Annotated in this window: 221 protein-coding genes, 2 tRNA genes, 1 other RNA gene and 1 riboswitch (2 of these 225 cut by a window edge); of the genes, 130 read left to right on the forward strand and 94 right to left on the reverse strand. The window is 56.8% G+C overall.

What is annotated here, in order from left to right; translation table 11 throughout:
* The 6 genes from E0L16_RS03985 to E0L16_RS04010 form a co-directional block, all read right to left on the reverse strand.
* A protein-coding gene (locus E0L16_RS03985; protein WP_107533707.1) for a VOC family protein crosses the window boundary here: on the reverse strand, positions 1–19 show its 5' portion. 908 nt of this gene lie to the left of the window's left edge; the window shows 19 of its 927 coding nt (coding positions 1–19); the start codon lies at positions 17–19; its stop codon lies off the left edge, out of view.
* A 78-nt stretch (positions 20–97) separates the two neighbouring features.
* Positions 98–886: an IclR family transcriptional regulator gene (locus E0L16_RS03990; protein WP_048959379.1), complete on the reverse strand. Its 789-nt coding sequence runs from the start codon at positions 884–886 to the stop codon at positions 98–100.
* Positions 887–898: 12 nt separating this feature from the next.
* Positions 899–1,648: an SDR family oxidoreductase gene (locus E0L16_RS03995; protein ID WP_131636371.1), complete on the reverse strand. Its 750-nt coding sequence runs from the start codon at positions 1,646–1,648 to the stop codon at positions 899–901.
* Positions 1,648–2,670, reverse strand: a complete 1,023-nt coding sequence (locus tag E0L16_RS04000) for an aromatic ring-hydroxylating oxygenase subunit alpha (protein WP_131636372.1) — start codon at positions 2,668–2,670, stop codon at positions 1,648–1,650. The genes E0L16_RS03995 and E0L16_RS04000 overlap by 1 nt, the downstream gene beginning before the upstream one ends.
* 10 nt (positions 2,671–2,680) lie before the next feature.
* On the reverse strand, positions 2,681–2,989 hold the full coding sequence (locus tag E0L16_RS04005; protein WP_028014353.1) for a recombinase-like helix-turn-helix domain-containing protein: 309 nt from the start codon (positions 2,987–2,989) through the stop codon (positions 2,681–2,683).
* Entirely contained in the window at positions 2,986–3,309 is a 324-nt protein-coding gene (locus E0L16_RS04010; RefSeq protein WP_003860044.1) for a Rieske (2Fe-2S) protein, read from the reverse strand. Before E0L16_RS04010 ends, E0L16_RS04005 begins: the two co-directional genes overlap by 4 nt.
* A 415-nt stretch (positions 3,310–3,724) precedes the next feature.
* Between E0L16_RS04010 and E0L16_RS04015 the strand changes: the two genes are divergently transcribed.
* Entirely contained in the window at positions 3,725–4,936 is a 1,212-nt protein-coding gene (locus E0L16_RS04015; RefSeq protein WP_131636373.1) for an MFS transporter, read from the forward strand.
* A 3-nt stretch (positions 4,937–4,939) separates the two neighbouring features.
* On the opposite strand, the gene speB is transcribed toward E0L16_RS04015, so the two are convergent.
* The 5 genes from speB to E0L16_RS04035 form a co-directional block, all read right to left on the reverse strand.
* Positions 4,940–5,860, reverse strand: coding sequence for an agmatinase (speB, locus tag E0L16_RS04020; RefSeq protein ID WP_017382921.1), 921 nt, complete (start codon positions 5,858–5,860; stop codon positions 4,940–4,942).
* Between the two features lie 286 nt (positions 5,861–6,146).
* Positions 6,147–8,123, reverse strand: coding sequence for a biosynthetic arginine decarboxylase (gene speA, locus E0L16_RS04025; RefSeq protein WP_022649348.1), 1,977 nt, complete (start codon positions 8,121–8,123; stop codon positions 6,147–6,149).
* A gap of 8 nt (positions 8,124–8,131) precedes the next feature.
* Positions 8,132–8,263: an acid stress response protein YqgB gene (yqgB, locus tag E0L16_RS04030; RefSeq protein ID WP_129741668.1), complete on the reverse strand. Its 132-nt coding sequence runs from the start codon at positions 8,261–8,263 to the stop codon at positions 8,132–8,134.
* A gap of 94 nt (positions 8,264–8,357) precedes the next feature.
* Positions 8,358–8,498 (reverse strand): hypothetical protein, encoded by a 141-nt coding sequence (locus E0L16_RS22310; protein WP_418757657.1) that lies wholly within the window; start codon positions 8,496–8,498, stop codon positions 8,358–8,360.
* Between the two features lie 116 nt (positions 8,499–8,614).
* Positions 8,615–8,785: a hypothetical protein gene (locus E0L16_RS04035; RefSeq protein ID WP_165498394.1), complete on the reverse strand. Its 171-nt coding sequence runs from the start codon at positions 8,783–8,785 to the stop codon at positions 8,615–8,617.
* Between the two features lie 138 nt (positions 8,786–8,923).
* On the opposite strand from E0L16_RS04035, the gene metK reads away from it, so the two are divergent.
* The 8 genes from metK to ruvX all read left to right on the forward strand — a co-directional run bounded on the left by metK (position 8,924) and on the right by ruvX (position 16,042).
* A complete protein-coding gene (gene metK / locus E0L16_RS04040) occupies positions 8,924–10,078 on the forward strand; it encodes a methionine adenosyltransferase (protein ID WP_003860037.1) in 1,155 nt (384 codons plus the stop codon).
* A gap of 407 nt (positions 10,079–10,485) precedes the next feature.
* Complete coding sequence (galP, locus tag E0L16_RS04045) at positions 10,486–11,883, forward strand: galactose/proton symporter (protein WP_063867839.1); 1,398 nt, start codon at positions 10,486–10,488, stop codon at positions 11,881–11,883.
* A gap of 58 nt (positions 11,884–11,941) precedes the next feature.
* Complete coding sequence (locus tag E0L16_RS04050; RefSeq protein WP_063867837.1) at positions 11,942–12,439, forward strand: SprT family zinc-dependent metalloprotease; 498 nt, start codon at positions 11,942–11,944, stop codon at positions 12,437–12,439.
* Between the two features lie 94 nt (positions 12,440–12,533).
* The gene (gene endA, locus E0L16_RS04055; RefSeq protein WP_063867834.1) at positions 12,534–13,241 is read left to right on the forward strand and encodes a deoxyribonuclease I; all 708 of its coding nucleotides are present in this window, start codon (positions 12,534–12,536) and stop codon (positions 13,239–13,241) included.
* A 51-nt stretch (positions 13,242–13,292) separates the two neighbouring features.
* The gene (rsmE, locus tag E0L16_RS04060) at positions 13,293–14,024 is read left to right on the forward strand and encodes a 16S rRNA (uracil(1498)-N(3))-methyltransferase (protein WP_131636374.1); all 732 of its coding nucleotides are present in this window, start codon (positions 13,293–13,295) and stop codon (positions 14,022–14,024) included.
* Positions 14,025–14,043: 19 nt separating this feature from the next.
* A complete protein-coding gene (gene gshB / locus E0L16_RS04065) occupies positions 14,044–14,991 on the forward strand; it encodes a glutathione synthase (RefSeq protein ID WP_063451234.1) in 948 nt (315 codons plus the stop codon).
* Positions 14,992–15,065: 74 nt separating this feature from the next.
* Positions 15,066–15,626 carry a YqgE/AlgH family protein gene (locus E0L16_RS04070; RefSeq protein WP_022649353.1) on the forward strand — a complete coding sequence of 187 codons (561 nt, stop codon included), beginning with the start codon at positions 15,066–15,068 and terminating at the stop codon, positions 15,624–15,626.
* Positions 15,626–16,042, forward strand: a complete 417-nt coding sequence (ruvX, locus tag E0L16_RS04075; RefSeq protein WP_006811925.1) for a Holliday junction resolvase RuvX — start codon at positions 15,626–15,628, stop codon at positions 16,040–16,042. Before E0L16_RS04070 ends, ruvX begins: the two co-directional genes overlap by 1 nt.
* 10 nt (positions 16,043–16,052) lie before the next feature.
* On the opposite strand, the gene E0L16_RS04080 is transcribed toward ruvX, so the two are convergent.
* On the reverse strand, positions 16,053–17,033 hold the full coding sequence (locus tag E0L16_RS04080; RefSeq protein WP_131636375.1) for a type IV pilus twitching motility protein PilT: 981 nt from the start codon (positions 17,031–17,033) through the stop codon (positions 16,053–16,055).
* 17 nt (positions 17,034–17,050) lie between these two features.
* Here E0L16_RS04080 and E0L16_RS04085 point away from each other — a divergent pair, with 17 nt between their 5' ends.
* Genes E0L16_RS04085 through E0L16_RS04110 form a run of 6 tightly spaced genes read left to right on the forward strand, consistent with a single transcriptional unit; the run spans position 17,051 to position 20,610 of the window.
* Complete coding sequence (locus E0L16_RS04085) at positions 17,051–17,752, forward strand: YggS family pyridoxal phosphate-dependent enzyme (protein ID WP_063867830.1); 702 nt, start codon at positions 17,051–17,053, stop codon at positions 17,750–17,752.
* 21 nt (positions 17,753–17,773) lie between these two features.
* On the forward strand, positions 17,774–18,340 hold the full coding sequence (locus E0L16_RS04090; protein WP_063451231.1) for a YggT family protein: 567 nt from the start codon (positions 17,774–17,776) through the stop codon (positions 18,338–18,340).
* The gene (gene yggU, locus E0L16_RS04095; RefSeq protein ID WP_112791632.1) at positions 18,337–18,633 is read left to right on the forward strand and encodes a DUF167 family protein YggU; all 297 of its coding nucleotides are present in this window, start codon (positions 18,337–18,339) and stop codon (positions 18,631–18,633) included. Before E0L16_RS04090 ends, yggU begins: the two co-directional genes overlap by 4 nt.
* Positions 18,634–18,636: 3 nt before the next feature.
* Positions 18,637–19,230 carry an XTP/dITP diphosphatase gene (locus E0L16_RS04100; RefSeq protein ID WP_015571839.1) on the forward strand — a complete coding sequence of 198 codons (594 nt, stop codon included), beginning with the start codon at positions 18,637–18,639 and terminating at the stop codon, positions 19,228–19,230.
* Positions 19,223–20,365, forward strand: coding sequence for a radical SAM family heme chaperone HemW (gene hemW / locus E0L16_RS04105; protein WP_131636376.1), 1,143 nt, complete (start codon positions 19,223–19,225; stop codon positions 20,363–20,365). Before E0L16_RS04100 ends, hemW begins: the two co-directional genes overlap by 8 nt.
* Positions 20,359–20,610, forward strand: coding sequence for an endonuclease domain-containing protein (locus tag E0L16_RS04110; protein ID WP_131636455.1), 252 nt, complete (start codon positions 20,359–20,361; stop codon positions 20,608–20,610). Before hemW ends, E0L16_RS04110 begins: the two co-directional genes overlap by 7 nt.
* Positions 20,611–20,685: 75 nt before the next feature.
* Here the strand turns inward: E0L16_RS04110 and E0L16_RS04115 are convergent, their stop codons facing one another.
* From E0L16_RS04115 to trmB, 3 genes are read right to left on the reverse strand one after another with little or no spacing between them, the layout of a single operon-like run.
* Entirely contained in the window at positions 20,686–21,402 is a 717-nt protein-coding gene (locus E0L16_RS04115) for a YggN family protein (RefSeq protein ID WP_107533729.1), read from the reverse strand.
* Between the two features lie 57 nt (positions 21,403–21,459).
* On the reverse strand, positions 21,460–21,786 hold the full coding sequence (locus tag E0L16_RS04120) for a YggL family protein (RefSeq protein WP_006178455.1): 327 nt from the start codon (positions 21,784–21,786) through the stop codon (positions 21,460–21,462).
* On the reverse strand, positions 21,786–22,505 hold the full coding sequence (gene trmB, locus E0L16_RS04125; protein WP_022649361.1) for a tRNA (guanosine(46)-N7)-methyltransferase TrmB: 720 nt from the start codon (positions 22,503–22,505) through the stop codon (positions 21,786–21,788). The genes E0L16_RS04120 and trmB overlap by 1 nt, the downstream gene beginning before the upstream one ends.
* A 144-nt stretch (positions 22,506–22,649) precedes the next feature.
* Here trmB and mutY point away from each other — a divergent pair, with 144 nt between their 5' ends.
* From mutY to E0L16_RS04145, 4 genes are all read left to right on the forward strand, one after another.
* Complete coding sequence (mutY, locus tag E0L16_RS04130; RefSeq protein WP_131636377.1) at positions 22,650–23,702, forward strand: A/G-specific adenine glycosylase; 1,053 nt, start codon at positions 22,650–22,652, stop codon at positions 23,700–23,702.
* A gap of 26 nt (positions 23,703–23,728) precedes the next feature.
* Positions 23,729–24,001, forward strand: a complete 273-nt coding sequence (locus E0L16_RS04135) for an oxidative damage protection protein (RefSeq protein WP_003862425.1) — start codon at positions 23,729–23,731, stop codon at positions 23,999–24,001.
* Positions 24,002–24,125: 124 nt separating this feature from the next.
* Entirely contained in the window at positions 24,126–25,202 is a 1,077-nt protein-coding gene (mltC, locus tag E0L16_RS04140) for a membrane-bound lytic murein transglycosylase MltC (RefSeq protein ID WP_131636456.1), read from the forward strand.
* A 218-nt stretch (positions 25,203–25,420) separates the two neighbouring features.
* Entirely contained in the window at positions 25,421–26,677 is a 1,257-nt protein-coding gene (locus E0L16_RS04145) for a nucleoside permease (RefSeq protein ID WP_063451223.1), read from the forward strand.
* Between the two features lie 79 nt (positions 26,678–26,756).
* On the opposite strand, the gene citG is transcribed toward E0L16_RS04145, so the two are convergent.
* From citG to E0L16_RS04185, 8 genes are read right to left on the reverse strand one after another with little or no spacing between them, the layout of a single operon-like run.
* Positions 26,757–27,560, reverse strand: a complete 804-nt coding sequence (citG, locus tag E0L16_RS04150) for a triphosphoribosyl-dephospho-CoA synthase CitG (RefSeq protein WP_131636378.1) — start codon at positions 27,558–27,560, stop codon at positions 26,757–26,759.
* On the reverse strand, positions 27,538–28,077 hold the full coding sequence (gene citX / locus E0L16_RS04155) for a citrate lyase holo-[acyl-carrier protein] synthase (protein WP_131636379.1): 540 nt from the start codon (positions 28,075–28,077) through the stop codon (positions 27,538–27,540). Before citX ends, citG begins: the two co-directional genes overlap by 23 nt.
* Entirely contained in the window at positions 28,074–29,597 is a 1,524-nt protein-coding gene (citF, locus tag E0L16_RS04160; protein WP_131636380.1) for a citrate lyase subunit alpha, read from the reverse strand. Before citF ends, citX begins: the two co-directional genes overlap by 4 nt.
* Positions 29,598–29,607: 10 nt before the next feature.
* A complete protein-coding gene (gene citE / locus E0L16_RS04165) occupies positions 29,608–30,483 on the reverse strand; it encodes a citrate (pro-3S)-lyase subunit beta (protein WP_112791624.1) in 876 nt (291 codons plus the stop codon).
* Positions 30,480–30,773 (reverse strand): citrate lyase acyl carrier protein, encoded by a 294-nt coding sequence (citD, locus tag E0L16_RS04170; RefSeq protein WP_107533737.1) that lies wholly within the window; start codon positions 30,771–30,773, stop codon positions 30,480–30,482. The genes citE and citD overlap by 4 nt, the downstream gene beginning before the upstream one ends.
* 16 nt (positions 30,774–30,789) lie before the next feature.
* Entirely contained in the window at positions 30,790–31,812 is a 1,023-nt protein-coding gene (gene citC, locus E0L16_RS04175; RefSeq protein ID WP_112791622.1) for a [citrate (pro-3S)-lyase] ligase, read from the reverse strand.
* Positions 31,813–31,825: 13 nt separating this feature from the next.
* Positions 31,826–32,689 carry a fumarylacetoacetate hydrolase family protein gene (locus tag E0L16_RS04180; RefSeq protein ID WP_015571851.1) on the reverse strand — a complete coding sequence of 288 codons (864 nt, stop codon included), beginning with the start codon at positions 32,687–32,689 and terminating at the stop codon, positions 31,826–31,828.
* Positions 32,690–32,706: 17 nt separating this feature from the next.
* Entirely contained in the window at positions 32,707–34,068 is a 1,362-nt protein-coding gene (locus E0L16_RS04185; RefSeq protein WP_022649371.1) for a 2-hydroxycarboxylate transporter family protein, read from the reverse strand.
* A 345-nt stretch (positions 34,069–34,413) separates the two neighbouring features.
* On the opposite strand from E0L16_RS04185, the gene E0L16_RS04190 reads away from it, so the two are divergent.
* Both E0L16_RS04190 and E0L16_RS04195 read left to right on the forward strand, forming a co-directional pair.
* The gene (locus tag E0L16_RS04190; protein WP_131636381.1) at positions 34,414–36,051 is read left to right on the forward strand and encodes an ATP-binding protein; all 1,638 of its coding nucleotides are present in this window, start codon (positions 34,414–34,416) and stop codon (positions 36,049–36,051) included.
* The gene (locus tag E0L16_RS04195) at positions 36,041–36,733 is read left to right on the forward strand and encodes a response regulator (RefSeq protein ID WP_107533744.1); all 693 of its coding nucleotides are present in this window, start codon (positions 36,041–36,043) and stop codon (positions 36,731–36,733) included. The genes E0L16_RS04190 and E0L16_RS04195 overlap by 11 nt, the downstream gene beginning before the upstream one ends.
* A gap of 76 nt (positions 36,734–36,809) precedes the next feature.
* Here the strand turns inward: E0L16_RS04195 and E0L16_RS04200 are convergent, their stop codons facing one another.
* Complete coding sequence (locus E0L16_RS04200; protein ID WP_131636382.1) at positions 36,810–38,948, reverse strand: ornithine decarboxylase; 2,139 nt, start codon at positions 38,946–38,948, stop codon at positions 36,810–36,812.
* A 181-nt stretch (positions 38,949–39,129) separates the two neighbouring features.
* Between E0L16_RS04200 and E0L16_RS04205 the strand changes: the two genes are divergently transcribed.
* Positions 39,130–39,843, forward strand: coding sequence for a DUF554 domain-containing protein (locus tag E0L16_RS04205; protein WP_064909939.1), 714 nt, complete (start codon positions 39,130–39,132; stop codon positions 39,841–39,843).
* 95 nt (positions 39,844–39,938) lie between these two features.
* Positions 39,939–40,014 (forward strand) — tRNA-Phe (locus tag E0L16_RS04210).
* Between the two features lie 76 nt (positions 40,015–40,090).
* Here E0L16_RS04210 and E0L16_RS04215 read toward each other — a convergent pair.
* Both E0L16_RS04215 and E0L16_RS04220 read right to left on the reverse strand, forming a co-directional pair.
* The gene (locus E0L16_RS04215; RefSeq protein WP_131636383.1) at positions 40,091–41,875 is read right to left on the reverse strand and encodes a hybrid sensor histidine kinase/response regulator; all 1,785 of its coding nucleotides are present in this window, start codon (positions 41,873–41,875) and stop codon (positions 40,091–40,093) included.
* Positions 41,872–42,504 carry a response regulator transcription factor gene (locus E0L16_RS04220; RefSeq protein ID WP_112793091.1) on the reverse strand — a complete coding sequence of 211 codons (633 nt, stop codon included), beginning with the start codon at positions 42,502–42,504 and terminating at the stop codon, positions 41,872–41,874. Before E0L16_RS04220 ends, E0L16_RS04215 begins: the two co-directional genes overlap by 4 nt.
* Before the next feature lie 175 nt (positions 42,505–42,679).
* On the opposite strand from E0L16_RS04220, the gene E0L16_RS04225 reads away from it, so the two are divergent.
* Together E0L16_RS04225 and E0L16_RS04230 are read left to right on the forward strand one after the other, a co-directional pair.
* Positions 42,680–42,994, forward strand: a complete 315-nt coding sequence (locus tag E0L16_RS04225) for a lipoprotein (RefSeq protein ID WP_063451200.1) — start codon at positions 42,680–42,682, stop codon at positions 42,992–42,994.
* Between the two features lie 116 nt (positions 42,995–43,110).
* On the forward strand, positions 43,111–46,143 hold the full coding sequence (locus E0L16_RS04230) for an autotransporter outer membrane beta-barrel domain-containing protein (protein ID WP_131636384.1): 3,033 nt from the start codon (positions 43,111–43,113) through the stop codon (positions 46,141–46,143).
* A 61-nt stretch (positions 46,144–46,204) separates the two neighbouring features.
* On the opposite strand, the gene E0L16_RS04235 is transcribed toward E0L16_RS04230, so the two are convergent.
* Positions 46,205–46,732 carry a helix-turn-helix transcriptional regulator gene (locus E0L16_RS04235; protein ID WP_063451244.1) on the reverse strand — a complete coding sequence of 176 codons (528 nt, stop codon included), beginning with the start codon at positions 46,730–46,732 and terminating at the stop codon, positions 46,205–46,207.
* Between the two features lie 669 nt (positions 46,733–47,401).
* Here E0L16_RS04235 and pgaA point away from each other — a divergent pair.
* The 4 genes from pgaA to pgaD are packed head-to-tail and all read left to right on the forward strand — an operon-like array spanning position 47,402 to position 53,541.
* Positions 47,402–49,840: a poly-beta-1,6 N-acetyl-D-glucosamine export porin PgaA gene (gene pgaA / locus E0L16_RS04240; RefSeq protein ID WP_131636385.1), complete on the forward strand. Its 2,439-nt coding sequence runs from the start codon at positions 47,402–47,404 to the stop codon at positions 49,838–49,840.
* Between the two features lie 8 nt (positions 49,841–49,848).
* Positions 49,849–51,786 carry a poly-beta-1,6-N-acetyl-D-glucosamine N-deacetylase PgaB gene (pgaB, locus tag E0L16_RS04245; protein WP_131636386.1) on the forward strand — a complete coding sequence of 646 codons (1,938 nt, stop codon included), beginning with the start codon at positions 49,849–49,851 and terminating at the stop codon, positions 51,784–51,786.
* Complete coding sequence (gene pgaC / locus E0L16_RS04250; RefSeq protein WP_131636387.1) at positions 51,779–53,110, forward strand: poly-beta-1,6-N-acetyl-D-glucosamine synthase; 1,332 nt, start codon at positions 51,779–51,781, stop codon at positions 53,108–53,110. Before pgaB ends, pgaC begins: the two co-directional genes overlap by 8 nt.
* Positions 53,107–53,541 carry a poly-beta-1,6-N-acetyl-D-glucosamine biosynthesis protein PgaD gene (gene pgaD / locus E0L16_RS04255; protein ID WP_063451195.1) on the forward strand — a complete coding sequence of 145 codons (435 nt, stop codon included), beginning with the start codon at positions 53,107–53,109 and terminating at the stop codon, positions 53,539–53,541. Before pgaC ends, pgaD begins: the two co-directional genes overlap by 4 nt.
* Before the next feature lie 51 nt (positions 53,542–53,592).
* On the opposite strand, the gene gss is transcribed toward pgaD, so the two are convergent.
* Positions 53,593–55,455 (reverse strand): bifunctional glutathionylspermidine amidase/synthase, encoded by a 1,863-nt coding sequence (gene gss / locus E0L16_RS04260; RefSeq protein WP_131636388.1) that lies wholly within the window; start codon positions 55,453–55,455, stop codon positions 53,593–53,595.
* A gap of 182 nt (positions 55,456–55,637) precedes the next feature.
* On the opposite strand from gss, the gene yghU reads away from it, so the two are divergent.
* Both yghU and fucR read left to right on the forward strand, forming a co-directional pair.
* Positions 55,638–56,504 carry a glutathione-dependent disulfide-bond oxidoreductase gene (yghU, locus tag E0L16_RS04265; RefSeq protein ID WP_131636389.1) on the forward strand — a complete coding sequence of 289 codons (867 nt, stop codon included), beginning with the start codon at positions 55,638–55,640 and terminating at the stop codon, positions 56,502–56,504.
* A gap of 91 nt (positions 56,505–56,595) precedes the next feature.
* Entirely contained in the window at positions 56,596–57,330 is a 735-nt protein-coding gene (fucR, locus tag E0L16_RS04270) for an L-fucose operon activator (protein WP_242672213.1), read from the forward strand.
* Between the two features lie 2 nt (positions 57,331–57,332).
* On the opposite strand, the gene E0L16_RS04275 is transcribed toward fucR, so the two are convergent.
* On the reverse strand, positions 57,333–58,880 hold the full coding sequence (locus E0L16_RS04275; protein ID WP_131636391.1) for a methyl-accepting chemotaxis protein: 1,548 nt from the start codon (positions 58,878–58,880) through the stop codon (positions 57,333–57,335).
* 331 nt (positions 58,881–59,211) lie between these two features.
* On the opposite strand from E0L16_RS04275, the gene E0L16_RS04280 reads away from it, so the two are divergent.
* Positions 59,212–60,252 carry an aldo/keto reductase gene (locus tag E0L16_RS04280; RefSeq protein ID WP_131636392.1) on the forward strand — a complete coding sequence of 347 codons (1,041 nt, stop codon included), beginning with the start codon at positions 59,212–59,214 and terminating at the stop codon, positions 60,250–60,252.
* 67 nt (positions 60,253–60,319) lie between these two features.
* On the opposite strand, the gene E0L16_RS04285 is transcribed toward E0L16_RS04280, so the two are convergent.
* Positions 60,320–60,808: a TIGR00645 family protein gene (locus E0L16_RS04285; protein WP_003862473.1), complete on the reverse strand. Its 489-nt coding sequence runs from the start codon at positions 60,806–60,808 to the stop codon at positions 60,320–60,322.
* Between the two features lie 43 nt (positions 60,809–60,851).
* On the reverse strand, positions 60,852–61,355 hold the full coding sequence (locus tag E0L16_RS04290; RefSeq protein WP_131636393.1) for an ESA_00282 family adhesion-associated protein: 504 nt from the start codon (positions 61,353–61,355) through the stop codon (positions 60,852–60,854).
* Between the two features lie 102 nt (positions 61,356–61,457).
* Between E0L16_RS04290 and E0L16_RS04295 the strand changes: the two genes are divergently transcribed.
* Complete coding sequence (locus E0L16_RS04295; RefSeq protein WP_063867777.1) at positions 61,458–61,862, forward strand: hypothetical protein; 405 nt, start codon at positions 61,458–61,460, stop codon at positions 61,860–61,862.
* A 1-nt stretch (position 61,863) separates the two neighbouring features.
* Entirely contained in the window at positions 61,864–62,292 is a 429-nt protein-coding gene (locus tag E0L16_RS04300; RefSeq protein WP_112793099.1) for a cytoplasmic protein, read from the forward strand.
* Between the two features lie 91 nt (positions 62,293–62,383).
* Here E0L16_RS04300 and exbD read toward each other — a convergent pair whose 3' ends face one another.
* Complete coding sequence (gene exbD, locus E0L16_RS04305; RefSeq protein WP_001251472.1) at positions 62,384–62,809, reverse strand: TonB system transport protein ExbD; 426 nt, start codon at positions 62,807–62,809, stop codon at positions 62,384–62,386.
* 4 nt (positions 62,810–62,813) lie between these two features.
* Positions 62,814–63,545, reverse strand: coding sequence for a tol-pal system-associated acyl-CoA thioesterase (gene exbB / locus E0L16_RS04310; RefSeq protein ID WP_063451187.1), 732 nt, complete (start codon positions 63,543–63,545; stop codon positions 62,814–62,816).
* 250 nt (positions 63,546–63,795) lie between these two features.
* Between exbB and metC the strand changes: the two genes are divergently transcribed.
* Complete coding sequence (gene metC / locus E0L16_RS04315) at positions 63,796–64,983, forward strand: cystathionine beta-lyase (protein WP_063867770.1); 1,188 nt, start codon at positions 63,796–63,798, stop codon at positions 64,981–64,983.
* Between the two features lie 142 nt (positions 64,984–65,125).
* A complete protein-coding gene (yghB, locus tag E0L16_RS04320; protein WP_023323743.1) occupies positions 65,126–65,785 on the forward strand; it encodes a DedA family general envelope maintenance protein YghB in 660 nt (219 codons plus the stop codon).
* A gap of 45 nt (positions 65,786–65,830) precedes the next feature.
* Here yghB and E0L16_RS04325 read toward each other — a convergent pair whose 3' ends face one another.
* On the reverse strand, positions 65,831–66,730 hold the full coding sequence (locus E0L16_RS04325; RefSeq protein WP_112793100.1) for an AraC family transcriptional regulator: 900 nt from the start codon (positions 66,728–66,730) through the stop codon (positions 65,831–65,833).
* 195 nt (positions 66,731–66,925) lie between these two features.
* Here E0L16_RS04325 and yqhD point away from each other — a divergent pair, with 195 nt between their 5' ends.
* Together yqhD and dkgA are read left to right on the forward strand one after the other, a co-directional pair.
* Positions 66,926–68,089 carry an alcohol dehydrogenase gene (gene yqhD, locus E0L16_RS04330; protein WP_107533797.1) on the forward strand — a complete coding sequence of 388 codons (1,164 nt, stop codon included), beginning with the start codon at positions 66,926–66,928 and terminating at the stop codon, positions 68,087–68,089.
* A gap of 105 nt (positions 68,090–68,194) precedes the next feature.
* Positions 68,195–69,022: a 2,5-didehydrogluconate reductase DkgA gene (gene dkgA, locus E0L16_RS04335; RefSeq protein WP_063451183.1), complete on the forward strand. Its 828-nt coding sequence runs from the start codon at positions 68,195–68,197 to the stop codon at positions 69,020–69,022.
* A 32-nt stretch (positions 69,023–69,054) separates the two neighbouring features.
* Here dkgA and E0L16_RS04340 read toward each other — a convergent pair whose 3' ends face one another.
* The 5 genes from E0L16_RS04340 to E0L16_RS04360 form a co-directional block, all read right to left on the reverse strand.
* Positions 69,055–71,226, reverse strand: a complete 2,172-nt coding sequence (locus E0L16_RS04340; protein ID WP_063867763.1) for a YgiQ family radical SAM protein — start codon at positions 71,224–71,226, stop codon at positions 69,055–69,057.
* Positions 71,227–71,377: 151 nt separating this feature from the next.
* Positions 71,378–72,790 (reverse strand): cell division protein FtsP, encoded by a 1,413-nt coding sequence (gene ftsP, locus E0L16_RS04345; RefSeq protein WP_063867761.1) that lies wholly within the window; start codon positions 72,788–72,790, stop codon positions 71,378–71,380.
* A 60-nt stretch (positions 72,791–72,850) separates the two neighbouring features.
* Positions 72,851–73,588, reverse strand: coding sequence for a 1-acylglycerol-3-phosphate O-acyltransferase (plsC, locus tag E0L16_RS04350; RefSeq protein WP_131636394.1), 738 nt, complete (start codon positions 73,586–73,588; stop codon positions 72,851–72,853).
* 162 nt (positions 73,589–73,750) lie between these two features.
* A complete protein-coding gene (gene parC, locus E0L16_RS04355) occupies positions 73,751–76,009 on the reverse strand; it encodes a DNA topoisomerase IV subunit A (protein ID WP_063451179.1) in 2,259 nt (752 codons plus the stop codon).
* Positions 76,010–76,127: 118 nt separating this feature from the next.
* Positions 76,128–76,529, reverse strand: coding sequence for a YgiW/YdeI family stress tolerance OB fold protein (locus tag E0L16_RS04360; protein WP_063867755.1), 402 nt, complete (start codon positions 76,527–76,529; stop codon positions 76,128–76,130).
* A 139-nt stretch (positions 76,530–76,668) separates the two neighbouring features.
* Between E0L16_RS04360 and qseB the strand changes: the two genes are divergently transcribed.
* The 6 genes from qseB (at position 76,669) to E0L16_RS04390 (ending at position 80,864) form a co-directional block, all read left to right on the forward strand.
* The gene (qseB, locus tag E0L16_RS04365; RefSeq protein ID WP_063867753.1) at positions 76,669–77,328 is read left to right on the forward strand and encodes a quorum sensing response regulator transcription factor QseB; all 660 of its coding nucleotides are present in this window, start codon (positions 76,669–76,671) and stop codon (positions 77,326–77,328) included.
* Positions 77,325–78,674: a quorum sensing histidine kinase QseC gene (gene qseC / locus E0L16_RS04370; protein WP_131636395.1), complete on the forward strand. Its 1,350-nt coding sequence runs from the start codon at positions 77,325–77,327 to the stop codon at positions 78,672–78,674. The genes qseB and qseC overlap by 4 nt, the downstream gene beginning before the upstream one ends.
* Before the next feature lie 103 nt (positions 78,675–78,777).
* The gene (locus E0L16_RS04375; protein WP_063451173.1) at positions 78,778–79,359 is read left to right on the forward strand and encodes an NAD(P)H-dependent oxidoreductase; all 582 of its coding nucleotides are present in this window, start codon (positions 78,778–78,780) and stop codon (positions 79,357–79,359) included.
* A 30-nt stretch (positions 79,360–79,389) separates the two neighbouring features.
* A complete protein-coding gene (locus E0L16_RS04380) occupies positions 79,390–79,704 on the forward strand; it encodes a putative quinol monooxygenase (RefSeq protein WP_008502984.1) in 315 nt (104 codons plus the stop codon).
* 152 nt (positions 79,705–79,856) lie between these two features.
* Positions 79,857–80,297 (forward strand): peptidoglycan-binding protein LysM, encoded by a 441-nt coding sequence (gene lysM / locus E0L16_RS04385; RefSeq protein WP_003862507.1) that lies wholly within the window; start codon positions 79,857–79,859, stop codon positions 80,295–80,297.
* 39 nt (positions 80,298–80,336) lie between these two features.
* Positions 80,337–80,864: a hypothetical protein gene (locus E0L16_RS04390; RefSeq protein ID WP_131636396.1), complete on the forward strand. Its 528-nt coding sequence runs from the start codon at positions 80,337–80,339 to the stop codon at positions 80,862–80,864.
* A 12-nt stretch (positions 80,865–80,876) separates the two neighbouring features.
* Here E0L16_RS04390 and E0L16_RS04395 read toward each other — a convergent pair whose 3' ends face one another.
* Genes E0L16_RS04395 through E0L16_RS04405 form a run of 3 tightly spaced genes read right to left on the reverse strand, consistent with a single transcriptional unit; the run spans position 80,877 to position 85,203 of the window.
* Entirely contained in the window at positions 80,877–82,064 is a 1,188-nt protein-coding gene (locus E0L16_RS04395; RefSeq protein WP_131636397.1) for a glycoside hydrolase family 88 protein, read from the reverse strand.
* A gap of 27 nt (positions 82,065–82,091) precedes the next feature.
* The gene (locus E0L16_RS04400; protein ID WP_131636398.1) at positions 82,092–83,357 is read right to left on the reverse strand and encodes an oligosaccharide MFS transporter; all 1,266 of its coding nucleotides are present in this window, start codon (positions 83,355–83,357) and stop codon (positions 82,092–82,094) included.
* A gap of 31 nt (positions 83,358–83,388) precedes the next feature.
* On the reverse strand, positions 83,389–85,203 hold the full coding sequence (locus E0L16_RS04405; RefSeq protein ID WP_131636399.1) for a DUF2264 domain-containing protein: 1,815 nt from the start codon (positions 85,201–85,203) through the stop codon (positions 83,389–83,391).
* Between the two features lie 166 nt (positions 85,204–85,369).
* Here E0L16_RS04405 and E0L16_RS04410 point away from each other — a divergent pair, with 166 nt between their 5' ends.
* Positions 85,370–86,209, forward strand: coding sequence for a helix-turn-helix transcriptional regulator (locus E0L16_RS04410; protein ID WP_131636400.1), 840 nt, complete (start codon positions 85,370–85,372; stop codon positions 86,207–86,209).
* Positions 86,210–86,261: 52 nt separating this feature from the next.
* Here the strand turns inward: E0L16_RS04410 and E0L16_RS04415 are convergent, their stop codons facing one another.
* From E0L16_RS04415 to E0L16_RS04435, 5 genes are read right to left on the reverse strand one after another with little or no spacing between them, the layout of a single operon-like run.
* Positions 86,262–87,137 (reverse strand): MurR/RpiR family transcriptional regulator, encoded by an 876-nt coding sequence (locus E0L16_RS04415; RefSeq protein ID WP_063451166.1) that lies wholly within the window; start codon positions 87,135–87,137, stop codon positions 86,262–86,264.
* Positions 87,134–88,084, reverse strand: a complete 951-nt coding sequence (locus E0L16_RS04420) for an iron-siderophore ABC transporter substrate-binding protein (RefSeq protein ID WP_131636401.1) — start codon at positions 88,082–88,084, stop codon at positions 87,134–87,136. The genes E0L16_RS04415 and E0L16_RS04420 overlap by 4 nt, the downstream gene beginning before the upstream one ends.
* A gap of 9 nt (positions 88,085–88,093) precedes the next feature.
* A complete protein-coding gene (locus tag E0L16_RS04425; protein WP_131636402.1) occupies positions 88,094–89,134 on the reverse strand; it encodes a FecCD family ABC transporter permease in 1,041 nt (346 codons plus the stop codon).
* Positions 89,131–90,114, reverse strand: coding sequence for a FecCD family ABC transporter permease (locus E0L16_RS04430; RefSeq protein ID WP_131636457.1), 984 nt, complete (start codon positions 90,112–90,114; stop codon positions 89,131–89,133). Before E0L16_RS04430 ends, E0L16_RS04425 begins: the two co-directional genes overlap by 4 nt.
* On the reverse strand, positions 90,114–90,923 hold the full coding sequence (locus E0L16_RS04435) for an ABC transporter ATP-binding protein (RefSeq protein WP_131636403.1): 810 nt from the start codon (positions 90,921–90,923) through the stop codon (positions 90,114–90,116). Before E0L16_RS04435 ends, E0L16_RS04430 begins: the two co-directional genes overlap by 1 nt.
* A 376-nt stretch (positions 90,924–91,299) precedes the next feature.
* Here E0L16_RS04435 and E0L16_RS04440 point away from each other — a divergent pair, with 376 nt between their 5' ends.
* From E0L16_RS04440 to E0L16_RS04460, 5 genes are all read left to right on the forward strand, one after another.
* The gene (locus E0L16_RS04440) at positions 91,300–93,429 is read left to right on the forward strand and encodes a TonB-dependent siderophore receptor (protein WP_131636404.1); all 2,130 of its coding nucleotides are present in this window, start codon (positions 91,300–91,302) and stop codon (positions 93,427–93,429) included.
* Between the two features lie 265 nt (positions 93,430–93,694).
* Positions 93,695–94,330 carry a response regulator transcription factor gene (locus E0L16_RS04445; RefSeq protein ID WP_063867728.1) on the forward strand — a complete coding sequence of 212 codons (636 nt, stop codon included), beginning with the start codon at positions 93,695–93,697 and terminating at the stop codon, positions 94,328–94,330.
* Positions 94,317–97,469 carry an ATP-binding protein gene (locus tag E0L16_RS04450; protein WP_131636405.1) on the forward strand — a complete coding sequence of 1,051 codons (3,153 nt, stop codon included), beginning with the start codon at positions 94,317–94,319 and terminating at the stop codon, positions 97,467–97,469. The genes E0L16_RS04445 and E0L16_RS04450 overlap by 14 nt, the downstream gene beginning before the upstream one ends.
* Before the next feature lie 126 nt (positions 97,470–97,595).
* Positions 97,596–98,030 carry a DUF1090 domain-containing protein gene (locus E0L16_RS04455; protein WP_063451158.1) on the forward strand — a complete coding sequence of 145 codons (435 nt, stop codon included), beginning with the start codon at positions 97,596–97,598 and terminating at the stop codon, positions 98,028–98,030.
* A 53-nt stretch (positions 98,031–98,083) separates the two neighbouring features.
* Entirely contained in the window at positions 98,084–100,207 is a 2,124-nt protein-coding gene (locus E0L16_RS04460) for a fimbria/pilus outer membrane usher protein (protein ID WP_131636406.1), read from the forward strand.
* A gap of 69 nt (positions 100,208–100,276) precedes the next feature.
* Here the strand turns inward: E0L16_RS04460 and parE are convergent, their stop codons facing one another.
* From parE to nudF, 5 genes are read right to left on the reverse strand one after another with little or no spacing between them, the layout of a single operon-like run.
* Positions 100,277–102,169 (reverse strand): DNA topoisomerase IV subunit B, encoded by a 1,893-nt coding sequence (gene parE / locus E0L16_RS04465; protein WP_063451156.1) that lies wholly within the window; start codon positions 102,167–102,169, stop codon positions 100,277–100,279.
* A 28-nt stretch (positions 102,170–102,197) separates the two neighbouring features.
* Positions 102,198–102,779, reverse strand: a complete 582-nt coding sequence (yqiA, locus tag E0L16_RS04470; protein ID WP_023306967.1) for an esterase YqiA — start codon at positions 102,777–102,779, stop codon at positions 102,198–102,200.
* Positions 102,779–103,606 (reverse strand): 3',5'-cyclic-AMP phosphodiesterase, encoded by an 828-nt coding sequence (gene cpdA, locus E0L16_RS04475; protein WP_063867725.1) that lies wholly within the window; start codon positions 103,604–103,606, stop codon positions 102,779–102,781. Before cpdA ends, yqiA begins: the two co-directional genes overlap by 1 nt.
* 27 nt (positions 103,607–103,633) lie before the next feature.
* A complete protein-coding gene (locus tag E0L16_RS04480; protein ID WP_063451153.1) occupies positions 103,634–104,056 on the reverse strand; it encodes a DUF1249 family protein in 423 nt (140 codons plus the stop codon).
* Positions 104,053–104,685 (reverse strand): ADP-ribose diphosphatase, encoded by a 633-nt coding sequence (nudF, locus tag E0L16_RS04485; RefSeq protein ID WP_102751121.1) that lies wholly within the window; start codon positions 104,683–104,685, stop codon positions 104,053–104,055. The genes E0L16_RS04480 and nudF overlap by 4 nt, the downstream gene beginning before the upstream one ends.
* 203 nt (positions 104,686–104,888) lie before the next feature.
* On the opposite strand from nudF, the gene tolC reads away from it, so the two are divergent.
* The 3 genes from tolC (at position 104,889) to E0L16_RS04500 (ending at position 108,389) form a co-directional block, all read left to right on the forward strand.
* On the forward strand, positions 104,889–106,367 hold the full coding sequence (gene tolC, locus E0L16_RS04490) for an outer membrane channel protein TolC (protein ID WP_063867721.1): 1,479 nt from the start codon (positions 104,889–104,891) through the stop codon (positions 106,365–106,367).
* Positions 106,368–106,560: 193 nt separating this feature from the next.
* Entirely contained in the window at positions 106,561–107,226 is a 666-nt protein-coding gene (locus tag E0L16_RS04495) for a DUF1190 family protein (RefSeq protein ID WP_063867719.1), read from the forward strand.
* Between the two features lie 2 nt (positions 107,227–107,228).
* Positions 107,229–108,389 carry a glutathionylspermidine synthase family protein gene (locus E0L16_RS04500; protein ID WP_107533828.1) on the forward strand — a complete coding sequence of 387 codons (1,161 nt, stop codon included), beginning with the start codon at positions 107,229–107,231 and terminating at the stop codon, positions 108,387–108,389.
* Positions 108,390–108,471: 82 nt separating this feature from the next.
* On the opposite strand, the gene ygiD is transcribed toward E0L16_RS04500, so the two are convergent.
* Positions 108,472–109,260 carry a 4,5-DOPA-extradiol-dioxygenase gene (gene ygiD / locus E0L16_RS04505; RefSeq protein ID WP_131636407.1) on the reverse strand — a complete coding sequence of 263 codons (789 nt, stop codon included), beginning with the start codon at positions 109,258–109,260 and terminating at the stop codon, positions 108,472–108,474.
* Positions 109,261–109,390: 130 nt separating this feature from the next.
* Between ygiD and zupT the strand changes: the two genes are divergently transcribed.
* From zupT to E0L16_RS04530, 5 genes are all read left to right on the forward strand, one after another.
* The gene (gene zupT / locus E0L16_RS04510) at positions 109,391–110,164 is read left to right on the forward strand and encodes a zinc transporter ZupT (RefSeq protein ID WP_131636408.1); all 774 of its coding nucleotides are present in this window, start codon (positions 109,391–109,393) and stop codon (positions 110,162–110,164) included.
* A 333-nt stretch (positions 110,165–110,497) separates the two neighbouring features.
* Positions 110,498–111,058 (forward strand): fimbrial protein, encoded by a 561-nt coding sequence (locus E0L16_RS04515; protein ID WP_063867712.1) that lies wholly within the window; start codon positions 110,498–110,500, stop codon positions 111,056–111,058.
* 75 nt (positions 111,059–111,133) lie between these two features.
* The gene (locus E0L16_RS04520; RefSeq protein WP_207388500.1) at positions 111,134–113,581 is read left to right on the forward strand and encodes a fimbria/pilus outer membrane usher protein; all 2,448 of its coding nucleotides are present in this window, start codon (positions 111,134–111,136) and stop codon (positions 113,579–113,581) included.
* A 9-nt stretch (positions 113,582–113,590) separates the two neighbouring features.
* Entirely contained in the window at positions 113,591–114,352 is a 762-nt protein-coding gene (locus E0L16_RS04525) for a fimbrial biogenesis chaperone (protein WP_112792137.1), read from the forward strand.
* Complete coding sequence (locus E0L16_RS04530) at positions 114,336–115,394, forward strand: type 1 fimbrial protein (protein WP_131636410.1); 1,059 nt, start codon at positions 114,336–114,338, stop codon at positions 115,392–115,394. The genes E0L16_RS04525 and E0L16_RS04530 overlap by 17 nt, the downstream gene beginning before the upstream one ends.
* A 44-nt stretch (positions 115,395–115,438) precedes the next feature.
* On the opposite strand, the gene ribB is transcribed toward E0L16_RS04530, so the two are convergent.
* Positions 115,439–116,092, reverse strand: coding sequence for a 3,4-dihydroxy-2-butanone-4-phosphate synthase (gene ribB, locus E0L16_RS04535; RefSeq protein ID WP_063451142.1), 654 nt, complete (start codon positions 116,090–116,092; stop codon positions 115,439–115,441).
* A 105-nt stretch (positions 116,093–116,197) separates the two neighbouring features.
* Positions 116,198–116,348: riboswitch (FMN riboswitch) on the reverse strand.
* A gap of 120 nt (positions 116,349–116,468) precedes the next feature.
* On the opposite strand from ribB, the gene ubiK reads away from it, so the two are divergent.
* Positions 116,469–116,765 (forward strand): ubiquinone biosynthesis accessory factor UbiK, encoded by a 297-nt coding sequence (gene ubiK, locus E0L16_RS04540; RefSeq protein WP_063451141.1) that lies wholly within the window; start codon positions 116,469–116,471, stop codon positions 116,763–116,765.
* Positions 116,766–116,881: 116 nt separating this feature from the next.
* On the opposite strand, the gene hldE is transcribed toward ubiK, so the two are convergent.
* Genes hldE through E0L16_RS04555 form a run of 3 tightly spaced genes read right to left on the reverse strand, consistent with a single transcriptional unit; the run spans position 116,882 to position 122,531 of the window.
* Positions 116,882–118,312, reverse strand: a complete 1,431-nt coding sequence (gene hldE, locus E0L16_RS04545) for a bifunctional D-glycero-beta-D-manno-heptose-7-phosphate kinase/D-glycero-beta-D-manno-heptose 1-phosphate adenylyltransferase HldE (protein WP_063867704.1) — start codon at positions 118,310–118,312, stop codon at positions 116,882–116,884.
* A gap of 40 nt (positions 118,313–118,352) precedes the next feature.
* Positions 118,353–121,208 carry a bifunctional [glutamate--ammonia ligase]-adenylyl-L-tyrosine phosphorylase/[glutamate--ammonia-ligase] adenylyltransferase gene (gene glnE, locus E0L16_RS04550; protein WP_131636411.1) on the reverse strand — a complete coding sequence of 952 codons (2,856 nt, stop codon included), beginning with the start codon at positions 121,206–121,208 and terminating at the stop codon, positions 118,353–118,355.
* A 21-nt stretch (positions 121,209–121,229) separates the two neighbouring features.
* A complete protein-coding gene (locus E0L16_RS04555) occupies positions 121,230–122,531 on the reverse strand; it encodes a CYTH domain-containing protein (protein ID WP_131636412.1) in 1,302 nt (433 codons plus the stop codon).
* Between the two features lie 237 nt (positions 122,532–122,768).
* Here E0L16_RS04555 and E0L16_RS04560 point away from each other — a divergent pair, with 237 nt between their 5' ends.
* Together E0L16_RS04560 and E0L16_RS04565 are read left to right on the forward strand one after the other, a co-directional pair.
* The gene (locus tag E0L16_RS04560; protein WP_001303390.1) at positions 122,769–123,389 is read left to right on the forward strand and encodes a TIGR04211 family SH3 domain-containing protein; all 621 of its coding nucleotides are present in this window, start codon (positions 122,769–122,771) and stop codon (positions 123,387–123,389) included.
* A 61-nt stretch (positions 123,390–123,450) separates the two neighbouring features.
* A complete protein-coding gene (locus tag E0L16_RS04565; protein ID WP_063867698.1) occupies positions 123,451–124,692 on the forward strand; it encodes a multifunctional CCA addition/repair protein in 1,242 nt (413 codons plus the stop codon).
* A gap of 13 nt (positions 124,693–124,705) precedes the next feature.
* On the opposite strand, the gene bacA is transcribed toward E0L16_RS04565, so the two are convergent.
* Together bacA and folB are read right to left on the reverse strand one after the other, a co-directional pair.
* Positions 124,706–125,527 carry an undecaprenyl-diphosphate phosphatase gene (gene bacA, locus E0L16_RS04570; RefSeq protein WP_063867696.1) on the reverse strand — a complete coding sequence of 274 codons (822 nt, stop codon included), beginning with the start codon at positions 125,525–125,527 and terminating at the stop codon, positions 124,706–124,708.
* A gap of 106 nt (positions 125,528–125,633) precedes the next feature.
* Complete coding sequence (folB, locus tag E0L16_RS04575) at positions 125,634–126,002, reverse strand: bifunctional dihydroneopterin aldolase/7,8-dihydroneopterin epimerase (RefSeq protein ID WP_063451134.1); 369 nt, start codon at positions 126,000–126,002, stop codon at positions 125,634–125,636.
* Between the two features lie 107 nt (positions 126,003–126,109).
* Between folB and plsY the strand changes: the two genes are divergently transcribed.
* From plsY to ureG, 10 genes are all read left to right on the forward strand, one after another.
* The gene (gene plsY / locus E0L16_RS04580) at positions 126,110–126,724 is read left to right on the forward strand and encodes a glycerol-3-phosphate 1-O-acyltransferase PlsY (protein ID WP_022649440.1); all 615 of its coding nucleotides are present in this window, start codon (positions 126,110–126,112) and stop codon (positions 126,722–126,724) included.
* A gap of 92 nt (positions 126,725–126,816) precedes the next feature.
* Positions 126,817–128,283 (forward strand): MFS transporter, encoded by a 1,467-nt coding sequence (locus E0L16_RS04585; RefSeq protein ID WP_063451133.1) that lies wholly within the window; start codon positions 126,817–126,819, stop codon positions 128,281–128,283.
* Between the two features lie 248 nt (positions 128,284–128,531).
* Positions 128,532–129,359, forward strand: a complete 828-nt coding sequence (locus E0L16_RS04590) for an urease accessory protein UreD (RefSeq protein ID WP_131636413.1) — start codon at positions 128,532–128,534, stop codon at positions 129,357–129,359.
* A 10-nt stretch (positions 129,360–129,369) separates the two neighbouring features.
* Positions 129,370–129,672, forward strand: a complete 303-nt coding sequence (locus E0L16_RS04595; protein WP_063438602.1) for an urease subunit gamma — start codon at positions 129,370–129,372, stop codon at positions 129,670–129,672.
* Between the two features lie 10 nt (positions 129,673–129,682).
* Positions 129,683–129,997 (forward strand): urease subunit beta, encoded by a 315-nt coding sequence (locus E0L16_RS04600; RefSeq protein ID WP_063451131.1) that lies wholly within the window; start codon positions 129,683–129,685, stop codon positions 129,995–129,997.
* Positions 129,990–131,693 (forward strand): urease subunit alpha, encoded by a 1,704-nt coding sequence (gene ureC / locus E0L16_RS04605; RefSeq protein ID WP_131636414.1) that lies wholly within the window; start codon positions 129,990–129,992, stop codon positions 131,691–131,693. Before E0L16_RS04600 ends, ureC begins: the two co-directional genes overlap by 8 nt.
* A gap of 9 nt (positions 131,694–131,702) precedes the next feature.
* Positions 131,703–132,167, forward strand: a complete 465-nt coding sequence (gene ureE, locus E0L16_RS04610; protein ID WP_063867688.1) for an urease accessory protein UreE — start codon at positions 131,703–131,705, stop codon at positions 132,165–132,167.
* Positions 132,168–132,176: 9 nt separating this feature from the next.
* Positions 132,177–132,716 carry a HupE/UreJ family protein gene (locus E0L16_RS04615; protein ID WP_107533847.1) on the forward strand — a complete coding sequence of 180 codons (540 nt, stop codon included), beginning with the start codon at positions 132,177–132,179 and terminating at the stop codon, positions 132,714–132,716.
* A complete protein-coding gene (locus E0L16_RS04620) occupies positions 132,716–133,390 on the forward strand; it encodes an urease accessory protein UreF (RefSeq protein WP_107533848.1) in 675 nt (224 codons plus the stop codon). Before E0L16_RS04615 ends, E0L16_RS04620 begins: the two co-directional genes overlap by 1 nt.
* Positions 133,391–133,399: 9 nt before the next feature.
* The gene (gene ureG, locus E0L16_RS04625; RefSeq protein ID WP_063867682.1) at positions 133,400–134,017 is read left to right on the forward strand and encodes an urease accessory protein UreG; all 618 of its coding nucleotides are present in this window, start codon (positions 133,400–133,402) and stop codon (positions 134,015–134,017) included.
* 84 nt (positions 134,018–134,101) lie between these two features.
* Here the strand turns inward: ureG and tsaD are convergent, their stop codons facing one another.
* Complete coding sequence (gene tsaD, locus E0L16_RS04630) at positions 134,102–135,115, reverse strand: tRNA (adenosine(37)-N6)-threonylcarbamoyltransferase complex transferase subunit TsaD (RefSeq protein ID WP_063451126.1); 1,014 nt, start codon at positions 135,113–135,115, stop codon at positions 134,102–134,104.
* 236 nt (positions 135,116–135,351) lie between these two features.
* On the opposite strand from tsaD, the gene rpsU reads away from it, so the two are divergent.
* The 3 genes from rpsU to rpoD all read left to right on the forward strand — a co-directional run bounded on the left by rpsU (position 135,352) and on the right by rpoD (position 139,426).
* Positions 135,352–135,567, forward strand: a complete 216-nt coding sequence (rpsU, locus tag E0L16_RS04635; RefSeq protein ID WP_001144069.1) for a 30S ribosomal protein S21 — start codon at positions 135,352–135,354, stop codon at positions 135,565–135,567.
* A 115-nt stretch (positions 135,568–135,682) separates the two neighbouring features.
* Positions 135,683–137,428, forward strand: coding sequence for a DNA primase (gene dnaG / locus E0L16_RS04640; protein ID WP_063867680.1), 1,746 nt, complete (start codon positions 135,683–135,685; stop codon positions 137,426–137,428).
* Positions 137,429–137,581: 153 nt separating this feature from the next.
* On the forward strand, positions 137,582–139,426 hold the full coding sequence (gene rpoD, locus E0L16_RS04645; RefSeq protein ID WP_006812010.1) for an RNA polymerase sigma factor RpoD: 1,845 nt from the start codon (positions 137,582–137,584) through the stop codon (positions 139,424–139,426).
* A gap of 90 nt (positions 139,427–139,516) precedes the next feature.
* On the opposite strand, the gene mug is transcribed toward rpoD, so the two are convergent.
* Complete coding sequence (gene mug, locus E0L16_RS04650; protein WP_063451124.1) at positions 139,517–140,023, reverse strand: G/U mismatch-specific DNA glycosylase; 507 nt, start codon at positions 140,021–140,023, stop codon at positions 139,517–139,519.
* Positions 140,024–140,147: 124 nt separating this feature from the next.
* Here mug and E0L16_RS04655 point away from each other — a divergent pair.
* Positions 140,148–140,223: transfer RNA gene (locus E0L16_RS04655), tRNA-Ile, on the forward strand.
* Between the two features lie 373 nt (positions 140,224–140,596).
* Here E0L16_RS04655 and E0L16_RS04660 read toward each other — a convergent pair.
* Positions 140,597–141,061, reverse strand: coding sequence for a hypothetical protein (locus E0L16_RS04660; protein WP_131636415.1), 465 nt, complete (start codon positions 141,059–141,061; stop codon positions 140,597–140,599).
* Complete coding sequence (locus tag E0L16_RS04665) at positions 141,039–141,431, reverse strand: polymorphic toxin type 44 domain-containing protein (protein ID WP_131636416.1); 393 nt, start codon at positions 141,429–141,431, stop codon at positions 141,039–141,041. The genes E0L16_RS04660 and E0L16_RS04665 overlap by 23 nt, the downstream gene beginning before the upstream one ends.
* Before the next feature lie 206 nt (positions 141,432–141,637).
* Between E0L16_RS04665 and E0L16_RS04670 the strand changes: the two genes are divergently transcribed.
* Together E0L16_RS04670 and E0L16_RS04675 are read left to right on the forward strand one after the other, a co-directional pair.
* Entirely contained in the window at positions 141,638–142,144 is a 507-nt protein-coding gene (locus E0L16_RS04670; protein WP_131636417.1) for an Hcp family type VI secretion system effector, read from the forward strand.
* A 390-nt stretch (positions 142,145–142,534) separates the two neighbouring features.
* Entirely contained in the window at positions 142,535–143,704 is a 1,170-nt protein-coding gene (locus E0L16_RS04675) for a coiled-coil domain-containing protein (protein WP_131636418.1), read from the forward strand.
* On the opposite strand, the gene E0L16_RS04680 is transcribed toward E0L16_RS04675, so the two are convergent.
* Positions 143,705–144,469, reverse strand: a complete 765-nt coding sequence (locus E0L16_RS04680) for a siderophore-interacting protein (protein WP_107533892.1) — start codon at positions 144,467–144,469, stop codon at positions 143,705–143,707.
* 145 nt (positions 144,470–144,614) lie between these two features.
* On the opposite strand from E0L16_RS04680, the gene E0L16_RS04685 reads away from it, so the two are divergent.
* Entirely contained in the window at positions 144,615–145,109 is a 495-nt protein-coding gene (locus tag E0L16_RS04685; protein WP_131636419.1) for a PadR family transcriptional regulator, read from the forward strand.
* Here the strand turns inward: E0L16_RS04685 and E0L16_RS04690 are convergent.
* Positions 145,106–146,665, reverse strand: coding sequence for a methyl-accepting chemotaxis protein (locus tag E0L16_RS04690; protein WP_107533894.1), 1,560 nt, complete (start codon positions 146,663–146,665; stop codon positions 145,106–145,108). The genes E0L16_RS04685 and E0L16_RS04690 overlap by 4 nt on opposite strands.
* A 240-nt stretch (positions 146,666–146,905) precedes the next feature.
* Positions 146,906–148,426 (reverse strand): methyl-accepting chemotaxis protein, encoded by a 1,521-nt coding sequence (locus E0L16_RS04695; protein WP_131636420.1) that lies wholly within the window; start codon positions 148,424–148,426, stop codon positions 146,906–146,908.
* Positions 148,427–148,848: 422 nt separating this feature from the next.
* Here E0L16_RS04695 and ygjG point away from each other — a divergent pair, with 422 nt between their 5' ends.
* The 9 genes from ygjG to E0L16_RS04740 all read left to right on the forward strand — a co-directional run bounded on the left by ygjG (position 148,849) and on the right by E0L16_RS04740 (position 158,248).
* Positions 148,849–150,228, forward strand: a complete 1,380-nt coding sequence (ygjG, locus tag E0L16_RS04700; protein WP_185860329.1) for a putrescine aminotransferase — start codon at positions 148,849–148,851, stop codon at positions 150,226–150,228.
* A gap of 485 nt (positions 150,229–150,713) precedes the next feature.
* Positions 150,714–151,256, forward strand: a complete 543-nt coding sequence (locus E0L16_RS04705) for a fimbrial protein BcfA (RefSeq protein ID WP_107533897.1) — start codon at positions 150,714–150,716, stop codon at positions 151,254–151,256.
* A gap of 153 nt (positions 151,257–151,409) precedes the next feature.
* Positions 151,410–152,117 (forward strand): fimbria/pilus periplasmic chaperone, encoded by a 708-nt coding sequence (locus tag E0L16_RS04710; RefSeq protein WP_131636421.1) that lies wholly within the window; start codon positions 151,410–151,412, stop codon positions 152,115–152,117.
* A 48-nt stretch (positions 152,118–152,165) separates the two neighbouring features.
* Positions 152,166–154,784, forward strand: a complete 2,619-nt coding sequence (locus E0L16_RS04715; protein WP_131636422.1) for a fimbrial biogenesis usher protein — start codon at positions 152,166–152,168, stop codon at positions 154,782–154,784.
* Complete coding sequence (locus E0L16_RS04720; protein ID WP_162301175.1) at positions 154,785–155,801, forward strand: fimbrial protein; 1,017 nt, start codon at positions 154,785–154,787, stop codon at positions 155,799–155,801.
* 9 nt (positions 155,802–155,810) lie between these two features.
* The gene (locus tag E0L16_RS04725) at positions 155,811–156,347 is read left to right on the forward strand and encodes a fimbrial protein (protein WP_112792099.1); all 537 of its coding nucleotides are present in this window, start codon (positions 155,811–155,813) and stop codon (positions 156,345–156,347) included.
* A gap of 9 nt (positions 156,348–156,356) precedes the next feature.
* Positions 156,357–156,887, forward strand: a complete 531-nt coding sequence (locus E0L16_RS04730) for a fimbrial protein (protein ID WP_131636423.1) — start codon at positions 156,357–156,359, stop codon at positions 156,885–156,887.
* Complete coding sequence (locus E0L16_RS04735; RefSeq protein ID WP_242672212.1) at positions 156,880–157,590, forward strand: fimbrial biogenesis chaperone; 711 nt, start codon at positions 156,880–156,882, stop codon at positions 157,588–157,590. The genes E0L16_RS04730 and E0L16_RS04735 overlap by 8 nt, the downstream gene beginning before the upstream one ends.
* A gap of 31 nt (positions 157,591–157,621) precedes the next feature.
* The gene (locus tag E0L16_RS04740; protein WP_131636424.1) at positions 157,622–158,248 is read left to right on the forward strand and encodes a thioredoxin domain-containing protein; all 627 of its coding nucleotides are present in this window, start codon (positions 157,622–157,624) and stop codon (positions 158,246–158,248) included.
* A gap of 46 nt (positions 158,249–158,294) precedes the next feature.
* Here the strand turns inward: E0L16_RS04740 and lsrG are convergent, their stop codons facing one another.
* From lsrG to lsrA, 6 genes are read right to left on the reverse strand one after another with little or no spacing between them, the layout of a single operon-like run.
* Positions 158,295–158,588: a (4S)-4-hydroxy-5-phosphonooxypentane-2,3-dione isomerase gene (gene lsrG, locus E0L16_RS04745; protein WP_112792102.1), complete on the reverse strand. Its 294-nt coding sequence runs from the start codon at positions 158,586–158,588 to the stop codon at positions 158,295–158,297.
* Positions 158,585–159,472 carry a 3-hydroxy-5-phosphonooxypentane-2,4-dione thiolase gene (gene lsrF, locus E0L16_RS04750; protein WP_028014491.1) on the reverse strand — a complete coding sequence of 296 codons (888 nt, stop codon included), beginning with the start codon at positions 159,470–159,472 and terminating at the stop codon, positions 158,585–158,587. The genes lsrG and lsrF overlap by 4 nt, the downstream gene beginning before the upstream one ends.
* 11 nt (positions 159,473–159,483) lie before the next feature.
* A complete protein-coding gene (gene lsrB / locus E0L16_RS04755; RefSeq protein WP_107533906.1) occupies positions 159,484–160,485 on the reverse strand; it encodes an autoinducer 2 ABC transporter substrate-binding protein LsrB in 1,002 nt (333 codons plus the stop codon).
* Between the two features lies 1 nt (position 160,486).
* Positions 160,487–161,464, reverse strand: coding sequence for an autoinducer 2 ABC transporter permease LsrD (gene lsrD / locus E0L16_RS04760; protein ID WP_063867658.1), 978 nt, complete (start codon positions 161,462–161,464; stop codon positions 160,487–160,489).
* Complete coding sequence (gene lsrC / locus E0L16_RS04765; RefSeq protein WP_048958740.1) at positions 161,465–162,496, reverse strand: autoinducer 2 ABC transporter permease LsrC; 1,032 nt, start codon at positions 162,494–162,496, stop codon at positions 161,465–161,467.
* Positions 162,493–163,980, reverse strand: coding sequence for an autoinducer 2 ABC transporter ATP-binding protein LsrA (lsrA, locus tag E0L16_RS04770; protein ID WP_131636425.1), 1,488 nt, complete (start codon positions 163,978–163,980; stop codon positions 162,493–162,495). The genes lsrC and lsrA overlap by 4 nt, the downstream gene beginning before the upstream one ends.
* Before the next feature lie 215 nt (positions 163,981–164,195).
* On the opposite strand from lsrA, the gene lsrR reads away from it, so the two are divergent.
* From lsrR to E0L16_RS04785, 3 genes are all read left to right on the forward strand, one after another.
* Positions 164,196–165,167, forward strand: a complete 972-nt coding sequence (gene lsrR / locus E0L16_RS04775) for a transcriptional regulator LsrR (protein WP_063867652.1) — start codon at positions 164,196–164,198, stop codon at positions 165,165–165,167.
* Positions 165,168–165,199: 32 nt separating this feature from the next.
* Positions 165,200–166,780 (forward strand): autoinducer-2 kinase, encoded by a 1,581-nt coding sequence (gene lsrK / locus E0L16_RS04780; RefSeq protein ID WP_131636426.1) that lies wholly within the window; start codon positions 165,200–165,202, stop codon positions 166,778–166,780.
* 185 nt (positions 166,781–166,965) lie between these two features.
* Positions 166,966–168,987 (forward strand): NADPH-dependent 2,4-dienoyl-CoA reductase, encoded by a 2,022-nt coding sequence (locus tag E0L16_RS04785; protein WP_131636427.1) that lies wholly within the window; start codon positions 166,966–166,968, stop codon positions 168,985–168,987.
* A gap of 82 nt (positions 168,988–169,069) precedes the next feature.
* Here the strand turns inward: E0L16_RS04785 and rlmG are convergent, their stop codons facing one another.
* Positions 169,070–170,206 carry a 23S rRNA (guanine(1835)-N(2))-methyltransferase RlmG gene (rlmG, locus tag E0L16_RS04790; RefSeq protein WP_131636428.1) on the reverse strand — a complete coding sequence of 379 codons (1,137 nt, stop codon included), beginning with the start codon at positions 170,204–170,206 and terminating at the stop codon, positions 169,070–169,072.
* An 83-nt stretch (positions 170,207–170,289) separates the two neighbouring features.
* Here rlmG and E0L16_RS04795 point away from each other — a divergent pair, with 83 nt between their 5' ends.
* The 4 genes from E0L16_RS04795 to sstT all read left to right on the forward strand — a co-directional run bounded on the left by E0L16_RS04795 (position 170,290) and on the right by sstT (position 174,580).
* Positions 170,290–170,793, forward strand: coding sequence for a YgjP-like metallopeptidase domain-containing protein (locus E0L16_RS04795; protein ID WP_063451100.1), 504 nt, complete (start codon positions 170,290–170,292; stop codon positions 170,791–170,793).
* Between the two features lie 70 nt (positions 170,794–170,863).
* A complete protein-coding gene (locus E0L16_RS04800) occupies positions 170,864–171,862 on the forward strand; it encodes a Gfo/Idh/MocA family protein (RefSeq protein ID WP_063867643.1) in 999 nt (332 codons plus the stop codon).
* Positions 171,863–172,114: 252 nt separating this feature from the next.
* The gene (locus E0L16_RS04805; protein WP_063867641.1) at positions 172,115–173,080 is read left to right on the forward strand and encodes a TerC family protein; all 966 of its coding nucleotides are present in this window, start codon (positions 172,115–172,117) and stop codon (positions 173,078–173,080) included.
* A gap of 258 nt (positions 173,081–173,338) precedes the next feature.
* Positions 173,339–174,580 (forward strand): serine/threonine transporter SstT, encoded by a 1,242-nt coding sequence (gene sstT / locus E0L16_RS04810; RefSeq protein ID WP_131636429.1) that lies wholly within the window; start codon positions 173,339–173,341, stop codon positions 174,578–174,580.
* Positions 174,581–174,666: 86 nt separating this feature from the next.
* Here the strand turns inward: sstT and E0L16_RS04815 are convergent, their stop codons facing one another.
* Positions 174,667–176,154 (reverse strand): UxaA family hydrolase, encoded by a 1,488-nt coding sequence (locus E0L16_RS04815; protein ID WP_131636430.1) that lies wholly within the window; start codon positions 176,152–176,154, stop codon positions 174,667–174,669.
* Positions 176,155–176,170: 16 nt separating this feature from the next.
* Positions 176,171–177,583: a glucuronate isomerase gene (uxaC, locus tag E0L16_RS04820; RefSeq protein WP_107533925.1), complete on the reverse strand. Its 1,413-nt coding sequence runs from the start codon at positions 177,581–177,583 to the stop codon at positions 176,171–176,173.
* 475 nt (positions 177,584–178,058) lie between these two features.
* Between uxaC and E0L16_RS04825 the strand changes: the two genes are divergently transcribed.
* From E0L16_RS04825 to E0L16_RS04875, 11 genes are all read left to right on the forward strand, one after another.
* Positions 178,059–179,357, forward strand: a complete 1,299-nt coding sequence (locus E0L16_RS04825; RefSeq protein ID WP_063451094.1) for an MFS transporter — start codon at positions 178,059–178,061, stop codon at positions 179,355–179,357.
* A 180-nt stretch (positions 179,358–179,537) separates the two neighbouring features.
* The gene (gene exuR / locus E0L16_RS04830; protein ID WP_063451093.1) at positions 179,538–180,314 is read left to right on the forward strand and encodes a transcriptional regulator ExuR; all 777 of its coding nucleotides are present in this window, start codon (positions 179,538–179,540) and stop codon (positions 180,312–180,314) included.
* A gap of 341 nt (positions 180,315–180,655) precedes the next feature.
* Positions 180,656–181,318, forward strand: coding sequence for a DedA family general envelope maintenance protein YqjA (yqjA, locus tag E0L16_RS04835; RefSeq protein WP_022649475.1), 663 nt, complete (start codon positions 180,656–180,658; stop codon positions 181,316–181,318).
* Positions 181,319–181,320: 2 nt separating this feature from the next.
* Complete coding sequence (gene mzrA, locus E0L16_RS04840) at positions 181,321–181,704, forward strand: EnvZ/OmpR regulon moderator MzrA (RefSeq protein ID WP_063867631.1); 384 nt, start codon at positions 181,321–181,323, stop codon at positions 181,702–181,704.
* Positions 181,705–181,847: 143 nt separating this feature from the next.
* Positions 181,848–182,216 carry a DUF1090 domain-containing protein gene (locus E0L16_RS04845; RefSeq protein WP_063451091.1) on the forward strand — a complete coding sequence of 123 codons (369 nt, stop codon included), beginning with the start codon at positions 181,848–181,850 and terminating at the stop codon, positions 182,214–182,216.
* Positions 182,217–182,245: 29 nt separating this feature from the next.
* Positions 182,246–182,551: an ElaB/YgaM/YqjD family protein gene (locus E0L16_RS04850; RefSeq protein WP_003862645.1), complete on the forward strand. Its 306-nt coding sequence runs from the start codon at positions 182,246–182,248 to the stop codon at positions 182,549–182,551.
* A 2-nt stretch (positions 182,552–182,553) separates the two neighbouring features.
* Positions 182,554–182,952, forward strand: coding sequence for a phage holin family protein (locus E0L16_RS04855; protein ID WP_003862647.1), 399 nt, complete (start codon positions 182,554–182,556; stop codon positions 182,950–182,952).
* Positions 182,949–183,245, forward strand: coding sequence for a YqjK-like family protein (locus E0L16_RS04860; protein ID WP_003862649.1), 297 nt, complete (start codon positions 182,949–182,951; stop codon positions 183,243–183,245). The genes E0L16_RS04855 and E0L16_RS04860 overlap by 4 nt, the downstream gene beginning before the upstream one ends.
* A gap of 252 nt (positions 183,246–183,497) precedes the next feature.
* The gene (locus tag E0L16_RS04865; RefSeq protein WP_063867629.1) at positions 183,498–183,890 is read left to right on the forward strand and encodes a DoxX family protein; all 393 of its coding nucleotides are present in this window, start codon (positions 183,498–183,500) and stop codon (positions 183,888–183,890) included.
* Between the two features lie 72 nt (positions 183,891–183,962).
* Positions 183,963–184,949: a glutathione S-transferase family protein gene (locus tag E0L16_RS04870; protein WP_131636431.1), complete on the forward strand. Its 987-nt coding sequence runs from the start codon at positions 183,963–183,965 to the stop codon at positions 184,947–184,949.
* 105 nt (positions 184,950–185,054) lie between these two features.
* A complete protein-coding gene (locus E0L16_RS04875) occupies positions 185,055–185,420 on the forward strand; it encodes a DUF805 domain-containing protein (RefSeq protein WP_063451088.1) in 366 nt (121 codons plus the stop codon).
* Between the two features lie 40 nt (positions 185,421–185,460).
* Here E0L16_RS04875 and yhaJ read toward each other — a convergent pair whose 3' ends face one another.
* The gene (yhaJ, locus tag E0L16_RS04880) at positions 185,461–186,363 is read right to left on the reverse strand and encodes a DNA-binding transcriptional regulator YhaJ (RefSeq protein ID WP_003862655.1); all 903 of its coding nucleotides are present in this window, start codon (positions 186,361–186,363) and stop codon (positions 185,461–185,463) included.
* Between the two features lie 104 nt (positions 186,364–186,467).
* Between yhaJ and E0L16_RS04885 the strand changes: the two genes are divergently transcribed.
* The gene (locus E0L16_RS04885) at positions 186,468–187,169 is read left to right on the forward strand and encodes a pirin family protein (protein WP_063451087.1); all 702 of its coding nucleotides are present in this window, start codon (positions 186,468–186,470) and stop codon (positions 187,167–187,169) included.
* 47 nt (positions 187,170–187,216) lie between these two features.
* Here E0L16_RS04885 and E0L16_RS04890 read toward each other — a convergent pair whose 3' ends face one another.
* Together E0L16_RS04890 and E0L16_RS04895 are read right to left on the reverse strand one after the other, a co-directional pair.
* Positions 187,217–188,518, reverse strand: a complete 1,302-nt coding sequence (locus E0L16_RS04890) for an L-cysteine desulfidase family protein (RefSeq protein WP_131636432.1) — start codon at positions 188,516–188,518, stop codon at positions 187,217–187,219.
* A 20-nt stretch (positions 188,519–188,538) separates the two neighbouring features.
* On the reverse strand, positions 188,539–189,870 hold the full coding sequence (locus tag E0L16_RS04895) for an SLC5/6 family protein (RefSeq protein ID WP_107533935.1): 1,332 nt from the start codon (positions 189,868–189,870) through the stop codon (positions 188,539–188,541).
* Between the two features lie 349 nt (positions 189,871–190,219).
* Here E0L16_RS04895 and E0L16_RS04900 point away from each other — a divergent pair, with 349 nt between their 5' ends.
* The 3 genes from E0L16_RS04900 to E0L16_RS04910 are packed head-to-tail and all read left to right on the forward strand — an operon-like array spanning position 190,220 to position 191,496.
* A complete protein-coding gene (locus tag E0L16_RS04900; protein WP_131636433.1) occupies positions 190,220–190,669 on the forward strand; it encodes an STM2901 family protein in 450 nt (149 codons plus the stop codon).
* A 2-nt stretch (positions 190,670–190,671) separates the two neighbouring features.
* Positions 190,672–190,989 carry a DUF1493 family protein gene (locus E0L16_RS04905; protein WP_131636459.1) on the forward strand — a complete coding sequence of 106 codons (318 nt, stop codon included), beginning with the start codon at positions 190,672–190,674 and terminating at the stop codon, positions 190,987–190,989.
* Between the two features lie 21 nt (positions 190,990–191,010).
* A complete protein-coding gene (locus E0L16_RS04910) occupies positions 191,011–191,496 on the forward strand; it encodes an Hcp family type VI secretion system effector (RefSeq protein WP_131636434.1) in 486 nt (161 codons plus the stop codon).
* A gap of 56 nt (positions 191,497–191,552) precedes the next feature.
* Here E0L16_RS04910 and pflB read toward each other — a convergent pair whose 3' ends face one another.
* The 9 genes from pflB to garL form a co-directional block, all read right to left on the reverse strand.
* Complete coding sequence (pflB, locus tag E0L16_RS04915; RefSeq protein WP_131636435.1) at positions 191,553–193,847, reverse strand: formate C-acetyltransferase; 2,295 nt, start codon at positions 193,845–193,847, stop codon at positions 191,553–191,555.
* Between the two features lie 15 nt (positions 193,848–193,862).
* Positions 193,863–195,071, reverse strand: a complete 1,209-nt coding sequence (gene tdcD / locus E0L16_RS04920) for a propionate kinase (protein ID WP_131636436.1) — start codon at positions 195,069–195,071, stop codon at positions 193,863–193,865.
* A gap of 29 nt (positions 195,072–195,100) precedes the next feature.
* Positions 195,101–196,432 carry a threonine/serine transporter TdcC gene (gene tdcC, locus E0L16_RS04925; RefSeq protein WP_063867614.1) on the reverse strand — a complete coding sequence of 444 codons (1,332 nt, stop codon included), beginning with the start codon at positions 196,430–196,432 and terminating at the stop codon, positions 195,101–195,103.
* 10 nt (positions 196,433–196,442) lie between these two features.
* Positions 196,443–197,432: a bifunctional threonine ammonia-lyase/L-serine ammonia-lyase TdcB gene (tdcB, locus tag E0L16_RS04930; protein WP_131636437.1), complete on the reverse strand. Its 990-nt coding sequence runs from the start codon at positions 197,430–197,432 to the stop codon at positions 196,443–196,445.
* Between the two features lie 96 nt (positions 197,433–197,528).
* The gene (gene tdcA, locus E0L16_RS04935; RefSeq protein WP_131636460.1) at positions 197,529–198,449 is read right to left on the reverse strand and encodes a transcriptional regulator TdcA; all 921 of its coding nucleotides are present in this window, start codon (positions 198,447–198,449) and stop codon (positions 197,529–197,531) included.
* 672 nt (positions 198,450–199,121) lie between these two features.
* Positions 199,122–199,498: RNase P RNA component class A (rnpB, locus tag E0L16_RS04940), an RNA gene on the reverse strand.
* 32 nt (positions 199,499–199,530) lie between these two features.
* Positions 199,531–200,676: a glycerate 2-kinase gene (gene garK, locus E0L16_RS04945; protein WP_131636438.1), complete on the reverse strand. Its 1,146-nt coding sequence runs from the start codon at positions 200,674–200,676 to the stop codon at positions 199,531–199,533.
* 56 nt (positions 200,677–200,732) lie between these two features.
* A complete protein-coding gene (gene garR / locus E0L16_RS04950) occupies positions 200,733–201,623 on the reverse strand; it encodes a 2-hydroxy-3-oxopropionate reductase (RefSeq protein ID WP_063867608.1) in 891 nt (296 codons plus the stop codon).
* A 21-nt stretch (positions 201,624–201,644) separates the two neighbouring features.
* Complete coding sequence (gene garL, locus E0L16_RS04955) at positions 201,645–202,415, reverse strand: 2-dehydro-3-deoxyglucarate aldolase (RefSeq protein WP_131636439.1); 771 nt, start codon at positions 202,413–202,415, stop codon at positions 201,645–201,647.
* Between the two features lie 365 nt (positions 202,416–202,780).
* Between garL and garD the strand changes: the two genes are divergently transcribed.
* On the forward strand, positions 202,781–204,352 hold the full coding sequence (gene garD / locus E0L16_RS04960; protein ID WP_131636440.1) for a galactarate dehydratase: 1,572 nt from the start codon (positions 202,781–202,783) through the stop codon (positions 204,350–204,352).
* 61 nt (positions 204,353–204,413) lie between these two features.
* On the opposite strand, the gene E0L16_RS04965 is transcribed toward garD, so the two are convergent.
* A complete protein-coding gene (locus E0L16_RS04965; RefSeq protein WP_063867605.1) occupies positions 204,414–205,217 on the reverse strand; it encodes a DeoR family transcriptional regulator in 804 nt (267 codons plus the stop codon).
* 239 nt (positions 205,218–205,456) lie between these two features.
* On the opposite strand from E0L16_RS04965, the gene kbaZ reads away from it, so the two are divergent.
* From kbaZ to E0L16_RS05020, 11 genes are all read left to right on the forward strand, one after another.
* Entirely contained in the window at positions 205,457–206,764 is a 1,308-nt protein-coding gene (gene kbaZ, locus E0L16_RS04970) for a tagatose-bisphosphate aldolase subunit KbaZ (RefSeq protein WP_131636441.1), read from the forward strand.
* Positions 206,765–206,783: 19 nt separating this feature from the next.
* Positions 206,784–207,257: a PTS N-acetylgalactosamine transporter subunit IIB gene (gene agaV, locus E0L16_RS04975; protein WP_063451076.1), complete on the forward strand. Its 474-nt coding sequence runs from the start codon at positions 206,784–206,786 to the stop codon at positions 207,255–207,257.
* Between the two features lie 10 nt (positions 207,258–207,267).
* Entirely contained in the window at positions 207,268–208,047 is a 780-nt protein-coding gene (agaW, locus tag E0L16_RS04980) for a PTS N-acetylgalactosamine transporter subunit IIC (RefSeq protein WP_063451075.1), read from the forward strand.
* Complete coding sequence (gene agaE / locus E0L16_RS04985; protein ID WP_063451074.1) at positions 208,037–208,915, forward strand: PTS N-acetylgalactosamine transporter subunit IID; 879 nt, start codon at positions 208,037–208,039, stop codon at positions 208,913–208,915. Before agaW ends, agaE begins: the two co-directional genes overlap by 11 nt.
* Before the next feature lie 16 nt (positions 208,916–208,931).
* Positions 208,932–209,366, forward strand: a complete 435-nt coding sequence (gene agaF / locus E0L16_RS04990; RefSeq protein ID WP_131636442.1) for a PTS galactosamine/N-acetylgalactosamine transporter subunit IIA — start codon at positions 208,932–208,934, stop codon at positions 209,364–209,366.
* A complete protein-coding gene (gene nagA, locus E0L16_RS04995) occupies positions 209,363–210,496 on the forward strand; it encodes an N-acetylglucosamine-6-phosphate deacetylase (protein WP_131636443.1) in 1,134 nt (377 codons plus the stop codon). The genes agaF and nagA overlap by 4 nt, the downstream gene beginning before the upstream one ends.
* A gap of 246 nt (positions 210,497–210,742) precedes the next feature.
* A complete protein-coding gene (locus E0L16_RS05000) occupies positions 210,743–211,888 on the forward strand; it encodes an SIS domain-containing protein (protein ID WP_131636444.1) in 1,146 nt (381 codons plus the stop codon).
* A 12-nt stretch (positions 211,889–211,900) separates the two neighbouring features.
* Positions 211,901–212,773 (forward strand): tagatose-bisphosphate aldolase subunit KbaY, encoded by an 873-nt coding sequence (gene kbaY, locus E0L16_RS05005; RefSeq protein ID WP_107533950.1) that lies wholly within the window; start codon positions 211,901–211,903, stop codon positions 212,771–212,773.
* A gap of 117 nt (positions 212,774–212,890) precedes the next feature.
* Positions 212,891–214,462: a maltose/glucose-specific PTS transporter subunit IIBC gene (gene malX, locus E0L16_RS05010; protein WP_063867597.1), complete on the forward strand. Its 1,572-nt coding sequence runs from the start codon at positions 212,891–212,893 to the stop codon at positions 214,460–214,462.
* 12 nt (positions 214,463–214,474) lie between these two features.
* Complete coding sequence (locus E0L16_RS05015; protein WP_131636445.1) at positions 214,475–215,647, forward strand: MalY/PatB family protein; 1,173 nt, start codon at positions 214,475–214,477, stop codon at positions 215,645–215,647.
* Between the two features lie 15 nt (positions 215,648–215,662).
* Positions 215,663–217,552 (forward strand): alpha-galactosidase, encoded by a 1,890-nt coding sequence (locus tag E0L16_RS05020; protein ID WP_131636446.1) that lies wholly within the window; start codon positions 215,663–215,665, stop codon positions 217,550–217,552.
* A gap of 67 nt (positions 217,553–217,619) precedes the next feature.
* Here E0L16_RS05020 and rsmI read toward each other — a convergent pair whose 3' ends face one another.
* A complete protein-coding gene (gene rsmI / locus E0L16_RS05025) occupies positions 217,620–218,483 on the reverse strand; it encodes a 16S rRNA (cytidine(1402)-2'-O)-methyltransferase (RefSeq protein WP_000809144.1) in 864 nt (287 codons plus the stop codon).
* Between the two features lie 61 nt (positions 218,484–218,544).
* On the opposite strand from rsmI, the gene E0L16_RS05030 reads away from it, so the two are divergent.
* From E0L16_RS05030 to dolP, 4 genes are read left to right on the forward strand one after another with little or no spacing between them, the layout of a single operon-like run.
* Positions 218,545–220,683, forward strand: coding sequence for a penicillin-binding protein activator (locus E0L16_RS05030; RefSeq protein WP_131636447.1), 2,139 nt, complete (start codon positions 218,545–218,547; stop codon positions 220,681–220,683).
* Positions 220,641–221,036 (forward strand): YraN family protein, encoded by a 396-nt coding sequence (locus tag E0L16_RS05035; RefSeq protein WP_063867592.1) that lies wholly within the window; start codon positions 220,641–220,643, stop codon positions 221,034–221,036. Before E0L16_RS05030 ends, E0L16_RS05035 begins: the two co-directional genes overlap by 43 nt.
* Positions 221,037–221,057: 21 nt before the next feature.
* On the forward strand, positions 221,058–221,648 hold the full coding sequence (gene diaA / locus E0L16_RS05040; RefSeq protein ID WP_003861754.1) for a DnaA initiator-associating protein DiaA: 591 nt from the start codon (positions 221,058–221,060) through the stop codon (positions 221,646–221,648).
* A 9-nt stretch (positions 221,649–221,657) separates the two neighbouring features.
* Positions 221,658–222,233 (forward strand): division/outer membrane stress-associated lipid-binding lipoprotein, encoded by a 576-nt coding sequence (gene dolP, locus E0L16_RS05045; RefSeq protein WP_006812102.1) that lies wholly within the window; start codon positions 221,658–221,660, stop codon positions 222,231–222,233.
* A 50-nt stretch (positions 222,234–222,283) separates the two neighbouring features.
* Here dolP and E0L16_RS05050 read toward each other — a convergent pair whose 3' ends face one another.
* Positions 222,284–223,321, reverse strand: a complete 1,038-nt coding sequence (locus E0L16_RS05050; protein ID WP_063867591.1) for a permease — start codon at positions 223,319–223,321, stop codon at positions 222,284–222,286.
* A 40-nt stretch (positions 223,322–223,361) separates the two neighbouring features.
* A complete protein-coding gene (locus E0L16_RS05055; RefSeq protein ID WP_165498395.1) occupies positions 223,362–224,006 on the reverse strand; it encodes an NAD(P)H-binding protein in 645 nt (214 codons plus the stop codon).
* Between the two features lie 128 nt (positions 224,007–224,134).
* On the opposite strand from E0L16_RS05055, the gene E0L16_RS05060 reads away from it, so the two are divergent.
* Positions 224,135–224,653 carry a type 1 glutamine amidotransferase domain-containing protein gene (locus tag E0L16_RS05060; RefSeq protein WP_028014537.1) on the forward strand — a complete coding sequence of 173 codons (519 nt, stop codon included), beginning with the start codon at positions 224,135–224,137 and terminating at the stop codon, positions 224,651–224,653.
* Here E0L16_RS05060 and E0L16_RS05065 read toward each other — a convergent pair.
* Positions 224,633–225,067 carry a YhbP family protein gene (locus tag E0L16_RS05065; protein WP_063451060.1) on the reverse strand — a complete coding sequence of 145 codons (435 nt, stop codon included), beginning with the start codon at positions 225,065–225,067 and terminating at the stop codon, positions 224,633–224,635. The genes E0L16_RS05060 and E0L16_RS05065 overlap by 21 nt on opposite strands.
* A 14-nt stretch (positions 225,068–225,081) precedes the next feature.
* On the opposite strand from E0L16_RS05065, the gene E0L16_RS05070 reads away from it, so the two are divergent.
* Complete coding sequence (locus E0L16_RS05070; RefSeq protein ID WP_063451059.1) at positions 225,082–225,411, forward strand: GIY-YIG nuclease family protein; 330 nt, start codon at positions 225,082–225,084, stop codon at positions 225,409–225,411.
* Here the strand turns inward: E0L16_RS05070 and E0L16_RS05075 are convergent.
* Together E0L16_RS05075 and ubiT are read right to left on the reverse strand one after the other, a co-directional pair.
* Positions 225,398–225,901 (reverse strand): GNAT family N-acetyltransferase, encoded by a 504-nt coding sequence (locus tag E0L16_RS05075; protein WP_064909991.1) that lies wholly within the window; start codon positions 225,899–225,901, stop codon positions 225,398–225,400. The two genes, E0L16_RS05070 and E0L16_RS05075, sit on opposite strands and share 14 nt — an antisense overlap.
* On the reverse strand, positions 225,895–226,419 hold the full coding sequence (gene ubiT / locus E0L16_RS05080; RefSeq protein ID WP_131636448.1) for a ubiquinone anaerobic biosynthesis accessory factor UbiT: 525 nt from the start codon (positions 226,417–226,419) through the stop codon (positions 225,895–225,897). Before ubiT ends, E0L16_RS05075 begins: the two co-directional genes overlap by 7 nt.
* 221 nt (positions 226,420–226,640) lie before the next feature.
* On the opposite strand from ubiT, the gene ubiU reads away from it, so the two are divergent.
* The 3 genes from ubiU to E0L16_RS05095 form a co-directional block, all read left to right on the forward strand.
* Entirely contained in the window at positions 226,641–227,636 is a 996-nt protein-coding gene (ubiU, locus tag E0L16_RS05085) for a ubiquinone anaerobic biosynthesis protein UbiU (RefSeq protein ID WP_063451056.1), read from the forward strand.
* A gap of 7 nt (positions 227,637–227,643) precedes the next feature.
* Complete coding sequence (locus E0L16_RS05090; protein WP_064909995.1) at positions 227,644–228,522, forward strand: U32 family peptidase; 879 nt, start codon at positions 227,644–227,646, stop codon at positions 228,520–228,522.
* Positions 228,523–228,600: 78 nt separating this feature from the next.
* A protein-coding gene (locus E0L16_RS05095; protein WP_063867584.1) for a luciferase-like monooxygenase crosses the window boundary here: on the forward strand, positions 228,601–229,376 show its 5' portion. 232 nt of this gene lie beyond the right edge of the window; 776 of the gene's 1,008 nt are visible here — the first part of the coding sequence; its start codon is at positions 228,601–228,603; its stop codon lies beyond the right edge, outside the window.

A 229,376-nucleotide genomic window follows, 5' to 3' on the forward strand; every position in this document is an offset into this window, starting at 1 on the left:
CAATTCCGGTTACACTCATCGTTCATTGCCTCATCTGGCCCAAATTGGGCGTAGAACATGCCCGACGCAGTCAAGCGCCTGACGTTAACTCACTGATTTAGCTGGCCTGTGACAAATACCCTAAGAAGCCAGAAATTTTATCCGCCGCGAGGCGAACCTCGTTTTGCAGCCGCTCGCGGTCGGTCTGCGGGATCTCCTCCGACGGCACCAGAATGCTGACCACCGCCGCCACGCGTCCGCTTCGGTCATACACCGGGTAGACGATGGAGGAGATGCCGTGGCGGAAGAAGGATTCGCCGATGACAAACCCGCGGGCTTTGTCCTGCTGCACCATCTGCCACAGGGCCTCGCGGTCGTGAAGCTGCCCCGGCGCGTTGCCCGGCAGGCGCTCGTGCGGGAACAACTGTTCGAAATCGGCGCGGGAAATATCGGTCAGCAGCATGCGGCCCAGCGAGGTGCAGTGCACCGGCAGGCGGGTGCCAATGCTGACCTGGTTGATGCGCGACCCGGCGGCGCTGACGCGGGCGATGTAGATAATGTCGCGCCCGTCGCGGATCGCCAGATGGCTGCTGCACTGGCTCACGTCGCGCAGCTGTTCGATCACCGGCTGGCCGACCTGCGCCACGTCCAGCGAGGCGATGTACTCAAAGCCGAGACGCAGCACGTTCATGCCCAGCGAAAAGGTATTGGTGCGCGCGTTCCGCTCCAGAAAGCCCATGTATTCCAGCGTCTGCACCACGCGATAGGCGGTCGCCTTCGGCATATCCACCAGCCGGTGCAGCTCGGCAAAGGTCAGATCGCGATGCTGCTCGCCAAAGGCCAACAGCAGCTGTAAACCGCGCTCCAGCCCCGGCACCAGATACTTCACTTCCTGATCGTTTGCCATAATCGCTACACCTTAGTTAAAAACAAAACCGCCGTTGACCGGGATCAGCTGCCCGGTGATAAATCGCGACAGATCGCTTAACAGCCAGACCACGCTGCCGGTGACGTCTTCCGGCTGCTGCGCGCCGGTTAACGCGCGGCCATTCTCGTAAAGCTGATGGCGCTCGGCCGGAACATATTCGGTTGCCTCGACGCGGGTTAACCCCGGCGCGATGGAATTAATGCGGATACGCTTTTCACCCAGTTCGCGCGCCATCGAGCGGGTCATGGCTATCACCGCCCCCTTGCTGGCGACGTAGGCCATCAGGCGCGGCGCGCCCCACAGCGCGGTATCGGACGCAACGTTCACGATGCCCGCGCCCTCGCGCAGCAGCGGCACCGCGGCGCGCGTCACCAGCCAGGTGCCTTTGACGTTAACGCTCATCACCCGATCCCAGAGATCCGGATCGTAATCGAGCATATTTTTGCCGCCGACGCCCGTCGCCATCGCCGCGTTGTTCACCAGGCCATCAATCTGACCCTGCTCGCCAATCGCGCTGAACACCTGCTCAATGGACTGCGGATCGGCCAGATCGATAACGTGCGGTTCGATCGCATAGCCCTGCTCGCTCAGGGCGTGGGCGCTCTCGGCCAGCTCGCCCTTGAGGATGTCGCACATCACCACCGCCGCGCCCTGCTCCGCACAGGCTTTGGCAAAGTGAAAGCCCAGCCCGCGCGCGGCGCCGGTTATGACGATGCGCTTGCCGCTCAGCAGCCCGTTCATCAGGCGGCTCCCTGCTGTTCTTCGCGCATCGCCAGCTGCTCTTTGGCGGCCTTTTGCATCATGCGGCGCAGGCGCGAGAGGCCGACGTCGTGCTGATACAGGTATTCATGGTCGCGGGCGTTGGGCGCCAGGCTTTCCAGCACCACGCGGTCCTGCTCCAGCACTTCCCAGTGCAGTTTTTCCAGACGGTTGCGGTACATGAAGCGCCACATGTCGCGCTGCCAGCCCTGCACCCGGCGAATGCGCCAGAAGAAGACGCGGCAGTTGTCGTTATCTTCCGGCACCACCATGCCGACGATAAAGAAGTGGCCGCCCGGCCCGAAGCGCTTCTTGTACGGAATGGAGAGGCGCATCCAGCAGGTGCCGCTGTTGCCCAGCTCCACCCAGTCAAAGTTGACGCCGCTCTGCCCTTTTTTCTCGAAAATAAAGCCGGTTTTGGTCGGCTGGAGCACCATGTCGGCCTTGCGATCCCCTTCCGCCATCGAGTGCGACGAGGAGTGCAGATAAGTGCCGTGCATCGGGTCCATCACGTTTTCCAGCGCGTACTGGTAATTGCATTTCCACGCGGCGGTGCAGAGGAAATTGCTGAAGCTGTCCGTATCGGCGAGCTCGTCCGGGAAGGTCAGTTCGTCCGGCTGCTGGTCTGCGGTGACGCCAAACCACAGGAAGATGGCGCCATGCGCCTCCTGCACGTTGTAGCTGCGCACGCACTGCTGGCCGACCAGCGGGCATTTGTCCACGGCGGGCACGTCTTTCACCTCGCCGTTGCCCGCGACCTCCACGCCGTGATACCAGCAGGCAATGCGGTCGCCCAGGTTCCAGCCCATCGACAGGCGTGCGCCGCGGTGCGGACAGCGGTCCTCCAGCGCCTGCACCTTGCCGTCTTTGTTGCGCCAGACCACAATCTGTTCGCCCAGGCGGGTAATGCCCACCGGTGCAGACTGCACCTCCCAGCTCGCCAGCACCGGATACCAGAGGCCGCGCAGACCTTTATCGAGATAGTGTTGTACGGTAGTCGTCATCGCGTTGCCCTCAGTAGCCGTTAACCTGTAAGAATGCCTGGAAGCTGGCTTCGCTCCACGGCTCGCCCTGCTGATCGTGCATGCGCACCGCGTTCAGCCCGTTCACCAGCTCCGGTAAGGTTTCAACTCCCTGCTCGAAGAGATCTTCCAGCGTGGCGATGAGGTTCACTTCCCAGCTTTCCGGCTCGCGGCTGCGGGTCTGCCAGATCAGGTTCTGATAATCACCCGGCTTATGGATCGCACCGTTACCGCCCTCAGCCGGTGGGGCAAACTGACGGCTTTCCGGCAGCGCCGGGTTGTAATTCAGGGTGTCGCTCATGCCACGGTCTCCTCGACGAAGGTAATCTGAATCTGGTTTTCAAAAACCCGAACCGGGTAGCGGTTAAGGTTGCGTCCGCCGGGGCCGTGCAGGCACTGGCCGGTTTTGACGTCGAAGACCGCCTCGTGCAGCGGGCATTCCACTTTGCCGTCTTCCACGAAGCCCTGGCTCAGCAGGGCATAGGCGTGGGGGCATACGTCTTCCAGCGCGTAATATTCACCGTCAATCAAATACACGCCGATCTCTTTACCGTCGACGTTGCCGCTAAAAGGGAAATCTTCCTGTACTTGTTCTGCGTCACATACGCCTATCCAGCTCATCACGATCCTCCAGGCTTTTGTTTCATATATGAAACTCTGTTTCTTATTTAATACGGTCAATATAAAAGCGATGAATGTTTCGTCAAGCTGCAATGTGACGAATTTGTTAATCAAACGGTAATTAATTAACTAAGTGTGCAAAGGATCACGAAAAAATGCAGCGATATGAAATTTTCATTATTGCGGCGTGAAAGAATACGATTTATCGATGGCCTGAAATTTTAATAAACAGTGATTGACTTCTTTTCTTTTTGTTCCTTAAAAATAAAAGAAGGTAAAATTATGGCGTTTCACCTGTGAAACTTAATTTTATTTTTCCATTAATAAACAATGAGTTTCATAGGTGAACCATTTTACCCCTGTGACAATCACGCGCATAAAAAATAGAAATAAGCGAAAACATAAGGCAGGTGTTATGACGGCAAGATGGCAAGGCATAGTGGCATTGTTATTACTCATTATTATTTCCTACGTCGACCGGGTAAATATTTCTGTCATGATTTTAAACCCGGAATTTGCCCAGCATTTTCAGCTAAATGAAAACAGAATGTTACAGGGAATGCTGATGACCTGTTTTCTGCTGGGTTATGGATTTTCAGCTTTATTATTAACGCCGGTTATTGAAAGCAAACTCCATTATCGACAGGGATTATTGGGCAGCATAGCGATTTGGGCAGCGGTATGCGCCATTTCCCCGCTGCTCGGATCGCTGATGGGCATGCTTATCGCACGCACGATCCTGGGGATCGCTGAGGGGCCGCTCTTTTCGCTGAAAACGCGCTTCATCAGCGAACACTTTAGCGCGCAGGAGATCGGCAAACCCAACGCCGTGACCGCGCTGGGGGTCTCGCTCGGGCTGGCCGTGGGCTTTCCGCTGGTGACGTGGCTGATGGCGCATCTCGGTTGGGCCGGGTCGTTTTATGCCCTGGCGGTACTGAACCTGGTGCTGGGCGGCGGCCTTGTCTGGCGCTTCCTGCCCGCGCCGCAGGGTGCGGAGCAGATCAAAAAACCGGGCTTCGCAGAGACGTTTTCGCTTGCCTGGCAGACGCCGCTGCTCGGGTGGATCCTGCTGGTGGAGATTGCCACCCTGAGCTATCTCTGGGGGAGCAGCGCCTGGCTGCCCGCGTGGCTGCGTGACGAGCATCATTTCTCGCTGCACGCCACGGGCATGCTTGCGGCCATTCCCTTCCTGCTGAGCCTGGGCTCGAAGTTCCTCGGCGGGGTGCTGCTCGACAAAATGCGCCCGGAACAGGCGCCGGTGCTGTTTGTGGTGGGCGGCGCGCTGACGGCGCTGTCCGTGGTCGCGCTGATGCTCAGCCATCAGCCTGCCTGGCTGGCGCTGTTTATGCTCTCGGCGAATATCTTCTGGGGGCTACAGGGGGCGGCTATTCCGGCGGTGATCCAGCATCACGCCGCGCGGGAAGCGGTGGGCAGCGCTTACGGCATTATCAATGGGATCGGCAATATCTGCGCGGCGTTTATTCCGCTGCTGATGGGGATGGTGATGAGGTCGGTGGGGTCGGTCAGCTCAGGCTTTTCGGTGCTGGTCGTCTCGCAGGCAATCACCCTGCTTGCCGGGGGAATGTTGCTGCTGCGCATGCGTCGCGCAGCAGCAATCAGCGCGTAAGGCTTATTCGCCTTTTTTCGCCGCCTGGATGTAGAGCATTTCCAGCGCCAGGGTCGCCGCGGCAAGCGCGGTGATCTCGGACTGGTCATAGGCTGGCGCCACTTCCACCACGTCCATCCCAACGATGTTCAGATCCTTCAGGCCACGCACCAGCTTGATGGCGCGGTCTGACGTCAGGCCGCCAATCACTGGCGTACCAGTACCCGGTGCAAACGCCGGATCCAGGCAGTCGATGTCAAAGGTCAGATACACGGGCATATCACCGACGATCTGCTTAACCTGAGCCAGAATATCGTCCACGCCGCGATCGTTCACCTGGCCGGCGTCCAGCACGGTGAAGCCGTTATCTTTGTCGAACTCGGTACGGATGCCGATCTGCACGGAGTGGTTCGGATCGATCAGGCCTTCTTTCGGCGCGGTGTAGAACATGGTGCCGTGGTCGAACTCGCAGCCGTTCGCGTAGGTGTCGGTATGCGCATCGAAGTGCACCAGCGCCATTTTACCGAAGTGCTTCGCGTGGGCGCGCAGCAGCGGCAGAGTAACGAAGTGGTCACCGCCGAAGGAGAGCATGCGCTTACCGGCCGCCAGCAGCTTCTCTGCGTGCGCCTGCAATTTTTCGCTCATTTCGCGCGCGTCGCCGAAGGCGTACACCAGGTCACCGCAGTCCACCACGTTCAGGCGCTCGCGCATGTCGAAGTTCCACGGGAAGCGGTTGTGCTCCCAGGCCAGGTTGGTGGAAACCTGACGGATTGCCGCCGGGCCGTGACGTCCACCCGCACGACCGGAGGTTGCCATGTCGAACGGTACGCCGGTGATCACCCAGTCAGCGTCGCTGTCGTACGGCTGGAAGTTCATTGGAAGGCGTAAAAAACCAAACGCGTTAGATACCAGAGAGTTATCGTACTGATGACCTAAAGTGCTCATGTCCAGACCTCTTTAAACGTCGATACATTAAAAACAGATGAAAAAAAATCCCCTCCACGTCGTTAAACCCGACGAGGAAGGGATTGATTCGTAAATCGCATATTGGGGCGAATTATCGCCGTTAATTCATACGGGTTCAAGTGAGTATAGCATTCTGTCGGATGGCGGCTGCACCTTATCCGGCCTACATTCGCAGGCCCGGTAAGCGCAGCGCCACCGGGCATTGGCGGCACAGCAGCCTGATGCCCTCACCCCACCCCTCTCCCACACGGAGAGGGCGTTTTACCTACTCGTCTTCCAGGTAGGTGTACCCGTACAGACCCGCTTCAAACTCTTCCAGGAACTGCTGCTGCAAGGCATCGTCCAGACCGGTGTTTTTCACCTGGTCGCGGAACTGGGTGAGCAGTTTTTTCGGATCCAGCTGCACGTATTCGAGCATATCCGCCACGGTATCCCCTTCGTCGGACAGCTCAACCTCGACGCTGCCGTCAGGGAAGACAAACACGTCAACCGCTTCGGTATCGCCGAACAGGTTGTGCATGTTGCCGAGAATCTCCTGATACGCACCCACCATAAAGAAGCCCAGCATTGGCGGGTTCTCCGGATCGTACTCCGGCATTGGCATCGTCGTTGCGATACCGTCACCGTCAACGTAGTGGTCAATCGCGCCGTCAGAGTCACAGGTGATGTCCAGCAGCACCGCGCGACGTTCCGGGGCGTGGTTCAGCCCTTCCAGCGGCAGAACCGGGAACAGCTGGTCGATACCCCAGGCATCCGGCATCGACTGGAACAGGGAGAAGTTGACGTACATTTTGTCCGCCATACGCTCCTGCAACTCGTCGATAATTGGACGATGCGCGCGGTTGCTCGGGTCGAGCTGTTTCTGCACTTCATGGCACATGTTCAGATAGAGCTGCTCGGCCCACGCGCGCTCTTGCAGGCTAAAGGTGCCTGACGAGTAGCCGACGTGAATATCGTGCAGGTCCATCTGGCTGTCGTGCAGCCATTCGCGCAGGGAGCGACGCGTGCCCGGCTCGTGCATCTCCTGCCAGGTTTCCCACATGCTTTGCAGGGAACGTGGGGCATCGTCAGCCGGAGGCGTGGCTTCGGTGATTTCGCTACGCTCAACGCCGATGATGTTAGACACCAGCACCGTATGGTGCGCGGTAACCGCGCGGCCAGATTCGGTGATCACCGTCGGGTGCGGCAGGCCGTGCTCTTCGCAGGCATCGCCAATCGCCCAGATGATGTTGTTGGCGTATTCGTTCAGGCCGTAGTTGACCGAGCAGTCAGACTGGGAGCGGGTTCCTTCGTAGTCCACGCCCAGGCCGCCGCCCACGTCAAAGCACTGGATGTTCACGCCAAGCTTATGCAGCTCAACGTAAAAACGCGCGGATTCACGCACGCCGGTGGCGATGTCGCGGATATTGGCCATCTGCGAGCCGAGATGGAAGTGCAGCAGCTGAATGCTGTCCAGTCGACCGCGCTCGCGCAGAATCTCCACCAGCTGAAGCACCTGGTTCGCCGCGAGGCCGAACTTGGATTTTTCACCGCCGGAAGACTGCCATTTACCGGAACCCTGCGACGCCAGTCGCGCACGCACGCCAAGGCGCGGGATCACATTCAGACGCTCGGCCTCTTCCAGCACGATCGCGATTTCGGTCATCTTCTCGATCACCAGATAGACCTTGTGGCCCATCTTCTCGCCAATCAGCGCCAGACGAATGTATTCGCGGTCCTTATAGCCGTTACAGACGATCACCGACCGGGTCATGCCCGCGTGCGCCAGAACGGCCATCAGCTCCGCTTTGGAACCAGCTTCCAGGCCCAGCGGCTCGCCGGAGTGGATCAGGGACTCAATCACGCGGCGGTGCTGGTTTACCTTGATCGGGTAGACGAGGAAATAGTCGCCGTTATAACCATACGATTCGCGCGCGCGTTTGAAGGCGGCGTTAATAGAACGCAGGCGATGTTGCAGGATCTGCGGGAAGCAGAACAGTGCAGGCAAGCGCTGGCCCTGCGCTTCACGGGCTTTCACCAGCTTAGCGAGATCCACGCGCGCTTCAGGGACGTCCGGATCCGGGCAGACGCTGATGTGGCCCAGTTCGTTAACGTCGTAGTAGTTATTGCCCCACCAGGCAATATTGTAAGTGCGCAGCATCTTGCTGGCTTCCTGGGAGCTCATCGCAACCTCCTGCATAGAACGTAGTACACCCTGTTCGCCTGCTGACGAAGGCGAAAGCGAAGACATGTCGTCAGACATAGCGAACCTCAACTCTTTGTAGTAAGTGTAAAACAGTTGACTACTATCGCAGCGTTATACGGCGATAACAACCCATTAACGGCTCCATTTCCCAGCAGAGTATGCTGAAATCCAGACCGTGCGACCGGTTTCTTATTCATATCATTGTAAAACACGTATCCGAACTCTGTATGACAAGGTTCGGCGAAACCACGAGAAAACTCCTGTATTAACAAGAGCGCCCTTGTTCAGTTTTCACAAAGCGTGACCGGCTCTGGAATCCTGAGAAGCACCGAGATGGGTATAACATCGGCAGGTGTTTAAACCAGAAGTGCGGGTGGGAATCACATGCGCGCCAGAACGGCTGCGCTGAATGAGCGGAAAACGATGGTTCATTATCTCGTATCACCTCCACGGCCGCCTCTGCTGAAACGGACCACAAGCCAAAGCTAAAAGTTCACTGCTTAACCCGGCTGGAAGTGGCGACACGATGTGTTCATCGAGCGCTGATTTTATATGAGCCGCGCGCCGCGTTTTATACCGAGAAGGTAGCTAAAAAGCAAAATAAAAATGTGCAGGTTGCCAGCGCCGTCAGGAAAAATTTCCAGCAATGTTTTCAACGCAGTGAGAGGTGAGTCAAAAAAAACTGGAAATCGGGCGAAGAAGTGACCTAAAATAGCCATCCAGATGTTAATCCATCCATACCGATTAACACTCAGACTGCCAGTGTCAAAATCCTGTAGGCCTTGGTAGAATTATCTCCTTTGGCTATTCCACACAGCAGCTTGAGCTAACCAAATTCCTCTTAGGTGAAATAAAACATGGCAAAACACCTGTTTACGTCCGAGTCCGTATCAGAAGGACATCCTGATAAAATTGCTGACCAAATCTCCGATGCGGTGCTGGATGCGATCCTCGCGCAGGATCCAAAGGCGCGCGTAGCGTGTGAAACCTATGTCAAAACCGGCATGGTTCTGGTTGGCGGTGAGATCACCACCAGCGCATGGGTTGATATCGAAGAGATCACCCGTAACACGGTACGTGAGATCGGCTATGTGCATTCTGATATGGGCTTTGATGCCAACTCCTGCGCCGTACTGAGCGCGATTGGCAAACAGTCTCCGGACATCAACCAGGGCGTTGACCGTGCCGATCCGCTGGAACAGGGCGCGGGCGACCAGGGCCTGATGTTCGGCTATGCGACCAACGAAACCGACGTGCTGATGCCGGCCCCTGTGACTTACGCACACCGTCTGGTGCAGCGTCAGGCTGAAGTGCGTAAAAACGGCACTCTGCCGTGGCTGCGTCCGGATGCGAAAAGCCAGGTGACCTTCCAGTACGACGACGGGAAAATCGTCGGTATCGATGCCGTGGTTCTCTCCACGCAGCATGCTGAAGAGATTGATCAGAAATCGCTGCAAGAAGCGGTGATGGAAGAGATCATCAAGCCGGTTCTGCCGACTGAGTGGCTGAGCTCTGCGACCAAATTCTTCATCAACCCAACCGGACGCTTTGTTATCGGCGGGCCTATGGGTGACTGCGGTCTGACCGGTCGTAAAATCATCGTTGATACCTACGGCGGCATGGCGCGTCACGGTGGCGGTGCATTCTCCGGTAAAGATCCGTCTAAAGTTGACCGTTCTGCCGCGTACGCTGCGCGTTATGTGGCGAAAAACATCGTTGCTGCCGGCCTGGCTGACCGCTGTGAGATTCAGGTTTCCTACGCTATCGGCGTGGCTGAGCCAACCTCCATCATGGTGGAAACCTTCGGTACTGAAAAAGTGCCTTCAGAACAGCTGACCCTGCTGGTGCGCGAGTTCTTCGACCTGCGCCCATACGGCCTGATTCAGATGCTGGATCTGCTGCACCCAATCTACCAGGAAACTGCCGCGTACGGTCACTTTGGTCGCGAACATTTCCCATGGGAAAAAACCGACAAAGCCGCCCTGCTGCGTGACGCTGCCGGTCTGAAGTAATCGACTGACCGCTGTTTAAACAAGCCAGCCTTTGTGCTGGCTTTTTTTATGTCGGGTGGCGGCTGCGCCTTACCCGACCTACGATTATGTAGGCCGGGTAAGGCGCAGCCGCCACCCGGCAATCTTTGAAACCGCTTACACTATGCCGGATATACCCCGCTTTCAGAATAATCTCTTTGCATGATCGTAATTCTTCTGCTGTTACATTCCCTTTCAGTTAAGTCTGAAATTCATGCAAACGCGATGCATATCAATTAATTTACCTCTATATTTTCAAAGCTTTAATTATTTTTACGGTTACGGGTTAGTGTAACCGATTACACCATTGTGATTTGTCTCACATATTTTTATGAGCCGCTCACCTACCCTTAATATCGATAAAACTGATAACCCAACTGGAGGGCATAATGCCTGACAATAATAAACAGGGGCGTACGTCCAATAAGGCAATGACGTTCTTCGTCTGCTTCCTTGCCGCTCTGGCAGGATTACTCTTTGGCCTAGATATTGGCGTCATCGCCGGTGCATTACCTTTCATCGCCGATGAGTTCCAGATTAGCGCACACACTCAGGAATGGGTGGTTAGCTCCATGATGTTCGGCGCCGCCGTCGGCGCGGTCGGCAGCGGCTGGCTCTCCTTTAAGCTCGGGCGTAAAAAGAGCCTGATGATCGGCGCGATCCTGTTCGTTGCCGGCTCATTGTTCTCTGCCGCTGCGCCTAACGTTGAAGTGCTGATCCTCTCCCGCGTGCTGCTGGGTCTGGCAGTGGGCGTGGCGTCTTACACTGCTCCGCTGTACCTGTCTGAAATCGCGCCGGAAAAAATTCGCGGCAGCATGATTTCCATGTATCAGCTGATGATCACCATTGGTATTCTCGGGGCTTATCTCTCCGATACCGCGTTCAGCTACAGCGGCGCATGGCGCTGGATGCTGGGTGTGATCATCATCCCTGCCGTCCTGCTGCTGATCGGCGTCTTCTTCCTGCCGGACAGCCCGCGCTGGTTTGCCGCCAAACGACGCTTCCACGATGCCGAACGCGTGCTCTTACGCCTGCGTGATACCAGCGCCGAAGCGAAAAACGAGCTGGAAGAGATCCGCGAAAGCCTGAAGGTGAAACAGTCCGGCTGGGCGCTGTTCAAAGAGAACAGCAACTTCCGCCGCGCGGTGTTCCTCGGCGTGCTGTTACAGGTTATGCAACAGTTCACCGGGATGAACGTCATCATGTATTACGCGCCAAAAATCTTCGAACTGGCGGGTTACACCAACACCACCGAGCAGATGTGGGGCACCGTGATTGTCGGCCTGACCAACGTGCTGGCAACCTTTATCGCCATCGGTCTGGTGGACCGCTGGGGACGTAAGCCAACCCTGACGCTGGGCTTCCTGGTGATGGCTGTCGGTATGGGCGTGCTGGGTACCATGATGCACCTGGGCATTCACTCTCCAACGGCACAGTACTTCGCCGTGGCGATGCTGCTGATGTTTATCATTGGGTTTGCGATGAGTGCCGGTCCGCTGATTTGGGTACTGTGCTCTGAGATCCAGCCGCTGAAAGGGCGTGATTTTGGTATCACCTGCTCTACCGCAACCAACTGGATTGCCAACATGATCGTCGGCGCAACGTTCCTGACCATGCTCAACACCCTGGGTAACGCCAATACCTTCTGGGTCTACGCGGGTCTGAACCTGTTCTTTATTGTTCTCACAATCTGGCTGGTTCCTGAAACCAAACACGTTTCACTGGAACACATTGAACGTAACCTGATGAAAGGTCGTCCTCTGCGCGAAATCGGCGCACACGACTGATCCTCTTGCGGGAGGCGCCTCTTGCGCCTCCCCGCTTCCCGCTTTATGCTCTGCCCCTATGAAAGCTCCCCGTCTCCCCATCGCCATTCAGCAAGCCGTTATGCGCAGCCTGCGGGAAAAACTCGCCCAGGCCAACCTGAAGCTCGGCCGCAGTTATCCTGAACCGAAGCTGGTCTATCAGCAACGCGGCACCGCGGCAGGCACCGCCTGGCTGGAAGCCTACGAGATCCGCCTGAACCCGGTGTTGATGATGGAAAATCAGCAGGCGTTTATCGAAGAAGTGGTGCCGCACGAGCTGGCCCATCTTCTGGTGTGGAAACACTTTGGCCGCGTCGCGCCGCACGGCAAAGAGTGGAAGTGGATGATGGAGGCGGTGCTCGGCGTTCCGGCACGCCGAACCCATCAGTTCGAGCTGGAATCGGTGCGCCGCAATACCTTTCCCTACCGCTGCCAGTGCCAGCAGCACCAGCTTACCGTCCGCCGCCACAACCGCGTGGTGCGGGGCGAGGCGACCTACCGCTGCGTGAAGTGTGGCGAGCCGCTGGTCGCGGAATAATCAACTGAACTATCAGGAACTTTCCTGATCTGACTGATTGCATACAGGAACAACATTCGTTACGTTGCGGGCTCGTTTTGACACGGAGTGTAAGATGTCCCGTAATGTTTCTCTCGCGGTCGCTTTTCTGGCGACGGCGCTTTCCGGCCATGCTCTGGCCGACGGTATTCACAGTTTTTCTCAGGCTAAAACGGCAGGCGTAAAGATTAACGCCGACGTGCCGGGTGATTTCTACTGCGGCTGTAAAATCCACTGGCAGGGTAAAAAAGGGATCGTGGACCTGGAGTCCTGCGGCTATAAGGTGCGCAAGAACGAGAACCGCGCCAGCCGAATCGAATGGGAACACGTTGTTCCGGCCTGGCAGTTTGGTCACCAGCGCCAGTGCTGGCAGGATGGCGGACGTAAGAATTGCGCAAAAGATCCGGTCTATCGCCAGATGGAAAGCGATATGCACAACCTGCAACCCGCCGTGGGTGAAGTCAATGGCGATCGCGGTAACTTCATGTACAGCCAGTGGAACGGTGGCGAAGGCCAGTACGGTCAGTGCGCGATGAAGGTCGATTTCAAAGATAAAGTAGCCGAACCGCCTGCGCGCGCGCGCGGCAGCATCGCCCGTACGTACTTCTATATGCGCGACCGCTACCATCTCAACCTTTCCCGCCAGCAGACGCAGCTGTTCAATGCCTGGGACAAACTCTATCCGGTGACGGACTGGGAATGCCAGCGCGACGAACGTATCGCCAACGTCCAGGGGAATCACAACCCTTACGTCCAGCGGGCTTGCCAGGCGCAAAAGAGCTAACCTACACTACGGCCATTCGCTTATATCGCATGACATATGGAATTTCTGACTATGCGCATCCCTCGCATCTATCACCCTGAACTGATTACCGCTGGCGGCGAAATCGCCCTGTCTGATGATGCTGCAAACCACGTAGGCCGCGTGCTGCGCATGGGTGCAGGCCAGGCCATTCAGCTCTTCGACGGCTCGAATCAGGTTTTCGACGCTGAAATTACGCGCGCCGACAAAAAAAGCGTGCACGTAAAGGTGCTCCGTGGCGAAGTGGACGACCGGGAATCCCCGCTGCACATTCACCTCGGCCAGGTGATGTCGCGCGGGGAAAAGATGGAGTTCACCATTCAGAAATCCATTGAACTGGGTGTAAGCCTCATTACGCCACTTTTTTCTGAGCGCTGCGGCGTTAAACTGGATGCGGAACGTCTGAACAAAAAGATCCAGCAATGGCAGAAAATTGCCATTGCTGCCTGCGAACAGAGTGGCCGTAACCGTATTCCGGAGATCCGCCCGGCGATGGATCTGGAGGACTGGTGTGCAGAAGAGGAAAGTGGGCTTAAGCTTAATCTTCATCCGCGCGCCAGCGCCAGCATCAATACGCTGCCGCTGCCCGTTGAGCGCGTACGCCTGCTGATTGGCCCGGAAGGCGGCCTGTCGGCTGACGAAATCGCCATGACGGCGCGTTACCAGTTTACTGATATTCTGTTGGGACCTCGCGTTCTGCGCACTGAGACAACGGCACTCACAGCCATTACCGCGCTACAGGTACGGTTTGGCGATCTGGGTTGACCCATTAACGGAGAAGAAGATGATTAAGCTCGGCATCGTGATGGACCCCATCGCAAACATTAACATCAAGAAAGATTCCAGCTTTGCTATGCTGCTGGAAGCGCAGCGTCGCGGCTATGAACTCCACTACATGGAGATGAACGATCTTTACCTGATCAACGGTGAAGCCCGCGCACGCACCCGCATCGTTAACGTCGAGCAGAACTACGACAAATGGTACGAATTTGGCACCGAGCAGGATATTGCCCTGGCCGACCTCAACGTCATCCTGATGCGTAAAGATCCGCCGTTCGACACCGAATACATTTACTCCACCTATATCCTTGAGCGTGCCGAAGAGAAAGGAACGCTGATCGTCAACAAGCCGCAGAGCCTGCGCGACTGCAACGAGAAGCTTTACACCGCCTGGTTCTCTGACCTGACGCCGGAAACGCTGGTCACCCGCAGCAAAACGCAGCTGAAAGCATTCTGGCAGAAGCACGGCGACATCATCATGAAGCCGCTGGACGGCATGGGCGGCGCGTCGATCTTCCGCGTGAAGGACGGCGACCCGAACATTGGCGTGATTGCCGAAACGCTGACCGAGCTGGGAACCCGCTACTGCATGGCGCAGAACTATCTGCCTGCCATCAAAGACGGCGACAAGCGCGTGCTGGTCGTAGACGGCGAGCCGGTGCCTTACTGCCTGGCGCGCATCCCGCAGGGTGGCGAAACCCGTGGCAACCTGGCGGCCGGCGGCCGTGGCGAACCGCGTCCGTTAAGCGAAAGCGACTGGGAAATTGCCCGCCGCGTCGGTCCTACGCTGAAAGCTAAAGGTCTGATCTTCGTCGGCCTCGATATCATCGGCGATCGCCTGACCGAAGTGAACGTCACCAGCCCGACCTGCATTCGTGAAATTGAGGCGGAATTCCCGATCTCGATCACCGGAATGCTGATGGACGCTATCGAAAAACGTTTACAGAAATAACCTGTGACAGCGCCTGTGTTTATCCCCATACTGGGCGCTGTCGCTTTTTAAACCAGGAAACAGTACCTCTGACAATGAATTTACAGCATCACTTTCTTATTGCCATGCCTGCTCTCCAGGATCCGATTTTCCGCCGCGCCGTGGTGTACATTTGTGAATACAACGAAGACGGCGCGATGGGGATTATCATCAACAAGCCGCTGGAAAACCTTCAGGTTGAAGGGATTCTGGACAAGCTGAAAATCCCCGCTGAAGCGCGACTGCCGGAGATCCGTCTCGATAAACCGGTGATGCTGGGCGGCCCGCTTGCAGAAGATCGTGGCTTTATCCTGCATACCCCGCCGGTTTTCTCGTCCAGTATTCGTATCTCCGATAACACCGTCGTCACGACGTCGCGCGACGTGCTCGAAACGCTGGGCACGGCAAATCAGCCTTCTGAAGTGCTGGTTGCGCTCGGCTACGCCTCCTGGGAAAAAGGGCAGCTGGAACAAGAAATTCTGGACAACGCCTGGCTCACAGCCCCTGCGGATATGAATATCCTGTTTAAAACCCCTATTGCCGATCGCTGGCGCGACGCGGCGAAGCTGATTGGCATTGATATTCTCACCATGCCTGGCGTTGCGGGGCACGCGTAATGAGCGGCACCCTTCTCGCCTTCGACTTCGGCACCAAAAGCATCGGCGTCGCCGTGGGTCAACGGATCACCGGCACCGCCCGCCCCCTCACGGCGCTGAAAGCTAACGACGGCACGCCGGACTGGAACCTTATTGAGCGCCTGCTCAAGGAGTGGCAGCCGGACGACGTGATTGTCGGCCTGCCGCTGAACATGGACGGCACCGAGCAACCGCTTACCGCCCGCGCGCGCAAGTTCGCGAACAAAATCCATGGCCGCTTTGGCGTCTCCGTTAAGCTGCACGATGAACGTCTGAGCACCGTTGAAGCGCGCGCTGGCCTGTTCGAGCACGGCGGCTTCCGGGCGCTGAACAAAGGCAGCGTGGATTCTGCTTCTGCCGTCATTATCCTCGAAAGCTATTTCGAACAAGGTTACTGAGCGCCGGGGCCTACAGCCGCCCCTGCGCCCGCCGCTCTGCCAGACTCTGCTCAAAGTTCTGCATCCCCGCCTGCTGCCCCGTTTGGATAATGCCCGGAAGTTGCCAGGTTTTGCCTTCGCGGATCAGGTTCGCCGCCGCAGACGTGTTCACCAGTAATTCGTACAGCGCCACGCGCCCGCCCTGGAGATCCTGACGCAGCTTCTGCGCCAGCACCGCGCGCAGGCTTCCCGCCAGCTGATTGCGCACCGGATCTTTTTCCTGCGCCGGGAAGGTATCGACCAGGCGCTCAATGGCCTGCGCCGCCCCGCGCGTGTGCAGCGTGGCTAAAACCAGATGGCCGGTCTCAGCCGCCGTCAGTGCCAGGCGTATCGTCTCGCTGTCGCGCAGCTCACCAAGCAGAATTACATCCGGATCTTCACGCAGGGCGCTGCGCAGGGCCTCGGCAAAGGACGGGCTGTGCTGGCCTATCTCGCGCTGCTGGATCAGGCAACGTTCGCTCTGGTACATAAACTCCACCGGATCTTCCAGGGTCAGAATATGCCCGTCCGTCTGGTGATTGAGGAAATCGACCATCGCGGCCAGGGTGGTCGATTTTCCGCTGCCGGTGGCGCCGGTGACCAGAATCAGGCCATTGTCATGGGTCAACAGCGCCGGGATCGCTCGCGGCACGCCCAACGCAGAGAGCTGCGGGCACGTCATCGGCAACAGCCGCAGCGCGATCGAAGCGCCGTGCATATGCTTAAACGCACTGCCGCGCAGCCGCTGACCGCCTGCGAGGGTAACGGCAAAATCCACCTGCCCGTTTGCCCACCATGCGCCCTGCTGTTCGTCGTTGAGCCACGCTTTTATTAATCCCTCCACATCCGGGGGCGGAAACGGCGCCGGTTCAAGCCGGCCTAACCTGCGCCAGCGCGGTGGCGAATCACTGCACAGGTGTAGATCGGAGACGTTATGCTTTACACTAAGGGCCACAATTTCTTCCACATCCATAGACTACTCCTCGGAAAATGAACGACATTGCGCATAACCTGGCACAGGTCCGGGACAAAATCTCAGCCGCTGCAACGCGTTGCGGCCGTGCTTCAGAAGAAATTACGTTGCTTGCAGTCAGCAAAACCAAGCCTGCGAGCGCCATCGCAGAAGCGATTGCCGCCGGCCATCGCGCCTTCGGCGAAAACTATGTGCAGGAAGGGGTGGATAAGATTCGCGCTTTCCGGGAACAGGGCAATACGGACCTGCAATGGCACTTTATCGGCCCGCTACAGTCGAACAAAAGCCGACTGGTAGCAGAGCACTTCGACTGGTGCCACACCATCGATCGTCTGCGCATCGCCACCCGTCTGAGCGACCAGCGCCCGGCAGAGATGCCAGCGCTTAACGTGCTGATTCAAATCAACATCAGTGATGAAAACAGCAAGTCCGGCATTACGCTGAGCGAGCTGGATGCGCTGGCGGCTGAGGTGGCGGCGCTGCCGCGCTTAACCCTGCGCGGGCTGATGGCAATTCCGGCGCCAGAGTCAAGTTATGAAAGGCAGTTTGCCGTGGCACAGCAAATGGCTGTAGCATTTGAGGCGCTTAAAGCGCGCTATGACACGGTAGACACGCTTTCTCTGGGCATGTCGGACGATATGGAAGCCGCCATCGCGGCAGGCAGCACCATGGTGCGCATCGGCACGGCTATTTTCGGTGCGCGCGATTACACCCAATAATAAGGAAAACTGAGGAACGCCATGAAGACGTTGACTTTCCTGCTCTCAACGGTCATTGAACTGTATACGATGGCGCTGCTGCTGCGCGTCTGGATGCAGTGGGCCCGTTGTGATTTTTACAATCCATTCTCACAATTTATCGTGAAAATCACGCAGCCCGTTGTGGGGCCGCTTCGCCGCATCATTCCGGCAATGGGGCCGATAGACAGTTCATCCCTGCTGATGGCGTTTATTCTGAGCGTTATCAAAGCGATCGTGCTGTTTATGGTCATTACTTTCCAGCCGATTATCTGGATTTCAGCCGTTCTGATCCTCGTGAAAACCGTCGGCCTGCTGATCTTCTGGGTCCTGCTGGTGATGGCGATCATGAGCTGGGTAAGCCGGGGCCGTAGCCCGGTGGAATACGCGTTGATTCAGCTGACGGAACCGCTGCTGCGTCCGATTCGTAGCCTGCTGCCTGCCATGGGCGGGATCGACTTCTCCCCGATGCTCCTCGTTCTGCTGCTGTACGTGCTGAATATGGGTATCGCGGAACTGTTGCAGGCGACGGGCAATATGCTGCTGCCGGGGCTGTGGATGGCGTTATGAGTGCAGTTAGCCCCTGCGCCGACGGGCTGGTTTTACGGCTGTACATTCAGCCGAAAGCCAGCCGCGACAGCATTGTTGGGCTGCATGGCGACGAGTTAAAAGTCGCCATCACCGCCCCGCCGGTTGACGGCCAGGCGAATGCGCATCTGACCAAATACCTGGCTAAACAGTTTCGCGTCGCTAAAAGCCAGGTCATCATTGAGAAAGGTGAACTTGGCCGCCATAAACAGGTAAAAATCCTTAATCCGCAATCTCTCCCGACGGAAGTCGCGGCTCTGACAGAACAGGACTAAACCATGCAGAAAGTTGTTCTCGCCACCGGTAACGCAGGTAAAGTGCGCGAGCTGGCCTCGCTATTAAATGATTTTGGGCTGGACGTGGTGGCTCAGACCGAGCTGGGCGTGGATTCCGCCGAAGAGACGGGCCTGACGTTTATCGAAAACGCCATTCTGAAAGCGCGCCACGCCGCGCAGATCACGGGGCTGCCCGCGATTGCCGATGACTCCGGTCTGGCCGTAGATTTTCTCGGCGGTGCGCCGGGGATTTACTCCGCCCGCTATTCCGGGGTGGACGCCACCGACCAGCAGAATCTGGAAAAGCTGCTCGTGGCCCTGAAGGACGTTCCCGACGAACAGCGTACCGCGCAGTTCCACTGCGTGCTGGTCTACATGCGTCATGCGGAAGACCCAACGCCGATCGTCTGTCACGGCAGCTGGCCGGGCGTGATTACCCGTGAAGCGGCGGGCAACGGCGGCTTTGGCTATGACCCGATTTTCTTTGTCCCGACCGAGGGCAAAACCGCTGCGGAACTGACCCGCGAAGAAAAAAGCGCGATCTCCCACCGTGGTCGCGCGCTGAAACTGTTACTGGAAGCGTTACGTAATGGCTAATTTGCCGCCTCTGAGTCTTTATATTCATATCCCTTGGTGTGTGCAGAAATGCCCGTACTGTGATTTCAACTCGCACGCGCTGAAGGGCGAAGTGCCGCACGATGATTACGTCGCGCATCTGCTGGCCGATCTGGATGCCGATGTACCGTACGCGCAGGGACGTGAGGTAAAGACCATTTTCATTGGTGGCGGTACGCCGAGCCTGCTCTCAGGCCCGGCGATGCAGACGCTGCTGGACGGCGTGCGTGCGCGCCTGAACCTGGCAGCGGATGCTGAAATTACGATGGAAGCCAACCCCGGCACCGTTGAGGCCGACCGTTTTGTCGAGTATCAGCGCGCGGGCGTGAACCGTATCTCCATCGGGGTGCAGAGCTTTAGCGAGCCGAAGCTGAAGCGTCTGGGGCGCATTCACGGCCCGGAAGAGGCAAAGCGTGCGGCGAACCTGGCAACGGGGCTTGGGCTGCGCAGTTTTAATCTCGATTTGATGCACGGCCTGCCGGACCAGTCGCTGGAAGAGGCGCTGGACGATTTGCGTCAGGCGATTGAACTGAACCCGCCGCATCTGTCGTGGTATCAGCTCACCATTGAGCCGAACACGCTGTTTGGCTCCCGCCCTCCGGTGCTGCCGGACGACGACGCGCTGTGGGATATCTTCGAGCAGGGTCACAGGCTGTTAACCGCGGCAGGGTATCAGCAATATGAAACCTCGGCGTATGCGAAGCCGGGCTATCAGTGTCAGCACAACCTGAACTACTGGCGTTTTGGTGATTATCTGGGGATTGGCTGCGGCGCCCACGGCAAAGTGACCTTCCCGGACGGTCGCATTCTGCGTACCGCCAAAACGCGTCATCCGCGCGGATTTATGGAAGGCCGCTACCTGGAGCGTCAGCACGACGTCGAGGCGGCGGACAAGCCGTTTGAGTTCTTTATGAACCGCTTCCGTCTGCTGGAAGCCGCGCCGCGCACCGAGTTTTCGCGTTATACCGGGTTACCGGAATTAGCGATTCGCCCGCAGATTGACGAGGCGCTGGCGCAGGGGTATCTGACGGAATGTGATGATTACTGGCAGATCACCGAGCACGGTAAGCTGTTCTTAAACTCCCTTCTTGAGCTGTTCCTCGCTGAAGGATCCTGAAGGCTGATTCAGGATTTTGCATCCCGTTCTGCCGGCTGAGGGAAAGGCTGGCGGTTGAGCTGGACGGCGGACAGCATGATGAAAATCAGGAATACGATCGCCAACGGACGTTGTGGTTAAACCAAAAGGGCTGGCACGTCATTCGGTTCTGGAATAATGAACTCTGGAATAACGAAGAGGCGGTGTTAGAGAGGATCCTTGGAACGCTGCAAATGCTGCAACCCTCACCCCTGCCCTCGCCCTGAAAGGGAGAGGGTGCAAATCATTCCCTCGCCCCTTTGGGGAGAGGGTTAGGGTGAGGGGCCCTGCGCGCAGAGGCGTTACTTCAACGTCCCCACCAGCGCTTTCCGGCTATCTTCCAGCGACACCACGCGCTTACACACGTCTTTGCCGAACTGCTGGAAATCAGCTTCCTGATTCTTCCACTCGTTCTGAATCGAGGTTTGCAGTCCGCCCAGGCTACCCAGAACGCCCTGCAACGGATTACCGCCGCCCTTCAGCACAGCCTGGGCGCCCATCTCGTTAATGCTGTCCTGGAGAATGCCGCCCATCGCCTGGTTCACCAGCTGCTGACCGTCGGCACGCACCTGATCGATCGCCTTATAGTGGAACGTCAGGCCATCAGAGCGCGTCTCGATAATACGGTTCATCTGCTCTTTCAGCTGTTTATCCAGCTTGGTCAGGCGGGTACGCATATTGCTGCTCTCCCCCACCTCTTTAGTGATGATTTTATCCAGCGCCACGCGGCTCTTTTCAACGCGGGTCAGCGCGCCGTTGTTGATCCACGGCAGCGCGGTGCGCAGCTCGGCCTGGTAGTCCATCGCCTGCTCGCGCTGGGCGGCCGTCAGGTTTTGCGGTTTACCGTTAAAGGTCACGTTGCCATCCGGCGTAATCACCAGATTGCCATTCTCGCCCTTAACCTGCACGGTTTGCGGACTCAACACCACGTCATCGCGCGGGGTGACGCTACATTTATATTCCGCATGGGCGGTGGATCCGATTGCCAGTAAAGCAACAGCCAGCAACGTTTTGCGCATCTTTAACACTCCCTAAGACAAAATGGGCCAGCTAATGCTGGCCCCGTACCTGCTTTATTAGTCCCACCAAACGTCGAAAAGTTCGCTCACGCGGACATCTTCCATCTTGTGGTCTTCAAGCCATTTGCGTACCAGCGCCTGGTGTTCTTCGGTGCATTTACCCACTTCCTGGGTGCAGATCAGACCTTCCCACGCCAGATAGCCGCTACCGTCGAAGGCCAGCTTGTTTGGCTCGATGACCTCGTTGATGAACGCATCAACGTCCTGATCGATCTGCTCAACGCTGGTGCCTTCCGGGAAACGCCAGGCAACGGAGAAGCCCACTTCCTGGAATTCTTCGATGTGCATCTTTTTACGCAGACGACGGCTACGATTCTTTGCCATTATTTCACCCTCTCGAACATTAAGTCCCATACGCCGTGACCAAGACGATGGCCACGCTGTTCAAATTTTGTCACCGGACGTGAATCCGGACGCGGTACGTAGTCGTTGCTCTCGGACTGGTTTTTATACCCGTCCAGCGACGACATCACTTCCAGCATGTGTTCCGCATAAGGTTCCCAGTCGGTCGCCATGTGGAAAACGCCGCCCAGCTTGAGCTTACTTTTCACCAGCTCGGCAAACGGTGCCTGAACGATACGGCGTTTATTATGACGCGCTTTATGCCATGGGTCAGGGAAAAAGAGCTGAACCATGTTCAAAGAATTGTCAGGAATCATTTTGTGCAGCACTTCCACCGCGTCGTGACACATCACGCGCAGGTTCTCAACGCCCTCTTCGTGGGCCGTTGCCAGGCACGCGCCGACGCCCGGCGAGTGTACTTCAATGCCGAGGAAGTTCTGCTCCGGGCGCGCTTTCGCCATTGTGACCAGCGAGGTGCCCATACCAAACCCGATCTCCAGCGTGACGGGCGCGTCGCGGCCAAACAGCTCGGTAAAGTCGAGCGGCTGCTCGCTGAACTCAACGCCCATCACCGGCCAGTAGTTGTCCAGCGCGTGTTGCTGCCCTTTTGTCAGGCGGCCCTGACGGCGGACAAAGCTGCGAATACGGCGCAGCGGGCGACCGTTTTCATCAAATTCCGGTGAAATGACGTCGTTTTTCATAAAAGAGTTGTCTGCTTGTGAGAGTGTTCGGGAAACGGGCATTATCCAAAGTTAAGGCTTCTATGCAAGCATGGGAAAGATCCGGTTTACAGCAGATTGACGCTGTGCTGCAATCTGCGTCCCTGATTATGCGAATCGATGACCATGCAAGCCTCTCAATTTTCAGCCCAGGTGCTGGACTGGTACGACAAATACGGGCGTAAAACCCTGCCCTGGCAAATTGAAAAAACGCCCTACAAAGTATGGCTCTCCGAGGTGATGTTGCAACAAACGCAGGTCGCCACGGTGATCCCTTACTTCGAGCGTTTTATGGCGCGTTTCCGGACGGTCACCGACCTGGCAAACGCGCCGCTGGACGAAGTGCTGCACCTGTGGACCGGGCTGGGCTATTACGCCCGCGCGCGCAACCTGCACAAGGCCGCGCAGCAGGTCGCCACGCGCCACAACGGTAAATTCCCGGAAACCTTCGACGAGGTGGCGGATTTACCCGGCGTCGGACGTTCTACCGCAGGCGCGATCCTCTCCCTTTCATTAGGCAAGCATTTCCCGATCCTCGACGGCAACGTGAAGCGCGTGCTCGCACGCTGCTACGCCGTTGACGGCTGGCCGGGTAAGAAAGACGTTGAAAAACGCCTGTGGGAGATCGCTGAAGCGGTCACTCCGGCGAAAGGCGTAGAGCGTTTTAACCAGGCGATGATGGATCTCGGCGCGATGGTCTGCACGCGCTCAAAACCGAAGTGCGAACTCTGCCCGGTGAACAACCTCTGCGTGGCGTATGCCAACCAGTCATGGGCGCAGTATCCGGGTAAGAAACCCAAACAGACGCTGCCGGAGCGCACCGGCTATATGCTGCTGATGCAGCACGGCGACGACGTCTTCCTCGCCCAGCGCCCGCCGAGCGGCCTGTGGGGTGGTCTATACTGCTTCCCACAGTTTGAAGATGAAGCCTCGCTTCGGGAATGGCTTGAACAGCGCGGCATTGCGGCAGATACCCTGACGCAGCTGAACGCGTTCCGCCATACCTTCAGCCATTTCCATCTGGATATTGTGCCTATGTGGCTTCCCGTGTCCTCGTTCACCTCCTGCATGGATGAAGGCACCGCTCTCTGGTATAACTTAGCGCAACCGCCATCAGTCGGGCTGGCGGCTCCCGTGGAGCGCCTGTTACAGCAATTACGTGTCGGTGCAATGGTTTAGCATCGACAACACAAAGAGGAATGAGTATGGCCAGAACCATTTTTTGTACTTTCCTACAGCGCGACGCTGAAGGCCAGGATTTCCAGCTCTACCCGGGCGACCTGGGTAAGCGCATCTATAACGAGATCTCCAAAGAAGCCTGGGGACAGTGGCAGAAAAAACAGACCATGCTGATCAACGAGAAAAAGCTCAGCATGATGAACCCGGAGCACCGCAAGCTGCTGGAGCAGGAGATGGTGAACTTCCTGTTCGAGGGCAAAGACGTCCACATCGAAGGCTATACGCCACCGGAAAAATAATACTCTGCGGCTGTTGCCCGGCGGCGCTTTGCTTGCACGGGCCTACAGTTTTGTAGGCCGGCTAAGCGCAGCGCCACCCGGCGAAAGCAACGACTAAGCAAACACAACACGCACTCCCGGAATGATGAAAAAACTTTTAGCGCTAGCACTTGTTGCGCCGTTGCTTGTGTCTTGTTCTTCCAAAAAGGGCGATAGCTATAACGAAGCCTGGGTTAAGGACACCAACGGTTTTGACATTTTGATGGGGCAGTTTGCCCACAACATCGAAAATATATGGGGATTTAACGAAGTCCTGATTGCCGGACCGAAGGACTACGTTAAGTACACCGACGCCTATCAGACCCGTAGCCACATCAACTTCGATGACGGTACGATTACGGTTGAAACCATCGCGGGGACTGAACCTGCGGCGCATTTACGTCAGGCCATCATCAAGACCCTGCTGATGGGCGACGATCCGGGATCTATTGACCTCTACTCTGATGCCGATGACATTACCATCTCCAAAGAGCCGTTCCTGTATGGCCAGGTCGTAGACCAGACCGGTCAGCCGATCCGCTGGGAAGGCCGCGCCACAAAATTCGCCGACTACCTGCTGCAAACCCGCCTGAAAAGCCGCACCAACGGCCTGAAGGTGATTTACAGCGTGACCATTAACCTGGTGCCGAACCACCTCGACAAGCGTGCGCATAAGTATCTGGGCATGGTGCGTCAGGCGTCGCGTAAGTATGGCGTGGACGAGTCGCTGATCCTGGCGATTATGCAGACCGAATCCTCGTTCAACCCGTACGCGGTGAGCCGTTCCGACGCGCTGGGGCTGATGCAGGTTGTGCAGCACAGCGCCGGTAAAGACGTGTTCCGCTCGCAGGGGAAATCCGGCACGCCGAGCCGCAGCTACCTCTTCGATCCGCAAAGCAACATTGATACCGGCACGGCCTATCTGGCGATGCTGAACAATGTCTATCTCGGTGGAATTGATAACCCAACGTCACGCCGCTATGCGGTGATCACCGCCTACAACGGCGGGGCGGGCAGCGTGCTGCGCGTCTTCTCGAACGACAAGGTGCAGGCTGCGAATATCATCAACAGCATGGCGCCGGGGGATGTTTACTCCACCCTCACCACCCGCCACCCGTCTGCGGAATCCCGCCGGTACCTGTATAAGGTGAATACGGCGCAGAAAAACTATCGTCGTCGATAATCAACACACCTTCTCCTGTAAGGAGAAGGTGTTCTGCTTCTCTCCATCCATACGAAAATGCTATTTGCATCACAATCCAGACTGCAAATTAATGTGGATTGCATTTTTTTGCGGGAGGTAACAAAACATAACCTCGCCTGCTGATAGAATTGCATCAAATAACAACCCTGAATGTTCCTATAACAACATATCTCCCGCTCACTTGTGAGGAAAGTAACATGAACCTTAAGCTGCAGCTTAAAATCTTGTCGTTTCTGCAGTTCTGCCTGTGGGGTAGCTGGCTGACTACACTCGGCTCCTATATGTTTGTGACGCTCAAGTTTGATGGTGCGTCAATCGGTGCCGTCTACAGCTCGCTGGGTATTGCGGCTGTTTTCATGCCAACGCTGCTCGGTATCGTGGCGGATAAATGGTTAAGTGCGAAATGGCTGTATATGCTTTGCCATCTGGTGGGTGCGGGGACGCTGTTTATGGCGGCCGAAGTGACCACGCCGGGGGCGATGTTTATGGTGATCCTGCTTAACTCGCTGGCGTATATGCCAACGCTTGGGCTGATCAACTCCATCTCCTACTACCGCCTGAAATCTGCCGGCCTGGATATCGTCACCGACTTCCCGCCAATCCGTATATGGGGCACCATCGGCTTTATCATGGCGATGTGGGGCGTGAGCTTCGCGGGCTTCGAGCTGAGCCACATGCAGCTGTATATTGGTGCTGCGCTCTCCGTACTGCTGGCGCTGTTTACCCTGACGCTGCCAACCATTCCGGTGTCTAACCAGCAGAAAAACCAGAGCTGGAGCACCATGCTTGGCCTGGACGCCTTCGCCCTGTTCAAAAACAAGCGCATGGCGATCTTCTTTATCTTCTCCATGCTGCTGGGCGCGGAGCTGCAAATCACCAACATGTTCGGCAACACTTTCCTGCACAGCTTCGATAACGATCCGCTGTTTGCCGGGAGCTTTATCGTTGAGCACGCGTCGGTGATGATGTCCATCTCGCAGATCTCCGAGACGCTGTTCATCCTGACCATCCCGTTCTTCCTGAGCCGCTACGGCATCAAGAACGTCATGCTGATCAGTATCGCCGCGTGGATGCTGCGCTTCGGCCTGTTCGCCTACGGTGACCCGAGCGCGTTCGGCACCGTGCTGCTGGTACTGTCGATGATTGTTTACGGCTGCGCCTTCGACTTCTTCAACATTTCCGGTTCGGTGTTTGTGGAAAAAGAGGTGAAGCCTGAAATCCGCGCCAGCGCGCAGGGCATGTTCCTGATGATGACCAACGGCTTCGGCTGTATTCTGGGCGGCGTGGTGAGCGGTAAAGTGGTTGAGATGTACACCACCAACGGCATTACCGACTGGCAGCCCGTGTGGCTGATCTTCGCGGCGTATTCGCTGGTGCTGTTCTTCGCGTTCCTCGCGCTGTTCAAGTACAAGCACGTTCGCGAACCGCACGGTGCGCAGCCGATCGCGCATTAATTGTTGTGCCCGGTGGCGCTGCGCTTACCGGGCCTACAAAACCAGACCGTAGGCCGGGTAAGGCGTAGCCGCCACCCGGCTATTTTATTGCAGACAGCACCCACCCCACCGACAGCAAATCCGCGCTGCCGCCCGGACTCAGGTTGCGTTCTATCAACGTGCTATCCATCCTGAGCAACGCATCGCGATCCCAGCCGTTCGCCAGCAGTTCCCGCGCGTAACGTTGTACGTAGCGCAGCCCCTTCATACCGCCGCGCGACACCAGATTGCTGTCCTGGTTGATGGCCATCAGGCGTAACAACAGGTCATGAAGGGAATTCCCCTTCCACTGCTTCAGCGCGTTACGCACCGTGCTGAAGCCGCTTTCTGCCTCGCCGCGCGCGCCGGTGAGACCGTACAGCTGAAACTGCCGCTCGCCCGCCGTTGCCTGCCCGCTGCGCCCGACGAGCTCACGCGCTACCAGCCCACGGCAGATGTTACTTACCTCACAACAGAGGCTGCCGGCGGAGACCGTTTTCACGCGCCCGGCAGCGAAGCAGAGCAAACCGAGGGCAAAAATCCCGCCCTTGTGTGTGTTCACCCCGTCCGTCGCGGCGTACATCGCCTGCTCGCAGGCCATCCCCATCGGGCGGATAATCCGCAGCTGCTGAGCGGCTGGCTTGTCCGCATGTGCCTCGCCCAGCTCCGCAAAACGGGCAAACCACGGCGTAATCGCCGTAATGCTGCGAACAAACAGGGCATGATCCATATCGCGATGGGAACCGTTGTTAAGCTTGTCCACCAGCCCCGGCTTGGGCGTCAGCTCCAGCTCCTGCCACAGCGCCGCTTCGGCAAGCGCGGGCACATCAGTCGGGCGCGGTTTAGTCGCGAGCAAACCAGTCATCGATCGTCTTCTCCACGCGGGAAACTACCTGCTCAACGGGATGGCGCCGCGAACGGGAGCAGGCATGCGCGGGCTCGTCACAGATCAGGCAGCGCCTGAGGTTTGCCCCCAGCGACTGGCGCCCGACGTGGCCGTTCTGAGGACAGATGACATCCAGGTCCCACAGCCTGCCGAGCGGGTGCGTCTGCTCCAGTTCCGCACAGTGCGCTTTGATTTCCGCCGCCGGATGGGCGACGCACCACAAGGCTTCCGGTCCGGTGGGCAGCCACAGCACCTGACGGTCCAGCACCTGCCAGCGGTTCTCCCACAGCAACTGGTCGCACATCTGGAGCGCCACGCCCAAGGTGTTGCGATAGCGCAGGCTGTCTTTAATGTCCCCGGGCGTGATCAGCGTGAGGGAAATCACCGGTTGTTGATAGTGCGTGAGCATGTCGGCCTGGCGCGCCGCGCGGCGATCTTTCGCCGCCAGCAGTTCGTCCAGGCTGACACCCGCCCGCACGGGTGTCGCTGAAATCATACTGACTCCTTCACCTGTCGCACGGTGTCGATCACGCTGCCGTCGCGGTAGCGGATGACGCCGACGATTTTGTCGGTAAATTCAATCGGTTTCGGTACACCGGTCAGGGAAATCGCCCGCTCGTAGAGCGCATTGATATCCACAACCTTTAATCCTGCCGCCATCAGGCGCTCGCGGATCTCCGGGCGCGCCGGGTTGACCGCAATGCCGTGGTCGGTGACCAACACGTCGATGCTCTCTCCCGGCGTGAGGCGCGTGGTGACGCGCTTCACGACCGTCGGAATGCGGCTGCGCAGCAGCGGCGCGACGACGATGGTCAGGTTGGCTGCCGCCGCCACGTCGCAGTGCCCGCCGGATGCGCCACGCATCACGCCGTCGGAGCCGGTGATGACGTTAACGTTAAAATCAATGTCAATTTCCAGCGCGCTGAGGATCACCACGTCGAGCTGGTCGCAGCTTGCCGCCTTGCTGCCGGGGTTGGCGTAGACGTTGGTGGAGATCTCAACGTGGTTCGGATTGCGCGCCAGCGAAGCCGCCGCCTGGCCGTCAAAGCACTGGGTGTCGAGCAGCTTTTCGATAAGCCCCTTCTCGTGCAGATCCACCAGGCTGCCGGTGATGCCGCCGAGCGCGAAGCGGGCCTTCACGCCGCTGCGCTCCATCTTCTCTTCCATAAAACGGGTGCAGGCGGTGGCCGCCGCGCCGGAGCCGGTCTGCATCGAGAAGCCCGGTTTGAAATAGCCGGAGTGCTCAATCACGTCCGCCGCATAGCGGGCGATCATCAGCTCGCGCGGGTTGCTGGTGACGCGCGCCGCGCCGACGCTGATTTTCGCCGGGTCGCCCACGCTCTCCACCTGCACGACGTAGTCCACCTGGTCCTGCACCAGGCTGGCGGGCATATTCGGGAACGGCACCAGTTCTTCGGTCAGCAGCACCACCTTGCGGGCAAAGTGCGCGTCCACCATGGCGTAGCCCAGCGAACCGCAGCACGATTTTCCGTGCGTCCCGTTGGCGTTGCCAAACGCATCGCTGCACGGCACGCCGAGAAACGCCACGTCGATGTTCAGTTCGCCGTCCTGGAGCAGCTTCACGCGCCCGCCGTGGGAGTGAATCTGTACCGGCTCGTCCATCAGCCCGTGGGAGATGGCGTCTGCCAGCCTGCCGCGCATGCCGGAGGTGTAAATCCGGGTAATCACGCCGCTTTCGATATGCTCGATCAGCGCGTCGTTGCAGGTCATCAGCGAGCTGGAGGCCAGGGTCAAATTTTTAAATCCCATCCGCGCCAGCAGCGCCACAACGGTGTTGATCACCCGGTCGCCTTCGCGAAAGGCATGGTGGAAGGAGATGGTCATTCCGTCCTGCAAGCCGCTGCGCGCTACGGCTTCTTCGAGGGTGGCACAGAGCTTGCGGTTGTGCTTCGCGTCGCTGTCCGCCAGCCAGGGCGTCGCGCTGTGGGCGGTATCAAAGGGTTTCAGGTCCCGCAGATGGGGGAAGTTCACGTGGAGAAGTTCTGTCTGATTCATTTTGTCATCCTTACCGACGCACGCCGGAAGCCGCCGCGCGCTCCAGCACCACCTGCGCGTGGTTAATAATCGGGGCGTCGACCATTTTGCCGTTGAGCGAGACCACGCCCAGGCCGTTACGCTCGCCCTCTTCTGCCGCTTCAATCACCCTTTTGGCGTGCTCCACCTCTTCCTGCGTCGGGGCGTAGGCGTTGTGCAGCAGGTCAATCTGGCGCGGGTTAATCAGCGATTTGCCGTTAAAGCCCATCTTGCGGATCAGGTCGACCTCGCGCAGGAACCCGGCTTCGTCGTTAACGTCTGACCACACCACGTCGAAGGCGTCGATGCCGGCAGCGCGTGCCGCGTGCAGCACCGCGCAGCGGGCATAAAACAGCTCGGTGCCGTCGCCGCGCTCGGTCTGCATGTCCATTACGTAGTCAAAGGCCGCCAGCGCAATGCCGATCAGGCGCGGCGAGCTGCGGGCAATCGCCACGGCATTGATGACGCCAATAGCCGATTCAATCGCTGCCATTACGCGGGTAGAACCCACCTCGCGCCCGCACTCCTGCTCGATACGCTCAAGGTGGCCTTCCAGCTCGTAGATGTCATCCGGCGTGTCGGTTTTCGGCAGGCGGATCACGTCCACGCCCGCATGCACGGCGGCCTCCAGATCCAGCAGGCCAAACGGCGTGCTCAGCGGGTTTATGCGCACCACGGTTTCGATATCCTGATACATCGGATGCTGCAACGCGTGGAACACCAGCATGCGTGCGGTATCTTTCTCGCGCAGGGCCACCGCATCTTCAAGATCGAACATGATGGCGTCTGGCCGGTAGATAAACGCGGTGGAGAGCATGGCGGCGTTGGCGCCCGGCAGGAACAGCATACTGCGGCGGAGTTTGCTCATTTCAGCGCCTCCCAGTTGATGGCCTGTTCATCGGCAGCACGCAGAAGCGCGCTTTGCAGGCGGGCGCGGATCGCACAGTCCAGCGCCCCTTTGTCTTCAATAATGATTAATCCCTGATGCACGTTCATGGCGCGCAGCGTGTCGTCGACCACCTGGCGAATGTGCTCGCCAAACTGCTTAATCACTTCACTGTGGATGACAATCTCCAGCTCGCCGTGAGCGGGGGCGATTTTCACCATCAGGTCGCTGGACTCCTGCGTTCCGGCCAGCGCCTCCCTTACAATATTCATGATAAATTCCTGATAGTTATGCGACTTCCGCACTCGCGCGATAATGTGCCTCGAGATGCGCGAAGGTGGAGTCCGGGACGATCTCCCGGATCCGGGTAAACTGCTGTGTCTTGAGTAAACGGCGCACTTCGGACGCCGAAATGGCGTTGCCGGTGGCCTTGATGCGCGGCATCTCCACCACCTCGATATGCGAGGCCAGCAGATCGTGCAGCGTCTGGTTGTACTGGCGGGTGATATCGCAGAACGGCTCCGAGCCGATAAAGCGGTGCGTGATGCCGAGCGCCGGGGCGATGAAGTCCCGGAAGATCAGCACGTCGATCTCGCTCCACGCCTGCTGCACTTTGCCGGTCTCTTTGAGAAAGTAGGCCGGAAACGTGGCGCGCGAGATGATGTACTGCGAGCCTTCATGCACCACCACGTTCGGCAGATGCGCCACGCCCGCGCGCACCATCTCAAGGCGCGCGCTGAACGGGAAGAACGAGGCGTCTTCACGCACCACAAACAGATGCAGGGCATCGCACTGCGCCGCCGCCTGCTCCACCAGATGACGGTGGCCGAGGGTGAACGGATTGGCGTTCATCACAATCGCGCCAGTTTTCTCCCCGCCCTTTCGCATCCGGCTTAAGGTACGGCAGTAGCGCGCGATCCCCTGCGGAGTGTTCTCCATCAGCACCGCGTTGTTCCCGCTCTGGGCAATTGGCCAGAAGCCACTGCGGCCAAAGCGCTCCTTATTGCACGGACGGGTGCAGAGGAAGAGGTGAAAATGACCGCGCTCCAGCGCCGCATTCTCCACCTCTGCCAGCAGCCGCGCGCTGAGGTTTTCCCCACGAAGCTGCTCGTTGACCGCCACGCACTTGATGACGTTGGCAGCCAGCCCTGCGCAACCCACCAGCTGCGCGCCGGACCAGGCTTCAACAAACAGCGTGATATCGTTGTCCAGGCCAAGGCCGCTGTCTGCCAGCAGGTAGCGGATCTGGCTTAAGCGTTCCGGGTGTTTCGCCACAACGGTATGGCGAAAATCAATGGGTTGCGATTGCATGCTGCCGCCTTACTCAGTGTGCCGCCGCAAGCCCGACGGCTGGCGCTTCCACGATCACGTTGCTCAGATGACCGATATGCTCGATCTCCACCTCAATGCGATCCCCCTCCTTCATAAACAGCGGCGGGTTGCGCTTTTTACCCACGCCGCCAGGAGAGCCGGTAATGATCACATCGCCCGGGCTGAGGCGGGTGAAGGTGCTGATGTATTCAATGAGCTCCGCGACCTTGTGGATCATGCTGCTGGTGTTGTCCTCCTGCACCATGCGGCCGTTAAGCCAGGTGCGGATCGCCAGGCTGTGCGGGTCCGGGATCTCATCCGCCGTCGCCATCCAGGGGCCAAACGCGCCGGTCTGACGCCAGTTTTTACCGGCGGTGAACCAGGTGTGCTGCCAGTCGCGGGCGGAGCCGTCCATATAGCAGCTGTAGCCCGCCACGTGGCGCAGGGCGTCATCGCGGCTGATGTTCTCCCCACCCTTACCGATGATCACCGCCAGCTCGCCCTCGTAGTCGAATTCGCTGGAGTGGCGCGGCTTCAGCACCGGCTCGTTGTGGCCGGTCTGTGAATCCGGGAAGCGGACAAACAGCGTCGGGGCCGGGTTGTGCTGGTCAAACTCCTTGCGCTTGTCGGCGTAGTTCATGCCCACGCAGAGGATTTTTTCCGGCTGCACGATCACCGGCAAGAAGGTGATGGCGTTCAGCGGCACGTCCACCGCGTCGTTCAGAAAACGGGTGGCCTGCGCCAGACCGTTCCCCTGCAACAGCGCTTTAAGGTCGCCGTAGCGGTCGCCCAGGCGGCGGCCTAAATCAATCACGCCCTCGGCCTGAACGATGCCGTAGCTGCGTTTTCCCTGGTATAAAAAGCTTGCGAGTTTCATTGTTTTTTCCTGAATACTTAGACGAGGAAGTTGCCCAGAATCAGCAGTGAGACAGAGACGTTAATCGCGCCGCCGATACGGGTAGCAATCTGGGCGAAGGGCATCAGGCTCATGCGGTTGCCTGCGGTCAGGATCGCCACGTCGCCGGTACCGCCCTGTCCACTCTGGCAGCAGGAGACGATGGCGACATCAATCGGGTGCATACCGATTTTTTTGCCGACGAAGAATCCGGTCGCCACCAGCGCAGACACGGTGCTGATAATCACCAGCAGGTTGCTGACGGTGAACGCCGCGACCAGCTCGTGCCACGGGGTAATTGCCACGCCAACGGCGAAGAGGATTGGATAGGTCACGGAGGTCTGGAAGAATTTGTACACCACCTGGGAACCCTCCAGCAGACGCGGAGAGGCGCCGTTGCAGAGCTTCACCAGCACCGCCATAAACAGCATGCCAACGGGCGCAGGCAGGCCAATCAGCTTGTGACCGAGCATGCCCAGCATGTACAGCAGCACCGCCAGCAGCGCGCCGGAGGCGATAGTGGTCACGTCCGCTTTACCGGAGAACGCAGGCTGAGAGACGGTGGCATCCGCATTCGCGCGGTTAGGCATCAGCTGGCCTTCGCCGGTCAGGTGCGGGTAGCGTTTCCCGAGCTGGTTGAGGCAGCCGGAGATGATGATTGCCGTCAGCCCGCCGAGCATGACCATCGGCAGCACGCGGCCAAGCGCTACGCCCTGGTCCATGTGCAGCAGGGTGGCATAGCCGATGGAGAGCGGGATCGCCCCTTCCCCGACGCCGCCCGCCATGATCGGCAGAATGATAAAGAAGAAGATCTGGAACGGCTCAAGGCCCAGCGCCAGCCCCACGCCCATGCCAACAATCATGCCGACGATTTCACCGCACAGCATCGGGAAGAAGATGCGCAGGAAGCCCTGGATCAGCACGGTGCGGTTCATGCTCATGATGCTGCCGACGATAATGCAGCAGATATAGAGGTAGAGAATGTTGGTGGATTTGTAGAATTTGGTCGTGGATTCCACCACCACGTCCGGCAGCAGACCGTAGTAGACCAGCGCGGAAGGGATAAAGGTGGCGCAAATCGCCGCCGCGCCGAGCTTGCCGACAATCGGCAGGCGTTTGCCGAACTCGCCGCAGGCAAAGCCGAAGAAGGCCAGCGTGGCTACCATCACCACGATGTCGCTCGGCAGCTTTCCGCCCAGACAATCAATCGCAATCAGCGCGCCCGCCAGAACGAACAGCGGCAAAGGAATAATGCCGATTTTCCAGGTATCCATAATATGCCACCAGCGCTCCTTGAGGGATGGCCGCTGAATATCAATCGGGTCGTGGGTAACAGAGAATGAATCGTCAGTTGTGCTCATAATAAGCCCCTTAGTTATTTTGTGCGTTCAGCTTAGAGTCACAAAGGCTTACTTTATGTGAGGGATGACATATTAAAGGCGAAGTTTTAATGGCCGCTATGGTTTTAATGGTTTCTATTATTTTATGTGATTTACGCCTTATTTATTACCGTGGTTTTTATGGTTTCTTTTCCTAACCGAACAAAGAAATAACATTTATTCAATTAGCATTAAGAGAATGAGACTTTCGGAAAAATCTTTTACAGACCGTGCTGTGCAAGGGATCACAAGTTTTCGGCAAAGCGGGCATCCTGGCGTTAAAAGATGATATATTCAGCCAACCTGTTGATACCTTGCGTGATAGTTATGAAAGTATCGTTTCAGATCAAGCTGTTTATTTCGCTGGTCGCCTTTTTCTCAGTGCTGTTCGCATTACTGGGCGGATATTATTATGTCGACGTCGGCAGGCAGCTTTATCAGGAAATGAGCGCGCGCGCAAAAATACAGGCTGAAGAGATAGCGCTTATTCCCACTCTGCGAAAAGAAGTCGAACAAAAGGATATCCAGAGCATCCATGACTTTATGCATAAAATAGCCGCCCACAGCGACGCCAGTTTTATTGTGATTGGTGACAATAAAGGGCTGCATCTTTTTCACTCCGTGTTTGCTGACCGGGTGGGCAAAACGCTGGTTGGCGGGGACAACGACGAGGTATTACACGGCAAAAGCACCATTACCATCCGCAAGGGCGGGTTAGGCATTTCGCTACGCAGCAAAGCCCCTATTTTTAATGATGCCGGGCAGGTGGTGGGGATTGTTTCGGTGGGCTATCTCACAAGCTATCTGGACACCATCACCGTCAACAAGGTGGTCAATATCCTGATTGCCGCCGTGCTGCTGCTTATCGCCCTGTTTATTTTCTCCTGGTTCTTCACCCGCAGCATCAAGAAGCAGATATTCTCTCTGGAACCACGCGAAATCGGCCTGCTGGTGCGTCAGCAAAAGGCGATGATGGAATCCATTTATGAAGGGGTGATTGCCATCGATGACGACCTGCGCATCGAAGTGATCAACCAGGCGGCGCGTAAATTATTAGGCTTACGTCAGCCCGCCCGCGAACTGCGCGGTCAACACATTAGCCAGGTGATCGCACCCGTCCCGTTTTTTAACGCGCAGACCATGCTTGCGAAAGACACTCACGATGAGATCTGTCGCTTTAACGATCTCACGGTCATTGCCAGCCGGGTGCGGATCATGCTGGAAGATGCGTTGCAGGGCTGGGTGATCACCTTTCGCGATCGCAACGAGATCGACTCGCTCAGCGCCCAGCTTAGCCAGGTGAAGCGCTACGTTGATAACCTGCGCATCATGCGCCACGAACAGCTGAACCGCATGACCACGCTGTCCGGCCTGCTGCATATGGGCCGTTATGACGAGGCGATCCGCTACATACAGGCGCAGTCGGAACACGCTCAGGAGCTGCTGGACTTTATCTCGTCCCGCTTTAGCTCCCCGACGCTGTGCGGTTTGCTGCTTGGAAAAGCCGCCCGCGCCCGTGAGAAAGGCGTTGAGCTGAGTTTCGATCCGGCCTGCCGGGTAGATAAACCGTTCCTGCCGCTGCTCGAATCGGAACTTATCTCGATCATCGGAAATTTGCTGGATAACGCCATCGAAGCGACCCAGCGCGCCCCGCTCCCGCATGCGCCGGTAGACGTGCTGATAAAGCTGAACGAGCAGGAACTGATTATTGAAGTCGCCGACCAGGGCGTCGGCATCACACCGGCGATCCGCGACCGGATCTTTGAGCGCGGCATCACCACCAAAACGCGCGGCGATCATGGTATAGGCCTGTATCTGATTGAAAGCTACGTCACGCAGGCTGGCGGCGCAATTGAAGTTGCCGATAACACCCCACGCGGTGCCATTTTCTCACTGTTTATTCCCGCCACGGGAACGGCCCGGCACCCCGCACAGGAACTGGAAGATACCGACTATGCAACATGAACTTATCGACGTACTGATTGTTGAAGACGAGAACGAACTGGCGCAACTGCACGCGGAGCTTATCGGTAAACATCCGCGCCTGAGGCTGGTGGGAATTGCCGCGTCATTGGCCGACGCGCAGCGACAGCTGGAGAGCAAACAGCCGAAGCTGATGCTGCTGGATAACTACCTGCCGGACGGCAAAGGCATCACCCTTATCAGCAACCCGATGCTCGCCCGCGCCAACTGCTCGGTGATTTTCATCACCGCCGCCAGCGATATGGACACCTGTAGCCAGGCCATTCGTAACGGCGCGTTCGACTACATCCTCAAGCCGGTATCCTGGAAGCGCCTGAGCCAGTCGCTGGAGCGTTTTGTGCAGTTTGCCGAGCAGCAGCGCGTCTGGAAGATTGTTGACCAGCAGAACGTGGATTCGCTCTATCAGCTACAGGCGAAAAATTATCGTCTGGACAACGGCAGCAAAGGGATAGAGGAGAACACGCTGGCGCGGGTGCAAACGCTGTTCAACAGCAAGGCGTCGCACTGCTTTACGGTGGATGAGGTGGTGAGCGAGACGGGGCTGAGTAAAACCACCACCCGGCGCTATCTGGAACACTGCGTGGAGGTGGGTTTTCTGACGGTGGAGATGCTGTACGGGAAGATTGGGCATCCAAGAAGGATGTACCGCCGCGCAGAAGCCTGACGCAGTATTACAGGCCGGGTAAGCTTGCGCCACCGGGCAACTCGCCGGGTGGCGCTAACGCTTACCCGGCCTACGTTCAAACATTCAATACGTACCCATACAGTCGCTTGATCCCGTCCGCATCCTTCTCACTGTAAACGCCCTGCAACTCCGGCGAGAAGCCCGGCAGCATATTAATGCCCTCCTCCAGCGCCAGGAAGTAACGCTGCACCGCTCCGCCCCAGACTTCGCCCGGCACCACGCACAGCACGCCCGGCGGATATGGCAGCGCGCCTTCGGCGGCAATGCGCCCTTCAGCGTCACGAATACGCACCAGCTCTACGTTCCCGCGAATGTACTCCTGGTTGGCATCCTGCGGGTTCATCACTACGGCGGGCAGGCTCTCCTGGCGGAACATCGCCTTCTGGAGATCCTTCACGTTAAAGCTGACGTAGAGATCGTGCATCTCCTGGCACAGCTGACGGATCGTGTAGTCGCGGTAACGCACCGGGTATTTCTGATAGATGGTCGGCAGCACATCCGCGAGCGGCGTGTCGTCTTCAATATGCTGTTCGAACTGTCCCAGCATAGCCACCAGCTGCATTAACTTCTCCTCGCTCTCCGCTGGCGTCAGCAGGAACAGGATGGAGTTGAGGTCGCACTTCTCCGGCACAATGCCGTTTTCGCGCAGGTAGTGGGCGAGAATGGTCGCCGGAATGCCGAAATCGGTATAGTGACCTGTTTCCGCATCAATGCCCGGCGTGGTCAGCAGCAGCTTGCACGGATCGACGAAATACTGCTCGCGAGCATAGCCTTCAAAACCATGCCATTTTGCACCCGGTTCAAAACTAAAGAAGCGGCGCTCGCTGGCGATGACCTGCGTGGGGTGATCCTGCCACGGCCGCCCTGCCACCACTGGCGGGATAAACGGCTTGATCATATGGCAGTTGGCGATGATGGCCTTGCGCGCCTCAATGCCCAGCTCGACGCACTCCGCCCACAGCCTGCGCCCGCTCTCGCCCTCGTGAATTTTGGCGTTCACGTCCAGCGCCGCAAACAGCGGGTAAAACGGGCTGGTAGAGGCATGCAGCATAAACGCATTATTAAGACGCTTGTGCGGACAGAAACGCGACTGGCCGCGAATATGGTTATCCTTTTTATGGATCTGCGACGTTTGCGAGAACCCGGCCTGCTGCTTGTGTACCGACTGGGTCACAAAAATTCCCGGATCGTTCTCGTTAAGCTCCAGCAGAAGCGGAGACGTTTCTGCCATCATCGGGATAAACTGCTCGTAGCCCACCCACGCGGAGTCAAACAGAATGTAGTCACACAGGTGGCCGATCTTGTCGATCACCTGACGGGCGTTGTAGATCGTGCCGTCGTAGGTACCAAGCTGGATGATAGCCAGGCGGAACGGGCGGATCTCGTCGGCCTTTTCCGGCGCAGCCTCGCGGATCAGTTCCCGCAGATACGCGTCATCAAAGCAGTGTTCATCGATTCCGCCGATAAAACCAAACGGATTACGCGCGGCCTCAAGATAAACAGGGGTAGCCCCGGCCTGGATCAGCGCCCCGTGATGGTTGGATTTGTGGTTGTTACGATCGAACAGCACCAGATCGCCACGGGTCAGCAGCGCATTGGTTACCACTTTATTGGCAGCCGATGTGCCGTTCAGCACGAAGTAGGTTTTGTCCGCGTTGAACACCTTCGCCGCGAACTTTTGCGCGTGCTTGGCAGAACCCTCGTGGATCAGCAAATCCCCGAGCTTCACGTCGGCATTGCACATATCGGCGCGAAACACGTTTTCACCAAAGAAGTCATAGAACTGGCGCCCGGCGGGATGTTTTTTGAAAAACGCGCCGTGCTGATGACCAGGGCAGGCAAAGGTGCTGTTCCCCATTGCGACATACTGGCTCAGGGTGTCAAAAAAAGGTGGCAGCAGGTTCTCTTCATACCGGCAGGCGGCAGATTCCAGTTCCAGGAACTCCTGCGCTCTACCCGAGATAATCGCCGTGACGCCATCAGGCACCTCTCCAGGCTCTTGCGAGAACATAAACACCGGTAGCTGAAAGCCCGTACGCTTCAGCAACGCGAGAATGCCGCTGTAGCTTTCAACCACCGTAATGACGACTGCCGCCACATCGGTGAAATCGGTGTTATCCAGCGTCACCTTTTCACGGTGCGTAGAAACTTTGGATACCAGCTCACGGCTGACGGCAATTTTCATGGTTTTCATAAGCGCAAATACCCTCACCGAACGGTGAGACAGGGAGGAGAAAATTCGCGCAATCATGTCACCTTTTATTTTCAGGTGCAAGAAGGAATCAGTATGCATTACGCCTCCCAAAGCTAACCATAATCAGGGCTGGACGTGCCATAATCATGCAATGCCAGTGCTTAAATAACAGGAGTTAAACGTGGTAATTGGACCCTTTATCAATGCGGGAGCTGTACTGCTGGGCGGTGTACTTGGGGCAGTATTGAGCCAGCGGTTGCCGGAGCGTATTCGCGTCTCCATGCCCTCCATTTTTGGCCTGGCGTCGCTGGGGATTGGTATCCTTTTAGTGGTGAAGTGCGCCAACCTGCCGGTAATGGTGCTGGCAACCTTGCTCGGCGCGCTGATTGGCGAATTTTGCTATCTGGAAAGAGGCATAAATAGCGCGGTAGGCAAAGCTAAAAACCTGATTGCCCGACCGGGCAAGGCGAAGCACGGCACGCACGAGTCGTTTATTCAAAACTACGTTGCGATCGTTATTCTGTTCTGTGCCAGCGGTACGGGGATTTTCGGTTCGATGCAGGAAGGAATGACCGGCGATCCCAGCATACTGATTGCGAAAGCGTTTCTGGATTTCTTCACCGCCACTATTTTTGCCACTACGCTCGGCATCGCCGTCGCCGCGATTTGCGTGCCAATGCTGCTGATTCAGCTGGCGCTGGCCACCTGCGCCACGCTGATCCTGCCGCTGACGACGCCCGCGATGATGGCAGACTTTACTGCCGTCGGCGGCCTGTTGCTGCTGGCGACAGGGCTGCGCATCTGTGGCATCAAAATGTTTGCAGTGGTGAACATGCTCCCTGCACTGCTGCTCGCCATGCCGCTTTCCGCGCTCTGGACGCACTTTTTCGCTTAAGTTTGCGGCGAAATGGTGAGAGAGTGTGCAGTCTGCACCGAAAGCAATAAATTTCGTTGACGTCGGAGGGCGGATCGGGTTTAATGCGCCCCGTTGCCCGGATAGCTCAGTCGGTAGAGCAGGGGATTGAAAATCCCCGTGTCCTTGGTTCGATTCCGAGTCCGGGCACCAAATTCATATTAACGGACCTCCACGGAGGTCCGTTTTTGCATTCTAAGCCCGCCAGAATCAACCCTTCTGCATTCCCTTAACGACATTCTGACCACTGCGTAAGCAGCGCATGCAGCTTAGCCGGCTCAAGAGGCTTGCGGAGTACCAGGTAACCTTCCTGCTCTGCCTCCAGCAGAACCGGTGAATTAAATTCGCCGCTGACTATCGCGCCGCTCATATCCGGCAGGCGTTCAAAAAGCGCTTTCAGGATGTCAAAGCCGCTTTCGCCGGATCGCAGGCGCTGGTCGCACAGCACGGCGAACGGCGTAAAGCCGTCGTCGATGATGGCAAACGCTTCTTCAGCGGAGGCCGCACAGCGTACGTTGATTCCCCAGACGCTCATCAGGCTCTCCCAGGCAGACGTCACCAGCGGATCGTCATCGACGACCAGGCAGGAACCGTGCAGCGGCGCATAGCGTACCGGCGTGGCGGTGTGGTCAGAGGCGGGCGGGATATCCGGCGCGATGTCTTCGCCAGCGTATTGAGTGAAGCGCATCCAGAAGCGTGAGCCTTTACCTTCAATGGATTGCATCCCGTATTTCACCTTCATCAGCTTGGCACAACGGGCAACGACGGCCAGCCCCAGCCCGTGCCCGGCGCTATCGATCTTCCATGCCAGCTCGGGGCGGTAGTAAGGTGAGAAGATTTTGCCTTTCTCATCATCGGCGATACCGACCCCCGTGTCCCACACCTCCACCATACACTCGTCACCGCGCGGTCGGATGGCGACCAGCACGCCGCCCTTGAGCGTGTAGCGAAGGGCATTTTGAATCAGGTTAATCAGGGACTGTCGCACCAGCAGCGGATCGCCCATCACGTAAATGCGGCGTTTAGGCCGCCGGGTGCCCAGCCTAAGCGCGCGGCTGTTGGCCTCTTCGCGAAACAGCGTGATGACCGAGTCGAGCAGAGCGCCGATATCCACTTTGCCAGGAGCAGAAAGTACATTCCCGGATTCTATTTTGCTGAGATCGAGCAGAGAATTGAGCATCAAATGTACCGAGCGAACGCTCTGCTGTAGGTCAAGCAGCTGGGGCGTCAGGCTGTCGTCCCGGTTTCGGTGGAGGATGGCTTCTATCAGAAAGCCCATAGCGTGAACGGGCTGGCGCAGATCGTGGCTGGCGGTTGTCAGAAACTGATTTTTATCCAGCAATGCCTGCTCCGCGTCCTCTTTGGCCTGACGAAACTGTTCCGCCAGGCGCGAGCTTTTTTCCTCAAGCAGCGCTTGCTGAATAAAGAACGCATGTGACGTTAACGCATGGCGGTAAATCGCGAAGCCGTAAAGCAGATTCAGCATGAGCACGATGAACATCAACTCATCGAGCCGCCAGATAATACCGAGGTTCAGCACCCCCCAGGAGGCGAAGAAAAAGCGCGTAAAGGTGCTGATGACCGGCGTCAGATGCGTCGCATTGGCGGCGACGATAGCGGCGATGCTGATATTCAGTAACAGGAAAAAGTCAAAGTTCTGCGTCTGTGGCGTAATTAAATAGAGTGATGAAATGCCCAGCCCGTGAATAAAGGCAATATTATTAATACGCGGAAGCCAGCGTCGCAGGACGTCCTTTTCATCGTTTTCTTTTGCTTCGCGCTGATAGCGTCGGTGCAATATTCGTATCGCCAAGGCACATAGCAGATAAATGATTATCCAGATAATCGTTGGGCCGAGTTTGTCCCCGAGCATATAAATCCAGATGGCGAAAGGAATGCCAACAAAGGGTACCGCGCTAAAGCTGAATACCAGCCGCAGAAACGTGTTGTTTAGCAAACGGATCTGCGCCGGAGCAGAGATACCCTCGTTTTGTAAGCTCTGGAAAAACCTCATTCCGACGGTTCCTGCTTGCCATGCAAAAGCGTGATGGCTTCGACCCGACTGTTAACGCCTATCTTTTTCAAAATATTGCTGATGTGTTCTTTGACCGTGGGTTCAGAAATTGAAAGCTGGGCGGCGATGCGTTTATTTGGCAGACCGCGCATAATCATATTTAATACGTCAATTTGTCGCGGCGTTAAGTTAAATTTACTTAACCGCTCATTATTCGACTTAACGGAAATTTCGTTACCCTCAGGAAACCAGGTCAGATTATCAGTGAGGGCAAAAACGGCCCGTGAGAACATTTCTGGCGGCTCGCTTTTCAATACAAATCCGTGCCCCCCGGCGGCATGAACTTTCCGCCAGATATCATTATTGTCATCCCCGCTGACCACCAGGAGTCTTACCTGGGGGTAAAGTTCTTTTACTTCTTTGAGTAATTTCAAGGCCGTACCGGACGAGAGCCAAAAATCGATTACCAGCAAACGTGGCGGGCCATGGTCCCTAATTTGACGGTAGCAATCATCCTCATTCGTCACCACATACGCCTGCTTAAATTGGCAATGTGTAATCAGAAAATTGGCGATGCCGCTTGCTACCAATGGATGGTCATCAACGACTAACGCATAATTCTGTCCCAAAGGATCCTCCTTTTACCTTCGCATATCTTAGAGTACGGATGAATTATTCTCTACCTACCCTACTTTAGGAGGGTTTTTTCGATTAGGAAAGAGAAATATATTATTCGCTGGTTTGGGTAAAAGAAAACATAAATACAATCAGCAAAATTAACTGATTGGATATCAAGGATAATTTATGAAAAAGCCACTAATCGTTATAACCGTTACGTTGATGCTGGCGGGTTGTTCCACGTTGAAAACCGATCAGGCTATTCCACTTCTACAGGCAGAGACCGCTAAAATGCTGGGGCTGGGCTCATCAGATGAAATAACCGTGACCAACGTTAACGGCGCCCAGCCGGACGCACTGGGAGGACAAAAACTGACTTATCGCGCTACGACGGAAAAAGGGCGCATTTTTGATTGTTCATCAATGATGATGCCGGGAATTTTAGGATCCGCACCGACGCTGAGCGCGCCAACCTGTACACCTGTTGTCACACATAAATAATTAACGCCATATCAAAAGGCGTACATAAATAACGCCTTTTACATTATTCGACGTATCTGAGTTGTCATATAAAAACGATTTTCCTGACATCACGCTAATGAGTACGGAGATAGCCCGTGAATAACTCTACATCGCATTCTTTAGCGGTTAAGACGCCGCTTTCCAGACTTTACCTCGCTCTTTTTTCCGCACCGCTGCTACTGCTTTTACCTGTCGATGTCGCGCGTGCGGCCGATGCTATTTTTGATGGCGACTCGCGTATTACCGAAACGCTGGGTTACACCGGAGATGTTTATGTTGGACGTAACCAACGCGGAAACCTGCTGATCGATAACGGCAAAATCACCGCCTATAACATCAATATCGGTCGGCTGTTCGACGGCCAAATTTATGAAAGCGTGGTCACGGTCCGCGGGCCAAACGCTGAGCTTAATGCGGTGAACGATCGGTATGTCCTGCGCGGCGACCTGAATCTTGGCCTCGGCACCTTGCGGGTCGAAGAAGGCGCACTGGCGAGCGCAAAGGAGATCGTTGTCGGCACCACCCGCGGCTACGACAGCCACCTTATCGCCACGGGTGCCGGCTCTCGTGTGACCAGTAATTTTCTTAGCGTAGGCACCGATCTGGGCGCACGCTCCACGCTGGCGATTGAGGACGGCGCGGCGCTCAGCACCGCCTACGATGCGCGCATCGGCAACGGTACCGGGCCGGGTGAAACCGACACGCTAAGTCCGAAAGCCACCGTCACGGGGAGCGGCTCACAGTGGAACGTTGGCCGTACGTTGACGCTTTATGGCGACCTGGACGTGCTGAACGGCGGTGCGGTTAACGTGGGCGGCGTGCAGGTAGCGGGCGTCTCCGGGGCAGGTAAAACGGCTGAGCTGGTTATTGCGGGCAAAGACTCGCGTTTTACCAGCGGCAGCAGCGTGAGCGTGGGCGATTATGGCAATGGCGTGCTGTCGGTGATTGACGGCGGTTCATTTTCCGCAGGCAGCAATGCGCTGATCGTGGGGACATCGGGTTCCGGCTCGAACCGGGGAGCGCTCATCATCGGCAGCCGCGGCAATATGGACACCGGCACGGGTTTAACTGAGCCAACGCTTGGCACAGCGGGCGGCGCAGGTACCCTCGATGCGAAGACGGCAATCAGCCTGCGCGGCGGGCTGTTCGGCAGCTATGTGTACTTCAACCATACCGACGCAAATTACGTCTTCAGCAACAAGATGAGCGGTGAAGGTGAGGTGATCAACACCTCCGGGCAGACGACGCTGAACGGCGATCTTTCCGGACTCAAGGCGAACGTAACCGCGCGGGGCGGTAAAGTCATCATTGACAGCAATATTAACACCCAGCCAGAAGACGATATTTTTGATATTCAGACGCTTAGCGCGGAGAACGGCGGCACGCTGATCCTCAACGCGACGGCGGGTTCAGACGTCAGCAACGGGGCGGGTTACAGCAGCGCCGCGTCAATCAAGGCCGGCGGCACGCTGGGCGGCAACGGCACGCTGGGCCAGACCGAGATCTTGTCCGGCGGGCATATCTCGCCCGGCGACGGCACTATCGGTAGGTTGACGCTGAAACGCTATCTGAACTTTATCGGTGAATCCTTCTATGACGTAGATATCGCGGGAGATGGCAGCAGCGACCAACTGCTGGTATCGGGCAAAACCACCATCAGCGATCAGGCTAAGGTACAGGTCACCGCGCTGGACCCGCAAACCAGCTATAAAACGGGCCAAAGCTACCGCATTTTAACCTCCGAGGGAGGGATTGACGGTGAGTTCGCCGGCGCGATTTCCAAATCCGCCTTCCTGGACGTGGCGCTCAAGCAAGGCACCAACGCCGTGGATCTGACCATCGCGCAGAAAGAGACCGGCGGCGAGAATCCTGGAGGCGAAAACCCGGGAGGTGAGAATCCGGGAGGAGAAAACCCCGGAGGCGAAAATCCGGGAGGTGAGAATCCAGGAGGGGAAAACCCTGGCGGTGAGAATCCTGGCGGTGAAAACCCGGGCAGCGGCAAGCCGGGGATTTTCCAGACCGTGGCCAAAAGCAGCAACCAGTGGAATACCGCCGGCGCGCTCTCCACGCTGACGCAAAGCGGCCCGTCGCTGGCGCTGTATAACTCGCTGCTGCTGCTCAGCGCACCGGAAGCGCGCGAGGCGTTCAACCAGCTGTCTGGCGAAGTTTATCCGTCAATGCAGTCCAACCTGATCGCCAGCAGCACGCAGGTTTTTAACGTGTTAAACCAGCGTATGCAGCGCGCGTTTGATAACGACAGCCTGCCGATACCACCGTTAGCAATGTCGCTGGTGCAGCAGCCGGAGCCGCAAAATAATGGCGTCTGGGGCCAGACCTTCAGCTCCTGGAGTAAAAACAGCGGCGACGGCAATGTGGGCAAGCTTGACGGCAACACCACCGGCTTCCTGCTGGGGGCAGATCGCAAGCTGGCGGATCATAACGTGCGTGTCGGTGGCTATTTCGGCTACAGCCGGGGTGATTACGACGTCGACAGCCGTCGTTCCTCAGCGGATACCGACAACTACCATCTTGGCCTGTATGCGGCGGGTCAACAGGATGCGTTCTCCCTTCGCGGCGCGCTGGGTTACACCTGGCACAAGATCGAAGGCGAGCGCAATGTTGATTTCAGCGGCTTCTCGGATCGGCTGAAGTCGGATTACGACGCCAACTCGCTGCTGGCGTTCACCGAAGCGGGCTACCGTTTCGGCCAGCCTGATATGAATATTGAGCCGTTCGTCAATTTATCGTACATCCGGCTGCATACCGACAGTTTCAGGGAAGACGGCGGTGCCGCTGCGCTGAGCGTACGTAACGAAACGATGAACACCTTCTATTCCACACTCGGGGTTCGCGGTGTGACCGAGCTGCCGAAGAACGTTAACCTCTACGGTTCGCTGGGCTGGCAGCACGCTTATGGCGATAAGAATACCTCTTCGCGCATGGCGTTTGCGGGCAGCGACGCGTTCATTACTCAGGGCCAGGCCGTCGATGAGGACGTAATGGTGGGTGATATCGGCGTGAGCGTACAGTTGTCGCGTGCTGCGACGCTGGATGTGGGTTACCAGGGACAATATGGTGCGGATACCCGCGTCAACTCGGTTAACGCCAATCTGCGCTGGTCGTTCTGAATTATGTCCATTAAAAGAACCCGCCCTCGTGGCGGGTTTGTGCTTTTGGCTTCTGACTGAGCTAGGGATCGTTCCCAACCGCGTCCAGCAGTTTGTTTTTGAAGATGAACAAACACGCCTCGTTGAAGTTCCCCGCCCCTAACCGCTCCGACAGCACCGTTCGCTTGCGATAGAGGCTTTTGACCGACATATTCAGCTTATCTGCAATCTCTTCCATTGACCTCCCTGCCTTCAGCAACCGGATCATTACCGCTTCGTGTCGACTCAGGCGTAAGTTAAGCAGCCATTTGGTTGTCAGACGCCTGCCTTTCATATCGAGCACCAGATTGAATAACGACGCCATATCCGGCGCCGTAAGCGACGTGTTCATAAACAGCTTCATACTGAGAAGGTCCTCCTCTCGAGGGTGCATATCCAGCATAACGCAGCAGATCGTTTTTCTCGTTCTGGCTGGATGGCGTATCAGGTAATCATATAAACGGAGCGGCGTACGGCTATCAATCAGTACAGTATATTCATCTGCACCGGTATCAAATATGTTTCTGTCAATCGAACTGAGGCAAATTATATCCGGGAAAAATAGCCGCATCCCCCTGACAAGGAAACAATCCTGAGTCACTAACACAATTGAAGTCGCCACTAACCATCCCTTTTAGATTAAAGCAAGCCCGCCTCTTAAGAAAGAAGAACGCTTTCGCTTATAGCGCTTTACATTAACGGCAAATGTTTTCTGGCTTTGATCATCCCTCAATATGCACATTGGTGAGCTAGACTTTTCGTAGACTATCACTCAATGGCTGACGTTAATTATAAATAAAAAAGAATTTCAGAAAAGTCACTTCCCTGAACATTAAGAATTTTTGTCATGAAACTTCCCAAACACGCACCGGAAAGTACTTTAATTAACTGAGCAGAACATCATTTCGAATATAACAAAAAGAAAAACAAACGAATAAAAAATCAATATTATCAATAAGTTAAAAACAAAGGCCGCGAATTAAATTATCTAAAAAACCGTCATCTTCCAGAATTATCTCAAAATACCCCACCCGCTTTTCAACTTATTTATCCCCCAACACATCGGGTGTACATTACCCCCAACTGAATCACCGAGATGAGGGCTCATAATTACCTTTAAGTAAGTATCCCGTAACGTAGCACCATTCAGATTTAATGTTCTCCTTTATGGCCTTTAACGTTGAGTTAAAAGGCGGCCGTGTTATGCAATGGATTCATGATAAACAAATGGCAAATAGATATGGAAAGATCGCTTCGCTTCACTACGTTATTCTTTTATCGCACCACAATATTATTACTCCTGCCTTTACTCTTTCCTGTTCTGGTTCAGGCTGATGAATCCGCTTATGCGCATCAGATTCAACAGGCACGTAACGGTAATTACGCTCAGTTTCTTGATTATCTACAGCGCTATGAGCAACAACATGCTTTAACGCCCGAACAGGTTGCGGACTGGTTACAGGTTGCCTCCTGGGCAGGGCGCGATGATGAGGTTATCCAGGTCTGGCAGCGTTATGGCATCTATATGCCGCTGCCCGCTCGCGCCATCGCTGCTGTCGCGCAATCCAGGAGAAACCAAAAGGCCTGGCCATCTGCCCTGTCGCTGTGGAAAGAGGCGCGCAGCCTTGCGCCGGATAACGACGATTACCGCATCGGCTATGTGAAGACCCTGGCCGATGCCCGCATGGATCGTCTCGCGCTATCGGAAGCCCGGCAACTGGTAAAGGAAGAGCCTTCTTCCGCGCACCTTGAGACGCTCTCCTATGTCTGGATGCGCCAGGGAAAAAACAGGGATCGGCTGCTGGCGGACATGCGCGCGCTGAGCGCCGCGCCAGGGAATGAGGCCCTTCTTCGCGAGACGATCGATGCGCTAACGGATAACCGGGTAAGCACGCCCGCACTCTGGCTGTCACAAAACGCGGCGCTCTCTCCTGCGGAGCGCCGCCGCCTTGAGCGTAACGCCGCGGCTGAACGGGTACGCCTGGCGGATGTGCCGGGCAGAACGGAGAAAGAGCGCCTGCGGCTGGCACAAAGCGCATTAGATCGTTACCAGGCCCTGCTTTCCCGCTGGCAAAACGACCCGCAGGCGGCTGAAGACATCGTCCTTGCCCGTATTGATCGGCTTGGTGCGCTGTATGCGCAGAGTGATTACCGGCAGGTCATTAGCGAATATCAGGCGCTGACAGCCGCACAGCATCCGGTGCCGGAGTGGGCCATAGGCTGGGTGATCTCTGCATATTTGCAGGAGAAAAACGCCGTCGCCGCCTTCTCGCTTGTGCAACGCTATCCACAATACGCCTCCGATCCGCAGGACGAGGAACATGCGCTTTTCTACGCCTGGCTGGATACGGGGCAGTATCAGGCCGCCCGCCGCTACGTTGAGCGCGAGACCCGCAGCGTTCCCTGGACCCGCTACGATTTCGGGTCCCCCACCGCCCAGCCAAACGATCGGTGGCTTACCGGGCAGTCACTCAACTTTAACTATTTGCTGACGACCAACGCCCTGCCGGAGGCCGAAAAGCTGGCGCATCGTCTGGCGTCAACGGCACCGGGCAATCAGGGGTTACAGATTGATTATGCCGCCCTGCTTCAGGCGCGGGGCCTGCCGCGCGCGGCCGAGCAAAAGCTTAAGCAAGCAGAGACGCTTGAACCGTCGAATCTGGAGCTTGAAAAACAGCAGGCTTACGTCGCAATGGACCTTCAGGAGTGGCGACAGATGGATTTACTGGCTGAGGACGTGCTGTCTCGCGCCCCCACCGATCGCAGCGCCCGCCGCCTGGACCGGCTCAGAGCGGTCCACCATATGTCTGAACTGCGTCTGAACGCGGGTAAAGGATTGCACTCAGATAACCCCGTCAGCGGTACCCACGACATGAGCTGGGACGCCACGCTCTATGGCCCGCCCGTGGCGGATAGCTGGCGGCTGTTTGCTGGCGCCCGCTATGCACAGGGCAATTTTGACGAAGGCAAAGGCATCAGCCGCCACCTGTTGGGCGGCGTTGAGTGGCGGCCACGCGACCTGACGCTCGAAGCCGAGATCTCCAGCAACCGCTATCACGGTGAAAACAAGCCGGGTGCCCGGCTCTCAACGACTTACAGCCTCAGTGACAGCTGGCAGTTCAGCGGTAGCCTCGAACGGTTGTCCCGCACCACGCCCTTACGGGCGCTACGCAATGGCATAAGCGCGAACCGTGGCGAAGGCGGAGTGCGCTGGTATCAAAACGAGCGCCGGGAGTATCAGCTTAGCGCCGCCGTCAGCCGCTTCTCAGACCATAACCGCCGTCAGGAATATGTCCTCACGGGGAAAGAGCGCCTCTGGCAGACCCCGTCCCTGACGCTGGATCTCGAACCGGGGATCGCCGCCAGTAAAAACAGCCTGCGGGATACGCTTTATTACAACCCGACACGGGATCTGTCCGTCACGGCCGCCCTGTCCGTTGACCATGAGATGTACCGCCACTACGACACCCTCTGGAGCCAGCAGATTGTCGCCGGCGGCGGCAGATACTGGCAGAAAAATCAGTCACCTGGCGCCATTACCCTGCTGGGTTACGGGCAACGCATTCAGTGGAATAACGTCGTGGATACCGGGGTGATGCTGAACTGGGATAAACGCCCTTACGACGGCAAACGCGAAAGCAATCTCTCCGTCTCGTTTGATGCGACTTTACGCTTTTAAGGATGACTATGCTGAACACACGTTTTTCAGTGAGACTGTTACTCACCGCCTGTCTCTGCCTCAGCGCGAGCGTTTACGCGCAGGCGCTCTCGTTTATTGCGCCCAAAGAAAGGCCGCAGCAGGAGGCAAGCAAACCCTGGCCGAAAAACCAGTTTCTGGTGCTCGCCTATCACGACGTTGAAGATGATGCAGCCGATCAGCGCTACCTCTCCGTTCGCACCAGCGCGTTAAACGAGCAGATTAGCTGGCTTTTGCATAACGGCTATCACGCCATCAGCGTGCAGGACATTCTTGATGCCCATGACGGAAAGAAAACGCTGCCGCAGAAAGCCGTTTTGCTCAGCTTTGACGATGGCTACAGCAGCTTTTATACCCGCGTCTGGCCGCTGCTTCAGGCATGGAACGTTCCTGCGCTGTGGGCGCCGGTGGGCAGCTGGGTGGATACGCCGTCAAATCAAAAGGTTAACTTCGGCGGTCTGATGACGCCCCGCGATCGGTTCGCGACGTGGGACATGGTTCGCGAGTTAAGCCGCTCCCCGCTGGTTGAAATCGGCGCGCATACCTGGGCCTCACATTACGGCATTCCGGCCAACCCACAGGGCAGCCGTGAACCGGCCATCGCCAGCCGCTTTTATGATAAAGCGACGGGACGCTATGAAACTGACGCACAGTTCAGCCAGCGGATCGGCGATGACGTGCGCAAGGTGACGGATAAAATCACCCGGGTAACCGGGAAAGCGCCGCGCGCCTGGGTCTGGCCGTACGGAGCAGCCAACGGCACGTCACTGTCTATTGCCAAAAAAGAGGGCTACCGGCTGGCCTTTACCCTGGAGGATGGACTGGGCGACGTGGGCAATCTCAGCAGCATTCCCCGCCTGCTGATTGCCGGGAATCCCTCGCTCAAAACCTTTGCCAGTACGGTCAGCCAGATCCAGGAGCACGACCCCGTGCGCGTCATGCACGTCGATCTCGACTACGTTTACGATCCCGACCCGTCTCAGCAGGCCCAGAATATCAACAAGCTGGTCCAGCGGGTCTACGACATGAAAATAAGCCATGTTTTCCTCCAGGCCTTTGCCGACCCGCAGGGCGACGGCAAAATCAAAGCGCTCTATTTCCCCAACCGCCGGCTTCCGGTTCGGGCCGATCTCTTTAATTTTGTCTCCTGGCAGCTCCAGACCCGGGCGGGCGTGAAGGTCTTCGCCTGGATGCCGGTGCTCTCGTTCGATCTCGATCCTTCCCTGCCGCGCGTTCAGCGTCGGGATCGTCAGACAGGGGCATTGCACGAGGCCACCGATCCCTATATCAGGCTTTCGCCATGGAACCCGCAGGTTCGCCAGCAGGTGACGGAAATCTATGAAGATTTGGCCCGGCATGCCAGCTTCAACGGGATTGTGTTCCATGACGATGCGGTGCTGACGGACGTTGACGATGCCGGGCAGGATACCGCGCGCCAGAGGAGCCAGCTGCTTATTGGGTTCACCCAGGCCTTAAGCCAGGCGGTAAAGGACATTCGTGGTCCGCAAATTAAAACTGCGCGGAATATGTTCGTCTTGCCCATTCTACAACCCGAAAGCGAAGCGTGGTTTGCGCAGAATCTTGATGATTTTCTGGCGGCCTATGACTGGACGGTACCGATGGCAATGCCCCTGATGGAGTCCGTCCCGGTAGAGGAGAGCAATGCATGGTTTACGCGTTTGGTTAAAGCCGTCGCCGCGCGGCCCGGCGCGCTCAATAAGACCATTTTTGAACTCCAGGCGAGAGACTGGTCGCAAACACCGCAACGCCCCGTTCCCGACGAGCGTCTGGTGGAGTGGATGCGCGTGCTCCAGCTGAACGGCGTCAAAAATTACGGTTACTACCCCGACGATTTCATTAACAACCAGCCTGCTATGTCACGCATCAGGCCTGAATTATCTTCCTACTGGTATCCTGACAATGACTGATCGCATTATCGCATTCTCTATTTTATGTCTGGTGTTCGGGCTGCCATTAGGCGTTGCCGCCCTGTTTACCGGCGAGCTGATCCTGGATTTTGTGTTCTTCTGGCCGCTGTTCATGTCCGTATTGTGGATAACCGGCGGTCTCTACTTCTGGTTTCAGCTCGAACGACGCTGGCCGTGGGGCAAAGAAACGCCAGCCCCGATGCTCGCCGGTGAGCCGTTAATTTCCATCCTTATTCCCTGTTTCAACGAGGAAAGGAATGCCAGAGAGACCATCAGCGCAGCGCTGGCTCAGCGGTATGAAAATATTGAAGTTATCGCCATTAACGACGGATCTTCCGACAACACCGCCCGGGAGCTGCACCAGCTCGCGCTGGAGCAGCCGCGCCTGCGGGTGATTAACCTCGCGGAGAACCAGGGGAAAGCCGTTGCGCTCAAGGCCGGGGCAGCGGCGGCCCGTGGCGATCTGCTGGTCTGCATTGACGGCGACGCCCTGCTTGACCGCGACACGGCGGCGTATCTGGTGGCGCCGCTGATCCAGTATCCCCACGTTGGGGCCGTCACCGGGAACCCGCGCATTCGCACGCGCTCGACGCTGATTGGCCGTATTCAGGTGGGCGAGTTCTCATCCATCATTGGGCTTATCAAACGGACGCAGCGGATCTATGGCCGGGTCTTTACCGTCTCGGGCGTGATCGCCGCCTTTCGCCGCCAGGCGCTGGCGGACGTCGGGTACTGGAGTCCGGACATGATCACGGAAGACATCGACATCAGCTGGAAGCTCCAGCTGCGCCACTGGGATATCTTTTTCGAGCCGCGGGCGCTGTGCTGGATCCTGATGCCGGAGACCCTCAAAGGCCTGTGGAAACAGCGTCTGCGCTGGGCGCAGGGCGGCGCGGAGGTGTTTCTGGTCAACCTTCGCAGAATAGTGCGCTGGGAACACCATCGCATGTGGCCCCTGTTTATGGAGTACGCGCTGTCAACGCTGTGGGCATTTGCTTACGCGGTGACGGTACTGTTATTCCTCATCAGCCATGTCGCGCCGGTGCCCGCCAACCTGAACGTTGAAACCCTCTTTCCACCGGCGTTTACCGGGCTATTGCTGGGCGTTATGTGCCTGATGCAGTTCCTTGTCAGCCTGTACATCGAGCGGCGGTACGAGCGAAAAGTGGCGAGCTCGCTTTTCTGGGTGATTTGGTTCCCGATGGTCTACTGGATGATTGGCCTGTTTACCACCCTTGTTGCATTTCCAAAAGTTATGCTTAAGCGCCAGCGCGCACGCGCACGCTGGATCAGCCCGGACCGGGGAAAAGGACGTCTTCAATGAACGAAAATACCTTAATTTTGACTGAACACCGGCTACTCCCACGCCTTTTCGATACCGCGTTAACGCTGCTGGCGTGGGGAGGATTTCTGTTTTTTCTGTATGCCCGGCTGTGGATGCAGTTAACTGAAGAGAGCGAGTACCGGTGGGGAGACATCATTGCTTCCTTTAACACGGTGCTAATTTATTTGCTGCTCGCCGTGCTCAACGGCTGGCTGCTGATTTTATGGTATCAGTACAATCGTCGACGTACCCACGTAAGACGCCGTCGTGCGGGCTATTTGCACCATGACGAGCTTGCCAGAAGCTTTGACGTCTCACCGCAGCTTATCTCGGAGATGAGCCAGTACAACCTGCTGACGGTCTATCATGACCAGATCGGCCGCATCATTGATCTCAAGATTAGCGAGCAGCAGGACGAGGAAGAAGCGTAAGAAAAAGCCCCCGCAGGTTATCCGACGGGGGCTTTTTGTCGCGGGTATGAATTACTTATCCTTCACCACAATCAGCGGCTCAATATCGCTCTCTTTTTTCACCACCAGCGAGTCATCCCCGCGCAGACAGGTTCCGCCATAGTTCCCGCCCACGGTAAAGGTGCAGACCTGAATGTATTTGCCGTCAACCTTCGGCAGGCACCACAGCTGCTGATAGATATTTTTACGATCGACAAACTTGCCGCTGGATTTATCCAGCAACTCATCCTGAGCGCTGATGAGGTCGATGTTGCTCCCGCAGCGCCCGGCAATAGGCTTAACGGCGTAACCGGTCTGCTTCAGCAGGCCGTTCACCTCGAAGTCAGTATCCAGCAGATAGCGGTGGTTCGGGAACAGCTGCCACAGCACCGGCAGAATCGCCTTGTTACCGGGGATCACCGTCCACAGCGGTTCGAAGACCAGCACTTCCGGGCGCAGAAGGACGTCGATCAGGCGTACTTCACCCTGCGGGTGTCCGGTGCGGATAGGCACGGCGGCGAACTCGGTTTCGCTCACCTCGCGGATCTGCTCAATCGCCGTTTCCCACGCCCAGGTTTTCCATACGCAGTTGACGTGACGGCCTTCATCATCAATCAGTTGCCCGGCGGCATCCCAGCTCAGCGCGCCCAGGCCATGGAGGATTTTGGTTTCAAACCCGGCCTGGATCAGCGAGCGCTGAATAAAGAGCGCGTGGTAATCCTCTTCAGTATCGTTGTCCTGCATGATATGCACGAACGGCCGCGCGTGGCTGTGCTTCCAGGCGCCGGTCAGCTCCTCCAGCAAGCCTTCCGCCGGATTGTGGCCGGTGCCGCGATAGCCGTTTTTCACCCACTCTTCGAGAATGAGCCCGCCCTCGGTATGGCAGGAGGCCGAATCCGCGTTGTACTCGTAAACCTTAATGCCGCGCTCATCCATGCAGAAATCCATACGACCGGTGATCATATGGTGACGACGCCACTGCCAGGAGAGGCGCAGGCGCGGCCAGAGGATTTTCGGGATGTCGAAAAGTGCGAGGAGATTGTCGTCTTTCAGCACCTTGTCGGTGGCGTGGAGGTACATCAGGTGCAGTTCGTTGGTGGCTTTGATCAGCTCCTGCTCGGCGCTTTCGGTAATGGTGAAGTACTGGCAGGGATCTTTGTTGATAACGTGGCCGTTGGCGCGAACGTACGCCTGTTGCAGGGCGTCGTTTTCATTGAGCCATTTCCCGTCAAACTGACGGCTGTTCTTCAGCCGCGCGCCGCTGATTTTCAGCAGCTCACCGTCGATCTCCGGCTGAGGAATGCTATGTTCAGTCTCCTCCGTCTGGATCATCCAGCCGAGGATCTCGGTATCGCTGAACGTGTCATGAAGCGTATAGCAGCCGTTTTCAACGCTCAGACGCAGCTCGCGCGTCCACTGCTGCCCCAGCGGCAACGGAGTATGGATCACGTTCTGCTCCGCAATGCGCACCCTGTCGTCCAGCAGCTGGGTGATGACGGCCACGTGTCCGGTCTCCTGAAACTCACCGCCCTTTTGCCAGATAAGCAGAGCCCCGGCCTGCGGCGCGCGCTTCGAGCCATTGGCAAAGGCCTGTAACGGCAGAATGTTGTCGTTCACCACCTGGCGTAAAAAACGCAGAGAGAAGATCTCCCACGCCATCCCGACGTCGGTAAAGACAAACCCGTGGTTGAGAAACAGGAAGCGGCGCGCAAACTCAACGCACTGCCATTTATGGCCCATGTATTCGTTGCCGATATAGCTGCGGAACTCCGCGTCTTCCGGGTAGTGGCGCAGATCGAGACTGCCATAATTTGAAGAGTAAATCGCCACGCCACCCGGCGCATAACCTAATAACGTCCCGAAGGGTGCGTCACTGCTTAACGTTCCTTTACGCATGTGTCCAACCTAAAACAGGCAGGCGGCAATTTTTTGTGGGGTTGTCGTCGTCTGCACGTTGTAATTAACTGACAGAGGTGGCGTTATCATACACCCGCCCTGACCATTACGCTCGCATCGTTAAACGGTTCCTATATCTCCTGCTACACTGCCTCAACACAACACCAAAAAGGCAGGCCAACATGTCCGAAAATACCTATCAGCCACCGAAAGTGTGGGAATGGAAACAGAATAACGGCGGCGCGTTCGCCAATATCAACCGTCCCGTCTCGGGCACCACGCACGAGAAAGAGCTCCCCGTGGGCGCGCACCCGCTCCAGCTGTACTCTCTGGGTACGCCGAATGGACAGAAAGTTACCATCATGCTGGAGGAGCTGCTGGCGCTGGGTGTAACGGGCGCGGAATACGACGCATGGCTAATCCGCATCGGTGAGGGCGATCAGTTCTCCAGCGGGTTTGTCGACGTGAACCCGAACTCGAAGATCCCGGCGCTGCGTGACCACTCCACCACCCCGCCGACGCGCGTTTTTGAATCCGGCAATATCCTGCTCTATCTGGCCGAAAAGTTTGGTCACTTCCTGCCAAAAGATCCGGCAGGACGAACGGAAACCCTGAACTGGCTGTTCTGGTTACAGGGCGCGGCCCCGTTCCTCGGCGGCGGTTTCGGCCACTTCTACAACTACGCGCCGGTGAAGATTGAGTACGCTATCGATCGCTTCACCATGGAAGCTAAACGCCTGTTCGACGTGCTGGACAAACAGCTGGCGCGCGGCCGCTACGTGGCAGGCGAAGAGTACACCATCGCCGATATGGCGATCTGGCCGTGGTTTGGCTGCGTGGCGCTGGGCAGCGTTTACAATGCCGCCGAGTTCCTCGACGCCGGGAAGTACACCAACGTGCAGCGCTGGGCAAAAGATGTGGCGAATCGCCCGGGGGTTAAACGCGGGCGCATCGTTAACCGCACCAACGGCGAGCTGAGCGAGCAGTTGCATGAGCGCCATTCAGCGAGCGACTTCGATACCCAGACGGAAGATAAACGTCAGGCCTGACGGATGACCGGGCGGTTCGCCGCCCTTCTTCTGCGATGAGAAAAGTGAGTCAGCACGCGTGCGCAAGGAACCTCGTATGTCAGACCAGACGCTGAAAGCAACCCGACAGCAGCGCCTTATCGCTTTGCTGAGTAAAAGCGACTGGCTGACTACCGATGTACTGGCTGAGAAACTCTCCGTCAGTAAAGAGACAATCCGCCGGGATTTGAAGTCGTTGCAGCAGCAGGGGAAGCTCCTGCGTCAGCACGGACGGGCGCGTCTGATTCATCCCGATAGCCGCGACAGCGGTGAACCCTTTGGCGCACGGCTGAAAAGCCATTATGCCGACAAAGCCGATATTGCCCGCCACGCGCTAGGCTGGATCAGCGAAGGGATGACCATTGCCCTTGATGCCAGTTCGACCTGCTTTCATCTGGCGCGCCAGCTTCCGGATATCGAACTCACCGTGTTTACCAATAGCCTGCCTATCTGCCACGAGATGGCGAAGCGCGAGCGGATCACGCTTATCTGTTCCGGCGGAACGCTTGAGCGTAAGTATCGCTGCTATGTAAATCCGGCGCTGGTGACGCAGCTAAAAGGGCTGGAGATCGATCTGTTTATCTTCTCGTGTGAAGGGGTCGATGAGCATGGCGTCCTTTGGGATCCGTCCGAGCACAACGCGGGCTTTAAGGCGCTGCTGTTAAGCCGCGCCAGCCAGTCGCTGCTGCTGATCGACAAAAGTAAATTTATGCGGGCAAGCGAAGTGAAAATCGGCCAGCTGTCGCAGGTGACACAGATTATTCAGAGCGATAAACGTCAGGCCGCCAGTGACGGCCTGACGCGATGATGTTACGCGGAGAGACGGAACTTCTGCACTGAGCGCTGGAGCTCTTCAGTCTGCCGCTCCAGTGCGGCGGCGGCGGCGGAAACCTGCTCCACCAGCGAGGCGTTCTGCTGGGTCACGCCGTCCATCTGGGTGATGGCCACGCCCACCTGCGAAATGCCTTTACTCTGCTCCTCTGACGCGGTGGCGATCTGCTTCATAATGACGGTCACCTCCTTCACGTCCCGCAGGATGGCTTCCATCGTCGTGCCGGTATCGTTCACCAGCTGCGCCCCCTGCGCCACGCGGGAAACGGAATCTGCAATCAGCCCTTCGATCTCCTTTGCCGCGTTCGCGCTGCGGCTGGCCAGATTACGCACCTCACCCGCAACGACCGCAAAGCCACGCCCCTGCTCCCCTGCCCGGGCCGCCTCGACCGCGGCGTTAAGCGCCAGAATGTTGGTCTGGAAGGCGATACTGTTAATCACGGAGGTGATTTCAGCAATCTTCTTCGAGCTGGCTGAGATGCCGCTCATGGTGGTGACGACCTCGTCGACCAGCGAACCGCCGCGGCTGGCCGTGCCGGAGGCAATGTCCGCCAGCTGGCTGGCCTGGCGTGCGCTTTCGGCGTTCAGCTTCACCGTTGCGGTAAGCTGCTCCATGCTCGCCGCCGTCTCTTCCAGCGCAGCGGCCTGCTCTTCGGTACGCGAAGAGAGATCGTTATTCCCGCTGGAGATCTCCGTTGCCCCGCGCCAGATATTCTCGCTGCCGGAACGGATGGTGCTAACCGCCTCACGCAGGCTGTCCTGCATGGCGCTCAGCAGCGGCACCAGCTGGCCCACGCAGTTGCGGCCAATGGGCGGAATCGGCTGGCTGAGATCGCCCTGCGCAATCTGGCGGAACTGCTGGCGGATGCGTTCCAGCGGCTTCACCAGCAGCGCCACCAGGTAGCGGTCGGTGAAGAGCAGGATCAGCAAACCGACGATCGTGGCGGTAACGATCACCGTCCGGGTTATGCTGGTGAGGCTGTCGACCACCACGCGCGTACTGTCGAGCGCCGTCACCGCAGAATTGTTAAAGTTCTCAACCGCGGCGCCAAACGCGCGGCTCAGCGGCGGCGTGACGTTGTTGGCCTGCTGACGATAGCCTTCGAGCGTCGCCTGCTTCGCCTGCGCCATCTGCGGCGTAACGCCCCGATCGAGCAGCGCCTGCCAGGTGGAAATGACCTGCGCAGAGACCGTTTCATCCATCGGGCCCGGGGAGATGGCCTTCATCTCCGCCAGCTTTTTGCTCATGTTATCCAGAGCCTGCTGGGCGGAAGCCAGGTCCGGCGTGCCGCCCGCCGCTTTAACGTCCATCGCGCGGCTCAGGCGGGTGACAAAACGAAAATACTGATCGTTACCCTGGCTCAATACCGTCATTTGCCGGACCAGCTGACGGTCAACGTCGTTACCATCAGAAACGCGGGACAGAGACCAGGTGCTGTAAAGCCCTACGCCCGCCCACATGACACAAAAGATCCCCAGTATCGTCAGCATGACGAAACGGATGGTGAAATTACGAAGCATGTTCATTGAGTGTTCCTTGCCGTGAGGGTGAATTCGCCCAGAGGCGAGTGCTATCCTCGTTATCGGCAGGGACAGGGGAAAAGATAACCCCTTGTGATGATTTATTTAAGCAGTGCTTATTATTCCAGATGCTTTTTAAACCAGCTTAACGTTCTCGATCAGCCAGCTCGGCTTCGGGCTGGTCATAGCGTGGGCATAATAGTCATCGTAATCATTCAGCTCGTGCGGAAAATTCTTGCTAGTCAGGCGCGTCGTCGCTTATCTCCACGATTTATGATTTGATAGGCTTAGAATAAAAACGCTGTTTCGAAAATTCACCGATAAGAAAGGAGACATCATGTCCTGGCACCCTTACTCCGGCCGATACGAAAATATGCAGTACCGATACTGCGGCAAAAGTGGCCTGCGCTTACCGGCGCTGTCGCTGGGCCTGTGGCACAGCTTCGGTCACGTTCAGGCGCTCGATTCCCAGCGTACGCTGCTGCGTAAAGCCTTCGATCTCGGCATTACCCATTTTGACCTTGCCAATAACTACGGCCCTCCTGCGGGCAGCGCTGAAGAGAATTTTGGCCGCCTGCTGCGGGAAGATTTTGCCGGTTATCGCGACGAGCTGATTATCTCCACCAAAGCGGGCTACGACATGTGGCCAGGGCCGTACGGTTCGGGCGGTTCACGTAAATATCTGCTCGCCAGCCTCGACCAGAGCCTGAAACGCATAGGCGTGGAGTATGTGGATATTTTCTATTCTCACCGCGTTGACGAACACACGCCGATGGAAGAGACCGCCGCCGCGCTGGCACACGCGGTGCAGAGCGGAAAAGCGCTGTATGTCGGCATTTCGTCTTACTCCACGGAACGCACGACGGCGATGGCCGAACTGCTGCGCGAGTGGAAGATCCCGCTTTTGATCCACCAGCCGTCTTACAACCTGCTTAACCGCTGGGTCGACAAAACTGGCCTGCTGGACGCGCTGGAGAAAAACGGAACGGGCTGTATCGCCTTTACCCCGCTGGCGCAGGGCCTGCTGACCGGTAAATACCTGAATGGTATTCCGGACGGTTCACGCATGCAGCGGGAAGGGAAGAAAGTGCGCGGCCTGACGGAGAACATGCTGACGGAAGCTAACCTGAGTAGCCTTCGTCTGCTGAATGAAATGGCGCACGCGCGCGGGCAGACGATGGCGCAGATGGCGCTAAGCTGGCTGTTGAAAGACGCGCGCGTAACGTCGGTGCTCATTGGTGCGAGCCGCCCGGAGCAGCTGGAAGAGAACGTGCAGGCGCTGAATAACCTGCGCTTTACCGAAGATGAACTGACGCGCATTGACCAGCACGTGACGGACGGTGAACTGAATTTGTGGCAGGCGTCGTCGGATAAATAGCGCGCCTGCTGCCCTCACCCCGGCCCTCTCCCACAGGAAGAGGGTTAGGGTGAGGGGCGCGGTGAATTTATTTCTTACTGATCTTATCCAGATACCCCATCACAAACGCCGACAGCACAAACGTCAGGTGGATAATGACATACCACATCAGCTTATTGTCCGGGACGTTCTTCGCGTCCATAAAAACGCGTAACAGGTGAATAGACGAAATCGCCACAATTGACGCCGCGACTTTATTTTTCAGCGAGGAGGCGTCCATTTTCCCCAGCCAGCTGAGCTTTTCTTTATGCTCGGCGATATCAAGCTGAGAGACGAAATTCTCATAACCGGAGAACATCACCATCACCAGTAATCCCCCCACCAGCGTCATATCCACCAGCGACAGCAGAACCAGAATCAAGTCGGCTTCTGCCACGGAGAAAATGTTTGGCAGGACGTGGAAAATCTCCTGGAAGAACTTGATCGTCAGAGCGACCAGCGCCAGGGAAAGACCAAAATAGACGGGTGCGAGCAGCCAGCGAGAGGCATACATTGCGTTTTCAAAAAAGCGTTCCATAAAATCCTGTCTGCAAACGAAACCAGCGCTCAGTATATCTCAACTACACATCGTTGGGATCTACATCCGGGCGCGCATACTCCGGCCAGACCAGCGCAACCAGTTCCGGGTAGGCTTCGAGGCTAAACTCGCGAAAACACTGGCGCAAATTTAATACGTCCAAATCGGAGTACGACACCTTCTCACCATTCAGACAGCGCTTTTTGATATTGTCATAATATTTATAGACGGCGGAATTAAGGTCGCTACAGCGGCGCTGCGCATCGAACAGGCCGGGCGTGTCATTAATGTCGGACATTTTCATCCGCTTAATTGTCGCATGAAGAAAATCGATATATTCGTGATTCACCCGCCAGTACCACACCGGCGTTACGGCGTTCATCAATACGGAGAAATGATCTTCCCCCTCCTCTTTGGACATCAATTCAGGCTGCGGCGGTTCACTGACGTCTTTTGACACTTTCGTTTTATTGAACTCTTGCATCAATAAAAGCACGCCAGCGGTCAGTAATAGTAACGTTATGACCGTAAAGAAAATGCTGTTCATGGGTAGGCTCCATTTTTTTTGATTTTAAAATTGCCTCATGTTATTGTCAACGAATCTCACCCTTTTTCCAACCCCACCCTTTTGAAATTAAAGGAAATTAAAATGCTGCCCGACAATATTGTCCCGGCAAAGTACCACATTACGCCTGTGGAACAGCCTTCGACGGAAGCAGATAAAGAGGCGAATTTCACTCAAGGAAAAAGAAAACTCTCCGACTACGAAGCCGACATATTAATTGGTGTTTCGCGCACCGGCAAATCTCGTAATATGGTGCTGGAAGAGCACGATCGCCATTTAAAAGAACGTTTATTTCGGGCCATCAAGATTGAAGCTCTGGTTCATCTGCTGAATGATTTACAGGCCGAAGGGGAAATAGATGCCCAGACTTTAAGTCAAATAATGGCCGAGAAAACGCAGCAAATAAATGAAGCGGGCAATGAAATTTGGCTTAATTTAATTACGCGTGAAAAAAACAATCCCATTTTTTATCAGTTGGGGGAAGATTAACGTGAATAATGATACCGGTAATAACGTTTATTTGACTTTAGATGATAAGAAAAGCGATGAATTTATCTTAAAGCAAAATCTCGACGCCCTCAAAAAGATAAAAAATGACGAGATGACGCGAATTACGCAGGATTTAATTTCAATTCCGGCCACGCTGGTGCGCCTGAAATGGCAGAACCGCCGGGAGATTTATGCCTTGCAGGTCAAAGAGGAAATTTACGGCGCGGTGATGAACGCCATTATTGAACAGCGCCCTGAGCTGAAGGAGAAGATCCTCGGGCGGCTGGAGGCGAGCTATCAGTACCTGCTGGCACGCGAAACCGCCACCCTGCGCCTGACCCGTAAACTCTCGGAAGGCAACTATCGCACATCAAACGTCACCTGCGTGGCGCTCGATGAAGAGGCGTCAACAACATCTTCCGACTGCTGACAACGTGGTTCGCCCGGCGGCGCTAGCCTGAGATTGTGGGCCGGGTAAGGCGAAGCCGCCACCCGGCACGGAAGGCGGCTTCGCCTTCGTTTTACTTCGCGGCCGCTTTCTCTTCGCCGACCAGACCAATCTTCAGGTAACCCGCCTGATGCAGCGTGTCCATTACCTTCATCATGGTTTCGTAATCGACGGTTTTATCCGCGCGGAAGAAGACGGTGGTGTCTTTCTTGCCGCCGGTCAGCTGGTCCAGCGCCGGAATAACCGAGGCATCCGTCACCGGGTCGTTGCCCAGGAACATGGATTTGTCAGCCTTCACCGACAGGTAGATAGGCTTTTCCGGACGCGGCTGCGGCTGGCTGGAGGACGCAGGCAGATTCACCTTCACGTCCACCGTCGCCAGCGGCGCGGCAACCATAAAGATAATCAGCAGAACCAGCATGACGTCGATAAACGGCGTCACGTTGATTTCATGCATTTCACCGTTATCGTCCAGATTTTCATTAAGACGCATTGCCATAGAATCAACCTACGCGCAGTTTGGAGGCCGCATGCACCGGCTTAACGGCGCTGGCGTTCAGGTCCAGGTCGCGGCTTTGCAGCAGCAGAACCTGCGCGGCAACGTCGCCCAGCGTGGCTTTGTAACTGCCAATCATGCGTGCAAAGATGTTATAGATAACCACCGCCGGGATAGCGGCAACCAGACCAATAGCCGTTGCCAGCAGCGCTTCTGCGATACCCGGCGCGACGACCGCAAGGTTAGTGGTCTGCGTCTGGGCGATACCGATAAAGCTGTTCATGATGCCCCAGACGGTACCAAACAGGCCGACAAACGGGGAGATGGCGCCGATAGTCGCCAGGTAGCCGTTACCGCGGCCCATATGACGGCCTACGGCTGCAACGCGACGCTCCAGACGGAACCCGGTACGCTCTTTAATGCCTTCGTTATCTTCACTGCCTGCGGAGAGTTCCAGCTCGTTCTGAGCTTCATTCACTAACAGGGTGGTCAGGCTTTTCGCATGGAAGGATGAGGTGATATCAGAAGCCTGATCCAGAGAGCGGGCTTCTGCCAGCTGCTTCTGCTCACGCTTGAGGCGACGTTTTTGTGAAAGAAGTTCGGCGCTCTTGCTGAAGAAGATAGCCCAGGTGATCACGGACGCCAGAATCAGGCCGATCATCACAATCTTAACTACGATGTCAGCATGATGGTACATGCCCCAAACGGAGAGATCCGTCTGCATCAAATTATTACCCACTCTGTATCTCCAGGACGCAAATCACAAATCTGAACGTAATAATATCAAAACGTCGTCGAATTGATAGTAGTTCTCATTAGTATTTACATAGTGCCGTAATTTTCGCTCACTTTCCTTGCGCTTACGCAGTAAAAATTTTTTATGCGTATTTTTAATAATATTTTCTGCTTATTCGATAAGCATCCGGATGCACATTCTGACAATCATGGTAGTCTGGACGTCCAGACGTATAAAAATAGGGTTAGCGAACATGACTAAAAAGCAGCTTGAGACCACGCTGGTGCAGGCAGGACGCAGTAAGAAATACACCCAGGGCTCCGTCAACAGCGTGATCCAGCGCGCCTCCTCGCTGGTGTTTGATACCGTCGAGGATAAAAAAATCGCCACGCGTAATCGCGCGAAGGGCGGGCTGTTTTACGGTCGTCGCGGCACGTTAACCCATTTCTCGTTGCAGGAAGCCATGTGCGAACTGGAGGGCGGCGCGGGCTGCGCGCTGTTCCCGTGCGGCGCGGCGGCGGTCGCCAATACCATTCTGGCGTTTGTGGAACAGGGCGACCACGTCCTGATGACCAATACCGCCTACGAGCCAAGCCAGGACTTCTGCACCAAAATTCTCAGCAAGCTCGGCGTCACCACCAGCTGGTTCGATCCGCTGATTGGGTCAGGCATTGCCGGGCTTGTTCAGCCCAACACGCGCGTGGTGTTCCTGGAATCTCCCGGCTCCATCACCATGGAAGTGCATGACGTCCCGGCCATCGTGAACGCGGTGCGCAGTATCGCGCCGGAAGCGATTATCATGATCGACAATACCTGGGCGGCAGGCGTGCTGTTTAAAGCGCTGGACTTTGATATTGATATCTCCATACAGGCGGCGACCAAATATCTGATTGGCCATTCCGACGGCATGATCGGTACGGCGGTAGCTAACGCCCGCTGCTGGGATCAACTGCGTGAAAACGCCTACCTGATGGGTCAGATGGTGGATGCCGATACCGCCTACATGACCAGCCGGGGCATCCGTACGCTCGGCGTGCGTCTGCGTCAGCACCACGAAAGCAGCCTGCAAATTGCCCAGTGGCTGGCGCTGCATCCGCAGGTGGAGCGCGTTAACCATCCGGCGCTGCCGGGCAGCAAAGGCCACGAATACTGGCAACGTGACTTTACGGGCAGCAGCGGGCTGTTCTCATTTGTTCTTAAAAAGCGCCTGAATGACGCCGAGCTGGCGCGCTATCTGGATCACTTTACCCTCTTCAGCATGGCCTATTCCTGGGGTGGATTTGAATCGCTGATCCTGCCTAACCAGCCGGAGCAGATTGCAGCCCTGCGCCCGGGCGGCGAGGTGGACTTTGAGGGGACCTTAATCCGCCTGCATATCGGGCTGGAAAATGTGGACGATTTAATTGCGGATTTATCGGCAGGGTTTGAGCGCATCGTGTAAAGTGCTGGCTGAAATGTACTCCCCGGAAGCCATTCTGAACACCGCAAGCGGAAAAGTCTGTATGAGATGCGCCTGCGATCAACCCCGACAGGCAAATTTGGGAGTACAATAGCGTTATATCTGCTGTTCCACAGGAAAGTCCATGGCTGTTATTCAAAATATCATCACGGCGCTCTGGCAACACGATTTTGCCGCGCTGGCGGACCCGCATGTCGTCGGGATTGTCTATTTCGTGATGTTCGCGACGCTGTTTCTGGAAAATGGACTACTGCCAGCCTCATTTTTACCCGGAGACAGCCTGCTTCTGCTCGCAGGAGCGTTAATCGGCAAGGGCGTGATGGACTTCGCACCGACAATGGTGATCCTCACCTCTGCGGCCAGCCTCGGCTGCTGGCTGAGCTATTTGCAGGGACGCTGGCTTGGAAACACCCGCGTGGTGAAGGGCTGGCTGGCGCAGCTGCCGCATAAATACCACCAGCGTGCGACCTGCATGTTTGACCGCCACGGCCTGCTGGCGCTGCTCGCCGGGCGTTTTCTGGCGTTTGTGCGTACCCTGCTGCCGACCATGGCGGGGATTTCAGGCCTGTCTAACCGCCGCTTCCAGTTCTTCAACTGGCTGAGCGCCCTGCTCTGGGTGGGCGTGGTCACCACGCTCGGCTACGCGCTGAATATGATCCCCTTTGTTAAGCGCCATGAAGACCAGGTGATGACGTTCCTGATGGTGCTGCCGATCTTCCTGCTGGTTGCTGGGCTGGTGGGTACTATTGCGGTGGTGATTAAGAAAAAGTATTGCAGTGCATAAACAAAAGCCGGGTGGCGCTACCGCTTACCCGGCCTACGTTTCTCCTCAGGCTCCCTGCATGGTTCGGATGCGCGACGCATCTTCCCCCGGCGTAACGCCGAAGTAACGCTTAAACTCCCGACTAAATTGCGACGCGCTTTCATATCCAACCCGCATCGCCGCCGCGCTGGCCTTCATGCCATCGTGGATCATCAGCATCCGCGCCTTGTGCAGACGGTAGGTTTTGAGGTACTGCAACGGCGACGTGCTGGTGACGGATTTAAAGTTATGGTGAAACGCCGAGACGCTCATATTGGCTTCTGCCGCCAGCTGGTCAACGCTAAGGTTTTCGGTGTACTGGCTCTCAATGCGCTTCAGCACGCGGCTAATCAGGCTGAAGTGCGTTTGCCGGCTTACCAGCGCCAGCAGCGCCCCGCCGCCCGGCCCCAGCAGCACGTGATAAAGAATTTCGCGGATAATCTGCTTTCCGAGAATACGGGCGTCCAGCGGCCTTTCCATCACATCTAACAGGCGTTCGATCGCGCAAAGAATTTCATCCGTTAAGGTCGCGGAGTTAATACCGCTTGCCGCCATCGACGGCCGGAACAGTTCGTCCTCCCCAATCTCCATCAGCAGCTCCTGCAACTGGAGGATATCGACGTTGACGCGGATCCCGGCCAGGGGCACATCCTCTGTCGCGAAGGTTTCACATTCGAAGGGTAAAGGTACTGTCAGAAGCAGATATTCATTGGGATCGTAACGGAAAACGCGCTCGTTGATATAGCCAATCTTATGGCCAGAAAAGAGAAAAACGATGCCGGGCTGATACATTACCGGGGTGCGTGTACCGGGCTGGGTTCCGTAGAGCAGCCGAATATCCGGCAATAGCCCGGACACATTATTTCCATTATCTGTCAGTCTCTTAATCTGCGACGTTAGCTGATGGCAGATGGCATCACGGTTCATTTTCAGTTACTCCGGGTACGGTTTCCGACGTTAACAGTGTGCGCATTTTCTTACCGTTTCTCCAGCGCGCTGTAGAAATGGGCAAGACATCGGCAGGAATGTGCATTGAGAGGATAGCGCCTGCCCGCCACAATGTGCAGCATCAGGTTGCCTTCTGCGCCACCACGATTTTTTACCCACTACAGGGAACAAGCCATGAACAACTTTAACCTTCACACCCCAACCCGCATTCTGTTTGGTAAAGACGCTATCGCTGACCTGCGTGCACAAATCCCGACGGACGCCCGCGTCCTGATTACCTACGGCGGCGGCAGCGTGAAAAAAACCGGCGTACTGGATCAGGTTTACAGCGCGCTGGAAGGACTGGACGTGCGCGAGTTCGGCGGGATCGAGCCTAACCCGTCTTATGAAACGCTGATGAACGCGGTGAAAATCGCCCGCGAGGAGCAGATCACTTTCCTGCTGGCGGTGGGCGGCGGCTCCGTGCTGGACGGCACCAAATTCATCGCGGCGGCAGCGCATTACGCTGACGGCATCGACCCGTGGCATATTCTGGAAACGGGCGGCAGCGACATTAGCAGTGCCATCCCGATGGGCTCCGTGTTGACGCTGCCGGCCACCGGCTCTGAATCCAACAAAGGCGCGGTCATCTCCCGTAAAACCACCGGTGACAAACAGGCCTTTATGAACGAACACGTTCAGCCCGTTTTCGCGATCCTCGATCCGGTTTACACCTATACCCTGCCTGCACGTCAGGTGGCGAACGGCGTGGTCGATGCCTTTGTTCACACCGTTGAGCAGTACGTGACTTATCCTGTTAATGCCAAAATTCAGGATCGCTTTGCGGAAGGCATTCTGCTGACGCTGATTGAGGAAGGTCCGAAAGCGCTGAAAGAGCCTGAAAACTACGACGTGCGTGCCAACGTCATGTGGGCCGCCACCCAGGCGCTGAACGGCCTGATCGGTGCAGGCGTGCCGCAGGACTGGGCTACCCATATGCTCGGCCACGAGCTGACGGCGATGCACGGCCTGGATCACGCCCAGACGCTGGCGGTGGTTCTGCCTGCGCTGTGGAATGAAAAACGTGACGTTAAACGCGCCAAGCTGCTCCAGTACGCCGAACGCGTGTGGAACATCACCGAGGGTTCCGACGATGCGCGTATTGATGCCGCAATTGCAGCCACCCGTCAGTTCTTTGAAAGCCTGGGTGTGCCAACGCGTCTTTCTGACTACGGCCTGGACGGCAGCTCCATCCCTGCCCTGCTGGCGAAACTGGAAGCACACGGCATGACGCAGATCGGCGAGCATGGCGACATCACCCTGGACGTCAGCCGTCGCATTTACGAAGCGGCACGCTAAGCGTTTTTAGGATCCTGACTTTCGTTTTTTGACATTTCGTCCAGACTTAATGCACATCACATCGTCGGAGGTTCCCTCCGGCGATGAGCACCTGAAGGAGGAAAAATGGCAAACCAAACCGTAATCAAGCTACAGGACGGCAACGTGATGCCCCAACTGGGGCTAGGTGTATGGAAAGCCGGTAACGACGAGGTCGTCTCCGCCATTCATAAAGCCCTGGAAGTCGGCTATCGGTCCATCGATACTGCCGCCGCCTATAAAAACGAGGACGGCGTGGGGACCGCGCTTGCCAGCGCTGGCGTTCCCCGCGATGAGTTATTCATCACCACCAAGCTGTGGAACGACGATCAAAAGCGTCCCCGCGAAGCGTTGCAGGAGAGCCTGGAGAAACTCCAGCTCGATTTTGTCGATCTCTATCTGATGCACTGGCCGGTTCCGGCTATCGATCATTACGTTGATGCCTGGAAGGGGATGATTGACCTGCAAAAAGAGGGGCTGATTAAAAGCATCGGCGTCTGTAATTTCCAGGTTCATCACCTGCAACGCCTGATTGATGAAACGGGCGTCGCGCCGGTAATTAACCAGATTGAGCTGCACCCGCTGATGCAGCAGCGCCAGCTTCATTCGTGGAACGCCACGCACAAGATCCAGACCGAATCCTGGAGCCCGCTGGCTCAGGGTGGCGAAGGGGTGTTTGACCAGAAAATTATCCGCGAGCTGGCGGATAAGTACGGCAAAACGCCGGCGCAGATTGTCATCCGCTGGCATCTGGACAGCGGTCTGGTGGTGATCCCGAAATCGGTCACGCCGTCGCGTATCGCCGAGAACTTCGACGTCTGGGATTTCCGCCTGGATAAAGACGAACTGGGTGAGATTGCGAAGCTGGATCAGGGTAAGCGCCTTGGGCCGGATCCGGATCAGTTCGGCGGTTAATAAAAAACCCCGGCTTGCCGGGGTTTTTCTTTTTACGCTTTGCGCTTCACGGGCTTCTTCGCGCTGGAATTACCATTCGAACGCTGATGCACAATCGGCGTGTGCTTGGTCAACGCCGGGCGCGTATTGCGGTTCTGGCGGCGCGCTTCGCGCATCTCTTCCAGCGTTGGCGCAGGCACAAGACAATCACGACGCGAGCCAATGAGGTGCTTTTTGCCCATCTCTTCCAGCGCCTGACGGATCAGCGGCCAGTTTTTCGGGTCGTGATAGCGCAGCAGCGCTTTGTGCAGACGGCGCTGTTTATCCCCTTTCGGCACCACCACGTCTTCACTCTTATAGCCAATTTTACTCAGCGGGTTCTTGCCGGTGTAATACATGGTCGTCGAGTTAGCGAGCGGCGACGGATAAAAGTTCTGCACCTGATCCAGACGGAACCGACGCTGCTTCAGCCACAGCGCCAGGTTCACCATGTCTTCATCACGCGTGCCAGGGTGCGCGGAGATGAAGTAAGGGATCAGATACTGCTCTTTCCCCGCCTGTTTTGAGTAGGTGTCGAAGAGCTGTTTAAAGCGGTCGTAACTGCCCATGCCCGGCTTCATCATTTTGGACAGCGGGCCTTCTTCGGTGTGCTCCGGGGCGATCTTCAGATACCCGCCCACGTGGTGCGTCGCCAGCTCTTTAATGTAGCGCGGATCTTCCACGGCGATGTCGTAACGTACGCCAGAGGCGATCAGGATCTTCTTGATGCCTTTGAGATCGCGCGCGCGACGGTAGAGGTTGATCGTCGGCTCGTGGTTGGTGTCCATATGCTCACAAATGCTCGGATAGACACAGGAGAGACGGCGGCAGGTCTGTTCGGCGCGCGGCGATTTACAGCGCAGCATATACATGTTCGCCGTCGGGCCACCCAGATCGGAGATCACGCCGGTAAAGCCCGGCACCGAGTCGCGAATCGCTTCGATCTCGTTAACAATCGACTCTTCGGAGCGGCTCTGGATAATACGGCCTTCGTGTTCGGTGATCGAACAGAAGGAGCACCCGCCAAAGCAGCCGCGCATGATATTGACCGAGAAGCGGATCATCTCGTACGCCGGAATACGGCTGTTGCCGTATGACGGATGCGGCACGCGCTTGTACGGCAGGGCAAAGACGCTGTCCATCTCTTCGGTAGAAAGCGGGATCGCCGGCGGGTTAACCCAGATATAGCGCTCACCGTGCTTTTGCATCAGCGCACGGGCGCAGCCCGGGTTGGTTTCGTGGTGCAGAATACGCGACGCGTGGGCGTAGAGCACCTTATCGCTTTTCACCTTCTCGTAAGACGGCAGCAGCACGTAGGTCTTTTCCCACGGCTTCGGACGCGGCGGCTGCACCACCACGGCCTTTGCTTCCGCTTTCTTCGGTTCAACCGGTTTGTTATCCGCGCACGGCAGATCGTCACCGTACGGATGTGGGATAGGGTCGATTTTGCCCGGCATATCGATAATGCGGGAATCCACCCCGCTCCAGCCCGGCAGCGCCTCTTTCACCATGATCGCGGTGTTGCGCACGTCGCGGATCTCGCTGACCGCTTCACCCTGCGCCAGACGGTGTGCCACTTCCACCAGCGGACGCTCACCGTTGCCGAAGATCAGCATATCGGCTTTCGAATCCACCAGCACCGAGCGGCGCACGGTGTCAGACCAGTAGTCGTAGTGCGCGGTACGGCGCAGGCTCGCCTCGATGCCGCCCAGGATCACCGGCACGTCTTTCCATGCTTCTTTGCATCGCTGGGTGTAAACGAGGGTCGCGCGATCGGGACGTTTACCCGCCACGTTGTCTGCCGTATAAGCGTCGTCATGGCGCAGCTTACGGTCAGCGGTATAGCGGTTGATCATCGAGTCCATGTTGCCCGCGGTCACGCCGAAGAACAGGTTTGGCTTGCCCAGACGCATGAAGTCGTCTTTGCTGTTCCAGTCAGGCTGGGAGATGATCCCCACGCGGAAGCCCTGGGCTTCAAGCATACGGCCACAGATCGCCATGCCGAAGCTCGGGTGATCGACATACGCATCACCCGTCACCAGAATGATATCGCAGCTGTCCCAGCCCAGTTGATCCATCTCTTCCCGGGACATCGGCAGAAACGGCGCCGGTCCAAAGCAGGCCGCCCAGTACTGGGGCCAGGAGAAGAGGTCGCGATCCGGCTGGATCAGGGAAATTGCGCTCATAATGCTTCCGAAGAAAAAATAGACAAAAGGAGCGGGATTATACGCTGGAACATTGTGGGAAATGAAGGGGTATTTATTGCCCGGTAGCGCTACGCTTACCGGGCCTGCGCGCCTGTAGGTCGGGTAAGGCGAAGCCGCCACCCGACACGTTTTACGGCGCCGGATTGACCAGCATCTGCCCTACCGAGCCCCTGTCCATCATCTCCAGCGTCTGGCTGTGGAACAGGAACGGGAAGTGCGGCCACGACGGTTGACCGTAGTAGACCAGCAGTTCTACCTGCCCATCCACCCAGACGGTATCTTTCCAGCCTCTGTCTTCCGGGAACGGCATCGCCCCGTTGACGTTGCGGATCAGGAACGACACCCCTTCAATATGGAACGACTGCGGCATCTCCGAGCGGACGGTCCAGCGCTCCCAGGTTCCCTGCTGGGCGGTGATATCAATGCGGTTAACGTCCCACAGCGCGCCGTTGATGCCCGGGTCATCGCCCAGGCTGATATCGCGACTTCGCACTGCCGGCCCGGTCACGATCTCCTGCGGCAGCAGGCGCATCGGCAGGCTGTCAGTCACCAGCGGCAGCAGACCGGTCGGGCGCAGCGTCAGCACCAGCGTGGAGACCAGAACGCTCGACGGCTCAAAGAACCCGCGTATGCGGTCAACAATGCTTGCCGCTTCGCCGCAGGTCACGGACACTTCATCCCCGTTGGTCATATCAACGAGGATTTCACGCCGTTCGCCCGGCGCCAGCGCCAGCTGTTTCACCGATACCGGCGCGGGTAATAATCCCTGATCGCCTGAAATAACATGCAGCGCACGGCCGTCGCTCATCTGCAACTGGTAACGACGCGAGTTAGAAGCGTTCAGCAGACGCAGGCGCACCCAGCCACGAGACACTTCCACAAACGGGCTTTGCGCACCGTTAACCAGCAGCGTATCGCCCACAAAGCCACCGCTGCCCGGCTCGCTGTACTCCGGCGTGCCAAAGTTATCCAGGCGCTTGTCCTGGATGATGACCGGGAAATCGTCCACGCCGTAGTGATTTGGGATCGGCAGCGTTTTACTGACCTCATCCTCGATCAGCCACATCCCGGCCAGGCCGTTGTAGACCTGCTGGGCGGTGCGGTTTGGGGTATTGGCGTGATACCACAGTGTCGCCGCGCTCTGACGAATCGGGAGCACGGGCGCCCAGTCGGCATTCGGCGACATCATGCGCGCCGCGCCGCCAATCAGCGGCCCCGGCACCTGCAATCCACTGACGGTCATCGCGACATTTTCAGTCGTCCGGTTACTGTAGATGAGCTTAACGTCATCGCCATTCCACACGCGAATGGTCGGCCCAAGGTAGCGTCCATTAATGCCCCATACCTGCGCGCGCGTTCCCTGGGTAAAGGACCAGTGGCTACGCTGAAGCGTGAGGAATAGCGGCTGCCCGCGACGGGATTCGATCAACGGCGGAATGGGCAGCGGCTGTTGCTGCCCGGCGGCGCTGGCTGTCCGCGGCATCGCACCCGCACAAAGGGCGATACCCGAAGCCTGAATAAACTGACGCCGACTGAGTGACATATAAGCTCCATCTGAAACGACTAACAACGCGGGAATTCGTTTTCCCTTAAACGACGCCGGTTAAATCTTACCGGCGGCTTCTCGCTCTGCAACTTCTTTATCGAGCTGCGCAATATGCTGAGCCATCAGCTCACGACAGTGCGTGGCCAGCTCGCGCACCTGGTCTTTACCGTATTTAGAGGTATCCACCGGCGGCAGCATTTCGACAATCACCAGTCCGTTATTCAGACGGTTAAGATTAATCTTATTCGATGTATTGGAAACACACACGGGAATAATTGGAACACCCGCCGCAATTGCAGCATGAAACGCGCCGGTCTTGAACGGCAGCAGGCCGCGACCGCGGCTGCGCGTCCCTTCCGGGAACATCCAGATTGAGATCCGGCGCTTTTTAAACTGATCCACCACTTCCGCAATGGTGCCATGCGCTTTGGCGCGGTTGTTACGGTCAATCAGCAAGTTACCGGTGAGCCAGTACAGCTGGCCGAAAAACGGGATCCACAGCAGGCTCTTTTTACCCACGGTTACGGTCGGCGGAAGAACAATATTTGAGGCCGTCACCATATCGAAGTTGTTCTGATGGTTAGCGATATAGATGGCGTTACCGAAATTCTCCGCCCCTTCAGGCAGACGCTTCTCAACCTTCAGGCCAAACAGCGGCGCAAGACGGCCAAACATGTGGCCAAACGTCGCGACATGCTTTGGGTTACGCGGGCTGAACAGGCAGAAAATCGATCCGAAAATACAGACCAGAATGCAGTAAATAACGGTAAGAATGAGACGAACAATGTATAGCATAGCGACCTCTGAAGCCCTGACAGCTGACAATTATACTTCACCTGTGGCCAGGTAAGGACTTTATTACGAGCGCGTATTGTTAATCGCAACGCACGAATTAACAACGTTTTTACGGGAAATTTTACGGTAATACCCCCTCCGGACAGAGGGGGATGAAACAGGTTACTCTTCGCTGTCGTCCGCTTTGCTGCGCGCCGGCGAGTCGATCTCCACGCGGTCGATTCGCTGGAGGCCGCGCATCAGTGAGCCGCGACGTCCGCGCTCACCCACCACCTTCTGCAACTCTTCCGGACGCAGTTTGATCTTACGTTTGCCGACGTGAATGGTCAGCGTGCTCTGCGGCGGCAGCAGGAAGAGATGCGCCAGGCCATCTTCGCCTTTTGCCGCTTCCGCTGACGGGATACTGATGATCTTGTTGCCCTTCCCTTTCGACAGCTCCGGCAGATCGCTGACCGGGAACATCAGCATACGTCCGGCAGAGGTGATCGCCAGCAGCATGTCGCTTTCGTTCTCGATGATCAGCGGCGGCATCACGTGTGCGTTATCCGGCAGGCTGATCAGCGCTTTACCGGCACGGTTACGCGACACCAGATCGTTAAAGGTACAGATAAAGCCGTAGCCCGCATCGGAGGCCATCAGCAGCTTCTGGTCGTCGGCTTCCATCAGCATATGGTCAACCGTGGCGCCCGGCGGCAACGTAAGCTTGCCGGTCAGCGGCTCGCCCTGCCCGCGCGCGGACGGCAGGGTGATCGGGTCAATGGCGTAGCTGCGGCCCGTGGAGTCGATAAACGCCACCGGCTGGTTGCTCTTGCCTTTCACCGCCGCCTTAAAGCTGTCGCCGGACTTGTAGCTCAGGCCCGGCGCGTCGATATCGTGGCCTTTGGCGCTACGCACCCAGCCGCTCTGGGACAGCACGATGGTTACCGGCTCGGACGGCAGCATGTCGTGCTCGTTCATCGCCTTCGCTTCTTCGCGCTCGTGCAGCGGAGAACGACGGTCATCGCCAAAGGCGTCGGCGTCGGCCTGCAACTCTTTCTTCAGCAGGGTGTTCATCTTGCGCTCGGACGCCAGAATTGCCTGAAGCTGATCGCGCTCTTTTTCCAGCTCGTCCTGCTCGCCGCGGATCTTCATCTCTTCCAGCTTAGCGAGATGGCGCAGCTTCAGTTCGAGGATCGCTTCGGCCTGGGTTTCACTGATGCCAAAGCGCGACATCAGGGCGGGCTTAGGTTCGTCCTCGGTACGAATGATCTCGATCACGTCGTCAATGTTGAGGAACGCCACCAGCAAACCTTCAAGGATATGCAGGCGCTTAAGCACTTTTTCCAGACGATGGTTCAGACGACGGCGCACCGTATCGCGGCGGAAGGCCAGCCATTCGGTGAGGATCTCCAGCAGGTTTTTCACCGCCGGACGACCGTCCAGACCAATCATGTTCAGGTTGATGCGGTAGCTTTTTTCCAGATCGGTAGTGGCGAACAGGTGGTTCATTACCTGCTCCATGTCCACGCGGTTAGAGCGCGGTACAATCACCAGACGGGTCGGGTTTTCGTGATCCGATTCGTCGCGCAGGTCGTCCACCATCGGCAGCTTTTTATTGCGCATCTGGGTGGCGATCTGCTCCAGCACTTTGGCCCCGGAAACCTGGTGCGGCAGCGCGGTGATCACCACCGCGCCATCCTCTTTGGTCCATACCGCGCGCATGCGCACGGAGCCGCGACCGTTCTGGTAGATTTTGCGAATTTCAGCACGCGAGGTGATGATCTCGGCTTCGGTCGGATAATCCGGCCCCTGCACGATATCCAGCAGATCGTCCAGCGAGGTTTTCGGCTGCTCAATCAGGGTGATGGCGGCTTTCGCCACTTCACGCAGGTTGTGCGGCGGAATGTCCGTCGCCATACCCACGGCGATACCGGTGGTGCCGTTCAGCAGGATGTTCGGCAGGCGGGCAGGCAGCATTTTCGGCTCCTGCATCGTACCGTCGAAGTTTGGCACCCAGTCAACCGTACCCTGCCCCAGCTCGCCCAGCAGCACTTCGGCATATTTAGACAGACGGGATTCGGTGTAACGCATCGCCGCGAAGGATTTCGGATCGTCCGGTGCCCCCCAGTTCCCCTGGCCATCCACCAGCGGATAGCGATAAGAGAACGGCTGGGCCATCAGCACCATCGCTTCATAGCAGGCGCTGTCGCCGTGCGGATGGTATTTACCCAGCACGTCACCGACGGTACGGGCGGATTTCTTGAACTTGGCGGTAGCGTTCAGCCCCAGTTCGGACATCGCATAGACGATGCGGCGCTGAACGGGCTTCAGGCCATCCCCGATAAACGGCAACGCCCTGTCCATGATGACGTACATGGAGTAGTTCAGGTAGGCGTTTTCCGTGAATTCATGTAGCGCGAGGCGCTCTGCCATATCGCTCATTACGTGTGATTCCTCAACTCAGAAACCGATGGGTTTCAGGCAATATTGCCGCAGATACTACCTCATCTGGCGAGTTGAGTCACAAAGAAAAAGGGCCGCTCATGCGGCCCTTTCCGGGTTATTTGTTCAGCTTGATAACCTGCTTCACGTCGATTTCAAACTCGTTCCAGTCTTTATCGATTTTACCCTGAAGCTCGACTTTATCCTGTGGCGTCACCGTCACGCCGTTCCAGCGCTTGTGGTCGATCTCAACCACCACCGTGCCGCTTTCGTCGCGGAAGGTGTAACGGTCATCGGACAGGCGCTCGGTGATGTTACCGCGCAGCTTCACCCAACTGTCGTCCTTCATGTCTTTCACTTTAGCCGCGGTGGTGAGGTTGGCGTTGTTATCGACAAAGCCGCCCTGCTGGGTTTGCGTCTGGGTCTGTGTTGCAGATGGGCCCGTGAAGCCGCCCTGTGCAGCAAAAACAGGGGCAGTGGTCATCATCATGATGGCAGCAATTGCAGCGTATTTTTTCATCTTAATCTCTCCCTTTAATGTCGTTTCACAATCCATTAAACAGGGTAAACCTTAACAACTTCTTAAGGGGAAAATTTATTTATTTTTACTGTACAGCATGCGCGTGCAGAAGGTTTACTGACGGCATCAAGGAGGGACAATGCGCATTTTACTGGTAGAAGACGACAAGCTTATCGGCGATGGCATCAAAGCGGGCTTAAGCAAAATGGGCTTTAACGTGGACTGGTTTACCGACGGTAAAACCGGGCAGGCGGCCCTGTACACCGCGCCTTACGATGCCGTAGTGCTGGACCTGACGCTGCCGGAGATCGACGGCCTTGAGATCCTGCGCGCCTGGCGCGAAAGCGGTAAGAGCGAGCCGGTGCTGATCCTGACGGCGCGGGATGCGCTGAACCAGCGCGTGGAAGGCTTACGCCTGGGGGCGGATGATTACCTGTGTAAACCGTTCGCGCTGATTGAAGTGGCAGCCCGCCTCGAAGCGCTGGTGCGCCGCAGTCACGGGCAGGCGCGCAGCGAGCTGCGTCACGGCAAGGTCACGCTCGACCCGACAAGCCTTGTCGCCACGCTGGACGGCGAAACGCTGGTGCTTAAACCAAAAGAGTTCGCCCTGCTGGAACTGCTGATGCGCAACGCGGGCCGCGTGCTGCCGCGCAAGGCCATCGAAGAGAAACTCTACAACTGGGATGATGACGTCTCCAGCAACGCCGTCGAAGTCCATGTACATCATTTACGCCGCAAGCTCGGCAGCGAATTTATCCGCACCGTGCACGGCATCGGTTATACCCTGGGTGACGCATGAAACTGACCCAACGCCTGAGCCTGAAGCTGCGCCTGACGCTGCTCTTTTTGCTGCTTTCCCTGGCGGCCTGGTTTGCCGCAAGCGTGGTCGCCTGGCACCAGACGACCGACAAGCTCGATAAACTGTTCGATACCCAGCAAATGCTGTTTGCCAAACGGCTGCTGACGATGGACGTGGACGAACTCCGCGCGCCGGAGCGTATGCGCGAGGTGCCGAAAAAAGCGAAACACGGCCATCTTGACGACGACGCGCTGGCCTTCGCGATCTTCACCGCCGACGGCAGCATGGTGCTTAACGACGGCGAGAACGGACGCGACATCCCCTATCACTACCGCCGGGACGGGTTTGATGACGGCCGGTTGCAGGATGACAGCGACGAATGGCGTTTCCTGTGGCTAACCTCCCCGGACGGGAAATACCGCGTGGTGGTCGGTCAGGAGTGGGAGTACCGACAGGATATGGCGCTGGACGTGGTCAGTTCGCAGCTGACGCCGTGGCTGGTGGCGCTGCCCGTGATGCTGCTGTTGCTGATTGTCCTGCTGAGCCGGGAACTGAAGCCGCTGAAAAACCTGGCGCAGACCCTGCGCTCGCGCTCGCCGGATGCGACCGATACGCTGCCCACCCACGGCGTGCCGACGGAGGTTCGTCCCTTGCTTGATGCGCTTAACCATCTTTTTGCCCGTACGCAGGAGATGATGGCCCGCGAGCGCCGCTTCACCTCGGACGCCGCCCACGAGCTGCGCAGCCCGCTGGCCGCGCTGAAGGTGCAAACCGACGTGGCGCAGCTTTCCCACGACGATCCCGAGGCGCAGTCTAAAGCGCTGGGGCAACTGCATGCGGGCATCGACCGCGCCTCCCGGCTGGTGGACCAGCTTCTTACCCTGTCGCGCCTGGATTCACTGGATAACCTTGATGACGTCGAACCCGTGGCGATGGTTGATTTGCTGCAATCCGCGGTGCTGGACATCTGGCATCCGGCGCAGCAGTCGGGCATTGATGTTCGGCTCAACGTTAATGCGCCCGAGGTGATGCGTCATGGGCAGCCGCTGCTGCTGAGCCTGCTGGCGCGTAACCTGCTGGACAACGCCGTTCGTTACAGCCCGCGCGGCAGCGTGGTGGACGTGACGCTGAATACCCAAAGCTTTACCGTGCGCGATAACGGACCGGGCATTTCTCCTGAAGCGCTGGCACGCATCGGCGAGCGTTTTTATCGTCCACCCGGGCAGGACGCCACCGGCAGCGGCCTGGGGCTGTCTATCGTGAAGCGTATCGCAACGCTACACGGGATGCGCGTCTCGCTGGACAATGCGCCCCAAGGGGGCTTTGCGGTGACCGTCAGCTGGTAAGATTATTGCGCTTAGCGCAAAAGACTTTGCACATTTTGCTTATTTTTCCGCTCCGTCCTCGCGCGTAGAATACCCGGCATACTCTCAGCATCGAGGACAAATAATGAGCAACATTCTGATTATCAACGGCGCAAAAGAATTTGCGCACTCTAAAGGCCAGCTGAATGACACCCTGACCGAGGTCGCGGATGGTTTCCTGCGCGACGCCGGACATGATGTTAAGGTCGTGCGCGCGGACAGCGATTATGACGTGAAGGCCGAAGTGCAGAACTTCCTGTGGGCCGACGTGGTGATCTGGCAGATGCCGGGCTGGTGGATGGGCGCACCGTGGACCGTGAAAAAATACATGGACGACGTGTTCACCGAAGGTCACGGTTCGCTGTATGCCAGCGACGGTCGTACCCGTTCAGATGCGTCTAAAAAATACGGTTCCGGCGGCCTGATTCAGGGCAAAAAATATATGCTCTCCCTGACCTGGAACGCGCCTCTTGAAGCGTTCACCGAGAACGATCAGTTCTTTGAAGGCGTGGGCGTAGACGGCGCGTATCTGCCGTTCCACAAGGCTAATCAGTTCCTTGGCATGACGCCGCTGCCGACCTTTATCGTCAACGACGTGATTAAAATGCCGGACGTCCCGCGCTATATCGCAGAATATCGCAAGCATCTCGCGGAAATTTTTGCTTAACTGTTAGCCTGGAATTAGAAGGAGTTAACCATGCTTACCGTAATTGCTGAAATCCGTACGCGTCCCGGCCAACATCACCGCCAGGCGGTGCTGGATCAGTTCGCGAAAATCATCCCGACCGTTCTGAAGGAAGAAGGCTGCCACGGCTACGCGCCGATGGTGGATGCCGCTACCGACGCTAGCTTCCAGGCAACCGCGCCAGACTCCATCATCATGGTGGAGCAGTGGGAAACCGTCGCCCACCTTGAAGCACATTTGCAGACCGCGCATATGAAAGCGTGGAGCGATGCGGTGAAAGGGGATGTCCTTGAAACCCACATCCGTATTCTGGAGCAAGGGGTTTAAGTTCTGTGAAATTTGCCGGGTGGCACTGCGTTTACCCGGCCTACAACTTTCCCCCGCAGGCCCGGTAAGCGTTAACGCCACCGGGCTTTTTTTATCACCTTACCGCTCAACTGCTATGCTTATTCTGACTTCATGTTTAACAGGAGGATGGAATGGGTCTTTTTAACTTCGTGAAAGAAGCAGGCGAAAAGCTGTGGGACAACCTGACCGATCATAAGGGTCAGAGCGACAAAATCACCGAGCACCTCAAGAAACTCAACATTCCCGGTTCCGATAAAGTTCAGGTTAACGTCACCGACGGCAAGGCCAGCGTAACGGGCGACGGACTGACGCAGGAGCAGAAAGAAAAAATCCAGGTCGCCGTCGGCAACATCGCGGGCGTCAGCGAGGTGGAGAACAATATCACCGCAACGGACGCCAAAGATGAAGCAACCTACTATACGGTGAAATCCGGCGACACCCTGAGCGCCATCTCTAAAACCGTGTACGGCGATGCCAACCAGTACAACAAGATCTTTGAGGCGAACCGCCCGATGCTCTCCAGCCCGGATAAAATTTATCCCGGCCAGACGCTGCGTATTCCTAAGGCATAACGTCTGAGGCTATTGGTTCACGTCGCGCAGAGGAACAGCATGAAAATCGCTTGTCTTGGCTGGGGCTCGTTAATCTGGAAAAGCGGCGCGTTACCGGTAGCCGGTGATTGGCAAACCGACGGGCCATCACTGCCCGTCGAGTTCTGCCGCGTAAGCGATGGCGGCGAACTGGCGACCGCCATCTGCATGAATGCGCCCACCCTGCCTGTGCTTTGGGTATGGCTGAACGCCACTTCGCTCAGCGTGGCCTCTCAGGCCCTGCGCGAGCGGGAGGGCATTCCTGACGATCGTTGCGATGGGATCGGCTCGCTGCTGATAACCGGACGCAACGCGGGAGTGATGTCGACATGGGCGAGGGAGAGAGGAATTGAGGCGCTCATCTGGACCGGGCTTCCCCCGAGAAGCGCGTCGCAGGAAGGCAGAGTTCCTGCCGTGGACGAGGCCATCGTCTATCTCGACAGCCTCAGCGGACAGACCCGCAGCCATGCGCGGGACTATATTTGCCGCGTGCCTGCCCAGCTTGATACGCCCTACCGGCGCGCCATTAAAGAAGTGCTTGGGTGGTGATCCCCCTGCCCGTTACCAGTACAGCTTCCAGCTCTGGGTGAAGCGCACCAGCGCCTCAACATAGAAGTAATCGCCCCAGCTTGCGCATTCATCCACGCCTTTGTTGCTCGCCAGGTGGTATACCGAGTGCTTCAGGATCCCGTTGCCCTTCTCGTCTTTGCGCATCAGATAGTGCTTCGTCAGCGACGACATGATGCCTTTCGCCCACTCCAGATAACCCTCCCGGTCCGGATCCGTCACCGGCAGATGCTTCACCAGTTCCAGCAGCCCGCACACCGCAATTGCTGCCGACGACGAGTCGCGCAGCGCGTCGGTGCCCACCAGCGCCAGATCCCAGTGGCAGACGTAATCCTCCGGCAGGCGGTTGAGGAAGTAGTTCGCCAGCCGTTTCGACAGGGCAATCATCGTTTCATCGCCGGTATAGATATAGCTCAGCAGGAAGCCGTAAATCCCCCATGCCTGCCCGCGCGACCAGCACGAGTCGTCGGCATAGCCCTGCTGCGTGTTGCCGTAGCGCGGCGCGCCGGTTAACACATCCATATAGTAGGTGTGGAAGGTGGACGCATCGTCACGAATAAGGTACGTCGCCGCCTGCATGACGTGCGCTTTGGCCGCGTCGGCAAAACGCGGATCGCCTGTCTGCTCGGTTGCCCAGTAGAGCAGCGGCAGGTTCATATTGCAGTCGATGATCATCCGCCCGGCCTGATCGGGATCGGAGAGATCGCCCCACGCCTGGATGATCTTCGCCTTCTCATGGAAGCGCTCCAGCAGCGCCTCCGCCGCCAGCAGCGAGAAGCCGCGCGCCTCGCGGTTGCCGGTCAGTCGCCAGGCCGCCACGCAGGAAAGCGTGTACAGGAAGCCTAAATCGTGGGTGTTGGTATCGTTGCGCCCGGCAATGCGCAGGCCAAAGGAGCGCACGTGTTTTTCCGCCATCGCGCGAAATTTCTCCTCGCCGCTCATCTCCCACGCCAGCCACAGCTGGCCGGTCCAGAAGCTGGTGGTCCACTCCACGTTTTCGGTCAGCGGATAAAAGCCCTCTTTACAGGTCTCCGCCGGGAATTTGTCGCCGAACGCCGTTAAATGACGGCTAATCAGGTCGAGAACGTGGCCGCGGGCCGAACTCAGCTCATCGCTGAACGCGCGGGAATCAACGGGCGCAGCGATAGCGGACAGACGTTCCTCTTTGATACGACTTAACATATTTCGGTTCCTTCTTTGACGGCGTAATTAGCGTGTTGAGGTTTCTGCTACGTTCAGCGCACGGGCCCCGCGCCACTTGCTCTGGCAGGCGGATAACGTAAAGGCAGAAATAAGGGTAAAGGTCAGCGCCGTAGCGCCCATGATGATATAGGTGTGCTCAAAGCCGATGCGGTCGTACATATAGCCGGCAGGAGAAGAGACCACCACGTTGCCAACGTACAGCATCGCCTGATAGCCAAGTAAATACATGGTGGCATTGACGCGCTTGTCGAAATGCTCGGCGATATATTTAAAGACCGAAACCAGCAGCAGGCATATTTCCAGGCCGTACAGCGGCTTAAGCACGGAAATTAACAGGTGAGAGTCACACATGCCGGAAATAATAAGACGCGCCCCGACAACCAGCCCGACAATTAACAGCCCGCGCTTGGCGCCAATAAAATTCACAAACAGCGGGACCACCATATACATGACAAATTCCATGCCCGACTGCACCGTACCGAGGTAGCCAAATACCGCGTTGCCCTCGTGAATATCGTCGAAGAAGGTGACGAAATAGCGCGAGAACTGCTGCTCGGCGATAAACATCATCCACGCCACGCCCGCCACGTACAGGCAGAAGGCCCAGAATTTGCGGTTTCGCAGCAGGGCGTAAACGTCAGACGGGGCGATTTTCTCTTTCGTCAGCACCTCCCCTGCATGAGCGGAGTTAGTGTTCACTTTCAGGTTCAGCAGGACGATCAGCATCACCACCGACGCCACGCTGCCGAGAATAAAGTTATACGCTGGTGAGAGGTTAAACAGCAGGCCGGAGAAGGACGACGCCACCGCCCAGCCGAGCGAGCCCCACATGCGAATTTGCCCGAACTCCATGCCGTTCAGGCGGCTAAAGCGGTCGGAATAAGATTCGCACGCCGCCACGCCCGCGTACCAGGCAAAGCTTAAATAGAGCGCGCCGATAATAATCCCCAGCAGGGTGTTGGACATTAACAGCGGCTGGTAAATATAAATAAAGAACGGAGCCATTAGCGCCGACATGATCACCACAAAATAAAGCAGATATTTGCTCATGCCGATCTTATCGAGAATATAGCCGTAGATCGGTTTGAGAATAACGGAGAAGATCCCGTTAACCGCAAAGACGGTTCCAATCACCGACCCGCTAAGATTGGCTTTCTGGCCGAGCCAGATTGCCAGCAGGCCAATACTGGCAGACCAGGTAAAGAAATAGAGAAAAATAAAGCTGCTGATTTTGTAATATTCCGTTCTGCTGGTTGTCGATGTACTTTTCATATCATCCTCGCCGACGTGTAGGGCCAGATTTTTATAATGTGAACGACAGCTTACGTTCGCTTCCGGGTTCGTGGATCACAACCTGGTGATGGGTAATGTTCAGCTGCGGTACCGCCGCAGCTATCGGTTTTTCGCAGGCCAGGACGGCGCAGCAGAGCCAGCTCTCCCCCGGCGGGAGTTCGGTTTGCAATAGCGGAATGGAGGCGCACCCGGCAAACATCACGCTGCTGTTGGGCGGGGTGACGATGCTGCCCGGCGCGCGGGTGATATCGGGCGAGAGATCGACAATCGCGCTGCTGCCGTTTTCTGCCGTCAGGTAACTTCCCCGCTCGCGCAGCTGGTGGTCCGTTTTCAGCACCGCAAAGCCGCCCTCGACGGTTTGCAGGGTACGTGCGCTGTTGATGCGGTGCAGGCGCAGGTGCCACTCCCCGAACGGGATCTGCCAGGTCTCTATGTGCACGTCGCGCCACGGCGACCAGCGCGAAAAAATGTAGTTTTCCTCCACCCGAACCTCGTCGCATTCGCGACGGCCGCGGAAATAGTCGTCTCCGTCCGCCAGCAGCAGCATGGAATCGCAGGCCGCATGCTTCAGGCCAAAACGCCCGCGCTCAATGGTGAAGCCGAAGCGGCTGGAGTAGGCAAATTTGGTGTATTTCGCTTCGGTGTTGACGTAGTTGTTCAGCTCCAGCTGGCCGGCGGTGAGCATGACGGCATGCTGCGAATCTTTCGAATGCATCAGGATCTGCTGCGCGTGCGGGATCACGCGCGTCTCAGCCAGCGCGGGCAGCGGCTGCTCGTCGGCCTGCCAGAACGGATGCGTCTCCGGCAGCGCCAGAATCAGGTAGGTTTTCAGCGCCCAGTACGGTGAACCGGGGGAGTTGTAGTCCTCGCACATCGCCAGGTTCGGGCAGGCAAAGCCGAGGGTGAGAATGCCGTCGCGGTCGGTAATCGGCTGCTGCTGCCACCAGCGCAGATGCCGCAGCACGATGCCCTTCACGATGCCTGGCGTGAACACGTCCAGCCCGGAAAAGGCCACCGCGCTCCAGAAGGCGACCATCGCAAAGCGGTAGGTCAGGCTGCGGCCAAACGGAACCGAGGCGCCGTCGGCGGCGGACCAGTAGATAAAGTCTTCCGCGAAGAGGCGCGAGCGCGCGCGCAGTACCTCCGCCCTTGCCTCGTCACCGCTCAGGGTGGCGTAAATCAGGCCGTAGAAGTGGAAGGCCATGGAGATGTAGTAGTCTTTCGGGCGGCCCGGGCCGTCGGAATACCAGCCGTCGCCGAGGTAGTAGGCGTCCATCAGCGTAAAGCGACGGTCAATGGCGGCCTGGTCGTACGGCAGCCCGGCGCGCTTAAAGCCGAGCTGAACCATAATGGCAAAATAGTTCCAGTTGCTGTCCGGCATCTGCGCATCGGTGATTTGGTTGAGCCACGCGTGCAGGTTCATCACCTCGCGCCCGGTAAAGCGCGCGGTGAGCGTCTCGCCCAGCAGAGCGAGTCCCAGACCGTAGGCCGCCATCTCCACCAGACGCTGATCGTACGGGCCGGTTTCGCCCCAGTAACCGGTGCTTTGCGGGTCGGTACCGATCTTGATGGCGGTAAGGTACTTCTCGCTGAACGGCGTGCTTTCGCCGGACGCCATCAGCGGAAACAGCCCCCACAGCGCGCGGGAAAGGCCCTCCATCTGCGCAATATCCGTTGTGTAATGGGCGCAGGTATCGCCCAGCGAGAACCGTGAACGGTTTGCCGGAAATTGCGTGTCCAGCGCTTGTAAAAGCTCATTCAACGACGCCACCACATCCTGGCGTGAAGACAACGGATTTGATTTTTCTTTGTTTGCCGCCCACATCGGTTCGCCCTCGTAATCAACTGCGGCAAAGCATAGTGAATCCGCAAGGGGCAGAAATGTTAGCCGTGTCACAGGCGTGAACGATGAATAAACCTCCAGTTGAGAAAATTTAAAAAGGTGGTTTATAAAGACGGTCAGATGGGAAAAAGTTGAGTTTTATTGCACTATGCGCGACACGCCGACATCCGACCTTCTGGAACTGATCGCCCTGAACGATACCGTGGCCTCGTTCAGCCGCCTGTTTGCCAATACCGTGCGCTACCATCACTGGCATCAGTGTCTGGAGATCCTCTACGTGGAAGAGGGCTTTGGCGTAGCGATCGTCGATAATCGTCACTACACCATGCGCCCCGGAAGGCTGTTTTTCTTCCCGCCTTTTACGCTGCATAAGGTGATGGTGGACGAACAGGCAGAGGCGATTTACCGCCGCACCATCATTCACCTCGACCAGCATGCGGTGCTGAAGATCCTGCGGGATTTTCCCCAAAGCCAGCAGCGGCTGGAGCGGCTGTCACACCGCGGGGGCGAAGCGTGGGTCGCCGATTTAGCCCACTGCCATCACTATATCGACCATCTGTTTGGCTGCTACAAACCGCCGATGAACAGCGAGAGCATCGCCAGCCTGCTGATCGGGCTGTTTGCGATGCTTCCCGCCGATCGCGACGGTGAGCCGGGCAACAGCCAGGGGATCGCCAGCCGGGTAATGTTCTGGCTCGACGAGCATTACCAGGAGAAATTTCGCCTGGACGCGCTGGCCAATGAGCTGGGGAAATCCCGCAGCTACGTATCGCGAAAATTCCATGCGGAAACGGGCGAAAAAATTCATGACTATCTGAACACGCTAAGGTTGCGTAAGGCGTGTGAGTGTTTACTCCACACTGATTCAAGCGTGCGTGACATTGCCGCACAGACGGGTTTTTCCGACGTGACGTGGTTTATCAGCGCGTTTAAAAAGGGGATTGGCGAGACGCCGTTGCAGTACCGGAAAAACCATCGTGCGGTGTGATCGAGGGGACTGCTCACGGCTTATCATCCAGCCCACACGGAGAAAGTGTAAATCAACCGCTCTTCTTGCCCGGCTTTAACCCACGGTGAAATTCGTTGATGCGCTTCATGGACCTGATGGTGCGCTGCGGCTCGGTGGAGGCGACGGACAAAATAATCATCTCCAGACACAGCAGCACCGTGCCGTGCAGCGGGATTTTGCCCTTCTCGCCTCCGCGCGGAACGTGGATCACCACGCTGGCCTCTTTGCTAAAGCGTGAGTCAGTGGCGTTGGTCAGCAATATGGTGGGAATGCCCAGGCGCTTCGCTTCACGCAGCGTCGTCAGCCCTTCCCGGTGCGCGGATTTTTGCGCCATCATCACCAGCACATCACCGCGCTGTAAGGCTATCAGCTGTTCGGCGAGGCCGATACCGGTGCGGTTGAGTGGGATTGCAGGCAGGCCGATGCGGCTAAACAGGCGGGAGGTGTACTCGGCCAGGATGCCGGATGCGCCAATACCAAAAATTGCGACCTGTCTCGCCTGCGCCAGCAGCGACACGGCCTGCGCCATCGCGTAACGGTTACCCGGTTCGGACAACACATTACAGGTATGCTGATGCCCTTCCAGCACAAAATCGATGCTCGCGTTGACGTCACTGGTCAGCGTATTCACCGTGGTGGACATCTTCTCGCTGGAGGTGACCACCGGACCAAACCACTGCTCAAGCGTCTGCTTGAGATCCCGTAGCCCGCCAAACCCCAGCGCCTGAATGGCTCGTACCACGGTGGCGTCCGAGGTTTTTAGCACTGCGGCGATCTCCATGGCCGTCTGTTCCATAACGGCTTCACGGTTTTCATTGATATAGCGCGCCACCTGGAGCAGGCGCGGTGTCAGCTGGTGCGCCCGCGAGCGAAAGCGGTCGCCGTAGACATCAATTTTTCGAATCATCGTGCAGCCTCCGGCAGCGGACGGCCCGCTATCTGCGACTGCACCTGCGCGACCATCAGTCCTAGCGAGGCGAACGAATTTGAGATCGCTTCCTCGCGGGAGATCAGCACGTAATGCCCGGTACGGCAGGCGTTAAGGAACTGGCACCAGCCCGGCATCACCGCGTCCATCGCCGCCAGCTCGTCCTGCGGTTTACCGCCGGTATCACCGCGCCAGGTGGCAAAGACGAAATCAGCATCCAGCTCCGGCAGGCGCTCGGCGCTGACGTCGATGCGCCCGCCCTCCGGGATGCTCTCAATCAACGGCGGAAACGTAAATCCCGCATCGCGCAGTACGCGACCGAGTGAATGGTAGCTGTGCATGGCGTTAATCTTTCCCTGGTTAGCCTGAATCACCGAGACGGTGATTTTGCGGGTATCAATGGTCGCCTTCAGGGCCTTGATTTGCTCCTGGTAGCGACGCTCAAGAACCTTCAGCTTCGCCTGCGTGCCGGTCAGCTGTGCCAGCTTGCGGTAGATTTCCGGCGCGCCGCCGTCCAGGTGATCGATACTCACCGTCGGGGCAATTTTTTCCAGCTGTTCCACCGGCGTGTTGCGGGTTGGCTCAGTGACGATCAGGTCCGGCTTCGCGGCGGCGATGGCTTCGATATCGATATCCGCGGTGCCGATAAATGTGATGTCGGCATTATCAAAATCGATGCCCGTCAGCATACCGCTGGAGCGCAGAAAATGGCTGCCGTCCGGTCGGGTACGGCCATGGCTGGCAACCGGCGGTACGCCAAGCTCGATCAGCGGAATGGTAATATCCAGGTCGTGCAGGGAAACAATTCGCTTCGGCTTAACCGGCACCACCACTTTGCGGTTCAGGTCGTCAGTAAACGTCTGCGTTGGCTCTGCGGCTCCGACAGCAAAGCCCACCAGCAGCAGCATTGAGAAAAGTACGCGCATCACACACTCCTAAAATCGGTCCCGTCGTTGCCAGAGCAGCAGCAGGAAAAATGGTCCGCCAATCAGTGAAATGACAATGCCCGCCGGCAGCTGCAACGGGAGGAATGCCAGCCGCCCGACGTTATCCGCCAGCAGCACCAGCAGCGCGCCCAGCACGGCGCTTCCCGTCAGCAATGCGGTTTGCCCGCCGCGCAGCAGCAGGCGCGCCATATGCGGCGCAATCAGCCCGACAAAACCTATACTCCCCACGCAGGAGACGCAGGCCGCCGTCAGCACCACGGGCGCAAACACGCGCAGCAGCGCGAGACGTGAGGTGCTTACGCCGAGCCCCGTTGCGGCCTGGTTGCCGAGCAAGGCCACGTCCGCGGCGCGCCCGGTAAAAAGCAGCAGGGCAAACGCGGGCAGCGCCCAGGCCGCAGCCATGCCGAGCAGGGTCCAGTTAGCGGCATGCAGGCTTCCGGCCAGCCACAGCATCGCGGTCTGCACGTCGCGCACGTCGGCAGTGGTCATAAAGACGCCCATCGCGGCGGCAAACGTCCACGACACGCCTATGCCGATCAGGATGAATCGCGGACGCGAGATATCGCGGGACAGCGCCACCACCAGCAGCGCGGTGAGTAGCCCACCCGCCATGCCGACCAGCGGACGCCACGCCAGCCCCACTGCCGGAAACTGAAAGATCAGCAGCAGCACCGCCGCGCTACAGCCCTCTTTCACGCCGATGAGTCCGGGATCGGCGAGCCCGTTACGGGTGATGGACTGCATGGCTGCCCCCGCCATGCCAAGCATCGCCCCGCACAGCAGCGCCATCAGCAGGCGCGGCAGACGGATATCCATCACGATGTAATGTGCATCCGCCGTCAGACGTTCAGGATAAAACAGTGCACGTCCGATGGCAGAAGCAGGAATGGGCAGCGAGCCGTGCGTCAGGCCAAAACTCAGCAGCAGTAAAGCGGCAAGAGTTAAAACGGTCAGATACCGCAGCGCCCTCGGGCGAACCAGCGCCGAGAGGGGCCCGAGGCGTAACGCACGCAGTCCGGCCCGGTTCATTTGAACATCCTCGAGGCCATGAAGATAAAGGTCGGTGCGCCGACCATGGCGGTCATGACGCCCGTTGCCAGCTCATAGGGCGTAAACAGCGTGCGGGCGGCGATATCCGCCAGCAGCAGAACCAGTGCCCCGCACAGGGCCGAAAGCGGAACCATCACCCGCAGATCCACCGAAACCAGACGACGCACGAGCTGCGGCACCACGAGCCCGATAAACCCGATCGGCCCGGCAATGGAAACGGCCGCGCCGCACAGCAGGGCAATGGCCAGCAGCGCGAACAGGCGGGTTTTTAAGAGCGACACGCCAAGCCCCTGCGCCATGCTGTCGCCCAGCGCCAGCATGTTCATTGCTGGCGACAGCCAGAGCGCCAGCGCAAAACCCACGGCTGCTACCCCAGCAGCGCTGCGGATAGCGTCTGCGTTTAACCCCGCCAAATCTCCCGCCAGCCAGGTCCGCATGGCGAGCAGCGTCTGTTCATCCAGAATCAACACGGTGGCGGTAATCGACGAGGCAAATGCCGACATCGCCACGCCGCACAGCGTGACCTTCATCGGCGTGAGCCCGGTACGCCCGGAAGAGGAAAACATCAGCACCAGCAGAAACAGCACGGCGGCGCCTGCGCAGGCAATCAGCGGCCGCCCAAACGGCAGTGAAAGCCCGAGGGCGCTGGTCAGCACAACCGCCAGCGCTGCCCCGGCATTTAGCCCCAGGATGTGCGGTTCACCGAGCGGATTGCGGATCGCCGACTGCAACAGTACGCCCGCGACGCCGAGCGCGGCGCCCGTCACCATGGCGGCGCACAGGCGTATCAAGCGCAGCCTGACGATCACGTTATGGTCAAAATTGCGCGGATCGAAGTGGAAAAATGCCTCCACCACCGTTCGCGGAGCGATAACGCGCGCGCCAATGCCCAGGTGGGCAATCGCACCTGCCCCCAGCAGCAACGTGAACAGGATGAAAGCCAGAGACGTGCGCATCATCATTTGTTGGCCGCCTGGCGAAACGGCATAAAAAAGGGTTTACCGGTCAGCGGATTAACAGACATATGCACATCAACATCAAACACCGATTTAATGAGCGCCGGCGTGCAGGTGTCGCCTTCGTGCAATACGCCCTCGACTTTCCCCTGACTTAAAAAGACCAGCGAATCACCGTAGTTTACGGCGAAGTTGAGATCGTGCAGTACCACTACCACCGTGCGTCCGTGTCGGCGCGTGAGCGTATGCAGCAGTTCGAGGATCTCTACCTGATAGCGAAGATCGAGGTAAGTGGTCGGCTCATCAAGCAGGATATACGGCGTTTGCTGTGCCAGCGCCATCGCGATCCAGCAGCGCTGGCGCTGGCCGCCGGACAGGCTTTCCACGGGCAAATCGGCAAACGCCGCCGTGCCCGTCAAACATAACGCCTCTTCCACGGCCCGCTCATCTTCCTCGCTCCACTGGCGCATAAGGTTCTGCCAGGGAAAACGCCCGCGCGAGACCAGCTCAAATACGGTTAACCCTTCCGGCAGCAGCGGAGACTGCGTCAGGATGCCAAGCTGCCGGGCAACCGCTTTGGTGGGCTGCGCGTGGATGGCTTTGCCGTCGAGCACCGCGCTGCCGCCAAGCGGCTGGAGCAGACGCGCGATGGTGCTCAGCAGCGTGGATTTTCCACAGCCGTTCGCCCCCACCAGAACGGTTATTTTCTGCTGGGGGATCGTGAGGGAGATATCATCAACGATGATTTTTTTCTGGTAACCCGCTGAAAGGTTCTTCAGAACCAGACCCGAGGTTGTCGTGTTGTGAGCCACGTTAATGCCAACGTAAAAAATAAATAAAAATAAAACTCATTCTCTTTTAAGAAGTTTGCCGCTGCGCCGTGTAGTAGTCAAGCCATGTAAAGCCCTAAAAACACCAGGGGTGAATGCATAACACAACATAGTTATTAAGAAGTATTTTTTGTTTTAATTCATAAACTTAAATATCGGAAGTCGCGCTAAATAGCCGCGATAACTCGCTGTAGTCGATTTTTTCTTTTTTTCATTTACTACTACATTTGCGCATGTTTGAATGATTCTCAATTACAAGTTCGATGCCATTCAGGCTAACGAACAGACCGTAAGAGCAATGACTCACACATTTCTCCGCGAGCCTTCTCTCGCCGGATTTTTCGGGATAACAGATTTAATGGCTAAATTCACACCTTCATTCTCTGGGATAAAAGGGCGCGCGCTCTTTTCACTGGTGTTTATGGCTCCCCTGGTACATGCAGCGGCAAAAGACGGCGACACCCTGACCGTTACCGCCGATCCGAATGCTACCCTTGACGCTACCAGCGGCTACCAGCCCCTGAACACCTCCACCGCCACGCTAACCAACATGCCGATGCTGGACATCCCGCAGGTGGTGAACACGGTTAGCGACAAAGTGCTGGAAGATCAACACGCGACGACGCTCGACGAGGCGCTGTATAACGTCAGCAACGTGGTGCAGACCAACACCCTGGGCGGCACGCAGGATGCCTTTGTGCGCCGCGGTTTTGGCGCCAACCGCGACGGGTCGATCATGACCAACGGCCTGCGTACCGTGCTGCCACGCAGCTTTAACGCGTCAACCGAGCGCGTGGAAGTGCTGAAAGGTCCGGCCTCAACGCTGTACGGGATCCTCGACCCCGGCGGGCTGATTAACGTGGTGACCAAACGCCCGGAAACCCACTTTGGCGGCTCGCTATCAGCCACCTCCTCGAGCTTTGGCGGTGGTACCGGGCAGTTCGATGTCACTGGCCCGGTTGAAGGCACGCGCCTGGCGTATCGCCTGACGGGTGAATATCAGGATGAAGATTACTGGCGCAATTTTGGCACCGAGCGCAGCACTTTTATCGCCCCGTCGCTGGCCTGGTTCGGCGATGATGCCACCGTGACGGTGCTCTATTCGCATCGCGACTATAAGACGCCGTTCGATCGCGGGACAATTTTCGAGCTCAACACTAAGCAGCCGGTAAACGTGGATCGCAAAACCCGGTTTGACGAGCCGTTTAACGTTACTGACGGGCAGTCCGATCTCGCTCAGCTCAACGCGGAATATCGCCTCAACGGCCAGTGGACCGCGAAGTTCGACTACAGCTTTAGTCAGGACAAATACAGCGATAACCAGGCGCGCGTGATGGCCTACGATTCAAAAACCGGCAACCTGACTCGCCGCGTGGATGCCACGCAGGGATCGACCCAGCGGATGCACACCACCCGCGCGGATCTTCAGGGGAACGTGGATATCGCAGGCTTCTACAATGAGATCCTGACCGGCATCTCGTATGAGAATTACGACCTGCTGCGCACGGATATGATCCGCTGCAAGAACGTTAAAGGTTTCAATATTTACAACCCGACGTATGGCGATATTGGCAAGTGCACCACCGTTTCAGCCTCCGACAGCGACCAGACCATCAGGCAGGAGAGCTACTCCGCCTATGCGCAGGACGCGCTGTACCTGACCGATAAATGGATTGCCGTTGCCGGTCTGCGCTACCAGTATTACACCCAGTACGCGGGCAAAGGCCGTCCGTTTAACGTGAACACCGACAGCCGCGACGACCAGTGGACGCCGAAGCTGGGCCTGGTTTACAAGCTCACGCCTGCGGTCTCTTTATTTGCCAACTATTCCCAGACGTTCATGCCGCAATCATCAATTGCGAGCTACATCGGCAACCTGCCGCCAGAGACGTCAAATGCCTATGAAATCGGCGCTAAGTTCGACCTGTTTGACGGAATTACGGCTAATATTGCTCTGTTTGATATTCACAAGCGTAACGTGCTGTATACCGAGAGCGTGGGTGACGAAACCGTGGCTAAAACCGCAGGCCGCGTGCGCTCGCAGGGCGTGGAGGTGGATCTCGCCGGATCGCTTACGGAGAACACCAACATTATCGCGAGCTATGGCTATACCGACGCGAAAGTGCTGGAAGATCCGGACTACGCGGGCAAACCGCTGCCGAACGTGCCTCGCCATACCGGCTCCCTGTTCCTGACGTACGATATTCACAATGCGTTTGCCGGGAATACGCTGACAATTGGCGGCGGCGGGCACGGCGTGAGCCGTCGTTCAGCAACCAACGGTGCGGATTATTATCTGCCGGGCTATTTCGTGGCGGATGCATTTGCGGCGTACAAAATAAAGCTGCAATATCCGGTGACGCTACAGGTGAACGTGAAGAACCTGTTTGATAAGACCTACTACACGTCGTCGATTGCGACCAACAACCTGGGCAACCAGATTGGCGACCCGCGTGAAGTGCAGTTTACGGTGAAGATGGCGTTTTAATAAGATCGGCCCGGTGGCGATACCCTCTACCGGGCCTGGACTTTTAACAGGAAAAATCTTAATTGCCCCAATAGCGAACAACCTCCGCATTTCATTTAATTCTTTATTCGGAATAAGCCGCGCTGAAATAGTAAAAGCTTCCTTAATCCTGGCTCCAAATTCTTAAATCCAGCCTTTTACTATATCGTTCTTATGCGCTGTTGATTACTATATTGCCCCTCAGGTAGAAGGAGTCAGTGAAGCCACCAAAAGGACAAGCGGTAGTATGATTTCGATTTTGCTTGCAGACGATCATCCAGCAATTTGCTTTGCTTTAAAGGTACTGCTGGAGAAGCACGGAGATATGGTCGTCAGTACCTCTACAGGTGAAAAACTGCTGTCCCAGCTGCATCAGCAGCGTCCGGACCTATTAATTCTGGATCTCGAACTTAAGCACGCCGATGGCCTCGACCTGTTGCCCCGAATTAAACAACACTTCCCGGAACTTAAAATCCTGATCTTTACCAGCCAGTCAGCAGGGTTATATGCGCTGAGAACGCTCCAGGCCGGGGCGCAGGGCTTTATCAATAAAAATATGCCGCTGGAAAACGTTGAGCCACTGTGCCGGCTTATTATGACGGGTTATCAATGTTTTCCCGAAGGAACGCTGTTCAAAGCCGCCAGCGTCAATGAAAAAAGCGATGCGCCTGAATCACTCTCAAGCCGCTTCTCGGATCGTGAAATGGCCGTTCTCAATTACCTGAAACAGGGCAAGAGTAACAAAGAGATTGCCGATCTCCTGATGCTCAGTAATAAAACCATTAGCACCTATAAAACCCGGATGCTGCAAAAATGTGGCTGCGACGATCTCAATCAGCTCATTTCGCTGATCTTCAGAGAGTCTGATAATGAGAATACTTAGCGGACTGCTGCTGTTGCTCGTCGCGTTTATGGCTCAAGGTGCGACGGCGCAAGAACCTCTTAAGCTTCTCTCCCGCAGCATGGAGACGATTGCCGACCCGGGGCTGAGCGCAAGCGAATGGCGCTGGCTGCGTGAACACCGCAAGATCCGCCTGGCCGTCTGGCTGCCGATGTCGCCGCCCTATGACATTACCACCGGCCTGAATGATTACGGTGGCATCAATGCCGATTTCCTCGGTCTGGCGGCGGATAACCTGGGCGTCGAAATAGAGGTGATTCGCTACCCAAACTATCAGGCTGCACTGGAAGCGTTACGCGCAGGGGAAGCCGATTTCATCGCGCAGGCCAGCGATAACCAGCATCATCAGGGGCTGATACTGAGCCACCCTTACAGCCCAAATTCTGCCGTTGAAGTGGTCAATAACGAAGCCACACAGGATGATGCGGTCAGAAAGATTGCCATCGCGCCGGGCTACGATCCTCAACGCGTCCTGGAGCGCTACCCGAACGCGGAGATCGTCCCCTTCTATTCACCACGCCACGCGCTGGAAGCACTCGCGTTTCGAAAAATCGACCTTTTCTTTTGCGATGGCGTCACCGCTCGCTATCTGGTGAACCAGTCCAACATCAGCAACTTGCTTATTCGCCCTCTCGACACCCCCTTCCCCGTGTCAGGATTTTCCTTTGCGGCAATGCCAAAGATGCGCATCTGGATCACGGTGCTGAATAACTTTCTGGCCGCGTTACCGGAAAGTGCGAGCGTAGAGATACACCGTCGGTGGAATGGCGGCATCCCGCTTTCACTCAGCGAGCAGAAACCGGTCTTTACGTCGCTGGAGAATAAATGGATTGATGAGCACAAATGTATACGGGTGGCAGTGGCCGAGGATAACCCACCGATTGCCTTTTTTGATAAAGGCGGCAAGATGCGTGGCATCATTGCCGATGTCCTGACCGCATTACAGCTTCGCACCGGGTTTACCTTTGTTATCCAGCGTTTTCCTACCCAAAGGGCGGCCCTGGCGTCGGTAAAAGCGGGAAAATCGGATTTGGTTGCAGGCGTGACGCAGGGGGATATCTGGCGTACCGATTTACTGACCACCCGCACCTGGCTCTATAACTCCTGGGTGATGGTCGGACAAGCGCACTCGGTTCCTGGCGCGGTGAGTCCCGGCGTACTCAGCCTGGACGGGCAGTCGCCCGAAGAGTGGTTACGTAAGCAGAGCGGGGGCCAAACGGAAAAGGTCGACACCTGGCGACAGGGGCTTAACCGCATTGTTCACAGTAACGACAAAATGATGGCCATGCCGCTGATCGTCGCCAATACGCTCCTGGCGAATAAAGAGTATGCCGCGCTCCGTATTCTGGGAAGCATCGACATCGACCCAATGCGATTCTCGTTCGGGGCGTCCCGCCAGTCCTGGCCTTTGATCACCATTCTTAATAAAGCGCTCATTAATATTCCGCCGGAGGATCTCCATGCCCTGACCCGTGGCGGAAATGCGGGTAACAGCTTCACGTCGACAGGACCAAAACAGGTCGCGCTGAGCACGGTAGTGAGCGTCGGACTGGCAATCGCGTTCCTTCTCTGCCTTGCCGCCGCGTGGGGTTATCGTCGCCATCTGCACTATCAGCAGCGCATGCTGAAAATCATTTCGGCCCAGCGACAATCCAGGAAACTTGCGCACCGCGCCAGCCGTGCGAAGAGCGTGTTTCTGACAACCATGAGCCACGAGATACGCACACCGATCGGCGCCATCATGGGGATGCTGGAGCTCGTGATGAAACGCCCTGGCGATACCCAGCAAAACCGCCAGTCCGTGCAGGTGGCGTGGGATGCCGCCCAGGCCCTGCTGGATTTGATCGGCAACATACTCGATGTGTCGCGTATCGAATCTGGCCGCCTGGTGCTTCGCCCCGAGCGTTCCTCGCTGCGCAAGCTGATTGAGGAGCCCGCCATGTTGTTCGAAGGCATGGCGGCGCAAAAAGGGCTGGCCTTCGTACTGGAACGTGATGCCGAACTGCGGGAGGACGTATTGGTCGATCGCAGCCGTTTCAGGCAGATTCTGGTTAACATCGTCGGAAACGCGATCAAATTCACCGAACGCGGACAGATAACGCTGAGCGTGCAGCTCGACGGACGTGACGAGGGCTATCTGCTGTTGCGTATCACGGTCATCGATACCGGGGTAGGTATCGACGAGGCCACCCAACAGCGGTTGTTCCAGCCCTTCACTCAGGGAAACACCCCTAACGTTGCACAGGGGAGCGGGCTGGGTCTTTATATCTGCCGCACGTTAACAATGATGATGGGCGGCAGTTTAGCGATCCACAGCGAGCCTGGACAGGGAACGACGGTCACAGTCTCCCTTAAGCTGCCAATAATGGCAGAACGCCAGGATGTTCCTGATATACAGCCTGCGCCCCCGCTTTCTCGCCCCTCCCTGCGCGTTTTGATTGTCGATGATAATCCCGTCGGCAGGATGGTACTCAGCCAGCAGTTGAGCTGGCTCGGTCATCGCGCGATCGACGCCGACAGCTCAGCCTCTGCGCTGGAAGCACTACAGCATGCGCAACCGGATGCGGTGATCACCGATTGCAATATGCCCGGCATGAGTGGGTTTGAGCTGGCTCAGATAATTCATACGAACTACCCCGACATTGTGGTCTTTGGCGCGACCGCTGACGCACGGGAAGTTGTCCGGGAGAGAGCAAGAGAAGCCGGTATGCGCCACTGTCTGTTTAAGCCGATCACCCTCACTATGCTTGCGGAACTGCTGGCCCCCCTGAAGGGTTCAGCCCCGATTGCCGAAAGCCCGCAAGGGTCAATAGCGTGCAACCTGCCGCCCGAATTGCTGGAAGGGGATAACCTGCCCCTGTTCCTTTCGCTCCAGATTTCGGTCATTGATGAATCCCTTGCCCACCTGCGCGCCTGGCTCGTGACGCCGGATACCGCTCTGCGTGAGACGCTGCACAAACTGCGCGGCGGGCTGGCGTTACTGGGCGTGCCCGCGTTGATAGCCCGCTGTGAAGCCCAGGAAGCCAACCCGGACCGCGACGGCATCCACCAGCTGTTAGCTGAACTTGAGCAGCTACGCGCCGCATTACAGCGTTGGTACGATTCAGGACGACAACCTTAATCCACGTCCTACATGCGTTGAGGACGCGTCTGCATCGTTTTGGCTATCCGCGTTGCAGTACTCTTTTGTTCACAGGAGATTGCCGGAGCATCCGTTCAGGCAATACATCAACAAAGGAGAAAGACTATGAAGAAATTAGTTTCCGTTCTGTCTGTCGTTGCAGCTGTTGGTATGTTCGCAACAGCATCAGCACACGCCGCTGAAAGCTGTGCTGCTAAAAGCGCTGCGCTGGAAAAAGAGATCAAAATTGCCCAGCAGTACGGCAATATCTACAAAGTGAATGGCCTGAAAAAAGCCCTGGCAGAAGTCAAAGCCCACTGTACTAACGCAAGCGTTCTCGCTGATGCCCAGAAAGACGTGCGTAAGCTGGAGAAAAAACTGGCTGAAAAACGTGGCGACGTTGCTGAAGTTCAGGCCGATCTGGCAGAAGCTAAAGCGAAGGGTGATGCTAAGAAGATCGCCAAGTACCAGAGAAAACTGGCAGAAAAACAGGCCGATCTGCGTGAAATTCAGCAGGAGCTGAATCAGGCTCGTGCTGAGCTGGCTGCCCTCAATAAATAAGCCATAACGAGCTTAATCGTGGGCAGCAAAAGCTGCCCACGATGTTAACGCAGATGCAGATTCCCCATGCAATTCGAGTGATGGTGCTGTTACTGACAGCAAACGCTGCGTCTGCAAATGAAAAGACATGGGTTATTCTTAATAACGACTATAAAGGCTCAATCTTTCTTGATTTTCACTCCGGTAAACCCTGCCTGACGCGTCCTCTCCTTGAAGAGTGGGGCGTAAAATCCTCCGTGCTTGACAGGCTTCACTGGGACACCAGGGCATGTCTGAGCGCCGACTCGGCGAACGCCTTCGACCTCCAGTCCTGGTATCGTCCGGATGCCAGCCTGCTCACGCTTTTATTTCCCCAGGAGGCGTTTAATCCGCAGCAAAACGGGGTCAGCACCAGCCGCTGGGATGATGGAATTAATGCCCTGTTTGTTAACTATCGGCTGGACGTCAATAACCAACGTGCACAGTACCGTTGGGATACGCCGGGCACCGATGCAACGCTCGTGCTGGAAAACGGCCTCAACGTCGGACCATGGCGCATGCGCTACCAGAATACATTCTGGCGAGAGGCGGACCGCCAGCACGGCTCTTACAGCAATTCAGCCTCTGTCTGGCGCAGTATCACCTCTATGCGCTCCCGGCTTAACCTTGGCGACGGTTACACCTCATCTAACCTGTTCGACAGTATGTCCTATCGGGGGATTTCCCTGGCCAGCGATGAGGCGATGTTCCCGGATAGCTGGCGGCCCTATTCGCCGCTGATTAACGGCTATGCGCGCAGCGAAGCAGAAGTCACGCTTCGCCAGAACGGCGAGCGCGTCTATCGCATTCACGTCCCACCGGGACCCTTTGTTATCCGTGATTTTTATCCACCAGATTTACAGGGCAACCTTGAACTGACAATTCAGGAGAGCGACGGGAGCGAGCGTACCCGGTCCATTCCGTACTCGATCATGCCCAATCTGGTGCAGTATAAAATGTTCAGTTACGAGCTGGTCGCCGGGCGTTATAAACCCTTTCACGGCGTGGAGCTGGATAAAGATCGTTTCTGGCAGAGCACGCTCTCCTGGGGCGTCGCCCCGCGCGCTACCGTTTTTGGTGGCATACAGCAGGGCGAGAATTACTTCAGTCATGTTGTGGGTTTGGGCGGCAATATGGGCAAATGGGGAGCGTTGTCTGTGGATATACGTAACGCCCGTTACCGTCAGCAGGGCAAAGCGCTGAGCGGCAGCGTCGGGCGAATGCGTTATGCCAAAACATTTTTTCAAACCGAAACCAGCCTTAACGCCCAGCTTCAGTGGTACCCGCGCGGTAGCCAGTATCGTTCGCTTGAGGAGCGGTTAAACCGCGCCTCGGTGCTGGCCTGGGGTTTCGATGATGACACCACTCAGCGCGCCCTTGAGGGCCAGATTGAGCTGACGCAAAACTTCGATGAAAACTCGAGTCTGAGCCTCTCGTGGCGCTGGCTGAAATCACGCGCTCGCGAGGCGGGCAGTAACAGCCTCACCCTGAGCCTTGACGCCAGCTGGGAGGACGTCGATTTTTCGCTTTATGGCGGCTATGACCGCTACGGCGACTCTGCCCCTGAATCAACGCTGGGGTTTAACATCAGCATCCCCTTCAGCATTGGAAGCCATTTTACCAATGTGGGACTGGTTTCTGACCTCGCCAGCCGAAACAAGAATACCCATGGAATCAACGTCAATGGCTCGCTACTGGATGATTATAGCCTGCGTTATGACGTGACGGCGGAGCATAGCGAACACGGGAACGATGCCCTGAAAAGCAGTATCGGCTATCAGTACAACAGCGGGGAGCTGAACGTCAGTATGACCCGCAGCGGCACGCAACGTGATTATCATGGTGACGTCAGCGGCAGCGTGCTGTTATATCAGGAGGGGGTTGTCCTGGGCCAGACGCTGGGAAGCACTGCGGCACTGGTTCAGGTGCCAGGTTCGGCGAAGATTGGATTTTATAACCAGTTCGGTTCGACCACCAACGCAGAGGGCGATCTGCTGGTGAGTTACCTCACCCCCTGGCGAGTAAACCGCATCACGGTTGACAGCCTCAGCCTGCCAGAAGGGACCGATATGGATGTGAATGAGCTGGAGACCGTCCCCACTGACGGCGCAATTGTTAATCTGCGTTTTTTGAAACCGGAAAAAACAGCGTTTCGCTGACGGGATTATGGCGCAATGCCCCGGTGCCCGGCGATCCCTCAGCCACCTGGGAGGCTGAGGGCCAGTGCATCAGGCTTCAATATCCGCCATATCGCCTTTCTCCTGTAGCCAGTTACGTCGGTCTTCAGAACGTTTCTTGGCCAGCAGCATGTCCATCACGGCGTTGGTTTGCTGTTCGTCTTCATCGCTGATGGTCAGCTGCACCAGACGGCGGGTGTTCGGATCCAGCGTGGTTTCACGCAGCTGCATCGGGTTCATCTCGCCCAGCCCCTTAAAGCGCTGCACGTTCGGTTTGCCCTTCTTGCGTTTGAGCTGCTCCAGCACGCCCGCTTTCTCTTCTTCCGTCAGCGCATAGTAAACTTCTTTGCCGAGGTCGATACGGTACAGCGGCGGTAGCGCCACGTGGACGTGACCGTTTTTCACCAGCGTGCGGAAGTGCTTCACGAACAGCGCACAGAGCAGCGTGGCGATGTGCAGCCCATCGGAGTCCGCATCCGCGAGAATGCAGATCTTGCCGTAGCGCAGCTGGCTCAGATCGTCGCTGTCCGGATCGATGCCGATCGCCACGGAGATGTCGTGCACTTCCTGCGAGGCCAGCACTTCATCGGACGAGACTTCCCAGGTGTTCAGGATCTTACCCTTGAGCGGCATGATCGCCTGATATTCACGATCGCGCGCCTGCTTGGCCGATCCGCCCGCCGAGTCCCCTTCCACGAGGAACAGCTCGGTGCGGTTGAGATCCTGCGCGGTACAGTCCGCCAGCTTGCCCGGCAGCGCGGGGCCGCTGGTCAGCTTTTTACGCACCACTTTCTTCGCCGCGCGCAGACGACGCTGGGCGCTGGAGATGGCCATTTCAGCCAGCATCTCTGCGGCCTGAACGTTCTGGTTCAGCCACAGGGTAAACGCATCTTTCACCACGCCGGAAACGAACGCCGCGCACTGGCGCGATGACAGACGCTCTTTAGTCTGACCGGCAAACTGCGGATCCTGCATCTTCACGGAAAGCACGTAGGCGCAGCGGTCCCAGATATCTTCTGCGGAAAGCTTCACGCCGCGCGGCAGAATGTTGCGGTATTCGCAGAACTCGCGCATCGCGTCCAGCAGGCCCTGACGCAGGCCGTTGACGTGCGTACCGCCGAGCATGGTTGGGATCAGGTTGACGTAGCTTTCGGTCAGCAGCTCGCCGCCTTCCGGCAGCCACAGCAGCGCCCAGTCCACCGCCTCGGTGTCGCCTTCGAAATTACCGACGAACGGTTTTTCCGGCAGGGTCGGCAGGCCGTTAACCGCTTCGCTCAGGTAGTCGTTGAGACCCTTTTCGTAGCGCCAGCTCTGCTCGGTGTTGTTAACGTGATCCTTAAAGGTAATTTCCACGCCGGGACACAGCACCGCTTTGGCTTTGAGCAGGTGCGACAGGCGAGAAACGGAAAAACGTGGGCTGTCGAAGAAGCTTTCGTCAGGCCAGAAGTGGACGCTGGTGCCGGTGTTGCGTTTACCGCACGTCCCGACAACCTGCAAATCCTGCACCTTTTCGCCGTTTTCAAACGCGATGTTATAGACCTGACCGTCGCGACGGACGTTCACTTCCACGCGCTTCGACAGGGCGTTAACCACGGAGATCCCCACGCCGTGCAAACCGCCGGAGAACTGGTAGTTTTTGTTGGAGAACTTACCGCCCGCGTGCAGACGACAGAGGATCAGCTCAACGGCAGGGACGCCCTCTTCCGGGTGAATATCCACCGGCATGCCGCGGCCGTCGTCGATGACTTCCAGCGACTGATCGGCGTGCAGGATAACGTCCACGCGTTTGGCATGGCCTGCCAGCGCTTCGTCCACACTGTTATCAATTACTTCCTGGCCCAGGTGGTTTGGGCGCGTCGTATCGGTGTACATCCCCGGGCGGCGGCGAACCGGCTCAAGCCCGGTGAGTACCTCAATGGCATCAGCGTTATAGGTTTGCGTCATGATTTAAACTAGCAATTCGCATTGATTGTCAGTGGCTGTGCAGTCCAAGAAAATCGACAATCTGGGTGAAATGATCTTCAAAGCCCGTGAAAGCATGGTTTCCGCCCTCCTCTACAGTCTGGCGGCAGGATGCGTAATACGCCACTGCCTGGCGGTAATCCAGCACTTCATCTCCCGTCTGTTGCAGCAGCCAGATAAGATCGGGCGCTTCAAGCGGGTCGACCTGCATAACTTTGAGATCGTAAATATGGCGTGACTCTAGCACATATTGTTGGCCGGTGTAGGGGTTCTCGTTTTCACCGAGAAAGTCCCTTAACAGTTCAAATGGCCGGACCGCCGGGTTGACGACGACAGCGGGCAACATAAAGCACTGCGACAGCCAGGTGGCGTAGTAGCCGCCGAGCGACGACCCGACAACGCCAAACGATTCGCCGCCGTGTTCAAGCACAATCGATTCCAGCATCTCTGCCGCATCCGCCGGATAGGGGGGCAGCTGTGGAATAATCATCTCCACATGCGGATGATGTTCGCTCAGCCACTGGCGAAACTGCGTCGCCTTTGCGGAACGCGGTGAACTGTTAAACCCATGGAGGTAAAGGAGCGTTGACATCAGTAGCCTTCTGAAGCGGTATCCGGGCGGAATTCAGCCCCGGCCAGACGGCAAACTTCGGTGGTCAGCGTGCCGTCGGCATGCAGTTCCAGCCAGCGCCAGCCCGGCGCGATGGTATCCAGCGTGAAGTTGGCGCAATGCGGCTTAAACTGCACGCAGGTGGATGGCGTCGCGAGCAGGCGGCGACCGTTCCAGTCGAGATCCTGCTCCTGGTGAATGTGCCCGCACAGCAAATGCTTCACGCGCGGGAATTTCGCCAGCACGCTGTCCAGCGCCGCTGAATTGCGCAAGCTGTGCTGATCGAGCCAGCTACAGCCTGCCGGCAGCGGATGATGATGCAGTAGCAGCAGCGTATTGCGATCCGGCTCGGCGGCCAGTTTTGTCTCCAGCCAGTCAAGCTGATAGTCGCTCAACTCACCGTGCGGAACGCCAAACACCTGGCTGTCGAGGAGCAGAATTTGCCACTGGTCCCCCACAAAGACACATTTTGCCGGTGAAATCCCCGCGTCCTGAAGCGAACTGTACATGGCGGGCTGAAAATCGTGGTTGCCGGGTAGCCAGACGCAAGGCACGCTAAAGCTCGCAATCCCTTCAGCGAAATGCTGATAGGCTGCGGAAGATTGATCCTGCGCCAGATCGCCCGTCGCGACGATCAGATCGCATGGCCGGTTTTCAGCATGAATTGCGCTAAGCACCGCCTGATAACTCTCCCAGGTGTTCACGCCCAGCAGCGTCTCATGCTTTTCGGCAAAAAGGTGGGTGTCGGTGATTTGTAATATCCTGACTGGCGCCCCACCAGCAACAGTCAGGTTCAACAGGCTTTCCAAATGGTGTCCTTAGGTAGGTTTATGACGCTAACAAACCGGAATCGCCATTGCTCCATGTGCTAAACAATATCTTAGCCAGTCGGCTAAAAACTGGTTAATTTGATGCTTTTCGTCGCGTTGATGCAACTTTTTATTCGGGTAATCATACCGCGCTTTGAAGCGAAAGATCTGCTGGCTTGAACACACTTCAGCGACCATCGCATCGTGATAAAGACGTACCGTCATCGACGGCAGGCTCCAGTAGCTGATTTTCGGCGCCGTTTGCTCAATTTCCACCAGCGTAGTGTAGCGCGTTGATTCTGTTATCGTTAACCGATACTGGGCGTTGCTCACCTGATAGCTCACCGTTTCGCCGGGTGCGTCGTTTCGCGGCAGCAGGCGGCGCAGCTGTGCAAAATTGGTTTCGCACAGGCGCATCATTTCTGGGAAGTCAGGCGTATAGCGCTTCATTTTTTCCACTCGTTTCGTAAACTCTGATAGTGCAGTTGCAGCCATTGCAGGGCAATGACAGACGCTGCGTTGTCGATTTTCCCCTCTTCTACCCATTGGTAAGCCTGCTCCCGACTCACCACATGAACCCGAATATCTTCGTTTTCATCTGCCAGACCGTGGATCCCTTCCGCCGTCGTGGCGTCCACTTCGCCCACCATAATAGATGAACGTTCTGTTGTGCCGCCCGGGCTTGCCAGGTAGCTCAACACCGGTTTCGTCCGCCCCACCACCAGGCCCGCTTCTTCCAGCGCCTCGCGGCGAGCGACGTCCTCGACCGACTCACCTTCTTCAATCATCCCGGCCACCATTTCCAGCAGCCACGGGGTTTCGCTGGTATCATAAGCCGCAATGCGAACCTGCTCGACCAGCACAACTTCATCACGCACTGGGTCAAAGGGTAGCAACACAGCCGCATGCCCGCGCTCAAAAATTTCGCGTTTGATCTCACCGCTCATTTCACCGTTAAACAGACGATGCCTGAAACGGTAAAGTTCCATTGAAAAAAAACCGCTATAAAGCGTTTCTCGTGCAATAATTTCTACATCGTTTTTGGCGAAGGTGACAGGCACGTTTTCTGGTTTTTGCATCGGTCAAGTCCTGGTAGCAATGGTGATGAAATTGTGAATTTCAAGGCTGTTTGGCTGCCGTTTGTATGGCTATATGGTAGATTGGAGCAAATTACCGCCAGATGGCACGTTACGCCAACCTTTTGGTGTGGATGATTCTGTTAGAATCGGCAATTATTTTTAATTAGATCAGCGCTAATACTGCTTCACAACAAGGAATGCAAATGAAGAAATTGCTCCCCATCCTTATCGGCCTGAGCCTGACGGGCTTCAGTGCAATGAGCCAGGCAGAGAACCTGTTACAGGTCTACCAGCAGGCACGTCTGGGCAACCCTGATTTACGTAAATCAGCGGCCGATCGTGATGCTGCGTTTGAAAAGATTAACGAAGCACGTAGCCCACTGCTGCCGCAGTTAGGCTTAGGTGCAGATTATACCTACACTAACGGTTTTCGCGATAACAACGGCATCGACTCGAATGCCACCAGCGCCTCTTTACAGCTTACACAGACTCTGTTCGATATGTCCAAATGGCGTGAACTGAGTTTGCAGGAAAAGAGTGCGGGCATTCAGGATGTCACCTATCAGACCGATCAGCAAACGCTGATCCTGAATACCGCGACCGCGTATTTCCAGGTACTGAGCGCGATTGACGCCCTCTCCTACACCGAAGCGCAGAAACAGGCGATTTACCGTCAGTTAGATCAGACTACCCAGCGTTTCAACGTGGGTCTGGTTGCGATCACTGACGTGCAGAACGCCCGTTCACAGTACGATACCGTACTGGCTAACGAAGTGACCGCACGTAACAACCTCGACAACGCGCTGGAAGCTCTGCGCCAGGTCACCGGTAACTACTATCCTGAGCTGGCCTCTCTGAACGTGGACAGCTTCAAGACGGACAAACCGCAGGCGGTAAACGCCCTGCTGAAAGAAGCGGAAAACCGCAACCTGACCCTGTTGCAGGCACGCCTTAGCCAGGATCTGGCACGCGAGCAGATCCGCCTTGCACAGGACGGCCACCTGCCAACCCTGAGCCTGAGCGCCTCAACCGGCGTATCGGATACCAGCTACAGCGGCTCTAAAACGACGTCTCAGGCCTATGATGACAACAACATTGGTCAGAACAAAGTGGGCCTGAGCTTCTCCCTGCCGCTGTATCAGGGCGGGATGGTTAACTCCCAGGTTAAACAGGCGCAGTACAACTTTGTTGGCGCAAGCGAGCAGCTGGAAAGCGCGCACCGCAACGTGGTGCAAACCGTGCGTTCTTCCTTTAACAACGTGAACGCGTCTATCAGCAGCATCAACGCCTACAAACAGGCCGTTGTCTCTGCGCAAAGCTCTCTGGACGCGATGGAAGCGGGCTACTCCGTCGGTACGCGTACCATTGTTGACGTGTTAGACGCAACGACCACGCTGTATAACGCTAAGCAGCAGCTCTCCAGCGCACGTTACCAGTACCTGATTAACCAGCTGAACATCAAGCAGGCTCTGGGTACGCTGAACGAGCAGGATCTGCAAATGCTGAACAGCACGCTGGGTAAACCGGTTTCCACGTCGCCTGACAGCGTCGCGCCGGAAAATCCAGAGCAGGATGCCGCGGTTGATAACTTCAACGCTAACGGCAGCATGCCAGCAGCGCAGCCAGCGGCCGCGCGTAGCACGGCACCTGCAAGCAGCGGTTCTAACCCGTTCCGTAACTAAGCATTGCCCGATGGCGCTTCGCTTATCGGGCCTACTGAATCGTAGGCCGGGTAAGCGCAGCGCCACCCGGCGCAAAATCCCCCCGAACGTAAGCCAACGTAAAGATCCCCTGCATTTCGCCCCTCTTCGCTTCATTTTCAACCACTCATCCTCTATCCTGAGCGTTATTACCACTGGGTCCCGGAAGACAAATATGAAACGGACAAAAACGATGAATCACGCGTCGTTCCGCAAAAGCTGGAACGCACGCCACCTGACACCTGTCGCGCTGGCGGTCACTGCCGTCTTTATGCTGGCAGGCTGTGAGCAGAGCGACGAAACGGTCTCGATGTACCAAAACGCCGACGACTGTTCGGCTGCCACCGGTAAAGCCGCCGAATGTACAACGGCCTATAACAACGCCCTGAAAGAAGCGGAACGTACCGCGCCGAAATATGCCTCACGCGAAGACTGTGTCGCTGAATTCGGTGAAGGCCAGTGCCAGCAGGCGCCGGCTCAGGCGGGTATGGCACCGGAAAACCAGGCGCAGGCTCAGTCCAGCGGCAGCTTCTGGATGCCGCTGATGGCGGGCTATATGATGGGCCGTCTGATGAGCGGCGGTGCGGGCTATCAGCAGCAGCCGCTGTTTAGCTCCAAAAACCCGAACAGCCCGGCGTACGGCAAATACACCGATGCTACCGGCAAGGGTTACGGCGCAGCAACGCCGGGCCGTACGATGACCGTACCGAAAACCGCGATGGCACCAAAACCCGCAACCACCAGCACCATCACCCGTGGCGGCTTCGGTGAGTCTGTGGCGAAACAAACCACCATGCAGCGTAGTGCGGCCGGCTCTTCGACTCGCTCAATGGGCGGCTAATCATGGAACGAGTCAGTATTGTCGAGCGCCCGGACTGGCGCGAAAAAGCCACCGAATACGGTTTCAATTTTCACACCATGTACGGCGAGCCGTACTGGTGTGAAGACGCTTACTATAAGCTCACGCTCGCTCAGGTTGAAAAGCTTGAAGAGGTGACCGCTGAGCTGCACCAGATGTGCCTGAAGGTGGTCGAGAAAGTTATCGACAGCGATGCGCTGATGACCAAATTCCGCATTCCAAAGCACACCTGGAGCTTCATCCGTCAGTCATGGAAAACGAATCAGCCTTCGCTTTACTCTCGCCTCGATCTGGCATGGGACGGCGTCGGTGAGCCGAAGCTGTTAGAAAACAACGCGGATACGCCAACCTCGCTGTACGAAGCCGCGTTCTTCCAGTGGATCTGGCTGGAAGATCAGGCGAATGCCGGAAACCTGCCGGAAGGCAGCGACCAGTTCAACAGCCTACAGGAAAAGCTGATTGAGCGTTTCGCCGAACTGCGTGAACAGCACGGTTTCAACCTGCTGCACCTCGCCTGCTGCCGCGATACCGAAGAAGATCGCGGTACGGTTCAGTATTTGCAGGACTGTGCAGCCGAAGCGGAAGTGGCGACAGAGTTCCTCTATATCGAAGATATCGGTTTAGGTGAAAAAGGTCAGTTTACGGACATGCAGGATCAGGTGATCAGCAACCTGTTCAAGCTCTATCCATGGGAATACATGCTGCGCGAGATGTTCTCGACCAAACTGGAAGACGCCGGCGTGCGCTGGCTGGAACCGGCCTGGAAGAGCATTATCTCCAATAAAGCCCTGCTGCCAATGCTGTGGGAGATGTTCCCGAACCACCCGAACCTGCTGCCTGCGTACTTTGCCGAAGATGAGTTCCCGCCGATGGAGAAATACGTCGTTAAGCCGATCTTCTCCCGCGAAGGCGCGAACGTCTCCATTATCGAAAACGGTAAAACGCTGGAAGCGGTTGAAGGGCCATACGGTGAAGAAGGGATGATCGTCCAGGAGTTTTATCAACTGCCGAAGTTTGGCGACAGCTATACGCTGATCGGCAGCTGGCTTATTAACGATCAACCTGCCGGGATTGGCATTCGCGAAGATCGCGCGCTGATTACGCAGGATCTGTCACGGTTCTATCCGCATATTTTTGTTGAATAAGACTTGCCCGGTGGCGCTACGCTTACCGGGCCTACGCTCGACATGCAGGCCGGGTAAGGCGAAGCCGCCACCCGGCATGTTTTTACCCCACCTGCACCGACAGCATACTCAAACTCCCCATCTCAATGCCGTCGACCGGGATGGTAATCTCCTCCTGACCATCCCACGTGCCTAACACATACAGCAGCGGCAGGAAGTGATCCGCCGTGGGGTTAGAGAGCGAACCGCCTTCGTGATCCAGATAGTTCACTAGCGGATGCTGCTCAACCGGCCCCTGCCAGGCGAGGTTGTATTTCACATAGTTGTTAAAAGACGTCGCCCAGGGATACGGGGTATTCTCCCCGTGCCAGCGCGCCGTACGCAGGTTATGCACCACGTTACCGCTCGCGACCAGCATGATGCCTTCATCACGCAGGGTTGCCAGCTTGCGGCCCATCTCCATATGCCAGGCCGCTGGTTTGGTACTGTCGACGCTCAGCTGCACCATCGGGATATCGGCCTCGGGATACATTTTAATCAGGACGCCCCAGGAGCCATGATCAAAGCCCCAGGCTTCTTTATCCAGCGTCACCGGAACCGGTGCGAGCAGATCCACCAGCCGCTGCGCCAGTGCAGGGGAGCCGGGCGCAGGATAGTGCGTGTCATACAGGGCCTGCGGAAAGCCGCCAAAATCATGGATAGTTTTCGGCGCTTCCATGGCCGTTACGCCGGTACCACGGGTAAACCAGTGCGCAGACACCACCACAATCGCCTTCGGCCGCGGCAACGTCTCACCCAGGTGACGCCAGGTGCGGGTATAGACGTTATCTTCCAGAACGTTCATTGGGCTGCCATGGCCTAAAAACAGTGCTGGCATACGAGATGAAGACATGGTGATATCCTTACAGGAGGTGTCAATTTGATGGTTCTACATTACGCGCATTCAGGTGAAGATGAACGCAGATAACCGTGAAGATCATCATCAGGAAATTTGAATGTCAGATACAGCTTAAGGAGAGTGCATGTCAGTACCCTTGATTTTGACCGTACTTGCGGGTGCCGCGACCTTTATCGGCGCGCTCCTCGGCGTGCTCGGACAAAAACCGTCTAACCGCCTTCTGGCCTTTTCGCTGGGTTTCGCCGCCGGGATCATGCTGCTTATCTCGCTGATGGAGATGCTGCCCGCAGCCCTTCATACCGAGGGAATGTCGCCAGTGCTGGGCTACGGCATGTTCATCGTCGGCCTGCTGGGCTATTTTGCGCTCGACCGCATGCTGCCTCACGCGCACCCTCAGGATCTGATGCAAAAGCGCGCGGCTCCCCTTCCGGGCAACATCAAGCGCACGGCCATCCTGCTGACGCTCGGCATCAGCCTGCATAACTTTCCGGAAGGCGTTGCCACCTACGTCACGGCCAGCAGCAATCTGGAAATGGGGTTTGGCGTGGCGCTGGCGGTAGCCTTACACAATATTCCTGAAGGACTTGCCGTTGCCGGCCCGGTCTACGCGGCCACCGGTTCAAAACGGACTGCCGTACTCTGGGCAGGCGTTTCCGGCCTGGCTGAAATTCTCGGCGGCGTACTGGCGTGGCTGATCCTCGGCAGCCTCGTTTCGCCTGTGGTGATGGCTGCCATCATGGCGGCGGTGGCCGGGATCATGGTCGCGCTCTCCGTCGATGAGCTGATGCCGCTGGCGAAAGAGATCGACCCTAACAATAATCCCAGCTACGGCGTGCTGTGCGGCATGTCGGTGATGGGGCTCAGCCTGGTTCTGCTGCAAACGGCAGGTATAGGCTGACTCGGATGCCCTCATCAATGAGGGCAATTCTTTGATGCGCCCCGGCGCAGCCGTTGCATTTTACAATGTCTGCGACTCTGTATTTACAATTGGAAAATCAAGAATTTTTATGGATATTTTTAAGCGCAATATTTCCCAATTAAATTGCGCTTAAAAAGCCGCTGCTGCATGAAATATTAACCGGTTACGATAGTAATAAATTATATATTAACCTCATCTAAAAATATCTTTAAGTCTCATTAATCGCAAACACCTCCCTCATCCCGTTATACTTTGCGAGTATTCTGAAAATTAATATTCAGATTATGAATTCAATTGAAAAAGGATATTTTCATGTATATGGGTAAAAAAGTACTGTTAGCGGTTGCGATGGCTGCCATTGTTTCGGGTTCTGCTTTTGCTGAAGAACAGGGTTCAGGCAAAATCAAATTCAAAGGTGTGGTCATCGATGCGCCGTGCAGCATTGCACCAGACAGCGTTGATAAAGAAGTTGACCTGGGTGAAGTCACCACCGCCGTTATCAATGCCAACAAAAAATCAACGCCTGTTCCGGTCGATATTAATCTGGAAAACTGCCAGCTTGACGATCCGGCAGACGAGACCGACACGCCAATTACCAAAGTCGATGTCACCTTCACCAGCGCAGCAACGGACGCGACGGATACCAGCCTGATGAGCAACACCTATGCCAGCGGTGCTCAGAACGTGGGTGTGCGTTTGATGGATAACGCGGAGTCTAATATTACGCTGGGACAAGCTAACGAGATTGACCTGCTGCCAGGTTCAACCACGCAGACGCTGCATTTTAAAGCGCTTATGGAAGTCGCGGCAGGTAAAACCGCGACAGCAGGCCAGGTGGAAGCTACCGCTAACTATGTCCTGATGTACAAATAAAAACGTTGCATCACGGTATAAACCGACTGGCATTTTATGCCAGTCGGCACGAAATATTATTCTTCGAGTAACAGGATGATGACATATAAATTACAATGGTTACTCATCATTACGTCCCTATTAATGACGAAAGTCGCCTCTGCCACCGAATTCAACATTAATGCCATCGATAAAGATCAGCGCGGCGGCGTTGATTTGTCGCTTTTTAAAGATCAAATATCCGTTATCCCGGGGCGTTATTTCGTCACGGTTTCAATTAATGATATTCCGCTGGCCAACGGCTGGCAGCTAAGCTGGCGGGAAATAAACGATACGGTTCAGGTCTGTATCCCTCCCGAGCTGGCCGATACGTTTGCGTTGCAGGATAACGTTCGTCAGGCGTTACCGGAAAAAGAGGGATGCGTTGACTTCACCGCCAGGCCAGACATCAAATTCAACTTTGAGCAGGCCAGCCAGACGCTGAAAGTGACGATCCCTCAGGCGTGGTTGCAGTATCGCGCAGCCGACTGGATGCCCCCGGCCACCTGGGATAACGGCGTACCGGGCGTGCTGCTGGATTACAATCTTTTCGCCAGCCATTATCAGCCCGATAGCGGCAGCAGCAATGACAACGCCAACACCTACGGCACTGCCGGTGCGAACATGGGGGCGTGGCGGCTGCGCAGTGATTTCCAGTACACGCAAAGCCATACCGAAGCGGGCTCGGAGCACGACGGCCGTTTTTCTCGCGTCTATATGTTCCGCCCCCTGCCCTCGCTCGGCGCAAAGCTGACGCTCGGGGAAACGGATTTCCAGTCCGCGATTTTCGACGCCTTCACCTACACCGGCGCCTCGCTGATCAGCGACGAGCGCATGCTGCCGTGGTCGTTGCGCGGCTATGCTCCGCAAATTACCGGCATTGCCCAGACCAACGCCACGGTGACCGTTAGCCTTGCCGACCGCGTAATTTACCAGAGTAAAGTGCCGCCTGGCCCCTTTGTTATTCAGGATCTAAACCAGTCGGTTCAGGGTACGCTGGACGTTAAGGTGACGGAAGAGGACGGACGCGTAAGCACTTTCCAGGTTTCTGCCGAATCCGTCCCCTTCTTAACGCGCAAGGACCAGCTACGCTACAAGCTCGCGGCCGGGAAGGCGCGCAAGGACGCCTCTCACGATGTTGAAGATAACGGCTTCATGAGCGGCGAGTTTTCCTGGGGCGTACTGTCACAAACTTCCCTGTACGGCGGCACGCTGGCTGATGGCGACCATTATCGCTCCGTTGCCGCCGGGATAGGCCAGAACATGGCGTACCTCGGCGCGCTCTCGTTTGACGTTACGCAGTCCACCAGCCAGCTACCCGGCCAAAGCAGCCAGACAGGCTACAGCTACCGCGTTAACTACAGTAAGCGTTTCGATACGACCGGCAGCCAGCTCACGCTTGCCAGCTATCGCTACTCGGACCCGCAGTTTTTGAGCTACGCCCGTTATCTTGACTATGAAGACAGTGACCACCAGACCGAAAAACAGACGCTCAGCGTCACGGCAAGCCAGTATATTTCGGCACTATCGCTGAATCTGTATGTGAACATGCTGCGCCAGACCTGGTGGAACGACGCGCCCTCCACAACGGGCAGCGTCACGGCGGGCTACAACTTTGACGTGGGCCGCTGGAAAAACCTGGGCGTGAGCGTGTCCTGGAGTAAAACGCATTACGAAGATGAAGACGAGAACGACGACACCCAGTTTTACCTCTCGCTCAGCGTACCGCTCGATCCTGACCATCGCCTGAACTATGACCTGCGCAACAGCGACACGCTCAGCCATAACGTGTCGTGGTATGACACCTCGGACCGCAATAACACCTGGGGCGTTTCCGCAGGTGCGGAAAGTGAAAAGCCGGACGCCGGCGCGCAGGTCAGCGGAAATTATCAGCATTATTCGACTTTTGGCGATCTGAACCTTTCCGGCAGCTATAAGGCCGATGAATACACATCCCTCAGCGCAAGCTGGAACGGATCGTTCACCTCAACGGCGAAAGGTGCCGCCCTGCATCGACGCAGCTACGGCAATGAGCCGCGCGTGATGGTAAGCACCGACGGCGTGGGCAGTATCCCGCTGAACATGTCGCGGGATGAGACCAACCGCTTTGGCATTGGCGTTTTGCCGTCATTCTCCAGCTATACGCCCTCCAGCGTGCAGGTCAATATGAACAATCTCCCGGATGGCGTGGATGTGGACAACCGCGTCGTCACCTCCACCTGGACCGAAGGCGCCATTGGATACCGTCAGATTGCCACGCGGGCGGGTAAGGACATCGCGGGCATTTTACGAACGCCGTCAGGCACGCCGCCGCTGGGGGCGATCGTTCGACTTAAGGAGAGCGATTTGCAGGTTGGGATGGTCGCCGATGAAGGCCACGTCTGGCTGGGCGCGGTTGAGCCAGAACAACAGTTTCGGGTGACGTGGGGCGACAGTCAGCAGTGTCGCTTCTCGCTACCTTCTCACTTAGAAAACAGTATGCAGCTGATACTGCCTTGTCAGTAAGAAATCATGATGAAATTAACCCCGCTTAAAAGCCTGTGTCTGATGCTCTTCAGCGCAGCATTTACGACTCACGCCGCCATTAACCTGGACCGCACGCGCATTGTCTTTCCCGAAAGCGATAAGGCCAGCAGCCTGAAAGTGGACAACCAGAGTAAGGCGCTGCCTTACCTGGCGCTTTCCTGGATTGAAGATGAAAAAGGGCGCAAAGAAGACGCGCACTTTATGGCGCTTCCGCCCATTCAGCGCATTGAGGCGGGCTCCTCATCCCAGGTGAGAATTGTGAAACAAGCCGCGACCGGTCAGCTGCCTAAAGACCGGGAGTCCCTGTTTTACTTCAACCTGCGCGAAGTGCCGCCTAAAAGCAGCAGCGCAAGCGAGGAGCGCAGCGTGATGCAGGTGGCGATGCAGAGCCGAATCAAACTGTTCTGGCGTCCAAAGGCGATCGCCAAAAAACCGGGGGAGATGACGGAAATGCGGATGGAAATTACCGCCAGCGCGAAAGGCCTGACGGTGCATAACCCGACGCCCTACTACATTACGCTGGCGTGGCTGAGCAAAAACGCCAAAACCATGCTGCCGGGCTTTGACAGCCTGATGATTGCGCCTTTTGCCACGGAAACCACCTCCACCGGGGATTATCACGGCAGCTATTACAGCATCGGGTATATCGACGATTACGGCGCGCTCAGGAAAGTGGATGCGCAATGCGCGGGAACGGCTTACTGCAAGCTCACCGAACGGAAGGTCAGCCCTGATGCGAAAGCTCATTAACCTCATGCTGCTTCTGCTGGCGTTTTTACCGCTGAAAGAGGCGCTGGCGCTTAACTGCTATCTGGGCGGCTCGGGCGGGCCCGTCGAGGAGACAAAAACGATCTCGCCTTTTGCTATCCCCAGCAACGCGCAGGTTGGGCAAAAAATCTGGGAATCGAACGACATTAAAATTCCGGTGACGTGCGATCACAACGTCACCAGCGGGTTTGAGCCAGAAGATGTGTATGCCTGGGTCAACCCGTACCCCTCCGCAACCGATCCTTACTATGAGCTCGGCGTCACGTATGAAGGAATGGATTACGATGCGACAGGCCAGTCCAACGGCGTTGATACGCATCAGTGCCTGGATAACAACAACATCACGATCTACACCCCTTCACAGATACGCCAGATGGGCTGGGAAAACCGCATCTGCTCCGGTAACCCGGACGATATCCACACCTCGCGCACGTTTATCGCCCGCCTGCGTCTGTTCGTCAAAATCAAGGCCGTCCCGCCCCACGGCTACGTCAGCTCGCTGAGCGATTACATCGTGGTGCAGTTTGACGGCAAGGGCGGGGTGAACCAGATGGTTGACGCGAAGAACCTTAAGTACCACATCAACGGTCTGCAAAACATTACGGTACTGGACTGCGGGGCAACCTTCAGCATTTTCCCGGAAAACCAGGAAATTGATTTCGGCACCTTTAGCGCCCGCGACATTGTGAACCAGCAAACGCGCAAGCGGACCTTTTCGGTCAGGACCACGAAGGTTCAGGACGCCCAGTGCTCCGACGGTTTTAAGATGGATTCGTCGTTTTACACTACCGACACGCTCACCGCGGACGATACCGCGCTGCTGATTGGCAACGGCTTAAAGCTGCGTATTCTGAACGGGACGGAGCCCTATACGTTTAACCAGTATAAAGAGTATGCGGATTTTACGGGCAGCACGTTGCAGTATGAGCAAAACTACACCGCAGAGCTGTCACCGGTGGAGGGAAAAGCGATCCGGTCCGGGCCGTTTGAAACCGTGGTACTGTTCAAAATTAACTACCACTAGCAACAAAAAAGCCGGGTTTCCCCGGCTTTTTCACGTCAGCGCGTTCAGCTGGCCTTACGCTCGTGCGCCTGGCGGTACTCCACCAGATCGTCAATCGTCACCACCGGCATGTTGTGCAGACGGGCAAAGGTGATGCACTCCGGCGCGCGCGCCATGGTGCCGTCATCGTTGGTCAGCTCGCACAGGACGCCCGCAGGCTTGAAACCAGCCAGCGTCACCAGATCGATGGTCGCTTCGGTATGACCACCACGGGTCAGCACGCCGCCCGGCTGCGCACGCAGCGGGAAGACGTGGCCAGGACGGTGCAGATCGGAAGGTTTCGCGCCATCGGCAATGGCTGCACGGACGGTAGTCAGGCGGTCAGCCGCCGACACGCCAGTGGTTACGCCATGCGCCGCTTCAATGGTCACGGTAAAACCGGTCCCGAAGGCGCTGGTGTTGTTTTCAACCATCATCGGCAGCTCAAGCTGCTGGCGGCGGTCTTCGGTAATACACAGACATACGATGCCGCTGCCGTGACGAATGGTCAGCGCCATCTGCTCAACGGTCATGTTTTCGGCGGCAAAAATCATGTCGCCTTCGTTTTCACGATTTTCGTTGTCCAGCACCATCACGCCGCGGCCTTCGCGCAGTGCGTCCAGTGCATGTTCAACACGTTGAGTTGAAGTGCCAAAAGAGGAAAGTAGCGTCTGATTCATGGTAAAAAAACCTCATTAACTTTATGGTTACCAGAATCAGGGCAGTCTTAGGAGCGCCGTACAAGCGGCAAAAAAATAACGTGAGCGGGCCTCGCCCGACTTGATCGTTACTCTCTCCCATCCGGACTCTAACCGTCGGCCCCGGAATTACACCGGATCTGCTGACCTTTGAGAATTCACCCAAAGCGCTCGCGGGCTTTCAGCGCTAAGCTGATTTACCGCCGGTGGGGAATTTCGCCCCGCCCTGAGAATAAGCGAGATAACTATAACGCTATTGATTACCCTGGGCAATGCATAAGCTTCAAACAATTTTGTTTAACCCGCGGCATGACGCGCTACAATAGGCACTAACACCTTTTCATCAAGGGAAACGACAATGATTGACCCAAAGAAAATTGAGCAGATCGCGCGTCAGGTTCATGAGTCCATGCCGAAAGGCATTCGTGAGTTTGGTGATGACGTTGAGAAGAAAATCCGCCAGACGTTGCAGGCACAGTTGGTTCGCCTTGATTTAGTCAGCCGCGAAGAGTTTGACGTGCAGACTCAGGTTCTGCTGCGCACCCGCGAGAAGCTGGCGCTGCTGGAACAGCGTCTGAGCGATCTGGAAAACCGTAATGCGCCGGAAGAAGTGAAGCCGGCTCCGGCCATTCCGCCGGTGGATGACCAGGAGTAAGTGCGGCCTGTTGTGCCCGGTGGCGGCTCTGCCTTACCGGGCCTGGATGATCGCGTAGGTCGGGTAAGGCGCAGCCGCCACCCGACATAAAAAAACGGGCCAACTGGCCCGTTTTTTTACTGACTGTCTTTCTGGATCTTCCTGATGATGTTGGTGGTTGAGCACCCGTCCTCAAAGTTGAGCACCATCACTTCACCGCCATTCGCCCAGACCTCTTCGCTACCCGCAATTTGCTCTGGCTTGTAATCGCCGCCCTTCACCAGCAGGTCAGGCAGGATCCCGGCAATCAGGCGCTGCGGGGTATCTTCTTCAAACGACACCACCCAGTCCACCGCTTCCAGCGCGCCGAGCACGATCATGCGCTGCTCCAGCGGGTTCACCGGGCGCGTTTCGCCTTTCAGACGTTTGGTCGACGCATCGCTGTTGACCGCCACAATCAGGCGATCGCCCAGCTTGCGCGCGTTCGCCAGATACGAAACATGACCTGCGTGCAGGATGTCGAACACGCCGTTAGTCATCACCACTTTTTCACCGCGTTTACGCGCGGCGGCAACGGCCACCTTCAGCTCGTCTTCGGTCATGACGCCAAAGCCGGTATCCGCACGCCCGCGCACCGCGTTTTCCAGCTCGATTGGCGAAACGGTGGAGGTCCCGAGTTTACCGACGACCACGCCCGCCGCGGCGTTCGCGAAGTAGCACGCCTCTTCCAGGGAGTTACCCGCCGCCAGCGTCGCCGCCAGCACGCCAATCACCGTATCACCGGCACCGGTCACGTCGTAAACTTCCTGCGCCTGGGTTGGCATATGCAGCGGTGCCTTGCCCGGTTGCAGCAGCGTCATCCCCTGTTCGGAACGGGTGACCAGCAGCGCAGACAGCTCGAAATCAGCGATGATTTTCATGCCGCGCTCAACCAGCTCTTCTTCCGTTTTGCACTTGCCCGCCACCGCTTCGAACTCAGAAAGGTTTGGCGTTAGCAGGGTTGCGCCGCGATAGCGCTCAAAATCGGTGCCTTTCGGGTCGATCAGCACCGGTACGCTGGCTTTACGCGCCAGCTGGATCATGGTCTGCACGCTCGCCAGCGCACCTTTGGCATAATCCGACAGCACCAGCGCGCCGATATTGCCCAGCGCCTGGCTGATGCGCTCGTGCAGCGGCTCAGGATCAACGCCTTCGAACCCTTCTTCAAAATCGAGGCGGATCAGCTGCTGGTTACGCGACAGCACGCGCAGCTTGGTGATGGTTGGGTGTGTCGGAACAGAAACGAAGTCGCACTTCACGTTCACGTCCGCCAGCGACTGACTCAGCGCACGCGCCGCATCGTCAATGCCGGTCAGGCCCACCAGACGCGAATGCGCGCCCAGCGAGGCGATGTTCATCGCCACGTTTGCCGCGCCGCCTGGACGCTCTTCAATGGTGTCGACCTTAACCACCGGCACCGGCGCTTCCGGAGAGATACGGCTGGTCGGCCCATACCAGTAGCGATCCAGCATCACATCACCGACAACCATAACTCCAGCACGTTCAAACTCTGGCAGTGTTACTTTCATTCCTGACTCCAGAAAGATTCACAATTTGCGCGCGATAATATCACACTTGTTTTGATACGCACGGTTCCACCAGCCACTTCTGCCAGCTTGTGGTCACCTGCGCGCGTTCATCGGTGAAACAGTCCAGCGCCACATGGCCCGGCTGTTCTTGCAACGCCAGGTGGTGCAGCTCATCACGCAGCGTGGTGTAGGCGCGGGTTAAGGCCTGCGCCTCCTGCCCGTCCATGATGTCGTTCTGTGCCAGCAGTTCCAGAATGCGCACGTTATCGGACCAGCGGGTCAGCTTCGGCTTGTCGTGCGCGTGCAGCAGCACCAGATACTGGGTGATGAACTCAATATCGGTAATTCCGCCCTCGTCGGCTTTGATATCAAAGCGATCCCGATGTTTGTTGCCCAAATGCGCGCGCATTTTCTCACGCATTTCGCGCACTTCTGTTTGCAGGGTGCTGCCCTCACGCGGGGTCGTCATGACTGACTTGCGGATCGCATCGAACTGCGTTTTGAGCTGCGGATCGCCGTACACCACGCGGGCGCGCACCAGCGCCTGATGTTCCCACGTCCAGGCTTCGTTCTTCTGATAGTCAGCAAAAGCGTCCGTCGAGGTGACCAGCATGCCTGCCGCGCCGGACGGGCGCAGACGCGCGTCCACCTCGTACAGAATGCCCGACGAAGTGCGGGTGCTGAACAGGTGCATGATGCGCTGGGCCAGGCGCAGGTAGAACTGCCGCCCGTCGATTTCACGTTCGCCGTCGGTCATCACGTCAACCGGGCAGTCGTGCAGGAAAATCAGATCCAGATCGGAGCTGTAGCCGAGCTCCCAGCCGCCCAGCTTGCCGTAACCCACCACCGCAAAACCACGGCCTTCGCGGTCGGCAAGGTGCGTCGGCTGGCCGTAGCGGGCCACCATCTGCACCCACGCCTGGTGGACTACCGCGTCGATGATCGCCTCCGCCAGCCAGGTTAAGTGATCGCTCACTTTCATTACCGGCAGCGTACCGGCGATATCCGCCGCCGCCACGCGCAGCATCTGCGCCTGCTTAAACTGACGCAGCGCCTCAAGCTGCTGCTCTTCGTCCTCTTCCGGCACGCGCAGCAGATACTGGCGCAGCTCGTCGCGGTAGGCGTCCGTCGCCGTCGGCTGATAGAGCGTATTCGGATCGAGCAGTTCGTCCAGCAGCAACGGATAACGCGCCAGCTTGTTGGCGACCATCGGCGAGGCGGCGCAGAGGGAAATCAGGTGCTTCAGCGCGCCGGGAAACTCGCTCAGCAGTTCCAGGTAGGTGGTACGCGTGACGATCCCGCTCAGCAGCGGCATCATGCGCGACAGCGGCACCGGCGCATCCTCGCGGGAGCAGACGTCGCTCAGCAGATGCGGCATCAGATGATCCAGCACCTGCCGACCGCGCGGGCCAATGGCGCGCTTGTTCAGCTCAAGGCGGAAATCGGCAATCAACGCCACCACGCGATGGCGGGCGTCGTCGCTTAAGTGCGCCAGCACCGGCGTGGTGTCATCTTCCTGGAGCGCGTCCTGCCACAGTTCGCGCCAGTGCTCGGAGAGCGCATCGTCCTGCGATTCACTTTCGTCGTCACCAATCAGATCGTTAAAGATGCGGCGCACGCCTGCCATATGGGCTTCCAGCCGTGCCGTCAGCGCCGCCCAGTCATCCACCCGCATGCCCCAGGCCAGACGCGCCCGGTTCAGCTCGTCGCCGGGCAGCGTCTGGGTCTGTTCGTCGTTAATGCTTTGCAGCAGATTTTCCAGACGACGCAGGAAGAGATAGGCCTCCCGCAGCGTTTGCGCGTCGCCTTCCGGCAGAAGATGCAGCCGATCGATTGCGCTCAGCGTCGGCAGCAGCGAGCGGGACTGCAACGAGGGCTCACGCCCGCCGCGAATCAGCTGGAAGACCTGCACGATAAATTCGATTTCACGTATACCGCCCGCGCCGAGCTTGATGTTGTCCTTCAGGCCGCGCCGGCGCACCTCGCGGGCGATCATCCCTTTCATATTGCGCAGGGACTGGATCACGCTGAAGTCGATGTAGCGGCGGAAAACGAACGGGCGCAGCATGGCGCGCAGCTCGTTGGCGTAGGCGTCTTCGCCGTCGCCCATGATTCGCGCTTTGACCATCGCGTAACGCTCCCAGTCGCGTCCCTGCTCCTGGTAATAATCCTCAAGCGCAGCAAAGCTCAGTACCAGCGGACCGCTGTCGCCAAACGGACGCAGGCGCATGTCCACGCGGTAGACAAAACCGTCCTGCGTGGGCTGATCCAGCGCCTTAATCAGCCGCTGGCCCAGGCGGGTAAAGAACTGGGCGTTATCCAGCTCGCGACGACCGCCGCGCGTGGAGCCGTTCTCCGGCCAGGCAAAAATCAGGTCAATGTCCGAGGAGAAGTTCAGCTCGCAGCCGCCCAGCTTGCCCATCCCCAGAATCAACAGCGGCTGCGGAACCCCGTCTTCGCTGCACGGCGTGCCCCACTCCTTACAGCAGGCGGCGTAGAGCCAGTCCCGCGCGGCAACAATCAGCGTCTGCGCCAGCTCGCTCAGCTGCTGCAAGATGCTCTCTTCGCTCACCAACGCCAGCGCCTGCGCCCAGGCAATGCGTACCATCACCCGGCGGCGGAACTGGCGCAGAACGCGCATCAGCGTGGCTTCATCCGCTACCCCTTCCAGCGCGGTTTGCAGCCAGCCAGCATAATGCCGCCACTCGTCAGCCTGCGGCGGCGCGCTTTCCAGCTCTGCCAGCCAGTCCGGGTTGACGCTGATGCTCTCCTGCACAAAATCACTGAACGTGAGCACGCTTTTCGCCTGCTCGCTTAACGATGACGCGGGTAACGACTCTGGCAGACGTTCGCAAACGGTCTGCCAGTGCTGCTGTAACTGCGAAGAAAGCGGCATATCAGGGGTTCCTTGCCAGAATTAACGTTTTCCGCTGTGCAGCCAGTACGGATCCTGCGAAATGGCCTCGTTGCGGAAATGCTCGATCTCAATCTGCTGACGGGTCTCGATGGCATGCTGAAGCCCCTGCCAGTTCTCCAGCCAGGCCTGCGCCTTCACGCCCTCATACGCACCGGACAGCAGCAACATGCAGTCGATGTTACGCGCCAGACGGGGAAGCTGGTCGCCATACTGGTCGCCCAGCGGATGCGCAAAGGTGGTTCTCAGCTCGGCGGCGTGACGGGAAAGATGGATATCCGCGAAGCGTTTGAAGTTCTCCGCGATTTTGGTCTGGCCTTTCGCATCCAGGAAGGTGCGCCAGCCGCGGATCACGAGAAACTCGGTCAGCGCCAGTTTCGCGCTGGCGTTTTGCGGGCTGTAGATTGCCGTTTGCGCCGACACGTCGGAAAGCATCAGCGTTTCGGTTTGGGTGAGCAAATCACGTAAGTGAGCGCTCGCTTTACGCGGGACGATACCGCCGAACAGCGCCAGGGTATGACGCACCAGCCCCATGGCAGCAAGCACCTGTTTTTTGGCGTTTTTCACGTTACGCGCCCACAGTTCTTCGTGGTACTGCCACTGAGAGAGCGCCAGCTCCAGCGCCGCCTCCATGCCCTGCTCAACGCTGGCTTTCGGCACTACGCGCAGAATCGGGGTTTCCCGCAGCACGCGCGGCGCATTCCCGGCGGCCAGGTGATAGCCGCGCGCCGCTTTACTCAGGCTGCCCTGACGCAGGCCTGGCTGGTTCACCAGCTTGCGGGCCAGCTTCAGCACATCGCTCGCCTCGCCTTCAAGCAGTTCAAGTTCCAGCTCGCAGATCGGCTCCTGCTCTTCACCCGCCTTAATCTCACCCCGATCAAACGCGATTTCAATGCGGCTCTTGCCTTCCGTCACCAGCCATTTCTCGCGCCAGAAATCGGTGCTGAACAGCGGTTTTGCCTCTGCCGACAGCGTTGCGGGCAGCGTCCCTTCAGGCCAGACTTCCGCCGGAAAACGATCCAGCTCAAGTTCTGGCTTACTGATGTCGATATTGTATTCCGGACGCTGGTGCAAACCGCCGACCACGCGACCGGCGATTTTCATCGTCATCTCGTAACGCCCGTTCGCCCCGCGGATGCGCAGGCCCATATCGTGTTTGCGCAGCCAGTTGTCCGGCGTTTCGTAATAGATGTTGAGCAGCTGTACGGGTTCATGGTGCTCGCCGGACAGCGTGTTCAGATGCTGGCGGAGCGCGTCAGCGCTGTCTTTTTCGACGATAAACTTTAATTCAATCTCTTGTGCCATAGCCTTGTACTTTTGCGTGCGTCACAGACGCGTCGATGAAGGCGAACTTCCTCGCCATTTGTTTGTCAGTACATAGTATTTTGCGCCAAATTGCCACGCAATGAGCAATTTGACGGGCGTAAAAGTTTAAAGCGGTGGAAATCATGACACAGATGATTCCGATTGATGATGAATCCTTTGCGTAGCGACACTGATACCACTACTATCGTTCCACTTTTTATGAAAATAACGACTGATATGCTTAAATTACGCCTGATTGGACTTACTTTACTCGCTTTTAGCGCCGCAACGGCGGTCCACGCTGAAGAGAAACGTTACGTTTCTGATGAACTGAACACCTGGGTACGCAGCGGCCCTGGAGACAATTATCGCCTCGTGGGTACGGTAAATGCCGGCGAGGAAGTGACTCTGCTGCAAACTAACGCAGACACCAATTATGGTCAGGTTCGTGACAGCTCCGGCCGCACCTCGTGGATCCCACTGAAAGAGCTGAGCACGGTGCCAAGCCTGCGCACCCGCGTGCCGGATCTGGAAAATCAGGTGAAAACCCTGACCGATAAGCTGAACAACATTGACGGCACCTGGAACCAGCGCACCGCAGAGATGCAGCAGAAAGTCGCGCAAAGCGACAGCGTGATCGCCGGTCTGAAAGACGAAAACCAGAAGCTGAAAAACGAGCTGATCGTCGCGCAGAAGAAAGTGAACGCCGCTAATCTTCAGCTGGATGATAAACAGCGTACCATCATCATGCAGTGGTTTATGTATGGCGGCGGCGTGCTGGGCGTCGGCCTGGTGCTGGGCCTGGTGCTTCCTCACCTCATCCCAAGCCGCAAACGTAAAGACCGCTGGATGAACTAACTCGTCTTCTCTGCCACACTTACGTATCATCTTGCGAAAAGAGAAAACGGGAGTGTAAGGCGTGAAGAGTTATCTGGTCGGTGGTGCGGTACGTGATGCGTTGTTAGGTCTGCCGGTCAAAGATAAAGACTGGGTCGTGGTTGGCGCCACGCCTGAAGCGATGATTGACGCGGGCTACCAGCAGGTAGGCCGCGATTTTCCCGTGTTCCTCCATCCGCAAAGCCGGGAAGAGTACGCCCTGGCGCGTACCGAACGGAAATCCGGTTCCGGTTATACCGGCTTCACCTGTTACGCCGCACCGGATGTGACGCTGGAGCAGGATCTGCTTCGCCGCGATCTCACCATTAACGCCCTGGCTCAGGACGAAAAAGGCCATATCATCGACGCCTACGGCGGGCAGAACGATCTGCGCGACCGTCTTTTACGTCATATTTCCCCCGCCTTTTCTGAAGATCCGCTTCGCGTGCTGCGCGTGGCGCGTTTTGCCGCCCGTTATGCCCATCTCAGCTTCCGTATCGCCGACGAGACGATGGCGCTGATGACGGCCATGACCGAGGCGGGCGAGCTGGAACACCTGACGCCAGAACGCGTCTGGAAAGAGACCGAAAACGCCCTGACCACCCGCAACCCGCAGGTCTTTTTCCAGGTTCTGCGCGACTGCGGGGCGCTGAAGGTGCTGTTCCCGGAAATAGACGCGCTGTTTGGCGTGCCCGCCCCGGCGAAATGGCACCCGGAAATTGATACCGGCATTCACACCCTGATGACGCTGAGCATGGCTGCCATGCTCAGCCCTGAGGTGGACGTGCGTTTCTCTACCCTGTGTCACGATCTCGGTAAAGGATTAACGCCTAAAGCGCTCTGGCCGCGTCATCACGGACATGGCCCGGCAGGGGTGAAGCTGGTTGACGGGCTGTGCCAGCGCCTGCGCGTGCCGAATGACATTCGCGACCTGGCAAAGCTGGTCGCTGAATTTCACGACCTGATCCACACTTTCCCGATCCTCAAACCCGCCACTATCGTTAAGCTGTTCGACAATATCGACGCCTGGCGCAAGCCGCAGCGCGTGGAGCAGATTGCGCTGACCAGCGAAGCGGACGTGCGCGGCCGCACCGGGTTTGAAGCATCCGATTACCCGCAGGGGCGTTTGCTGCGCGAAGCGTGGGAAGTCGCAAAAGCGGTGCCAACGAAAGAGGTGGTGGAGGCTGGGTTTAAAGGCCCGGCGATCCGCGAAGAGCTGACGAAACGGCGGATTGATGCGGTAGCGGCGTGGAAGGAAAAACGTTGCCCTCAGCCGAAAGACTGAGGGCGGTTGGTCATCAGAAGAAGACCACGTACACGGCAGCCGCGACGATAAAGCGGTAGATCGCGAACGGAATAAACGAGATACGCTTAATCAGTTGCAGGAAGGTTTTGATGGCAATCAGCGCCACGATAAAGGCGGTGATAAAGCCTACGGCGAACATCGGAATGTCGCCCACGGTCAGGAAGCCGATGCTTTTGTAGAGGTCCAGCGCGGTGGCGCCCATCATCATCGGCACCGCCAGCAGGAATGAGAATTCAGAGGCGGCGTAACGGCTCACGCCCATCAGCATCCCGCCGGAAATGGTTGCTCCTGAACGGGAGAAGCCAGGCCACAGCGCCAGACACTGGAAGCAGCCAATGATAAACGCCTGGCGATAGGTCATATCGTCCAGACCTTCCGCACGCGGGGTTTTTGGCTTCAGCACTTCTGCGGCAATCAGCAGGAAGCCGCCGACGACCAGCGCGTACATCACGTTAATCGGGTTAAAGAGCGATTTAATGGTGTCGTGGAACACCAGCCCCAGCACCACTGCCGGGATCATCCCGAGCAGGATATGAATCAGCGTCAGGCGCCCTTTGCCCTCTCCTTCACGCTGCGGCAAACGCCCGAAATGGATGCCGATCAGACCAAACAGACGACGCCAGAACATCACGACCACCGCCAGGATAGAGCCCAGCTGAATCACCACCTCAAACGTCTTTGCGGTATCGCCTTCAAAGCCCAACAGATGGCCAACGATAATCATATGGCCCGTACTGGACACCGGCAAAAATTCCGTCAATCCTTCGACCACACCCAGTATTGCCGCCACCAGCAGCGAGTGCATATCGCTCATCTATAAACCCCTAAAAAGATATAAAAAAACGGTGTCCCACGCGGACAACCGTGAAAGATACAGCGTTAAGACCGATATAACCTAAAATGGTTTAGCAATTATGACGTTAAATCTTTCCTTTCAGATTTGTGCCACGCTCGATGATGACGCCCACGTTGGCGGCGCGCGCCACCGCGCCCGGCTTGCTCAGCTTGATGCGCACCCACGGGGAGTTAAACTTGCTCAGCAGCAGTTCCGCTACCTCTTCCGCCACGCGTTCCACCAGCGCAAAACGTTGTCCTTCCACGTGGCCGATGACCGCTTCACTGATGTCGGCGTAGCTCAGACAGTCATTCACATCGTCGCTTTTTGCTGACTTGCGGTTATCCCAGCCCATTTCGATATCGAACACCAGTTTCTGCTCGATGGTCTGTTCCCAGTCGTAAACACCAATTGTGGTGATTACCGAAAGTTGCTCTATAAATACAATATCCATCACGACCTGCCTGCTTTTTGGCTAAACCGGATACCACTTCCGGCGAATTATGCGTATTATCCACAGATGCTGAGAATACAGATACATTTTCAAAACGGAACAGCGTTATGAGTGCAATCGCGCCTGGAATGATCATCCTCGCCTACCTTTGCGGCTCAATCTCCAGCGCCATTCTGGTCTGCCGCATCGCGGGGTTACCCGACCCACGCGAAAGTGGTTCCGGGAATCCGGGGGCGACCAATGTACTACGAATTGGCGGCAAGGGAGCAGCCGTAGCGGTTTTGATTTTTGATGTCCTGAAAGGAATGCTTCCCGTCTGGGGTGCGTATGCGCTGGGCGTCACGCCATTCTGGCTGGGGCTGATTGCCATCGCCGCCTGCGTCGGCCATATCTGGCCCGTTTTCTTTGGTTTTAAAGGCGGCAAAGGCGTTGCCACCGCGTTTGGTGCGATTGCGCCTATCGGCTGGGATCTCACCGGCGTGATGGCGGGCACCTGGCTGCTGACCATCCTGCTGAGCGGCTATTCGTCGCTGGGCGCCATCGTCAGCGCGCTGATCGCTCCGTTCTATGTCTGGTGGTTCAAACCGCAGTTTACCTTCCCGGTGTCGATGCTCTCGTGCCTGATCCTGCTGCGTCATCATGACAACATTCAGCGCCTGTGGCGTCGTCAGGAAACCAAGATCTGGACGAAGCTCAAGCGTAAAAAGAAAGACGCTCAGTAAACCGTTCGTTATGCCTTATAACCAAATGTGATTTTTGTCACCTTCTGCCTGTGGTAACTGTTAGGTACACAACACCACTACACAAAAAGAAAATGGCAGAAATCACAGACACAACTCCCCTTCCAACGGCAGGAAACACCCCGGATGGCGACATCAGGTGGGTACGCAGCGCCTCGGACGTTTCACGTCTCGTTAACGACGGCTCTCAGGGCCGGGCAAATGCCCGCATCGTGGTCGGTATCGCGCTCGGGGGAATTTTCCTCGATGCCTACGATCTGGGTGCACTGGCTTTTGGTATCAAAGACATCACCCGCGAATTTAACCTGACGCCCGCCGGTACCGGCATGGTGGCCTCGGCGATTACCTTTGGCGCCATTGTCGGGGCGCTGCTCGGCGGTTACCTCACGGATAAAATCGGGCGCTACCGCGTCTTTATGGCCGACATGGTATTCTTTGTTGTCGCCGCTATCGCCTGCGCGCTGGCCCCGAATGAATATGTGCTGGCGGGCGCGCGCTTTGTGATGGGCCTTGGCGTCGGGATCGACCTTCCCGTCGCGATGGCGTTTCTCAGTGAATTTGCCAGGCTGAAAGGCCCGGGGAATAAGGCCTCCAGCGTCGCGATGTGGTGCCCTACCTGGTATGCGGCGATCAGCATCTCTTACCTTCTGGTTCTCTTTTTCTACGCCGTACTGCCGGAAAGCCACAGCGACTGGCTCTGGCGTCTGATACTGGGCTTTGGCGCGGTACCCGCGCTGGTGATTATCGCCATCCGCAGCCGCTACATGAGCGAATCCCCGGTCTGGGCGGCGAATCAGGGCAACCTGAAAGAGGCGGCGTCCATTTTACGGCAGTCGTACAACATTAATGCCCACGTGCCGCAGGATGCGCTCGACCAGCCCGCGCCGGTGGTCAATAAGGCTAAATGGTCGAACTACCTGAACCTGTTCCGTGGTATCTATCTGCGGCGCACCACGCTCGCCACGCTGCTGTCGGTTGTCTCCTCGTTCGCCTATAACGCCGTGGCCTTTGGTCTGCCGGTAATCATCTCCAGCTTCTTCGTGCAGTCGATGCTGACCACCATTCTGATCTCCCTCGCGCTTAATCTGCTTTTCGCGTTTGTCGGTGGGCTGCTGGCGGTGCGCTATGTTCCGCGCTTCGGCGCGTGGCGAATGTCACTGGCGGGTTACGCCTGCCAGCTTGTGGCGCTGCTCGGGCTGGGGCTGATTGGCCGCCCTGACGGAGCAACGGAAGGCGTGGTCGCCGTCGCGATGCTGGCGCTGTTTCTGTTTGGTCAGGGTTTTGGACCCGGCGCGCACACCATGACGTTTGCCTCTCTGAGCTATCCAACCTCCCTGCGCGGCGTGGGCGTCGGCTTAAACCAGACGCTGATGCGCAGCAGTTCCACGCTATCGCTGTTCCTGTTCCCGCTGCTGGTCGCCTCGCTGGATACCGCCGTGTTCTGGGTGATTGCGCTGGCGCCGTTTATCGGACTGGCGTCCCTGCTGGCGATCCGCTGGGAGCCGTCGGGGTATGATGTGGATGCAGAGGATTATCGCTAGCCTTTCTTGCCGGGTGGCGCTGCGCTTACCCGGCCTACATTACACCACCATATCAACAAATTGCGCATCCCCTTGTAGGCCGTGCAAGTGTAGCGCCGCCGGGCGAAACTTACAAAATGCACTTTAGCAACAGTCTGAAATCGGCTCGCATGAGCCGGTTTTTTTATCCATAAGCGACTCATATGACAGCCTTCATTTCCGCCAGGGCATACTGAAACGTATCCCGATAGTGCGGAAATGGAAGCACCATGTTAGCAACTCAGGTCACTGATAATGCATACAAAGGCTGGCAGGCCTCGCTGGCCCTCCAGTTTTGTTATACCCCTGAGAAAACCCTCCTCCGTTCCGCGCGTCACGTCGGGCCGCTCACCGTTCAGCGTCCGTTTTATCCCGAAGGGGAAACCTGCCACCTTTATCTGCTGCACCCACCAGGCGGGATTGTGGGCGGTGATACGCTGGATATTTCTGTGAGGCTCGACGCCAAAAGCCATGCCCTTATCACCATGCCCGGCGCCAGTAAGTTCTATCGCAGCAGCGGTCCGCAGGCCTCTCTCAATCAGCATTTTTATCTCGATGAAGATGCCACGCTGGAGTGGCTGCCGCAGGACACCATTATTTTCCCCGGTGCGCACGCCGCGCTGCGTTCCGTCTTTCACCTGCACGCCACCAGCACGCTGCTGGCGTGGGAGCTGTACTGCCTTGGCCGACCGGTGATAAACGAAACCTTCAGCCACGGCACGCTGGAAAGCCGCGTTGAGGTGTGGGTGGATGGCGAGCCGCGCCTGATTGAACGCCAGCATCTCAGCGAAGGCGATCTCGCGCCCGTCGCGGGCCATCCGTGGGTCGGCACGCTGCTGTTCTATCCGGCCCGGGAAGCACATCTCGACACGGTGCGCGAGCGGCTCACCCCGTCAGAAGACGTTGCCGGGGCAACGCTCACCGACGGCCTGCTGTCGGTGCGTTTTCTCTCCCACGACAACCTGATTTGCCAGCGGATGATGCGCGATATCTGGCAGTCGCTTCGCCCGCTGTTAACCCCCAAAACCGCCTGCTCGCCGCGTATCTGGCAGACATAAGAGAAACGCTATGGAACTGACCCCCAGAGAAAAAGACAAGCTGTTGCTGTTCACCGCCGCGCTGGTTGCCGAACGTCGCCTTGCGCGCGGAGTAAAGCTCAATTACCCGGAATCGGTCGCGCTGATCAGCGCCTTCATCATGGAAGGCGCACGCGACGGCGAAACCGTCGCCACGCTGATGGAGGCGGGCCGCCACGTCCTGACGCGCGATCAGGTGATGGAGGGCGTACCGGAGATGATCCCGGATATTCAGGTGGAAGCCACCTTCCCGGACGGATCCAAGCTCGTCACCGTCCACAACCCGATCGTGTAAGGAGCGCGTGATGATCCCAGGAGAATACCGGATCCAGTCCGGCAGCATTGCCCTTAACGTCGGGCGAGACACCCAAAGCGTGATTGTGGAAAACCACGGCGACAGGCCGATCCAGGTGGGATCGCACTATCACTTTTACGAGGTCAACCCGGCGCTGAAGTTTGACCGGGAAGCCACCAAAGGTTACCGACTGAACATTCCGGCGGGCACTGCCGTGCGCTTCGAGCCAGGCCAGAAGCGAGAAGTGACGCTGGTTCAGGTGACGGGCGCTCAGCGCATTTTTGGCTTTCGCGGCGAGGTCATGGGAGAGGTGAAACATGGCTGACATTTCACGCCAGGCGTATGCCGATATGTTTGGCCCCACTACCGGGGATAAAGTGCGGCTGGCGGACAGCGAGCTGTGGATCGAAGTGGAAGACGATCTCACGATCTACGGCGAAGAAGTTAAATTCGGCGGCGGGAAGGTGATCCGCGACGGCATGGGGCAAGGGCAGATGACCGCCGACGACTGCGTGGATCTGGTGCTCACCAACGCGCTGATCGTCGATCACTGGGGGATCGTCAAGGCCGATATCGGCGTGAAGAACGGGCGGATCTTCGCCGTCGGCAAAGCCGGAAATCCGGATATTCAGCCCGGCGTGACGATCCCGATCGGTGCCGCAACGGAAGTCATCGCCGCCGAAGGGAAGATCGTCACCGCCGGCGGGATCGACACCCACATTCACTGGATCTGTCCGCAGCAGGCGGAAGAGGCGCTGGTTTCCGGCGTCACCACCATGATCGGCGGCGGCACCGGCCCCGCGGCAGGCACCAACGCCACCACCTGCACGCCGGGGCCGTGGTATATCGCCCGCATGTTGCAGGCCGCCGATACGCTGCCGGTGAATATTGGCCTGCTGGGCAAAGGGAACGGATCAAACCCGGACGCCCTGCGCGAGCAGATCGCCGCCGGTGCCATCGGGCTTAAGATCCACGAGGACTGGGGCGCGACGCCCGCAGCGATCGACTGCTCGCTGGAGGTGGCTGAAGAGATGGACATTCAGGTGGCGCTGCACAGCGACACGCTGAACGAGTCCGGGTTTGTCGAAGACACGCTGGCGGCCATCGGCGGACGCACCATCCACACCTTCCATACCGAAGGCGCGGGCGGCGGCCACGCGCCGGATATCATCACCGCCTGCGCGCACCCGAATATTCTGCCCTCCTCCACTAACCCAACGCTGCCCTACACGGTTAACACCATCGACGAGCACCTCGACATGCTGATGGTTTGCCATCACCTTGACCCGGATATCGCCGAGGACGTGGCGTTTGCCGAATCCCGCATTCGCCGGGAGACCATCGCCGCTGAAGACGTGCTGCACGATATCGGCGCGTTCTCGCTCACCTCGTCAGATTCGCAGGCCATGGGCCGCGTGGGGGAAGTGATTATCCGCACCTGGCAGGTGGCGCACCGCATGAAGGTCCAGCGCGGCACGCTGCCGGAAGAGGTGGGCGATAACGACAACTTCCGCGTGAAGCGCTATGTCGCCAAATACACCATCAACCCGGCGCTGACCCACGGCATCGCCCATGAAGTGGGATCGATTGAGGCAGGCAAGCTGGCGGATCTGGTGGTCTGGTCCCCCGCCTTCTTTGGCGTAAAACCGGCCACCATCGTCAAAGGCGGGATGATCGCCTGCGCGCCGATGGGCGATATCAACGCCTCGATCCCCACGCCACAGCCGGTGCATTACCGCCCGATGTTTGGTGCCCTGGGCGCCGCACGCCACGCCACGCGGCTGACGTTTGTCTCGCAGGCTGCTCATGCCAGTGGCGTGCCGCAGCAGCTCAACCTGCAAAGCGCCACCGCGGTGGTGAAAGGCTGCCGGACGGTGAAAAAGGCCGACATGATCCACAACGATTTACAGCCCAATATCACCGTTGACGCGCAAACCTACGAGGTACGCGTCGACGGCGAACTGATTACCAGCGAACCGGCAGAGGTTTTGCCGATGGCGCAACGCTATTTCCTGTTCTGAGGAGTGAAGATGATTTACCTAACCCAACGCCTGGACCACGCGCACCCGATCACCGCCAGCGTCACGCTGCCGATTGACGTGCGGGTGAAAAGCCGCGCCCGCGTGGCGCTGAACGACGGTCGCGAAGCCGGGCTGATGCTGCCGCGCGGTTTGCTGCTGCGCGGCGGGGATCTGCTGACCACCGACGACGGCAGCGAGGTGATCGAAGTGATCGCCGCCCCGGAATCGGTTTCCGTGGTGCGCTGCACCGACCCGTTCCTGCTCGCCCGCGCCTGTTATCACCTGGGCAACCGTCACGTGCCGCTGCAAATTATGCCCGGCGAGCTGCGCTACCACCACGACCACGTCCTTGACGACATGCTGCGTCAGTTCGGGCTGGAGGTGACCTTCTCCAGCCTGCCGTTTGAACCGGAAGCGGGCGCTTACGCCAGCGATGCCCACGGCCATAGCCATTCTCACGCCCATTCACATTAAGGATCCATCATGCGTAAGTATTTACCCTTGTTATTGCTGGCCTTTTCCGTTCCGGCGCTTGCCCATCCGGGACACGGCACCGACAGCTTCCAGGCCGGCGTTCTCCATCCGCTTACCGGGCTCGATCACCTGCTGATGCTGACCGGCGCGGGCGTGCTCTCGGCGCTGAGCGGCCGCAAGCTCCTGCTGCCGTTTGCCACCCTCGGCATGATGCTTATTGGCGCGATTGCGGGCAGCCTGCTCGGCGGCTTTAGCGGCATGGAGATGCTGATTATCGCCTCGCTGGCGGTCTGCGGCGTGATGATGTTTAAGACCGAAAACCGCCTGCTGCTGGCGGTGCCTGCCCTGGCGATGTTCCACGGCTGGGCGCACGGCGTGGAGATGTCTGGCCACAGCTTCTGGCTGTTCACCAGCGGTTTTATGCTGGCCAGCGCGACGGTGCTGGGCGCCAGCTTCGCGGCGGGGCTGCTGCTGCGCCGCCACGACGGTCTGCGTAAAACCTTCGGCGGCGGGCTGATTGTCTCCGCCCTGCTGGCGCTGATGAGCTAATGGAGCACGCCCGCCAGTGGCTGCGCCTGATGCAGCTCTCCAGCAGTAGCCTGCCGGTCGGGTCGTTTACCTGGTCGCAGGGGCTGGAGTGGGCCGTCGAGGCCGGGTGGATCACCAGCGCCGACGCGTTCAGACGCTGGCAAATCCAGCAGATGGAGCAGAGCTTTTTCTGCGTCGACCTGCCGCTGTTCATCCGCCTGTACCGTGCCTGCGAGCAGCAGGACGTCGCGGCAGCAAAACGCTGGACGGCATACCTGCTCGCCTGTCGGGAAACGCGCGAACTGCGCGAGGAAGAACGCAACCGCGGCGCGGCCTTTACGCGGCTGGTTAAAAGCTGGGAACCCGCCTGCCCGACAGAGTGGCTGCCGCTGTTGATGCAGAGCCAGCTCGGCGGCATGGCGTGGCTCGGCGTGCGCTGGGGAATTGGCGCGCGCGAGCTGGCGCTGAGCCTCGGCTACAGCTGGATTGAGAGCGCGGTGATGGCGGGCGTCAAGCTGGTGCCGTTCGGGCAGCAGGCCGCACAGCAGCTGATTATCGACCTGAGCGACCATTTTGCCGCCGGGTTTGAACAGGCTTTTTCACGCAGCGACGACGCGCTGGGGGCCGCTACGCCGCTGTCCGCCATCGCCTCTGCGCGCCACGAAACCCAATATTCACGACTATTTCGTTCCTGAGGAGTCAACATGGCTGATTACAAACATCCCCTGCGCGTTGGCGTGGGCGGCCCGGTAGGCTCGGGCAAAACCGCCCTGCTGGAAGCGCTCTGCAAGGCGATGCGCGATACGTACCATCTGGCGGTGGTGACCAATGATATCTACACCAAAGAGGATCAGCGCATCCTGACCGAGGCGGGCGCGCTTGAGCCAGAGCGCATCGTCGGGGTAGAGACCGGCGGCTGCCCGCATACCGCCATCCGCGAGGATGCTTCAATGAACCTGGCGGCGGTAGAAGCGTTAAGCGAGAAGTTCGGCAATCTGGACCTGATCTTTGTGGAAAGCGGCGGCGACAACCTGAGCGCGACCTTCAGCCCGGAGCTGGCGGATCTGACCCTCTACGTGATCGACGTGGCCGAAGGGGAAAAAATTCCGCGCAAGGGCGGACCGGGGATCACCAAATCCGATTTCCTGGTGATCAACAAAACCGATCTTGCGCCCTACGTGGGGGCGTCGCTGGAGGTAATGGAGCGCGATACCAACCGCATGCGCGGCGAGCGCCCGTGGACGTTTACCAACCTGAAGGCGGGTGACGGTCTGGGGACGATTATTGCGTTTCTGGAAGAGAAAGGGATGCTGCGGGTGTAGTGCGGTTATTGCCCGGTGGCGCTGCGCTTACCGGGCCTACAAAACCGTAGGCCGGGCAAACGAAGTGCCGCCCGGCAAAAAAACTCACGCCTCCGGCAGTTCCGCCAGCGGCCAGCGCGGACGGACGGACACGCTCAGGTCAGCCGTGGCGCCGGCGTTCAGGCGCACCATCCCGGCGTAGGCGATCATCGCCCCGTTATCGGTACAGAATTCCGGACGCGCATAGAACACTTCCCCGCGACGCTTTTGCATCATTTCCGCAAGCTTCGCGCGCAGCGTACGGTTGGCGCTGACGCCGCCCGCCATCACCAGGCGCTTAAACCCGGTCTGATCCAGCGCGCGCTTGCACTTGATCATCAGCGTATCCACCACCGCGTCTTCAAACGCACGGGCGATGTCGGCGCGGGTCTGCTCGCTGTCGTCGTTATTGCGGATGGTGTTCGCCGCGAAGGTTTTCAGCCCGGAGAAGCTGAAATCCAGCCCCGGACGATCGGTCATCGGACGCGGGAAAACAAAGCGCCCTTCCGTTCCCTGCGACGCCATTTTAGAGAGCATCGGGCCGCCCGGGTAATCCAGGCCCAGCAGCTTGGCGGTTTTATCGAACGCTTCGCCGGCGGCGTCGTCGATCGACTCGCCCAGCAGCTCGTACTTGCCAATACCCGTTACGCTAATCAGCTGGGTATGCCCGCCGGAAACCAGCAGCGCCACGAACGGGAATTCGGGCGGATTGTCTTCCAGCATCGGTGCCAGAAGATGCCCTTCCATGTGGTGAACCGGAATGGCGGGAACGTCCCACGCGAAGGCCAGCGAACGACCTACCGTTGCGCCGACCAGCAGCGCACCGACCAGGCCCGGCCCTGCGGTATAGGCTACGGCATCAATATCTTTTGCACTCAACCCGGCCTCTTTCAGCGCCGCCTGAATCAGGGGAACCGTCTTACGCACGTGGTCACGAGAGGCCAGTTCAGGCACGACGCCGCCGTAGTCAGCGTGCAATTTCACCTGACTATACAGCTGGTTGGCCAGAAGCCCTTTTTCGTCGTCGTAAATGGCGATGCCGGTTTCATCGCAGGATGTTTCAATACCCAGTACACGCATGACTTGTTTTACCTCGTTTCAATACCGCGCAGTGTAGAGCCTGGGCGGATTGTTGTAAAACTTTGTTCGCCCCAGGAAGAAGGCTCGTGTATACTCCTCACCCTTATTAAAGTCCCTTTCAAAATCGCATCGGTGCTTTACAAAGCAGCAGCATTTGCAGTAAAATTCCGCACCATTTTGAAATAAGCTGGCGTTGATGCCAGCGGCAAACCGAATTTATTAAAGGTGAGAGTTACATGCCGGTAATTAAAGTACGTGAAAACGAGCCGTTCGACGTAGCACTGCGTCGCTTCAAACGTTCATGCGAGAAAGCAGGTGTTCTGGCTGAAGTTCGTCGTCGTGAGTTTTATGAAAAACCAACGACCGAACGTAAGCGCGCTAAAGCTTCCGCTGTGAAACGTCACGCGAAGAAACTGGCTCGCGAAAACGCACGCCGTACTCGTCTGTACTAATCTGTTGAGGGCCAACGCCCTTAATTGACAGACAGAGTTGTAGTCGTAAGGCCGTGCTTCCGGAAGGAATGCGCGGCTTGTTTTCGTTTATAAGTCGCTTAAATTTTTGGGGCATATGGCCGGAAGAATCCCACGCGTTTTCATCAATGACCTGCTTGCCAGAACCGACATCGTCGATCTCATCGACGCGCGGGTGAAGCTAAAAAAGCAGGGCAAGAACTACCATGCGTGCTGTCCGTTCCATAACGAAAAAACCCCCTCTTTCACCGTAAACGGTGAAAAGCAGTTCTACCATTGCTTCGGCTGTGGCGCACACGGTAATGCCGTCGATTTTTTGATGAACTACGACAAGCTCGAGTTCGTTGAAACCGTCGAAGAGCTGGCGGCGATGCATAACCTTGAAGTGCCGTATGAAGCGGGCAGTGGGCCAAGTCAGATCGAGCGCCATCAGCGGCAAACGCTGTATCAACTGATGGATGGCCTGAATTCGTTTTATCAACAGTCTCTTAAGCACTCTGCGGCTGAGCCTGCGCGTCAGTATCTGAACAAGCGCGGACTGAGCGACGATGTGATTGCGCGTTTCGCTATTGGTTACGCCCCGCCCGGCTGGGACAACGTGTTAAAGCGTTTTGGCGGCAATAGCGAAGATCGTAAATCCCTCATCGACGCAGGCATGCTGGTCACCAACGACCAGGGACGAAGCTACGACCGCTTCCGTGAACGGGTGATGTTCCCGATCCGCGACAAGCGTGGCCGGGTAATCGGTTTTGGTGGTCGCGTGCTGGGTGATGCCCTGCCGAAATACCTCAACTCCCCGGAAACCGATATTTTCCATAAGGGCCGCCAGCTGTACGGTCTTTATGAAGCGCAGCAGGAAAATGCGGAACCTCCGCGGCTTCTGGTCGTCGAAGGTTATATGGACGTCGTTGCGCTGGCGCAGTACGACATTAACTATGCCGTTGCGTCACTGGGTACGTCCACTACGGCGGACCATATCCAGCTGTTGTTTCGCGTCACCAACAACGTGATTTGCTGCTACGACGGTGACCGCGCGGGGCGCGACGCGGCCTGGCGCGCGCTGGAAACCGCGCTGCCGTACATGACCGACGGACGTCAGTTACGCTTTATGTTCCTGCCCGACGGTGAAGACCCGGATACGCTGGTGCGTAAAGAGGGCAAAGCGGCATTTGAAGCACGGATGGAGCAGGCACAGCCGCTCTCCACGTTTCTGTTTAACAGCCTGATGCCGCAGGTGGATTTGAGTACCCCGGACGGGCGCGCGCGGCTCAGTACGCTGGCGCTGCCGTTAATCAGCCAGGTGCCCGGCGAAACGCTGCGCATCTATCTGCGACAGGAGCTAGGCAACAAGCTCGGCATACTGGACGACAGCCAGCTTGAACGTTTAATGCCAAAGCAGGCTGAAAACGGTACGGCACGTCCGGCGCCTCAGCTAAAACGCACAACCATGCGTATACTGATAGGGTTACTGGTGCAAAACCCCGAACTTGCTCCGCAAGTGCCGTCGCTGGCGGGTTTGAACCACGAAAAATTGCCCGGACTTGGCTTATTTTCAGAATTGGTCAACACTTGTTTGTCTCAGCCAGGTCTGACCACCGGACAACTTTTAGAGCATTATCGCGGCACAAAAGAGGCCGCTACCCTTGAAAAACTGTCGATGTGGGACGATATAGCAGATAAGGATATCGCAGAAAAAACGTTCACCGACTCACTCAACCATATGTTTGATTCGATGCTTGAGCTGCGCCAGGAAGAGTTGATAGCTCGCGAGCGCACCCATGGCTTAAGCAGCGAAGAACGCCGGGAGCTCTGGATGATTAACCAGGAACTGGCGAAGAAATAAAAAATTTAACGGCTTAAGTGCCGAATATCGATCGGGAAGCCCCCGGCAGCCGCACTGAGAGGCAGCGGCAAAAATATAAGTACGCCCTCGCTTTAAAGGTTGGCAGCCTCATCGCCGACACCAATCAAACGAATTAAGTGTGGATACCGTCTTATGGAGCAAAACCCGCAGTCACAGCTGAAACTTCTTGTCCAACGCGGTAAGGAGCAAGGCTATCTGACCTATGCCGAGGTCAATGACCATCTGCCGGAAGATATCGTCGATTCAGATCAGATCGAAGATATCATCCAAATGATCAATGACATGGGCATTCAGGTGATGGAAGAAGCACCGGATGCCGATGATCTGTTGCTGGCTGAAACCTCCAACAACACTGACGAAGATGCGGAAGAAGCTGCTGCACAGGTCCTGTCCAGCGTGGAATCTGAAATCGGGCGTACCACTGACCCGGTCCGCATGTACATGCGCGAAATGGGTACCGTTGAACTGTTGACCCGCGAAGGCGAAATTGACATCGCAAAACGCATCGAAGACGGGATCAACCAGGTTCAGTGCTCTGTTGCCGAATACCCGGAAGCGATTACCTATCTGCTGGAGCAGTACGATCGCGTTGAAGCGGAAGAAGCGCGTCTGTCCGATCTGATCACTGGCTTTGTCGACCCGAACGCTGAAGAAGATATGGCGCCAACCGCCACTCACGTCGGTTCTGAGCTGTCTCAGGAAGAGATGGATGACGACGAAGACGAAGATGAAGAAGAAGACGACGACAGCAGCGACGACGACAACAGCATCGACCCGGAACTGGCGCGCGAGAAGTTTGCCGAGCTGCGTACCCAGTACGAAGTGACGCGTGACACCATCAAAGCGAAAGGCCGCAGCCATGCCGCCGCTCAGGAAGAGATCCTGAAACTGTCTGAAGTGTTCAAACAGTTCCGCCTGGTGCCAAAACAGTTCGACTACCTGGTAAACAGCATGCGCGTGATGATGGATCGCGTACGTACCCAGGAACGCATCATCATGAAGCTGTGCGTTGAACAGTGCAAAATGCCGAAGAAGAACTTCATTACCCTCTTCACCGGCAATGAAACCAGCGAAACCTGGTTCAACGCCGCTATCGCGATGAACAAGCCGTGGTCTGAAAAGCTGCACGACGTGAAAGAAGACGTCCAGCGCGGCCTGCAAAAGCTGCATCAGATTGAAGAAGAGACCGGCCTGACCATCGAGCAGGTGAAAGACATCAACCGTCGTATGTCCATCGGTGAAGCGAAAGCCCGCCGTGCGAAGAAAGAGATGGTTGAAGCGAACTTACGTCTGGTTATCTCTATCGCCAAGAAATACACCAACCGTGGTCTGCAATTCCTGGATCTGATTCAGGAAGGCAACATCGGTCTGATGAAAGCGGTAGACAAGTTTGAATACCGTCGTGGTTACAAGTTCTCCACCTATGCTACCTGGTGGATCCGTCAGGCGATCACCCGCTCTATCGCAGACCAGGCGCGCACCATCCGTATTCCGGTGCATATGATTGAGACCATCAACAAACTCAACCGTATTTCTCGCCAGATGTTGCAGGAGATGGGCCGCGAGCCGACGCCGGAAGAGCTGGCTGAACGCATGCTGATGCCGGAAGACAAGATCCGTAAAGTGCTGAAAATCGCTAAAGAGCCTATCTCCATGGAAACACCAATCGGTGACGATGAAGATTCGCATCTGGGTGATTTCATCGAGGATACCACCCTCGAGCTGCCGCTGGACTCGGCCACCACCGAGAGCCTGCGTGCCGCCACGCACGACGTTCTGGCTGGCCTGACCGCCCGTGAAGCCAAAGTGCTGCGTATGCGTTTCGGTATCGATATGAACACCGACCATACGCTGGAAGAAGTGGGTAAACAGTTCGACGTGACCCGCGAACGTATCCGTCAGATCGAAGCGAAGGCGCTGCGTAAGCTGCGTCACCCAAGCCGCTCTGAAGTGCTGCGTAGCTTCCTGGACGACTAACCCAGGTAAACAGCAAAAAGCTCCCAATCGGGAGCTTTTTTTTTGTTTATTCCCTCTCCCTGTGGGTGAGGGCCTCAGGCCGCAGAGGATCTAAAGCCCCCGCACCATCAGCGCCTCATCAAGTTCCCGGTATGCCTCCACCAGCTTATCCAGCGTCGCCCTGTTCAGCCCGCTCGGATTCGGCAGCACCCACACCTGCGTTACGCCAATAGTAATGTTTTGCTTACCCCACTGAGCACCGCGCTGGCTGAACGCCTGCTCGTAGGCCTGCTTGCCGAGGATCGCCAGCGCCGCGGGCTGATAGTCTTCAATCTTCTTCACCAGTTCCCGCCCGCCAGTGCGCAGCTCATGCAGATTCACTTCGCTTGCCTGCACCGTGGGACGCTCGACCAGCATGGTGATACCGCAGCGCGTATCCAGCAGCTGCTGCTCTTCTTCCGGCTTAAGCTGTTTTTCGGTAAAACCGGCCTGATGGATCACTTTCCAGAAGCGATTTCCCGGATGAGCAAAGTGAAAACCGGTGTGCGCCGATGACTTGCCCGGATTGATACCGCAGAACACCACCCGCAGGCCAGGGGCCAGAATATCGTTGATCATCTCTACTCCTGTTTATGCATCATAAGATAAGTATAAAGGATTGATTATGCATTGTTTATAAAAACAGCAGGCAGGTGTGAATGGCTGGATTGCTGAGGGGAGTTACTTTATAATTCACCGCCACGGCCCCTTAGCTCAGTGGTTAGAGCAGGCGACTCATAATCGCTTGGTCGCTGGTTCAAGTCCAGCAGGGGCCACCAAATTTTAGCTTTAGAATCATCCAGTTAAGCCACTCCCGCGAGTGGCTTTTTTGTTACTTAATGCATGGGTGAGGCAAAAGTGTCGCACAAAAGTAAGAGTGCTCCCTCCCCTCAAGATTATGACAAGCCCTCTCCACATAACTACTACGCCAAAAAGTTGCTTTCCGTAGACTTTTGACTTTAAATTCCCGCGACAAATGAAAGGGAAAGATAAGTAATGGATAAACAAGCCAGATCAACTCATTTACGTGAATGCTTACGTCAGGAAGTAATCCGTAATGCCGAAAGCCTTTCCGAGATTACGCCGTGAAAAATTACACGCGGCTCACCGGGTCATTGACCCGACCGCAAGGGATTCTAAATAAATATTTAACTATCGACTAAATTTCCCCTTGTCCCAGCTCTCGCCGCGGGCCGTTAAGTCGATTGACGGCGCGGCCGCTATTCCCTCAGCATCATAAAAAAATGCGGACGTTGTAAAGCTGTACACGGTGCCGTAAACAGTAAATGAGATGTTGTTGCCTATGCCGTCAACTTTCGCGCGGGCGGTATTCGCTGTAAGCGTGGGCGCGATATGTTGTTTTTCGAGAGCCACCAGCGGATCACCGTCAATCTTGCTCGCTAAAAAATAACGATACACTTCCCCCGTGGTCATGTTCGAACCGTCATACTCAGTAATGTATAACCAGGTCCGGGGTGTGAGCTGGCGAACTTCATATAGCCGATCACTAACAGTTAAACGCTGTATATGTTGGAAATAACAGTACCCCGCGACCGCCAGGGCCATAAGAATAGTGGCGATCCAGTGCAGCGTCCTAAAAGTGATGCTGTTTAACATAGTCGATGCCTTGCTTTATCCAAAATTGGTCAATCGGATCATCACCAAACGGCGGAGCCCCCGTGAAATTACCCCACTCGGGTCTTGATGTGCCGGCTTTCCACTGCGCCGCGCCGGCAGCAATAAGCAAAATCTTTGCAGGGATGCACGCTGCATAACCCACAGCGCCGTAATGGAAATTCCCGAAGTCAGCATAAGCCCGTTTTTGTTGTTTGTAATCCCACGGCCCGCCATTCCTTACTCGCTCATAAAACCATGTATACGTAAGCGGGGCGGCCATATCCTGGACTTCGTGACGCGCCCGCGCGAGCCTTATGTGTTCGCGCAATACCTCCAGCCCGCGGGGTGGATAAATCGGTATACATGCCATCGTTATTCCTTTCTGCCAGGCAAAAAGGGCAACATAAGAGCAATAATGCTAACGCGTACTGCTTAGGATCAATTTATTAATTTTATTTGCAATATCAATAAGTAACGAAATTAAATAACACTAACTTATAACACAATTTGTATCACCTGCGATCCGTTTTTAGCCGTTAATGAGGGTTTACCCTCAACGGAAATGGAGTTTTCAAAATGGCTATTCCTGCTTATCTATGGCTTAAGGATGATGGTGGCAACCCGATTAAGGGATCTGTGGATGTTCAAAATAGAGAAGGTAGTATAGAGATCCTCTCTTTTAGTCACGGCTTGTTAGTTCCGACCGATAACAACACCGGCAAGATCACCGGTACGCGCTTACATGCGCCGCTCGTAATTGAAAAGGAGTTTGATAGCTCCAGCCCGTATCTCTACAAAGCGGTAGCCACCGGCCAAACGCTGAAAAGCGCAGAGATCAAGTGGTATAAGATCAACGATGCGGGCCAGGAGGTTGAATATTTCAATATGCTGCTTGAAAACGTCCGGGTAGTCAGCATTAACCCCGTCATGCATAACTGTAAAGAGCCAGCGTTACAGATACACAATCATAATGAGGGAATACAGCTCCGCTATGAGCGGATCACCTGGAAGTATTGCGATGGGAACGTCCAATACTCGGACGCGTGGAACGAGCGGGTTACAGCGTACAATAAGGGCGGTTAATCCGCCCAATATTGTTTTTAGAGCCAATCCTTTCGCCCCCTGGGTCTGCCAGCACGTAGCCTCCCCTCGATGGCAATACCCCGCGCGATCTCCCAATGCTGTTAAGCATTCTCTGGCAGTTATTGCGGCGTACCGCTGCCGCTGCGCGCCTCCGAAGCCCCAAATTTTGGAGTTTCTCGGCTCCCGCATTCAAAAGTGAATTCTAAGGCCACGTATAACTTTGCGTTCATCGTTCCAGAAGGAAGGTTCCATCACCCTCACTCCCTCACAATCCCTAAAAACTAAAGAAATCCTCCATCGCGCCGATCATCATCCGTGTGTATTATTTCCTGTAGCGTTGACCACAACCACCCTTAACTCAAATACTTAAGCGCCAGAGCGAAAGGCATCATGAGCACACCGATCAAACGGCTAGAAATCATTAAAAATGCCATTGAGCTGGAAGATGACGACATCATCCAGAGCCAGCTGAAACGCCTCAAAGATGAAGCCTTTGACGATGATCTCCTGTCCATCGTCGCGGCGCTTGAGCAGCAAAACTACACCGCTGCCATCCGTGCTATCACCGCCTGGCTGCAAAGCCAGCGTGCCGTTGCCCCGTGGCGCGATCCGCAGCTGGCGGCCAGCAAGCTGGAGCTAAAAGCCCTGGAGGAGCGCCTGCGTGACCTGATTGACCGCCGTAACGCCCGGGTGCAGCAGCTTGATGAGTTCAACGATCTCTATTTTTCGCGCCTCGGGCCGCTGATGCAGCAGATCCTCGTCCTGCGTAAAACGCTGGCGGAGCTGAACCTGCGTCGTCAGCAGGCGGAGGCGCGTCGCCGGGAAGAGGATTACCGCCGCTGCCAGCGCTATATGGCGCAGGCCGTGGAGGTTCTGTCGACGCTCACCCAGCGCTGGCAAGAACTGCCTGCGGATTCCGTTCAGGCGGCAGAGGCGCGCAAGCATCTTCAGCAGCAAAGTCATCTTATTGCCACCCTGTTGGCCGAAGCGCAGGAGCTGGAGACCGGACTAACGCGTGAAGAAGAGCCGGCGCGTCAGGCGCGCGATGAGGCCAATGAAGAGTACAGGAAGTATCGCGAACAGCATCATGATGCCGAAGTGCGCCTGCGTAAAGGCAAGGCTCTTTCTGAAGAGGATCGGAACGAACTGAAGCGGCTCTGGCGCCAGGCGAGCAAGCTATGCCACCCGGATCTGGTTGCCGATGACTTAAAAGAAGAAGCCAACCGGATGATGGTGCAACTCAACCAGGCCAAACAGCGCGGCGACGTGAAGGCCATACGCTCGCTGGTCGCCCGTCTGCAACACGGGTTCGAACCGATGATGGCGAGCGACAGGTTGAACGACCTGGAACGTATTCGTAAAAAGATGGCGCAGGTGCGTGAGCAAATCGACGCCCTGGTGAGCGAACTGGCAGAGCTGGAGAAGGAAGAGTCCTGGCTGCTCGTCTCGTCGCTCAGCAATATGGAAGCCTACTTTGCCCAGCAGGAGAAAGCGCTGAAAGAGGTATGCGCCTCGCTCGAACATCAGGTGAGCGAAGCGCAACTGGATCCCGCCGCCTGACTATTTTGCGTGCCAGTACGCGCTGGCACGCACCAGCTGCGGGTCAATCGCATCGGTTTCAAACTGACGGCTCAGGCTTTTCACCACCTTTCCCTCTCCGGTCAGCCAGATAAAGTAATCCTCTTCCGGCACGGTCAGCGCGGCCAGATGCTCCGCCACCGCCTGCTCGCTGTGGCCGATAACCCACGTGATGTTGAACTCGCTCAGGTGCGCCAGGTAGTCTTTATACGACGCATCGCCCACGGTGACGATGGCGTGGATCGCCGGGCGAACCGGCAGTTTTGCGATACCTTCCAGACGGCGGCGCAGCGCGGGCATGCCCGACTCGTCGCACACGTACAGCTGCCAGGCATAATCTTCCGGCACCACCAGCGAACCGCGCGGACCGCCGATGGTCAGCTTGTCGCCCGCCTTCGCCTCTACCGCCCAGTTGCTGGCAATGCCGCCATCATGAACGAAGAAATCGAGCACCAACTCATTTTTTTCGTCATTGTACAGCGGAGTGTAGTCACGCGCCTGCGGACGCACGCCGTCACCCCAATTAATGCCTTCATCGGTGACGACAGGCGGCACGAAGGTCGTGCCCGGTGCCGGGAAAAAGACTTTGGTATGGTCGTCAAAGCCGCGAGAGCTAAAGCCCTCCAGCGCCTCGCCGCCTAACACAATGCGCTGAAATCCTGGGCTGACGCGCCCGGCGCGGAGCACGTTCAGCTCGCGAAAACGCAGGTCGTTGCGGACACGTTGAGGGTAACGGGTAGATGCCATGGTGATGCCCTTCTCAGGTGAATACGATATATCGGAATGAATTTTTAATGATAATGATTGCTATTAACCAAGAAATCAAGATTTTTTAGATTGCATCTGAATATATCTAAGATATAGTTTAGCTATATCAAATTGAGGAAAAAACATGCGACACGAACACGACGGCGGTGGACGCCGGCCACGATTTTTTGGCCATGGCGATTTACGGCTGGTGATCCTGGACATCCTGACGCGCAGCGCGAGCCACGGTTACGAGCTGATTAAGGAGATCGAGAACCTGACGCAGGGTCATTACACGCCAAGCCCCGGGGTGATTTACCCGACGCTGGATTATTTGCAGGATCAGGCGCTGATCGCCATTACCGAAGAAGAGAATGGCCGTAAGCGGATCGCGATTAACGCCGCCGGAGAGCAGTGGCTGGAAGCTAACCGGGAACAGCTGGAGCAGATCCAGACGCGTATCAAGGCGCGTTCCGTCGGGTTCCAGCTGCGCAAGAACCCGCAGATGAAGCGGGCTTTAGATAACTTCAAAGCGGTCCTGGATCTGAAGGTGAACCAGGGAGAGCTCAGCGACGCGCAGCTCAAACAGATTATCGGCGTGATTGACCGCGCGGCGCTGGAGATATCCCAGCTGGATTAAGCCAGCACACCGTCGCTCACGCGGAACACGCGCACCAGCTCTTTCAGGTGCATCGCCTGTTCGTTCAGGGATGCCGCCGCCGCAACAGACTCCTCCACCAGCGCGGAGTTCTGCTGGGTGGTGGCGTCTATCAGGCCAATCGCGCTGTTGATCTGCGAGATGCCTTCCGTCTGCTCGTGGCTGGCCTGGCGGATTTCACGCAGGATAACGTCCATCTCCTCCACGTTACCGACCATCCCGTTGATAAGCCCGCTGGCTTTCTCCACAAGGTTCATGCCGTCCTGAGTCTGGCTTGTCGAACTTTCGATCAGCTGGCGGATCTCACTTGCGGATGTCGCACTCTTCTGCGCGAGCTGGCGCACTTCGCCCGCCACCACCGCAAAGCCACGGCCATGCTCACCCGCCCGGGCCGCTTCGACCGCCGCATTCAGCGCCAGAATGTTCGTCTGGAAGGCAATGGCATCGATCAGGTCGATAATGTCGGACATCCGGTTCGATGTTTCGTTAATCAGGCGCATTTTGCTGGTAACCTGCTTCATCATCTCCCCGTTGTTTTTCACCACCGCAGCCGCATCGGCAGACAGGTTGGTCGCTTCCCCGGTGTGCGAGGCGGTATTCTTCACCGTGGCGGTGATCTGCTCCATCGACGCCGCCGTCTGTTCAACAGAACTGGCCTGCTCCTCCGTGCGCGCGGCCAGATCCTGATTGCCGGCGACAATCTGCGCGGCGGCGCTGGAGATGTTTTCCGACCCGGTCTGCACCTGCTGCACAATCTCCAGCAGGCGCGTTTTCATCTCCATCAGTGCGGTAAGAAGCAGTCCGGTTTCATCTTTACCGTGCGAGGTAATGCTGCGCGTCAGATCGCCATCGGCAATGGCTTGTGCAAAATTCACCGCGTCGTTCAGCGGTCGGGTAATGGATCGCACAATGAGCCAGCCAATCAGGCTGGCTGCCACGACGCTGAACAGCGTAATCACGATCAGCAGGAGACGATTGGTGCGGAAATCGCCTTCCACCTGCACGCCCGCGCTCTGCATTGCCCGGTCCTGGATCGCAATCAGCGCCTGCACTTTCGCTTTGTAGGACTGTTGCAGGTTCAGGGTGTTGGTCATCATCTCGTTTATCGCAGCCGCACGGTCGTTATTCTGCACGGCCTGCAAAATGCGATAGCGTGAGTCGAGATATTGCTGACGTACGCCGCGGATATCCGCCAGCGCCTGTTGAGATTTCTTATCCTTGAGAGCGTTGTCCAGCTCGCTCAGGATTGCGGTGATGCGCTCGCTGATCGCCTTCAGGCGCTGCTCTGACTGCGTCGTGTAGGTCCCCTGTTCGTCCAGCAGCATAAGCTGCTGTGTGCTTATAAATTCCTGGAAGTTGTCGATTAGCTGGTTCGCTTTAACCGTGGTTGGATAGTCGCTGGTAAGGATGGTTTGCATTCCATTGTTTGCCCGATTCAGGCTCATCAGAGACAAACTTGCGCTGACGACCATCAGGACAATAAATAATCCAAACGCCAGAAATAATTTCGTGCCGATCTTTACGTCATGTATGAACATATTTACCCCATCGATGTGATTATTTCTCAGACGATCGCTGTTATCGGAAGAAAACTTGCTAACTTTATGACTTTGATCGTTTTTTTCTTTTTCAGTCGTAGGGAAGTCGGGGCGCAAGAATTAAAAATCGGCAGGTTTTTTTAGTTACTTAATATTTCATTAACAACATAACTTATACTGAAAAACAAAAAAGCCGTTTACCCCCGGGGGAATAAACGGCTTTTTCGAAGCAGGCATTTCTTAATGCAGCACGGTAACCGCATCTTCAAGGCGTCCGGCCCGATGCTTAACCATCGCGGAAATCTGTGCGCTCTCTTCGACCAGGTCCGCATTTTTCTGCGTAATGCTGTCCAGCTCCGCCACGGCACGCGTCAGCTCGGTCAATCCCGTGGCCTGTTCGGAGGTGGAATGGCTGATCTGCGCGATAAGCTGCGTGACGTTTTTCACCTGCTCGACAATATCATCCATCGTACGACCCGCAGCGTGTACCTGACTGGCGCCGGACTGCACTTTGCTGGCGCTGGCGTCGATCAGCTTGCGAATATCGTTCGCCGCATTGGCGCTGCGGCTGGCAAGATGGCGCACTTCGCCAGCCACCACCGCAAAGCCTTTCCCCTGCTCGCCCGCGCGGGCCGCCTCAACCGCAGCGTTCAGCGCCAGAATATTGGTCTGGAAGGCGATATCGTTGATAAGAGACGTAATTGAGCCAATGCGCTGGGTACTGTCGGCAATGTCATCCATGGTTTTCACCACGGTCTGCATCACGGTGCCTCCCTGCGTGGCCGCGCTGCTGGCGGCCATCGACAGCTTGTCGGCTTCGGCTGCGGTCTCAGAGTTGCTCTGCACCGACGCCGCCATCTGGTTCATCGTGGCCACGGTCTGCTGCACGTTCGCCACGGTCTGGCGCGTGCGGTCGTTGAGATCTTCATTGCCCTGCGCCAGCCTGTCGCTACCGTCACGCACGCTCACGACCTGGCTGGACACGTCGTTGATCAGCCAGCGGCACATCAGCCCCAGCTGTCCGACGGCCCGCAGCGTCAGGCCCAGCTCGTCGCTGCGGTTAAGATGCTGAACGCTGTTACGCTCTCCGGTGGCGACCTTCAGCGCCTGGCGCGCCACGTTTTCAACCGGGCGGACGATCTGCTGTTCAAACACCAAAGTGCCAAGCAGCATCACCACGGCCGCCGCTACCAGCGACGTCCATCCCGCAGCACTGGCAACCAGCGTTGCGGCCATCACCGCAAACAGTACCGCCATCACGCTACGCACGCGCCAGCGCAGCGGCATCGCCGGTAATTTACCGAGCCAGCCTTTGCGCACCACCAGCCCTTTATGAATGCGTTTTTTGCAGCGTCCTTCGTTGAGCGCCTTGTAAAGCGGCTCCACCGCGGCTATCTCCTCCTCCGTGGCGCGAGTACGAATCGACATATAGCCCGTCTTCTGGCCATTACGCACCATCGGTACCGCATTCGCGCGTACCCAATAGTGATCGCCATTTTTACGTCGGTTTTTGACAATCCCGCTCCAGGGCTCGCCTTTTTGCAGCGTGTACCACATGTCGGCAAAAGCCGCTTTCGGCATATCCGGATGGCGCACGATATTGTGCGGCTGCCCAAGCAGCTCCTGGAGCGTAAAGCCGCTCACCTGCACAAAGGTGTCGTTAGTGTGGGTCATGTAGCTGTGGAGGTCGGTGGTCGACATAAGTGTGGTGTCATCGTCCAGCGGATATTCATTCTGGGTGACATAGTCAGGAGAGGACATAGTGAGCATCCCTTGCAGGTTATTTGAATGTTAATTTTGTGGCTTATGTTTTTTCGGCGATAAAAAATTTATCTTTAGTTGTTAAATATGATTAAGATCGCAAATTCGGGTTAAACCGCACTTTTCGTACGTTTTTCTAATTAATTGATTTAAAATACTTTCGTAATGAAACTACCCACAAAGCATGATCCTGTAATGCACCCTTAAGTCGCATTCCCTGCCCTGGAGCAGTGCAATTGCTGAAACCTCATCACCGGCCCGTTATCCCTTATTCCGTGCGGCGCGCAATGGCATGATTAAATATTGCGCAACTTTGATTTAACCTGGCGTTTATCCCGATTTTCGTTAAGCCCTCTGAGGTGGCGTAATCCCTGCAATACTTACCTCAGTATCATGTGATACGCGATCCCCGGGAGCATATTTTGAACAGGTTACCTTCCAGCGCCTCGGCTCTTGCCTGTACCGCGCACGCACTGAATCTCATTGAAAAGCGAACGCTCGATCATGAGGAGATGAAACAACTTAACCGAGAGGTCATTGATTACTTTAAAGAGCACGTCAATCCTGGTTTTCTGGAGTATCGCAAATCTGTTACCGCCGGCGGGGATTACGGAGCCGTAGAGTGGCAAGCGGGAAGTCTGAATACGCTTGTCGACACCCAGGGACAGGAGTTTATTGATTGCCTGGGTGGCTTTGGTATCTTCAACGTGGGGCACCGTAATCCAGTTGTGGTTTCCGCCGTACAGAATCAACTTGCGAAACAACCTCTCCATAGCCAGGAGCTGCTCGACCCGCTTCGCGCCATGCTCGCGAAAACGCTGGCGGCCTTAACGCCCGGCAAGCTGAAGTACAGCTTCTTTAGCAACAGCGGTACGGAATCGGTCGAAGCGGCAATCAAGCTCGCCAAAGCGTACCAGTCGCCGCGCGGGAAATTCACCTTCATTGCCACCAGCGGCGCGTTCCACGGTAAATCCCTGGGTGCGCTGTCTGCGACTGCTAAATCCACCTTCCGCAAGCCGTTTATGCCGCTGCTGCCGGGCTTCCGCCACGTGCCGTTCGGCGACATTAACGCCATGCGTACCGTGCTGAGCGAATGCCGTAAAACCGGTGACGACGTGGCGGCGGTGATCCTGGAACCGATTCAGGGTGAAGGCGGCGTGATTTTGCCTCCGCAGGGCTATCTGCCCGCCGTGCGTCAGCTGTGCGATGAGTTTGGCGCGCTGCTGATCCTCGACGAAGTCCAGACCGGGATGGGGCGCACGGGCAGGATGTTCGCCTGCGAGCACGAGAACGTCCAGCCGGACATTCTCTGCCTGGCAAAAGCGCTCGGCGGCGGCGTGATGCCGATTGGCGCGACGGTTGCTACCGAGGAGGTGTTCTCCGTGCTGTTCGACAATCCGTTCCTGCACACCACCACCTTTGGCGGTAACCCGCTGGCCTGTGCAGCGGCGCTGGCGACCATCAACGTGCTGCTGGAGCAGAACCTGCCCGCGCAGGCGGAGCAGAAAGGCGATATGCTGCTGGACGGCTTCCGTCAGCTGGGCCGGGAATACCCGGACCTGGTGCAGGAGGCGCGCGGCAAAGGCATGCTGATGGCGATTGAGTTCGTTGATAACGAAATCGGCTACAGCTTCGCGAGCGAGATGTTCCGCCAGCGGGTTCTCGTGGCAGGAACGCTCAACAACTCGAAAACCATTCGCATTGAACCGCCGTTGACGCTCACCATTGAGCAGTGCGAGCAGGTGCTGAAGGCGGCGCGCAAGGCGCTGGCGGCACTGCGGGTAAGAGTAGAAGAAGTATGATTAAATCCCTCCTCATAGGGAGGAGGGATTTATATCCACTCTAATTATATTTCAATTTGTAATTAAACATGGCGTATTGAAAATTACGCTTACATCATTCAAAAGCATAATTCCCGTATAAAAATTAATATTTAAATATTATAAAATGACAGAGTTCAATAACAATACAGAAATATAACCTCCATCAATTGCACCTTACAAAATCAGGCTAAACAGTGCATCAAACATACCCTACCATTCTAAAAAATAATAAATTAACAATTAAAACCCATTTAAGATTTTCTAATCAAAAAAACAACCAGTAATGAATTGATATAATATTCTTAGCCTCATAAAATATTGTTCGGAACATCACAAGAATGTGCAAAACACAGCATAATGTATGATTCTGTATATTCAGTCTTTTTAAGCTGAAGAGTATTGTATTACGTCACCTTCAATTTTGTTTCAACTTGACAGAAAACTGTTTATTAAAAAGGATTTGTATGAAAAAGCATGTTTTAGCAATGGTTGTTGCTGCATCTATGGCAAGCGGCGTGATGATGAACGCACAGGCAGAAACTACCTCAGTCAACGGCGGTACCGTTAACTTCGTCGGTCAGGTTGTTAACGCAGCCTGTTCAGTTGCTGCCGATTCGGTCGACCAGACCGTTATCCTGAGCCAGGTACGTACCGTGAAGCTGACTCAGAGCGGAATGCTGGCGAATCAGAAAGAAGATTTCAACATTAAACTGGAAGATTGCGACAGTACTGTTAGCCAGAATGCAGCGGTTATTTTCAACGCGCAGCAGGATGCCACTCAGCCGAGTGCCATGGCGAACACGGCGGGTGCAGGTTCCGCACAGAACGTAGCTTTGCAGCTGTTTGGACCGGACGGTAAAAACCTCGACCTGGGTGCTACCTCTTCAACAATTGGCCTGATCACTGGTGAAAACATTATCCCATTGAGCGTTGACTACATCGCTACAGGTGCAGCAACCCCAGGTAACGTATCATCTACAGCAACCTTCCAGATGGTTTATTCCTAATCGAAGTTAGATGCTGTCATCCCTCCTTCATACGTCTGTATGAAGGAGGGATTTTTAATATAACTGTCCGTTTTAAATAGATTAAATACATAGGCTTAAACGGTATGTTTTATTCTATGTATTTGATTATGTATTCAATGAAGTGATATATAAATGAAACGAATTAATACTGTATCTTTGATAACAAAGCTGATTACGCATTCTTTTTTATTCGCGGCTACGGTGCTGACCACGGCTCACGCTGGGGGTATAGGTCTGGGCGCAACGCGTATTATTTACCCTCAGGGAGATAAACAGATTTCGTTACCTATTACGAACTCTTCGCAAAGCAATGCTTTCCTGGTGCAATCGTGGGTTGCGAATGCCGATCAATCGAAGTCCCCGGATTTTATTGTTACGCCTCCACTTTTTCTTATGCATCCTAAAAAAGAAAACACCATCAGGATAATGTACGCTGGCCCAGATTTGCCGACTGATAGAGAAAGCGTTTTTTATTTCAACAGCAAAGCCATCCCGGCGGTGGACAAAAGTAAGTTACAAGGAAATACGTTGCAGATTGCGACACAGAGCGTCATTAAGCTTTTTATTCGCCCGAAAAAATTGCCTACGCCGTCAATTGACGCGCCAAAGGCACTGCGCTGCACGGTCAGTAAGGGCAAATTGACCATCAAAAACGCATCGCCCTATTACGTGTCGCTGGTGCAATTCAAAGCGGGAAACGCAAAGTTAACCAATAACATGGTTCCGCCAATGAACAGCCTGGTCGTTGATCTTCCTGCCGGTAGTGGGAGCCAGGTGACGTTCCAGACAGTTAACGATTTCGGTGCTACCACCCCTGTTCAGACATGCCCTGGAGCATAACTTTCCCGGAAAATACCGAACATAGCGCGTCGAAGCAGGCAGAGAAAAATGAAGTTTCGCAAGTATCAGACAAGGATAGTCAATCATCATTTGGCCCCTCTCACGCTGGCCATGTTTGGCGCATTCGCATCCGTTAATGCGGATGCGGGCTATTATTTCAACCCTGCCTTTCTTTCCAGCGATCCTGCGGCGGTTGCTGATTTATCACGTTTTAGTAATGCTGGTCAGGCGCCAGGGGTCTATCGCGTGGACGTATGGCTGAATGACAATTTTTTAGCCACGCGCGACGTCACATTTAACGTGCGCAAAAATTCAACACCTACGGATGACGATACGGGGCTGACGCCCTGCCTCTCGCCTAAATCACTTGATGCGATGGGGGTAAATGTCGATGTCTTACCCGGTATTAAGGACGAAAAAGCGGGCAACTGTGTAGATTTGCCGGCAGCCATTCCCGCAGCTACCACACTTTTTGATTTTGAACACCAGCGCCTGAATATCAGTATACCGCAAGCGGCGCTGCGTAATAACGCACGTGGGTACATTCCTCCTGAGCAGTGGGACGAAGGCATTAATGCCTTGATGCTGAATTATGACTTTTCGGGTTCGCACAATCACAATAGCGGTAATTATGGTTCGACGACGGACAACTATTTTCTGGGACTTAACAGTGGAATAAACCTGGGGGCGTGGCGACTGCGGGATTTCTCTACATGGAACTATAACAGCAGCGGCTCAGGGACCTACACCAACTGGGAACACATTAAAACCTATGTTGAACGTGCCGTTATCCCGCTAAAAAGCAAACTTACCCTCGGCGAAAACTATACCACGTCGGACGTCTTCGACAGCCTGCCATTCCGAGGGGTGCAGATCAATTCTGATGACAACATGCTGCCTGATAGTATGAAAGGTTTTGCGCCGACCATTCATGGGATCGCCAAATCTAACGCCCAGGTCACCATCAAACAAAACGGTTACACCATCTATCAAAGCTATGTTCCGCCAGGGGCGTTTGCCATTAACGATCTGTACCCCACCTCCTCCAGCGGTGATCTGAACGTGGAGGTCAAAGAATCTGACGGAACGATCAACAGCTACTCTGTGTCTTATTCCGCGGTTCCGGTTTTACAGCGTGAAGGCACCGTAAAATATGCTGCTACCGCGGCCCGCTATCGCAGCAACAGCGATCAGCAGGAGGACACTAACTTTGTCCAGGGGACGCTTATCTGGGGGTTACCGAAAGGATTTACCGTCTACGGCGGTACGCAGCTGACGGAAAAATATTCTGCCTTTGCGTTGGGTACCGGGGTGAACCTGGGAAATTTTGGCGCCGTATCGGCCGATCTCACCTCCGCACAAAGCGAACTGAGCGACGGTAGCTCACATAACGGGCAGTCAATACGTTTCTTATATGCAAAATCGTTGAATGGCATGGGCACCAATTTCCAGCTGTTAGGCTATCGCTATTCCACATCCGGTTTTTATACCCTGGATGAAACCACCTATAAGCAAATGAAGGGTTATGTCGGCCAGGACGATCCCAACGACCACGCCGACGACAATCAGTCCGTGTGGACCGATTATTACAATCTGTACTACACCAAACGCGGCAAGCTCCAGGCCAATATTTCCCAACAGCTGGGCACTGCCGGGTCGATTTTCCTTAACGGCAGCCAGCAAACGTACTGGCATACCGACGAAAAAAATACGCTTGTTCAGCTGGGTTATAGCGGAACGGCTGCGGGCGTAACCTATAACCTGACCTACAACTACAATAAATCCCCTGGCATGCGCGATAGCGATCGTATTTATTCCTTAACGCTCTCCTTCCCGCTCAATCTGTGGCTCCATCCAGGCGGGGATGTGACCAAACATTTAAACAGCATTTATGCCACATACGGCATGAGCACCGATAACGACGGCAGGGTCAATAATACTGCTGGCGTCAACGGAACGCTGCTTGAAGACAATAACCTCAGCTACAGCGTTCAGCAGGGATATCAGAACCAACATACCGGTGCCAGCGGAAGCATCAGCACGGAATACGATAGCGCCTACGGTAATGCGAGCCTGGGATACAACTACAGCAACAATGGCGATTATCAACAGATCAACTACGGCCTCAGCGGCGGTATCGTCGCGCATCGCAACGGCATCACCTTAAGCCAGCCGTTGGGAGATACTAATGTCCTGATCGCCGCGCCCGGCGCAAGCAACGTTAAGGTCGAAGAAGGGCCCGGGATCCACACCGACTGGCGAGGTTATGCGGTTGTGCCGTATGCCAGCGCATACCATCGTAACCGCATGGCGCTGAACACCAACTCGCTCAGCGACGATCTGGACATTGACGAGGCCGTTACCCACGTTGTTCCAACCCAGGGTGCCCTGGTACGCGCCACCTTTAAGGCGCGCTCCGGAACGCGCGCAATGATTTCACTCATGCATAACGGGCGCCCTGTGCCCTTTGGCGCGATTGTTACGCGCAGCGATGAAGGTGGGGACACCATCGTAGGCGATAACGGCGAAGCGTATCTGTCCGGGCTGGGTGAAACAGGGAGTCTGACAGCACAATGGGGCGACACAGATGATAAAAAATGTGTTGCCATTTATAAGCTAAGTGAAACAAAGCAATCCCTCGTGCGTTTAAAAGCGGAGTGCCGATAAGTGAAAGTACGCATTATTTTTTTATTGCTCAGCCTTATGGCTTCTACGCAATGTATGGCAGTGGTCTGCTGGAACTATACACACCACACTGCTAATGTGAATTACGATCTGACGACAACGCTGACGAAAGAACAAAACCAGTTGGGGCAGGCCGTTGAACTGGTTAAATCGCAGGATGTGGGTGTGAATGCCATATGTGACGCCCATGTGGATGGCGATGCGACAACTTATCGCTCATACAAGAATACCTACCCGGTGATTTTCACGGAAGACCAGTGGCAGTATATGAGTCTCGACCCGACCTATATTGCAGGGGCGATGCGGATAACCGATTCCGACATTGGTGAATATTATCCTCCCAGAGACTATATCCATATGGGTAAAGATTACAGGGTAGATCAAGAAGAATATGGCGAGCCTTTCCCTGTATACGACTCCAACCTGGTATTTCGGTTAAAAATTATTAAACCTTTTATTGGTACAGTCATTATCCCCAGCAAGGTAATGTTTAATGTATATGTTACCACCAAGAATACCGACCCGTTGAGTTATATTGTTTATCAAATAACGTACAGCGGTGCGGTCACGGTCCCGCAAAACTGCACCATTAATGCGGGGCAACTCATTACGGTTGACCTGGGAAAACTAAACAGTTCTTCATTCACGACCGCGGGTGAGAAGCCCTCTAACGCAGCGGTAAAAACCTTTAATGTTCCCATCGAGTGCAGTGCGGACGTGATTTCGCCTGCGCATCTCACGCTTCGACTGGTCGCGAACGCAGACAGTAACGTCGGCGAGGCGCTCGCCACAGATAATAAAGATGTCGGCGTGGTGGTAACCAAAGAAAATGGTGCCGTCATGATACCTAACGACGCATCCAGCGCCGCTGATTTTATTACCGACGAGTCGGGTCATGCTGATGTCACGTTAAAAACCTACCCCATCAGCACAACTGGGAACGCCCCGGCAGAAGGTCTCTTCACTGCGTTGGCCTGTTTACGTATCGATTTTGCGTAAGGGGGAAAAATGAGAGTCTTGTATTTTGTCGTGATGCTGTTATCTGGGATACCAATAACGTACGCCGATGATGAAGCAATAATTAACCTCCAGGTATTCGGCACGATTATCGGCGAATCCTGTGAAGTAGATGTGAACAGTAAAGAACAAACTGTCGATCTTGGCGAATTCGATACATCGGAATTTCCTGCTTCCGGAGCAACGTCGCCGAAAAAAGCGTTCACGATCGTTCTTAAAAATTGTTCACGCGCCATTCAGGGGACAAAAATCTGGTTCAGCGGTATAGCGGATACCAATAATCCTGACCTGCTGGCGCTCAGCGACACGGGTAAAGGAACGGCTGGCGAAATGGCGACGGGCATTGGCGTAGAGCTTCTTAATGCCGGAATGAACCCGATTAAAATAAATAATACGGAATCCGAAATTTATCCCTTAAAGCAGGGAGATAATAGCCTGACGTTTAATTTACGGTACAAATCAACCTTGCCCGAGGTCACGCCAGGGAATGCTACGTCCATCATGTATTTTGATTTGCTCTATCAGTAGGATGCAGAAATGAAAAAGCTTTGCACAATAATATTCACCGCGCTTTTTCTGGTGCCGTTTTTTTCAGCGCGAACACTGGCACACGACGGAACAATTTATATCACTGGCGTTATTCACAAAAAAACGTGCAGTCTTGCGCCAGATTCTCAGAGCCTGACCGTCGCAATGGACAGTGTGCAAAGTAAATATTTCACCCAGTCAGGTATGGGCGCTGATTATCATCCGTTTGCTATTAATGTAGAAAACTGTGCCGGAACAGCAGGCTCTGTCAGTATTACCTTTGACGGTACGCCAGATACAGCAAACCCCGATTTACTGACGCTCATCGGCGGTGAAGGCTACGCAACGGGTATTGGCATAGGAATTTACAACCAGGACAAGTCGCTCATCTCTATGGGAAGTAAAAGCCAGAAGACGTTGATTATTCCTAATCAACGCGACGCGACTCTCCAGTTTTACGCCCGCTATGTTGCCACCGCAAACGAGGTCACCACGGGAACGGCAAATGCGACGACAACCTTTATTCTTAATTATGCGTAAGTGTGTTTATCCGGCGAAGAGCCTGCTTCTCTTTTTTCTCTCCACCATCATGCTTCAGGCGCAGGCTGGCGTGGTGATCGGCGGAACGCGGTTTGTCTATCCGGAACGCGAGAAATCGATCAGCTTTTCCGTGCGTAACCCTTCTGACGAATCGTATCTGATTTACACCAAAGTCGAGCCGGGTGGCCTGTGGACTGGGGCGGATACCCCACACGGACTTCAGTCCGCATTTGTGGCCACGCCACAGCTGTTTTCATTGCGTCCGCAGCGCGAAAACACGATTCGGCTGATATTTACGGGGGGAACGTTGCCCGAGAACCGTGAAACGCTGTTCACGTTAAACGTTGGGGCGATCCCTTCCGCTAACCCGCACACCACGGGTGTGCAAACCGCGGTGCGTTCACGCTTTAAACTTTTTTATCGGCCCACCGGGCTCGCCGGCAATCCTGATGATGCTTATCAGGCCCTACGCTGGTCGCGAAACAAAAATAAGGTCGTTGTGAATAATCCGACGCCTTACTACATCACGCTTTATCAGCTCAGCCTCGGCGATAAGCGCATCGCTGATAGTGGACTTATTGCTCCTTTTAGCGAACGGACGCTTGAGGGTTGTACAAACCCAGGGGTATGCCTGGTGCGCTGGCAAGCGATTAATGATTATGGACGTATTATGCCTGTCCGCACGCAGGCACTGACGTCCTGATCCCGTCTCTCTCTTTTACGGAATAATATCAATGGAAGTGTCAACCTCCCTTCGTCGCCTTTCTCTTCTGCTGGCTGCGACACTGACTTTCTCAGCCGCAGCGCAGGCAGAACAAGCGACGCCACAGCAGATTGAACAAACAGGAAAAGCCGCTGAAGCGTATTTCGCCGAACATCCTGAAAAAATGGGTGAAATTGTAGCCACCTATCTTGCTGAACATCCTGAATTTTTAGTTGCGGCAGGCGAAAGCCTTCACCAGCGTCAGGAGATAGCGCAGCAACAGGCCATGGTGCAAAATGCCATCCTCCATCGCGAGCAGCTGCTTGCTGGCGGCGATCCTGTTATCGGGCCCGCCAACGCAAAAGTCGCCGTGGTGTCTTTTGTGGATGAGCAATGCGTGAACTGCAACGTCACAGAAGCGCTTATCCATGCCAACCCGGATATTCGTTTTATCTTTAAAAAATTGCCTTCGGCCGGGTCGGCAAATAAAGCGTTACAGGACAATGTGAAGCTCGTGAAGCAGATCGGTTTTGCCAACGCGCCGGCGTTTGTGGTTTTACCCCAGGAAAAAGATCCGGTCATTCAGCGCATTAGCGTGATGTCAGGAAACGTCTCTACCGATGCATTAATCATGGCTATCCAGAAAGCCAAAGGATAGGCCAGGATGCCCGATGACGTGGATGAGTGCGTCATCGGGCATCGAATTACTCCGGCAACAGCCCCACGAAACAGCGCTTTTTGCGCGGTTCCGACATCAGCTCTTCGAGCTTATCCACGCACGTCAGATAGTGCGGGGTTTGCTTGTGCGCCAGCACCGCCTCTTCGTCCTTATAGGCCTCGTAGATAAAGAACCGGGTTTTCACCCGCGGGTCCTGCAACACGTCAAAGCGCAGGTTGCCCGGCTCCCTGATGGCTCCCTCGTGGTTGGCGCGAAACACCTCCAGAAACTCGTCCACCCGCTCGGGCTTGATGTTGATCTCCACTAACGTCACGTTCATTTTGCTTCTCCCTGTTTCTCTTCCTGCCAGAACTGGAACGCCTCCCGGGCGCTCACGTTCTCGTGAACCACTTTTTTCACCGCCTTCAGCATGGCGAGCGGCGCGCTGGACTGGAAGATGTTGCGCCCCATGTCCACGCCCGACGCGCCCTGGTCAATCGCCCGCCAGCACATCTCCAGCGCCTCGAGCTCCGGCAGCTTTTTGCCCCCGGCGATGACGATCGGCACCGGGCAGCTGGCGGTCACTTTTTCAAAGCCCTCGTCCACGTAGTAGGTTTTGACGAACTGCGCCCCCATTTCGGCGGCGATGCGGCTGGCGAGCGAGAAATAGCGCGCGTCGCGGGCCATCTCCTTGCCGACGCCCGTTACCGCCAGCGTCGGCATGCCGTAGCGCGCCCCTGCATCGACAAGCTTGATGATGTTGTTGATAGACTGATGCTCAAACTCGCTTCCGATGTACACCTGCGCCGCCACCGCACAGACGTTCAGGCGCAGGGCATCCTCCATCGCCACCGCCACGCACTCGTTCGACAGCTCGCCCAGAATCGAGTTACCGCCGGAGGCGCGCAGCACCACCGGTTTGTTCGTCGCGGCGGGCACCTGGCTCCTGAGGATACCGCGCGTGCACATCAGCACGTCGGTTTCGCCAAACAACGGCGCAATGGAGAGATCGATACGCTCGAGACCGGTAGTTGGCCCCTGAAAGTAGCCGTGGTCAAAGGCCAGCATTACCGTGCGGTTGCTCTGCGGGTTAAAGATGCGCGCCAGGCGGGACTGCATGCCCCAGTCCAGCGAGCCGCAGCCCTTCAGCGTGAACGGCACATTCTGCTGCGGCGTGCCGATACCAAAATCCTTGCCGTCTTTGATGTCGTCTAAATCAGCCATTTGCTCCCCCGTCAGAAATCGTATTTGCTGATGTTCTCTTTGGTGAACACCACGCGCTCCGGCAGCAGCACGATGCCGTTGCCCTTCGCCTCATACTGATAGCCCTGTACGCTGTTCGGCTCCACCTTCAGCGTCCCGATACCTTTTACGTCAACGCTGTCGCCAGGGTTAAGATCGCCCTTTTTCAGCAGGCGATCGGCGACATTGACCGCAATTTTGCCCTGTTGTACGACATCCCATAGGCCGAAGGCTTTCACCGTCCCGCGCTCAACGTATGGACGCATGACGTTCGGCGTGCTGAAGCCGACAATCGCCACCCCTTCCCGCTTCAGGTTCTCCGCCGCCTGCGCCGCCGCCGGCAGGGCGTTGGCGTCCGGGGCGATGATCGCGTCCAGATCCGGATACGCTTTTAAGATCCCCTCGGCGGTTTGCAGGGATTTGGTGGCGTCGTTATAGCCAAACTGGGTGGTCACGACCTGCCACTGCGGGTGATCTTTTTCGATTTTCGCCTTCGCCTCTTTCACCCACTGGTTCTGGTCGGTGACGGTGGGGCTGGAGTAGAAGAACGCCACTTTGGCATTCGGTTTGGTGACCTGTTTGCCCGCCATCTCCACCAGCAGGCCGCCCAGCTGCTCCGGCGTCCCCTGGTTGATATAAATGCTGCGGCACTCCGGTTTGGTGTCGGAATCCCAGGTCAGTACCTTTACGCCGCGCTGCATCGCGCGCTTCAGCGCCGGGCAGAGGCCGTCCGGCGACACGGCGGAGACGATAATGGCGTTGTAGCCCTGGTTGACGAAGTTGTTGATGAGCTGCACCTGGCCGGAAACGCTCGGCTCGGTCGGGCCGTCGTAGGTCACGTCCACGCCAAGATCTTTCCCCGCCTCTTTCGCGCCGTTGCCGCCGCTGGTGAAGAAGCCCACGCCCACCAGCTTGGGGATAAAGGCAATACGGTCCGCCGCCTGCGCCGAAGCGAAGCTGAGGGCCATTGCCAGGACGAGCAGTTTTGTTTTCATCTTACGCTCCGGATAGTTTTCTGAAGAGAGATCGCACCCATTCGCGGTGCAGACTCAGCGAACGTCCCATCACCACCACAACCAGCAGCGCCCCCGACAGCGCGCTCGACACCTGGTTGGGGATGCCGACCATCTGTAAACCCTGCTGGAGATACCCCACCAGCAGCGCCGCCAGCGCCGTACCCAGCACCGACCCTGAACCGCCGTAAATATTGGCCCCGCCGAGTACGGCGGCGGTGAGCGCGGGCATCAGCAAATCGCGCCCCAGATCCGAACGCGCAGAGCCGAAATAGGAGACCATCACCAGCGCGGCCACCGCCGACGCCACGCCCACCAGACCGTACAGCGCGTACGGCATGCCGTTCACCGACAGCGCCGCATAGCGCGCCGCGCGCGGGTTTTGCCCAATCAAAAACAGATGGCGGCCAAAGCGCCCGCGATGGGTAATCAGCCAGAAGAAGGCGGTAATTACCGCGAACAGCACCAGCGGGATCGGCAGCCCCAGCACCGTGAGGTTAGCGAACGCGGTAAAACCGTCCGGGAAGCCGCCGATGCCCTCGTAGCCCGTCGCCCCCGCCATGCCGGAGAGCAGCAGCGCGCCGCCGCCGTAGAGGTAGAGCGTGCCGAGGGTAATGACTAAAGGGCTGATGCCGGTGTAGTGGATCAGCGCCGCATTCACCAGCCCGCACAGCAGGCCAAGCAGCAGCGTCAGCGGAACGGCGACCGCCATGGGCCACCCCGCCTGCATCATCACCCCCAGCGCGATGGCGCACAGACCGATGGTGGAGCCCAGCGAAATGTCGATCCCGCCGCTGATAATCACCAGCGTCAGCGGCAGCGCCACGATGCCGATGCAGATGAAATCACTGGTGCTGAACAGCAGCATGTTAACGTCGAGCATGCGCGGATTAATGGCGCCGAAGAGCAGGATCTCCAGCACCAGCAATATCAGCAGCGCGCTTTCCCAGTTGAGCCTCATTTACGCCACCTCTTTGTTGCGTTTGGGAAACGGGGTAACGTGCTTTCCCCCTCTGTTGCCAGGCTGGAACCGGCCGTACTTCAGCGCCCGCTGATGGCGTGACAGCGCCTGGCGCAGCCGCCCGTCGAGCACCAACACGCCCAGCAGCACCAGTCCGGCGATGAAGTCGTTCCACCACGCCGGTAGCCTGAACAGCACCAGCACGGTGTCGATTTGAGTAAGGAAGAACGCGCCGAGGAACGCACCGACCAGCGTGCCGGTGCCGCCCAGCAGCGAAATGCCACCGAGCACACAGGCGGCAATGGCTTTCATCTCCAGCCCGCTGCCGGTCTGGTTGGGCACAAAGCCGATCTGCGCGGCAAAGACAATCCCGGCGCAGGCCGCCAGCATGCCGTTAAGGGTGAAGGCGATCATGCGCGTGCGGTTCACCGCCACGCCCAGCTGGCGCGCGGCGGCGAGGTTATCCCCCACCGCGTAAAAATCACGCCCGAACGCGGTGCGCGATAGCCCCCACGCGCCAACGACCACGAGAATCAACACTCCCACGCCGAGCGGTGAAATGCCGATGGCGGCAGGCTCGGAGAGAGATTTCAGCCCCGGCGGCAACCCCTCAATCCACTTTCCGCCCGTCCAGAGCAGCATCGCGCCGCGGTACAGCCCCAGCGTACCGAGGGTGGCGACAATCGCCGGAATGCGCAGCCCCACCACCAGAAAACCGTTGAACGCCCCCGCCAGCGCGCCAATCGACAGTGCAAAAAGTATCGATACCGGCAGGCTGTAGCCACCGTTGAGCGCCACGCCGACGGCAATCGCGGACAGCCCGACGGTCGAGCCCACGGAGACGTCGATATTGCGGGTCAGCATCACCAGCGCCGCGCCGATGGCCAGCAGGATCAGGATCTGCGCGCTGGCGAAGATCATCCCCAGCGTTTGCAGGCTGAAGTAGGACGGATTCAGCGCCACCAGCACGGCGAACAGCGCCAGAATGGCGAGAAACGCGCTCAGCTCGCGGTTTTTGAGTAAGATCTTCATGATTGACCTCCAAACGCCAGCGCCATCATCCGGTCGAGGCTGACGGCGTGGCGCGGCAGCTCGCCGCTGAGTACGCCCTGATGCATCACCAGCACGCGGTCCGCGAGGCCGGGGAATTCATCGAGATCGCTTGAGATCATCAGCACCGCAACATTCTGTGCCGCCACGCTTTTAATGAGCTGGTAGATATCGGCGCGCGCCGACACGTCCACGCCGCGCGTCGGCTCATCGACGATCAGCAACAAAGGATTGGCCTCCAGACAGCGCGCCAGCAGCACCTTCTGCTGGTTGCCGCCGGAGAGCGTGCGCACGGTTTGATCCGCATGATTGAGCTTGATCCCCAGCGCCCGGTGATAGCGCTCCACCACCGCAGACTCCCGCTTTCGCTGCTGCCAGAGCGACGGCTCGTTCAGCGCCACCGTGTTCCAGCGGACAGGCGCGTCGAGAAACAGGCCGGACACCTGCCTGTCTTCCGGCAGATAAACCAACCCTTTTTCGAGACGTGAACCCACCGGATCGGAGGTGATCTCCCGGCTCTCCAGCCACACCCGCCCGCCGCGTACGGGACGCAGGCCGTAGAGCGTTTCGGCAAACTCGGTGCGCCCGGAACCCACCAGTCCGGCAAGGCCGACGACCTCCCCGGCGTAAATCTCCAGGCTGAGATCGATAAAGCCCTCTCCGGTGAGATCTTCCACGCGCAGCACCGGAAAATCCTGCGGCTGGGTGCGGCGGTTGCCCGGCAGCGCCAGCCACAGCTTTTGCGCATCGCTTAAGCCTTTCTCGCGGCTGACCGGCGTCATGGCGGCGATCAGGGCGCTGTCGTCAAACTGGGCGGTTTCGCCGCTGAGCACTACCGCGCCGTCGCGCATCACCGAAACGTGGCTCGACAGCGTGCGGATTTCCGGCAGCTTATGCGAGATAAAGACAATCCCGACGCCGAACGCCTGTAAGGCGCGGATCTGGCGAAACAGCCGTTCGGTTTCGCCGGGCGTCAGCGAGGCCGTGGGCTCGTCGAGGATCAGAATTCTGGCGTTGCGCATCAGCCCGCGCAGGATCTCCACCATCTGCTGGTCCGCCACTTCCAGGGTGCTGGCCGTTGCATCAAGGTTAAGCTGACATTGCAGCTGCCGGAGTTTCTCCGCCAGGCGTTTTTCCCGATCGCGCTCTCGCGGCAGGCGGAACAGGATGTTTTCCCGCACGGTCAGGTTGGGGAAAAGCAGAGGCTCCTGCGGTACCAGATAAATGCCTAACCGGTGCGCCTGCGCCGGGGTAAGCCGTGCAAACGACTCGCCCGCAACCGAAAGTTCACCGCTATCCGGCGTTTCCACCCCGGCGATGATCTTCATTAGCGTCGATTTTCCCGCGCCGTTACCGCCCATCAGCGCATGCACCTGCCCCGAAAGCAGCGTGAAATCAATGCCTTTTAAGACCGGCACGCCTGAGAACTGCTTGCTGATATTCCGCGCGTTGAGAAGTGGTGTCATCATCGCTCCGCTATTGAACAAATGATTTTTAAATTTAATAATGTTCAAAAGCGTAGACGGTGAACTATATTTACAACCGTGCAGGGATCACAGTTTTATCGATTGAGATTCAGATTAACCAGAAACGATCTAAAAGATCCGTTTTGCCGCGTGGCTCACATTTTCACGCCGCGCCATTACGAACATATGATCTAAATTTTTATAAGAGTTCAATTATGAGCGATAAACGCACTGCGGAAGAAGGACGGTTTGCCGGGCTGGCGCTGGCGGAAGAGGAGCTGGTGGCGCGCGTCGCCTGGTGCTACTACCACGACGGGCTGACCCAGAATGATATCGGCGAACGGCTCGGTTTGCCGCGCCTGAAGATCTCCCGCCTGCTGGAGAAAGGCCGTCAGTCGGGGGTGATCCGCGTGCAGATCAACTCCCGCTACGAGGGCTGCCTGGCGCTGGAAACTGAGCTACAGCAGCGCTTTGGCCTGAAGCTGGTGCGCGTGATGCCCGCCCTCAATACCCCGCCGATGAACGTGCGGTTAGGCATTGGCGCGGCGCAGTCGCTGATGGGCGTGCTGGCGCCCGGCCAGCTGTTAGCGGTGGGCTTCGGTGAAACCACCATGAGCAGTCTGCAACACTTAAGCGGCTTTATCAGCTCGCAGCAGATCCGCCTGGTGACGCTTTCCGGCGGCGTGGGGCCGTATATGACCGGTATCGGCCAGCTGGATGCGGCCTGTAGCGTCAGCATGATCCCCGCCCCGCTTCGCGTGTCATCCGCTGAAGTCGCCGGGATCTTAAAGCGCGAAACCAGCGTGCGGGACGTGATCCTCGCCGCGACCGCCGCTGACGTGGCGGTGGTCGGCATTGGTTCCGTGAACCAGCGCCGTGACGCGACGATACTGCGCTCCGGCTATATCAGCGAAGGTGAACAGCTGATGTACGCCCGTAAAGGGGCGGTGGGCGATATCCTCGGCTATTTCCTTAACGCCGAAGGGGAATGCGTCGAGGAGCTGGAGATCCACAAAGAATTACTGGGCGTCACGCTCGATGAACTGGCGCAGCTGCCCACCATCGTCGGCGTGGCCGGAGGGGAAGAGAAAGCCGATGCGATTTACGCCGCACTGAAAGGTCGCCGTATTAATGGCCTGGTGACGGAAGAGACGACAGCCCGCGCGGTGCTGGCTCTGGCCGAATAAGAGTCGCCCTGCGCTAACAGCGAGGCAAGCTCATGAGTTACCTTTTAGCGTTAGATGCAGGGACAGGCAGCGTTCGCGCCGTGATTTTCGATTTACAGGGCAACCAGATTGCCGTCGGCCAGGCCGAGTGGAAGCACCTGAGCGTGGAGAACGTGCCGGGATCGATGGAATTCGACCTCGACACCAACTGGCAGCTGGCCTGCCGGTGCATTCATCAGGCGCTGGAGCGCGCGCGCCTGAGCGCGGCGGATATTCAGTCTGTCGCCTGCTGTTCGATGCGCGAAGGGATCGTGCTGTACGATCGCAGCGGCGAGGCCATCTGGGCCTGCGCCAACGTTGACGCCCGCGCCAGCCGCGAGGTGGCTGAACTCAAAGAGATCCACGACTACCGTTTTGAATCCGAAGTGTATGACGTTTCCGGGCAGACGCTTGCCCTTAGCGCCATGCCGCGCCTGCTCTGGCTGGCGCATCATCGCCCTGATATTTATCGTAAGGCCGCCACTATCACCATGATCAGCGACTGGCTGGCGGCAAAGCTTTCTGGCGAGCTGGCGGTGGACCCGTCCAATGCGGGTACCACCGGCATGCTGGATCTCTTTTCACGCGACTGGCGTCCGGCGCTGCTCGACATGGCCGGGCTGCGCGCCGATATTCTCTCGCCGGTGAAAGAGACCGGCACCGTGCTGGGCGCTATCACCAAAGAAGCCGCGCAGCAGAGCGGCCTGCGTGAAGGCACCCCGGTCGTGATGGGCGGTGGCGACGTGCAGCTGGGCTGCCTGGGGCTGGGCGTGGTCCGCGCCGGACAAACGGCGGTGCTGGGCGGCACCTTCTGGCAGCAGGTGGTTAACCTGCCGCAGGTGCGCACCGACCCTGAGATGAACATCCGCGTGAACCCGCACGTCATTCCCGGCATGGCGCAGGCGGAGTCGATCAGCTTCTTTACCGGGCTGACCATGCGCTGGTTCCGCGACGCCTTCTGCGCCGAAGAGAAGCTGATTGCCGAGCGGATGGGGATGGACACCTATTCCCTGCTGGAAGAGATGGCGGGCCGCGTGCCCGCTGGCTCCCACGGCGTAATGCCAATCTTCTCCGACGCGATGCATTTTAAGCAGTGGTACCACGCCGCGCCGTCGTTTATTAACCTCTCCATCGACCCGGAAAAGTGCAACAAAGCGACGCTGTTCCGCGCCCTGGAGGAGAACGCGGCGATCGTCTCGGCCTGTAACCTGACGCAGATTTCGCGCTTCTCCGGCGTGACGTTTGATAGCCTGGTGTTTGCGGGCGGCGGCGCGAAGGGCGCCCTGTGGAGCCAGATTTTAAGCGACGTCACCGGCCTGCCGGTGCGCGTGCCGGAAGTCAAAGAGGCAACGGCGCTCGGCTGCGCCATTGCCGCCGGAACGGGCGCGGGGCTGTTTTCGGATATGGCCTCGACGGGCGAGCGGCTGGTGAAGTGGAGCCGCGAGTTTACGCCAAACCCGCAGCACCGGGAGCTGTACGACGGCTTGATGCAGAAGTGGCAGGCGGTGTACGCCGACCAGCTCGGCCTGGTGGACAGCGGGCTGACGACGTCGATGTGGCAGGCGCCGGGGTTAGCGCGGGCAGCGATGCCGTAAATAACGCCGGATGGCGCTGCGCTTATCCGTCCTGGGGTTTTGTAGCCCCGGTTAGCGTAGCGCCACCGGGGAAGTTCTTTGAGATCTATCACAATCATTCGATCCCGCTTTTACCTTTCTGCTGCCGCTGGCTAAATTAGTAACTCATCCGACCACATAACAATAATTTTACACTGGAAGAGACTATGAGCCGCTATCCGTCGCTATTCGCCCCCCTCGATCTGGGGTTTACCACCCTCAAAAACCGCGTGCTGATGGGCTCGATGCACACCGGGCTGGAGGAGCGTCCGGACGGGGCTGAACGTCTGGCGGCCTTCTACGCCGAGCGTGCGCGCCACGGGGTCGCGCTGATTGTCACCGGCGGCGTAGCCCCTGCCCCTTCCGGCGTGACGATGGAGGGCGGCGCAGTTCTGAATGATGCGACACAGCTGCCGCATCACCGCATTGTCACGGACGCGGTGCATAACGAAGGCGGCAAAATCGCCCTGCAAATTCTGCATACCGGGCGCTACAGCTATCAGCCAAAGCTGGTTGCGCCATCGGCTATTCAGGCGCCGATTAACCGCTTTACCCCTCACGCCCTCAGCCACGACGAGATCCTGGCGCTGATCGACGATTTTGCCCGCTGCGCCGCGCTGGCGCGTGAGGCGGGCTACGACGGCGTGGAGGTGATGGGCTCTGAAGGCTATCTGATTAACGAGTTCCTCGCCGCCCGCACCAACCAGCGCGACGACGAATGGGGCGGTGACTATGCCCGCCGGATGCGTTTTGCCGTGGAGGTGGTGCGTGCGGTGCGTGAACGTGCGGGCGCGGACTTTATTATCATCTTCCGCCTGTCGATGCTCGACCTGGTGGAGGGCGGCGGCACGTTCGACGAAACCGTGCAGCTGGCGCAGGCGATTGAAGCCGCAGGCGCCACGATTATCAACACCGGAATTGGCTGGCACGAAGCGCGCATTCCGACCATTGCCACACCGGTGCCGCGCGCGGCGTTCAGCTGGGTAACGCGCAAGCTGAAAGGCAAAGTTTCCGTTCCGCTGGTCACCACTAACCGCATTAACGACCCGCAGGTGGCGGACGATGTGATCTCACGCGGCGATGCCGATATGGTCTCGATGGCGCGTCCGTTCCTCGCGGATGCCGAACTGCTCTCTAAAGCGCAAAGCGGCCGTGCGGATGAGATTAACACCTGCATCGGCTGTAACCAGGCCTGTCTGGATCAGATCTTCGTTGGCAAAGTCACCTCATGCCTGGTGAACCCCCGCGCCTGCCATGAGACCAAAATACCGGTCGTCCCGGCGGTCAGTCAAAAACGCCTGGCCGTCGTGGGTGCCGGCCCCGCAGGCCTGGCGTTTGCGGTCAATGCCGCCACGCGCGGGCACCGCGTGACGCTGTTTGATGCCGCCGGTGAAATTGGCGGGCAGTTTAATATCGCCAAACAGATCCCCGGCAAAGAGGAGTTCTATGAAACCCTGCGCTATTACCGCCGGATGATCGACCTGACGGGTGTTGATCTGCGGCTTAACCAGTTTGTCAGCGCGGCGGATCTCATCGACTTCGACGAGGTGATCCTCGCGAGCGGGATCGCCCCGCGCACGCCTGCGATCGAGGGCATCGATCATCCGAAGGTGTTGAGCTATCTGGACGTACTGCGCGATAAAGCGCCCGTTGGTGAAAAGGTGGCGATTATCGGCTGCGGCGGGATCGGATTTGATACCGCGATGTATTTAAGCCAGCCGGGCGAGGCCACCAGCCAGAACATCGCCGAGTTTTGCGTGGAATGGGGCATTGATACCAGCCTCAGTCAGTCCGGGGGCCTGCGCCCGGAAGGTCCACAGCTGCCGAAAAGCCCGCGTCAGATCGTGATGCTCCAGCGTAAGGCCAGCAAGCCGGGCGAAGGGCTGGGCAAAACCACGGGCTGGATCCACCGCGCCACCCTGCTCTCGCGCGGGGTGAAGATGATCCCGGGGGTGAGCTACCAGAAGATCGACGACGACGGGCTGCACGTGCTGATCGGCGGTGAACCGCAGCTGCTGCGCGTGGATCATGTGATTTTATGTGCCGGACAGGAGCCGAAGCGCGATCTGGCCGATCCGCTGCGCGAAGCCGGTAAAACGGTGCATTTGATTGGCGGGTGCGATGTGGCGATGGAGCTGGATGCGCGGCGGGCGATTGCGCAGGGGACAACATTGGCATTAGCGATTTGATTTCTTGCCCGGTGGCGCTGCGCTTACCGGGCCTACAAAACCGTAGGCCTGTGCAAGCGCAGCGCCGCCAGGCAAAACCATCTTACCGACGACGCCCCAGCTTCACCGCTTTCAGCACCACAAACTTGTTATTCGTCGCAATGGTGACGCAGTTACCGAAGATCTTTTTCAGCTTGTGGAAGTAGTCCAGGTGGCGGTTCGCCACGATGTACAGCTCGCCGTTGATTTTCAGGCAGCGGCGCGCGTGGTGGAACATCTCCCACGCGACGTTATCCGTCAGGGCGTGCTTCTGGTGGAACGGCGGGTTGCAGAACACGGCGTTAAAGCGGAAAGGCTCTACGCCGGAGAGCGCGTTGTTAATCATAAACTCGCAGCGATCCAGCGCGTCCGGCATGTTGGTTTCCACGTTCAGACGGCTGGAGGCCACCGCCATCGGCGACTCGTCGCTGAACACCACGCTGGCTTCTGGGTTCTTCGCCAGCAGCGTCAGGCCAATCACCCCGTTGCCGCAGCCCAGATCGACAATTTCCCCTTCCAGATTTTCCGGCAGATGTTCCATAAAGAAACGCGCTCCGATGTCCAGACCGGTGCGTGAGAAAACGTTCGCATGGTTGTGGATGGTCCAGTCGGTGCCTTCCAGCGTCCAGCTCAGGGTCTCCGGCGCGTCGGCCAGTTCCGGCGCGCTAAAGGTACAGTTGATCAGGCGCGCTTTTTTCCAGGCCAGCGTGGTGGTGGTCGGGCCGAGCACTTTCTCGAACAGCTCCAGCGTCGAGGTGTGAATATCGCGCGCCTTCGCACCCGCGATAATACGCGTTTCTGGCGTCACGACCTTACGCAGCGCCCGCAGCTGCTGTTCCAGCAGCGCCATGGTTTTGGGCACTTTGATCAGCACCACGCCCGGCGCCTGCGGGTAGTCCGCGGTGCTGTCGAGGAACTTCACGCTGGATTCGTCGATGTCGTTGTGACGCAGGTTTTCACGCGTCGCCAGCTCGCTCAGGTAAGAATCGCCGATGCTGTAAGGTGCGTGTTCCGCCAGCGCGCAGCCCAGCGCGCCAAACGCGTCATTCAGGATCAGAACCGGGCCGCGGATTTCAGGCTCATCCAACTGTTGCAGCAGATATTCATCCGCCGCTTCCCACGCCTGAAGCGGGTTTACGTCGTCCGTTTCCGGGAAACGTTTAAGGTTGAGTGAACGGAAACCGTTGTCTAAGTGGCTCATCGGCCCTCCTGAATGGTAAAATTTGGCGTATCCCTGAAAAGGGTGCGTGAGTATACCCGTTTTATTGTCGATTTGGGGCGTTGATGAACCAACTTACTTATCTCCAGGGCTACCCGGAGCATTTACTTTCCCAGGTTCGCAGCCTGATTGCCGAGCAGAAGCTCGGCGCGGTGCTGGAAAAACGCTATCCCGGCACCCACGATTTCGCGACCGATAAGGCGCTCTGGCAGTATACGCAGGATCTGAAAAACCGTTATCTCAGAAGCGCCCCGCCGATCAACAAGGTGATGTACGACAACAAGATCCACGTGCTGAAAAATGCGCTCGGCCTGCACACCGCCATCTCCCGCGTGCAGGGCGGCAAGCTAAAGGCTAAGGCGGAGATCCGCGTGGCGACCGTTTTCCGTAACGCGCCGGAAGCCTTTCTGCGGATGATCGTGGTGCACGAGCTGGCGCACCTGAAAGAGAAAGAGCACGACAAAGCCTTCTATTCCCTGTGCTGCCATATGGAGCCGCAATACCACCAGCTGGAGTTTGATACCCGGCTGTGGCTGACGCATTTATCGTTAAAGAGTAATGCGCAGTAGCGCACGCGAAATGTCATGATGACGTGCTACAGTGGTTTTAAGTTCCCTGCTACGGAGTACGTAAACGTTTATGATACGTTTCGCAGTCATCGGTACGAACTGGATCACGCGCCAGTTCGTCGACGCCGCCCACGAAACCGGCAAATATAAGCTCACCGCAGTCTATTCCCGCAGCCTTGAGCAGGCGCAGAGTTTTGCGAATGACTACCTGGTTGAACATCTGTTCACCTCGCTCGATGAGATGGCGCAAAGCGACGCCATTGACGCGGTCTATATCGCCAGCCCGAATTCTCTGCATTTCCCGCAAACGAAGCTGTTCCTCAGCCACAAAAAGCACGTGATCTGCGAGAAGCCGCTGGCTTCGAATATTGAGGAAGTGGAAGCCGCCATTCAGCTTGCCCGGGAAAACCAGGTGGTGCTGTTTGAAGCATTCAAAACCGCCAGCCTGCCGAACTTCCTGCTGTTGCAGCAGTCTCTGCCGAAAATTGGCAAAGTGCGTAAAGCCTTTATCAACTACTGCCAGTATTCCTCGCGCTACCAGCGCTATCTGGACGGCGAAAACCCGAATACCTTTAACCCGGCCTTCTCGAATGGCTCAATTATGGATATCGGTTTTTACTGTCTGGCCTCTGCGGTCGCGCTGTGGGGTGAACCGCACGGCGTGACGGCCACCGCCAGCCTGCTGGAGAGCGGCGTGGATGCCCACGGTATCGTGGTGCTGGACTACGGTGATTTCAGCGTGACGTTGCAGCACTCGAAGGTCAGCGACTCCGTGCTGCCAAGCGAAATTCAGGGCGAAGACGGCTCGCTGGTGATCGAAAAAATCTCTGAATGCCAGAAGCTCAGCATCGTCCCGCGCGGCGGAAAAGCGCAGGAGCTGACGCAGCCTCAGCATATTAACACTATGCTTTATGAGGCAGAGGTCTTCGCCCGTCTGGTAGAAGACAACGAAGTGAACCACCCTGGGCTGGCGATCAGCCGCACCACGGCGAAGCTGCAAACGGAGATCCGCCGACAGACCGGCGTGGTGTTCCCAGCAGACGGCGTGAATGTGGAAGCCGTCGCGTAAAGCTGTGTAATGAAACCGTGCAGAGCATTGACGAAATCGATGGTCTGACATATTTTGTTACCTGCAAAGGGGAGTAACTTCTTCGCCGGTGGATCGTCATTACGATGCGTGCAAAACCGCATCCGGTCGCCGGGCAACCTTCATGGTTGTAAGTGAGACCTTGCCGGAAGGCGAGGTCTATGCATAAAAAGCTAACGGCTATCGTCTTCTGACCATAGCCGTTTTTGTTTTTTTATGTGTAAGGAAAATAGTATGCATTCTGTCGGCACTCCAATGCTGTGGGGCGGATTCGCGGTAGTCGTGCTCATCATGCTGGCAATCGACCTCTTTTTGCAGGGTCGTCGCGGCGAGCATGGCATGAGCGTCAAGCAAGCTGCCGTCTGGTCGCTGGTATGGGTATCCCTCTCACTCCTCTTCTGCGCCGTCTTCTGGTGGTACCTGGCCTCAACCGAAGGCCGTGCGGTGGCGGATCCTCAGGCACTCGCCTTCCTCACCGGCTATCTGATTGAAAAAGCGCTGGCGGTTGATAACGTCTTCGTCTGGCTGATGCTGTTCAGCTATTTTGCCGTGCCTGCGGCCCTGCAACGCCGCGTGCTGGTCTACGGCGTGCTGGGTGCCATCATCCTGCGTACCATCATGATCTTCGCCGGCAGCTGGCTGATTACCCAGTTCGAATGGCTGCTGTACGTGTTCGGCGCGTTCCTGCTGTTCACCGGGGTCAAAATGGCCCTGGCGAAAGAAGACGATACCGGTATCGGTGATAAGCCGCTGGTGAAGTGGATCCGTGGTCATCTGCGCATGACGGACAAGATCGAGAGCGAGCATTTCTTCGTGCGTAAGAACGGCCTGCTGTTCGCCACCCCGCTGCTGCTGGTGCTGATTCTGGTCGAGCTGAGCGACGTTATCTTTGCGGTGGACAGTATTCCGGCAATCTTCGCGGTCACCACCGACCCGTTCATCGTCCTGACCTCGAACCTGTTTGCGATCCTCGGCCTGCGTGCGATGTACTTCCTGCTGGCAGGGGCGGCAGAGCGCTTCTCCATGCTGAAGTACGGTCTGTCGGTGATTCTGGTCTTCATTGGTATCAAGATGCTGATTGTCGATTTCTACCATATCCCGATCGCCATTTCGCTCGGCGTGGTGTTTGGCATTCTGCTGGTGACGCTGGTTATCAATACCTGGGTTAACCGCCAGCACGATAAAAAGCAGCAGGTTTAGTGCATATTGCCCGGTGGCGCTGCGCTTACCGGGCCTACACGGACCCAATTCTTAGGCCGGGTAAGCGTAGCGCCACCCGGCCTTTCCGTTAATCAATAGTTAAAAAACATGACGCAACACGTAAAATCCAGCATTTTACTCTTCCGCCTTTCCCCGCTTTCCTTGATACTCAACCAGGCAAACAAATATTTACATCCTGAAATAAATGTGACTTAGAGCACATCCAGGATGGAACACAATTTCACTTAGGAATTTAGTATGAGCACACAATCTAAGGGCCTGCTTGCGCGTCTGACGCAGGGCAGCCTGGTTAAACAAATCCTGGTAGGGCTGGTTCTGGGTATTCTGCTGGCGCTGGTGTCAAAACCTGCCGCGGAAGCAACAGGGCTTCTCGGAACGCTTTTCGTGGGCGCGCTGAAGGCCGTTGCGCCGGTGCTGGTACTGATGCTGGTCATGGCTTCTATCGCCAATCACCAGCACGGACAAAAAACCAACATTCGCCCGATTCTCTTTTTATATCTGCTGGGCACGTTTTCTGCTGCGCTGACCGCAGTGGTCTTTAGCTTTATCTTCCCCTCCACGCTGCATCTGACCTCTGCGGCGGGCGACGTTACGCCGCCTTCAGGCATTGTGGAAGTGCTGCGCGGCCTGCTGATGAGCATGGTTTCTAACCCCATTGATGCCCTGCTGAATGCCAACTACATTGGCATCCTGGTGTGGGCGATCGGCCTGGGCTTCGCCCTGCGTCACGGCAACGAAACGACGAAAAATCTGGTCAACGACATGTCCAACGCCGTGACCTTTATCGTGAAGGTCGTGATTCGCTTTGCGCCTATCGGTATCTTCGGCCTGGTGTCGTCTACCCTGGCCACAACCGGCTTTGACGCGCTGTGGGGCTACGCGCAGCTGCTGATGGTGCTGGTCGGCTGCATGCTGCTGGTGGCGCTGGTGATCAACCCGCTGCTGGTGTTCTGGCAGATCCGCCGTAACCCGTATCCACTGGTGCTCACCTGCCTGCGCGAGAGCGGCGTATACGCCTTCTTTACCCGCAGCTCGGCGGCAAACATTCCGGTCAACATGGCGCTGGCGGAGAAGCTGAACCTGGATCGCGATACCTATTCGGTTTCAATTCCACTGGGTGCAACCGTGAACATGGCGGGTGCGGCGATCACCATCACCGTGCTGACGCTGGCGGCCGTGCATACGCTGGGTATTCCGGTCGATCTGCCAACTGCCCTGCTGCTGAGCGTGGTGGCATCGCTGTGCGCCTGTGGCGCCTCCGGCGTGGCGGGCGGCTCGCTGCTGCTGATCCCGCTGGCGTGCAATATGTTCGGTATCCCGAACGAGATTGCCATGCAGGTGGTCGCGGTCGGCTTTATTATCGGCGTATTGCAGGATTCCTGCGAAACGGCGCTGAACTCCTCTACCGACGTGCTGTTCACCGCTGCGGCCTGTCAGGCGGAAGATGCGCGTTTAGCGAAGAATGCCCTGCGAGGTTAAAAAGAAAAGCCCGGTGGCGACTACGCCTTACCGGGCCTACAGAATATCGTAGGTCGGGTAAGCGTTAGCGCCACCCGACATAACGCTTACAGCGTCACACCACTCTTAAAGAGCGCCAGCTCGCGGAAGTCGTTCTTCTCGTTACAGGTTTGCTTGCCGCTGGCGATTTCCACGATGACATCAACAAATTCATCGAGCAGCTGCGGCATCGCCTTGCCGTGGATCAGCTGGCCCGCGTCAAAGTCGATCCAGTGTTTTTTCTTCGCCGCCAGTTCGCTGTTGGTGGCGATTTTCACCGTCGGCACAAATCCGCCGTACGGCGTACCGCGCCCGGTACTGAACAGCACCATGTGGCAGCCCGCCCCCGCCAGCGCACTGGTGGCGACCGCGTCGTTACCCGGCGCGCTCAGCAGGTTCAGACCATGGGTTTTCAGCCGTTCGCCGTAGCGCAGCACATCCACCACCTGGCTGGCCCCGGCTTTCTGAGTGCAGCCGAGAGATTTCTCTTCCAGCGTGGTGATGCCCCCCGCTTTGTTACCCGGCGACGGATTCTCATAAATCGGCTGGTTATGGGCGATGAAGTACTGCTTGAAGTCGTTGACCATGGTGACAGTCTTCTCAAACGTCTCTTCATCGCGGCAGTGGCTCATCAGAATGCGCTCCGCGCCAAACATCTCCGGCACTTCGGTCAGCACCGTGGTGCCGCCGTTGGCAATCACGTAATCCGAGAAGCGGCCCAGCATTGGGTTAGCCGTGATGCCGGAAAGACCGTCAGATCCGCCGCACTCCAGGCCAAACTTCAGCTCGCTCAGCTTGCCCGGCTCGCGCCTGTCGTGGCGCATCACCTCATACAGCTGATGCAGCTGTTCAACGCCCGCTTCTACTTCGTCATCCTGGTGCTGACACACCATAAAGTGCACGCGCGCAGGGTCAAATTCGCCCAGCGTGTCGCGGAAGGCATCCACCTGGTTGTTCTCGCAGCCCAGGCCGATCACCAGCACCGCGCCCGCATTCGGGTGGCGCACCATGTTTTGCAGCATGGTGCGGGTGTTGATGTGGTCGTCACCCAGTTGCGAACAGCCGTAGGTGTGGCTGAACAGGTGCACGCCGTCGGTGCCTTCAGCATCGTTGGTCTCTTTCAGGAAGCGCGTCTGGATTTGACGCGCGATCCCGTTCACGCAGCCGACGGTCGGAAGGATCCACAGCTCATTGCGGATCCCCACCTCGCCGCTGGCGCGGCGGTAGATCTGCACCTCACGATCGGCCGCCTGTTCTTCTTCTGGCTGGAAGTCAGGTTGATAGCTGTACTCGTCCAGATCGCTGAGATTGGTGCGGGTATTGTGCGAATGAATATATTCACCCGGTGCAATATCCGCCAGCGCATGACCGATGGGCAAACCGTACTTCACCACGTTCTCCCCTTTCGCGATGGGGATCAGGGCAAACTTATGTCCACGTCCAATGGCCTGGCGTAACGTTACCGACTGGTTGTCGAAGGTCACTTCCGTCCCTTCGGCTAAATCTGCCAGCGCGACGGCAACGTTATCCAGCGAATGGATTTTGATGTATTGCATATCAACCTCAAACGGCCTAGTTCAGTTCAATGGCGAAGTAGTCACGCGCATTGTTAAAGCAGATGTTTTTCACCATTTCGCCCAGCAGCTGGATATCCGCTGGCGCTTCACCCGCGTGCACCCAGCGGCCAATCATCTGGCACAGAATGCGGCGGAAATATTCATGACGGGTATAAGACAGGAAGCTGCGGCTGTCGGTCAGCATACCCACGAAGCGGCTTAACAGACCGAGCTGCGCCAGCTGCGTCATCTGACGTTCCATGCCGTCTTTCTGATCGTTGAACCACCAGCCGGAGCCGAACTGCATCTTGCCCGGCATACCTTCCCCCTGGAAGTTGCCGATCATGGTGCCCAGCACTTCGTTATCCCGCGGGTTCAGGCAATATAGAATGGTTTTCGGCAGCAGGTTTTGCTCGTTCTGTTTGCTCAGCAGCTTAGACAGCTCTTCCGCCAGCGGGCGGTCGTTGATGGAGTCGAAGCCCACGTCCGCGCCCAGCAGTTTGAACTGACGCTGGTTGTTATTACGCAGCGCGCCGATGTGGTACTGCTGCACCCAGCCGCGACGGGCATATTCCGCGCCGAGGAACACCAGCACCGCCGTTTTGAACTGGGCGACTTCATGCTCGCTTAACTGTTCGCCGGAGAGACGACGCGCCAGAATGCTGTCCAGTTCGGCTTCGTTGGATTCCGCGAACAGCACCACGTCCAGCGCGTGGTCAGAAACTTTACAGCCGTGTGCGGCGAAGTGATCCAAACGTTTGGTCAGCGCAGATTGCAGATCGGCAAAACGGCGGATGTCGGTATCAGACACTTCCGCCAGTTTCGCCATGTAGTCATTAAAGGTTGCCAGCTCGATGTTGAAGGCTTTATCCGGGCGCCAGCTTGGCAGCACCTTGATGTCAAACGTGCTGTCCTTCGCGACAACCGCGTGGTGCTCCAGGGAGTCGATCGGATCGTCGGTGGTGCCCACCATTTTCACGTTCATCTGCTTCATGATGCCGCGCGCCGAGAAGCTATCCTGCGCCAGCAGTTCGTTGCACTGGTCCCAGATTTCATCCGCAGTGGCGGGAGACAACAGCTTGCCGGTGATACCAAACGGACGACGCAGTTCGAGGTGCGTCCAGTGGTAAAGCGGGTTCCCGATGGTGTGCGGCACGGTAGCGGCCCAGGCGTCGAACTTCTCGCGATCGGTGGCGTCACCGGTACACAGGCGCTCGGCCACGCCGTTGGTGCGCATTGCGCGCCATTTATAGTGGTCACCCTTCAGCCAGATATCATACAGGTTTTTGAAACGGTAATTTTCGGCAACCTGCTGCGGCGGTAAGTGGCAGTGGTAGTCGAAAATCGGCTGGTCTTTCGCGTAGTCGTGGTACAGGCGGCGAGCAAATTCGGTATCTAACAGAAAATCTTCGGTCATAAACGGCGTCATTATCGTCTTCCTCATTACGGGAGCGTCAGAAAGCTTATGTTCAGATGCTGCAAAGTTATCACACCAATTTCCAGAGTCCGACGTTTTTTTCGTGAGTTAGATCAATAAACGTCGACAAATAAATTACCCTCAAAGGGGTAAACCCTCCTGCAAGCCGCGCCATATCTGGCTTTGCGCGCGTCGCTTAATGACCACACAAAGATTCACACTTTTGTGATGTCACTCACCTTTTAAAGTTGTATGACAAGTTATCTTTTCGCCGTCGCAAACTATAAGCCGACGGAATGCATTACCGATGTTTGATACATCGGATTTAACGGTACGGAAGCCGACTTAGCACGATTATTTATGGCAAGGTTCGGGCCGTTCCGGGACAGGTTCCCGGTTACGCCCCTCCCGTTACAGAACAGCTCCCGGCAACGGTTGAGTTGTTGCCGTGTCCCGACACGGAAATAACATAACGATGAGGTTTTACATGCGTAAAATTAAAGGGTTACGTTGGTACATGATTGCACTGGTGACGCTCGGCACCGTGCTGGGCTACCTGACACGTAACACCGTGGCAGCAGCGGCGCCAACGTTGATGGAAGAGTTGCATATCTCCACGCAGCAATACTCTTACATCATTGCGGCCTATTCTGCCGCTTACACCGTAATGCAGCCTGTTGCAGGTTATGTTCTTGATATTCTGGGTACAAAAATTGGTTATGCCTTCTTCGCCGTTGCCTGGGCCGTGTTCTGCGGCGCGACCGCACTGGCAGGCAGCTGGGGCGGTCTGGCGCTGGCGCGTGGCGCGGTAGGTGCCGCCGAAGCGGCGATGATCCCCGCAGGTCTGAAAGCCAGCTCTGAGTGGTTCCCGGCAAAAGAGCGTTCCATCGCGGTGGGTTACTTCAACGTGGGTTCATCCATCGGGGCGATGATTGCGCCGCCGCTCGTGGTGTGGGCTATCGTGATGCACAGCTGGCAGATGGCGTTCATCATTTCCGGGGTGCTGAGCTTCGCCTGGGCCATGGCGTGGCTGATCTTCTACAAGCACCCGCGCGACCAGAAAAAGCTGTCTACCGAAGAACGCGACTACATCATTAACGGCCAGGAATCTCAGCATCAGACCGATAACGGCAAAAAGATGTCTGTCTGGCAGATCCTGGGTACCCGTCAGTTCTGGGGTATCGCCCTGCCACGCTTCCTGGCAGAGCCGGCCTGGGGTACGTTCAACGCCTGGATCCCGCTGTTCATGTTTAAAGTTTACGGCTTTAACCTGAAAGAGATCGCGATGTTCGCCTGGATGCCAATGCTGTTTGCTGACCTGGGCTGTATCGTCGGCGGCTACCTGCCACCGCTGTTCCAGCGCTGGTTTGGCGTGAACCTGATTGTCTCCCGTAAGATGGTGGTGACCATGGGCGCGCTGCTGATGATCGGCCCGGGTATGATCGGCCTGTTCACCAGCCCTTACGTGGCTATCGCGCTGCTGTGTATCGGGGGCTTTGCTCACCAGTCCCTGTCTGGCGCGCTGATTACGCTCTCTTCCGACGTGTTTGGCCGTAACGAAGTGGCCACCGCCAACGGCCTGACCGGTATGGCCGCCTGGACAGCGAGCACGATGTTCGCCCTGGTGGTCGGCGCGCTGGCGGATACCATCGGCTTCAGCCCGCTGTTCGCGGTACTGGCTATCTTCGACCTGCTGGGTGCGGTGGTTATCTGGACGGTGCTGAAAAGCAAATCCGCCGACGAGCTGGCGAAAGAGTCCCTTGGGGGACCGGCGACGCAGAGTTAGCGTTGTTGTGCCGGGTGGCGCTACGCTTACCCGGCCTACAAAACCCGTAGGCCCGTGCAAGCGAAGCGCCGCCGGGCATTTAAAGGCCGCTGAGTAGCGGCTTTTTTAATGGCGAAATCTGGAGACTGGCACGCAAAAGTGGTATAACAAATCAATCGCCGTACCCTGCCTGGAGCGCATATGGAAATCACCGAATCACGTCGTTTATATCAACAACTTGCCGCCGAGCTGAAAGATCGCATCGAGCAAGGTGTCTATCTTGTCGGTGATAAACTGCCCGCCGAGCGTTTCATTGCGGATGAAAAAAGCGTCAGCCGCACCGTGGTACGCGAAGCCATCATCATGCTGGAAGTGGAAGGCTACGTTGAGGTTCGCAAAGGTTCCGGCATTCACGTGATTTCCAACCAGGCCAAACACTCCCCCGCCCCGGACGAAAGCCTGGAATTTGCCAGCTACGGCCCGTTTGAGCTTCTCCAGGCTCGCCAGCTTATCGAAAGCAACATTGCGGAATTTGCGGCGACGCAGGTGACCAAGCAGGACATCATGAAGCTGATGGAAATTCAGGACCACGCGCGTAAAGAAAAATGCTTCCGCGATTCCGAATGGGACCTGCAATTCCACGTCCAGGTTGCCCTTGCGACTCAGAACACGGCGCTGGCGGCAATCGTTGAAAAAATGTGGACTCAGCGCGTTCACAACCCGTACTGGAAGAAATTGCACGATCACATTGATTCCCGCACGGTAGACAACTGGTGTGACGATCACGACCAGATCCTCAAGGCGCTGATTCGTAAGGATCCGCATGCGGCAAAACTGGCGATGTGGCAGCATCTGGAGAACACCAAACAGATGCTGTTTAATGAAACCAGCGATGACTTCGAATTTAACGCTGACCGCTATCTTTTTGCCGATAATCCGGTGGTTCACCTCGATACTGCGACCAATCTCGCAAAATAAGCCTTCGTACTGCCGGCAGGCGCACCGCCGCGCCCTCCGGCCAGACAGGGTAAGAAAACCTCTATAGTGTCAGCCTTTGTAAAATCTCTCGCTCCCCTCCGTGGCTTACGCCAAAATCGTGTTTCCCCTCAAATTCTGTGACGCAGAACGTCGGGCTTTGTTACAATTGGATTCACTTCGTTATTTTGTAAGTTAGTGCTTGCTAACCAGCCAATTAACAGGGAACAGTGTTGGCCACACCTCAATGTGTCCGCGAGCGACCATAATGAAATCATAACAATGTCGCCGTGCTGTTTTCCCGAATGACAGGCGTGACGTTAACCGATTTCCAGGAACACTGAATGGAACTTTTGACCCAACTACTGAATGCCCTCTGGGCTCAGGATTTCGAAACGCTGGCCAACCCATCCATGATTGGCATGCTCTACTTTGTGTTATTTATGATCCTGTTCCTTGAGAACGGCCTGCTGCCTGCCGCCTTTTTACCGGGCGACAGCCTGCTGGTGCTGGTTGGGGTGCTCTGTGCAAAAGGGGCGATGGCTTTCCCGCAAACGGTCTTGCTTTTGACCATTGCCGCCAGCCTGGGTTGCTGGGTGAGTTATATTCAGGGGCGATGGCTGGGCAACACGCGGATCGTCCAGAACTGGCTTTCGCATCTTCCGGCACATTACCACCAGCGAGCCCACCACCTGTTCCATAAGCACGGGCTTTCCGCCTTGCTGATCGGCCGCTTTATCGCCTTTGTACGCACCCTGCTGCCCACCATCGCGGGCCTGTCTGGCCTCAGCAGCGCGCGCTTCCAGTTCTTTAACTGGATGAGCGGCTTGCTGTGGGTTCTGATCCTGACCACGCTCGGCTACGCGCTCGGGAAAACCCCGGTCTTTATGAAGTATGAAGACCAGCTGATGTCTTGCCTGATGCTGCTGCCGGTCGTTCTGCTGGTGTTTGGCCTGGTCGGTTCACTGGTTGTACTGTGGAAGAAGAAATACGGAGCCAGGGGTTAACGATGGTTATCTCCCCGCTTGCCTTGCGTCGTTTCTCTTACGCCATCGTTGCGCTGATGATGTTCAGCGCCCTCATTCTGCTGTGGTCTGCGCTACAGCATCAGGAGTCGACGCTGGCTATCCGTCCGGTGAATCAAGGAACCAGCGTGCCGGATGGTTTTTCCATCTGGCATCATCTGGATGCAAACGGGATCCGCTTTAAGAGCATCACGCCGCAAGACGATGTTCTGCTGATAAAGTTCGACTCCAGTGCGCAAAGCGCCGCGGCGAAAGCGGTGCTGGACCGAACGCTGCCGCAGGGTTACATCATCGCGCAACAGGATGATGACAGCCACGTCGCCTCTTGGATGTCACGGCTACGCGACACGTCGCATCGATTTGGTTAACGACTAATATTCCGAATATTTTCACCTACTTTGGTGAAACTCCCGTTTACTTACTATGCTTAAGTACGCGGAGCACCCCTCAGATGTTCTCCGCAAAGTTCTGGAACACGGCTTACGCCGTAACACAATGGAAGGTTTCTATAATGAAATACCGCATCACCCTTGCTCTGGCCCTTTTTTCTTTAAGCACAGCTTCCTTCGCGATGTCTCTTTGTCAGGAGAAAGAAAAGGATATCCAACGCGAAATCAGTTATGCCGAGAAGCATAACAATCAGCACCGGATCGACGGTCTGAAAAAGGCGTTGAGCGAAGTGAAAGATAATTGTACGGACAGCAAGCTGCGTGCCGATCATCAGGAAAAAATCGCTGAACAGAAGGACGAGATAGCCGAGCGCCGTCAAGACCTGCAAGAAGCGAAAGAGAAAGGTGATGCGGAAAAAATTGCCAAGCGCGAGAGGAAGTTGCAAGAGGCGCAGGACGAACTGAAAGCGCTGGAAGCTCGCGATTATTGAGTTAACGGAAATCTCAACAGGAGAGAATCATGTCAAAAGATACAACTTCAGAAAATCTGCGCGCTGAGCTGAAATCCCTGGCGGACACCCTGGAAGAGGTGCTGAACTCTTCTGCCGATAAATCGAAAGAAGAAGTGAGCAAACTGCGCAGCAAAGCGGAGCAGGCGCTGAAAGAGAGCCGTTACCGTCTGGGTGAAACCGGCGACGCGCTGGCGAAACAGACCCGCGAAGCGGCTGCGCGCGCAGACGAATATGTACGTGATAATCCATGGACGGGTGTAGGTATTGGCGCCGCAGTGGGTGTGGTGCTGGGTGTCCTGCTGACGCGTCGTTGATTATGGAAGATCCACGTCACGCACAAGGGCCTGCTAAAAACGTCCTCGGCATCGGCCAGCGTATTCTTACGACGCTGGTCGGGATTGCCGAAACGCGCGTCCGGCTTGCGGTAGTGGAGCTGGAAGAGGAGAAAGCCAACCTCTTCCAGATGCTGCTCATGCTCGGGCTTACGATGCTCTTTGCCGCGTTTGGCCTGATGAGCCTGATGGTGTTAATCATCTGGGCTATCGATCCACAGTATCGTCTGAACGCGATGATTGCCACAACCGTGGTTCTGCTGGTTGCAGCGCTGATAGGCGGTATCTGGACCCTGCATAAAGCGCGCACCTCGACCTTCCTGCGCCACACGCGTCAGGAGCTGGCCAACGACCGCGCCCTGCTGGAGGATGATAAGTCGTGAGCGACAAAGCCGAACGTCAGAAGCGTAAAGCGTATCTGCTGAGCCAGATCCAACAGCAGCGGTTGGATCTGTCCGCCAGCCGACGCGACTGGGTTGAAGCCACGCATCGGTTTGACCGGGGCTGGAACACTGTTCTGAGCCTGCGCTCATGGGCGCTGGTCGGCAGCAGCGTGATGGCGATCTGGTCGGTTCGGCATCCTAATATGCTGATCCGCTGGGCACGCCGCGGCTTTGGTGCCTGGAGCGCCTGGCGTCTGGTGAAAACCACGCTGCGTCAGCAGCAGCTGCGCTAGCCTTCTCGCCGGGTGGCGCTGCGCTTACCCGGCCTACGGTAAAAAGTAGGCCGGATAAGGCGTAGCCGTCACCCGGAACATCTCTCCACGCTCCCTTACTCAATATCTTTGAAAAAGATTGACAGTTTTCCTTGCTAACAATTGCCACCCGCCCCGTTTACACTCCTCTCCATCAACAGCAAAGACGCGGTATCTACCCGATTTTGCAAGCAAATAACGTTTAGCCGCTGATGTGGTTTCCTGGAGAGTAAAATGAAAAAATTAGAAGATGTTGGTGTACTGGTAGCGCGTATTCTGATGCCAATTCTGTTCATCACCGCGGGCTGGGGCAAAATCACCGGTTATGCGGGTACCCAGCAGTATATGGAAGCCATGGGCGTGCCGGGGTTCCTGCTGCCACTGACTATCCTGCTTGAGTTCGGCGGTGGCCTGGCGGTGTTGTTCGGTTTCCTGACCCGCACCACGGCGCTGTTCACCGCAGGCTTCACCCTGCTGACGGCGTTCCTGTTCCACAGCAACTTTGCCGAAGGCGTGAACTCCCTGATGTTCATGAAAAACCTGACCATTGCAGGCGGCTATCTGCTGCTGGCCATCACGGGCCCTGGCGCTTACAGCATCGACCGTCTTCTGAATAAGAAGTGGTAAGCACGCTATACTGATTAAATTCAAAGCGAGGAGACATCTCCTCGCTTTTGCTATCTGACGGAGGAGTAAAAAATGGGACAACTCGTAGACGGCGTCTGGCAGGATGTCTGGTATGACACCAAATCCACCGGCGGACGCTTTAAGCGCTCTGTTTCGGCCTTCCGTAACTGGCTGACCGCCGACGGCGCACCCGGCCCAAGCGGCGAAGGCGGCTTCGCGGCGGAGAAAAATCGTTATCATCTGTACGTTTCTCTCGCCTGCCCGTGGGCGCACCGTACGCTGATTGTGCGCAAGCTTAAAGGCCTCGAATCGTTAATTCCGGTTTCGGTGGTGAACCCGCTGATGCTGGAAAACGGCTGGACCTTCGACAGCGATTTCCCTGCCGCGACGGGTGATGAACTTTATCACCACAATTTCCTGTATCAGCTCTATCTGCGCGCCGATCCGCACTACACCGGACGCGTAACCGTACCGGTGCTGTGGGACAAGAAAAACCAGACGATCGTCAGCAATGAATCCGCTGAAATCATTCGCATGTTCAATACCGCCTTTGACGCGCACGGCGCCCGCGCCGGGGATTACTATCCGGCGGAGCTGCGCGAGAAAATTGACGAGCTGAACGGCTGGATCTACGACAACGTGAACAACGGCGTCTATAAGGCCGGTTTCGCCACCAGCCAGGAAGCCTACGACGAAGCGGTCGGAAAAGTCTTTGAATCCCTGGAGCGTCTGGAGCAGATCCTCGGCCAGCATCGTTATTTAACCGGCGATCGCCTGACCGAAGCGGACATCCGCCTGTGGACAACGCTGATCCGCTTTGATCCGGTTTACGTCACCCACTTCAAGTGCGACAAGCATCGCATCAGCGACTATCTGAACCTGCACGGTTTCCTGCGCGACATCTATCAGATGCCCGGGATTGCGGAGACGGTCGATTTTGACCATATTCGCACCCACTATTTCCGCAGCCATAAGACCATCAACCCAACGGGCATCATCTCCATTGGCCCGTGGCAGGATCTGGATGAACCGCACGGGCGCGACGTGCGTTTCGGATAATTATTTAGGGAATCAATTGATTCCCTTTTTTAATTCACGGCATACATCTATCCTTACCTCGATCGCTTAGAAAACAAGTGATTGACTGATTAAGAGGCAAGGAAAATGGACTGGTATTTAAAAGTACTACGCAACTACGTTGGATTTGGTGGCCGCGCCCGCCGCAAAGAGTACTGGATGTTCGTTCTGGTGAACTTCGTCCTGATTATGGTGCTGGGCATTGTGGACAAAATCCTCGGCTGGGAGCGAGAGGGGGGTGAAGGCATACTCACCACCATTTATGGTGTGTTAGTTCTGCTGCCTTCATGGGCCGTGCTGTTCCGTCGTCTCCACGACACCGATCGTTCGGCGTGGTGGCTGCTGTTGCTGTTGATCCCGCTTATTGGCTGGATCGTGATTTTGATTTTCAACTGTCAGAGCGGAACGCCGGGCGAAAACCGCTTTGGTCCGGATCCTAAGACAAGCGCGTAAATTTTGCCCGGTGGCGCTTACGCTTACCGGGCCTGCACGCTTATTTGTTGTGATGCGCAAAGAGCTTGGGTATTTCTCGCAAACACCACGATTTGGCTTCGCCCATGCTGTCGCGACGCCACGCCATAATGATATCCACTTCACTGGTGTATTCCGGGCTGACCACGCGCAGCCGCCCCTCAGCAATATCCTTTTCGACGAACGGATACGGCATGGTCGCCACGCCCAGCCCGGCGAGCAGCGCCTGGCGCTTATCTTCCAGCGACGTCACCGTCAGACGCGGCTGTTTATCCAGCAGCTGCACCGTCAGCACCGGACGCTCGCGCGCGGTATCCGCCACCGCCACGCCGCGGTACTTCACGCGCGTCACTTCAGAGAGCGGCTCCGGCTCCTGGTGAATCGGGTGATCCGGCGCGGCAACGTAGACGTTCATCACGCTGTAAAGTTTGCGCGAGTTGATTTCTGACGATGAGCGGAAATGCATGTCCGGCGCAATGACGATATCCGCCCTGCCCGTCTCCAGCCGCTCCCATGCCCCTGCCAGCACCTCGGTGATGATCGACAGCTGGGTATTGGCTTTTGCGGCCAGGCGGTCCACCAGCGGGAACAGCGCCTCGGTGGGCACCAGCGCTTCGGTCACTAGCGTCAGATGGGTTTCCCAGCCGCGGGCCAGCGCCTCGGCGTCCGTCGTCAGCTTATCCGCCGCTTCAAGCAGCACGCGGCCGCGTTCCAGCAGCATTCGCCCAACGTTGGTGAATTTTGTTCGATGACCGGAGCGATCGAAGAGCACAACATCCAGCTCCTCCTCCAGCTTTTGCATGGTATAGCTCAGCGCAGACGGAACGCGCCCCAGTTCATCTGCCGCGGCGGCAAAACTGCCACGCCTGTCAATCGCGTCCATGACGCGAAGCGCCTCAAGCGTCAATGCTCTCTCTTTAGCCATCTCGTTCTCATTCAGTAAATTTGAACATACCGGGCAGAATATCTGGCTAACAATGCAGCGTCCATACCTTTACCATTGATTTAGTGTAAAGAGAGGTCAAGTTTATGATTACGACAAGAACAGCGAAACAGTGCGGACAAGCCGATTTCGGTTGGTTGCAGGCCCGCTACACCTTTTCCTTTGGACACTACTTTGACCCTAAACTCCTTGGTTACGCTTCACTGCGCGTACTGAATCAGGAGGTGCTCGCTCCGGGCGCGTCCTTCCAGCCGCGCGCGTATCCTAAAGTCGATATCCTGAACCTGATCCTGGAAGGCGAGGCAGAATACCGCGATAGCGAGGGCAATCATGTCCAGGCAAAGGCTGGCGAGGCGCTGTTAATTTCTACGCAGCCCGGTATTAGCTATAGCGAGCATAACCTCAGCAAAGACAAAACGCTGACCCGCATGCAGCTGTGGCTGGATGCCTGTCCGGAGCGGGAAAATCCGCTGGTGCAAAAGATCGACCTGAAGGGCGATAAACAGCAGCTGATTGCCTCGCCAGACGGCAGCAAAGGCAGCTTGCAGTTACGCCAGCAGGTATGGCTGCACCATATTGAACTGAAAAAAGGTGAACAGGTGAGCTTCCAGCTTCATGGCCCGCGCGCCTATTTACAGTCCATTCACGGCACGGTACATGCGGTAACGCATACGGAAGAGAAAGAAGCGCTCACCTGCGGTGACGGGGCGTTTATTCGTGATGAAGCGAATATCACCCTGGTGGCAGATACGCCGCTGCGCGCGCTGCTGATTGATTTGCCGGTTTAAAAAAAAACTCACCATAGCCCTCTCCCCAATGGGGAGAGGGGAAATTTTTACACCTTACTCGCCATAATCTCAATAATCTGCCGGTCCGTTGCCTGCATTGAGCGACACGCCAGCGCGCACAGGTTAGAGATAGACTGTTCCACGTCGTGGGCCACAATCCCCTCGTTACCCGTCACGGCTGTATCATCCAGCGCCATCATCACGGCTTTCCAGGCGCTGGTGACGCTGGTCGAGACCTTCATGGCGCAGCTGTTAGACGCCCCGTCGCAGATCATCCCGCTGACGTCACCGATCATACTGCCGATCGCCATGGCAATGGTCTGGTAAGAACCGCCCATTAGCCACGCCATTCCCGCCGCAGCGCCCATCGCCGCCGTCGTCGCCGCACACAGCGCGGACAAACGCGGAAGCTGGTAATGGATGTAAATAGCCGACAGATGCGAGAGCATCAGCGCCCGCGCCAGCCGTTCGTCATCGGCCTGAACGTGTTCAGCGACCACGACAACCGGCATGGTAGCCGTAATCCCCTGATTCCCGGAGCCCGAGTTGCTCATCGCCGGCAGCGTCGCGCCACCCATGCGGGCATCCGAAGCCGCACTGGTGCGGATAACGATGTCTGAACCCAGATCCTGGCCCATCCATCCGCGTGCGCGCTGCTTATTGAGCGTCGCGCCAACGTGCAACCCCCACTTTCCGCTGAGCCCTTCACGAGAGAGCGCATCGTTCAATTGCCCTGCTTCCAGGATAAAGCAGATCGCCTCGAACGGCACCTGCTCCACAAACTCCAGGATCTGCGAGAGCGTGGTGTTTGACAGTACCGCCAGCGGATCGTTACTTACCTCGGTCTGCCGATCGCCAAGCCTGAAGCGCGTTTCGCCCTGACAAACCACCTCCACCACCCGGGTATGCCCGCCGGCGATAGTCACCATCGCCGAGGAATCTCCAGCGTACACGCAGGCACGTGAATAAAGGATCTCATCGCACGGCTCCTGCAATTTCACCTGCACCAGACCTGCTTTGAGCATGGCTTTGGCGCGCGTTAGCGCCTCGGCAGAAGCGTCTTTCAACACCTCCAGCCCGGCGTGGGCATTACCGCCCGTCGCCCCCAGCGCCGCCGCGATGGGTAAACCGACCATGCCGGTGCCGGGCACCGTTACGCCAAGCCCGTTTTTCATCAGGTTTGGCGATACCCACGCCTCAATACGCGTCACCTCACCGGAAAGCTCTCCGGCAGCCATCGCACAGGCCAGCGCCAGCGAGACGGGTTCGGTACACCCCAGCGCAGGCTTTACCTCCTCCTGCACGGCGCGAATAAAATGATTCCATAAAGGATTAATTTGCTCAGACATCGTTACGACCTTATTTAACCTCATGAGAAGGCGAGGAAAGGAGAAACACAAAGCAGCAGCCCGGTGATCACAATAATCACCAGCGACACGCCTTTATATTTATGAAGGGCGGGCACTTTGTAGACCAGCCACGCCGGAATTAAGCAGCCCACCATCCCGAAAATAGGGCTACAGATGGAGGTGAAGCTCAGCACCGGCGCGTTTAACACAATCGCGCTCCAGGCGAGCAGGATGGCGAACAGCATGATCCCGCGCTGGACGGTGCTTTCATTAATACGTTCAGCCGGCATTTTGCGGCGCAGGATATTCATCACGATGCCCTGCGTCGCTTCACGAAAGCCCAGGTAGACGCCGAAGAAGGCAGTCATGACGGCAAAGATATTGAGAACCACGCTGACGATTTTGACCCAGCCTGCGCCGTCACCGCTGATAAACTGCGCCGCGATTGCCAGGGCGGAAATATTCTGCTCGTAGGCTTTTACCGCCTCGTCGTGCCCCATCGCCAGGGTGAAAGAGACGGCGTAGAAGAAGACCGTCACAAACAGTATGCCAAAGGCGATATTCATCGCCCGCAGCGCCTTATGACGCGCCACCTCAACGGATTTTTCCCGCGAACGATAGGAAATCACCATCGGGCTTAACGTCTGGATAAACAGAATGGAGGTTAAGGTGAAAGGCAGCGTAATTATGGCGTTTTTAATCAGCAGCCCCATCGGCGGCAGCATACCGACGTTGGCTAAATGCCAGAGGCCGATCATCGAAAGCCCCAGCGCCGCCACCACAAATAATTTGGTCAGCACCATCAGGCTGGAGACTTTAAACAGCAGCTTTTCACCGCGCGAAGAAATAGCGACCAGGATGCAGATCAGGAATAAGCCGTAGAAGGGATTTTCCGACAGCAACCCCTCGGTGACGCCGAAGGTGTGCAAATAAGATGCGCTGTCGTTGGTGATAGCCGTGGAATAAACAAACATCCAGATGACCAGCATCACGAAATAAAGTGCACCCAATAAGATGCCCCAGTTTTTACCTAAATAACCGCTAATCACGCTCGGGTAGTCTTTGCATTCCGGGGATTCCGCCAGCGTATTAATAAATAACCGCTGGAAGAGGTACATGGCCGGATAGCCAATTATCGACGAGAGCAAAAAGACCCACAGCCCCATTAATCCAACCTGCACCGGAAGAAAAACGATACCCGCGCCGATAGCCATCCCGATACTCATGATGACCCAGCCCGTATCGGTGCTGTCGAATTTAATCGCCTCTCGCCATTCGCTTTCGCTCATTCCCGCCCGCCTTGCCGCAGGGGAATCACTCACAATCACACTGCTGTTTGTTGCCATATTCATTGGGCACTCGCTTATTTTGTAGGGTAAGTAATTGTTTTTATGTGGTTCCGATCGCCAGCGATTGCGAGTCAGAGAGTGCAGGTGTGTGTTATTGGTATGGGAAGATCATATCCGTAGCGCGGGAGAAAAAAGTCACAATCTTTATGCGGCCTTCCTGAATTTAGAGAAAAAAGCGCCTCATTTTTAATGATAGTTGGTAAAAAATTCCAAAAGTGACGCATTTCACAGAATCACTATGTTGAGAAAATGGATCTTTTTTAGGAATTTATAAAGATGATTGTTCTACTTTCAGCCTTCAAATTTTTATACGATAGCATCACTGAACCCACTCTATTATTATGGCTATGATATGGATACCGTTGAAGAGCTCAATGGAACATATTTCTATAAAGGTATATGTAATATCTCGGCGTCTGAGTTATTTTTTTGGATTTTCCCTGATACTACCGATGAACAGTTCGGCGGATTAAAAGATGCAGTAATGATGGCTACTATGATCCTTGGTTTACCTATACTTGAGACCAGAACAAAACCAGAAACGGCTACTATAGGTACTTCCGTGGCTTCTAAGTATCTTCGCGATCTTCTGAATGTACAGCTACCACACCGATTACCTACGATTACACTCGCAAGCTTTAAATACCGAAAACCAATGTATACCAAAAACTTAGGTGCATTCATTGGTCGATGGATCCCTGCATTGGGGATAACCATACTTGCTGCTGATCTTGCAACGATAAGTTACAAAACACTCTCACGATATAATACGATTGCTCACCCTAAAGATCGGATTTGGTGAATATGAATAGTGAAAATGATGTTTTGAAGTTCTTCAGGGAAAATTTACCAGAACAGGGAACATTTACGGGCAAGAGGATCCCGCTCGAGTTAGACGATGTTCTACAGGATTACACCGATCTGGATGATATCGTTTATGCCATTGAGAAATTTGAGAAAAACTATCTTATCAATGTGCCCACGCAAAACTATTTCCCATGGACTCAAACCTGGTTTTTCAGAAAATGGTTTACGCAAGAACCCGTTAAACAAATATCAAAACCATTAACCGTAAGAATGTTTGCTGAGGCGGTAAAAGCAGGCACATGGATCCATCACTGATTTTCGAAAGGAGCATGATTTATGGCTGTACCGGTTCATATTTGGTTTTTTGACGATGGCGGCTCACTTATTAAGGGTTCAAGTGATGTACAGGATCGGGAAGGGAGTGTTGAAATTAGAGGGTTAACCCATAATTTAAGTATTCCAACAGATCCTCTTTCCGGGAGATTAACCGGAACGCGCAAACATGCCCCTTTCTTGTTCGAGAAGGAGATAGATAGTTCATCTCCGTATCTTTATAAGGCTGTGGCTACAGGGCAAAACCTAAAAAAAGTTGAGATAAGATATTATCGAATTAACGATGCGGGAAGGGAAGTTGAATACTTCAGAACTGAACTGGAAGGTGTAAAGGTCGTATCAATCTCCCCTATTGTTAACGATACACGTAACTGTCCCGGTACGGGCCATCTTGAATCCATTCAGTTGAGATACGAAAAAGCAATTTGGACTTACTGCGACGGCAATATTCAGTTTTCTGATGCATGGAATGAACGAGCATCTGCATGATTTTCAGCAGACAAAAAAGCCCCCTTATCTGAAGGGGGCGGATTATTTGGCCTGCGTCACATCGCCTGCGTAAACGTCCTCGAAATCACGTCCTGCTGCTGCTCGCGCGTCAGGGCGTTAAACCGCACCGCATACCCCGAAACGCGGATGGTCAGGTTCGGGTAGTTCTCCGGATGGGCAATGGCATCCAGCAGCATCTCCCGGTTCATGACGTTAACGTTCAGGTGCTGCCCGCCTTCGATAGACGCTTCGTGATGGAAATACCCGTCCAGCAGCCCCACAAGGTTGGTTTTGCGCACCTGCTCATCCTTGCCCAGCGCCTGCGGCACGATGGAGAAGGTGTAGGAGATCCCGTCCTTCGCATAGGTGAACGGCAGCTTGGCAACTGAGGTTAACGACGCCACCGCCCCTTTCCTGTCGCGACCGTGCATCGGGTTGGCGCCAGGTGCAAACGGCGTACCGCCGCGTCGTCCGTCCGGCGTGTTGCCCGTTTTCTGGCCGTAGACCACGTTGGAGGTGATAGTCAGGATCGACTGCGTCGGCACCGCGTTGCGATACGTCGGCAGCGCGTGGATCTTCTTCATAAAGCGCTCCACCAGGTCGCAAGCGATGCTGTCCACGCGATCGTCATTATTGCCGTACTGCGGATAGTCGCCTTCAATGACGAAGTCCACCGCCAGGCCGGTATGGTCGCGCACCGGTTTCACCGTGGCGTATTTAATCGCCGACAGGGAATCCGCCGCCACCGACAGCCCGGCGATGCCGCAGGCCATGGTGCGATAGACGTCCCGATCGTGCAGCGCCATCAGCGAGGCTTCGTAGCTGTACTTATCATGCATATAGTGAATGAGATTCAGCGCGCTGATGTACTGCACCGCCAGCCAGTCCATAAAGTGATCCAGGCTCGCCATCACGGTGTCGTAATCCAGCACCTCATCCAGCAGCGGCTCGGTTTTCGGGCCGACCTGGATCTTCAGCTTCTCATCCACCCCGCCGTTAATTGCGTACAGCAGCGTTTTCGCCAGGTTGGCGCGGGCGCCGAAGAACTGCATCTGCTTGCCGATCACCATCGGGCTGACGCAGCAGGCAATGGCGTAGTCATCGCTGTTGAAGTCGGCGCGCATCAAATCGTCGTTCTCATATTGCAGCGAGGAGGTGACGATCGACACCTGCGCGGCGTATTTTTTGAAAGCGATCGGCAGCTGTTCGGACCAGAGGATCGTCAGGTTTGGCTCCGGCGCAGGCCCCATGGTGTGCAGGGTATGCAGGTAGCGGAAGCTGTTTTTGGTCACCAGCGTGCGGCCATCCAGCCCCATGCCGCCGATCACTTCCGTGGCCCAGATCGGATCGCCGGAGAAGAGCGTGTCGAACTCCGGCGTGCGCAGGAAGCGCACCATGCGGATCTTCATGATGAAGTGGTCGATCAGCTCCTGGGCCTGCATCTCGTTCAGCCTTCCTGCCTGCATGTCGCGCTCAATGTAGATATCAAGGAACGAGGCCGTGCGCCCCAGCGACATCGCCCCGCCGTTCTGGGATTTCACTGCGGCAAGGTAGGCAAAGTAGACCCACTGCACCGCTTCCTGCGCGTTCATCGCCGGACGTGAAATATCAAAGCCATAGTTCGCCGCCATCTGCTGGATCTGGAGCAACGCACGCTTATGCTCCGCCAGCTCTTCGCGCAGGCGGATCGTTGCCTCCAGATCTTCTCCGCGCTCCAGTTTTCCCTGAAGATCGGCGAACTGGAGTTCACGCTCGCGCACCAGATAGCTGATGCCGTACAGCGCCACGCGGCGGTAGTCGCCGATAATGCGCCCGCGTCCGTAGCCGTCCGGCAGACCGGTCAGCACGCCAGATTTACGGCAGCGCATCATCTCCGGGGAGTAAACGTCAAACACGCCCTGGTTGTGGGTTTTGCGCAGGTCGGTGAACAGGTATTCAAACTGCGGATCCATCTCACGACCGTAGGCGTCGAACGAGCTGCGGATCATGTTGATCCCGCCGTACGGATGCAGGGCGCGCTTGAGCGGCTTGTCGGTTTGCAGGCCGACGATCGTCTCCAGCGCCTGGTCAATATAACCCGGCCCGTGAGCGGTGATGGTGGTGGCGATGTTGGTGTCAAAATCTACCGGAGCGTGGGTGGCATTCTCCTGGCGAATGCCGACCATCACCTTCTGCCACAGCGCCGTCGTTGCAGGCGTCGCCTGCGCGAGGAAAGCTTCATCGCCTTCATAAGGGGTGTAGTTATGCTGAATAAAATCGCGGACGTTAACGGCGTTTTTCCATTCTTCACCGCGAAACCCGGCCCATGCGTCGCTGAAGGGCGCGACGCCCGTATCGATTGTTACTTTCATCAGATTCTCGCTTTATCAGGCGTAAGCCGCAGCCGGGGTCACCTTCCCAAGACGGAGGGCGTCCAGCGCGATCATTTTTTCTTCATTGGTAGGGATAACCGCGCAGGCCACGCGGGAGGTATCAGCGGAGATGACGCGCTCACCCGCGCTGCCCGGCAGAGCGTTTTTGGCCTCGTCGAGCGCGATGCCAAACACCTTCAGGTGTTCCGCCACCAGCGCGCGGATCAGCGTGGAGTTTTCACCGATGCCGCCAGTGAAGATCACGCCATCCAGGCGATGCAGAGACGCGGCGTGACCGGCGATATGCCGCGCTATGCGGTGGACAAAAGTGTGTATCGCCAGCTCCGCCCGCTCATTGCCTTCGTGCCAGGCTTTCTCCAGCGCGCGTAAATCGGAGGAGATGCCGGAGATCCCGAGCAACCCGGACTCTTTGTTGACCACGCGCTCCAGATCCTCGAACGACTGGCCGGTCTGCTGGGCAATCCACGCCATCGCGCCGAAATCCACGTCGCCGCACCGCGTGCCCATCACCAGCCCCTCCAGTGGCGTCATGCCCATGGACGTGTCCACGCTCTCGCCGTTACGCACCGCGCAGATGGACGCCCCGTTGCCGAGGTGGGCGCTCACCAGGCCGCTGTCCTCGGGGGACAGCCCGAGGAGCGCGTGCGCCTGCGCCGCCACGTAGCGGTGAGAGGTGCCGTGGAAACCGTAGCGGCGAACGCCCAGCTCTTCAAAATAGCGGTACGGCAGACCGTACAGATACGCCTGCGGTGCCATGGTCTGGTGGAAGCTGGTGTCAAATACCGCCACCTGCTGCACGCCGGGGAACAGCCGCTCTGCGGCTTCCACGCCGCTCAGGTTGGCGTAGTTATGCAGCGGCGCCAGCGGGGAAACCAGGCGGATCTGCTCAATGACCTCTTCCGTGATGAGGGTCGACTCGCTGAAGAGATCGCCGCCGTGAGCGATGCGGTGGCCAATCAGGGCCACGCTGCTCATCAGGTCGCGCTTCTCCAGCTCGAGGGCGATGGCGGCCAGCGCCCCTTCGTAGTCCTGGTGAGCCAGTCTGACCGGCTCACCCCCGTTCACGGAAATAAAGGCTTTTTCAGTGTTGATGCCGTCCGCAATGCCCGTCAGCAGGGCATCGCAGCCTGCTGCGTCCAGCACCGAAAACTTAACGGAGGACGATCCGCAGTTAATAACCAGTACTACCGGAAATTCAGTCATGTGTTACTCCGCTCTTCCTGAGCTTTGGCTTAAAACAGTTTGTAGACGATGTTCAGAATGGTCAGCAGGCCGACCACGGTCACGAAGATGTTCTCGGTCCGGCCTTTGTATTTCGCCAGCGCTGGCGCCTTGCGGATGGCGTACATCGGCAACAGGCACAGCAGAGAGGCGATAATTGGTGCCCCCATGGCTTCAATAAGGTCGAGAATGTTCGGATTGGCGTAGGCCACAATCCAGGTGGAGCCCATGATGAAAATCATGCTGATGGTGTTCAGTTTGCCGACAGAGACGCTCTTCTTATCGCCTTTGTAGCCGAACTTGAGGATCAGGCCGTTCAGCCCCTCCAGCGTGCCCAGATAGTGGCCGAAGAAGGATTTAAAGATAGCGACCAGCGCGATGATGGAGGCGCCGTATTCCAGCACCGTGGCGAACGTGGATTTACTGCCCGACATCGAGGCAAAGTGGTTCGCCAGGTAAGAGAGCACCGGAATGTTCTGCGCTTTGGCATCCGCCATGTTCTGCGGAGAGAGCGTAAACAGGCAGCTAAAGGCGAAGAACATCACCACTGCCACCATCAGCAGGCTGGCGCGACCGATGATTTTGGAACATTTCTGCTCGGTAAATTCTTTTCCGAACTCCGGCTCGTACTCTTCGCGCTTGGAGACCACGAACGAGGAGACGATAGGCGAGAAGTTAAAGGAGAAGACCATGATGGAGATCCCCAGCCACACCGTGACCAGAATGCCGTCATGTCCGGTAAAGGCGATATCGCTCAGGTTGACCTGGTCGATTACCGCCGAGTTCCAGTACGGGATCAGCGACAGGGAAATCAGCACCAGGCTGGCAATGAATGGGAACACCAGGTAGCTCATCACCTTCACCATCAGGTCTTTCCCGAACCAGATCACAAAGGCCATCAGCAGCAGCAGGAACAGCGCCACCACGCCGCGGTTCAGGGCTGGCAGCTGGAGCTGGTTTTCCCAGAAGGTCATAAAGGTGTTGGTAATGGTTACACCGTAGATCCACAGCAGCGGACAAATGGCGAAGAAGTAGAGGAAAGTGATCACCACCCCGCCGGTTTTGCCGAAATGCTCTTCCACCGTTTCGGTGATGTTGCCGGAGACGTTACTGCCGGACAAACAGAGGCGCGCCAGCGCGCGGTGGCAGTAAAACGCAATCGGGAAGGCGAGTACCAGCATCAGCAGGATAGGGATCAGGCCGCCAAACCCTGCACGAATGGGGAAGAACAGCACGCCTGCACCAATGGCGGTCCCGAACAGGCCCAGCGTCCAGGTGGTATCCGATTTACGCCAGGTGGACGTTTTTGTCTGGCCAACGGTAATGCTTTCAGTGTTGCTCATAAGTCATCCTTTATGCGTCAACGAAGCCGGTAATTTGGGAAACACGGGAGAGATCGATATTGCCGCCGGAAATAATGCAGACGGTTTTACGGCCCTGAATATAGTGGTCCAGTTTGCCGCTTAATAACGCCGCGCAGGCCAGCGCGCCCGCACCTTCCGTCACCACTTTATTTCGCTGAATAAGCGCAATCATGCTGTTGCGAATTTCATCTTCGCTGACCAGCACAATGTCATCGACCAGTTCACGAACAATTTCGAAGGTTAAATTCCCCGGACGAGACACGTCGCAACCGTCGGCTAATGTGCCGGTAACGCGATGGCTGGTTATTTCTCCGGCCTGCCAGGAAGCTGCCATGCCGTGAACGTTTACAGACTGCACGCCGATAATATTGATGGTCGGATTAATGGATTTAATCGCCGTTGCAATACCGGCAATTAAACCGCCGCCGCCGATAGGGACAATGACGTTATCCACGTCGTAGAGATCTTCGAGAATTTCAAGGCCGATGGTGCCCTGGCCGGCAATGACTTTCGGATCGTCATAAGGCGGAATAAATATGCGCCCCTCCATCTCGACGATTTCGCTCACCTTAGCGATGGTGTCGTTGAAGTTCTCGCCGTGCAGCACCACTTCCGCCGAATAGTCACGCGTGGCGGCAACCTTGGATTTCGGCGCGCCCATCGGCATCACCACTTTGCCGTCGATACCGAGCATGGCGCAGGAGAGCGACACACCCTGAGCGTGGTTACCTGCGGAGCAGGCCACCACCCCTTTGCGTTTTTCTGCATCCGTCAGCGAACTTAACTTATTAAACGCCCCGCGTATTTTAAACGAACCGGTACGCTGCATATTTTCAAACTTAAGAAATATTTCGCCCTTACAGCGTTCGCTGAGATAATTTGAGCGCGGCATGCCGGTTTTATAAATTTTTCCCGCCAGGCGCTTTCTGGCGTCCTGAATATCTTCAATGGTCACCGGGAGATCGTAGGTAATGTGCATAATATCCTCGTTATAATAATTCATTCTTTTCAGGCAAAGTCAGGGTATCAGAGCGTTAAAAAGCGTCGCTCCGGGTGTTTTAAAGCGTGATTATTTTTATCGTCGTTTATCGATATTCATCGCCGAATATTGTTTTGCCAGTTCAACTAATACTGACGCCGATTTTTTAATACTGTAATTTTTCGACCACACGGCGGCATAACGCGCCACGGGTAATTCATCCTCCACCGGCAGCACGATAAACTGGTCCGAGCCGAACGGCGCAATCATGTCACGGGGGATCACCGTCAGGTAATCGGCATTAAGGACAAGGTTATAGATAGTGACGACGGAATCGGTCTGGACGATGTTTTCAATGCTGATGTGGTTGTCTTGCAGGGTGGTCAGGAGTTCGTTGTAGTAGCCCATATCGGTTTGCGGCATCACCCACTGCTCATGCGTAAGTGATGCCAGTCTGGTCGGGCCGGTGCACGTTCGTGATTTACTCGCCACCAGCACAAACTCGGATTCAAACAGTGGCTCAACGTGAAGATCCTGAAGCAACATTCCGTCGCTCAACGTGCCGATGGCAAAATCCAGCCGTCCATCGCGAATGGCGGGCAGGAATGAAGAGAGCTGCGCTTCATACATGGAGACGCGCGCTTTCGGGAACACTTCCCTGAATTTTTTAATCATCTCAGACAGGAAGGTGAAGCCAATCAGCGACGGGTAGCCAAAGGAAACGTCCATGACGGTACTAAAACTGAGGCTGTTGATTTCGCTCACCATGTTTTTCATTTCGCGGGTGATCGACTCAGCGTATGACAGCAGCACCTGACCGGCGGCAGTGAGTTTTACGCCGGTGTTTTTACGCACCATCACCTCTACCCCGAAGTAGGATTCGATGTCGCTGATGATTTTGCTGACGGCAGGTTGCGTCAGCCCCAGTTGTCTTGCAGCAGAACCTATGGAGCCACTTTTGATGACTTCCTGAAATACCACGAGGTGCTGTGTTTTCGGTAGAATAATAGTATTCATCATATTCTGCGCTTATTTCCCTATGACGCAGCGGATTCTACCTAATAATGTTTAAGGGGGTATGTGCTGTTACTCACAATTCGCCGGAACGCCCTATTTTCACCCATCATCAAAACCATTTAAATCCTTTTCTATCAATAACATAATCAAATTAAAATACGCAATTACGCTGATATTGATCAACAAATTACGAGGTAATAAATTTATTTTATGGCAATAACCCGCGTGAATTTTTTTGCCTTAGAAATATTAATAAAGGCTATCTTTCAGGCAATTAAAGGTTAATAAATCAACACTGCCGATTTAAAACATTTTTGTGGTTTATCAACTTTACCAGGAATATTAATACTATTTCAGAATAAAGAGTGGGATATATCACACATTCACCAGAAGAATGTTTTTAGATTCAATATTTGATTATCAATTAGAAAAACATTTATTTTCAGCAAGCCAACAAATGCAACATCTAATCAACACTAAAATTTTCTTATTTTATAGCGTTAAATTTCGTGATTACGATCATCTACGGAGGATGAGAGGAGCACGTGGCGGAGTAAACAGTGAAATGTGCTGAGCGTCGCAAAATTGAGAATTGATGTCGGCTGGCGCAGCGCTTATCCGGACTGTTCTCTTCAGAAAGCAAAAACCCCGCCGAAGCGGGGTTTCGTAAGAAGTTGAAGCTGACCGATAAGCCGGGTTCTGTCGTGGACAGTCATTCATCTAGGCCAGCAATCGCTCACTGGCTCAAGCAGCCTACCCGGGTTCAGTACGGGCCGTACCATGTGAACCCCTATTTGGCCTTGCTCCGGGTGGAGTTTACCGTGCCACGGACTGTTACCAGCCGCGCGGTGCGCTCTTACCGCACCCTTTCACCCTTACCTGATCCCGCTTGCGCGGGCCATCGGCGGTTTGCTCTCTGTTGCACTGGTCGTGGGTTTCCCCCCCAGGCGTTACCTGGCACCCTGCCCTGTGGAGCCCGGACTTTCCTCCCCTCCGCCCGTCTCCCCCGAAAGGGACGACGACGAAGCGGCGACTGTCTGGTCAGCTTCGGCGCGCAGTATAGAGGGTTTGCGCGCCGCTGTCACCCCTGGCTACGCATGCCTACCTGCAATGTGGCCGCGATATTGCGCGAGGCGCGGTAAATGTTGTCATACGCGCCCCGGAACGCCTCTTCCAGTGAGCCGATGCTGGTCAGTACGCTGAACACCGCGTCGATGCCGTACTGGTGTACCACGCCCACGTCCTGCGTCAGACTTCCGGCAATCCCTATCACCGGCTTATGGTATTTTTTGGCGACGCTCGCCACGCCGACGGGCACTTTACCGTTAATGCTCTGGCTGTCGATGCGCCCTTCGCCCGTCAGTACCCAGGTGCAGTCGTGAATGTGTTCTTCAAGATTGAGCGCCTGAGTGACAATCTCAATGCCGCTTTTCAGCTCAGCCCCCAGAAATGCCATCAGCGCCGCGCCCATGCCGCCCGCCGCTCCTGCCCCCGGAACCGGGTTCACGTCGATGCGCAAAGATTTTTTGATCACCTCGGCATAGTGGCTAAGATTGGCGTCGAGTTCGAGGATCATCTCCTCGGTGGCGCCTTTTTGCGGGCCAAAGATACGCGACGCGCCGCTTTCACCGACCAGCGGATTCGTCACGTCACAGGCGACGCGGATTGCGCATCCCTGAAGACGCGGATCGAGCGCCGAAATATCAATACGGTTAAGCGCCATCAGGCTACCGCCGCCGTAGCCGATCTCCGTCCCGTTGGCATCCGTAAACCTCGCGCCCAGCGCCTGCATCATGCCGGCGCCCCCGTCGTTGGTTGCGCTCCCGCCGATACCGATAATGATATTGCGCGCGCCTTTATCCAGCGCGCTGAGGATCAGCTCCCCCGTCCCGCGAGACGTTGTGACCAGCGGGTTACGCAGCGCGGGAGGAACCAGCACCAGGCCGCTGGCGGCGGCCATCTCGATAAACGCGGTCGTCCCGTCGCCAGAGATCCCCCAGCGGGCATTCACTTTTTCCCCTAACGGACCGGTGACGACAGCCTGCTGCCAGGTGCCCTGAGTCGCGGCGATCATCGCTTCAACCGTACCTTCCCCACCGTCAGCAACGGGAACCGACACGTAATGAGCGTCGGGGAAAATCTCCCGGAATCCTTTTTCTATCGCCTGCGCCACCTCGGTGGCAGACAGGCTTTCTTTATAAGAGTCTGGCGCGATTACGATTTTCATAGTTGTAAGCCTGGACCGTAGGCCCGGTATGCGTTGCGCCACCGGGCAGGACGTCATTAGCGAGTAATTTCGACCTTCGCCAGTTTTTCGTAGTAGCACGCGAGCGCGCTGTGATCGGCAGTGCCAAGACCGTCCGCACGCAGCGCCTGCATCATCTCCATGACGGCGGCAGTCAGCGGCAGCTGCGCCCCCACGCCGTGTGACGTATCCAGCGCATTCGCCAGATCTTTAATGTGCAGGTCGATACGAAAACCTGGCTTAAAGTTACGATCCATCACCATCGGTGCCTTGGCATCCAGCACGGTGCTGCCCGCCAGACCACCACGAATGGCCTGATAGACCAGATCCGGATTCACCCCCGCTTTGGTGGCCAGCGTCAGCGCCTCCGACATGGCCGCAATGTTCAGCGCCACAATCACCTGGTTTGCCAGCTTGGTGACGTTACCCGCGCCGATGTCCCCGGTGTGCACCACGGAGCCAGCCATCGCTTTCATCAGGTCGTAGTATTTGTCGAAGACGGCTTTATCGCCGCCCACCATCACCGACAGGGTGCCGTCAATGGCTTTGGGCTCGCCGCCGCTGACCGGTGCGTCCAGCATCTCCACGCCTTTCGCCTTCAGCGCCTCGCTGATTTCGCGGCTCGCCAGCGGTGCGATTGAACTCATGTCGATCACCACCAGGCCCGGCTTCGCGCCGTCGATAATGCCGTTCTCACCCAGCGCCACCTCTTTCACGTGCGGAGAGTTTGGCAGCATGGTGATGATGACATCGCACTGCTCGGCGATCGCTTTTGCGGTTGCCGCCGTTTCCGCGCCGGCCGCAATCACCTCTGCCACCGCGTCTGAATTACGGTCGAGAACCACCAGCGAGTAACCTGCTTTGATGAGGTTTTTGCTCATTGGTTTGCCCATGATACCCAGGCCAATAAAACCCACTTTCAGCGTCATAATCTGTTTCCTCAATGATGGTTATTTTTTAAAAGCGTCTGCTAATCTCTGCGTGGCCGCGCGGAATACGCCGAGGTCGCTGCCGACGGCAACAAACGTTGCGCCCCACTCCAGGTAGCGGCGGGCGTCAGCTTCCACCGGCGCCAGAATGCCGCACGGCTTACCGTGGGCTTTGGCACGGGCAAAAATGTGCTGGATCGCGCGCTGTACGTCCGGGTGGCTGGCATTGCCCAGATGACCAAAGGCGGCAGCCAGATCGCTCGGGCCGACGAAAATACCGTCTACGCCTTCGGTCGCGGCAATGGCGTCGACGTTATCGACACCCTGCTGGCTCTCGATCTGAACCAGGGTGGTGATGTTCCTGTTGGACTGGGCGAAATAGTCTGGCACGGTGCCAAACATGTTGGCGCGGTGCGAAACGGACACGCCGCGGATCCCTTCCGGCGGATAGCGGGTCGCCGCCACGGCCAGCACCGCTTCTTCTTCCGTTTCAACAAACGGGATCAGGAAGTTGTAGAAGCCGATATCCAGTAAACGCTTGATGATAACCGGCTCGTTGGTGGGCACACGCACCACCGGCGCGCTGTGGCTGCCTTTCAGCGCCATCAGCTGCGGAATAAACGTGCTGATATCGTTTGGCGCATGTTCGCCGTCCAGCACCAGCCAGTCGAATCCGGCCAGGCCCAGCACTTCCGTGCTGATGGGGTTTGCCAGCGCAGACCAGCAGCCAATCTGGATCTGGTGCGCCGCGAGGGCTGCTTTAAACTTATTCGGGAAGATATCGTTACTCATCGCTTATACCTTTTTTAATTCCGCAGTTTTAGCCAGCATCATTTTTATTTATTCCGACGCAGCGTCAGGGTTATATTTATTTTCTGACTGAATTTTGGCGTTATAAAATCGTCATTCAGTATAATCGCCGCCCGACGGCAGTACATTGTTTCAATGCTCAGTTATCGAGTGATATTTGAACGCTATCTTGAGCATATGCACAAAGCAGTGGGCGCTGATGCACAGAATCAACGATTAGTGTTTCGGGAGCGATCGCGATCACATTCTCACCTTTCCTCTCCTGACATTCTTTATTTCTTCAATAAGAAACAATTAACCATCTGGCTATATTTAGTATCAGATATTTTGCTGGAGAAGCGTAAACAATGGCCGATATTCAAATTCGACAGGCGTCGCCGACGGCGTTCTATATAAAAGTGCACGATACCGACAACGTGGCGATTATTGTCAACGACAATGGCTTAAAAGCGGGTACCCGATTCCCGGACGGGCTGGAGCTGATTGAGCACGTTCCGCAGGGGCACAAGGTCGCGCTGGTCGATATCCCCACGTACGGCGAAATCGTGCGTTACGGCGAAGTCATCGGCTATGCGGTACGCCCTATCCCGCAGGGCAGCTGGGTTGAAGAGTCGCTGGTTGAGCTGCCAGCGGCCCCGCCGCTGGAGACGTTGCCGCTGGCGACCCGCGTCCCTGAGCCGTTGCCTCCGCTTGAGGGCTATACCTTCGAAGGTTACCGCAACGCCGACGGCAGCGTGGGAACCAAAAACCTGCTCGGCATCACCACCAGCGTGCATTGCGTGGCGGGCGTCGTGGATTACGTGGTGAAAATTATTGAGCGCGATCTGCTGCCGAAATACCCCAACGTTGACGGCGTGGTGGGGCTTAACCACCTGTACGGCTGCGGCGTGGCGATCAACGCGCCCGCGGCGGTCGTGCCAATCCGCACAATCCACAATATCGCCCTCAACCCAAACTTTGGCGGCGAGGTGATGGTGATTGGCCTCGGCTGTGAGAAATTGCAGCCTGAACGCCTGTTGCTGGGTACTGAGGATGTGAAAGCCATTCCGGTAGACGATGCCAGCATTGTTCGTCTCCAGGACGAACGTCACGTCGGATTCCGTTCCATGGTCGACGATATTCTTCAGGTGGCGGAGCGCCATCTGGACACGCTGAACAAACGCCAGCGCGAAACCTGCCCGGCCTCTGAGCTGGTCGTGGGGACACAGTGCGGCGGCAGCGATGCGTTTTCCGGCGTGACCGCCAACCCGGCGGTGGGTTACGCGTCGGATTTGTTCGTGCGCTGCGGCGCCACGGTGATGTTCTCCGAGGTCACAGAAGTGCGTGACGCTATCCACCTGCTTACGCCGCGCGCCGTCAACGAGGAGGTGGGCAAACGCCTGCTGGAGGAGATGGCCTGGTACGATAACTATCTTGATATGGGCAAAACCGACCGCAGCGCAAACCCGTCCCCGGGTAACAAGAAAGGCGGCCTGGCGAACGTGGTGGAAAAAGCCCTCGGGTCAATTGCCAAATCCGGCCAGAGTGCGATTGTGGAAGTGCTCTCTCCGGGCCAGCGGCCAACCAAACGCGGCCTTATTTACGCGGCAACGCCTGCCAGTGATTTTGTTTGCGGCACCCAGCAGGTGGCGTCCGGCATTACGGTACAGGTCTTTACCACCGGGCGCGGCACGCCGTACGGCCTGATGGCGGTACCGGTGATCAAAATGGCGACCCGCACCGAGCTGGCAAACCGCTGGTATGACTTAATGGATATCAACGCCGGCACCATCGCCACCGGGGAAGAAAGTATTGAGGACGTGGGCTGGAAGCTGTTCCACTTCATTCTGGACGTGGCGAGCGGGCGGAAGAAAACCTTCTCTGATCAATGGGGATTGCATAACCAGCTGGCGGTGTTTAATCCGGCGCCGGTGACGTGATGGCCCCTCACCCTGCCCTCTCCCCACAGGGGAGAGGGCAGGGTGAGGGGGGAAAGCCCCTTTAGACCAGCACCACATCAATCCCGCTTTTCCGCAGCCCGTCGAGGCTCTCCGCCGGAATACCTTCATCGACGATAATCATATCGATCCGCTGGGTATCAATGATTTTATGCAGGCTTGAACGATTAAACTTGCTGGAGTCGGTCACAACGATAATGCGCTCTGCCACCTCGCACATTTTTCGATTCAGGCGGGCTTCATCCTCATTGTGCGTACTCACCCCCCGATCGAGATCGATGGCGTCGACGCCCAGGAACAGCAGGTCAAAATGGTAATTCTGTAACGACTGCTCCGCCTGGTCGCCGTAGAAAGACTGCGACTGACGGCGCAAGTGTCCACCGGTCATCAGCAGCTCCACTCCCTCTGCTTCCAGCAGCGCGTTCGCCACGTTCATCCCGTTGGTCATGGCAATAACGTCGGTGTGCTGGCGCAGCATACGGGCGATTTCACAGGTCGTAGTACCCGAGTCCAGAATAATGCGGTGGCCCGGCTTCACCAGCTCAGCCGCCGCCTGCGCGATGCTGCGCTTCACTGCCGTATTAAGGGAACTTTTGTCCTCAACGGACGGCTCCACGCCGGGCATATTGCCTTCGCAAATCAGCGCGCCGCCGTAAGCGCGAACGGCAATCCCCTGCTTTTCCAGAAAGGCCAGATCGTTACGGATCGTCACCGTCGACACGCCGTATAAAAGAGAAAGATCGTTAACCTGCACGCTTCCCTGCGCCCGCAACCGCTGAATGATCTGCTCTCGCCTTTCGCTGGTGCCGGTGATGCGCTTCTCTGCGGATGGATCGGTGCTGCTCATACGAGCTCCTTAGTAAATAAACTTTCGTTTCATTTCGTTTTGCTTATTAACGCCTTTCTTTTAAGGGAATGCAAGCCCTGTAAGGCGCGCTGACGCACGCTTACCCGCCGCTGAAACCTTTCATTATGTTTCTTTTGTGAAACAGATCGGAAAACTATTATCTTTCGTTTTATTTTTACCTCACCATAATGCAGTATCAAATGAAACAAAACGAAAGATGAATACCAACACCATCCGAAATGGAGAGGAAAGTGAAACATCTGACAGAAATGGTGGAACACCATAAACGGGGGAATACAAACGGGATTTATGCCGTCTGTTCCGCACATCCACTGGTACTTGAAGCTGCAATTCGTTACGCCCATTCTCAACAGACGCCTCTGCTGATTGAAGCCACCTCAAACCAGGTGGATCAGTTTGGCGGCTATACCGGTATGACGCCCGCCGACTTTCATGGGTTTGTCTGCACGCTGGCGGGATCTCTTGATTTCCCCACCTCGCAGCTGATCCTTGGCGGCGATCATCTCGGTCCCAACCGCTGGCAAAACCTGCCGGCTTTGCAGGCGATGGCGAACGCCGACGATCTCATCAAAAGCTACGTGGCGGCCGGGTTCAAGAAGATCCATCTCGATTGCAGCATGTCCTGCGAAGACGATCCGGTTCCTTTAACCGATGCGATCGTTGCCGGGCGCGCCGCGCGTCTGGCAAAAATTGCCGAAACAACCTGTCTTGAGCAATTTGGTGTAGTCGATCTGGTCTACGTTATCGGCACGGAAGTTCCGGTTCCCGGCGGCGCGCACGACACGCTGACCGAGCTTGAGGTCACCACGCCAGAGGCGGCACGCGCCACGCTTGAGGCACACCGCCACGCGTTCGAGAAGGAAGGGTTAAGCGACATCTGGCCGCGCATTATTGGCCTGGTGGTTCAGCCCGGCGTTGAGTTCGATCATGCGCACGTTTGTGACTATCAGCCGCATAAGGCCGTCGCGCTGAGCAAAATGGTTGAAGCCTATGACACGCTGGTATTTGAAGCACATTCTACCGATTACCAGACGCCGCAGGCGCTGCGCCAGCTGGTGAACGATCACTTCGCCATTCTTAAAGTCGGCCCTGCCCTGACCTTTGCCCTGCGCGAAGCGCTGTTCTCGCTGGCGGCCATTGAAGAAGAGCTGCTGCCGGCAAAAGCCTGCTCCGGGCTGCGTCACGTCCTGGAAAACGTGATGCTCGATCGCCCGGAATACTGGCAAAGCCACTATCACGGTGACGGCAACGCCCGACGCCTGGCCCGCGGCTACAGCTACTCCGACCGCGTGCGTTATTACTGGCCAGACAGCCAGATTGACGACGCCTTTGAGCGACTGGTACGCAACCTTGCGGATGAACCGATCCCGCTGCCGTTGATCAGCCAGTATCTGCCTTTGCAGTACAGCAAAGTTCGCGAGGGCGCTCTCAAGTCAACGCCACGGGAACTCATCCTCGACCACATTCAGGACATACTCCAGCAGTACCATGCCGCCTGCGAAGGCGTAACGACTCAACACGCATAATTAAAAAGAGGAAAACGCTATGCCAAACATTGTCTTATGCCGCATTGATGAGCGCCTGATCCACGGACAGGTGGGCGTGCAGTGGGTGGGGTTTGCGGGGGCAAACCTGGTGCTGGTGGCAAATGACGAGGTTGCAGACGATCCGGTTCAACAAAACCTGATGGAAATGGTGCTCGCGGAAGGCATCGCCGTGCGTTTCTGGTCTCTGCAAAAGGTCATCGACAACATTCATCGCGCCGCCGACCGCCAGAAAATTCTGCTGGTCTGCAAATCACCGGCTGATTTTTTAACGCTGGTAGAGGGCGGCGTACCCATCACCCGTATCAACGTCGGAAATATGCATTATGCCAGTGGCAAACAGCAAATTGCCAAAACGGTATCTGTAGACGCGAACGATATCGCCGCGTTTAACGGCCTGAAGGCGGCCGGCGTGGAATGCTTCGTTCAGGGCGTTCCAACAGAGACTGCTTTGGATCTCTTTAAACTGCTCTGAGGGATTCACAATGGAAATCAGTCTTTTGCAGGCTTTCGCGCTCGGGCTTCTCGCCTTTATCGCGGGCCTGGATATGTTTAACGGCTTAACACACATGCACCGTCCGGTAGTGCTCGGGCCGCTGGTTGGCCTGATACTGGGCGACCTGCACACCGGTATTCTGACCGGCGGTACCTTAGAACTGGTCTGGATGGGCCTGGCGCCGCTGGCGGGCGCGCAGCCGCCGAACGTGATTATCGGCACCATCGTTGGCACCACGTTTGCCATCACCACGGGCGTGAAGCCGGATGTCGCCGTTGGGGTGGCCGTACCGTTTGCCGTGGCGGTGCAGATGGGTATTACGTTCCTCTTCTCCGTGATGTCCGGCGTAATGTCCCGCTGCGATCGCATGGCGGCTAACGCGGACACCGACGGCATTGAGCGAGTCAACTATCTGGCGCTGCTGGCGCTCGGTGTTTTTTATTTTCTGTGCGCGTTTCTGCCCATCTACTTCGGTGCAGAACACGCGAAAACCGCCATTGCTATTCTGCCGGAGCGTCTGATCGACGGTCTCGGCGTCGCGGGCGGCATCATGCCAGCGATCGGCTTCGCCGTGCTGCTGAAGATCATGATGAAAAACGTTTACATCCCTTACTTCATTATCGGTTTTGTCGCCGCGGCCTGGCTGAAGCTTCCGGTGCTGGCGATTGCGGCGGCTGCGCTGGCGATGGCGCTGATCGACCTGCTGCGTAAGTCGCCTGAACCGACGACGCCTGCGGCCCAGAAAGAGGAATTTGAAGATGGCATCTAATCACACCACCCTGCCGGGCGCGTCCGTCAGTGAAGAGACGCTGCTGAGCGGCGTGAATGAAAACGTCTATGAAGACCAGACCATTGGCGCGGAGCTGACCAAAAAAGACATTAACCGCGTGGCCTGGCGCTCCATGCTGTTACAGGCCTCGTTCAACTACGAGCGTATGCAGGCCTCCGGCTGGCTGTACGGGCTGCTGCCCGCGCTGAAAAAGATCCACACCAATAAACGGGACCTGGCGCGCGCCATGAAGGGCCATATGGGCTTCTTCAACACCCATCCGTTCCTGGTGACCTTTGTTATCGGCATTATTCTGGCGATGGAACGATCAAAGCAGGACGTGAACAGCATTCAGAGCACGAAAATTGCCGTCGGTGCGCCGCTCGGAGGCATTGGTGACGCCATGTTCTGGCTCACCCTGCTGCCGATTTGCGGGGGGATTGGCGCCAGCCTTGCGCTACAGGGCTCCATTCTTGGCGCGGTGGTCTTTATCGTGCTGTTTAACGTGGTGCATCTCGGCCTGCGTTTTGGTCTGGCGCACTATGCCTACCGAATGGGTGTCGCCGCGATCCCGCTGATCAAGGCCAACACCAAAAAGGTTGGCCATGCTGCGTCCATTGTCGGGATGACGGTAATTGGTGCGCTGGTGGCAACCTATGTCCGCCTGAATACCACACTCGAGATTAAAGCCGGGGATGCGGTCGTCAAACTGCAAACAGACGTGATCGACAAGCTGATGCCGGCGTTTTTGCCGCTGGTCTACACCCTGACCATGTTCTGGCTGGTACGCCGTGGCTGGAGCCCGCTGCGCCTGATTGGTATCACCGTGGTGCTGGGCGTAGTCGGTAAATTCTGTCACTTCCTGTAAACGCAAAGAGGTTGCGATGTTAGGCATTATTTTGACGGGTCACGGCGGTTTTGCCAGCGGGCTTGAACAGGCGATGAAGCAGATCCTCGGCGAACAGCCGCAGTTTATCGCCATCGATTTTCCGGAAAGTTCCACCACTGCGCGGCTGACCGCGCAGCTTGAGCAAGCAGTGACTGAACTGGACGCAGAGCACGATATTGTGTTTCTCACCGATCTTCTCGGCGGGACGCCGTTTCGTGTGGCCTCTACCCTCGCGATGCAGCGGCCCGGCAGCGAAGTGATCGCCGGCACTAACCTCCAGCTTTTGCTGGAGATGGTGCTGGATCGCGACGGATTAAGCAGCGAAGCGTTTCGTTTGCAGGCGCTGGAGTGCGGCCATCGCGGCCTGACCAGCCTGGTGGATGAGCTAGCCCGCTGTCGCGAGGAAGTGCCCGCCGGGGAAGGGATATGAGCCAGGTGCTGCGCGCGCGTCGTCTGCTTACCGGGCAGGGCTGGCTGGATGACCACCAGCTGCGTATCGAAAGAGGCGTCATCACCGCCATCGAGCCGATACCGGCAGGGGTTAACGTCCGCGAGGCGGACCTGCTTTGCCCGGCATATATCGATATCCACGTCCACGGCGGTGCGGGAGTGGACGTGATGGATGATGCACCCGACGTGCTGGACCGGTTAGCCATGCATAAAGCACGTGAAGGTGTGGGGGCGTTTTTACCCACCACCGTCACCGCTCCGCTGGAGGCGATCCATGGCGCGTTAAGGCGTATTGCCCGACGCTGTCATGCCGGTGGCCCCGGCGCGCAGGTTCTGGGGAGCTATCTGGAAGGCCCGTACTTTACGCCGCAGAACAAAGGGGCGCACCCGCCAGAACTGTTTCGCGAACTGGATCTTGCGGAACTTGATGCGCTGATTGCGGTTTCGCAGGACACGCTGCGGGTTGTGGCGCTGGCCCCGGAAAAAGCGCACGCCCTGAAGGCGATCCATCACCTCAGCCAGAAAGGGATACGCGTCATGCTGGGCCACAGCGCTGCTACATACGCGCAGACCCTTGCCGCATTTGACGCAGGCGCAGCCGGGCTGGTGCACTGCTACAACGGCATGACGGGGTTACACCACCGGGAGCCCGGCATGGTTGGCGCCGGGCTGACGGACCCACGCGCGTGGCTGGAGCTGATTGCCGACGGTCACCACGTTCACCCTGGAGCCATGCGGCTGTGTTGTTGCTGTGCGAAGGATCGCACGGTGCTGATTACCGATGCCATGCAGGCGGCGGGGATGCCCGACGGGCGCTATACGCTATGTGGTGAAAATGTCGAGATGCAGGGCGGCGTTGTCCGCACGGCCTCCGGCGGGCTGGCGGGCAGCACGCTCGCGCTGGATGCCGCCGTGCGACATATGGTGGAGCATACGGGGGTTCCCGCAGAGAACGCTATTCATATGGCCTCGCTGCATCCTGCCCGCCTGCTCGGTATGGACCACCTGCTGGGATCGTTAGCGCCAGGCAAACGCGCCAACATTATTGCGCTGGACGCAGGTTTACACCTCCGGCAGATCTGGCTTCAGGGTCAGGTGTTTTCGCTATAGCCCTTTCGCAGTCTGCTCTGTTGGCCTTACGGAATGCGATCGTAAGGCCTTTCTTTTCCTTTCCTTAATTTTTACCTTTCCTTTCGCGATCACACTTTTCGTTTTATTTCTTTTTCGCCATTGAACTTTCGATTTCTTTTCTATAGATTTTCTTTAACTGCTTAAGTGAACAAGTGAAACGAAACGAAAGATAGCGACACGTTTGCCAGCGTCTGATGTGGAATTCACACGACTAAGGACTGAGTTATGCCACAAACCACTACCGCCACCACCGGCACCTGGACCGAAAAAGAGATCCGCCAGCAGCCAGCCAGCTGGCTTCGCTCGCTCAGCAATATCGATAACCTGCGCGCGTCGATCGACGGTTTTCTGACGCCACTGTTGCGCAAGCCCGATCTGCGGATCGTTCTGACCGGTGCGGGCACGTCCGCTTTTATCGGTGACATCATTGCGCCATGGCTTGCCAGCCGCACAGGGAAAAACATGACCGCGATCCCAACGACCGATCTGGTCACCAATCCGATGGATTATTTCAGCCCTGCGCACCCGCTGCTGCTGGTCTCTTTTGCCCGTTCCGGCAACAGCCCGGAGAGCGTCGCCGCCGTTGAGCTGGCGAACCAGTTTGTGCCGGAGTGCTACCACCTGTCGATCACCTGTAATGAAGCGGGCAGCCTGTACCAGAATGCCGTCGACAGCGATAACGCCTGCGCTCTGCTCATGCCGGCTGAAACGCACGATCGCGGGTTCGCGATGACAAGCAGCATCACCACCATGATGGCGAGCTGCCTGGCGGTATTCGCACCGGAAACGATCAACAGCAAAACGTTCCGCGACGTATCCGATCGCTGTCAGGCGATCCTCACGTCGCTCGGCGATTTCAGCCACGGCGTTTTTGGTAACGAACCGTGGAAGCGCATCGTTTATCTGGGCAGCGGCGGATTACAGGGCGCCGCGCGGGAATCTGCGCTGAAGGTGCTGGAGCTGACCGCCGGCAAGCTGGCGGCATTCTACGATTCGCCAGCGGGTTTTCGTCACGGCCCTAAGTCGCTGGTAGACAACGAAACGCTGGTCGTCGTGTTTGTCTCCAGCCATCCGTATACCCGTCGGTACGATCTGGATCTGCTCGCCGAGCTGCGTCGCGATCGTCAGGCCATGCGCGTGGTAGCCATTGCAGCCGAAACGGATCCGGTCATTGAAGCAGGCCCGCATATCCTGCTGCCGCCTTCCCGCGCGTTTAACGATATGGAGCAGGCGTTCTGCTTCCTGATGTACGCCCAGGTCTTTGCACTCACCCAGTCTCTGCACGTCGGCAATACGCCGGATACGCCGTCCGCCAGCGGTACGGTTAACCGTGTGGTCCAGGGCGTTGTTATTCATCCGTGGCAGGCTTAAGAGGAGAGGCTCATGAGCATTATTTCTACCAAATACCTTTTGCAGGACGCGCAGACGAAGGGCTATGCCGTTCCGGCCTTTAACATCCACAACGCCGAGACGATCCAGGCGATCCTCGAAGTCTGTAGCGAAATGCGCTCGCCGGTGATCCTCGCGGGTACGCCGGGTACGTTTAAACATATTGCGCTGGAAGAGATTTACGCCTTATGCAGCGCCTATTCCCACACTTATGACATGCCACTGGCGCTCCACCTCGATCACCACGAATCGCTGGACGACATTCGCCGCAAAGTCCATGCCGGCGTACGCAGCGCAATGATCGACGGCAGCCATTACCCGTTCGAACAAAACGTGAAGCTGGTGAAGTCGGTCGTCGATTTCTGCCACCTCAACGACTGTAGCGTCGAGGCCGAGCTGGGACGACTGGGCGGGGTGGAAGATGACATGAGCGTCGACGCCGAAAGCGCGTTTCTGACCGACCCGCAGGAAGCGAAACGCTTTGTCGAGCTGACTGGGGTGGACAGCCTCGCCGTTGCCATCGGTACCGCACACGGCCTCTATACCAAACGGCCAAAAATCGATTTCCAGCGGCTGGCCGAGATCCGCGAGGTGGTGACGGTGCCACTGGTGCTGCACGGCGCGAGCGATGTGCCGGATGAGGACGTGCGCCGCACCATTGAGCTGGGCGTCTGCAAAGTGAACGTTGCAACAGAACTGAAAATCGCCTTCTCCGACGCCGTTAAAGCCTGGTTTGCCGAAAACCCGCAGGGCAACGATCCGCGCTTCTACATGCGGGTCGGCATGGATGCCATGAAGGAGGTGGTCAGAAGCAAAATCACCGTTTGCGGCTCGGCAAACCGACTGCTGCTTCCGGCTGAAGCCTGATCCCATCGCGCATTACATCAATACCTAAAAAATAACTATAAGCCTCGCAAATATGAAGGCGCGTCCTTAAGCCGGACAGCGCCTTCCATTATCCTAAAAAATCCGAGGAGTCCCTACATGACACAGGAAAAGTCGTTTAAATCGAAAGCGTGGGCGTTTTTCCAGAGCCTGGGAAAGACCTTTATGTTCCCGGTGTCCCTGCTTGCCTTTATGGGGCTGCTGCTGGGTATTGGCAGTTCCGTTACCAGCCCCTCCACCATCAAAAGTTTTCCTTTTCTGGGCGGCGAGTTAACGCAGCTCACCTTTGGTTTTATCGCCATGGTCGGCGGGTTTGCCTTTACCTACCTGCCGCTGATGTTTGCCATGGCGATCCCGATGGGCCTTGCCAAACGCAATAAAGCGGTAGGCGCCTTTGCCGGATTCGTTGGCTACATGCTGATGAACATGAGCATCAACTATTACCTGACCGCCACCCACCAGCTTGCCGATGCCGCCACCATGAGACAGGTGGGACAATCCATCGTGCTGGGCATTCAAACGCTGGAGATGGGTGTGCTGGGCGGCATTGTGGTGGGGGTCATCACCTACTTCCTGCACGAACGCTTTCAGGACACGGTGCTGCACGACGCCTTTGCCTTCTTCAGCGGCATTCGTTTTGTCCCGATTATTACCGCCCTCACCCTGTCGCTGGTCGGTTTGTTCATCCCCCTGCTGTGGGAATATGTGGCGATGGGCATTGCCGGGATTGGTCATATTATCCAGAGCACCAGCGTTTTTGGGCCGTTCCTGTATGGCGTGGGCGTGCTGCTGCTCAAGCCGTTTGGCCTGCATCACATTCTGCTGGCGATGGTGCGCTTCACCCCGGCGGGCGGCGTTGAGATGGTCAACGGTCATGAGGTGGCCGGTGCGCTGAATATTTTCTACGCCGAGCTGAAGGCCGGCCTGCCGTTTAGCCCGCACGTTACGGCATTTTTATCGCAAGGTTTTATGCCGACCTTTATCTTCGGCCTGCCTGCCGTGGCCTATGCCATCTACCGCACCGCGCGCCCGGAGAACCGTCCGGTGATTAAAGGGCTGCTGCTTTCCGGCGTGCTGGTTTCGGTGGTCACCGGCATTTCGGAGCCGATTGAGTTCCTGTTCCTGTTTATCGCCCCTGTGCTTTATGCCTTCCATATCGTTATGTCGGGCCTGGCGCTGCTGGTGATGGCGCTGCTCGGCGTCACCATCGGCAACACCGACGGCGGCATTCTGGACCTGCTGATCTTCGGCGTCATGCAGGGAACGTCGACCAAATGGTATCTGCTGTTCCCGGTGGGTATTGCCTGGTTTGCTATCTACTTCTTCGTCTTCCGCTGGTACATCCTCAAACACGATATTAAAACGCCGGGCCGTGAGGTTGACGCGCAGGGTGCGCTCCAGGCGGTGGAAGCCAATACCCGGGCACGTGGAAAATCGAAATACGATCATGGACTTATTCTTCGTGCGCTTGGCGGCAAAGAGAATATTGAGTCGCTCGACAACTGCATTACCCGCTTGCGTCTGGTAGTGAAAGATATGGGGCTTATCGACCAGCAGGCGCTGAAGGCCGCGGGCGCCCTGTCCGTCGTGGTGCTTGATGCCCACAGCGTTCAGGTGATCATCGGCCCGCAGGTGCAGAGCGTCAAAACCGGCATTGAAGCCTTAATTTAACAGGGGGTCGTTGTGTTTGATTTCGACAGGATCATTGAGCGTAAAAGCGATAAGTGCCGTAAATGGGATCATGCGTTTGTGTGCTCGCGTTTCGGTGATGTCCCGGAGGGATTTATCCCGCTGTGGATAGCAGATATGGACTTCACCTCGCCACCCGCCGTGACTGAAGGCTTTCAGCGCATCGTGGAGCATGGCACCTTCGGTTATACCTGGTGCTTCGACGAATTCTACGATGCGGTCATCGCCTTCCAGCGCACCCGTCATCAGGTTGAGGTGGAGAAGTCATGGATCACCCTGACCTACGGCACCGTGTCCACGCTGCACTATACGGTTCAGGCGTTCTGCACACCCGGCGACTGCGTGATAATGAACACCCCGGTGTACGATCCGTTTGCCATGGCGACGCAGCGACAGGGAGTGCAAGTACTCGCTAACCCGCTGCGCGTGGAAGATAACCGCTACCAGCTTGATTTTAACCTGACCGAAGCGCTGCTCAGAACGCACCGGCCCGCGCTGTGGTTCTTCTGCTCGCCGCATAACCCCTCCGGCAGGATCTGGCGCGCGGATGAGATCCGCCAGGTCTCCGAACTCTGCAAACGCTACGGCACCATTCTGGTGGTTGATGAGGTGCACGCGGAACATATTCTCGACGGCACGTTCGTGAGCTGTTTGACCTCCGGCTGCGCCGCGCTGGATAACCTGATTGTGCTGACCTCCCCGAATAAAGCGTTCAACCTGGGGGGGCTAAAAACATCCTACTCGATGATTCCAGACGATTCGCTGCGTCAGCGCTTCCGTCAGCAGCTAGAGAAGAACTCAATTACCTCGCCAAATATCTTCGGCGTGTGGGGGATTATTCTGGCCTATCAGCACGGCCTGCCGTGGCTCGACGCGCTGAACGGTTATCTGCGCGGCAATGCCCGCTACCTGGCGGATGCCATTCAGACCCACTTCCCGGCGTGGAAGATGATGAACCCGGAGTCGTCGTATCTCGCCTGGGTAGACGTCAGCGCGGACGATCGCAGCGCGACGGCGCTGACCCAACATTTCGCAAAACAGGCTGGCGTGGTCATCGAAGACGGCAGCCACTACGTCCAGAACGGCGAAAACTACCTGCGGATCAACTTCGGTACCCAGCGCTACTGGCTGGAGCAGTCCATCAACCGAATGCTGAAGCATTACTGATAAGGATCTTACCCGATGAAAAAAGTGCTCACACTCTCGCTGCTGGCGCTTTGCGTGTCCCACGGCGCGGCGGCAGCGAACTACGCGCTCAGCAACGACGCTATTGCCCTCTCGTTTGATGATGCAAACGCAGCGGCCGTGGTGAAGGACAGCAGGGCTAACCATCCGCTCGCGCCGCAGGAGCTGTTCTTTCTGACGCTGCCGGATGAAACAAAAATCCATACCGCTGATTTTAAAATCAAGCACGTCGAAAAGCAGGACAACGCGATTGTCGTCGATTTTACGCATCCGGATTTTAACGTGACGGTGAAGCTGAACCTGGTGAAGGATAAATACGCCAGTATCGATTACACCATCGCTGCGGTCGGCCAGCCGCGGGACGTGGCGAAAATTACCTTCTTCCCGACGAAAAAGCAGTCCCAGGCGCCTTACGTTGACGGGGCGATCAACAGCTCGCCAATCGTGGCCGACTCGTTCTTCATTCTGCCAGACAAACCGATTGTAAATACTTACGCTTATGAAGCCACCACGAACCTGAACGTCGAGCTGAAAACGCCCATTCAGCCTGAAGCGCCGGTCAGCTACACCACCTGGTTTGGCACCTTCCCGGAAACCAGCCAACTGCGCCGCAGCGTGAACCAGTTTATTGATGCCGTACGTCCGCGACCGTATAAGCCTTATCTGCACTACAACAGCTGGATGGACATCGGCTTCTTTACCCCGTACTCCGAGCAGGATGTGCTGGGGCGGATGGACGAATGGAACAAGGAGTTTATCGCCGGGCGCGGCGTGGCGCTGGACGCGTTCCTGCTGGACGATGGCTGGGACGATCGCACCGGACGGTGGCTGTTTGGCCCGGCATTCAGCAACGGTTTCGGCAAGGTCAGGGAGAAAGCCGACAGCCTGCACAGCTCGGTTGGGCTGTGGCTTTCACCGTGGGGCGGCTACAACAAGCCGCGCGATATTCGCGTCTCGCATGCAAAAGAGTACGGATTTGAAACCGTAGACGGGAAGCTGGCGCTGTCAGGGCCGAACTACTTTAAAAACTTTAACGATCGGATCATCAAGCTGATCGAAAACGAGCACATTACCTCGTTTAAGCTCGACGGCATGGGCAACGCCAACTCGCATATCAAGGGGAGCCCGTTTGCCTCGGATTTCGACGCGTCAATCGCCCTGCTGCATAACATGCGTAGCGCCAACCCAAACCTGTTTATCAACCTGACAACCGGCACCGACGCCAGCCCGTCCTGGCTGTTCTACGCTGACGCGATCTGGCGTCAGGGCGATGATATCAACCTGTACGGCCCCGGCACGCCGGTGCAGCAGTGGATGACCTACCGCGATGCCGAAACCTGGCGATCCATCGTGCGCAAAGGTCCGCTGTTCCCGCTGAACTCGCTGATGTATCACGGGATTGTCAGCGCCGAAAATGCGTATTACGGTCTGGAGAAGGTACAAACGGACAGCGATTTTGCCGACCAGGTGTGGAGCTACTTCGCAACCGGCACCCAGTTGCAGGAACTGTACATCACGCCATCCATGCTCAACAAGGCGAAGTGGGATACCCTGGCGCAGGCTGCAAAATGGTCGCGTGAGAATGCCAGCGTGCTGGTGGATACTCACTGGATTGGCGGTGACCCGACTGCGCTTCAGGTTTACGGCTGGGCTTCCTGGAGCAAAGACAAAGCGATTTTTGGCTTACGCAACCCGTCGGATAAGCCGCAACGTTACTATCTGGATTTAACGAAAGATTTTGAGATCCCGACAGGCGATGCTTCGCAGTTCACCCTGAAAGCCGTGTACGGCAGCAATTCAACCGTACCGGAGGAGTATAAAAACGCCATGGTGATCACCCTGCAACCGCTGGAAACGCTGGTGTTTGAGGCGATGCTTGGTAAATAGTAAGGTTCTGGCACTCTGTAGGCCGGGTAAGGCGCAGCCGCCACCCGGCAAAACAAGGGGGGATAACTTACTCCCCCTGCTGCTCCAGCGCGTATTTATACAGCGCATTTTTCTTCACGCCGTGGATCTCTGCCGCCAGCGCAGCCGCTTTTTTCAGAGGAAGTTCAGCCTGTAGCAGGGCCAGCGTACGCAGCGCATCGGCAGGCAGGGCGTCTTCCTGCGCTTTATGCCCTTCGACAATCAGCACCATTTCGCCCTTGCGGCGGTTTTCATCCTCTTTCACCCACGCCAGCAGCTCGCCGACCGGCGCACCGTGAATGGTTTCCCACGTTTTGGTCAGCTCGCGCGCCAGCACCACGTAGCGCCCTTCGCCCCAGACGGTCACCATATCTTCCAGGCTTTCCAGCAGGCGGTGAGTGGATTCGTAGAAAATCAGGGTACGCGGTTCGGCTTCCAGATCCTTTAACACGTCGCGGCGGCCTTTGGATTTGGCGGGCAGGAAACCTTCGTAGCAGAAACGATCGGACGGCAGACCCGCCGCGCTTAATGCGGCAATAGCAGCACACGGCCCCGGCAGCGGCACCACGCGTATCCCGGCTTCACGGCAGGTGCGCACCAGATGGTAACCCGGATCGTTAATAAGCGGCGTACCCGCATCGGAGACCAGGGCGATGTTCTGCCCTTCCTTAAGCTTCGCCACCAGCGTTTCGGCTTTTTGTTGCTCATTGTGATCGTGCAGGGCAAACAAACGGGCGTTAATGGCAAAGTGTTGCAGCAGTAAACCGGTATGACGGGTGTCTTCAGCAGCAATTAAATCAACAGCTTGCAATACAGTGAGTGCACGTTGGGTAATATCAGACAAATTCCCGATAGGAGTAGGTACAATATAAAGCTGGCCTTGAGAATTATCTGCCGTTTCGTGTTGTTTCATTGTCTCGTCCGTATTGCCGATTTAATATTGAGCATTGCGTAAAAAAATCACTGGATACAGTATGGTACCGTTAACGTTTCTTCGAAAAAAAGCCGCGCACAGCGTGCCCCTCCTGCTGGCAGCCCTGATCTTTACAGGCTGCGGCACCCAGGCACCCGACCAGAGCACTGCTCATATGCAGGGATCCGCTCAGGCTGATTCTGGCTTTTATCTGCAACAAATGTCGCAGAGTACAAATGATACCAGGATCAACTGGCAATTACTCGCCATTCGTGCACTGCTGAAGGAAGGCAAAACCCAGCAGGCCGCCGAGCTTTTCAGCCAGCTGCCGAAGGAGCTTAACGACGAGCAGCGTCGTGAGCAGACCCTGCTGTCGGCTGAACTGAAGGTTGCGCAGAAAGATGACGACGGCGCGAAGAAGATCCTCGGCACCATCGATCTAAGCACCCTGGATAAAAATCAGCAGGCCCGATTCTGGCAGGCCGGTATCACCGCTGAGCAGGGTCGCCCTTCCCTGACGCTACTCCGCGCGCTGATTGCCCAGGAGCCTTTGCTCGCGGGTGCGGACAAGCAGAAAAATATTGACGCCACCTGGCAGGCGCTCGCCTCCATGACCCAGGATCAGGCCAGGGCGCTGGTGATCAACGCCGATGAAAATGTCCTGCAAGGCTGGCTGGATCTGCAACAGATGTGGTTCAACAACCGCAGCGATCCGGACATGCTGAAAGCCGGTATTACCGACTGGCAAAAGCGCTACCCGCAAAACCCGGGGGCGAAAATGCTGCCAACGCAGCTGGTGAACGTGCAAAACTTTAAGCCCGCCTCCACCAGCAAAATCGCCCTGCTGCTGCCGTTAAACGGCCAGGCAGCGGTGTTTGGACGCGCCATTCAGCAAGGTTTTGAAGCCGCCAAAAACGGCACTACCGCCGTCAGCGGCAGCGCGGTTCCGGCACAGGCTGCACAGGCGGCAAACGTGAATGACGTTGTCAGCCCGTCGGCTGCTGAAACCGAAGACCTGACCACCGCGCAAACCCCTGCGCAGGGTACCATGCAGAACCCGGTTACCGCCCCAACGACGCCAGCCGCTGCCCCAGCGCCTGCTGCGACGCAGGCACCGGCTGAAACTCAGGTGCCCGTCACGGCAGAACAGCCTCAGCCACAAGCCGCGCAGCCGGAACAGCAGCCAGCGGCCCAGCAGCAGGCTGTGGCAACCACCAGCGCTAACCCTGGCGCAGAACTGAAAATTTACGACACCAGCGCCCAGCCGCTCGATCAGGTGCTGGCGCAGGTTCAGCAGGACGGGGCCAGCATCGTTGTCGGCCCGCTGTTGAAAAACAACGTGGAAGCGCTGATGAAGAGCAACACCACGCTGAACGTGCTGGCGCTTAACCAGCCTGAGCAGGTACAAAACCGCGCCAACATCTGTTACTTCGCGCTCTCTCCGGAGGATGAGGCCCGCGATGCGGCGCGTCATATTCACGAGCAGGGTAAACAGGCGCCGCTGCTGCTGATCCCGCGCAGCGCGCTGGGCGACCGCGTCGCCAACGCGTTTGCGCAGGAGTGGCAGTCCCTGGGCGGTGGCGTGGTGTTGCAGCAGAAATTTGGCTCCGCGTCCGAACTGAGAGCGGGCGTGAACGGCGGTGCAGGTATTGCTCTTAATGGTAGCCCGGTCTCCGCCAGCCTGCCGCAGCAGCAGAGCGTCACCATCGGCGACCTGACGATCCCGGCGCCACCTACCGACGCGCAGATCAGCGGCGGCGGTAAGGTGGATTCGGCGTATATCGTCGCGACGCCGGAAGAGATCGCCTTTATCAAACCGATGATCGCCATGCGTAACGGCAGCCAGAGCGGCGCAACCCTCTACGCCAGCTCGCGCAGCGCGCAGGGTACCGCAGGCCCGGATTTCCGTCTGGAAATGGATGGGCTGCAATACAGCGAAATCCCTATGCTGGCAGGCAGTAACCCGCAGCTGATGCAGCAGGCGCTGGGCGCGGTGCGCAATGATTATTCTCTGGCGCGTCTGTACGCAATGGGCGTCGATGCCTGGGCGCTGGCAAACCACTTTACCCAGATGCGTCAGGTACCGGGCTTTGAGCTTAACGGTAATACCGGCGATCTGACCGCCAATCAGGATTGTGTGATTAACAGGAAGTTATCATGGCTCAAATACCAGCAGGGGCAGATCGTCCCGGCCAGTTAAGCCGTAAGCAGACCGGGGACGCGTGGGAGTTAAAAGCGCGCCGCTGGCTTGAAGGCAAAGGACTGCGTTTTGTCGCCGCCAACGTTCGCGGGCGCGGCGGCGAAATTGACCTGATCATGAAAGACGGTCATACCATCGTGTTTGTTGAAGTACGCTACCGACAGTCGTCCCGTTTTGGCGGTGCTGCCGCCAGCGTGACGCTCGCCAAACAACAAAAATTATTACAGACTGCCCACTTGTGGCTTGCCCGCCATAATGGGAGTTTTGATACTGTGGATTGCCGTTTCGATGTGGTAGCCTTCACCGGAAATGCGATCGACTGGCTTAAAAACGCGTTTGGCGAAGACGCATAAATAAGATTTTAAAGGGATACCGTGCTCGAACGAATTAAAGTGTGCTTCACAGAAAGCATTCAAACGCAGATTGCCGCGGCGGAAGCCCTTCCGGACGCGATCTCTCGTGCAGCGATGACGCTGGTTCAGTCGCTGCTCAACGGCAACAAAATCCTCTGTTGTGGCAATGGCACGTCCGCCGCCAACGCACAGCATTTTGCTGCCAGCATGATCAATCGCTTCGAAACCGAGCGCCCAAGCTTACCTGCCATTGCACTAAACACCGATAACGTGGTCTTAACTGCGATTGCCAACGATCGTCTGCATGACGAAATTTACGCCAAGCAGGTGCGCGCCTTAGGCCACGCCGGAGACGTGCTGCTGGCAATCTCCACGCGCGGTAACAGCCGGGATATCGTTAAGGCGGTTGAAGCGGCAGTCACCCGGGACATGACGATTGTCGCCCTGACCGGCTACGACGGCGGTGAGCTGGCTGGCCTGCTGGGGCCGCAGGATGTGGAGATCCGCATTCCTTCGCACCGTAGCGCCCGCATCCAGGAAATGCATATGCTCACGGTGAACTGCTTATGCGATCTGATCGATAACACGCTTTTCCCTCACCAGGATGATTAAGGAGTTCTCATGAAGGTTTTATCGGCCCTTGCAGTCGTAATGTCTGCATTACTGCTTCAGGGATGCATCGCTGCCGCTGTCGTCGGTACCGCAGCGGTCGGCACCAAAGCAGCGACCGATCCGCGTACCGTTGGGACGCAGGTGGATGACGGTACGCTTGAGCTGCGCGTGAACAGTGCGCTGTCGAAAGATGAACAGATCAAGAAGGAAGCACGCATCAACGTGACGGCCTATCAGGGCAAAGTGCTGCTGGCAGGACAGGCGCCAAACCCTGAACTCGCCTCCCGCGCCAAACAGATCGCGATGGGCGTAGAAGGGACGGCGGAAGTGTTTAACGAGATCCGCCAGGGCCAGCCGATTGGTCTCGGCACCGCGTCATCTGATACCTGGATCACCACCAAGGTGCGTTCCCAGCTGTTGGGTACAGACCAGGTGAAATCCTCAAACGTGAAGGTGACCACGGAGAACGGCGAAGTGTTCCTGCTGGGTCTGGTGACGGAACGTGAAGGGAAAGCGGCGGCGGATATCGCCAGCCGGGTGAGCGGCGTGAAGCACGTCACCACCGCCTTTACCTACATCAAGTAATTCCCGCCTGGCAGTAAGCCCGGTAAGCGCTAGCGCCACCGGGCTTTCTTTCACACAAGCGCCATACTCCCCACAATCACGCCGCTTAACGCCACCAGCCCCGCCGTCAGCCACAGCGCTTTTGCCGGGAATGACTTACGCAGCATGATAAGCGACGGCAGGCTCACCGCCGGCAGCGTGATGAGCAGCGCCAGCGCCGGGGCAGTTCCCATGCCGGCCATCATCATGGTCTGAATGATCGGGATTTCCGCCGCGGTGGGGATCACGAACAGGCACCCGGCCACCGCCATCGCAATCACCCACATCAGCGTGTTGTCGATAGCGCCATCCGCATGCGGGAACAGCCAGACGCGCGCCGCTCCCAGCACCAGCACGGCCAGGATATAGACCGGGATAGTGCTCCAGAAAAGCTGCCACAGCGCTTTGCCCCAGCGAGCAAAAAAATTGCCCTGCGGCTCGCTGACGTCCAGCTCAACGGAAGAAGGCCCGGCCTCGTTGTCTTTCACCAGGTGCTGCACCAGTGTAGCGACAAGCACCACCGTCAGCAGGCCAGCCGCCAGGCGGATAAACGCGAAGTGCCAGCCGAGAACAAAGCCCATAAACACCAGCGTCGCCGGGTTCAGCAAGGGGTTACCCATCCAGAAGGCAAGCGCGCCGCCCATCGACACACGCTGACGGCGCATGCCCGCCGTCACGGGTGCAGCGCAGCAGGAGCACATCATGCCCGGCAGGGAGAAAATCGTTCCCAGCAGCGTGCCCTGCAAGCGCGGCTGTCCTAAGGTTTTCACCAGCCAGTTGCGCGGGATGAGTACCTGAATCAACGAGCCCAGCAGCACGCCCAATACCGCCGCTTTCCAGACGGCAAGAAAATAGACCATTGCGTAATCCCACGCCGCGCGTAGCGGGCTGGCATCGGCCTGCGCGAGAATCGATTTACCGATGCTGTGGGTGTCGGCGGCGGTGAAGGCTTTGCCGTAGTACGGCTGCCATTTCACATACCAGAGGCCAATGATGACCACGAGAAAGAAAAGCGCGGGCTTCCACCACTGAACGGGTGTTGCCGCCTGAGATGAAGACTGACCAGTCATACCATTCCCCGGAAGGTGTTATTTAATAAGCCGGGGAAGTTTACGCCTCGCCCTGCGCGATTTCACGCAGTTTTGCCGAAGGGATAATATTAACTCCCTCCTGCGACGGAGCCAGCGCCTCTTTCAGCATCGCCTGCGCCACGTCCCGCGCTTCGATAGACTTCCAGTTGCCCGGCAGAATGCGAAACAGCGGCGCGAAAAATGACTCGTTAAAACGCCGTTCGTCGCGGTGGCCCATCAGCAAGGAAGGCCGGACAATCGTCAGGCGCTCCCACTTCTGCGCAATCAGCGCCTCTTCCATTTTGCCCTTCACCTTGTTGTAGAAAAACGGCGAGCTGGCGTTTGCCCCGTGGGCGCTGACCACGAGGAAATGCTTTGCACCCAGCTTTTTCGCCGTCAGGGCGGTATCCACCACCAGCGTGTAATCCGCATGGACGAACGCTTCCTTTGTGCCCGCTTCCCGCCGGGTGGTGCCAAGGCAGCAAAAAGCGATATCAATGGGATCCTGCACCTGCGCCAGCGCGTCGGTGAGCTGCGGATCGTGCGGGTTATAGACGCCGGTGATATCCAACAGCGGGCGGCGCGTCGGGGCGGCAATATAGTTGATATGCCGGTCCTGGATCAGCAGCCGCAGCAGATGTCCACCCACCAGCCCGGTTGCGCCGGTAATCAGTACCTGACTCATCTTATCCCCTTTACAGAATTGTCCGTTTGCGATCTGGGCCTGCTCTACCACACTTAAAAGTCTGTTACCGGTAAGTATTTACCACAAACGGGAAAAAAACAGTCTGAAGCGAAAACAACGGAGGAAGCATGGGTAAGAAAATCGCAGTCTTGATTACCGACGAGTTTGAAGATTCAGAATTTACGTCGCCAGCAGAGGCATTCCGCAAGGCAGGCCACGAGGTCATCACCATTGAGAAAGAAGCGGGTAAAACCGTGAAGGGCCACAAGGGCGAAGCCAGCGTGACCATCGACGAGTCCATCGATAACGTCAGCCCGTCAGATTTCGACGCCCTGCTGTTACCGGGCGGCCATTCACCGGATTCCCTGCGCGGGGACGAACGTTTCGTCACCTTTACCCGTGACTTCGTCGGCACCGGCAAGCCGGTCTTTGCCATCTGCCACGGCCCGCAGCTGCTGATCAGCGCGGAGGTGGTGCGCGGGCGTAAGCTCACCGCGGTGAAGCCGATCGTTATCGATCTGAAAAACGCCGGCGCCGAGTTTTACGATCAGGAAGTGGTTAACGACAATGACCAGCTGATCACCAGCCGTACGCCGGACGATCTTCCGGCGTTTAACCGCGAAGCGCTACGCCTGCTCGGCGCGTAGCCAGTGAAGCTTCTTGCCAAAGCCCAGGGTGTTGTCGGTAAATTTCAGCTCATCAAGGCGGATTTCCCACACCGGGGCTTTTAGCGCAGCGGCAACCGGGAAGCGGCGCGTATAGCGTTTACGCTGCGCGTCGCTTTCTTCACCTTCCAGGCGACGAATTTCGCCTTTGAACTGCACCCCGCGGATCAGCGCGACGGTTTTGGGCTGGCCGTTGACCGTGCCCGCCACTTTCGCCTGTTGGCCCGTCATCCGGGCATGCCGCGTTTTGTCTTCACTCATCACGTAAAAGGCCACGCGCTCAGGATCGTAGTAATAGAACGCGTTCGCGCACCACATCTCCTCGTCTTTACAGACGCACCAGGTCACGACGTGCTGCTTTGCCAGCCAGCGGTTAATGACGTCCAGTGTTTCCATTTTCGCTCTCTCTCATGCTATGGTGCGTTCACCTTAACATACTGAATCCGTTTACCGTGTGCTGGTTTCTCTATCTTGTCCGAACCGCTGATAACGCTCTCTACACCGGGATCACTACCGACGTGGCGCGGCGTTTTTTGCAGCATCAAACGGGAAAAGGGGCGAAAGCCCTGCGGGGGAAAGGGGAATTGCAGCTGGCCTTTTCAGCCCCTGTCGGCGAGAGATCCCTCGCGCTCAGGCTGGAGTACCGCATTAAGCAGCTGACGAAGCGCCAGAAAGAGCGCCTCGTTACCGGAGACGGCTCTTTTGAGGCGCTGCGCGAGAGCCTGATTAAAAGCGATTGAAGTGGTCGTGGTATTCCACCAGACCGTTCACGCCGTCCAGCGCATCGTCCGCCAGAGGATGCACCAGGAACGACGTTTCCGTGCCCGGCCAGTGGCAGCGCAGATCGTATTTAGCCGCAGGCTCAAAGCCTAAACGTTCATAGAAGGCCGGATCGCCCAGAACGACGACGGCGGCATAGCCAAATTCATTCAGTGAATCCAGCCCTTCATAGACCAGCTGGCGCGCCAGACCCTGACCACGGTAGTTCTCGTCCACCGCCAGCGGCGCCATGCCGACCCACTGTAACTCTTCGCCCTGCACAATCACCGGACTGAACGCCACGTAGCCGACCACCTGCCCCTCATCGTCGGTGGCAACCAGACCCAGCGTAATCAGGCCATCTTCGCGGAGATCGTGTACCAGCTGGGCTTCGGCGTCGCCTGCAAAAGAGCGTCGTAACAACGCATCGATACCCGGTGCATCAATCCCAATTTCGACTCGAATCAGCATGGTTCACCTACTGAAGTGTGTTTACCGTCGGGCGGGGTTTTCAGCCCGGCCTCAACGAAATCCGCCATTTGCATCAGCATCATACGCAGCGCTTTCGGCATCTGCTCCAGCTCAATGGCATCCATTAAATTCTTCACGTACAGACCGAGCTCCGTGTCGCCTTCAATCACCAGACGACGCTGGAAGAACAGCGTATCAGGATCCTGCTTGCGCGCGGCGATCATCAGCAGATCGCTGGCATCCGCGCTGAAGCTGACATCCGCCTCGGCGGACTCACGCACGATCAGCCGATCGTTCTCAACGGACGTAAACCAGCGCAACCCGATATCGCGCACTTCAATCTTTAGCCAGCGGCCTTCCAGAAACTCCAGCTCGCCGTCCTGTAGTGCCTGGCGGAACTGCCAGCTCAGCACCTGTTCCAGCACCTGGCGCTTAAGCGCGAATGGCGCCAGCTTGACCGGCACGCTCAGCATTGATGGGCCAAATTGTACGAGACGTGAACGCAGTTTATCCAGCACGAGCTTTACTCCCTGATAGCTATAATCCTGCTATTTTGCCATATCCCGGCAAGAAGATAGCGGCGTAAATCAACAAACCGTTGTCCGGTATACCTCATTATTGGTGCCATCAATACGCCATTAGCTGCCTTAAATCAAAAATTGTCGCGTATGGGTTAATTAAAATCCCAGCTCGTTAACATTTTTTACGATCCTTGCGATCGACAACATCGGGATAAATTATGGAGCTGCTCTGCCCTGCCGGAAACCTTCCGGCGCTTAAGGCGGCCATCGAAAATGGGGCCGATGCGGTCTATATCGGGCTGAAGGATGATACCAACGCCCGCCATTTTGCGGGTCTTAACTTTACGGAGAAAAAGCTTCAGGAAGCCGTCAACTTCGTTCACCAGCACCGCCGTAAGCTGCACATCGCCATCAATACCTTTGCCCATCCTGATGGCTATGCCCGCTGGCAGCGCGCCGTGGATATGGCAGCCCAGCTGGGCGCCGACGCGCTGATCCTGGCCGACCTCGCCATGCTTGAGTATGCGGCAGAACGCTATCCGCATATTGAGCGCCACGTCTCTGTTCAGGCATCGGCCACCAATGAAGAGGCCGTGCGTTTTTATCATCAACACTTTGACGTGGCCCGCGTGGTGCTGCCGCGCGTGCTCTCTATTCATCAGGTTAAGCAGCTGGCACGCGTCACGCCAGTACCGCTGGAGGTTTTTGCCTTCGGCAGCCTGTGCATCATGGCGGAAGGCCGCTGCTATCTTTCTTCCTATCTCACCGGAGAATCGCCTAATACCGTCGGCGCCTGCTCACCCGCCCGCTTCGTTCGCTGGCAGCAGACGCCGCAGGGTCTGGAGTCGCGCCTGAACGATGTGTTAATCGACCGCTATCAGGACGGTGAAAACGCGGGCTACCCGACGCTGTGCAAAGGCCGCTATCTGGTGGACGGCGAACGCTACCACGCGCTGGAGGAGCCCACCAGCCTGAACACGCTGGAGCTGCTGCCGGAACTGCTGGCCGCCAATATTGCCTCGGTGAAAATCGAAGGCCGCCAGCGTAGCCCGGCCTACGTGAGCCAGGTAGCGAAGGTGTGGCGTCAGGCCATCGACCGCTGCATGGCAGACCCGCAGAACTACGCACCCCAGGCGGCCTGGATGGAGACGCTCGGCGCAATGTCCGAAGGCACGCAAACCACGCTCGGCGCGTATCACCGTAAATGGCAGTGAGATACCCATGAAATATTCATTAGGGCCGGTGCTTTACTACTGGCCAAAAGAGACGCTGGAAGATTTTTACCAGCAGGCGGCTAACAGCAGCGCCGATGTGATTTACCTCGGTGAAGCGGTGTGCAGCAAGCGCCGCGCCACCAAAGTGGGCGACTGGCTGGAGATGGCGAAAAGCCTCGCCGGCAGCGGTAAGCAGGTGGTGCTCTCGACGCTGGCGTTGGTACAGGCGTCCTCTGAACTGGGCGAGCTGAAACGCTACGTTGAAAATGGCGAGTTTCTGCTGGAGGCGAGCGACCTGGGCGTGGTGAACATGTGCGCCGAACGTAAGCTGCCGTTTGTCGCCGGGCATGCGCTGAACTGCTATAACGCGGTGACCCTGCGCCTGCTGCTTAAACAGGGAATGACCCGCTGGTGTATGCCGGTGGAGCTCTCCCGCGACTGGCTGGCTAACCTGCTCACTCAGTGTGAAGAACTGGGCATTCGCAACAAGTTTGAAGTGGAAGTGCTGAGCTACGGCCACCTGCCTCTGGCTTACTCTGCCCGCTGCTTCACCGCGCGCTCGGAAGATCGTCCAAAAGACGAATGCGAAACCTGCTGTATTAAGTACCCGAACGGGCGCAGCATGCTGTCGCAGGAGAACCAGCAGGTGTTTATTCTGAACGGCATTCAGACCATGAGCGGTTACGTCTATAACCTCGGCAACGAGCTGGCGTCGATGGACGGACTGGTGGACGTGGTGCGCCTTTCGCCGCTCGATACCGGCGTGTTCGCGATGCTGGACGCCTTCCGCGCCAATGAAAACGGCGCGTCGCCGCTGCCGCTTGTGGCAAACAGCGACTGTAATGGCTACTGGAAACGCCTCGCCGGCCTGGAGCTTCAGGCGTAAAAAAGGCTCACTTTGTTAACAACGGTTAGTAAACTTTAATGCAGTATTAAAGATTCACCGTCGACAAAGTGAGCTGTTATGACTGATAAAACCCTTCCGTTTTCGGTGCTGGATCTGGCGCCGATCCCACAAGGCTCCTCGGCAAGAGAAGCCTTCACGCACTCTCTCGATCTCGCTCAGCTGGCCGAAAAGCGGGGCTATCACCGCTACTGGCTGGCGGAGCACCACAACATGGTCGGCATCGCCAGCGCCGCCACCTCGGTGCTGATTGGCTATCTGGCAGCGAATACCACCACTCTGCACCTTGGCTCCGGTGGCGTAATGCTGCCGAACCACGCCCCGCTGGTGATAGCCGAGCAGTTCGGGACGCTGAACACTCTCTATCCGGGCCGTATTGATTTAGGCCTTGGCCGCGCGCCGGGCAGCGACCAGCCGACCATGCGCGCCCTGCGTCGCCACATGAGCGGCGATATCGATAACTTCCCGCGCGACGTGGCAGAGCTGGTGGACTGGTTCGACGCACGGGATCCGAACCCGCACGTGCGTCCGGTGCCGGGCTACGGGGAAAAGATCCCCGTGTGGCTGTTAGGTTCAAGCCTGTACAGCGCGCAGCTCGCCGCCCAGCTGGGGCTGCCGTTCGCCTTCGCTTCCCACTTCGCACCGGATATGCTGCATCAGGCGCTGCATCTCTACCGCACGAATTTCAAACCGTCTGAACGTCTGGAGAAGCCGTACGCGATGGTGTGTATCAATATCGTTGCCGCCGACAGCAATCGCGACGCGGAATTCCTGTTTACCTCTATGCAGCAGGCGTTTGTGAAGCTGCGCCGCGGCGAGACGGGCCAGTTGCCGCC

The organism is Enterobacter quasihormaechei, from assembly GCF_004331385.1.
GTDB lineage: Bacteria > Pseudomonadota > Gammaproteobacteria > Enterobacterales > Enterobacteriaceae > Enterobacter > Enterobacter quasihormaechei.

Coding starts and splice junctions, on each gene's coding strand:
- E0L16_RS03990 (WP_048959379.1), bottom strand. CDS start 886: ATGGCAAACGATCAGGAAGTGAAGTATCTGGTGCCGGGGCTGGAGCGC.
- E0L16_RS03995 (WP_131636371.1), bottom strand. CDS start 1,648: ATGAACGGGCTGCTGAGCGGCAAGCGCATCGTCATAACCGGCGCCGCG.
- E0L16_RS04000 (WP_131636372.1), bottom strand. CDS start 2,670: ATGACGACTACCGTACAACACTATCTCGATAAAGGTCTGCGCGGCCTC.
- E0L16_RS04005 (WP_028014353.1), bottom strand. CDS start 2,989: ATGAGCGACACCCTGAATTACAACCCGGCGCTGCCGGAAAGCCGTCAG.
- E0L16_RS04010 (WP_003860044.1), bottom strand. CDS start 3,309: ATGAGCTGGATAGGCGTATGTGACGCAGAACAAGTACAGGAAGATTTC.
- E0L16_RS04015 (WP_131636373.1), top strand. CDS start 3,725: ATGACGGCAAGATGGCAAGGCATAGTGGCATTGTTATTACTCATTATT.
- speB (WP_017382921.1), bottom strand. CDS start 5,860: ATGAGCACTTTAGGTCATCAGTACGATAACTCTCTGGTATCTAACGCG.
- speA (WP_022649348.1), bottom strand. CDS start 8,123: ATGTCTGACGACATGTCTTCGCTTTCGCCTTCGTCAGCAGGCGAACAG.
- yqgB (WP_129741668.1), bottom strand. CDS start 8,263: ATGAATAAGAAACCGGTCGCACGGTCTGGATTTCAGCATACTCTGCTG.
- E0L16_RS22310 (WP_418757657.1), bottom strand. CDS start 8,498: ATGAACCATCGTTTTCCGCTCATTCAGCGCAGCCGTTCTGGCGCGCAT.
- E0L16_RS04035 (WP_165498394.1), bottom strand. CDS start 8,785: ATGGCTATTTTAGGTCACTTCTTCGCCCGATTTCCAGTTTTTTTTGAC.
- metK (WP_003860037.1), top strand. CDS start 8,924: ATGGCAAAACACCTGTTTACGTCCGAGTCCGTATCAGAAGGACATCCT.
- galP (WP_063867839.1), top strand. CDS start 10,486: ATGCCTGACAATAATAAACAGGGGCGTACGTCCAATAAGGCAATGACG.
- E0L16_RS04050 (WP_063867837.1), top strand. CDS start 11,942: ATGAAAGCTCCCCGTCTCCCCATCGCCATTCAGCAAGCCGTTATGCGC.
- endA (WP_063867834.1), top strand. CDS start 12,534: ATGTCCCGTAATGTTTCTCTCGCGGTCGCTTTTCTGGCGACGGCGCTT.
- rsmE (WP_131636374.1), top strand. CDS start 13,293: ATGCGCATCCCTCGCATCTATCACCCTGAACTGATTACCGCTGGCGGC.
- gshB (WP_063451234.1), top strand. CDS start 14,044: ATGATTAAGCTCGGCATCGTGATGGACCCCATCGCAAACATTAACATC.
- E0L16_RS04070 (WP_022649353.1), top strand. CDS start 15,066: ATGAATTTACAGCATCACTTTCTTATTGCCATGCCTGCTCTCCAGGAT.
- ruvX (WP_006811925.1), top strand. CDS start 15,626: ATGAGCGGCACCCTTCTCGCCTTCGACTTCGGCACCAAAAGCATCGGC.
- E0L16_RS04080 (WP_131636375.1), bottom strand. CDS start 17,033: ATGGATGTGGAAGAAATTGTGGCCCTTAGTGTAAAGCATAACGTCTCC.
- E0L16_RS04085 (WP_063867830.1), top strand. CDS start 17,051: ATGAACGACATTGCGCATAACCTGGCACAGGTCCGGGACAAAATCTCA.
- E0L16_RS04090 (WP_063451231.1), top strand. CDS start 17,774: ATGAAGACGTTGACTTTCCTGCTCTCAACGGTCATTGAACTGTATACG.
- yggU (WP_112791632.1), top strand. CDS start 18,337: ATGAGTGCAGTTAGCCCCTGCGCCGACGGGCTGGTTTTACGGCTGTAC.
- E0L16_RS04100 (WP_015571839.1), top strand. CDS start 18,637: ATGCAGAAAGTTGTTCTCGCCACCGGTAACGCAGGTAAAGTGCGCGAG.
- hemW (WP_131636376.1), top strand. CDS start 19,223: ATGGCTAATTTGCCGCCTCTGAGTCTTTATATTCATATCCCTTGGTGT.
- E0L16_RS04115 (WP_107533729.1), bottom strand. CDS start 21,402: ATGCGCAAAACGTTGCTGGCTGTTGCTTTACTGGCAATCGGATCCACC.
- E0L16_RS04120 (WP_006178455.1), bottom strand. CDS start 21,786: ATGGCAAAGAATCGTAGCCGTCGTCTGCGTAAAAAGATGCACATCGAA.
- trmB (WP_022649361.1), bottom strand. CDS start 22,505: ATGAAAAACGACGTCATTTCACCGGAATTTGATGAAAACGGTCGCCCG.
- mutY (WP_131636377.1), top strand. CDS start 22,650: ATGCAAGCCTCTCAATTTTCAGCCCAGGTGCTGGACTGGTACGACAAA.
- E0L16_RS04135 (WP_003862425.1), top strand. CDS start 23,729: ATGGCCAGAACCATTTTTTGTACTTTCCTACAGCGCGACGCTGAAGGC.
- mltC (WP_131636456.1), top strand. CDS start 24,126: ATGAAAAAACTTTTAGCGCTAGCACTTGTTGCGCCGTTGCTTGTGTCT.
- E0L16_RS04145 (WP_063451223.1), top strand. CDS start 25,421: ATGAACCTTAAGCTGCAGCTTAAAATCTTGTCGTTTCTGCAGTTCTGC.
- citG (WP_131636378.1), bottom strand. CDS start 27,560: ATGACTGGTTTGCTCGCGACTAAACCGCGCCCGACTGATGTGCCCGCG.
- citX (WP_131636379.1), bottom strand. CDS start 28,077: ATGATTTCAGCGACACCCGTGCGGGCGGGTGTCAGCCTGGACGAACTG.
- citF (WP_131636380.1), bottom strand. CDS start 29,597: ATGAATCAGACAGAACTTCTCCACGTGAACTTCCCCCATCTGCGGGAC.
- citE (WP_112791624.1), bottom strand. CDS start 30,483: ATGAGCAAACTCCGCCGCAGTATGCTGTTCCTGCCGGGCGCCAACGCC.
- citD (WP_107533737.1), bottom strand. CDS start 30,773: ATGAATATTGTAAGGGAGGCGCTGGCCGGAACGCAGGAGTCCAGCGAC.
- citC (WP_112791622.1), bottom strand. CDS start 31,812: ATGCAATCGCAACCCATTGATTTTCGCCATACCGTTGTGGCGAAACAC.
- E0L16_RS04180 (WP_015571851.1), bottom strand. CDS start 32,689: ATGAAACTCGCAAGCTTTTTATACCAGGGAAAACGCAGCTACGGCATC.
- E0L16_RS04185 (WP_022649371.1), bottom strand. CDS start 34,068: ATGAGCACAACTGACGATTCATTCTCTGTTACCCACGACCCGATTGAT.
- E0L16_RS04190 (WP_131636381.1), top strand. CDS start 34,414: ATGAAAGTATCGTTTCAGATCAAGCTGTTTATTTCGCTGGTCGCCTTT.
- E0L16_RS04195 (WP_107533744.1), top strand. CDS start 36,041: ATGCAACATGAACTTATCGACGTACTGATTGTTGAAGACGAGAACGAA.
- E0L16_RS04200 (WP_131636382.1), bottom strand. CDS start 38,948: ATGAAAACCATGAAAATTGCCGTCAGCCGTGAGCTGGTATCCAAAGTT.
- E0L16_RS04215 (WP_131636383.1), bottom strand. CDS start 41,875: ATGAGGTTTTTCCAGAGCTTACAAAACGAGGGTATCTCTGCTCCGGCG.
- E0L16_RS04225 (WP_063451200.1), top strand. CDS start 42,680: ATGAAAAAGCCACTAATCGTTATAACCGTTACGTTGATGCTGGCGGGT.
- E0L16_RS04235 (WP_063451244.1), bottom strand. CDS start 46,732: ATGCGGCTATTTTTCCCGGATATAATTTGCCTCAGTTCGATTGACAGA.
- pgaA (WP_131636385.1), top strand. CDS start 47,402: ATGGAAAGATCGCTTCGCTTCACTACGTTATTCTTTTATCGCACCACA.
- pgaB (WP_131636386.1), top strand. CDS start 49,849: ATGCTGAACACACGTTTTTCAGTGAGACTGTTACTCACCGCCTGTCTC.
- pgaC (WP_131636387.1), top strand. CDS start 51,779: ATGACTGATCGCATTATCGCATTCTCTATTTTATGTCTGGTGTTCGGG.
- pgaD (WP_063451195.1), top strand. CDS start 53,107: ATGAACGAAAATACCTTAATTTTGACTGAACACCGGCTACTCCCACGC.
- gss (WP_131636388.1), bottom strand. CDS start 55,455: ATGCGTAAAGGAACGTTAAGCAGTGACGCACCCTTCGGGACGTTATTA.
- yghU (WP_131636389.1), top strand. CDS start 55,638: ATGTCCGAAAATACCTATCAGCCACCGAAAGTGTGGGAATGGAAACAG.
- E0L16_RS04275 (WP_131636391.1), bottom strand. CDS start 58,880: ATGAACATGCTTCGTAATTTCACCATCCGTTTCGTCATGCTGACGATA.
- E0L16_RS04280 (WP_131636392.1), top strand. CDS start 59,212: ATGTCCTGGCACCCTTACTCCGGCCGATACGAAAATATGCAGTACCGA.
- E0L16_RS04285 (WP_003862473.1), bottom strand. CDS start 60,808: ATGGAACGCTTTTTTGAAAACGCAATGTATGCCTCTCGCTGGCTGCTC.
- E0L16_RS04290 (WP_131636393.1), bottom strand. CDS start 61,355: ATGAACAGCATTTTCTTTACGGTCATAACGTTACTATTACTGACCGCT.
- E0L16_RS04295 (WP_063867777.1), top strand. CDS start 61,458: ATGCTGCCCGACAATATTGTCCCGGCAAAGTACCACATTACGCCTGTG.
- exbD (WP_001251472.1), bottom strand. CDS start 62,809: ATGGCAATGCGTCTTAATGAAAATCTGGACGATAACGGTGAAATGCAT.
- metC (WP_063867770.1), top strand. CDS start 63,796: ATGACTAAAAAGCAGCTTGAGACCACGCTGGTGCAGGCAGGACGCAGT.
- yghB (WP_023323743.1), top strand. CDS start 65,126: ATGGCTGTTATTCAAAATATCATCACGGCGCTCTGGCAACACGATTTT.
- E0L16_RS04325 (WP_112793100.1), bottom strand. CDS start 66,730: ATGAACCGTGATGCCATCTGCCATCAGCTAACGTCGCAGATTAAGAGA.
- yqhD (WP_107533797.1), top strand. CDS start 66,926: ATGAACAACTTTAACCTTCACACCCCAACCCGCATTCTGTTTGGTAAA.
- dkgA (WP_063451183.1), top strand. CDS start 68,195: ATGGCAAACCAAACCGTAATCAAGCTACAGGACGGCAACGTGATGCCC.
- E0L16_RS04340 (WP_063867763.1), bottom strand. CDS start 71,226: ATGAGCGCAATTTCCCTGATCCAGCCGGATCGCGACCTCTTCTCCTGG.
- ftsP (WP_063867761.1), bottom strand. CDS start 72,790: ATGTCACTCAGTCGGCGTCAGTTTATTCAGGCTTCGGGTATCGCCCTT.
- plsC (WP_131636394.1), bottom strand. CDS start 73,588: ATGCTATACATTGTTCGTCTCATTCTTACCGTTATTTACTGCATTCTG.
- parC (WP_063451179.1), bottom strand. CDS start 76,009: ATGAGCGATATGGCAGAGCGCCTCGCGCTACATGAATTCACGGAAAAC.
- E0L16_RS04360 (WP_063867755.1), bottom strand. CDS start 76,529: ATGAAAAAATACGCTGCAATTGCTGCCATCATGATGATGACCACTGCC.
- qseB (WP_063867753.1), top strand. CDS start 76,669: ATGCGCATTTTACTGGTAGAAGACGACAAGCTTATCGGCGATGGCATC.
- qseC (WP_131636395.1), top strand. CDS start 77,325: ATGAAACTGACCCAACGCCTGAGCCTGAAGCTGCGCCTGACGCTGCTC.
- E0L16_RS04375 (WP_063451173.1), top strand. CDS start 78,778: ATGAGCAACATTCTGATTATCAACGGCGCAAAAGAATTTGCGCACTCT.
- E0L16_RS04380 (WP_008502984.1), top strand. CDS start 79,390: ATGCTTACCGTAATTGCTGAAATCCGTACGCGTCCCGGCCAACATCAC.
- lysM (WP_003862507.1), top strand. CDS start 79,857: ATGGGTCTTTTTAACTTCGTGAAAGAAGCAGGCGAAAAGCTGTGGGAC.
- E0L16_RS04390 (WP_131636396.1), top strand. CDS start 80,337: ATGAAAATCGCTTGTCTTGGCTGGGGCTCGTTAATCTGGAAAAGCGGC.
- E0L16_RS04395 (WP_131636397.1), bottom strand. CDS start 82,064: ATGTTAAGTCGTATCAAAGAGGAACGTCTGTCCGCTATCGCTGCGCCC.
- E0L16_RS04400 (WP_131636398.1), bottom strand. CDS start 83,357: ATGAAAAGTACATCGACAACCAGCAGAACGGAATATTACAAAATCAGC.
- E0L16_RS04405 (WP_131636399.1), bottom strand. CDS start 85,203: ATGTGGGCGGCAAACAAAGAAAAATCAAATCCGTTGTCTTCACGCCAG.
- E0L16_RS04410 (WP_131636400.1), top strand. CDS start 85,370: ATGCGCGACACGCCGACATCCGACCTTCTGGAACTGATCGCCCTGAAC.
- E0L16_RS04415 (WP_063451166.1), bottom strand. CDS start 87,137: ATGATTCGAAAAATTGATGTCTACGGCGACCGCTTTCGCTCGCGGGCG.
- E0L16_RS04420 (WP_131636401.1), bottom strand. CDS start 88,084: ATGCGCGTACTTTTCTCAATGCTGCTGCTGGTGGGCTTTGCTGTCGGA.
- E0L16_RS04425 (WP_131636402.1), bottom strand. CDS start 89,134: ATGAACCGGGCCGGACTGCGTGCGTTACGCCTCGGGCCCCTCTCGGCG.
- E0L16_RS04430 (WP_131636457.1), bottom strand. CDS start 90,114: ATGATGCGCACGTCTCTGGCTTTCATCCTGTTCACGTTGCTGCTGGGG.
- E0L16_RS04440 (WP_131636404.1), top strand. CDS start 91,300: ATGGCTAAATTCACACCTTCATTCTCTGGGATAAAAGGGCGCGCGCTC.
- E0L16_RS04445 (WP_063867728.1), top strand. CDS start 93,695: ATGATTTCGATTTTGCTTGCAGACGATCATCCAGCAATTTGCTTTGCT.
- E0L16_RS04450 (WP_131636405.1), top strand. CDS start 94,317: ATGAGAATACTTAGCGGACTGCTGCTGTTGCTCGTCGCGTTTATGGCT.
- E0L16_RS04455 (WP_063451158.1), top strand. CDS start 97,596: ATGAAGAAATTAGTTTCCGTTCTGTCTGTCGTTGCAGCTGTTGGTATG.
- E0L16_RS04460 (WP_131636406.1), top strand. CDS start 98,084: ATGCAGATTCCCCATGCAATTCGAGTGATGGTGCTGTTACTGACAGCA.
- parE (WP_063451156.1), bottom strand. CDS start 102,169: ATGACGCAAACCTATAACGCTGATGCCATTGAGGTACTCACCGGGCTT.
- yqiA (WP_023306967.1), bottom strand. CDS start 102,779: ATGTCAACGCTCCTTTACCTCCATGGGTTTAACAGTTCACCGCGTTCC.
- E0L16_RS04480 (WP_063451153.1), bottom strand. CDS start 104,056: ATGAAGCGCTATACGCCTGACTTCCCAGAAATGATGCGCCTGTGCGAA.
- nudF (WP_102751121.1), bottom strand. CDS start 104,685: ATGCAAAAACCAGAAAACGTGCCTGTCACCTTCGCCAAAAACGATGTA.
- tolC (WP_063867721.1), top strand. CDS start 104,889: ATGAAGAAATTGCTCCCCATCCTTATCGGCCTGAGCCTGACGGGCTTC.
- E0L16_RS04495 (WP_063867719.1), top strand. CDS start 106,561: ATGAAACGGACAAAAACGATGAATCACGCGTCGTTCCGCAAAAGCTGG.
- E0L16_RS04500 (WP_107533828.1), top strand. CDS start 107,229: ATGGAACGAGTCAGTATTGTCGAGCGCCCGGACTGGCGCGAAAAAGCC.
- ygiD (WP_131636407.1), bottom strand. CDS start 109,260: ATGTCTTCATCTCGTATGCCAGCACTGTTTTTAGGCCATGGCAGCCCA.
- zupT (WP_131636408.1), top strand. CDS start 109,391: ATGTCAGTACCCTTGATTTTGACCGTACTTGCGGGTGCCGCGACCTTT.
- E0L16_RS04515 (WP_063867712.1), top strand. CDS start 110,498: ATGTATATGGGTAAAAAAGTACTGTTAGCGGTTGCGATGGCTGCCATT.
- E0L16_RS04520 (WP_207388500.1), top strand. CDS start 111,134: ATGATGACATATAAATTACAATGGTTACTCATCATTACGTCCCTATTA.
- E0L16_RS04525 (WP_112792137.1), top strand. CDS start 113,591: ATGAAATTAACCCCGCTTAAAAGCCTGTGTCTGATGCTCTTCAGCGCA.
- E0L16_RS04530 (WP_131636410.1), top strand. CDS start 114,336: ATGCGAAAGCTCATTAACCTCATGCTGCTTCTGCTGGCGTTTTTACCG.
- ribB (WP_063451142.1), bottom strand. CDS start 116,092: ATGAATCAGACGCTACTTTCCTCTTTTGGCACTTCAACTCAACGTGTT.
- ubiK (WP_063451141.1), top strand. CDS start 116,469: ATGATTGACCCAAAGAAAATTGAGCAGATCGCGCGTCAGGTTCATGAG.
- hldE (WP_063867704.1), bottom strand. CDS start 118,312: ATGAAAGTAACACTGCCAGAGTTTGAACGTGCTGGAGTTATGGTTGTC.
- glnE (WP_131636411.1), bottom strand. CDS start 121,208: ATGCCGCTTTCTTCGCAGTTACAGCAGCACTGGCAGACCGTTTGCGAA.
- E0L16_RS04555 (WP_131636412.1), bottom strand. CDS start 122,531: ATGGCACAAGAGATTGAATTAAAGTTTATCGTCGAAAAAGACAGCGCT.
- E0L16_RS04560 (WP_001303390.1), top strand. CDS start 122,769: ATGCTTAAATTACGCCTGATTGGACTTACTTTACTCGCTTTTAGCGCC.
- bacA (WP_063867696.1), bottom strand. CDS start 125,527: ATGAGCGATATGCACTCGCTGCTGGTGGCGGCAATACTGGGTGTGGTC.
- folB (WP_063451134.1), bottom strand. CDS start 126,002: ATGGATATTGTATTTATAGAGCAACTTTCGGTAATCACCACAATTGGT.
- plsY (WP_022649440.1), top strand. CDS start 126,110: ATGAGTGCAATCGCGCCTGGAATGATCATCCTCGCCTACCTTTGCGGC.
- E0L16_RS04585 (WP_063451133.1), top strand. CDS start 126,817: ATGGCAGAAATCACAGACACAACTCCCCTTCCAACGGCAGGAAACACC.
- E0L16_RS04590 (WP_131636413.1), top strand. CDS start 128,532: ATGTTAGCAACTCAGGTCACTGATAATGCATACAAAGGCTGGCAGGCC.
- E0L16_RS04595 (WP_063438602.1), top strand. CDS start 129,370: ATGGAACTGACCCCCAGAGAAAAAGACAAGCTGTTGCTGTTCACCGCC.
- E0L16_RS04600 (WP_063451131.1), top strand. CDS start 129,683: ATGATCCCAGGAGAATACCGGATCCAGTCCGGCAGCATTGCCCTTAAC.
- ureC (WP_131636414.1), top strand. CDS start 129,990: ATGGCTGACATTTCACGCCAGGCGTATGCCGATATGTTTGGCCCCACT.
- ureE (WP_063867688.1), top strand. CDS start 131,703: ATGATTTACCTAACCCAACGCCTGGACCACGCGCACCCGATCACCGCC.
- E0L16_RS04615 (WP_107533847.1), top strand. CDS start 132,177: ATGCGTAAGTATTTACCCTTGTTATTGCTGGCCTTTTCCGTTCCGGCG.
- E0L16_RS04620 (WP_107533848.1), top strand. CDS start 132,716: ATGGAGCACGCCCGCCAGTGGCTGCGCCTGATGCAGCTCTCCAGCAGT.
- ureG (WP_063867682.1), top strand. CDS start 133,400: ATGGCTGATTACAAACATCCCCTGCGCGTTGGCGTGGGCGGCCCGGTA.
- tsaD (WP_063451126.1), bottom strand. CDS start 135,115: ATGCGTGTACTGGGTATTGAAACATCCTGCGATGAAACCGGCATCGCC.
- rpsU (WP_001144069.1), top strand. CDS start 135,352: ATGCCGGTAATTAAAGTACGTGAAAACGAGCCGTTCGACGTAGCACTG.
- dnaG (WP_063867680.1), top strand. CDS start 135,683: ATGGCCGGAAGAATCCCACGCGTTTTCATCAATGACCTGCTTGCCAGA.
- rpoD (WP_006812010.1), top strand. CDS start 137,582: ATGGAGCAAAACCCGCAGTCACAGCTGAAACTTCTTGTCCAACGCGGT.
- mug (WP_063451124.1), bottom strand. CDS start 140,023: ATGATCAACGATATTCTGGCCCCTGGCCTGCGGGTGGTGTTCTGCGGT.
- E0L16_RS04660 (WP_131636415.1), bottom strand. CDS start 141,061: ATGTTAAACAGCATCACTTTTAGGACGCTGCACTGGATCGCCACTATT.
- E0L16_RS04665 (WP_131636416.1), bottom strand. CDS start 141,431: ATGGCATGTATACCGATTTATCCACCCCGCGGGCTGGAGGTATTGCGC.
- E0L16_RS04670 (WP_131636417.1), top strand. CDS start 141,638: ATGGCTATTCCTGCTTATCTATGGCTTAAGGATGATGGTGGCAACCCG.
- E0L16_RS04675 (WP_131636418.1), top strand. CDS start 142,535: ATGAGCACACCGATCAAACGGCTAGAAATCATTAAAAATGCCATTGAG.
- E0L16_RS04680 (WP_107533892.1), bottom strand. CDS start 144,469: ATGGCATCTACCCGTTACCCTCAACGTGTCCGCAACGACCTGCGTTTT.
- E0L16_RS04685 (WP_131636419.1), top strand. CDS start 144,615: ATGCGACACGAACACGACGGCGGTGGACGCCGGCCACGATTTTTTGGC.
- E0L16_RS04690 (WP_107533894.1), bottom strand. CDS start 146,665: ATGTTCATACATGACGTAAAGATCGGCACGAAATTATTTCTGGCGTTT.
- E0L16_RS04695 (WP_131636420.1), bottom strand. CDS start 148,426: ATGTCCTCTCCTGACTATGTCACCCAGAATGAATATCCGCTGGACGAT.
- E0L16_RS04705 (WP_107533897.1), top strand. CDS start 150,714: ATGAAAAAGCATGTTTTAGCAATGGTTGTTGCTGCATCTATGGCAAGC.
- E0L16_RS04710 (WP_131636421.1), top strand. CDS start 151,410: ATGAAACGAATTAATACTGTATCTTTGATAACAAAGCTGATTACGCAT.
- E0L16_RS04715 (WP_131636422.1), top strand. CDS start 152,166: ATGAAGTTTCGCAAGTATCAGACAAGGATAGTCAATCATCATTTGGCC.
- E0L16_RS04725 (WP_112792099.1), top strand. CDS start 155,811: ATGAGAGTCTTGTATTTTGTCGTGATGCTGTTATCTGGGATACCAATA.
- E0L16_RS04730 (WP_131636423.1), top strand. CDS start 156,357: ATGAAAAAGCTTTGCACAATAATATTCACCGCGCTTTTTCTGGTGCCG.
- E0L16_RS04735 (WP_242672212.1), top strand. CDS start 156,880: ATGCGTAAGTGTGTTTATCCGGCGAAGAGCCTGCTTCTCTTTTTTCTC.
- E0L16_RS04740 (WP_131636424.1), top strand. CDS start 157,622: ATGGAAGTGTCAACCTCCCTTCGTCGCCTTTCTCTTCTGCTGGCTGCG.
- lsrG (WP_112792102.1), bottom strand. CDS start 158,588: ATGAACGTGACGTTAGTGGAGATCAACATCAAGCCCGAGCGGGTGGAC.
- lsrF (WP_028014491.1), bottom strand. CDS start 159,472: ATGGCTGATTTAGACGACATCAAAGACGGCAAGGATTTTGGTATCGGC.
- lsrB (WP_107533906.1), bottom strand. CDS start 160,485: ATGAAAACAAAACTGCTCGTCCTGGCAATGGCCCTCAGCTTCGCTTCG.
- lsrD (WP_063867658.1), bottom strand. CDS start 161,464: ATGAGGCTCAACTGGGAAAGCGCGCTGCTGATATTGCTGGTGCTGGAG.
- lsrC (WP_048958740.1), bottom strand. CDS start 162,496: ATGAAGATCTTACTCAAAAACCGCGAGCTGAGCGCGTTTCTCGCCATT.
- lsrA (WP_131636425.1), bottom strand. CDS start 163,980: ATGACACCACTTCTCAACGCGCGGAATATCAGCAAGCAGTTCTCAGGC.
- lsrR (WP_063867652.1), top strand. CDS start 164,196: ATGAGCGATAAACGCACTGCGGAAGAAGGACGGTTTGCCGGGCTGGCG.
- lsrK (WP_131636426.1), top strand. CDS start 165,200: ATGAGTTACCTTTTAGCGTTAGATGCAGGGACAGGCAGCGTTCGCGCC.
- E0L16_RS04785 (WP_131636427.1), top strand. CDS start 166,966: ATGAGCCGCTATCCGTCGCTATTCGCCCCCCTCGATCTGGGGTTTACC.
- rlmG (WP_131636428.1), bottom strand. CDS start 170,206: ATGAGCCACTTAGACAACGGTTTCCGTTCACTCAACCTTAAACGTTTC.
- E0L16_RS04795 (WP_063451100.1), top strand. CDS start 170,290: ATGAACCAACTTACTTATCTCCAGGGCTACCCGGAGCATTTACTTTCC.
- E0L16_RS04800 (WP_063867643.1), top strand. CDS start 170,864: ATGATACGTTTCGCAGTCATCGGTACGAACTGGATCACGCGCCAGTTC.
- E0L16_RS04805 (WP_063867641.1), top strand. CDS start 172,115: ATGCATTCTGTCGGCACTCCAATGCTGTGGGGCGGATTCGCGGTAGTC.
- sstT (WP_131636429.1), top strand. CDS start 173,339: ATGAGCACACAATCTAAGGGCCTGCTTGCGCGTCTGACGCAGGGCAGC.
- E0L16_RS04815 (WP_131636430.1), bottom strand. CDS start 176,154: ATGCAATACATCAAAATCCATTCGCTGGATAACGTTGCCGTCGCGCTG.
- uxaC (WP_107533925.1), bottom strand. CDS start 177,583: ATGACGCCGTTTATGACCGAAGATTTTCTGTTAGATACCGAATTTGCT.
- E0L16_RS04825 (WP_063451094.1), top strand. CDS start 178,059: ATGCGTAAAATTAAAGGGTTACGTTGGTACATGATTGCACTGGTGACG.
- exuR (WP_063451093.1), top strand. CDS start 179,538: ATGGAAATCACCGAATCACGTCGTTTATATCAACAACTTGCCGCCGAG.
- yqjA (WP_022649475.1), top strand. CDS start 180,656: ATGGAACTTTTGACCCAACTACTGAATGCCCTCTGGGCTCAGGATTTC.
- mzrA (WP_063867631.1), top strand. CDS start 181,321: ATGGTTATCTCCCCGCTTGCCTTGCGTCGTTTCTCTTACGCCATCGTT.
- E0L16_RS04845 (WP_063451091.1), top strand. CDS start 181,848: ATGAAATACCGCATCACCCTTGCTCTGGCCCTTTTTTCTTTAAGCACA.
- E0L16_RS04850 (WP_003862645.1), top strand. CDS start 182,246: ATGTCAAAAGATACAACTTCAGAAAATCTGCGCGCTGAGCTGAAATCC.
- E0L16_RS04855 (WP_003862647.1), top strand. CDS start 182,554: ATGGAAGATCCACGTCACGCACAAGGGCCTGCTAAAAACGTCCTCGGC.
- E0L16_RS04865 (WP_063867629.1), top strand. CDS start 183,498: ATGAAAAAATTAGAAGATGTTGGTGTACTGGTAGCGCGTATTCTGATG.
- E0L16_RS04870 (WP_131636431.1), top strand. CDS start 183,963: ATGGGACAACTCGTAGACGGCGTCTGGCAGGATGTCTGGTATGACACC.
- E0L16_RS04875 (WP_063451088.1), top strand. CDS start 185,055: ATGGACTGGTATTTAAAAGTACTACGCAACTACGTTGGATTTGGTGGC.
- yhaJ (WP_003862655.1), bottom strand. CDS start 186,363: ATGGCTAAAGAGAGAGCATTGACGCTTGAGGCGCTTCGCGTCATGGAC.
- E0L16_RS04885 (WP_063451087.1), top strand. CDS start 186,468: ATGATTACGACAAGAACAGCGAAACAGTGCGGACAAGCCGATTTCGGT.
- E0L16_RS04890 (WP_131636432.1), bottom strand. CDS start 188,518: ATGTCTGAGCAAATTAATCCTTTATGGAATCATTTTATTCGCGCCGTG.
- E0L16_RS04895 (WP_107533935.1), bottom strand. CDS start 189,870: ATGAATATGGCAACAAACAGCAGTGTGATTGTGAGTGATTCCCCTGCG.
- E0L16_RS04900 (WP_131636433.1), top strand. CDS start 190,220: ATGGATACCGTTGAAGAGCTCAATGGAACATATTTCTATAAAGGTATA.
- E0L16_RS04905 (WP_131636459.1), top strand. CDS start 190,672: ATGAATAGTGAAAATGATGTTTTGAAGTTCTTCAGGGAAAATTTACCA.
- E0L16_RS04910 (WP_131636434.1), top strand. CDS start 191,011: ATGGCTGTACCGGTTCATATTTGGTTTTTTGACGATGGCGGCTCACTT.
- pflB (WP_131636435.1), bottom strand. CDS start 193,847: ATGAAAGTAACAATCGATACGGGCGTCGCGCCCTTCAGCGACGCATGG.
- tdcD (WP_131636436.1), bottom strand. CDS start 195,071: ATGACTGAATTTCCGGTAGTACTGGTTATTAACTGCGGATCGTCCTCC.
- tdcC (WP_063867614.1), bottom strand. CDS start 196,432: ATGAGCAACACTGAAAGCATTACCGTTGGCCAGACAAAAACGTCCACC.
- tdcB (WP_131636437.1), bottom strand. CDS start 197,432: ATGCACATTACCTACGATCTCCCGGTGACCATTGAAGATATTCAGGAC.
- tdcA (WP_131636460.1), bottom strand. CDS start 198,449: ATGAATACTATTATTCTACCGAAAACACAGCACCTCGTGGTATTTCAG.
- garK (WP_131636438.1), bottom strand. CDS start 200,676: ATGAAAATCGTAATCGCGCCAGACTCTTATAAAGAAAGCCTGTCTGCC.
- garR (WP_063867608.1), bottom strand. CDS start 201,623: ATGACGCTGAAAGTGGGTTTTATTGGCCTGGGTATCATGGGCAAACCA.
- garL (WP_131636439.1), bottom strand. CDS start 202,415: ATGAGTAACGATATCTTCCCGAATAAGTTTAAAGCAGCCCTCGCGGCG.
- garD (WP_131636440.1), top strand. CDS start 202,781: ATGGCCGATATTCAAATTCGACAGGCGTCGCCGACGGCGTTCTATATA.
- E0L16_RS04965 (WP_063867605.1), bottom strand. CDS start 205,217: ATGAGCAGCACCGATCCATCCGCAGAGAAGCGCATCACCGGCACCAGC.
- kbaZ (WP_131636441.1), top strand. CDS start 205,457: ATGGAGAGGAAAGTGAAACATCTGACAGAAATGGTGGAACACCATAAA.
- agaV (WP_063451076.1), top strand. CDS start 206,784: ATGCCAAACATTGTCTTATGCCGCATTGATGAGCGCCTGATCCACGGA.
- agaW (WP_063451075.1), top strand. CDS start 207,268: ATGGAAATCAGTCTTTTGCAGGCTTTCGCGCTCGGGCTTCTCGCCTTT.
- agaE (WP_063451074.1), top strand. CDS start 208,037: ATGGCATCTAATCACACCACCCTGCCGGGCGCGTCCGTCAGTGAAGAG.
- agaF (WP_131636442.1), top strand. CDS start 208,932: ATGTTAGGCATTATTTTGACGGGTCACGGCGGTTTTGCCAGCGGGCTT.
- nagA (WP_131636443.1), top strand. CDS start 209,363: ATGAGCCAGGTGCTGCGCGCGCGTCGTCTGCTTACCGGGCAGGGCTGG.
- E0L16_RS05000 (WP_131636444.1), top strand. CDS start 210,743: ATGCCACAAACCACTACCGCCACCACCGGCACCTGGACCGAAAAAGAG.
- kbaY (WP_107533950.1), top strand. CDS start 211,901: ATGAGCATTATTTCTACCAAATACCTTTTGCAGGACGCGCAGACGAAG.
- malX (WP_063867597.1), top strand. CDS start 212,891: ATGACACAGGAAAAGTCGTTTAAATCGAAAGCGTGGGCGTTTTTCCAG.
- E0L16_RS05020 (WP_131636446.1), top strand. CDS start 215,663: ATGAAAAAAGTGCTCACACTCTCGCTGCTGGCGCTTTGCGTGTCCCAC.
- rsmI (WP_000809144.1), bottom strand. CDS start 218,483: ATGAAACAACACGAAACGGCAGATAATTCTCAAGGCCAGCTTTATATT.
- E0L16_RS05030 (WP_131636447.1), top strand. CDS start 218,545: ATGGTACCGTTAACGTTTCTTCGAAAAAAAGCCGCGCACAGCGTGCCC.
- E0L16_RS05035 (WP_063867592.1), top strand. CDS start 220,641: ATGGCTCAAATACCAGCAGGGGCAGATCGTCCCGGCCAGTTAAGCCGT.
- dolP (WP_006812102.1), top strand. CDS start 221,658: ATGAAGGTTTTATCGGCCCTTGCAGTCGTAATGTCTGCATTACTGCTT.
- E0L16_RS05050 (WP_063867591.1), bottom strand. CDS start 223,321: ATGACTGGTCAGTCTTCATCTCAGGCGGCAACACCCGTTCAGTGGTGG.
- E0L16_RS05055 (WP_165498395.1), bottom strand. CDS start 224,006: ATGAGTCAGGTACTGATTACCGGCGCAACCGGGCTGGTGGGTGGACAT.
- E0L16_RS05060 (WP_028014537.1), top strand. CDS start 224,135: ATGGGTAAGAAAATCGCAGTCTTGATTACCGACGAGTTTGAAGATTCA.
- E0L16_RS05065 (WP_063451060.1), bottom strand. CDS start 225,067: ATGGAAACACTGGACGTCATTAACCGCTGGCTGGCAAAGCAGCACGTC.
- E0L16_RS05070 (WP_063451059.1), top strand. CDS start 225,082: ATGCTATGGTGCGTTCACCTTAACATACTGAATCCGTTTACCGTGTGC.
- E0L16_RS05075 (WP_064909991.1), bottom strand. CDS start 225,901: ATGCTGATTCGAGTCGAAATTGGGATTGATGCACCGGGTATCGATGCG.
- ubiU (WP_063451056.1), top strand. CDS start 226,641: ATGGAGCTGCTCTGCCCTGCCGGAAACCTTCCGGCGCTTAAGGCGGCC.
- E0L16_RS05090 (WP_064909995.1), top strand. CDS start 227,644: ATGAAATATTCATTAGGGCCGGTGCTTTACTACTGGCCAAAAGAGACG.